Origin of the sequence: Citrobacter sp. RHBSTW-00524 (genome assembly GCF_013747755.1) — a bacterium.
In the GTDB taxonomy this organism is placed as follows: domain Bacteria; phylum Pseudomonadota; class Gammaproteobacteria; order Enterobacterales; family Enterobacteriaceae; genus Citrobacter; species Citrobacter braakii.
In genome coordinates this window covers 1,264,911-1,495,596 of the sequence record NZ_CP056421.1, presented here as the reverse complement: position 1 = coordinate 1,495,596, position 230,686 = coordinate 1,264,911, and the positions used below count along the sequence as shown (strand labels likewise).

Below are 230,686 nucleotides of genomic sequence, written 5' to 3'. Positions count from 1 at the left end.
TGACAACAGCATGTATTATTATGATGGTATGTCGAATTTCTCCGTCAAAACTCGATTCAGGTTCTGTCTTTAAAGCAGGTCTTGTGGGTGTTGTCGCCATATTTGGTCTGTCATGGATGATGAACTCCTTTTTTGAGGCATGGCACGAATTATTTAACACGGCTTTCCACGGTTTCCAGAATCCAGTCTTGTTCGGCATTATTGTTTTTGGTCTTTCAGCCGTAATTTATAGCCCCGCAGCGACTGCTGTAGCGCTACTCCCCGCTGGCGTGTTAATGGGATATCCGGCAGAAACCCTGGTCGCCCTGCTCCCGCTGACTTGTGGATCATTCATTATTCCAGGGGGGGCACAGATTGGCTGTGTGGCGTTTGATCGTACCGGGACAACTAGAATTGGCAAGTATGTGGTTAATCACAGCTACATGCTACCTGGTCTTGTCACCGTTGTAGCATCAACTCTTTTTTGCTTCCTTTTTTCCAAAATGCTGATGTAGTGAGAGAGCAATTTAATTGTGGTAAACCTTTTCTTCATGGCATCCTCCCTGAATGAATTCAGAGAGGATGCCTGGTACTCACTTCTGAATAGCACCACTGCAATTTTCCATAGAATGTACTTTACAGAACAACCTGAGCAATGAGATAAGCAAAAATTACCTGAGAGATAACCATCACAAAGCCCGGACGAATATAGCTATGGTTGACAACAAAGCGTCCAATCTTTGTGGTACCTGTTCGATCAAATGCAACACAGCCGATTTGATTTGCTCCAGGTATAATAAAGTCACCACAGGTACAAGCAAAAATAGCGATAAGAAACGGGGCTGGAATACCTAAGGTAACACCGAGTGGCATGATGGCGGCTACCGTCGCCGCCGGGCTCATAATGACCAGCGAGAACAAGAATACAACCACACCAAATAGCATTGGTGCATCATTGACAATACCACCAAAAACCTTAATCAGTTCTGGCTGATAGGCATCAAAAAACGTCGCCGTCATCCATGAAACACCGAGTATTGCTACCACTCCCATCAAACCTGCACGGAAGACTGAGCCGCTATTCAAGGTACTACTTGGTACTTTACTGACAATCATAATAAACAACGCGGCTGTCAACATGACCATCTGAATAACCATTGGGGTTGACAGTCTTTTTCCATCCCAGGAAGGGAGTAACTCAGTAAAAGAACCTAAAATAAGTACCAGTACCACACCAATCGCAAAGATAACGACACCTTTTTTAGCGCCAGCTGAAGCAACAAATTCTTTTTTCTGCTCAGTATGCATGAACTCATATTCGCCAGCAGCAACTCTCCTCTGGAATTCCGGATCATCCTCCAGCTCTTTTCCGCGTTTATAAACAGAAAAGCTGGTAACAATAGCTGCCATAAAGAATGATGGGAGAGCAATCGTCAGTATTTGCCCAAGGCTAATCCCGGCATATTCATGCAGAATAGCCAGCATCCCCGCGGTTGCCGCACTCATCGGACTGGCAGCAACCGCGACACTGGCCGCAATAACCGTTGCGGACAACGCTCGCTCCGGACGGACCTTTGCTTCAGCAGCTACTTCAGCGACAACCGGATACAAAGAGAAAGCAACGTAAGTAGTCCCACAGAATAACGTAAATATGGAAGTTAATATGGGGGCAACAAAAGTAATTGCCTGTGGTTTTTTACGGAGTAATTTTTCAGCCACGCGCACAAGATAATCAAGCCCACCAGCGGCCTGTAATACGCTGACAGCGCCAATCACACAAATAATAATTAGCATTGCAGTAATAGATGGTGCGGAGGGTTTTAGTCCAAAACCCAGAACTAATATTGCAACACCAAGTCCTCCACCAGCACCCAGCCCCATTCCGCCATAACGCCCGCCTATACCAATACAGGCGAGTACAATAAATAATTGTATAAAAAATAAAGCATCCATTTTTCACCTCAAAGCGTCTCCCGGATATTGCATCCGGGAGATATTAATTACTATGCTCGGGATTAGTTTAAATATGATTTAGCAATTTCGATCTGTTTTTTAACAGCATCAGTCCCTGTGCCACCATAAGACATTCTTGATTTAATACATGCTTCGAGAGATATACTCTCATAAATATCATTTTCGATTTTATCATCAAATGTGTGGAATTCATCCAGAGTAAGCTCTTCCAACATTTTTCTATGTTTTATACAGTAATTAACAGCACTGCCAACAATATGGTGAGCTTCTCTAAAAGGAATGCCTTTACGAACCAGGTAGTCAGCCATATCGGTTGCGTTTGAAAATCCTCTTGCCGCTGCGCTACGAGTATTATCTGAAAGAATAACCATTTTTTCGAGCATCGGCGCCATAATTTTCAGACTGGTCTGTAAGGTATCCATAGAGTCATAGACCTGCTCTTTATCCTCACTCATATCAGTATTATAGGCCAGAGGGATACCTTTCATAATGGTCAACATCGCCATTAGATTTCCGTACATACGCCCCCCTTTACCGCGCATTTTTTCAGCCACGTCGGGGTTTTTCTTCTGTGGCATGATGCTGGAACCGGTACAGAAATCATCTGAAAGCTCAATAAATTTAAAATCCTGACTTGAGAATAAAACCAGTTCTTCTGACAAACGGGTAAGATGCATAAAGCACATAGCAGCGGCGGCAGTGAATTCAACCATATGGTCACGATCGCTGACAGAATCAATACTGTTTTCAGTCGGTTTGTCAAAGCCAAGCTCTTTAGCCGTGAAATCACGATCAATGGGGAAAGTAGTACCGGCAAGGGCTGCTGAACCTAAAGGGCATTCCCCCATGCGTTGATAAAGGTCTGCAAAACGAGTCCAGTCACGGCGTAACATCCAATAATATGCCATTATCCAGTGCGACAGAAGAATAGGCTGACCGGTCTGTAAATGAGTATAGCCAGGCATGATCGCATTAATGTTATTTTCAGCCTTGCTGATAATAACTTTTTGTAGATGAACGATATCCTGCTGAATTTCACGAATAGTCGATCTCATGTGCATTTTCGAATCGACAGTCGTCTGGTCATTACGACTGCGGCCGGTATGTAGCTTCCCGCCTACAGGACCAATTATTTCTGTCATACGTCTTTCTATCGCCATATGAATATCTTCATCAACGGTATCAAAAACGAATTGCCCTTCCTCAATCTCTTTATTAACCTGCCTTAACCCGCCAATAATCGCATTCGCTTCATCCTGCGTGATAATCCCCTGACGGCCCAGCATAGTGGCGTGAGCAATACTCCCCTGAATATCAAAAGGGCAGAGACGTTGTTCCAGCATAATTGTCGCATTATAAGATTCGACCAGTTTATTTGTAGGCATATCAAAACGCCCACCCCATAATTTTGTAGACATAAAACCTCCAATGACCCTTTGTTGCAAAATGGTTAAATATAAATTCCGTTATTTTTCGGTCATTTTCAGATTACAAGACAGTCATTTTAATTGTCAACAAATGAAGGCATTAAATCAATTTATATCGAAATTAATTACACTTATTATTTGTTTTATTTTCATAAATTGCATTAAAAAATCCGATCTTCATCACATTTAAATTGTGATTTAATTCAGATATATTCAGAATTTTTAAAGTAATAAATTGGTATTAATAGTTTATTGATTCTAAATAATTCCATTTAATACCGTTGTCATAACCGAGAAACTGGCAGGTAAATAATAATGAACGTGGGAGGTGATTTTTCAGGATGAGCGTCAACGCGAGTGCATTATCAGCATAGCGGACGTTGGGTGATTCGGGGGAGAGCTATATTGTGCCAGATGGCGGCATCAGCGCCATCTGGCATCAAAAAATTACAGGGCCAGCAAACGATCCAGCGATGGCGCGAAATAATAGCCGCCGGTCACCGGTTTAGTGAAGCGCAGCATCGCGTCGCGCTTGCCGTCAGTGTCGCCAAACATGCTCAGCAGTTGCTGCTCGATGTTGTGCAAACGGGCGCAATAGGCACAGAAATAGAGGCCGTGCGTACCGCTGGCGGTACCGTATGGCAGGCTCTGGCGCACAATTTTCAGTCCTTTACCGTCTTCTTTGAGATCGACGCGGCTCAGGTGAGAGGTAACCGGACGGTCATCACCGTCGATCTCTTCGTTGGCTTCCTTGGTACGCCCAATCATCATTTCCTGGTCATGAATGCTCATGCGGTTAAGCTGCTTCAGGTTATGTTCCCAACGCTGCACAAACACATAGCTACCGCCAGCATCCACGCCATCTTTAATAACCGCGACTTCACGGCGCGTTTCAACGCCTGCCGGGTTTTCCGTTCCGTCAACAAAGCCGCTGAGATCGCGCTCTTCAACCCAACGGAAACCGTGGATCTCTTCTTTGACTTCAATACAGTCGCCAAAGGCTTCCATTGCCGCCTGTGCAACGGAGAAATTCACGTCATGACGCAAAGAGAGAATATGAATCAGCACATCATACTGGGTGGCTGGCGCAAGACCTTTACCGTAAGGGATAAAGTCTTTTAACTCTTCTGCGCCAACGCCGCCGCTCAGTGTACGCCAGGTGTTGTTGCCAAAAGCAACAACCGCGCCCAGATGCGCATCCGGGAACTTCGCTTCAAAGGTCGCCAGCTTATCGGCGAAGGTTTTGCTGGCCCCACGCAGGGCCTCAACGTCGCCTTTAACATTGGCTTCAATCCAAATCGCCGCACGGCAATGTTCTGGCAAAATGCCACTCTGAACCTGAGACATTGTTCCTCCTGAAAAAAAAGATGCCACGACATCGTGGCATTGATGGGCGCTATTCTACCTGTTTTTTTAACAAGCCGATTTGTTCAGACGCAAATTAACGCCGCCAGATAATTTTGCTTACTTTCCATGCTTTCAACGTATCGTCAGACGGCATTAAGCCCTCAGGCCCGCTCCACTCACCGGAAAAGACGTAGCTAATATGTTGACTTCCTTCAGCTTTGCATTCAACGCCCGCGCTGTCATCGCCAGTCGCCTTCTGACAATTACCAAAGGCTTTAGTGTAAAGGTCGCTAAACGGTGTACCGATTTCGACACCCGCAGAAGAGGGAATATCGCTGTCGACTACATCAATACGGCTAATCGTTCCCTGATTGCCATTGATGACCATCGCCAGCTTGTCATCTTTCATCGCTTCATAAAAGCGCACCACATTACCGTTATCGGTCTTCATCCCGCTACGCAGGCGGTAATCACCGTCCAGCGCATCAGCAATGGTTTTTTCATCCAGCGGCGTAGCGCCAGTCAACGCTCCGACGCCCTGCTCAGTGACCTGCGTTGAAGAACCAAACCAGTTCCACGGATTGGCGGCAGACCAGTTCACCGATGACAACGTTGAACACCCGGTCAATAGCAGCGGCATCGCGCATAAAGTCAAACGCAGTGATTTCATTTCACTTCCTTCCTTATTTATCAACGTTGCTTGGAGTCCGGTTTCGCCAAAAAGTGCCGTTATTCTTTCTCGAGGGAAAAACAGGCGCGCAGACGTTGATTAGTTAACAGCCAGATCAGCGCAACGACATCCGCCACCAGCAGCGCCAGCCCGACGCCGTTGACCGGATCGCCTGCCAGCCACATCACCGGCTGCCAACACAGTAGCACCAGTTGAGCGAGGATCAGTAATCCTCGCAGCCAGCGCCATACCACCGGAAACGCAAAGCGTCGCCCGCTGAGTAAAAATGCTAATACCGCGGGAACGCCGGGAAGCAAACCCAGCCAGAAAGCGTCGTGATCGGGATAAAACAGATTCAGCAGCGTGTTGCCTTGCTCACGGGAAGAACCGGCAATCACAAACAGAACCCAGGTGCGCGCCTGCAGCAGCAGCACGCACCAGAAGAGAAAAGGCAGGCGCAGACGCCCATGAGCGTCATAGTCGGCCGGATGAAACTCAGTACTCTTCATCTTCGATCAAACGCTTGCCCAGATTGAGTACATCCGCATGTTCATAACCCAGACGTTCATACATACCCTGTACGACGTCATTATCGTCACGCACCATGATTTGAATCTTCGGACAACCACGGGCAATGAGCTTTTTCTCCAGCCGGTTGAGCAGCGCATTGGCAATGCCGCGACCGCGAAACTCAGGATGTACGCCCAGGTAATAGGCCGAGCCGCGATGCCCGTCATATCCGCCCATCACCGTACCGACCACCTCGCCATTCACTTCAGCGACCAGGAACAAGCTGACGTCATGATTGACTTTACGCTCAATGTCCATTTCAGGATCGTTCCATGGACGCAGCAAATCACAGCGCTCCCAGAGGGTGATCACCTCTTCGAAATCTTCCTGGCGAAAAACGCGTATTTCCATGGTATTGGGTACCTTTTCAGGACGTTAAAAAGCGATTATGGCGCGAACGGCTGATTTAGCCAATATCTGACGCGAAGCGGCGGAAAAAATGGCATAATACGGAATTGTCACGTATTGAAATGAAAAGTAAAACAATTCTTATCCCGATCCGTCGCAACGGACAACGCGATACGATATAACGTTTAGAACCTTTTTTTACAACTCAGGCCGTATGAGCACTTTTAAACCACTAAAAACACTCACATCGCGCCGCCAGGTGTTGAAAGCCGGGCTGGCCGCCCTAACGCTGTCAGGCATGTCGCAAGCCATCGCTAAAGAAGAAGCGCTTAAGACCAGCAATGGACACAGCAAACCGAAAGCGAAAAAAGCCGGCGCTAAGCGCGTTGTTGTCCTTGATCCGGGTCACGGAGGGATTGATACCGGCGCAATTGGTCGCAATGGGTCGAAGGAAAAGCACGTGGTACTGGCGATTGCCAAAAACGTGCGCTCGATTCTACGCAACCAGGGGATTGATGCGCGCCTAACGCGCTCCGGCGATACATTTATTCCGCTTTACGATCGCGTCGAGATCGCACATAAGCATGGCGCGGACCTGTTCATGTCGATCCACGCCGATGGTTTTACCAATCCGAGCGCTGCAGGTGCGTCGGTCTTTGCGTTGTCCAATCGCGGTGCCAGTAGCGCCATGGCGAAGTATCTGTCCGATCGTGAAAACCGGGCCGATGAAGTGGCCGGGAAGAAGACCACCGATAAAGACCATTTGCTGCAGCAGGTGCTGTTCGATCTGGTGCAAACGGATACCATTAAAAACAGCCTGACGTTAGGCTCGCATATTCTCAAGAAGATCAAGCCGGTACACCGTCTTCACAGCCGCAGCACGGAACAAGCCGCCTTCGTGGTGCTAAAATCACCATCAATTCCGTCGGTACTGGTCGAAACCTCGTTCATAACCAACCCGGAAGAAGAACGTCTGCTGGGTACGGCGGCATTTCGCCAGAAAATCGCCACCGCTATCGCCAATGGCATCATCAGCTATTTCCACTGGTTTGATAACCAGAAAGCACACTCGAAGAAACGTTAACCATGAAGCCCGATGCACAGCACGTAAAACAGTTCCTGCTCAGCCTGCAAGATGATATTTGCCAGCAGTTATCCGCCGTAGACGGCGCCGAGTTTGTTGAGGATAACTGGCAACGTGAAGCAGGCGGCGGCGGGCGCAGCCGGGTGCTGCGTAACGGCGGTATTTTCGAGCAAGCGGGCGTCAACTTCTCCCACGTTCACGGCGAGGCAATGCCGGCCTCGGCTACCGCCCATCGCCCCGAGCTTGCGGGACGCAGCTTTGAGGCCATGGGCGTCTCGCTGGTGGTACATCCGCAGAATCCCTACATTCCGACCAGTCACGCCAACGTGCGATTTTTTATCGCGGAAAAACCGGGCACTGACCCGGTCTGGTGGTTTGGCGGCGGCTTTGACTTAACGCCCTACTACGGCTTTGATGAGGATGCGGTTCACTGGCACCGCACGGCGCGAGATCTGTGCCAGCCGTTCGGCGAAGACGTTTATTCCCGTTACAAGAAATGGTGCGATGACTACTTCTTCCTCAAGCATCGCAACGAACAGCGCGGCATTGGCGGACTGTTTTTCGATGATTTGAATACGCCGGATTTCGACCACGGCTTCGCCTTTATGCAGGCGGTAGGTCAAGGCTATACCGAAGCGTATCTGCCCATCGTTGAGCGCCGCAAAGCAATGAGCTGGGGCGAACGTGAACGCAATTTTCAGCTTTACCGTCGCGGACGCTATGTGGAATTTAACCTGGTGTGGGATCGCGGCACATTATTCGGTCTGCAGACCGGCGGCCGTACGGAATCGATTCTGATGTCGATGCCGCCGCTGGTGCGCTGGGAGTATGACTGGCAGCCGGAAGCGAACAGCCCGGAAGCCGCCCTTAGCGAGTTTATTCAGGTTCGCGACTGGGTGTAACCCCAGACAATACCAGCCCCCAGGCCGGATAAAACGCATTTGCGTCGCATCCGGCACATTCATCGCATCATGCCCACTGGCGCATGCGCTGATGCAGCGTCAATGAAGGTTTTTCCGCAAACAGCTGCTGGTAGTCGGTGGCAAACTGCCCTAAATGCCAGAACCCCCACTGCATGGCGGCGTCTTTCACCGTCGTACTCTGCGACCACGGGCTTATCAGCTCGCGACGTACGGCGTTCAGGCGAATGCGTTTTAACCAGGCATTCGGACCAATACCAAGGATCGCGTGAAAGGCGTTTTGCAACGTCCGACGGCTGACGTGCAGTTGATTACACAGATCGAGCACGGTCAGCGGTTCTGACATATTTTCCAGCACATATTCCCGCGCACGCGACAGCAGGCGACGATAGCTCTGATGGCTGATGCTCTCAGCCGTGATAATCGGCTGCGCCTCTTCCAACATAGTGCCCATCGCCAGCAGCAGGTTATCGCCCAGCACTTTGCGTACCGCAGGTTGATGGAGGTTTTCCGGATTTTCGCTAAACGTCGCCAGCGCCTGCTGCACAAAGCCCCATAACGCGGCTTTGTGTTGTTCTTTAACTTCCAGCGCCGACTGGTTGCGCAGCATATGCAGCACTCTTTCCGGGTTATGCAGGAAGTTGGCCTGACGGGCAATCGCCTCTTCCGAAATGACGACGCCCAGAATGGTGTAATCATCCGGCGTACTCAGTTCAAACTCTGTCCCGCCAGGGCGGGTGGCAATTTCAGCGCTCCCCAGACACTGGGTGCCAATAAATCCCTGTTCGCCGCGCGTGGCCGGAATACCAAACCAGAAAGAATTCGGCCAGACAAGACACGACTGACGTAACGCCAGTCCGGTGTATTCACGGAACACCTGAATATCGTCGAGCAGGATTTCCGTGAACTCGCCATGAAATTTTCCCGGATGCAACTGGTCGTAGATCTGCTGCCATGCGGTAATCGTCAGCGCATGCTCATACACATCCGTTGTTCGCCGCTGGTGAACGTTGTCCACCTCCACTTTCGGCGTAAGTTTAACGTCTTCGGGTAATGCTTCATGATAAAGATGGTGCAGGTTTGCAGTACGGTTCTTTTTCATGATCTTTTAAGCCGGAAGCTTCAACGAAGCCCCCGGCCCTCCGACAGGTTAATTTTTTAAGCGATAGCGACTACTGCGTTTACGCAACGCTCCGTCAGAAAAGAGCTGTTCCAGCGCCTTTCTGGCTTCATCAAGTGACCAGCCAAAGTGGGCAGCCACTTCCCCTGCCGTCATTCCTTGACGGACCGATGCCAACAGCGTCAGAAGTTGATCAGAGGATTCAGGCGTCAACGGGGCGTCCTGCGTTTTCTGCGTTTTTACATCTGTTTTCACTTCTGGCTTCTGTTCTGGTTTCTTCGGCTGGCGCTTAAAACCGCCGATCAGCCACTGGGTATCATCGTCCGGTCGGCCGATTTCCTTACGGCTGATAACACGGCCTGTACGCGCAGCAGCGGCGCTACCGGCATCCAGCGCTGCGCGGCACGCCGCCAGATCGCCTTCCACCACCAGCGTCAACCGGCCAGGATCGAGCACTTCGTGGCTAAGCAGGCGCACGTTCGCGGCTTTCAGCATGGCATCCGCCGCATCCACGGCAGCGACCATGCCATCCACTTCCAGTAATCCCAGTGCATTGATCATCACAACCTCTCTTACGCGCGCTGGATTGGGTTACGGGCAATATCCAGAACGGCATCGGCAAAGGCGTTACATGCAGCTTTACAAGCGGCCTGGCTACCGGTCATAAACGCAGCCGAATAGTTGGTTTCTGACGGCGGCGGAACGTAAGTCACCAGTTGTACATCGGCCGATTTCAGCGCAGCATCAATACCAAATGTCGCTTCCAGCGGCGGCGCCACCAGATACGCCATCGGATCGCCAAGCCGGCATCCTGCGGTCGCCGAGAGATACGAGCCGGTACGCGAAACCACATGCGCCAGGAAGGCGGTATCTTCTGCGTCATTCGCCCACTGAAACGCCGCGCCGCTTTCAATATTGGCTACCATCGCGTCCAGACCTGCGCGAACTTCTGCCGGGTTGGGTCCACCGAGCATAATCAGCACTTCACCCGAAGTTGGAGAGGGACTGTGCGCCGCGCCGGCATACAGCGAGCGGCCATAAACCACTTCCACCATTGCCTGTTTTGTCGCTTCGTCTGCGGCAATATACGCCACGTCATCAGAATCTGCTGTGATGAGTCCGAGGCTACGTATATGTGGCGGTAATTTAAGTTCACGGGCAAAACCGTCATTTACCGAGGCAATCACGCGCATTGCGGTGACTGAAGGTCTAATCAAATCTAATGCTGGCATGATGCCTCCTTAACGGGTCATATTGATGCCGGATGCTTTTTGCTCCAGCATGCGCTTGGCCAAATCCACAATGACCGCCGCCGCTTCAACCGGTGGCGTACCGCCCTGGTGAATGTTCGAGATACAGGTACGGTCAGCTTCAACGGTCGTCGCCACACGCGGCGAATAGACGGCGTAGCAAGAAAGGCTTTCCGACTGGCCCAGGCCCGGACGTTCCCCAACCAGCAGGATCACCGCTTTCGCGCCCAGCAGTTCGCCGATCTGATCTTCGATTTTCACGCGACCATAGCGAACAAAGAACGGCGTCCCAACCTTCAATCCGGCCTGTTTTAAGCCAGACAACAGCGGCGGCAGGATCTCTTCGTAGTTAGCGGTGATAGCGTCCGTAGACAGGCCATCAGAGATAATCACCTGCACATCCGGGTTCATTACACACTGTGATTTCAGCGCTTCAATGGCTTCCGCACTCAGACGACGCCCCAGATCCGGACGCGTCAGATACAGGTTTTTGTCACTGATTTCCGAGCGCACTTCTAGCAGCCCCTGGGCTTTTACCCACTCTTCCGGCACTTCTTTCAATACCGTATCTTTCGAACGCGAGTGGTCGGCCAGGAAGCGCAGCAGCGCCTGGGTACGCGGACGTGGACCGGCTCGACCGGTACATACACGCGCCGCAGTGCTGCGACGCAGTTCAGTCAACACCTCTGCGCGGTGCGGATTCTCAACGCCAATCCACGCTTTAGCCTCGGCTGAGCCTAAATCCATCGCACAGCTTTCACCGGTCGGCGCGGCGCACTGGGTGGTGCTGCATTGCGCTTGTACTGCCGGCGCTTGCGCCTGCGGCTGCGACTCACCCATTGACGCCATCACGCTGCGTACAATTTCTTCAATCTGTTTTTGATCCATCGTGTGTCATCCCCGCGTCATCAGAAGAACAGTGACGGATCGCCCGCCCGTTTGGTCAGGCGACCGTTTGCCATAATGCCCATGGTTTCCAGCCAGCGTTCAAACTCCGGCGACGGACGCAGGTTCAGCAACTGGCGCACGGTCGCGGTGTCGTGGAAGGCGGTGGTCTGATAGTTGAGCATGATGTCGTCACCGAGCGGCATGCCCATGATGTAGTTGCAGCCAGCGGTGGCGAGCAGAATCATCAGGTTTTCGTTGAGGTTCTGGTCAGCATCAGCATGGTTGGTATAGCAGCAGTCGCAGCCCATTGAGATGCCGCTCAGCTTGCCCATAAAGTGATCTTCCAGACCCGCGCGAATAATCTGACGGTCGTTGTAGAGATACTCCGGCCCGATAAAGCCGACAACGGTGTTCACCAGGAACGGATCGTAGTGACGCGCCAGACCGTAGTTACGTGCTTCCATCGTCACCTGATCGGCACCGAAGTTAGCGCCAGCAGAAAGCGCAGACCCTTGTCCGGTTTCGAAGTACAGGCAGTTTTCCCCGGCGATACGGTTAAACTCAGCGCCCACTGCACGCGCTTCATCCAGCATGGCCAGCTCAACGCCAAACTCTTTTAAGCCTTTCTCGCTGCCGCAGATACTCTGGAAAATCAGCCCGCCCGGCGCGCCGCGACGAATGGCTTCGATCTGGGTAGTAACGTGCGCCAGGACGCAGCCCTGGGTCGGGATATTGAATTTGTCGATGACGCCGTACACGGTATCAAGTACGCGGCTTAAGTTTTCCACGTCATCGGTTACCGGGTTAACGCCAATCACCGCATCGCCCGCCCCGAAGGACAGCCCTTCGTAGATTTGTGCCGCAATACTCTGCACGTCATCACGGGTGTCGTTCGGCTGTAAACGACAGCTGAAGGTGCCCGGCAGACCAATGGTGGTGTTGGCCTTTTTGATCACCGGCATTTTCTTACCGCCGTAGATAAGGTCCGCGTTAGAGCAGATTTTTGCTACCGCTGCGACCACTTCCGACGTTAATCCTTTGCGCGTAAACGCAATGTCATCAACGGAGGTTTCATCGCTCAGCACGTACTCGCGCAGCTCGCTGATACTCCAGTTTTTGATGCGGTTATAGGCCGTTTCGTTGACGTCGTCCTGAATCAGACGCGTCACGCAGTCCTCTTCATAGGAAATCACCGGGTTGTTGCGGATATCCGCTACCGTCATTTCCGACAGCACCTGTTTGGCCGCCACTCGCTCTTGCGAACTGGTTGCAGCTACCCCTGCCAGCACATCCCCCGAACGCAGTTCGTTGGCTTTTGCCAGCACCTCTTTAACATCCTTAAACTGATAAACATTGCCGAACAATGTGGTCTTTAGTTTCATAAGTCGTTCCCTCAGGAAGGAAATGCGAGTGATTTCACCGTCACCGGCACAACCGATCCGCCAAAAAGAGGCGTACCAATGTCGATATAGTCCCCCGCCCGGACAACCACCTCATCGATGACTGCCAGCGGGTGTTGCTGTAACTGTGGGCGTAACAGCATGCCCAGTGCTTTACCAAAATCCTGCTCGGCTACCACCAGCAGGGGATGCGGATTCGGATGGCGCGCGACAAAGGCCAGTAGCGCATCAATAACCGTTAACAGCGCGGCGTAGCGCACCGGCAGCGAACCGGGTAGCGCCAGCACGTAAGCGTCTGTTTGCGGGTCCAGATCGAGCTGCATCAGCGCTTGTTGCCAGGCGGCCACCAAATCAGCCTCATCAACCGGAATCGCCACCGGCAGATTGCGCAGCGGAAGCACCACACCTTCCAGCCAGATGGTGCTGCCCGAAAGCGACAGCGTATGCGCACCGGCGCCAATCACCGTGGCGCGCACGGTTTGCGCCGGGAACTGCACGTTCATCTCACGCAGGCGCGGATGTTCATGCAGCGCCGTCGCTAACAGCGGCCCAATATCGGAAAAACAGAATGGATCGGCAGGCTGGTTGCGGTAGCACTCGCCCACCCCGCCGGACAACGTAATCACTTCCGGCTTCACACCCGTCGGCAACAGACCGGTTTGCATCAGCGCCTGCGCCAGCGGTGACAGCGTGCCGTCAATCACCTCTACGATCAGCGCCGCCATCCGTCGGGCCACCTGAACAAGCTGCGCCGCATTGAGGGTCCGGGCGTCGGTGCCAGGGCCAAATACGTCATCAACAATCATCTGTCCTGGCTGATGCGCATGCACCACCCGCCCCTGACCGTCCGTTTCCAGCAGTCGTCCGCCGACGTTCAGGCAGGCCGAACCGCTGACTTTTCCGGCATCGAACAGGACGTAGTTCGACGTCCCGCCACCGATGTCGATATTCAGTACGCGGCACAACTTCTGCTCTGACAGGGTTTGAGCCCCTGCGCCGTGACCGGCAATCACAGATTCCAGATGCGGACCGGCGCTGGCAACCACGAAGTCCCCCAGCGACTGAGAGAGCGTCATCACCGCTGGTCGCGCGTTGCGGGTTTTGGCACTTTCTCCGGTGATGATGATCGCGCCGGAATCGACGGTCTCAGGCGCAATTCCCGCCGCCTGATACTGGGCGAGGATCAGCGCCTTAAGTTCGGCCTCTTTCAACCCGCCATGCTTATCAACGGGGGTAAAGAACACCGGGCTTTGCCAGCTAATTTCGCGTTTGATGAATTCGTAACGCGGCACCTGCGACACTGCCGCACGGTTGACCAGCTCAAGGCGCGAGAAGATCACCTGAGTGGTGGTGGTGCCGATATCGATACCGACGCTGAGTAGCTGGCGAGTATTCACGATTGCGCCTCCGGGTTGGTTACTGCTGGTGCCGGAACATCTTCGTCTTTCGGTACCAACAGCATAGCCACACCAATCGCCGTCACGCCGCCAATCAGCTTGCCGACAATCATTGGGAAGATCATCGCGTTCATGTTGGCCGCGGCGAAACCTAAGTGGTCACCCAGAGCGAAGGCTGCGGAGACCGCAAAGGCGCAGTTGATCACTTTGCCGCGGGTATCCATATTCTTCATCATGCCGAACATTGGGATGTTGTTCGCCAGCGTCGCCACCATGCCCGCAGCCGCAATATTATTGATTTTTAACAGGTTACCAACGCTCATCAGCGGCTTTTCAAACCAGCGGGTCAGCAGCAGTACCATTGGGTACGCACCCAGCAGCACGCAGGAGATAGAACCGATAACTTCGATGGCGCGCATCACTTCACCCGGCTTGTCACCCGGTGCCATGAAGATAGGATCAAGGCCCGGAATCAGTTCCCAGCCGAGCAGGAATTTGATTACCGCTGCCGCCAGACCGATGGTGATCAGCGCCACCAGGAATTTCGCGAAGATCTGGAAGCCGTTGATCATTTTTTCCGGGATGAATTTCAGTCCCAGCGCCACCAGCACGGCAACGATCAGCACCGGGATCATGTTCATCAGGATCAGCGCGAAGGTGAACTCCACCGGCTGCCCGTTGATTTCGACACCGGAGTACATCGCGATCAAACCACCCGCAATACAGCCAATCGGAATGGTGACGATCCCAGCCAGCACGCCCAGCGCCAGATAACGACGGTCGGACGGTTCAATAATCCCCAGCGCAACCGGAATAGAGAAGACCAGCGTCGGCCCCATCATCGCCCCGAGGATCAGGCCGGAGTACAGCCACGCCGCAACGTCGCCGCCCGCCAGTTCCTTCGCCAGGAAGAAGCCGCCCATATCGCACGCCAGCAGCGTTCCGGCAAACATCGACGGGTTCGCGCCCAACATTTCGTACAGTGGAATAATCACCGGCCCGAGCACATGCGCCAGTACCGGTGCCAGCGCGGTCATACCGACCATCGCCAGACCCAGCGCGCCCATCGCCATAAAACCTTCTTCAAACTGGCCGCCCGATCCCTCAATACTCTTCCCGAACTTACCGAGGAAGCGTGCCGAACCGCCGAACTGCGACAGGATCCTGTCCACGGCGGCAATCAGCATAAAGAACATCATGATGTACATGATGATTTCGTTAATTCCCATAACCTTCACTCCCTGTCATATGTGTATTTATTGTGCCGCCGCATACAACGCGATAATGTCGGCCTGCGTGGCGGTGCGTGGGTTACTGCGAATACAAATATCTTCCAGCGCGGCGTGAGCCCATGCGCTGTAATGCTCGGGCTTCGCCCCAACGTCAGAGAGTCGTTTGGTCTGGCCCACTTCGCTAATCAGCTCGCTGACGGCGTTGATGGCATCGCGATCGTCCGACTTCTTGTTGGTTAGCGCCCGTCCGATATGGCTGAAACGCTCACGACACACCATGCGGTTGAAACCCATTACTGTGGGCAGCAGCATGGCGTTAGCCTGTCCATGTGGAATGTGCAGCGTCGCACCCGGCTGGTGCGCCATCGCGTGACACAGGCCCAGCCCGGCGCTGGAAAACGCCATCCCGGCCATACAGGAAGCCAGTAGCATGCTTTCTCGCGCCGCCAGATCCTGACCATAGCCAACGGCCTTCGGCAGCGATTTACCTATCATCGCAATCGCGCCAATCGCCAGACTGTCGGTAAACGGCGTCGCGTTCAGAGCGCTATACGCTTCAACGGCGTGCGTCAGCGCATCGATCCCGGTCATCGCCGTTACGTGTGCGGGCACACCTTCCGTCAGCGCGGCGTCAAGAATCGCCACATCCGGCATCAGGGTTGCGTGGGCCAGCACTTTTTTAAGCCCGGTCGCGGCGTCGATAATCACCGTGACATTAGTGGTTTCTGAACCCGTTCCGGCGGTAGTCGGTACGGCAATCAGCGGCAGACGCGGGCGTAACGCGCTGCTCTCATCCATGTCTGCCAGCGTCTGGGTGGGATTGGTCACCAGCAACGCCACGGCTTTTGCGGCATCCAATACGGAACCGCCACCAAAGGCCACTACGCCATCGCACTTCGATTCACGCAGTTGCGCGACCGCCGCGCAGACGTCCGTAATGCACGGTTCGCCCACCGGACATGGCCACAGCGTCATCGCCACGCCTTTCATCGCCAGGCTGCGTTCCAGTGCGGCGGTCATCCCCGCCTGGTGCAGGAAACTGTCGACCATGACGAACATATGCGTCAGGCCGCGCGTTTGTGCTTCCTGTCCGCAGGTACTGAGCGCTCCCAGTCCACACAACGTAACCGGTGGAACGCTAAACGTTTTTACGCGTTGCAGATTCAGGGTATCGAATGCCTGAAAGAGCGCGGTCTGCAATTCAGCTTGCATAGATTCCTTCCGCTTTTTCTTTTCCGCTATTTGCAATCGCCAGCGGGGTCATAAACAGGCTGTGCTGGGGTAAATGCACCTGCAGTTCCGGGAAACGCTTACGAAACAGTTCATCAACGCCCGGCTGCATACAGGAACCACCGGCCAGCCATAAATCTGCCACGCCCTGTCCGGCAATATGGTGAGCCACAATTTCCGCCATTTTTTCGTAGACCGGCTTAACCACCGGCCAGATTTCTTTACCGTTGCTGCGTTTGTACTGCTCCGCCTCTTCCAACTGGATGCGACGGTTCCCGGCAAGCGTCAGAGAAATGTGGTGCCCGCCGGTCGCTTCATCGGCGGAGTAAGTCACCTTGCCTCGCTTCACAATCGCAATCCCGGTGGTACCGCCACCGATATCCACCACGCCAGCGTTATCAAGCTGCAACAGGTCTGCCACCGCGGTCGGTTCGTCGAGCACATGACTGACTTCAAGCCCGGCAGATTCCAGCACGTTGATCGAGATCCGTGGGTCAGTTCCCGGTGGAAACGAGGTTGCCGCGTGGGTAAAGCGGCAACCCAACTGTTGTTCGAGCGTATCGAGATGGCGACGAACGATGGTCACCGCACCGAAAAAATCCCAGACGATGCCATCGCGCACGACGTCGGCCCAGTCCAGGCAAACCGCAACCGGCTGTCCGTCACTGTCGACAACCATCGACACCACATCACACGTCCCCAAATCCACGCCCAGCCACAGCGGTGAATCGCTCTTTACGGGCGTCTGGTTACATAGCGTTGCCGCTTTTAGCAATCTGGGTGTCAGCCAACGTTGTTCGTCGTGCGCCATGTCGTTCACTCCTTATACAATTCTGAAGGCGTCCACCAACACACAGCGACGCAGACGCACAAACGTGCGTGCGCTGGTCACCCCTTCCCCGGTTGGCGTGGTAATGGTCATCGTGGTCCAGCCTTCGCCGCCGAGTCCAAGACCGGCAATGCACGGTCCGTTCTTAACGAAAATGCTGGTATCAATGGCGTTTGCCATGCGGTTCATGTTGTCGATATTGCGTGAGTGCATCGCCGCCGTATGGTGACAGCCGCCTTCAAGCTTAACCGCCAGTTCAATGGCCTCATCGACGTTGGCGACCCGCACGACCGGCAGAACCGGCATCATCAGTTCGGTTACGGCAAACGGGTGAGTCGCAGAGGTTTCGACGAACAACAGCCGGGTTTGCTCCGGTACGTTCAGACCAATCGCCGCAGCGATTTTTCCTGCGTCGCGGCCAACCCAGTCACGACTGACCGTGCCTTTACCGCGTTCATCGACATTTTTAAGCAGCACCGGTTGCAGCTGTTCGGCCTGAGCCGTGGTCAGCTTGACTGCATGCTGGCTTTCCATCAGACGCATCAGCTCATCAGCGACGCTATCGACCACGATCAGCACTTTTTCGTCGGCGCAGATAATGTTGTTGTCAAACGAAGCGCCTTTGACGATCGACTGGGCTGCGCGTGCCAGATCAGCCGTTTCATCAACCACCACCGGCGGATTTCCCGCACCGGCGGCAATCAGACGTTTGTTGGTGTGCTTACGCGCGGCATCCACTACGGCTTCACCGCCGGTCACCACCAGCAGGCCGATGCCTGGGTACTTAAACAGACGCTGGGCGGTTTCAATATCCGGATTGGCCACGGTAACCAGCAGGTTTGCCGGTCCGCCTGCAGCAACTACCGCCTGGTTAAGCAGAGTGATAGCGCGCTGAGACACGCCCTTGGCAGCCGGATGCGGTGCGAAGACCACGCTGTTGCCAGCCGCAATCAGGCTGATGGCGTTGTTAATAACGGTCGCAGCCGGGTTGGTGGACGGTGTCACCGAGGCCACCACGCCCCACGGCGCGTTTTCAATCAGCGTCAGGCCGTTATCACCGGTCAGAACCTGTGGAGACAGGCATTCCACGCCCGGCGTGGCGCGTGCCTGCGCCACGTTTTTGGCAAATTTATCTTCAACGCGTCCCATGCCGGTTTCTGTGACGGCAAGTTCCGCTAATTCTCGGGCATGTTTTTCGCCCGCCTCACGTAGAGCCGTGATAGCCAGTTGGCGCATGGCAACGCTTTTCAGCCCTTGCTGGGCCAGTTTTGCTGCCGCCACTGCGTCATCCAGGGAGGCAAAAACGCCCATTTCTTGAACGGCACTGACGGGTTGGCTGCTGTCTTTCATTTTCAGCAGCACCGCTTTCACGACCTGTTCAATATCCTGTTGATTCATGATTTTCTGCCTTATTTATGGAAGATCACCTGACCACCTGCCACCACTTCATCAACAATGCCAATCACGCACAGATCGACAGGTGATGATTCGTTACGGTGCGCCTGACGGGCTGAGCTTCCGCTGACCAGCAGCACCCACTCTCCGGTTCCCGCCCCAATGCTGTCGATAGCAACAGCACATTGCCCGTCGGGATTTCCGCAGGCATCAATCATTTCCACCATCAGCAACTTGTCGTGCGCGAGCCCCTGATGGCGTACGGTACAAACAATTTGTCCTGTGACGATTGCCAGTTTCATACGCGCCTCCGTGGCATATTTCAGGTAAAACCTCCCCCTACCCTCCGCAGAAGGTAATGTGAAAAGGAGAGAGGGTGACGCCAGCAATGAAGTCTGTGGCGTCACATGGACGACTTACATGTCGTTGCTGTCGCCTTTAAAGCTGATCGGGAACACTTCTTCCAGATCGCCATGCGGACGCGGGATTACGTGTACGGAAACCAGCTCACCAATACGCTGTGCAGCAGCAGCACCAGCATCCGTTGCGGCTTTACATGCCGCTACGTCGCCACGGACCATTGCAGTAACCAGACCGCCGCCGATCTGCTTCACGCCGACCAGTTTCACGCGTGCCGCTTTAACCATTGCGTCAGAAGCCTCAATCAGTGCAACCAGGCCCCGGGTTTCAATCATTCCTAATGCTTCCATTGTGTTTTCCTCTCATTAAGGGGTCCAGAACGGGACCTAAACAACCAGTGTGTGTGAGGCGTTTTCACGACTCATGTCAGTCTGACGCGGCACTGCTGCCACCAACGCCAGTTCGATAATTTCCTGTACGCTACAGCCGCGAGAGAGGTCATGAAGCGGTGCGGCAAGCCCTTGGATCAACGGACCTACGGCACGATACCCTCCCAGACGCTGGGCGATTTTGTAGCCAATATTGCCTGCCTCCAGCGATGGGAAGACCATCACATTGGCATTGCCCTTTAACGGACTGGCGGGCGCTTTTTGCGCGGCGACATCCGGAACAAAGGCGGCATCAAATTGCAGTTCCCCATCCACGGTAAGCTGCGGGGCACGCTCACGAACGATCTCCGTAGCCTGCTGCACGTTAGCGACGTTGGGATGACGAGCGCTGCCTTGACTTGAAAACGACAGCATGGCCACGCGCGGTTCTTCACCGGTGATCGCCTGCCATGTCTGCGCGCTGGCAATCGCAATATCCGCCAGTTGTGCGGCTGTGGGCTGCGGCACGACGCTGCAATCGGCAAACCCTAATGCCGGCCCGAGGTACTGCGGCAGCATCAGGAAAATTGACGACAGCGTTTTACAGCCTGGCTGTAACCCAATAATGCGTAACCCAGCGCGCAGCACGTTTGCTGTCGACGATAAATTGCCCGCAATACAGACGTCAGCTTTACCCGCGCTAACCATGGCGGCGGCGAACATCAGCGGATCGTTGAGTTTTTCCAGCGCATCTGCAGGCGTTTTATCTCCCGCGCGGGCCAGCCAGCGCAGCGCAAACTCTTCACGCATGGACTGGTTGCTTTGCGGGTCGATAACCTGAATGCCATCCATCGCCACCCGATGGCTGAGGGCAAACTGGCGCAGCGCAAACGGACTGGCGACGAGAACAGGATGTGCCAGACCGTGCTGATGCAGGTAATTTGCCGCTTTCAACACCCGAACATCCAGCGCATCCGGGAACACCACCCGTGCAGGTGAGCGCTGGGCGAGTTGACGAGCACGTTCAATGATCATTGCTTCTCCCCCAGTCGCTGTTGAATTTGGCTAACCGTCAGTGGATGCTTCGCTACGCTCAGAATCATCATCACGTAGACCGTACTGGAAAGGCGATTGAGCGCCTGCATGATGTCCGGTCGCATCACGTCAAAACTACGGGTGATGAATACCTGGGCCGCCACCGTCTCCGTTTCACGAACTTTGGTACGCAGCAGATTAAGCAACGCGCAATCACGGCCATGACTGGCTTCAGGCACCAGATGGTCGTGGTCCAGATAGCGCAGCGGCTGATGCGAAAGCCGGTGTAAATCTTCGTCGCTTAAACCGACGATAGCTTGTGCTGCCAGCGGCTCGTCGATAGCGTCGGCGCGCATAATGTTGCCCAGACGCGAACGGATATCCGCCAGCCACGGCTGCCACGGTTCCGCCAGCTCTATCTGCAACCACACGGCCAGGGCGATGGTGCTGTCCAGCGCGGCGCGAAATCCCAGGCGCGGGTCACTTTTAGCGACCATCTTGTCCGCTGTCAGATGCGTCAGCGTGTCTGCTTTCTTCACCACCGGTTGATGACACAGTTCGCAACTGGCCTGTGGATGCGTATCGCTGCTGGTTAAACCATGCACCTGCTGCGGCTGCTGTTCTTCGTCATCAATAAACAGGCTGCCCTGCTCGTCGATATACTTAATGCGCAGATGTCGGCTTTCCAGTAATTCCCGGGCAGATGGCGTCAGGCGAGCGTCAGCGGGGAGATGAATTTCAGCCCCTTCGCTGAGCGTATGATTCGCTCTAAGCCATGCTTCGGTAATGAAATCCTTCATACATCCGCCTTAGCAGGACTGCCAGTTCGCAGGCCAGGCCACATACAGAAATTTCACCGTCGATGGCGTACCAAATTCGATGCTGGAGCCTTTCGGGATAAACATCACGTCCCCGGCTTTAGCAATCATGGTTTCGCCTTCGTGGCGAACGTGCAGCTCGCCTTCCAGAATCATGTCGATTTCGTCGTAGTTCAGCGTCCATGGGAAAAAAGCGTTATCCCACTGCATGAACCCGGCGGCCATGCTGCTACCGTCCTGGTCGGTCACCAGATCGGTTAAACCCACGCAGTGCGGCTGTGCGCCGTCAAAACGACCAAACTTCACGCTGCTGCCGTCGATGACTTTGACGCCGCCTTTGCCGGTCACCGAGTTAAAGCTCGGCTGCATTCCGCCCTGCTCCAGCGACTGTTTCTCCTTCATGACTTTGTCCATCAGTTGGGCGACCAGGCTTTCGGTAAACTGCCCTTCCGGTAACTGCGCAATGATGGTTTCGCGAATGCGCTGGCTTTCCGTTTTGCCATCATCCACCGCAACCGGTGCAGCAGCAGCGGTTGGCGCGGATTCATCGCATTCACTGATGGTGACGCCCAGCAGCTCCGCAACTTCGCGCGCCTCCGGGGTGATGATGCTGGCGCGCAGAACAACCGACATTTCCTGTTCGCCGCGTGCGTGGGCCGCACGAATATCGTTAGCTGTGATGAGTTTTTTCACCTGCCCTTTCCTCCTTTTGGCTGAGCTCAGTCAGATAATCCACCAGGTGCTGCACGCTGCGCGGGTCATGGCTGTTGAGTTCGAAAATCGGCTCCTGGAACCCTATCCCGCGAAGTAGTTGTCGCGTTGCGGCGACGTCGGCATCCGGCATGTCCGTTTTGCTGATAACGGCGATTTGTCGTTTACTGGCGCCGATATCCAACAGCCCGGCAGGTAAGCGACTTTCTTTATCATTTGCCGCGTGTATATAAATCAACGTATCAACATCCTGCAGCGTGGTAATTAAGGCGTGATACCAGCGCGGATGGCTAAAATATTCTCCTGGCGTGTCGATATCGCCATTTTCATTAAACTCCACGGCCTGTGTTTTTCTGGCGAGGGAATAATTTCCCTGTAGCGCATTAAAGAGCGTTGTTTTCCCCGCCCCCACCGTACCGACAAACGCAATACGTTTCATCGCCGCCTCTGATTAACTTTTTGTCAGGTTGCACAAAGTGAAATTTAATAACCGACCCAGACCGCTTACCGTCTGTAATAACGCTTCTTCTACCGCGCCTACCGAGCCGTAGATGACCAGCGCACCGCTGAATCGATCGAGAAAGCCGATATGTACATCTGCCGCCTTCATAGCTAAGTCACCGGCAATCATCGCGGTTTCGCCTGGCGTCAGCGTCATGATGCCGATAGCGCCCGCTTCGGGAACGCCGATCTTTTTCGCCAGTTCCTCACCAGGGTGCGCAATGAGATGCGCCAGCGTAACCTGTTTCCCCGGCACAAATTCCTGAATAATGCGTTCTTTTTCCATTGCTCACCGCCTCCGCTAAAACTGCCCTCATCGTAGCAATTTTTTGTCAGAGTAAATAACAAAATTCGGCAACCATGTTTAAAAGGTGAAGTGGATCACTAAGAAAGGGGAAATAAAAAGGCGCGGGAGAAACCCGCGCCGGAAATAAATTAAAGTGAAATTACAGCGGCTGAGTTTGGGCTTCTACGACCGCTAGCGCCACCATATTAACGATACGACGAACAGAAGCGATCGGCGTTAATACGTGAACCGGTTTCGCAACCCCCATCAGCACCGGGCCGACCGTTACGCCTTCAGAGCTGGAAACGCGTAGTAAGTTGTAACTAATACGGGCAGCTTCCATATTCGGCATCACCAGAATATTCGCTGAACCTTTCAGCGGACTGTCCGGCATGCGGTCATGACGGATGCTTTCCACCAGCGCGGCATCGCCGTGCATTTCGCCATCAATCATCAACTCTGGCGCACGCGCCTTAATCAGCTCCAGCGCTTCGCGCATTTTGCTGGCCGACGGACAGTTAGATGAACCAAAGTTGGAGTGCGACAGCAGCGCTACCTTCGGTTCGATACCAAAGCGGCGCACGGTTTCTGCCGCCATCACGGCGATTTCCGCCAGTTGCTCCGGCGTAGGATCGTCGTTAACGTAGGTATCGGCGATAAAGGTGTTACCGCTTGGCAGCAGCAAGGCGTTCATCGCCCCGGCAGTATGCACGCCATCGCGATGACCAAACACCTCTTTCACCACGCTGAAGTGCTCATGGTAGTCGCCTATCGTACCGCAGATCATTGCATCCGCTTCGCCACGCTGCACCATGATCGCGCCGATCACCGTGGTGTTGGCAATTACCGCACGCTGCGCCTGCTCCTGGGTAATACCACGACGTTTCATAATCTGGTAGTACTCGCTCCAGTACTCTTTAAAGCGCGGATCGGATTCATTGTTGACGATCTCAAAATCGACGCCTGCTTTGATCTGCAGACCCAGTTTCTGGATACGCATTTCGATAACGCTCGGACGACCGATCAGGATCGGTTTCGCCAGACCTAAAGTGATCAGCTCCTGCGTGGCATGCAGTACACGCGCCTCTTCCCCTTCAGTCAGCACCACGCGCTTCGGCGCTTTGCGTGCCAGAGAGAAAATCGGCTTCATGAACAGGTTGGTTTTGTAGACGAATTCGGTCAGCTTATCGATGTAAGCGTCAAAGTCGGCAATTGGACGCGTTGCCACACCGGAATCCATCGCCGCCTTCGCCACCGCAGGGGCGATTTTGACGATCAGACGCGGGTCGAACGGTTTCGGAATGATGTATTCCGGCCCGAAGCTCAGGTCCTGGTCGCCATAGGCGGAGGCCACCACTTCGCTCTGCTCGGCGTGCGCCAGCTCAGCAATGGCGTGTACCGCAGCCAGTTTCATCTCTTCGTTGATGGCAGTAGCGCCGACGTCCAGCGCGCCGCGGAAGATGAACGGGAAGCACAGGACGTTGTTAACCTGGTTCGGGTAGTCGGAACGGCCGGTGCAAATGATGGCGTCAGAACGCACCTCTTTCGCCAGCGGCGGCAGGATTTCCGGTTCCGGGTTGGCGAGGGCCAGGATCATTGGCGCACGCGCCATCTTCTTAACCATTTCCTGCGTCAGCACTTTCGGACCCGAGCAACCGAGGAAAATGTCTGCGCCGTCAATGACATCATCCAGCGTACGCTTACCGTCATCCACCACTGCGTAAGCCGCTTTGGTTTCCGCCATGTTTGGTTCACGATCTTTGTAAATCACCCCTTTGGAGTCGCAGACCACAATGTTGTGTTTCTGCATACCCAGCGCCACCAGCAGGTTCATACAGGCAATCGCCGCCGCACCTGCACCGGACACCACCATGCGCACATCAGAGATATTTTTTTCAACCACCCGCAGACCGTTAAGGATTGCGGCAGTACTGATGATTGCCGTGCCGTGCTGGTCATCGTGGAATACCGGAATATTCATGCGCTCACGGAGTTTTTGCTCAATGTAGAAGCACTCCGGCGCTTTGATATCTTCGAGGTTAATGCCGCCAAACGTTGGTTCAAGCGCCGCTACCACGTTGATAAATTTATCCGGATCGAGTTCATCAACTTCGATGTCGAACACGTCAATCCCGGCGAATTTCTTAAACAGAACGCCTTTACCTTCCATCACCGGTTTACCGGCCAGCGCGCCAATATTACCCAGGCCCAGAACCGCAGTACCGTTGGAAATAACCGCAACCAGGTTGCCGCGTGCGGTGTATTTGTAGGCTGCCAGCGGGTCCTTTTCAATTTCAAGACACGGTGCAGCCACGCCCGGCGAGTAGGCCAACGCGAGGTCGCGCTGGGTTGCCAGAGGCTTGGTCGGAGAAACCTGGATTTTACCGGGTACCGGAAATTCGTGGAAATCGAGGGCGCTTTGTTTTAACTGGTCATCCATCTTGTTGTTCCTTTCACGTATCTATCAAAAAAGTGGCGCGGGTAACCATTCTACTGAGCCGCACATTATCACCTCAGTCAACGGCACAAACTTTGAAGGTCCCCATACTCTCACCATTCAAAGAAAGAATTTGTTATCAATTTATAACATCTATGTTACCTGCTTAAGCCAGCAATACCATGCTTGTCTGCTATGCTTTTTGCTGACAACGCCCGCAATTATCTCAAAAGTGTGAATCACAACACGCATCTAACACTTTACTTTTCAAGGAGTATTTCCTATGACCCGTAAAGAGCTTGCCAATGCCATTCGTGCGCTAAGTATGGATGCCGTCCAAAAAGCTAACTCTGGCCACCCTGGAGCACCAATGGGGATGGCCGATATCGCCGAAGTACTGTGGAACGATTTCCTGCGCCATAACCCGTCCGATCCCACCTGGTACGATCGTGACCGGTTTATTTTATCCAATGGCCACGCCTCAATGCTGCTTTACAGCCTGTTGCATCTTTCCGGCTACAACCTGCCGCTCGAAGAGTTAAAGAACTTCCGCCAGCTCCATTCGAAGACACCAGGACACCCGGAAATTGGCTATACGCCGGGCGTGGAGACCACCACCGGACCGTTGGGTCAGGGTTTAGCCAACGCTGTTGGAATGGCGATTGCAGAACGCACGCTGGCGGCGCAGTTTAACCAGCCAGACCACGAGATTGTTAATCACTATACCTGGGTCTTTATGGGCGACGGCTGTCTGATGGAGGGCATTTCTCACGAAGTGTGCTCGCTGGCGGGCACCCTGGGACTTGGCAAACTCATCGGCTTTTACGATCACAACGGCATCTCAATTGATGGCGAAACCGACGGCTGGTTTACCGACGATACCGCGAAACGCTTTGAGGCCTATCACTGGCATGTGGTGCACGAGATTGACGGTCATGACCCTGAGGCGGTGAAAAAAGCAATTCAGGAAGCACAGGCCGTTACCGACAAACCGTCGCTGATTATCTGCCGCACGGTGATTGGTTTTGGTTCACCGAATAAAGCCGGGAAAGAAGAAGCGCACGGCGCTGCGCTGGGTGAAGAAGAAGTGGCGCTGACCCGACAGAAGTTGGGGTGGCATCATCCTGCCTTTGAAATCCCCAAAGAGATTTACCGGACGTGGGACGCTCGTGAAAAAGGCGAGAAAGCCCAACAGAGCTGGAATGAGAAATTCGCCGCTTATCGACATGCGCATCCGGACCTGGCGGCAGAGTTTACCCGCAGGATGAGCGGTGGACTGCCGGAAGAGTGGGAAGAAACGACCCAGAAATATATCACCGAGCTGCAGGCCAATCCGGCCAAAATCGCCACCCGTAAGGCCTCGCAAAATACCCTGAACGCTTACGGGCCGATACTGCCTGAGCTGCTTGGCGGTTCGGCGGATCTGGCGCCCAGCAACCTGACCATCTGGAAAGGCTCCACTTCTCTTAAAGAGGATCATGCAGGAAACTACATCCACTACGGCGTGCGGGAATTTGGCATGACCGCGATTGCCAACGGTATCGCTCACCACGGGGGCTTCGTACCGTACACCGCAACGTTCCTGATGTTTGTCGAATATGCCCGTAATGCCGCACGCATGGCGGCGCTGATGAAAGCCCGACAAATCATGGTTTATACCCACGACTCGATTGGCCTTGGGGAAGATGGTCCCACGCACCAGGCCGTCGAACAGCTCGCCAGCCTGCGTCTGACGCCTAATTTCAGCACCTGGCGACCCTGCGATCAGGTTGAAGCGGCGGTAGGCTGGAAGCTGGCGGTCGAACGCCATGACGGGCCAACGGCGCTGATCCTCTCGCGGCAAAATCTGGCTCAGGTTGAGCGGACGCCTGAGCAAGTGCAGCAGATTGCCCGCGGCGGCTATGTGCTGAAGGATGGCGGCGGTAAGCCGGATGTTATCCTGATTGCTACCGGTTCAGAAATGGAAATCACGCTGCTGGCGGCGGAAAAACTGACCGGTGAAGGTCGTAACGTGCGGGTAGTTTCTCTGCCCTCAACCGATATCTTCGACGCCCAGGATGAAGCGTATCGGGAATCGGTCCTCCCCTCAAACGTCAGCGCGCGCGTGGCGGTAGAAGCAGGAATTGCCGACTACTGGTACAAATATGTTGGGCTGAAAGGGGCGATTGTCGGTATGACGGGTTATGGGGAGTCGGCTCCGGCAGACAAGCTGTTCCCGTTCTTCGGCTTTACGGTGGATAACATTGTCGACAAAGCGCATAAGGTGCTTAACGTGTGATCCACAGCGTGGGCCAGGCATCTGGCCCATGCCAGTTATCGCAGCTTGGCTCTTGGGCATAGCGCACCAGACGAAAACGCTGGCCGTCGTAGCGCCAGCGGGTCTGGATACCGCAATCTGCCAACCCTCGTCCTTTAGCGAGGGTTACCAGCTCGCGCGACTTCTCATCAAACGTGGCGTTGGTCAGCTCCATATCGCGACTTTCCGCATCCGTTTTAAAAGGCAGGCTTAGCCGTACCGCCCGTGACGTCAACGGGGTAGTACGTGAAACCACCCACGCCAGATCGATGGTGTTATATGCCCCGGCTTCACAGCCGATCATAAGCAGCGCTTTATCATCCGTTAAGGCCGTGACGCGCATCTCGCGACGCAGCGGATCGATCGAACAGCGAATACCGTTGATCCGCCAGTTACCGTAATCCAGCAATTCACTGCGCTCTTGTTGCGTGAGAGGCGTTGGCGTTGGGTTAATCACAGCCACGCCTTTTAAAGCGGGAGCGGGAGGTACGCTGAGCGGAGGCTCGTCGCCTTTTTCGATCCATGCGGTTTCGCTACCGACCCGTTTTTGCTGGGCGTCGATAAAAAGCAACGCGGCTTTTAGCCCGACCAGGGACAGGTTTTGCGTCCCTTTTTGCAGGGTTATTGCCTTCGCGTCCTGTACGGTTGTTAAAAATGCGCTGATGGTGGCCGGATCATCGGTCATCAGTTGCCAGGGGGTAATACGCCAGTGTTCGCCGCGAAGCGGGAGCGCTGAGCCATCCAGTAGCAGACGTGGCGCAATATCGCTCTCTTTGGCTGTGGGCGATTCCAGCCCACCCAGTTCAATACGCAACACGGCGTCGGTATGTGCCCCGGCACTGCGGCTCAAGGTCATGACCAGGCCGTGATGTTCTCCGGTATTGCGCGCCACGCAAAAGTTTTGGTTATTGCACGTCACCTGCCAGTCAGAAAACGTCTGTTGCGCGGGCGCGGCCCACAGCAAACGGACGGGTAACAACCCGAGCAGGAAAAGTAAAATAACGCGATAGCGCATGGACGGTACAACCCCGAAGTCAAAACACACAGCCTAAGCGGTATCTTCCTTGCGCGACTGATGTGGCTCAATAAGAATCGTCGGATTGGCCGAAAATTTGTAAAGAAATATAAATCCCGCGCATTAGTCCATGAGATGCGACGACTGCAAATAGTTCAGCAATAGCACCGTCTTACCGTCACGGATCTCACCCGTTTTAATCATTTCCAGCGCCTGTGTGAACGGCAGCTCCAGAACCTCAATATCTTCATCTTCCACCCCTCCGCCCGCATTTGCCCGCTGGCTGTCGCTGTATTGTGCAATAAAGAAATGAATTATCTCCGTCACGCCGCCCGGCGACATATAGAGCTCAAACAGCTTACGCACTTCACCCACTTCAAAGCCGGTCTCTTCAATGGCCTCTTTCCGAATGCACGCTTCCGGTTCGTCGTTATCCAGCAGCCCGGCGCAGGTTTCAATCAGTTGACCGCTTTCATTACCATTGACCCAGGTGGCGACGCGAAACTGGCGGATGAGCACCACCGTTTTCTTCTCCGGGTTATACAGCAGGATAGTGGCGCCGTTGCCGCGATCGTAAACCTCGCGTTTGTGACGAATCACCTCACCATTGCTACGGGTCAGGTCATAGGTGATATTGCGCAGGATGAAGTAGTTATCGGAAAGGACTTTATCTTTGATGAGGGTAATTTTTTGCGACATACCGGCTCCACAGCAAGAAGTGAGAAATAATACTACGCCGTGAAACCGGGTTTGTCTTGGTGCAATGTCGGCCTGATAAGCGAAGCGCCATCAGGCAATTAGGCGGCGCAGAGCCGGATAGCAACGCTAACGCGCCTTATCCGGCCTTCTTAGCGACTTAGTGAGATTTGACTGATTTTACGCCCAGCCAGTCGACGATCCTCTGGGCGGCATGCCGTCCTTCCGCCATGGCCGTAACCACCAGATCCGCACCGCGTACCGCGTCACCACCAGCGAAGATTTTCGGGTTACTGGTTTGATAACGGTATGCGCTTTCAACATTGGCGGCTATGCGCCCCCAGTTATCGACCTTAACCCCATGCGTCTCCAGCCACGGCATGCCATGTGGGTGAAAACCAAACGCCATGATCACCGCATCTGCGGGCATGACAAACTCACTCCCGGCGAGGGGAACCGGGCGACGACGTCCCTGCGCGTCTGGCTCGCCAAGCTGGGTACGTAAAAAACGCACGCCGCTGACTCGCCCATCATCATGTAACACCAGCTCAACCGGCTGGACGTTAAACTCGAAGTTCGCCCCCTCTTCCCGGGCGTTCTTCACCTCTTTTTTCGAACCGGGCATGTTGGCTTCATCACGACGATAAGCGCAGGTCACCTGGCGTGCGCCATGACGCAGCGCGGTACGCACGCAGTCCATTGCCGTATCGCCTCCGCCCAGTACAACCACGTTCAGTCCGGCGGTATCGATGAACGGCTCTTCAGGCAGTTCATTCAGCCCCATCACCTGCTTGGTGTTGGCAATCAGGAACGGTAACGCGTCATAAACGCCAGGCGCGTCTTCATTCGGCAGATCCGCCTTCATGGAACGATAGGTTCCTACGCCCACGAACACGGCATCGTAATCCTCCAGCAGCGCCGACAGCGCCACATCCTTACCCACTTCACAGTTAAGTTCGAAATGAATACCCATGGCGCTGAAGATTTCACGGCGGCGGGCCAGCAGCGATTTGTCCAGCTTGAAGGCCGGAATGCCGAACGTCAGCAAACCGCCGATTTCAGGGTGGCGATCGTATACGGTGGCGCTGACTCCGCTGCGCGCCAGCACATCCGCGCAGGCCAGACCCGCCGGACCCGCGCCGATGATAGCAACGCGCTTATCCACTTTCTGCACGTGGCTTAAGTCCGGTCGCCATCCTTTGCTCAGGGCCCGATCAGAGATGTAACGCTCAATATTTCCGATAGTGACCGCCCCATGCTCGCTACGCACCGTACATGCCCCTTCGCAAAGTCGGTCCTGCGGACATACGCGCCCGGTCACTTCCGGCAGGCAGTTGGTCTGGTGAGAAAGCTCAACCGCCGCGTCGATATTCCCGGCTTTGACCAGTTCAATCCACTGCGGAATATGGTTATGCAATGGGCAGGTCCATTCGCAAATACTGTGGTCGCCGCATTTCAGGCAGCGGGACGCTTCCCGTTCCGCCTGCGCCGTACGAAACGGCAGATAGATCTCCTCAAAGCTGGTTTTACGGGCCTCAATTGCCAGCTTATCCGGCTCACCACGCGCAGGCGTCGCCTGCATTTGCTCACGTTTGGTAATTGTATGCGAAACGAAATCGGTGGCGTTGGCATGCCAGGGCTGGCTTTCCAGACTGGCGGTGCGTAGCCTGCGCGCTTTTGACAGACCAGTAAGCGAATTTTCCGTCACCAGTTGTAACGCTTGTGCCGGACAGTTCTCTACGCAGGCAGGTCCCTGTTCGCGTCCCTGACACAAATCGCATTTGTGCGCAGTGGCTTTCACCTTCCCTTTAGCGACTGGAGTGAGTACGATCTGCATCGTGCCGAAAGGACAAGCAACGACGCACGATTTACAGCCAATACACTTTTTCGGGTTCACCTGAACGCTGTCGTTATCATGGCTGATTGCCCCGTTCGGGCAACTTCTGGCGCAGGGCGCATCTTCACAGTGATGGCAGGTTACCGCACTGCGCTGCTGCTGATGCTTGATGACGGTAATTCGGGGCTGGAAATGCCGTTGACTCAGGACATGCTGCTCGCCATTGTGAGCCATGACGCAGGCGACCTCACAGGCATGGCATCCCAGGCACTGCTGGCTATTAACCATAATAAAACGATTCATGGCTTCCTTCTTTTTTGGTTGCAAAAACCTTATTCTTTATATGAGTGTTGTTATTAACCGACACGGCAGGAAGCGGCAATGTTCATTTGCCCAGGAAGCACAACTATTTATCCAGAACCTGTGGCAGATCAATTTATTTCACCGCATATGAAATTGTGTTTCAGTTACCATCCAGTTTCATGGCGTTTTATTAACATTTATCAAATACACCGCATCGTTCGGGCTGTTTTAAGGCGCGACGTGTATTGTGTGAGGATGCACAAGTGACGGTAAAGCGTCCGGTCTCGGCCAGTCTGGCTAAAGCTTTTTTCTACATAGTGCTGTTGTCGATTCTCTCAACGGGTATTGCGCTGCTCACGCTGACCAGCAGCTTGCGAGATGCCGAAGCCATCAACGTGGCTGGCTCATTGCGCATGCAAAGTTACCGTCTGGGTTACGATCTGCAAAGCCAAAGTCCGCAGCTTAACGCTCACCGCCAGCTTTTCCAGCAGGCGCTAAACTCGCCAGCACTCCAGAACCTGAACGCGTGGTATGTGCCTCAAGCGGTAAAAAGTCGCTATGGACGTCTACATGCAAACTGGCTGGAAATGAACGCCCGTCTGATCGATGGCGATTTAAATTGGTACCAGAGCAATATCAATAACTATGTCGATCAAATCGATCTCTTCGTGCTGGCGCTGCAGCATTATGCCGAACGCAAAGTGATGCTGGTTTTTGGTATTTCACTGGCAGGCGGGATCGGCATTTTCACCCTCGTTTTCTTTACCTTACGGCGTATTCGCCAGCAGGTGGTGCGTCCGCTGAATAAGCTGGTGGTGGCCAGCCAGCACATTGAACACGGTCAGTTTGACATCCCGTCGCTGGATACTGATTTGCCCAACGAACTCGGGTTGTTGGGCAAGACCTTCAGCCAGATGTCGAGTGAATTACACAAGCTGTACCGCTCGCTGGAAGCGTCTGTCGCTGAGAAGACCCACGATCTCCACGAAGCTAATCGTCGTCTGGAAGTGTTGTATCAGTGCTCTCAGGCGTTAAATACCAGTCAGATTGATGTGTACTGCTTCCGCCATATTTTACAGATCGTCCGCGAGCATGACGCCGCCTATTTCCTGGAACTCACCGTCGGAGATAACTGGCGAATTAGCGAAGGCGCAAAAAGCCCCGAGCTGCCGATGCAGATCCTGCCGGTCACCATGCAGGAAACCGTCTACGGTGAACTGCACTGGCAAAGCCCGAACGTCAATGCTTCTACCCCGCTGCTTAACAGCGTCTCCTCGATGCTGGGTCGCGGGTTGTACTTCAACCAGGCGCAAAAACATTTTCAACAGCTGTTGTTAATGGAGGAGCGGGCGACGATTGCGCGCGAGCTGCACGACTCGCTGGCGCAAGTGCTCTCTTATTTACGCATTCAGCTCACGCTGCTGAAGCGTTCGATTCCCGAAGATAACGCCCCAGCGCAAAGCATTATGGCGGATTTTTCTCAGGCGCTGAACGACGCCTACCGCCAGCTACGCGAACTGCTCACCACATTCCGCCTGACTTTACAGCAGGCCGATCTCCCCTCCGCCCTGCATGAAATGCTGGAAACGCTGCAAAATCAGACATCGGCTAAACTGACGCTTGATTGCCGGTTACCGACCCTGGCGCTGGACGCGCAAATGCAGGTGCATCTGCTGCAGATCGTCCGTGAAGCGGTGCTGAACGCGATTAAACATGCCAGCGCAACCGAAATTGCCGTCAGTTGCGTGACCGCGCCGGATGGTAATCACACGGTTTATATTCGCGATAACGGCATCGGCATTGGCGAGCCGCATGAGCCTTCGGGGCACTATGGGTTAAATATTATGCGCGAGCGGGCGGAAAGGCTGAGCGGCACGCTGACTTTCTCTCAACCCTCCGGAGGGGGAACGCTGGTGAGCATCAGTTTTCGTTCGGCAGAATCCGACGGAGAGCTAACGTAAAGAACCGCAAAGCGCCGTCGGTTCTCGATCCAGGCCTGACGGCGTTGGCACGAAAGGTATGCTGTAAACGGGCATGATAATTTACATTATCTTCTTTTTTTCTCCACGTTTGCCCCGTACCTTGCCGCTAAAGTGAAGCAATTCACACCCATAACGATACGCAGAAACACGAGGTCCCCTTTTAATGGCGAATTTTTTCATCGATCGCCCCATTTTTGCCTGGGTGTTAGCAATCCTGTTGTGCCTGACAGGAGCCCTGGCTATTTTTTCGCTGCCCGTTGAGCAATACCCCGATCTGGCACCGCCAAACGTGCGGGTAACCGCGAACTACCCTGGCGCGTCCGCACAAACCCTGGAAAATACCGTCACCCAGGTTATCGAGCAGAACATGACTGGTCTCGATAATCTGATGTACATGTCGTCGCAGAGCAGCGGGACAGGCCAGGCGTCGGTTACGCTGAGCTTCCTCGCGGGAACCGATCCTGATGAAGCCGTCCAGCAGGTGCAAAACCAGCTGCAATCGGCAATGCGTAAGCTGCCGCAGGCGGTACAGAATCAAGGGGTCACGGTGCGCAAGACCGGTGACACCAATATTCTGACCATCGCCTTCGTCTCAACCGATGGCTCAATGGATAAGCAGGACATCGCCGACTACGTCGCCAGTAATATCCAGGATCCGCTCAGTCGTATAAACGGCGTGGGCGATATTGACGCTTACGGTTCACAATATTCCATGCGTATCTGGCTCGACCCGGTCAAACTTAACAGCTTCCAGATGACCGCCAAAGATGTGACCGATGCTATCGAGTCACAGAATGCGCAGATTGCCGTCGGGCAACTTGGCGGCACGCCTTCGGTGGACAAACAAGCGCTGAATGCGACGATCAACGCCCAGTCGCTGCTGCAGACTCCGGATGAATTCCGCGCGATTACGCTACGCGTCAACCAGGACGGCTCAGAAGTTAAACTGGGTGATGTGGCGACGGTCGAAATGGGTGCGGAAAAGTACGACTATCTCAGCCGCTTCAACGGCCACCCGGCTTCCGGTCTGGGGGTAAAACTGGCCTCCGGTGCCAATGAAATGGCAACGGCGGAGCTGGTTATCGACCGCCTGAACGAGCTCTCACAGTATTTTCCGCACGGGCTGGAATACAAGGTGGCGTATGAAACTACCTCCTTTGTCAAAGCCTCAATTATCGACGTGGTGAAAACGCTGCTGGAAGCGATCGCGCTGGTATTCCTTGTGATGTACCTGTTCCTGCAAAACTTCCGCGCCACGCTGATTCCTACAATCGCCGTTCCCGTCGTCCTGATGGGTACTTTTTCCGTGCTCTACGCCTTTGGCTACAGCGTTAACACCCTGACGATGTTTGCGATGGTGCTGGCGATCGGCCTGCTGGTCGATGATGCCATTGTGGTGGTGGAAAACGTCGAGCGAATTATGAGTGAGGAAGGCCTCTCGCCGCGGGAAGCGACGCGGAAATCGATGGGGCAAATCCAGGGCGCGCTGGTCGGTATCGCCATGGTGCTGTCGGCGGTGTTTATCCCGATGGCCTTCTTCGGCGGCACTACCGGGGCTATCTACCGCCAGTTCTCGATTACCATCGTCTCCGCAATGGTTCTTTCAGTTCTGGTGGCGATGATCCTCACCCCTGCCCTGTGCGCCACTCTGCTCAAACCGCTACATAAAGGCGAGCATCACGGGCAAACCGGTTTCTTTGGCTGGTTTAACCGGATGTTTAACCGCAACGCCGAACGCTACGAAAAAGGCGTCGCCAGGATCCTGCACCGCAGCCTGCGCTGGATACTGATTTACGGCCTGCTGCTCGGCGGTATGGTTTTCCTGTTCCTGCGCCTGCCAACCTCCTTCCTGCCGCTCGAAGACCGCGGCATGTTTACCACCTCGATACAGTTGCCCAGCGGCTCGACCCAGCAGCAAACATTGAAAGTAGTTGAGGAAGTGGAGAAGTATTACTTCACCCATGAGAAAGACAACATTACGTCGGTCTTTTCCACGGTCGGTTCCGGCCCTGGCGGGAACGGTCAAAACGTGGCGCGGATGTTTGTCCGCTTAAAAGACTGGGATGATCGCGACACCACCACCGGAACCTCTTTCGCCATCATCGAGCGCGCGACTAAAGCCTTTAATAAGATTAAGGAAGCCCGCGTCTTCGCCAGCAGTCCTCCGGCGATTAGCGGTCTCGGGAGCTCTGCCGGTTTCGATATGGAGCTGCAAGATCACGCCGGTGCGGGCCATGATGCGTTAATGGCCGCGCGCGACAAGCTGATTGAGCTGGCCGGGAAAGACGCGTCTCTGACCCGCGTTCGTCATAATGGTCTGGACGACAGCCCGCAGTTGCAAATTGATATCGATCAGCGCAAAGCCCAGGCGCTGGGCGTTTCCATTGATGACATCAACGACACCTTGCAAACGGCCTGGGGCTCCAGCTACGTCAATGACTTTATGGACCGGGGTCGCGTGAAGAAGGTTTACGTACAGGCGGCAGCAAAATATCGCATGCTCCCGGACGACATCAATCTGTGGTACGTCCGCAATAATAGCGGCGGCATGGTGCCTTTCTCGGCCTTTGCCACGTCGCGCTGGGAAACGGGTTCACCGCGTCTGGAACGCTATAACGGCTACTCCGCCGTCGAGATTGTTGGCGAAGCCGCTCCCGGCGTCAGTACCGGTACGGCGATGGACATAATGGAATCGCTGGTCCACCAGTTGCCGACCGGATTCGGACTCGAATGGACCGCGATGTCTTACCAGGAACGGCTGTCGGGCTCTCAGGCGCCAGCCCTGTACGCCATTTCTTTGCTGGTGGTGTTCCTGTGTCTGGCGGCGTTGTACGAAAGCTGGTCGGTTCCCTTCTCCGTCATGCTGGTTGTACCGCTGGGGGTCATTGGCGCGCTGCTCGCTACCTGGATGCGCGGCCTGGAAAACGACGTGTACTTTCAGGTCGGGTTACTCACCGTGATCGGGCTTTCGGCGAAGAACGCAATATTGATTGTTGAATTCGCCAATGAGATGAACGAGAAAGGTCACGACTTGCTCGACGCCACGCTGCATGCCTGTCGCCAACGCTTACGCCCAATTCTGATGACGTCACTGGCGTTTATCTTTGGGGTGTTGCCGATGACCATCAGCAGTGGCGCAGGTTCCGGCGGTCAGCATGCGGTGGGGACTGGCGTAATGGGCGGGATGATTTCAGCCACTGTCCTGGCGATTTACTTCGTTCCTCTGTTCTTTGTGCTGGTACGCAGACGCTTCCCGTTGAAGCCACGCCCAGAATAATCGGACACAAAAAAGGCGACTTACGTTGAGTCGCCTTTTATTATCCTTTGCAGGATATGAATTTCTTCCAGAAAATTATTTACGAAGCATCACTTCGATAAAGTCTTTCCAGTTCCCGGTGATGCTGCCAACTTACTGATTTAGTGTATGATGGTGTTTTTGAGGTGCTCCAGTGGCTTCTGTTTCTATCAGCTGTCCCTCCTGTTCAGCTACTGACGGGGTGGTGCGTAACGGCAAAAGCACCGCCGGACATCAGCGCTATCTCTGCTCTCACTGCCGTAAAACATGGCAACTGCAGTTCACTTACACCGCTTCTCAACCCGGTACGCACCAGAAAATCATTGATATGGCCATGAATGGCGTTGGATGCCGGGCAACCGCCCGCATTATGGGCGTTGGCCTCAACACGATTTTCCGCCATTTAAAAAACTCAGGCCGCAGTCGGTAACCTCGCGCATACAGCCGGGCAGTGACGTCATCGTCTGCGCGGAAATGGACGAACAGTGGGGATACGTCGGGGCTAAATCGCGCCAGCGCTGGCTGTTTTACGCGTATGACAGGCTCCGGAAGACGGTTGTGGCGCACGTATTCGGTGAACGCACTCTGGCCACACTGGAGCGTCTTCTGAGCCTGCTGTCGGCCTTTGAGGTCGTGGTATGGATGACGGATGGCTGGCCGCTGTATGAATCCCGCCTGAAGGGAAAGCTGCACGTTATCAGCAAGCGTTACACTCAGCGCATTGAGCGACATAACCTGAATCTGAGACAACATCTGGCAAGGCTGGGACGGAAGTCACTGTCGTTCTCAAAATCGGTGGAGCTGCATGACAAGGTCATCGGGCATTATCTGAACATAAAACACTATCATTAAGTTGGAGTCATTACCCAGTTCCCCAGTTCACGTTCAATCATAACAACCTCTCTTATTATTATGGGCATTCTACGAAATCATCATCATAAAAAGAAGATCATTTAACCAATGGTTGCGATTACATCCTCCAGTGTTCGGGGGTATATGTAATCACTATGCGCTAACCCCATAAATTTTATGTGACTTACTGCAATATTTTGAAATATTCATACATCATCTACGACTTTGGCAATTCTGATGGAAAAACAGGCTGATGCAAACAGGCAAATTCTGATTTTCAGTTTCCCGTGAATTTTGGAACTTTCAGGAATCATTATTCACCATTCAACAACAATGTTATATTTTTCTATAACGGTTCGATGACAATATGTATTATTCATGTTTATAGGACACGAGAATAAATATTCAAATTACGTCAATAAGGATTCAAATGATCACCCTCTACGGCATTAAGAATTGCGATACGATTAAAAAAGCCAGACGCTGGCTGGAAGACAATGGGGTCGACTACCGCTTCCATGATTATCGCGTCGACGGCCTGGACAACGCGTTATTACACGCCTTTATCAGCGAATTAGGTTGGGAGGCGCTGCTCAATACACGTGGAACCACCTGGCGCAAACTGGATGAAGCCACACGTAACCAAATCACCGATGCGTCCTCTGCTGCTGCATTGATGATTGAAATGCCTGCAATTATCAAACGCCCATTGCTCTGCGCGCCGGGTAAGCCTATGCTGCTTGGCTTTAGTGAATCCAGTTATACGCAGTTTTTTAATGAGGTATAGTCTATGTCGTGCCCGGTTATTGAGCTGACACAGCAGCTTATTCGCCGTCCTTCCCTGAGCCCGGATGATGCCGGGTGCCAGGCGTTAATGATTGAACGCCTGCGCGCGGTAGGTTTTACCGTTGAGCGTATGGATTTTGGTGACACACAGAATTTTTGGGCATGGCGCGGCAAAGGTGAGACTCTGGCATTTGCCGGTCACACTGACGTAGTGCCTGTCGGCGATGTCGATCGTTGGATTAATCCACCGTTCGAACCGACCATTCGCGATGGCATGTTGTTCGGGCGTGGCGCAGCCGATATGAAAGGCTCACTGGCGGCAATGGTCGTGGCCGCAGAACGTTTTGTCGCCCAGCATCCGAACCATCAGGGTCGTCTGGCGTTTTTGATAACCTCTGACGAAGAGGCCAGCGCCCAAAACGGCACCGTAAAAGTGGTTGAAGCACTTATGGCGCGCAATGAACGACTGGATTATTGTCTGGTTGGCGAGCCGTCCAGCACGGAAATCGTTGGCGACGTGGTGAAAAATGGGCGTCGTGGTTCACTGACCTGCAATCTGACCATTCACGGCGTGCAGGGCCACGTAGCCTACCCGCATCTGGCCGATAACCCGGTACACCGCGCAGCGCCAATGCTCAATGAACTGGTGGCGATTGAGTGGGATCAGGGCAACGAATTCTTCCCGGCGACCAGCATGCAGATTGCCAATATTCAGGCAGGAACCGGCAGCAACAATGTTATTCCCGGCGAACTGTTTATCCAGTTCAACTTCCGTTTCAGCACCGAATTAAACGATGAAATGATTAAGTCCCGGGTGCTGGAGCTGCTGGAGAAACATCAGCTGCGTTATACCGTCGACTGGTGGCTTTCCGGTCAGCCGTTCCTGACCGCACGCGGTAAACTGGTGGATGCGGTGGTGAACGCCATTGAGCACTATAATGAGATTAAACCGCAGTTACTGACTACAGGCGGGACGTCCGACGGGCGTTTTATTGCCCGCATGGGGGCACAGGTAGTAGAACTGGGGCCGGTCAACGCGACCATTCATAAAATTAATGAATGTGTTAATGCCGCCGACCTGCAGCTGCTTGCCCGTATGTATCAACGTATCATGGAGCAACTCGTCGCCTGATGAGTGTTCCTGTAAGAGGAAATGAGCATGGACTGGCTGGCAAAATACTGGTGGATTCTAGTGTTGGTGTTTCTGGTAGGCGTATTGCTGAACGTGATTAAAGATCTCAAGCGCGTCGACCACAAGAAATTTCTTGCCAATAAGCCGGAGCTTCCCCCGCATCGTGATTTTAACGATAAATGGGATGACGACGACGATTGGCCAAACAAGGATCAACCGAAGAAATAAGCCAACGTAGGCCGAATGGCGGTTTCACATCGCCATCCGGCCTGCGGGTTAAATCATCTCAATCACATCATCATCGTGAGGCTTACCGCCGCTCAGCGCTTCATCAAAGTAGTGCTTCGGTACGGTAAAACGCAGGTGGTCGAGCGCAAACTGCATACTGCGTTCATCAATGGCGTGCCCCAGATTTTCGACGATATCCAGCGTCACATCCCCACCGGCACGTATTAACGCCTCCTGCGCGGCAACGGCATGAGATAACTCAATCACCCGGTCTTCACCGCCGTGAATCAAATGCACTGTCGTCGCGGTGGTTGCAATCTCCGGCAACGTGGCATAGCGACCATTAAAGGCGATGACCCGCGACGCCAGCCCAGGCTCGGCTTTAATACTCTCAAGCGACATAATCGAGCCCTGAGAAAAACCAATCAACGCGGTCGCCTGAGGCGAAACGCCGCTTTGCTTCTGCCAGTAGCGAACGGTTTCGATAAAGACCGGCATAATCGCGTCAATACGCGCCTGGCGGTTCTCTTCCGTTATCCCCTGTACAGAAAACCACTGACGCCCGGAAGTCGTACCATAAGGCTCTGCCCCGCCAATGCTGACGATTAGCGCATCCGGAAACAGCGGCGCAAACCAGGAGCCAATTTCGCCCATGGCAACCGGGTTATCGCCGACGCCATGAAACAGCAACAAGAGCTGTTGAGCGGGTTTATCGGGACTTTGAACAACAAAATGGTCATGTTTCATGGCGATCTCCTTAACTGATGAGAATCATTCTACGCCGCTTAACCGCAATGACCATGCCAGGAAATTGAAGAAGTTAGTGAAAAAATTGCCATTGCATAATGCGATTATGTAGCCGTTGTTCACGCTCAGCATCCAGCTGTTTTAAGGCCTGCGCCGCCTCGGCGCGCTGAACTGCCAACAGCGCTTTGCGCCCCGATATTTTCAGCTGTTGGCACAATTCAGCGTCGCTGCGTTGAGCCTGTATCCGCCCGCGCAATGCTGGAAGAGGCAACTCGCTGCGCTCAAGCAAACGACTCAGACAACCTAATGATGTCAGTAATGGTCGATGCGCGAAGGCAAACCCAGCCAGCTCACCCCAGTCATCCTCATTAAGCGTAGTCTCTTTCAGTGGTACCAGCGGAATGCGCTCTGCGTTCCACTGAGCAAGAATCTCCGCATCCCGTCGCAGGCGCAGGTGCGCCCGCCGGGCAAGGCATTTTCCCGCTTCGCTGATGGGCAGCACCGCCATAGCGGTATAACAGCCGCTGCTGGCTTCCCGATGATTACCCATCCGTACCAGGACAAAACCGCAGCGCTGCCAGAAACGCCATAATTCAGCCGTATAACCAAAGCTGACGGACAGATAGTCGCACTGCGTGCAATAGTGCCGGGCCTGCAGAATCAGCTGTTGCCCAATACCTTCCCTTTGACGCGCGGGATGAACCGCAATTCGACTGACCCGCCGCCCGACGAGCGTGGCCGCCAATGGGTCTCCGCCGTGCGCCGCCAGTGACTGCGCAACCAGATTTCCTCTTGGTCGGCGATATCCGGCCCAGACGGCCTGGCTTAATTCTGCGGATAATCCCCCCTCGTCGACCAGCCAGACGGCGCCCGCCACCGAGTCAGCAGCCGAAGCCTGAAGAAAATGCTGACCCGGCGCGTCCATCATTCGCCGCAGATCCAGTGGCGAGGTGCGATAATGCGCGCCGGAAAGCAGCTGATATACCGCTAACGGCAGCGCCGGGTTTGTCTGCCATGAGAGTTGCTCAAATGCCGAGAAGCTAAGCTCCCCTAAGGGGGCATGCGCAAAGGTTTCGTCGTCAAACACCAGCGCATCGCTGACGATTTTCTCCAGCGGACATCCCTGCGCCCAGCGCACGGGTTGTTGCAACTCATAGCGTCGAAGATGGGGAAAGCGGGCGCAAAATTTCAACAAAAAGCCTCTGCCAGTTCCCTCATAGCCCTGTACGGTGGTGGTTAACAGCGTACGAGGGAAACGCGCAACCAGTTGGTGCAGCAGCGGCGCGGGGATCGCGGCGGCTTCATCCACAACCAGCCAGTCTGCGGTTGCAGAACTGCTTAACAGCGCATCCGGGGCCATAAAGCGGTATCGCTCTGCGGCAAATTGCGCCAGCACATCCGTTGCCGCTTTAGCAGGCGCGGTGACAATCGCGGTCCCGTTGATACGTGCTATCAGTTGCCCTGCCAGAGCCGATTTACCCCGGCCACGTGCAGCTGTGACCGCAGCCACGCCGGGAGGCATATCCAGCAACTGGGTTAAAATCATCGCCTGTTCAGGCTGAGGGTAACCGGTTGCCGCGTGCCAGACTGCACGAACAGCAAAACGCGGGCTGGAAACTGCGTGATGCTGCTGCCAGTGCAGCGCCTGTCCGTCACGGGAAATCACCCGTTTGACATGTTCAACAAAGTGCGGCGTTGGGATAGGTTCAGCACAGTCGCTCCAGCGCAGTGAATCCACGTCCGGATGCGTATGCCAGGTATGCCAGGGGGGAGTCAGCAAAACCAGCCAGCTCCCGGCGATCAGCGTTCCGCTTAAGGCGGCAAACGCCGCAGCGTCAAATCCCTGCCCGGCGTCAAAAACCGCATGACGAAACTCGCGGCCTAATAACGTTTGCAGCGCCTGTGGCGTACAGTTTGGCTCAGCAGGGGCGGGGGCGCCCACCCATAACCAGTCGCCGGGTAACGTGTCGCGTAGCGCTAAAGCCCGCTCCTGACACCAGTTCCCCTCGCCACTGATAATCAGCAGACGACGGATCCCTTCGTGGGCCATCTGTTCGGTTAACGCGCTCAGCGCCGTATTATCAGACATCCCTGCCTCAGTAGCTTAAATGCCTTTACCAAAAGTATTACATTGTCCCGGATCGCCGCTGTCAAAACCGCGTTTGAACCAGCTAAGCCGCTGCTCAGAAGTGCCGTGGGTAAAGCTGTCCGGCACAACGCGTCCTTGTCCCTGCTGCTGCAGGCGATCGTCGCCAATAGCCTGAGCGGCGTTCAGCGCTTCAGCCAGGTCGCCGGACTCCAGCACGCCCTGCTGCTGCATACTGTTGCCCCAGACGCCGGCAAAGCAGTCCGCCTGCAGTTCCATACGTACGGAAAGACGGTTCACTTCAGCCTGTGAGGCATTCTGCTGCATCTGGCGAACTTTCGGTTCAATACCCAGCAGTTTCTGCACGTGGTGACCCACTTCATGGGCGATAACATAGCCCTGAGCAAAATCACCATCGGCGCCCAGCTTGTTTTTCATGTCATCATAAAATGAGAGGTCGATATACACCGTACCATCCGCCGGGCAGTAAAACGGCCCCATCACCGACTGACCTGCGCCACAGCCGGTACGCGTCGCTCCGCGATACATTACCAGCTTCGGCTGTTGGTAGGTCCGGCCCATTTTTTCAAACTGCTGCCCCCAGGTATCTTCCGTGGTGGCCAGAATCACCGAGGTAAATTTTGCTGCTTCATCATCATTTGGGCTGATGGAGTGTGATGATTGCTGTTGGGAAACTGGCTGGCCGGTCATTAATCCGGTGAGATCCACGCCATAATATCCCGCCACCAGCACCACAATCAGCAGGATGATGCCGCCTTTACCACTGGGCAAACGAAAACCAGGGCCGCCTATAGAAGGGCCGCCACCGGAGCTATTTCGTCTGTCTTCCACATTGTCACTTTCACGACGCCCTTGCCAGCGCATAATCACCTCAACTTTTTATTCATTATGATGATGATCGTAGGCGGTTCGGAACAGGATTACCATAAGAAACAGTAATCAAAATCGGCGGGATTGATGAGCCGGAGAGCGATCGCCGGCTCAGGGGAGGATTAGTCTAACTTCACACCCAGACGATGCGCGACGGCTTCATAGGCTTCGATCAGGCCGCCCAAGCTCTGGCGGAAGCGATCTTTGTCCATTTTATCCAGCGTTTCTTTGTCCCACAGACGGCTGCCGTCCGGTGAGAACTCATCGCCCAGGACCACTTCACCTTTATACAAACCAAATTCAAGTTTGAAGTCGACCAGAATCAGACCGGCATCATCAAACATCTTTTTCAGCACGTCGTTGGCTTTGTAGGTCAGCTCTTTCATACGCGCCAGATTCTCTTTGCTCACCCAACCAAAAGTTTCGCAATAGGAATCGTTAATCATTGGATCGTGCATAGCATCGTTTTTCAGGAACAGATCAAACAGCGGCGGATTCAGTTCAATACCTTCCTCAACGCCTAAACGCTTAACCAGGGAACCTGCTGCGCGGTTACGAACCACACATTCAACCGGTACCATCTCCAGTTTTTTCACCAGACATTCAGTATCGGAAAGCAGTCGCTCCATCTGGGTAGGAATGCCCGCTTCTTGCAGTTTAGTCATAATGAAATGGTTGAACTTGTTGTTCACCATGCCTTTACGATCAAACTGTTCAATGCGCGCGCCATCCCCTGCTGACGTATCATTGCGGAATTCGAGCACCAACAGGTCCGGGTTTTCCGTGCTGTATACGGTCTTCGCTTTACCACGATACAACTCAGCTTGCTTTTGCATCTTTATTACTCCTGGGTGTGAATTAACGATAAATATTGCGTTTTTCTGCCGACGCACACGTTTGCGTATCATATCAGAAAAAAAGGCTGGAGTTATCCAGCCCTTTATTTTTACTTACTGAACGCTGCCTGGAAGACGGCGACCAGCGCGTCGTTCTGGCTTTGCGTCAGGGTATGCCCCTTCGGATCGATAAACTGCAAGCTACTGCGGTTGTCTAAATCACCGACCTGCAGTTTATAGTCGCCGGATACCAGACCCGGATCGCTTGCGCCCAGCTCCTGCCAGTTGCTATCAGACAGTGGTTTGTAGGTCACGGCGATGCTGCCCTGAGAACGGGTGCTGTCGGTCACTTTCATCCCCACTTTCTCAAGCGCTGCCGGCAGACGCTGCCATACCACGTTGAACGGTCCACGTACCACCAGCATCGGTAAACCGGTGTCATCGGCAGCACTCTGAACATCCATGGTGGCGGCAGAGCGGTTCTGCGCGGCATTCGCGGCATCAGTGGCGTTCTTATCCAGACCTGCGGAGATAACGTTCATCATCTCAGCGCTGTAACGCTGCATTGATGCTGGATCAGCTACGGGTTTCCCCGCCTGCTCGAGGTTAATCAGTTTCACCGTTACCGCTTGCTGATAGCCCTGCGGTTTAACCGAGATTTGATAACGTCCACGGTACTGCTCGTCTTCATCCAGACGGTTCCAGTTAACCCAGTCGGTGGTCAACGTCTGGCTGGCATCATCACGTTTGGTGATCGTGTAGTTTTTAGACTGAATGACGCTAACGACCTGTGGCCACAGCGTGTTGCCACGACCATTTTCCACCAGCAATGTCGACGTATCACCCGCGATCTGAGTGCGAGCGCCGGTGACTAGTGCTAACGGCTGAGCCGGCGGGCGAATGTCCAGCGCTTTACCAACGGCACCGCTGCCGTTGGTGACCGGGATATTATAGTCACCCGACATAACTGGCAGAATCATCCCAGCTGGAGCGTGAAGCTCAGCAAGCGGTGCGGCCTCCAGATAGGATTCATCACCGCTCACCTGGCGCTTATAACGCGAGTCAGAACTACAGGCCGCGAGCAACATAACAAGCGAAACACCCGCAACCTTGGCCAGGCGCGACTTTTGTACTGAGTAAGCCATCAAATCTCCCTAAACTTTACAGCAAACCGGCATGCTTAAGCGCCGCTTTGACGATTTCACGAGCATTATCCGTGATTGGCGTCATCGGCAGACGTAGCGTATCGGTCGCCACAAGTCCCAACTCCTTACACGCCCATTTCACTGGGATAGGATTGGGTTCGACAAATAGTTTGTTGTGTAACGGCATCAGACGCTGGTTAATCACCCGCGCCTCGGCAAAGTTCCCGGCTGCCGCCAGTTTGCACATTTCGGCCATATCGCGTGCCGCAACGTTAGACGTCACGGAAATCACGCCATGACCACCGAGCTGCATAAAATCCAGTCCGGTCGCGTCATCACCGCTGAGCAGAATAAAGTCGTCTGAAACCAGCTCTTTGATCTGGTGAACGCGACTTAAGTTCCCCGTGGCCTCTTTAATAGCGATAATATTTTTTACTTTCGCCAGGCGACCAACGGTTTCCGGCAACATATCGCAGCCGGTACGGGACGGTACATTATACAGAATTTGCGGCAGGTCAGTATGTTCAGCGATGGCTTTGAAATGCTGGAACAAACCTTCCTGGGTTGGGCGGTTGTAGTAAGGCGTCACCGTCAGGCAGCCGACAACACCACTGTCGTTGAAACGCTGCGTCAGACTAATGGCTTCCGCGGTCGCATTAGCGCCGGTTCCGGCAATCACCGGAATACGCCCGTCGGCCAGCTCCAGGGTCATCATCACCACATCGCCATGCTCATCATGACTCAGGGTGGCAGACTCACCGGTGGTGCCAACCGAAACGATCGCCGAGGTGCCGCTGGCGACATGATAATCAATCAGTTTTTTCAGGCTCGACCGGCAGACTTTACCTTTCTCATCCATCGGCGTAACAAGCGCGACAATACTTCCCGTGAACATGGGCCATCCTCTGTGCAAACAAGTGTCTCAATGGTACGTTTGGTACGACAATAAAAGCAAGCGACCAGAGCCGTTCTGATTGTTGTATGCATGTTTTTTTTATGCTTTCCTTATGATTACCTCACCGCTCAAAGGAAGAACAGGTTTGACATCGTCATCGCAACACTATCTGGTCATTACTGCGCTGGGTGCTGACCGCCCGGGAATTGTGAACACCATCACACGTCATGTCAGCAGTTGCGGCTGTAATATCGAAGACAGCCGACTGGCCATGCTGGGTGACGAGTTCACGTTTATCATGTTGCTGTCGGGCACCTGGAATGCCATTACCCTAATTGAATCAACCTTGCCGTTGAAAGGTGCAGAGCTGGATTTACTGATTGTGATGAAGCGCACGACCGCACGCCCCCGTCCGGCGATGCCCGCTACGGTATGGGTGCAGGTCGATGTTCCTGATTCTCCGCATTTGATTGAACGCTTTACCGCCCTGTTTGACAGCCACCAAATGAATATTGCGGAACTGGTTTCACGCACGCAACCGGCTGAGAACGGAAAGGCGGCACAGCTGTTTATTCAAATTACCGCACATAGTCCTGCGTCACATGATTCGGCAAATATTGAAGATGCGTTTAAAGCACTCTGTACAGAACTCAATGCGCAAGGCAGTATTAACGTCGTCAATTACTCACAGCATGATGAACAGGATGGAGTTAAGTAATGAACCCACTGAAAGCCGGTGATATCGCACCGAAATTTAGCTTGCCGGATCAAGACGGAGAACAAGTAAATTTAACCGACTTCCAGGGACAGCGTGTTCTGGTTTATTTTTACCCGAAAGCCATGACACCCGGCTGTACCGTTCAGGCCTGCGGCCTGCGCGATAACATGGATGAGTTAAAAAAAGCAGGTGTTGAAGTGCTGGGAATCAGCACCGATAAACCAGAGAAGCTTTCCCGATTCGCGGAGAAAGAAGTCCTTAACTTCACGCTCCTGTCCGACGAAGATCACCAGGTTTGCGAGCAGTTCGGCGTCTGGGGTGAGAAGTCATTTATGGGCAAAACCTATGATGGCATCCACCGCATCAGCTTCCTGATTGATGCTGAAGGGAAAATTGAGCATGTGTTTGATGACTTCAAAACCAGCAACCACCACGACGTGGTAATGAACTGGCTGAAAGAGAACGCCTGATTTACATTTTGCCAGATAGCGCCTGATGGTGACGCCACGCGTCTTATCAGGCCGCCATCCGCATAACTCCGTAGCCGGATAAGGCGTCTACGCCGCCATCCGGCATCAACGTCGTTTATTCAAACGTCCCTTTTACACAGGCTTTTTTCTCTCTGACGACGGCTTTTCCCTTCGCCCACAGGTGATGAACTTCAAGCACATCATTGAGCACCAGAATGTCGGCATCGCATCCCACCGCCAGACGCCCTTTATGCTCCAGTCCCAAAAATTCTGCGACCGTTCGCGTCAGCGGACACAGCGCCAGTTCCAGCGGTATGGCATGAACCTTCACCAACTGGCGCACTGTTTCAGCCAGTGATTCAAACCCTGCGACACCGATGCCGGTAAGATTACCGTAGTCATCAAATTCCGGCTGGCTACCGTTGCCGTCTGAACTCAAGGTAATACGCGACAGCGGCACGTTCTGGCGTAGCGCCGTGGCGATAGCCGTGGCCGGGTCGACGGGTTCATCAATGCTGCTGGTAATGTCGATATAACCGCCTTTGCGGGCATACTCCAGCGCCGACTGAAACAACGGTTCCGCACGATTGACGTGTGTGGGCAGCAGCTTGGTAATCGGTACATCGCAACTGTCGAGGATCTGGTACAACGGCTCCAGCATGCGCGGGCTGTCGCCCATATGGAAGACGCTAATCCCCGGCTTGCGCCCTAACAATCCGCCAACGCGCGACTGCGCCGCCATGTTTGCCAGCACCGAGGTGTCCGGGGCTGAAGAACGATGGTCCGAAACAGCACATTTCACGCCAATGATTTTATCGATCAGCGCCACATCGCGATCGATACTGCCGGTGATGGTCGGGGAAGGCAGAGAATACGCCCCGGTCAGCATCCATGCGCTGATGCCTTCAAATTCCAGCGCGCGGGTTTTCGCCAGCAGAGATTCAGGGTGACGGGTAATACCATCTGTCCCCAGCAATCCCACCACCGAGGTGACGCCAGCTTCAACCAGCCGCGACAAGCGCACTTCCGGCGTGCGGGTGTGCGGCCCCGCTTCTCCGCCGCCGCCAATCAGATGGACGTGTTGATCGATAAATCCTGGGCACACAATCGCACCGTTAAGATTGATACACTCGCAGCCAGGAAAATCGTCAGGGGAAATCGACGGCGCGATGGCAACAATTTTGCTGTCAGACACCAGTATATCCTGGCGTCCTAAATCTTCCGGCGCGTACACGTGTCCCTGCTGGAACAACGTCAAATTAAGAATGGAACAGTTCATAACCTTCCTTGTCAGGCAATAACCTGCATAACCCAAATAGAGAGCAGCGCATTAATTACGCATACCGCAATAATAAGCGGGTAATAACGGGGATGGACCCCCGCGGTACCCAGACAGCGTCCCACATTTTGCACCGGATTGCCCATCAGGTAGATAGCCGGTAACAGCACCGTAGCATCATGTCCCGAAAGCGTACCGGCGACAACCAGGCTGGCGCAAACACCGACGCCGCCTCCCATACTCATCACCGCCGCCAGCAGTACGGTAGCAGATTCCCCCGGCAGTCCCCACAGCGCCATTACCGGCTCACATACCCGCCCGACAATCTCGAGCAGTCCCGTCACCTTCAGCGCCTGAATAATCACAAACGCCATTACCACGTTAGGCAACAGGCTGGTTGTTGCAATAGTGAATCCGCGCCGTGCGCCATCGATAAACATATCCATGACGTTTTTACGTACTTGCGTTGTCATCTCACGCCTCCTGCTGCGTACGGCGATTTTCCAGCTGCGCAATCCACAAACGCAGCAGGTTCGCACCCACAAATTTGAAGACAAGGATCACCACCAGCGGCGTAATCACCGGAACGGTAACCATCGTAAACAGCGCGGCACCCGAGGAAAAATAGTTGGTAATACACGCACTGCCGCTGGTTTGCCAGCAGGCAAAAATGGCACGTTCCTGTTCAGTGATAATGCCCTCTTCCGCCATTTCTTTAGTCATCCCTGCCGCAGCATCGGTATTTTGCAAATTCGCAATCAGCGCCAGCGAGCAAATACCCGGAATACCGAGTAACGGGCGCAGGACTGGCGTCATCAGTTGCTGTGCCGCACGCAACCCTCCCAGCCCTTCGGTGACGGAAATTATCCCGAGTGAAAGAATGACGGAAGGCGCCAGCTCAAGCGCGAATAAGAAGCCGTCTTTTGCGCCCATACCGCCCGTGCCGCGAAAAGAGACCGCCGTGTCCCCCGCCGCATTAATCTGCCCAAACGCACCGTTGAGAACGGTGAAATCAAAGACTCGCCACCATTCGGTACTTTTCGCAAACATGCCGGAAAAAAGAATAATCGTAATAAAAAAAGCGAGATAACCGCCCCATCCCACCTTCTGCTGCGTGTGTGTGTTGTGACCCATTTTGTTCTCCTGTTGGCCTTATTCCTTGCGTGACTTAAAGACATCACGCGGGTCAAGTTAAAGACAAACGCAGAGAAAAACGACACCAGAGGAGATTATTCAGAATGTGTGGATAGAGGTCAGACAAGTTCGGCTCCGGCGACATTGCATCGCCGGAGCAAACAGATTAGGGTTCATCAACGACCTGACCATCCGGCCAGGCATGCATTACCGCTTTGATTAACGTCGCCAGAGGAATAGCAAAGAATACGCCCCAGAATCCCCACAGGCCGCCGAATATCACTACAGAGAGAATAATCACCAGCGGATGCAGATTTACCGCCTCGGAGAACAGCACCGGCACCAGCAAATTACCGTCCAGCGCCTGGATTATCAGGTATACGGCAAAACAGCTCCAGAACTCGGTGCCAAGCCCGAACTGGAACAATGCCACACCGACCACCGGAATAGTGACCACGAAAGCGCCGATATACGGGATCAGCACGGAGAAGCCTACCAGCACCGCAAGCAGCAGCGAATAGTTGAGGCCAAACAGCAGGAAGCCGAGCCAGGTCGCCACGCCGACCACCACCATTTCCAGCACCTTGCCGCGGATATAGTTGGTGATTTGCTGGTTCATCTCTTTCCACACCTGCCCCGCCAGTCCGCGATTACGCGGCAGCACCCGACGCACTGCGTTCAGCATTTGTCCTTTATCTTTGATCAGGAAGAACACCATCAACGGGACGAGAATCAGATACACCGCCAGCGTCAGCAATCCGACCAGTGAAGCCAGCGAATATTTCACCACCGAATCGCCCATGGTGAGCATTCGCGAGCGCATATTCTCCGCCATCGCATCAATAATGCCCGCATCCATCAGCGCCGGATAACGCCGCGGTAAGGTGGCGGCAAAATCAGACAATTTATTGAGCATGCCGGGCATATCGCGGATCAGGTAGATCCCCTGTTGCCATGCAACGGGCATTACCACAAACGCCATCAGCAGCAAAATACCGACAAACACCACCAACACAATCGATGTCGCCCAACGCCGTGAACAACCAATATGTTCCAGCCGTACTGTCGGCCATTCGAGCAGGTACGCCAGCACAATGGCGACCAGCAGCGGCGCCAGAAGACCGCTAAAAAAGAACAGGATGCCAAAACCGGCAACCAGAATAATCAGCAAGGCGATGGCTTCGGGGTCGCTAAAGCGGCGGCGATACCATTGCATCAACATTTCGAGCATAAAACCCTTCCATGAATCCAATAGCGGGATTGCGATCCCGAATTGTATCGAAATGTCACAAAAAAGACTTCGCTTTTTATAGCGGATTACGCAAAGTGAAAAGACATTTTTCCTGGGTGTTCATCGTCAGGTTTCGCAGTTACACTCCCTAAGCTTGCGGAGTGTGAACGATACTTCACGGCATTGGTCAAATGGCTATCTCAAAAAAGAATACAGGACAGAGGTTATGTTCAGGCAGTTGAAAAAAAACCTGGTTGCTACCCTCATTGCTGCACTGACCATCGGTCAGGTTGCGCCCGCATTTGCAGAAACCGCGGACACCCTGCCTGATATGGGAACCTCGGCAGGGAGTACGCTTTCCATAGGACAGGAAATGCAGATGGGCGATTATTATGTACGCCAACTGCGCGGCAGTGCGCCATTAATTAACGATCCGTTGCTGACGCAATACATTAATGCGCTGGGGATGCGTCTGGTCTCGCACGCCGACTCGGTAAAAACGCCCTTCACCTTCTTTTTGATTAACAACGATGAAATCAACGCCTTTGCTTTCTTTGGCGGCAACGTTGTTTTGCACTCCGCACTGTTCCGCTATTCCGATAACGAAAGCCAACTGGCATCGGTTATGGCGCACGAAATTTCCCACGTTACGCAGCGTCACCTGGCGCGCGCAATGGAAGACCAGAAACGCAGCGCGCCGCTAACGTGGGTGGGTGCGTTAGGGTCAATTTTATTGGCGATGGCCAGCCCGCAAGCAGGTATGGCGGCGCTGACCGGTACGCTGGCGGGTACACGTCAGGGGATGATTAGCTTTACGCAACAAAACGAACAGGAAGCAGACCGCATCGGTATTCAGGTACTGCAACGCTCGGGATTCGATCCCCAGGCTATGCCGACGTTTCTGGAAAAATTGCTCGATCAGGCCCGTTACTCTTCGCGTCCACCAGAAATTTTGCTGACTCACCCCCTGCCAGAAAGCCGTCTGTCGGATGCCCGTAACCGCGCCAACCAAATGCGTCCGGCTGTCGTCCAGTCTTCAGAAGATTTTTATCTGGCCAAGGCACGCACCTTAGGCATGTACAACTCTGGTCGCAACCAGTTGACCGATGACCTGCTGAGTAACTGGTCGAAAGGCAACATACGTGAGCAACGTGCGGCGCAGTATGGCCGGGCATTGCAGGCAATGGAGGCCAGTAAATATGACGAGGCACGTAAAGCACTGCAACCGCTGCTGGCGGCAGATGCTAACAATGCCTGGTATCTCGACCTGGCAACGGATATCGATCTCGGTCAGAAGAAAACCAGCGATGCCATTAATCGGTTGAAAAACGCCCGCGACCTGCGCACCAACCCGGTACTGCAGCTCAACCTGGCAAATGCTTATTTACAGGCCGGGCAAGCCAAAGAGGCGGCGACCATCCTGAATCGCTATACGTTTAACCATAAGAACGACCCTAACGGCTGGGATCTGTTAGCGCAAACGGAAGCCAACCTGAACAACCGCGATCAGGAGCTGGCGGCCCGCGCGGAAGGGTATGCCCTCGCAGGACGTCTGGATCAGGCGATTTCGATGCTCAGCAGCGCAAGCTCACAGGTCAAGCTGGGTAGCCAGCAGCAGGCCAGATACGATGCCCGTATCGACCAGCTACGCCAACTGCAAGAGCGCTTTAAACCGTATACGAAAATGTAATTATCGAACCCTTGCCGGATGGCGATATGTAGGCCAGATAAGGTCTTTTGGTCGCCATCCGGCAGGATTGTTATGCAAGGAGAAGTCATGTCAGACGCGATTAAAATCTACCATAACCCACGCTGCTCCAAGAGCCGTGAAACGCTGGAGTTACTGAAGTCTAACGGTGTGGACCCGGAAGTGGTGTTGTATCTGGAAACCCCGGCTGACGCCACAACCCTGCGTGAATTGCTGCAGATGCTGGGCATGTCCAGCGCGCGCGAGCTGATGCGCCAGAAAGAAGATCTCTATAAGTCACTTAATCTGGCGGACGTAAATCTGAGTGAAGATGCGCTGATTCAGGCAATGGTGGAAAACCCGAAATTGATGGAGCGCCCGATTGTGGTTGCCAAAGGCCAGGCGAGAATTGGACGCCCGCCGGAGCAGGTACTGGAAATCATCGGTTAACCTGAAACCTGCCGCAGTCTCTTCGGCTGCGGCGCTTACAGCTTCAGTATCTCTTTTACGAATGGAATGGTCAGCTTACGCTGGGCGGTGATCGATGCATGATCAAGCTGATCCAACGTCATAAACAGCGTACGCATTTCTCGATCCAGACGCTTGAGCAGGAAGCGTCCCACATCTTCCGGCAGTTCAAACCCACGAAGTCTGGCGCGTAATTGCAACGCCTGCAGCTTATCTTCATCGGAAAGCGGCTGCAGCTTGTAGATTTGTCCCCAGTCCAGGCGCGAGGCGAGATCCGGCAACCCCAGATTCAGCTGTCTTGGCGGGCGATCGCCTGTGATCAGCAGACGCGTTTTCCCCGACTCCAGGATGCGGTTGTAGAGATCAAAGATCGCCATTTCCCACAGCGAATCCCCGGCCACACATTCGATGTTATCGATGCATACCAGCGATAAATGCTCCATACCGTCGAGCACCTCGGGGACGAACCAGGTACGCTTGTCGAGCGGCACATAGCCTACCGCATCGCCGCGCGCGGACAGTTCCGCACAGGCTGCATGCAGCAAATGACTACGGCCAGCGCCTTCACGCGACCAGAGATAAATATACCCGCTATGGTCCTGACGCAGCACGTTTTGCAGTGCAGCCAGTAAAGAGGAGTTATCCCCCGGCCAGAAACTTGCGAAAGTTTCGTCGTCAGGAAGATAAAGTGGCAAAGAGAGCTGTGCCGGTGTGTTCAGAGATACCTCAACCCAGGATTTCATAAAATCGCGTTGAGTTTAACACAGAAATACGTCGTGATAGAACCGGGCAGCATCGCCACCCGGTAAGAGATTTACTGTTGCGGACTGTCGGCATCTTCCGCGTCAAGCACGACTTCTTCCGGACGCAGCAGGCTGATAACTTTGAAAATCAGGCTCAGACAAACGCCAACAATGGTCGCCAGCGCCATGCCTTTCAGCTCAGCGGCACCAATGTGAACTTTCGCGCCACTCACGCCAATGATCAAAATAACCGAGGTCAGGATCAGGTTTTGCGCTTTGTTGTAGTCAACTTTTGACTCGATCAGTACGCGAATACCAGAAGCACCAATCACGCCGTACAGCAGCAGCGATACGCCACCCATGACCGGCAGTGGAATGATTTGGATCGCCGCAGCCAGTTTGCCCACACAGGAGAGCAGAATGGCAAAAATTGCCGCGCCGCCGATAACCCAGGTACTGTAAACACGGGTAATCGCCATTACGCCAATGTTTTCGCCGTACGTGGTGTTCGGCGTAGAGCCGAAGAAACCAGAGATAACCGTAGACAGGCCGTTGGCAAACATAGAACGATGCAGGCCAGGATCGCGAATCAAATCTTTTTTCACGATATTCGCCGTTACCACCAGGTGTCCAACGTGTTCAGCGATGACCACCAGCGCCGCCGGCAGGATGGTCAGAATGGCAACCCATTCAAAGCGCGGCGTGTAGAACGTTGGCAGAGCAAACCAGTGGGCCTGCGCAATTGGCGTGGTGTCCACGACCCCCATCACGAAGGAGAGCGCGTAGCCGGCCAGCACCCCAATCAGAATCGGGATAATCGCCATAAAACCGCGGAACAGTACAGAGCCAAATACCGTAACCGCCAGCGTCACCATTGAGATGATGATGGTTTTTGAATCCGGTAATTGCCCCTCTGCTGGCAGTAACCCCGCCATGCCCGCAGCGACGCCAGCCAGCTCCAGACCGATGACGGCAACGATTGCTCCCATCGCCGCAGGAGGGAACATGACATCCAGCCAGCCGGTTCCTGCTTTCTTAACGATGAAAGAAACCAGGCAGAACAGAACGCCGCACATAATGAAACCACCCAGCGCCACTTCATACCCTAACGGCAGCAACAGCAGTACCGGGGAAATGAATGCGAAGCTGGAACCCAGATACGCAGGAATTTTACCTTTACAGATAAAGAGATACAGCAACGTACCAATGCCGTTAAACAGCAGAACGGTAGCCGGGTTGATGTGGAACAGGACTGGCACCAGAACCGTTGCGCCAAACATAGCGAACAGGTGCTGCAAACTAAGCGGGATTGTCTGTAAAAGCGGCGGTCTTTCACTCACCCCGATAGCACGGCGCGTCATAGTGTTTTCCTCTGAGTGTTGTTTGTTATTAGCCTTGGGTTGTTATATTCAAAAAAAAGCCGACTCTTAAAGTCGGCTTCTTTTCACTTATTCGTTTACTTGGTACCAAAAATCTTATCGCCGGCATCGCCGAGCCCCGGAATAATGTATCCGTGCTCGTTCAACCCCTGATCGATGGAGGCCGTGTACAGCTCAACATCCGGGTGCGCTTTTTCCAGTGCCGCGATACCTTCCGGTGCCGCAACCAGGACCAGCACTTTAATGCTGGTGCAGCCTGCATTTTTCAGCAGGTCGATGGTGGCGATAACGGAACCGCCGGTTGCCAGCATCGGGTCAACGATCAGCGCCATACGCTCATCGATGTTAGATACCAGCTTCTGGAAGTACGGAACCGGCTCCAGCGTTTCTTCGTTACGGTACATACCAACCACGCTGATACGCGCGCTCGGAACGTTTTCCAGTACGCCTTCCATCATGCCCAGGCCCGCACGCAGGATTGGCACAACGGTGATTTTTTTACCTTTGATTTGGTCAACTTCAACCGGACCGTTCCAGCCTTCAATGGTCACCTTTTCGGTTTCCAGACCAGCGGTTGCTTCATAAGTCAGCAGGCTGCCAACTTCCGAGGCGAGTTCACGAAAGCGTTTAGTGCTGATGTCGTTTTCACGCATCAGTCCCAGCTTGTGTTTGACGAGTGGGTGTTTGACTTCCACGATCTTCATACTCTTCTCCTTTCCTCAGACGAGTGGCAACCACAAAAAAAATCGCCGGATTATACCGCTTTTCGTCTCTGGCGCAACACTGGATACGCTTGATATGGATCAACCAAAGTCGTTTGCGTCTGGATGATGAGTATAAAACAAGCCCCGCATTATTGGCGGGGCTGGCTGTCAATACTATGAATTTTATAGATATTCAGCATTGGTCTGGATAACGTTTTGATACCATGAAAAAGATTTCTTCGGCGAGCGTGCTAACGTTCCGCTTCCGTCATTATTTTTATCAACATAGATAAAGCCGTAGCGTTTTTTCATCTCCCCCGTCCCGGCCGAGACTAAATCAATGCAGCCCCACGGGGTATAGCCCATCAGGTCCACGCCATCTTCCACTACCGCTTTTTTCATTTCGCTGATATGTGCGGCCATATAGTCAATACGATAGGAATCATCTACCGAGCCGTCGGCCTGCTGCACGTCAATCGCACCAAAGCCGTTTTCGACGATAAACAGCGGCAGTTGGTAATGATCCCAGAACCAGTTCAGCGAATAGCGCAGACCAACGGGATCAATCTGCCAGCCCCAGTCCGATTTCTGCACGTACGGGTTGGAAACCAGGCTTTTCGACTCGTCGTAGTCCAACTGTGGGTTGTCTGCCGTGGCCTGCGTTGCGAAAGACATATAGTAGCTAAAGCCGATGTAATCGACACAACCCTCGGTCAGCGCCTGACGGTCTTCCTCGGTGATATCAAGATCAAAGCCACGCCGGGCAAAGTAGTTGAGAAGATGCTGCGGGTATTTGCCGCGCACATGGACATCGGTAAACCAGTAACGCCGGTGCATGGCGTTCATCGCCATCATCATATCGTCCGGCGCGCAGGTCAGTGGATAGATAGGACACATGGCAATCATGCACCCTATCTGCAATGCCGGGTTAATCTCACGCGCAGCCTTTACCGCCAGTGCGCTTGCCACCAGTTCATAGTGCGCCGCCTGGTACATAACCGGCTCGCGGTCTTCACCGGGCTGGTATTTCAGGCCAGAGTTAGTAAAAGGCGCGAAGTCTTCGTGATAATTTGCCTGGTTGTTAATTTCATTAAACGTCATCCAGTACTTCACTTTGTGCTGGTAACGGGTAAAAACCACTGCGGCAAAACGGACAAAGAAATCGATAAGCTTACGGTTACGCCAGCCGCCATATTCCGTCACCAGATGGTATGGCATCTCGAAATGCGACAACGTAATCACCGGTTCAATGCCATATTTCAGGCATTCGTCAAACAGGTCATCATAGAACTGCAGGCCAGCCTCATTGGGTTGCGCTTCGTCGCCTAAGGGGAAAATACGCGTCCAGGCAATCGAAGTGCGAAAACATTTAAACCCCATTTCGGCAAACAGTTTAATGTCGTCTTTATAGCGGTGATAAAAATCGATGGCGTCGTGATTAGGGTAGTTTTTACCAGCAATCACACCGTCAGTGATTTCACGCGCCACGCCATGCGCCCCCGCCGTCATGACATCGGCAACGCTAATTCCTTTTCCACCTTCCTGCCAGCCACCTTCCAGTTGATGAGCGGCTACGGCACCACCCCACATGAAATCTGCTTTAAATCCTGACATACCCTTCCCCTATCGTGATTACTCTGCGCAAAACGCTGTTGATGAGGTCCGCAACAGAAAACAGAAACCGGTTTCAGTATGATACTGTGTATTCAGCAGGCAGGTTTCAAGCACAAGACTGTACCCGGTTTCATTTTCGTGGCGCAGTTCAAACAAATAGATAAATGATTGTAAAACGCTGAAAAAATCAGCACATAAAACTTGATGCAGAGCAGGCTCGCAAACGTTTGCTTTCCCTGTTAGAATTGCGCCGAATTTAACTTTTACTGCAAGTAAACATGTGGGGAAGCAGGCAGTGACCGATAAAACCTCTCTTAGCTACAAAGATGCCGGTGTTGATATTGATGCAGGTAATGCTCTGGTTGATCGAATCAAAGGCGTAGTAAAGAAAACTCGTCGTCCGGAAGTTATGGGTGGTCTGGGTGGCTTCGGTGCGCTGTGCGCATTGCCGCAAAAATATCGTGAACCGGTACTGGTTTCCGGCACTGATGGCGTCGGCACAAAACTGCGTCTGGCAATGGATCTGAAACGCCACGACACTATCGGCATTGACCTCGTCGCAATGTGCGTCAACGACCTCGTGGTTCAGGGCGCTGAGCCGCTGTTTTTCCTCGACTACTATGCTACCGGCAAACTGGATGTGGATACCGCAGCCAGCGTCATTAACGGTATTGCCGAAGGCTGTCTGCAGTCTGGCTGTGCGCTTGTCGGCGGTGAAACGGCTGAAATGCCGGGGATGTACCACGGCGAAGATTACGACGTGGCAGGCTTCTGCGTTGGCGTCGTCGAAAAATCTGAGATCATCGACGGTTCAAAAGTGGCTGACGGCGACGTACTGATTGCACTCGGCTCCAGCGGACCGCACTCCAACGGCTACTCTCTGGTGCGCAAAATTGTTGAAGTCAGCGGTTGTGACCCGGAAACCACCGAGCTTGAAGGCAAGCCGCTGGCCGATCACTTACTGGCCCCGACCCGCATTTATGTCAAATCCATTCTCGAATTGATTGAGAAGGTTGATGTGCATGCCATTGCCCACCTGACCGGCGGTGGTTTCTGGGAAAATATTCCACGCGTTCTGCCAGATAACACGCAGGCTGTGATCGACGAATCTTCATGGCAGTGGCCAGCCGTCTTCAACTGGCTGCAAACGGCGGGTAACGTCAGCCAGCATGAGATGTATCGCACCTTTAACTGCGGCGTAGGCATGGTTATCGCCCTGCCAGCTTCTGAAGTGGACAACGCCCTTGCTTTGCTCAATGAGAAAGGTGAAAACGCATGGAAAATCGGTATCATCAAAGCTTCTGATTCCGAACAGCGTGTGGTCATTGAATGAAAAACATTGTGGTGCTCATTTCCGGCAACGGAAGCAATTTGCAGGCGATAATCGATGCCTGCGAACAGAATAAAATCAATGGCACCATACGTGCAGTATTCAGTAACAAGGCCGATGCGTTCGGCCTTGAGCGCGCACGCGAAGCGAATATTCCTGCACACTCGCTGGAAGCCGCCCAGTTTGCCAGTCGCGAAGCATTCGACCAGCAACTGATACAAGAGATCGACGCTTATGCCCCCGATGTCGTGGTGCTGGCCGGTTATATGCGCATTCTAAGTCCGACGTTTGTTGCTCACTATTCTGAACGATTGCTGAATATCCACCCGTCTTTATTGCCGAAGTATCCTGGCCTGCACACGCACCGTCAGGTTCTGGAAAACGGCGATGAAGAGCATGGCACCTCCGTCCATTTCGTCACCGATGAACTGGACGGCGGACCGGTTATTCTCCAGGCCAAGGTTCCGGTATTTGAAGGCGACAGCGAAGATGATGTCACGGCACGAGTCCAGGCCCAGGAGCATACCATTTACCCGCTGGTGGTAAGCTGGTTTACTGATGGTCGCCTGAAGATGCGTGATAACGCAGCATGGCTGGACGGCGTTCGTCTGCCGCCACAAGGCTACGCCGCCGACGAAGAATAAAATCAACCTGTAAACCTGATCTCACCATCCGGTTTACAGGCATAAATACCTTTTCCGGTTAACATCTCCGGTATTCATCTACGCTCCCCCTTTCTCTTTGCTATCAGACGGTTTATTGTCATATTTTTCTGGCACTGTTGGACATCTGAGAGCAATGCTCGCCATAATAAATCGGTAGTGTCCCGTGAATGAAACGGAGTAAAAGTGGTAATGGGTCAGGAAAAGCTATACATCGAGAAAGAACTCAGCTGGTTAGCGTTCAACGAACGTGTACTCCAGGAAGCTGCTGATAAGTCAAACCCGTTGATCGAACGGATGCGTTTCTTAGGCATCTATTCCAATAATCTCGACGAGTTTTATAAGGTTCGTTTCGCCGAACTGAAGCGCCGAATCATTATTAGCGAAGAACAGGGTTCAAACTCTCACTCCCGCCATCTGTTAGGTAAAATCCAGGCCCGCGTATTAAAAGCCGATCAGGAATTTGACGGCCTGTACAATGAGTTGCTGCTGGAGATGGCGCGCAATCAGATTTTCCTTATCAATGAACGTCAGTTGTCGGTCAATCAACAGAACTGGTTACGCCATTACTTCAAACAATATCTCCGCCAGCACATTACACCGATCCTGATTAACCGCGAGACGGATTTAGTTCAGTTTCTGAAAGATGACTACACCTATCTGGCGGTGGAAATTATCCGCGGCGATACAATCCGCTACGCGCTGCTGGAAATCCCTTCCGACAAGGTTCCCCGTTTTGTGAATCTACCGCCGGAAACCCCGCGCCGTCGCAAACCGATGATCCTGCTGGACAACATCTTACGCTACTGCCTTGACGACATTTTCAAAGGGTTCTTTGATTACGATGCGCTGAACGCCTATTCGATGAAAATGACTCGCGACGCCGAATACGATTTGGTGCACGAGATGGAATCGAGCCTGATGGAGCTGATGTCGTCCAGCCTGAAACAGCGTCTGACCGCAGAGCCTGTACGTTTTGTCTATCAGCGCGACATGCCCAATGCGCTGGTCGAGGTACTGCGTGAAAAGCTGACGATTTCTCGCTACGACTCGATTGTTCCCGGCGGGCGTTACCATAACTTCAAAGATTTTATTAATTTCCCCAACGTTGGCAAAGCTAACCTGGTGAACAAACCGCTGCCGCGTTTGCGCCATATCTGGTTCGATAACGAGAAGTTTCGTAACGGCTTTGACGCCGTTCGCAAACGCGACGTGCTGCTATATTATCCGTATCACACTTTTGAGCACGTTCTTGAACTGTTGCGCCAGGCCTCTTTCGACCCGAGCGTGCTGGCGATAAAAATCAACATCTACCGTGTGGCCAAAGACTCGCGCATCATTGATTCGATGATCCATGCTGCGCACAACGGTAAGAAAGTCACCGTGGTGGTAGAATTGCAGGCTCGCTTTGATGAAGAAGCCAACATTCATTGGGCCAAGCGTCTTACCGAGGCTGGCGTTCACGTCATCTTCTCCGCGCCGGGCCTGAAAATTCACGCAAAATTGTTCCTTATCTCGCGTAAAGAAGGTGATGAAGTTGTGCGCTATGCGCATATCGGGACGGGGAACTTCAACGAAAAAACGGCGCGTCTCTATACCGACTACTCGTTACTTACCGCCGACTCACGCATTACCAACGAGGTTCGTCGGGTGTTCAACTTCATCGAGAACCCGTATCGTCCGGTGACATTCGATTATCTGCTGGTTTCTCCGCAGAACTCGCGCCGTTTGCTGTACGCGATGATTGACAAAGAAATCGCCAACGCGCAGCAAGGACAGCCTTCCGGTATCACCCTAAAACTGAATAACCTGGTCGATAAAGGCCTGGTTGATCGTCTCTATGCGGCCTCAAGCTCAGGCGTGCCAGTCAATTTATTGATTCGCGGTATGTGCTCTTTGATTCCGAATCTGGAAGGCATTAGCGACAATATTCGCGTGATAAGCATAGTTGACCGCTACCTTGAACACGACCGGGTTTATATCTTCGAAAACGATGGCGACAAGCAGGTATACCTCTCCTCCGCAGACTGGATGACCAGGAATATCGACTATCGCATCGAAGTCGCCACACCGCTGCTGGACCCGCGTCTTAAGCAACGGGTGCTGGATATTATCGATATCCTGTTCAGCGACACGGTGAAGGCTCGCTTCATCGATAAAGAACTCAGTAATCGCTACGTACCGCGCGGAAACCGCCGTAAGGTTCAGTCACAATTGGCGATATACGACTACATCAAATCACTCGAGCAACCTGACTAACGCTATGCCAATACACGACAAGACTCCACGACCGCAGGAATTTGCTGCGGTCGACCTTGGTTCAAACAGTTTCCATATGGTCATTGCTCGCGTGGTTGATGGCGCAATGCAGATTATCGGGCGACTGAAACAGCGCGTTCATCTGGCGGATGGCCTCGGCGAAGATAACAAGCTGAGCGAAGAGGCAATGGAGCGCGGATTAAGCTGCCTGTCGCTGTTCGCCGAACGTCTGCAGGGCTTTCCCCCATCAAGCGTATGCATCGTGGGAACCCATACTTTGCGTCAGGCGCTAAATGCGACCGAGTTTCTCAAGCGAGCAGAAAAAGTTATCCCCTACCCGATTGAGATTATTTCCGGTAATGAAGAAGCCCGACTGATTTTTATGGGCGTGGAGCACACCCAGCCGGAAAAGGGTCGTAAGCTGGTTATTGATATCGGCGGTGGTTCAACAGAACTGGTGATCGGCGAAGATTTCGAGCCCAAACTGGTGGAAAGCCGTCGTATGGGCTGCGTCAGTTTTGCTCAGATGTATTTCCCGGGCGGCGCTATTAGTCGGGAAAACTTCCAGCGTGCGCGCATGGCGGCAGCGCAAAAGCTTGAAACCTTAACCTGGCAGTTTCGTATTCAGGGCTGGAACGTTGCGCTGGGCGCATCGGGCACGATTAAAGCGGCACACGAAGTGCTGCTGGAGATGGGTGAGAAAGATGGTTTTATCACCCCCGAACGCCTGGACAAACTGCGAACCGAAGTGCTGAAGCATGCGTCATTCGATGCGCTCAGCCTGCCGGGGCTGTCTGAAGAGCGAAAAGCGGTGTTTGTGCCGGGACTCGCGATTCTGTGCGGCGTTTTTGACGCACTGGCTATCCGCGAACTCCGCCTTTCTGATGGCGCACTACGCGAAGGCGTGCTGTATGAGATGGAAGGTCGTTTTCGCCACCAGGACGTTCGCAGCCGTACCGCGAGCAGCCTGGCGAACCAGTACAACATCGACAGCGAACAGGCCCGGCGCGTACTGGAAACGACGATGCAAATGTACGACCAGTGGCATACGCAGCAGCCAAAGCTGGCCAATCCACAACTGGAAGCGTTGCTGCGCTGGGCGGCGATGCTGCATGAGGTTGGGCTGAACATCAACCACAGCGGTTTACATCGCCACTCGGCGTATATCCTCCAAAACAGCGATTTACCGGGTTTCAATCAGGAACAACAGCTGATGATGGCAACCCTGGTTCGATATCATCGCAAAGCGGTGAAACTGGATGATTTGCCCCGCTTTACGCTGTTCAAGAAAAAACAGTTTCTGCCGTTAATTCAGCTGTTGCGCCTGGGCGTGCTGCTGAATAATCAGCGACAGGCGACCACCACGCCACCGACGCTGACCCTAATTACCGACGACAACCACTGGACCTTACGCTTTCCGCATGACTGGTTTAGCCAGAATGCGCTGGTGCTGCTCGATCTGGAAAAAGAGCAGCAATACTGGGAAGCCGTTACCGGCTGGTGTCTCAAAATTGAAGAAGAGAGTTCACCCGATATCGCCGCATAAGCTCTCAGCAGGTGCCAGTTCTTCTGGCACCTGTTCTTCCAGCATTTCATGCAACGGCTGCGGTTTACCAATCAGATACCCCTGCATGTAATCAATCCCCAGCGAAATTACCGCACTGCGTATTTCTTCGCTTTCGACGTACTCCGCGACCACCAGCATTCTTTTCATCCGCGCCAGATGGCAAATAGAGGCCACGATTTGATAGTCGAGGCTATTCGAAACGATGTTGCGAATAAAGCTGCCATCAATTTTCAGGATATCGGCATTCACATTCTTCAGCCGCGCATAGCTGGCATATCCGGTACCAAAATCATCAATCGCAATCTGACAGCCCAATGATTGCAGCTGCAGTAACGTTGCCTGCGCCTGTTCCGCATTGGTTAAGGCATTGCTTTCCGTTACTTCAAAAATCAGCTGCCACGGTTCAACTTTGTACTTAATCAGTAGCTGGTTGATGTCATGCGGAAGCCGGGCACGGCATACCGACGTGGGAGATAAGTTAATAGCAAACCGACGAGCGGGCATTTTTTCCCGATTCTGCGCCATAAACTTCAGCGTATTTTCAATCACCCACAGATCGATGCTGGATGACAATCCAAACTCATGCGCTACCGGTAAGAAGCTGTCAGGACCGATGGTTTCACCATCATCCCCCTCTAGCCGCAGCAGAATTTCGTGATAAACATCGCCGCGCACGCCTGAAATCGGCTGCGCCATCAGGAAAAAGCGATTGTGCTCCAGCGCCAGTTGCAGACGATTCATCATCGCAACCTTATCTTTCAGGTCACGTTGCAGGTGCATCACGCCTCGGCGCTGCAAATTCTCTGGCGCATTGGTCGCCAGAGAAAGCTCGGCGATGGTGCTTAACTCCCCCAGTAACAAGTAGATGTGATTAACAGGAGAACGGACATAGCAAAAACTAATCCCCACCTGCGGCTGTAAAGGCATGCCATCCCAGATAAAACGAAACTGCTTGATATGCCTGTCCAGCGCTTCAATACGCTCCTGATGCGACTCGGTGTTAAAACGCAGAACTAAATCATTACCCGATAACTGATAGACATGCTCATCTTGTTTCAGCAATGGCTTTACCCACTGGGCAAGTTTTTGCTTGTACTGGATACGCAGCATAATGCCGTAATTTTTCACCAGCAGTTCCATACCCGGAACACTCAAAAAGCAAAGCACTGACCATGGCGCTTTTCTCAAATCCCGGTTCAAAGCGCGCAAATTCGGAATATGCACCATGGGGTCAAAGAAGGCCAGACGATGAGAATGTCTGGCGACAATTCTCTGGCGCGTTGCCAGTACGGCAATAAAATTCACGATGAAGGAGAAAACCAGGTAACTCGATGAGGTAATGGCAAGTTGCACATCGTAACCCGAATACCAAGGCATATAGCGTTGATAATAATGAATTGCTGTAATGAGTACGAGCATCCATATTAACGAAATAAATTTATAACCGTAACGCATAGCTCCCCATAGCATGACGGGCAGCATCAGTGACAAGGTATAATTCGTGCTAAATATCGAGCTTTTCTCATCTAGCGGCATACACAACAATGTCATTAGTATGGTCAATATAATCAACCAGACCGCAAACTCTGTTTTGGTAACTTTGGTATCAAACTGCTGCTTTAATTGAGATAAATAGCCTCTGATATACAAAGGATTACGAATCGTGCGAATTATAAAGTAGCACAGTGGAACCCCAACCAGATTCCCGGCCAGCATGGCCTGATAGTTGATCAACGTGCCGGTATTAAGGGGCATAACGCCCACCATGCCGGATTTGCTCTCATAGACGCCCACAAACGCGGCGAAATGGAAGAATAGCAGAAACAGCGTTGCCGGGCAGAAAACCTGCCAAAACATGTGCTGAAACATCAGGTGGGAGTCACCGTAAGAAACGTTATTCCGCCGGGGAGCAAAAACTTTATACCCTCCCCAACTAAGCACTATCGTAACTATAAAGTGCGAAATTATTGAGAGCATTTCAAATAACCCAACCTGCGGATATTTGTACCAGATGATGGAAATGATAATTCCTGGTAATGCCGCCCAGCCAAAAAACAACATCAGGCTAATCATCAGCGCTAAAGGCAGGTAGAAAAGAATTACGTTCCCGGTACTAATATGGGCATAGGTGTTAGCAGTGCTCAATATAGGCAACAGCAAGGAAGGCAAGATGAGAGGTAACGCCCACCATCTATCTCTAATACCAATATAATTTTTATTGAGTTTCATAGATGCTCAGTAGAATCCCGCACATCCTGCAGGGGGTATTCGGACAGGCATCCCACCTGACGTTAAAACGATAAAGTTAAATACATTAAAATGACTCATCAATTTTAGTTGTCAGCAAAGGGTGATGCTTGATACACATCAATAAATAAGTCCCTCATTAATCAATTATTACTCTTTTCATGGTTTTTTATCGTTATCTCATTATTAATGCAAATAATAATATTAATTCCCATAACATAAATAGATAAAACAACTGAAGCAATTTTACATAACGAAAAATTGACCATTCCCTCACAGTATGCCTTAATGTGACTATCGCCCTCAGTTGGGTACACTACAAGGAACCTTTTGTGAGCCAGGTTACCAGCCTACGCAAACGACACCGATTTAACAGTCGCATGATCCGGATCGTACTGCTTATCAGCTTTCTTTTCTTCTTCGGACGCTTCGTCTACTCCGCCATAGGTGCGTGGCACCACCACCAGAACAAAAAAGAAACTCAGCAGATCACCCTGCCGCAACAGGCATCTCCTGCACAAACTGACGTACGCTGATCGCTCGCGCCGAGCCGAGCCGAGCCGATGATACTACAGCATTAAGATTCCTTACCGGATGGCTAATCGCCTGACATTTAACCATCCGGTAAGGGATTTGAGTGATGAAACTTCACGTAGTCTTGCCCGCCCACACGTGCTGATATATCGGATAATCAACCGTGTTTTTCGCACAAATACACCATCTTTTAATCCCACTTCACCGCGCCATTCGCGCTGATTTTTTTACGTTCCAGTGTACTGGATATAAAAAAGATACACTGCGCTCAAATAGACGCTAATTAATATCGCTAGAAAATATCACTGACCAAAACATTCATATTTAGCATGAAATTAAATGCTTATCTGAATTCTTACCATTATTAAATTCCACAGGGTAATACCATGAGTACTTTTCATTATTTCCGTAAATAAGAAGCGGTGTTGAATGGATCGCAGACGTTAAGTGTGTGATTAACCCTACTATCGAGCAGGACTGTCGCATCGATAAAATTCGCGCAATAAAAAGCCCTCTATAAACAGAGGGCTTTTACATACTACCGGTTCAGAAACCGCTAAACGGGAGGAATATTATTCCCACTCAATCGTAGCTGGCGGCTTACCGCTGATGTCATACACCACGCGGGAAATACCGTTAACTTCGTTGATAATGCGGTTAGAGACGCGGCCTAAGAAGTCATACGGCAGGTGCGCCCAGTGCGCGGTCATAAAGTCGATGGTTTCAACAGCACGCAGGGAAACAACCCAGTCGTACTTACGGCCATCGCCCATGACGCCAACGGAACGTACTGGCAGGAACACGGTGAACGCCTGGCTCACTTTGTTGTACAGGTCAGCGTTGTGCAGTTCCTCAATGAAGATAGCATCCGCACGGCGCAGCAGGTCGCAGTACTCTTTCTTCACTTCGCCCAGCACGCGTACGCCCAGACCCGGCCCCGGGAATGGGTGACGGTACAGCATGTCGTACGGCAGACCCAGTTCCAGACCAATCTTACGCACTTCGTCTTTGAACAGCTCACGCAGCGGTTCAACCAGACCCATCTTCATCTCTTTCGGCAAACCGCCCACGTTGTGGTGAGATTTGATGACGTGCGCTTTACCAGTGGCAGAAGCCGCGGATTCGATCACGTCCGGATAGATGGTTCCCTGCGCCAGCCACTTAACGTCTTCCAGCTTCAGCGCTTCTTCGTCGAAGACTTCCACGAACACGCGGCCGATGATTTTACGTTTAGCTTCCGGATCGTTCTCGCCTTTCAGCGCGTCCAGGAAACGCTTTTCACCTTCAACATGAATGATGTTCAGGCCGAAATGGTCGCCGAACATATCCATCACCTGCTGAGCTTCGTTGAGACGCAGCAGACCGTTGTCGACGAACACACAGGTCAGGTTTTTGCCAATTGCACGGTGCAGCAGCATCGCGGTGACGGAGGAGTCAACGCCGCCGGAGAGGCCGAGGATCACTTTATCAGTGCCAACCTGCTCACGAATGCGGGCAACGGCGTCATCGATAATTTTTGCCGGGGTCCACAGCGCTTCACACTGGCAGATGTCGCGCACAAAACGCTCCAGCATGCGCATCCCCTGACGGGTGTGGGTAACTTCCGGATGGAACTGCACACCGTAGAAACGTTTTTCCTCGTGCGCCATGATGGCAAACGGGCAGTTGTCGGTGCTGGCAACGGTCACGAAACCTTCCGGAATAGCGGTCACTTTGTCGCCGTGGCTCATCCACACGTCCAGCAGTGGTTTGCCGTCTGCGGTCAGAGAGTCTTCAATACCGCGGATCAGCGCGCTGTCGGTCTGAACTTCAACCTGCGCATAGCCGAATTCACGTTCGTTAGAACCTTCAACATGACCACCGAGCTGCATTGCCATAGTCTGCATGCCGTAGCACACGCCGAACACAGGCACGCCCGCAGTGAAAACGTATTCCGGCGCACGCGGGCTGTTTTCTTCAGTGGTGCTTTCCGGACCACCGGAAAGAATGATACCGCTTGGGTTGAATTCGCGAATTTGTGCTTCCGTAACATCCCACGCCCACAGTTCACAATAGACGCCCAGTTCACGTACGCGACGAGCAACCAGCTGAGTGTACTGAGATCCGAAATCAAGGATGAGAATGCGATGTTTATGAATATTGTCTGTCATTGACGCTAATTCCGAGGCAAGTGAAACAAATTCGCCCGGCATATAGCCGGGCGCGGAAACTTATCAGGAGCCCATGCGGTAGTTAGGGGACTCTTTGGTGATGGTCACATCGTGAACGTGACTTTCCTGAATACCCGCACCGCTGATACGTACAAACTCTGCTTTTGTTCGCAGCGCGTCGATAGTACCACAGCCGGTCAGACCCATACAGGAGCGCAGGCCACCCATCTGCTGGTGAATGATCTCTTTCAGGCGACCTTTATACGCAACGCGACCTTCGATACCTTCCGGGACCAGTTTGTCAGCGGCGTTATCGCTTTGGAAATAACGGTCGGAAGAACCTTTGGACATCGCGCCCAAAGAGCCCATACCACGGTATGATTTGTAAGAACGGCCCTGATACAGTTCGATTTCGCCCGGAGATTCTTCAGTCCCCGCCAGCATAGAGCCAACCATCACTGCAGAAGCACCCGCAGCGATCGCTTTTGCGATGTCGCCGGAAAAACGAATACCGCCATCGGCAATAACCGGAATACCAGTGCCTTCCAGCGCTTCAACGGCGTCAGAAACGGCGGTGATCTGCGGTACACCTACGCCGGTAACGATACGGGTAGTACAGATGGAGCCTGGGCCGATACCGACTTTAACAGCGCTGCAGCCGGCTTCCGCCAGCGCGCGAGCGCCTGCACCAGTCGCAACGTTCCCCCCGATGATCTGCAGATCCGGGTATTTAGCACGAGTTTCACGGATACGCTGCAGTACGCCTTCTGAGTGTCCGTGAGAGGAGTCAATCAGCAGAACATCCACGCCAGCGGCAACCAGCGCGTCAACACGCTCTTCGTTACCCGCACCTGCGCCTACAGCAGCCCCAACGCGCAGACGACCATGCTCGTCTTTACAGGCGTTAGGTTTACGTTCCGCTTTCTGGAAATCTTTAACGGTGATCATGCCGAGCAGATGGAAGCTGTCGTCAACAACCAGCGCTTTCTCGACGCGTTTTTCGTGCATTTTGGCAAAGACAACATCGCGTGCTTCGCCTTCACGAACGGTCACCAGACGCTCTTTCGGCGTCATGTAGACGCTAACCGGCTGATTCAGATCAGTCACAAACCGTACGTCACGACCGGTGATGATGCCGACCAGTTCGTTATCTTCAGTCACTACCGGGTAGCCTGCGAAACCGTTACGCTCGGTCAGTTCTTTTACTTCGCGCAGAGTGGTGGTTGGCAGTACGGTTTGTGGGTCGGTCACGACGCCAGATTCGTGTTTCTTCACGCGACGAACTTCTTCCGCCTGGCGCTCAATAGACATGTTTTTGTGGATAAAACCGATGCCGCCTTCCTGAGCCAGGGCAATTGCCAGGCGCGCTTCCGTCACGGTGTCCATTGCTGCGGAGAGCATAGGAATGTTCAGGCGAATGGTTTTCGTCAACTGGGTGCTGAGATCAGCAGTATTCGGCAGAACGGTAGAATGAGCGGGAACGAGGAGGACGTCGTCAAACGTCAGGGCTTCTTTTGCGATACGTAGCATGGGCAATATCTCACCTGGGAGGTTATTAAATATTGCCGCGGCATTATACAGAGCGTAACCGATTGCATCCACACTTTTTTGCAAAAAAACCTTGCGCTCCTCTGTGAGCATGTTACTTTCGACTGAATAACTTGCTGATTTAGAATTTGATCCCGCTCACATGTTATCCTCTCAGACCACCTCAATTTTTACCGTAAGCCGCCTGAATCAGACGGTTCGTTTGCTGCTTGAGCAGGAAATGGGACAAGTGTGGATCAGCGGTGAAATTTCGAATTTCACTCAGCCGTCCTCCGGTCACTGGTATTTCACGCTCAAAGATGACACCGCTCAGGTACGCTGCGCGATGTTTCGCAACAGCAATCGCCGTGTAACGTTCCGACCACAGCACGGTCAGCAGGTACTGGTACGCGCCAACATTACATTGTACGAGCCGCGCGGCGACTATCAGATAATTGTTGAAAGCATGCAGCCAGCGGGCGAAGGATTGCTGCAGCAAAAATATGAGCAACTCAAGGCCAAACTGCAGGCTGAAGGGCTATTCGATCAGCAGTTCAAAAAAACGCTGCCTTCACCGGCCCACTGCGTCGGGGTAATCACCTCTAAAACCGGCGCCGCGCTGCACGATATCCTCCACGTCCTGAAGCGTCGCGACCCTTCCCTGCCCGTTATTATCTACCCGACCGCAGTCCAGGGTGATGATGCGCCAGGGCAGATCGTTCGGGCCATTGAACTGGCGAACGCGCGGGGCGAGTGCGATGTGCTGATCGTCGGGCGCGGCGGCGGCTCGCTGGAAGATTTGTGGAGCTTTAACGACGAACGTGTTGCACGGGCGATCTTTGCCAGCCGCATTCCAGTCGTCAGCGCCGTCGGCCATGAAACCGATGTCACTATTGCCGATTTTATTGCAGATTTACGGGCACCTACGCCGTCGGCGGCGGCAGAAATTGTCAGCCGTAATCAGCTTGAACTGCTGCGTCAAATACAGCATGGTCAGCAGCGTCTGGAGATGGCGATGGACTACTACCTCGCCAATCGTACTCGTCGATTTACCCAGCTTCATCACCGCTTGCAACAGCAGCATCCGCAACTGCGTCTGGCCCGTCAACAGACCGTGCTGGAACGACTGCGTCAGAGAATGAACTTCGCACTTGAGAATAAGATTAAACAGGCAAATCAGCGTCAGCAGCGCATGCTGCAGCGTCTGAATCAGCAAAACCCGCAGCCGCGTATTTACCGTGCGCAAACACGCATTCAGCAACTGGAATACCGCCTGGCGGAAAATATCCGTGCGCGTTTAAGCGAACAGCGCGAGCGTTTTGGCAACGCGGTTACCCATCTTGAGGCAGTCAGCCCACTGGCCACGCTGGCCCGCGGTTATAGCGTGACGACCGCAAAAGAGGGTGAAGTGCTGAAACAGACTAAACAGGTTACAGCAGGTGATGTGCTCACCACCCGCCTGTCTGACGGATGGGTGGAAAGCGAAGTGAGAGCTGTCACGAAGACAAAGAAAACACGCAGGAAAAAACAGGATTAAAGCGGCACAAACGCCACGCGTTTCTTCGAGATAAGGCCATGACCGTTCTGGCAGAAATAATCCACCGCGCCACAGGCTTTAAGCACCTGCAGTGGCTGATTGCACTCCGGGCAGTGCGCTTCTAACTGAATATCTTTATTACAGTTATCACAGTGCGCCATACCGTTTTGCGGCTCCAGCTCTGCATTACAATCCGGGCAAATAATAGACATAGCGACTCCAGTACAGGGATCCATTACTGCGCTGAGTTTAACACGATGCGTTTAATGCCGCCCGCGTAACTGCTGCTGTAACGTTAACAGGCACTCCACTTCCTCCAGCCTGCGCTGCGTCGTGCGGCTCACTTCCTGTGGGCTGCGTTCAAACAGACTTTGCGCGCCCAGAATATGCTCCGCAAGACAATGGGCATATACGCTACCAGGCAGACTCCAGCGTTGTACAACATCACCGTCAATCAATTCGAGCACATCCTCGACACCACGGCGATCATGGCTAATGACACGACCATCGCGCAGACAAAGGCGCAGGCCTTTTTGTCCGCCAGCCGGCCCCGCGTATTTATTCAGCCAAATGTCCAGCGGAATGCCGCTAATCTGTCCCTGCAGATGCGCCTCTCCTTCTGCTGTGGTCAGGTCGCCCTCTACAATATTTCGTCCCAGACGGTCTTTAGCGCTCTTCACCTGCAAGGTCATACTGTCATTACCGCCCAGGTAACGCACTGTTTCACGCAGCATTGCCAGTACATGTGTGCCAATGTCCAGAATCACACCGTCCGGATGACGAAGCTCACGGGTATCCGGCTCACCGGTGGCAAAGTTAAGCGCAATGGGTTCTCCAACAGCGTTAAACCCGCTCGGTTCCTGCAAAAAACCGTCGATTTTAACAATGTGTGAAAAATGAGAGACAAGTGCCTGTTGCGGATTATCGCCCTGCCACTGCGCTCCGAGTTTGCCCAACGCCAGCTGCATTGCGCCATTGCGTGCCATCCAATGGTCGAGTGCCAGCACGCGGTTGGCAGCATCCGGTTGAGCCAGCAGCGTTTTCAGTTTTTCAATTTGGGAAAGCGTGGCGACAATAGGCTTTTCGACCACGATACGAGCGATGGGAGCCGTCAGCGCCTGTTCAAGCACATCGAGGTGATACAGGGATGCGGTGGTAATAAAAAGGGTATCAAGCGGCATTGCAAGAAGTTCAGCGAGCGACGCACAGCGCGTCACGTCTGCGGGCTGCTTTGCGGGTTGAACATCAAATCCCACACAGCGTAGTGCATCACCGAACATATTACGTAATGCGGGCAAGTATGCCGTTTCAACGACTGCACCAAGCCCAACAAATCCTAACAGCATGCTCTTACCTCGTTAATTGAATAGCCGGGACATAACGTCTGCCCCGGCACAATCGAGGTGTTATCAGGCGCTAGTTGCCGGTTTAGTTTGCGTATTTTCCAGCATGCGACGAATCGGAACAATGAGGATGATCAGTACCGCAGCACAGATCAGCAGCGCAATCGAGCAGCGTGCGAAGAGATCCGGCAGCATATCCAGTTGGTCAGCCTTCACATGACCGCCAATCAAACCTGCGGCCAGGTTGCCCAGCGCACTGGCGCAGAACCACAGGCCCATCATCTGCCCGCGCATTCTTTCCGGCGCCAGCAGCGTCATTGTCGCCAGACCGATCGGACTCAGGCACAGCTCGCCAAGCGTCAGCATCAGGATACTGCCCACCAGCCAGAATGGAGAAACGCCTGCCCCGCCGTTACTGAGAACGTTTTGCGCCGCCAGCATCATCAGACCGAAGCCTGCCGCCGCAAAGAGGATACCGATAACAAACTTGGTGATGCTACTCGGGCGAATGTTCATGCTTGCCAGCTTCGGCCATGCCCAGCTAAATACCGGTGCCAGCAGGATAATAAACAGCGCGTTTATCGACTGGAACCAGACCGCCGGGATTTCAAAATCACCGATCATACGGTTAGTGTAGTCGTTGGCGAACAGGTTGAACGAGGTTGGCTTCTGCTCAAACGCGGACCAGAAGAACGCGGCGGAAACCAGCAGGATAAAGCAGACCAGCAGTCTGGCGCGCTCTTTACGGTTCAGACCGGCAAAGATGAACAGGTAGATAAAGTAGAGCGCAACGGAGGCTGCAATCACGTACACCAGCATGCTGGCAACCGCGACCGGATTAATTACAATCACGCCCTGCGCTATCAGCGTAACAATAACCGCCGCACCGACGGCCAGCGCCAACAGCCACGCGCCCACGCCGTTACGTTTCACTACCGGGCTATTCCAGGTGGAATCGAGCCCCACTTCGCTGTCGTAGCGTTTCATTGATGGAACGGCAAATACACGGAAAATGATCAACGCCACCAACATCCCGATACCACCGATGCCAAAGCCCCAGTGCCAGCCGTGGGTTTTAATCAGCCAGCCGGAAATCAGCGGCGCGATAAACGACCCCATGTTGATGCCCATGTAGAACAGCGAGAAACCGCCGTCGCGACGCGCATCGCCTTTTTTGTACAGCGTGCCAACCATGACCGAAATACAGGTCTTAAACAGACCGGAGCCGAGCACGATAAACATCAGACCAATAAAGAACAGGTTGTTCCCCATAATGGCGGAGAGCGCAATTGACAGATGGCCGAGGGCAATCAGGATGGAACCGTACCACACCGCTTTCTGTTGGCCGAGCCAATTATCCGCCAGCCAGCCACCCGGCAGCGCAGCGAGGTACATCGTACCGGCAAAGATACCCACAATCGCCGAGGCATTTTCACGTGCCAGCCCCATGCCGCCGTCATAAACGGTAGCAGCCATAAACAGGATCAGTAACGGGCGAATACCATAAAACGAGAAGCGCTCCCACATCTCTGTGAAGAACAGCGAGCCGAGCGGATAAGGATGGCCGAAGAAAGTTCGGCTTTCTTTTTGATTAACAGAGGATTGCATAATTCTCCCGAAAGTTATGTCGTCGTGTGTGTAAACACCGCGATGTACGCCAGCCAGTTACGTATCTGACCGATTTTTTACATGCGGCGAAAATTTATTTAACCATTTGATAACCTAAGGCTAGTTTTGTCTAGTACCAGCCCCCGGACTTTAAGACGAAAACTCGACAAATGTCTACTTTCTTAGATTTAAACTTGGTAAAAAATGAATAGTGATTGACATCGCACGGGCTGAGGCTGGCGATGAAACTTCGAAAAAAAACCCGCGACAAGCACGGGTTTTTATCAGCATCAGCAACGGTTACTTGCTTTTTTTGATGTGTTTTATCAAACGCTTACGTTTACGCATCTGCGTCGGCGTCAGCGTATTGCGTTTGTTCGCAAACGGGTTTTCCCCTTCTTTGAACTGAATGCGGATCGGCGTCCCCATTACATCCAAAGACTTACGGAAATAGTTCATCAGATAGCGCTTGTAGGAATCCGGCAGGTCTTTGACCTGGTTGCCGTGAATCACCACGATTGGTGGGTTATAACCACCGGCGTGGGCATATTTCAGCTTCACACGACGACCACGCACCAGCGGCGGCTGATGATCTTCTGCCGCCATAGTCATAATGCGCGTCAGCATCGCGGTGCTAACGCGACGGGTGGAGCTGTCATACGCTTCGCGGACCGATTCAAACAGATTACCCACGCCGCTGCCGTGCAGCGCAGAGATGAAGTGTACACGCGCAAAATCAATAAAGCCCAGACGGAAGTCCAAAGTCTCTTTGACCTGCTCTTTCACTTCCTGCGTCAGGCCATCCCACTTGTTGACCACAATAACAAGTGAACGCCCACTATTGAGGATAAAGCCCAGCAGCGACAGGTCCTGATCGGAAATACCTTCGCGCGCGTCAATCACCAGCATCACCACGTTGGCATCTTCAATCGCCTGCAGCGTTTTGATAACTGAGAATTTTTCTACTGCTTCGGTAATTTTGCCGCGCTTACGCACGCCCGCGGTATCGATGAGCACATATTCGCGCTCATCGCGTTGCATCGGGATATAAATACTGTCACGCGTGGTCCCCGGCATGTCGTAAACCACTACGCGGTCTTCGCCGAGAATACGGTTAGTAAGCGTGGACTTACCTACGTTCGGGCGACCAACAATCGCCAGTTTGATCGGCAGGTCCTGCGGATTGAAGTCGTCTTCAGGCTCTTCTTCGCCGTTCTCTTCGGCTTCCAGTTGCGCCCAATATTCTGCATCTTCATCCACTTCTTCCTGAGGAGCAACGTCATCCATCCACGGCAGCAGAACATGCTCCAGCAGGCTGAGAACGCCACGACCATGGGATGCCGCGATCGGATAAATTTCACCCAGACCCAGCGAGTAGAAATCGACGACCGCCTGATCAGGATCGAGTCCGTCAGTTTTGTTGGCTACCAGGAACGTCGGTTTCTGGCGCGAACGCAGATGTTTCGCAATGGCTTCATCCGCAGGCATCAGGCCAGCACGCGCATCTACCATGAACAGCACAACGTCCGCTTCTTCGATCGCCAACAGCGACTGTTCCGCCATGCGGGTTTCTACACCGTCTTCGGTGCCATCAATACCGCCGGTATCAATACAGATAAACTCGCGGCCTTCAATTTCCGCACGACCGTACTTACGGTCACGAGTCAGACCCGGGAAATCCGCAACCAGCGCATCTCGGGTGCGAGTTAGACGGTTAAATAACGTGGATTTGCCAACGTTAGGGCGCCCGACAAGCGCGACCACAGGTACCATGTTTAAAGCCTCATTTAATAAATCATCAGACAACGGGCACATTTTTTGCGCCGTTGTTAAAAACAGTAAAACGGCCCCTGCACCAGGAGCCGTTTTTCAAAGCGAGCGGCCGGGACGATTAACGCGTAATAGAGTACAGCGTACCGTCTTTCGCCTGGATCAGCAGTTTACCATCAGCAGAGACCGGCTCGGTCAGGAAACCAGAGCTGTCAACTTTCTGCTGGGCGACAAAGCGGCCATCGTCAACGTTAATCCAGTGCAGGTAGCCTTCGCTATCACCCACGACCAGATTGCCGTTATACAATACCGGGGACGTCAGCAGACGGTGCAGCAGATCGCTTTGCGTCCACAGCGTCACACCGCCGTCGGTGGTCAGCGCCAGTACACGATCGTTCTGGTCTACCAGGTAGATACGGTTACCGTCGACGATGAAATCATTCACTGAGCCCAGTTCACGTTTCCACATGATCTGGCCGCTGCGCAGATCCAGCGCCGTCAGGTTACCATTATAAGCCAGCGCGTAGACAACGCCATTGACGATAACCGGCGTGGTATCAACGTCGCTCAGACGATCGATTTCCGTTGGACCTGTCGCCTGAGAAATACGCTGCTGCCAAATCATCTGGCCCTGCTGCATCAGCACGGCGCTTACGCGGCCGTTATCACCGCCAACGATAGCTGCGCCAAAGGCGGTCGCTGGGGCAGATTCGCCGCGCAGAGACAGAGAAGGCATGTCGAGGTTAACGGTCCATTTGATGGCGCCGTCTGCTTCGTTCAAGGCCTGCAACTGACCGTTACTGGTGTGGATTAATACCACGCCATCGCTCACAACAGGACGAGACAGCGCTTCACCGGCAACTTTCGTCTGCCATGCGGTGGTACCATCGCTGGTGTTCAGCGCATAAACCTGCGCTTTTTCGCTGCCAATGTAAACATGGCCACCGGACACGGTTACACCGCCAGAAAGCTGTGCAGATGCGCGGGAGAACCAGCCGTCTTTCTCACCCAGATTAACAGACCAGACTTCTTTGCCGTCGTCCGCATTCAACGCCTTAACGACGCCGGCGCGATCGGCTGCATAGACAACGTTATCCGCCAGCGCAGGATGAAGATTGGAATAGAAATCACCAATACCGTTACCTACAGAGGTGCTCCAGTCCGTAGACGGAGTAAACTGGTTTTCAACCACCGGTAATGGGGACATCTTAACGACATCTTCTTCGCCACTAAACAGTGAACAGCCGCTCAATAGGGTAACGGAAAGCAGCCCTGGCAGAAGTAATTTACGCAATTGCATCGGGTCCCTCTCAGATGGACAAATTATTGATTTTCATCTGCATCATTTCGCTCAGAGCAGGAGAGGCATCGCTTTTCACGCCCGCTTCCCATGCGCTACGCGCACCTTGTTTATCGCCTTTGCTCAGCAATGCTTCACCGCGCAGGTCGGCAACAATGGCCGTCCACCCTTCACCTTTAATGGTGTCGAGTGTTTTCAGCGCGGTATCAGCCTGTTTAAGCTGAACCTGAACACGAGCCAGACGCAGATTAATCACCGCTTTGAGATTCTCATCGCTGGTCGCTGCTAAGCCTTGTTGCAGCTGGCTTGCGGCTTTCTCAAGTTCATTTTGGTCAACAAACTGCTGCGCCAGTTCCAGTGAAGCTAACGCGCCGTAGGTATTTTTGTTTTCTGCGGCAAATTTCTCTGCAGCAGGAAGACTATCCGGTTTACCCGCGCTAACCGCAGTCACCGTATTTTGATATGCCAGAGAAGCAGAGCGTGCGGACTCCGTCTGATGGCTGGTCCAGTAACGCCAGCCAACCAGCGCGCCAACCCCTAAAATGACCCCAACAGCCAGCGCTTTGCCGTTTTCAGCAAAGAAGCGTTTTACTGCATCAATCTGGTCGTTTTCGTTCTCGTAAATTTCCACGCTGTCCTTCTCCTTAGCCCAGTAGAGTGCGCAAATGCGCGGCAACGCTATCCTGCGCTACTGCCGTTTGCTCACCAGAGCGCAAATCCTTCACTACAACAGTACCGTCAGCCACTTCGGACTCGCCCAGTACCAGTGCAACGCGGGCGCCCCACTTGTCGGCGCGGGCGAACTGTTTCTTAAAGTTGCCGCCACCGTGGTTTGTCATCAGTTTCACACCAGGAACTTCATCGCGCAGACGTTCTGCAAGCCGCATTGCAACCGACTGCGTATCCGCCCCCGAAGCGACCAGGTATATATCGACAACAGGATCTGCGTTAAATTCCGGATTAACTGCCTGAACTAACAAAACAAGTCGTTCCAGACCCATGGCAAAGCCCACGGCCGGCGTTGCGCGACCGCCAAGTTGCTCTACCAGACCGTCGTAACGCCCACCGGCACACACGGTACCCTGAGAGCCCAGGCTGCTGGTAACCCACTCAAATACGGTGCGGTTGTAATAATCAAGACCACGAACCAGACGCTGATTGACGGTGTAGGCAATACCTGCGGATTCCAGCAGTTTGCACAGGCCCGCAAAGTGCTCGCGAGAGTCGTCATCAAGATAGTCGCCCAGCGCAGGTGCGTCGTTGAGCAGCGCCTGTACTTCCGGGTTTTTGGAGTCGAGAACGCGCAGCGGGTTAGTGTACATACGGCGCTTGCAGTCTTCGTCCAGTTTCTCTTTGTGCTGTTCCAGGTAGGCGACCAGCGCATCACGGTAGTTAGCGCGGGCTTCAAGCGAACCAATTGAGTTCAGCTCAAGGCTGACATGTTGAGAAATACCCAGCGCGCGCCACCAGCGAGCGGTCAGCATAATCAGTTCAGCATCGATGTCCGGACCTTGCAGGCCAAACACTTCGACACCCAGCTGATGGAATTGACGATAGCGCCCTTTTTGCGGACGTTCGTGGCGGAACATCGGCCCGATATACCACAGACGCTGTTCCTGATTGTACAGGAGACCATGTTCGATGCCGGCGCGTACGCAGCCCGCAGTCCCTTCAGGACGCAACGTCAGGCTGTCGCCATTACGGTCCTCAAAGGTATACATCTCTTTTTCAACCACGTCGGTGACTTCACCGATCGCGCGTTTGAATAACGGGGTCTGCTCTACAATCGGCAAGCGGATTTCACTGTAACCGTAGCTGCCGAGCACGTTTTTGAGAGTGCCTTCAATGCGCTGCCAGATGGCGGTTTCGCCAGGCAGATAATCGTTCATGCCGCGAATGGCTTGAATGTTTTTTGCCACGTTTATTCTCTTTATGAATATAAAAATGAACCCTCAGCGCTAACCCGAACAATGCGGGCGCCATGCGGGTTCAATCATACACGGGAAGCATGCCGCTTCCCATCACGTTGTTATTTTTCAAGCTGCTGCACGTCAATACGACGCGCTTCGTCCAGGATACTCGCTTTGGCGCGAATGCGGGCTTCAAGCTGCGTAATCATATCGTCGTTATCGAGTCGATCCTTACGCACGCCGTCTTCATACAGACCGCTTTTCTTGTTACCACCCGTCACGCCCAGCGTAGAAACCAGCGCTTCGCCAGGACCGTTCACCACGCAGCCGATGATCGAAACATCCATTGGCGTAATGATATCTTCCAGACGTTGTTCCAGCGCGTTAACCGTACCGATAACGTCGAACTCCTGACGCGAGCAGGTTGGGCAGGCGATAAAGTTGATCCCGCGGGCACGAATGCGCAGCGATTTCAGGATATCGAAGCCAACCTTGATCTCTTCCACCGGATCCGCCGCCAAAGAGACACGCAGCGTATCGCCGATCCCTTCGGACAACAGCAATCCTAAACCGATCGCTGATTTTACCGCCCCACTGCGTGCGCCACCGGCTTCGGTGATCCCCAAATGCAGCGGTTGATCGATCTGTTTCGCCAGCAGGCGATAGGATTCTACGGCGAGGAAAACGTCAGACGCTTTAACGCTGACTTTGAATTGATCGAAGTTCAGACGATCGAGGTGATCCACATGGCGCATAGCGGATTCCAGCAGCGCCTGCGGCGTCGGTTCACCGTATTTTTCCTGCAGATCTTTTTCCAGCGATCCGGCGTTGACGCCGATACGGATAGGAATATTTTTATCACGAGCGCAGTCCACTACCATGCGAATACGCTCTTCATTACCAATATTGCCTGGGTTGATACGCAGGCAATCGACGCCGTATTCCGCCACCTTCAGCGCGATACGATAGTCGAAGTGAATATCGGCAACCAGCGGGACATTAACCTGCTGTTTGATAAGCTTGAACGCTTCTGCGGCATCCATTGTCGGTACAGAGACACGAACAATATCTGCGCCGACGCGTTCCAGCGCTTTGATCTGATTAACCGTCGCTTCCACATCTGTGGTTCGCGTATTGGTCATAGACTGTACGGCGATGGGCGCGCCATCGCCGATCGGCACGTTCCCAACGTAAATGCGTGTCGATTTTCTACGTTGAATTGGAACCTGGTTATGCATTAAAAAATCTCCCGCATTGCCGTCTGTTACTGAGCCGGTGATTGTTCGGCATTAACGGTCAGACGCGCAACCTGGTTAGTTCTGATAAAACGACTCAGATCGACAGGTTTACCCTGGAACTGAATCTGCACTGCCGCCGGAGCGCCAATTTTCAGTTTGTACGGCGCCTGACCCGTCAGATTCAGATTGCCGTCCTTACGCTGCATACCACTGAACAGTTTTTTTCCGGTCGCATCGGTCACTTCCAGCCAGCAATCGGCGGTAAAGTTCATTACCAGTGCGTTAGGATCGGCGGCTGGGGTAGTGACACCCGCCTGGTCAGTCGGCAGCGGCGCCGCGGTCGCTGGCGCAGCAGTTGCGGTATCGACGTTAGCCTGAGAAGGTGCCACAACGGCATTCTGCTGCGCATCAGCGGCAGGTGCCGGGGTTGCAGCAACATCTGGCGTAGGCGCTGCGTCCGCCACCGCGCCATCGTCTGGAGCCGGGGTAGTATCCTGGCCCGCTGCGGCGCTGGTATCTAACGGTACGTTCTGCGCACCATCTTTACCGGCATTCAGCTCAGCGGAGGATTGATCGGCCATGGTGGTGATCTCTTCCTGCTGCGCTTTATGGTTCTGCCACCACCAGGCTCCCGTCAGTCCGACAACGACAAACAGCACCAGCCAGGTAAAGGTCATTAACCAGCCGTCGCGTTTTTTACGACGCTTACCGAGCGAGAAGCTCTGCATCGGTGCGACTTTGGCTGGGCGAATCGGAGCCTGTTTTTCCAGCCCTGGCAACAGTTCTTCTTCAGGAATATGCACCAGACGCGCATAAGAACGGATATAACCGCGCAGGAATGTTGAAGCGAGATCGGCTGGCGCCTTATCTTCTTCAATATCACGTACCGTGGAGACCTTCAGGCAAAGTCGCTCCGCGACTGCCTGCTGGCTGAATCCGAGTTGTTCACGGGCATTGCGCAGACGAACGCCGGTGGATAGTGCTTCATTTTTGTCGTGCGTGGCTTCAGTATTCATTCGCTACAGCTGCGTAAATTTGGGTTCTGATGCCGGCGAGCCACAATGCTCACCCACACCGCGAAACATCTGGTCAGTTAACCTTCGTCAGACAGTATAAAACGGTCAGACTATCAAAGACAAAACAACGTAAACCTGAGGGCTAAAGGCTTGTTGCGCCGTTACATACTGCCTTAAAGTCGACAAAAACGCACCGTTATTATTGACCTGACGACAACAACAAAAAACCTCATTTGGCTTACGTTGCACTACGGTACATGAATTATACCGTAGTGCACTCAACATCAAACGGTCTTGATATCGATAGCGTCGCCCTGCATACGCTTACGCAGAGTACGCTTGGTACGGTCGATAACGTCACCCGCCAGCTGACCGCAGGCTGCATCGATGTCATCGCCACGTGTTTTACGCACGATGGTAGTAAAACCATAGCTCATCAACACTTTGGAGAAACGATCGATACGGCTGTTAGAGCTACGGCCATACGGCGCGCCTGGGAACGGGTTCCACGGGATCAGGTTAATCTTACACGGCGTATCTTTCAGCAACTCTGCCAACTGATGCGCGTGTTCAGTACCATCATTGATGTGATCTAACATCACATACTCAATGGTCACACGACCCTGGTTAGCGTTGGACTTCTCCAGATAACGACGAACCGCGCCAAGGAATGTTTCGATATTGTACTTTTTGTTGATAGGTACAATTTCGTCACGAATTTCATCGTTCGGCGCATGCAGAGAAATCGCCAGCGCGACATCAATCATATCGCCCAGCTTATCCAGCGCAGGGACAACGCCTGAGGTGGAGAGCGTGACGCGACGCTTTGACAGCCCAAAACCGAAGTCATCCAGCATGATTTCCATCGCTGGCACCACGTTGGTCAGGTTGAGCAACGGCTCGCCCATCCCCATCATCACCACGTTAGTGATAGGACGCACGCCCGTTGCTTTCACCGCGCCGACGATTTTCGCCGCACGCCAGACCTGACCAATGATTTCCGACACCCGCAGGTTACGGTTAAAGCCCTGTTGCGCCGTAGAGCAGAATTTACACTCTAATGCACAACCGACCTGTGAAGAAACACACAGGGTCGCGCGATCGTCTTCCGGGATATACACGGTTTCTACGCGCTGATCGCCAACCGCGATGGCCCATTTGATCGTACCGTCAGAGGAACGCTGCTCTTCCACCACTTCCGGGGCGCGAATTTCAGCCACTTCTTTCAGCTTGTTACGCAGCACCTTATTGATGTCAGTCATGTCATCAAAGTTGTCGCTGCAATAGTGGTACATCCACTTCATGACCTGATCGGCACGAAACGGTTTTTCACCCATATCTTTGAAGAATTCGCGCATTTGCTGACGGTTCAGATCCAGCAGGTTGATTTTTCCATTTTTATTTGGAACCGCAGGAATGACGACTTCAGAGGTGTTAACTAATTCAGACATAATTTTTTCCGGCCTCGTTGTTACACGTTGTGGCCCGTGGAGGGTTAAAAAGAAACGCCCCGGCAAGCGTTCTGCTCTTCCGGGGCGTTGCATTGTACAAAGTCTGGCGCAGGTATGCCACGTTTGCACGAAGCATTAGCGAAAATAATATGTAAATCGCTAATTCCTCTCCAAAGGATTTCGCATCGCAGGAAAGCTGCACGTTCGAGCCTCCCCGAAAGCATAGAAAACGATGCGATGTGAAAGACGCAGGAGATTAGCGCGTGCGCGGGCAAACCTCGCCTTCACCGAAGAAATAGGCGATTTCACGCGCGGCAGATTCAACGGAGTCGGAACCGTGAGTACCGTTCTCGGTGAAGCTATCAGCGTAGTCTGCACGCAGAGTACCCGCCAGCGCATTCGCCGGGTTGGTTGCACCCAGCAGATCACGGTGACGCTGTACGGCATTTTCGCTTTCCAGAACAGAAACAACGATCGGACCGGAGGTCATGAATTCAACCAGACCGTCAAAGAACGGCTTACCATCATGCTCAGCATAGAAGCCACGCGCCTGCTCAACGGTCAGGTGCAGCATTTTAGTACCGACAATTTTGAACCCTGCTGCTTCAAAGCGCGCAAAGATGCTCCCAATAACGTTTTTTGCCACCGCGTTTGGTTTGATGATGGAAAAAGTACGTTCAATAGCCATGATTACCTCTGAAAAAGATGTTTTGTTGTTGTTTACCTGGCGCGGATTATAAAGAGCATCCCGGCAATTGACTATTGACGAAGATAACATTTCTTTAAAATAAGATGAATTTTAGCAACAAAAATCACCTGGTGGTCTACTGCAACGAAAATCTCACCGTCGCCACCTGTCCGGCGTCATCCATTACCAGCAGTTGATAATCCCCTTTGGTCGCCAGCCGTAGCGTAAGACGGCGTCCGCGTTCATCCAGCCGTTCACCGTTAAGAAACCACCAGCGATCGCCAGTCCCACCGCTGGTTTGTACCGGCAATGAGGCCAGCGCAGAACCGGGTAAACGCTTCACGATCGCGCCATCACGAACCCCTGTCAACTGCAACGGCAGCGAAGCATCCTGCCCCAGCGGCGGACACGTGGCAGAAACCGGCGGTAATCTCGCCCCACGGCGCTCTGACTCCGGCAGCCATGGCTCCAGCGGTAAAGGCCAGACGATTAACGTTTGTTCGCGCGCCTGCGGGCAATCCGCCGCCACACGTTTGCCTTCATCATCCAGCCAGACGGGGAAACGAATGCCACTCACACCCTCCTGTTCGGGCAATAACAACGTGGGCGGCTGGCTGCCCTCCAGCAGCCAGGTTGCCAGACGGCGTCGACAGTTGCTGTCTCCGGGCGCAAGTGACTGCCCGCCCGGCCAGCACACTACGCCGCGGCTAACGGATTCAGGGCGCGGATCCTCCGGCTGATTTGTCCCGCGAGAGAGTAAAAGATTGTTGACCTGATTGAGCAGCGGCACGGCGCTGGCAAAACCAAACTGGCCCACCACCGGCGTACCGTCGGGTCTGCCGGTCCAGATCCCCATCACATAACGGGCGTTAACGCCAATCGCCCACGCATCGCGATAGCCATAACTGGTACCCGTTTTCCACGCCAGCGGAACCACTCTGCTCAGCGCGTTATCCGGCAGCGGTTGCGCTTCGTCAGCCATAATGCGGCGAATAATCCACGCCGCGCCTACCGACATCAACGGACGCTCCAGCAGTGGATCGTCTGGCTGCAGGCGCAGTTTTCCCGCTTTTCCCTGACGGGCAAAGGCACTGTACGCCGCCGCCATGTCTTCCAGTCTGGCCCCTGCCCCGCCCAAAATCAGCGACAGATTCGGTGCGGCACCTGCGGGCAGATACAGCGGTAAGCCAACGTTACGTAACGATGCGGCAAAACGCTTCGGGCCATAGGCTTCAAGTACCTGCACGGCGGGTAAATTTAGCGAGCGCACCAGCGCTTCGCTCATACTCACCGGGCCATGAAAACCACTGTCAAAATTCCCTGGTCGATAATCTCCGGTTCGACGCGGCACATCCTGCAACAATGAAGCAGGATGAATTAATCCGTCATCCAGCGCCAGACCATAGATAAACGGCTTCAGCACCGAGCCCGGCGAGCGGATCGCATTCACCATATCCACATGGCCAAAGCGGGAGTCGTCATTCATATCTACCGACCCCACCCAGCCACGCACGCTCATATCAGTGTGATCGACCACAATCATCGCCAGCGAACTGCGCGCAGGTAAGCGGCCCTTCCAGTTTTGCGCCAGCTCTTCCAGTTGGCGCTGCAATCCGGCGTCAAGGGTGGTCACGATTTTATCGCTCCGGCTTTTTCCCAGCATCATGCGCGAGAATAACGGCGCTAACTGCGGCATTTGTCTGGGCGCCAGCCAGACCGGTTCTTCGCGTGACTCCTGCACCTGTCTGGCAGGCCAAACGCCCTGCGTCGCCATGCGCTCAAGCACTTTATTGCGCGCCGCTTCAGCGCGGTCCGGCCAGCGGTCCGGGCGCAGGCGGCTCGGTGCCTGCGGCAACACGGCCAGCAGCGCGGCATCGGAATAACTCAACTGTGCGGGTGATTTACCAAGGTAGGCCCAGCTCGCAGCACCCACGCCCTGCAGCGTGCCGCCAAACGGCGCACGGTTAAGATATAGCGTCAGGATGTCGCGCTTAGAAAGATGCCATTCCAGCTGCAATGCGCGCCAGAGCTGGCGGAACTTGCCGCCGAAAGTTCGCGGGTGGGGATCGAGTAATCGTGCGACCTGCATGGTGAGCGTACTGCCGCCTGAAACGACGCGACCTGAGGAGAGGTCCTGCCATGCCGCGCGCAGCACTGAAAACGGATTGACGCCGGGATGTTTCCAGAACCAGCGGTCTTCGTAGTTGATTAACGCCTCAAGGTAACGGGGGGACACCTCATCAATAGTCACCGGATAACGCCAGATGCCGTCCGCGTCGGCGAAGCGCCATAGCGGCGTACCATCGTAAGCCACCACGACACGTGCCGGATCGACTTCGTGAAGCGGCAGCGGCCAGATTTTATCTGCCGCCCAACCCCCCACTACCAGCAATAGCGCAACGGCTGCCAGCCAGAGCCAGCAGCCGCGTTTCCCCAACCCGCGCATCATTTACGGTCTGACAATCAAAAGCCCCTCTGTCGCACCGGTCGCGCGCCACTGCGGAACATACATTGACTCCACCTGCGGCACAGGAACCTGATAGGTCCCCGGCGTTACCGCCCGCGCCAGATAGACCAGCGTCACCGGCAGCCCTTCGTTGACCGCTACCGCGGCGACAAAGCGATCGTCACGGAACTCAACGTGCTGGATATCCGCCTGCTGCATCTGATTGAGCAAATTCGCTACCTCGCTGCCGCTGTCCTGCAGGCTGGCGCTGCCGTTGGCCAGATTCTGGTTTTCCAGCTCCAGGCCGGCTGGCAGTAAGTCAACCACCAGCGCATCCGGTACATTCTGGCTGGCTTTTACCTCCAGCCAGACCAGTACCAGCTCGCCGCTGCGCAGAGAATCCAGCGCTTTGCTGTTCCCGTCGAGCCCCAGGATCTGACGCTCGATGTGCAGGACGTTGCTGGCAGGCGTCGGCGAGGTTTGCGGGTAACCACTCACATCCAGACGCAGCCACAGCGGCAGACTACCGGTATTGGTGACGTTCAGCGTAGACAGCGCGTCAGCATCCAGATTACGCGTTTGTGATTTCTCCCCGGCTAACGCCTGTTCAGAGAGTGACGTTTGCGCCTGCCACGAGCCTGGCAAGTCCTGCAACGTACGCGCGGCAAGGAACAGCGCATTGTTTTCCTGAGTAGAGAGCCAGCGCTGCCCAAAGGCCTGTTCTGACAAGGTGTTCAGCAGCGTATTCTGCACGTCAGGTTTAAGCTTGTTCTCTTCCAACAATGCCAGCATCAGCGCGTTGTCACGTAGCTGACTGCCGTAATCCGCCATCCACTGCTGAGCATCGCGACGTGGCGTATTCAGCGCCAGCGTCAATGCTTGTTCACTGCGGTTGGCGTCGCCCATGTTTTTCAGCGCTATCCCCAGTTGCAACAGCGGTAAACCGGAAGCCGCCTGCGCACGACGCTCCCAGATCTCACGCAGCGCGCCGAGCGGGGCTTTCTGCTGACGAGCCAGCACCAGCGCGGCGTAGGCCTGTACGGCAAACCGGCTTGCTGATGCGTCGTCGGTATAGCGAATCGACATCATGCCCGGATCCTGCAAATAGCGCAGCAGCCGCTCGTTACCCCGGTTAATCACCTCTGCCGGAACGCTATAGCCCTGTTCATTCGCACGAACGAGGAAATCCATCACATACGCGGTCAGCCAGTACTCTTCCGACCCGTTCTTATCCCACAGCGCAAAACCGCCGTTATCACGCTGCATTTGCAGTAAACGAGAGATGCCAATCTCTACTGCCGCACGGCGTTTTTCATCGCTGTCGCCCGCGATACCTAATGCCTTCAACTGCGCGGCATTGGTGTATAAGGATGGGAACAACCCGCTCGCCGTTTGCTCGAGGCAACCGTAAGGGTAAGCTTTCAGTTCACGGATATAGCGCGCCAGATTCAGCGGTGGCTTACCGCTGAACAGCAGTTGTCCCTGCATCGTCACAGGAGAGAAATTCGTCAGTTCTTCGCCCGGAAGCTGCCAGGTTGCGCCCGGCTGAAGTGCGACCCCGTAATTAACAGTTTGCGCCGGGAACGCCGGTCGCACGCCAATTTTCCACTGTTTATGCTGAACAGGCAGCGTTTCACCCGGTAGATTCAGACCGCTAATTTGCGCCTGAATTTCGCCATCGCCAAAGCCCTCCCGCGCACGCACCGGAATAAACAGCGTAGTCCGTACGCCTGGTGCCAGATTCACCGGGGCGGGATCTTGCCCCATCAGCTCCAGTAAACCGCTGGCCGCGAGATTAATAATCAGCGTTTGCGGTTTGTCAGTCAGGTTGGTCACGTCCAGCGTCAGGCGCGAGGTATCGCCCCCCGCCAGAAAGCGCGGCATGTTCAGTTCAGTAATTACCGGCGCGGCGACAATCACTTTGCTTTCGCTACTGCCAAAGTCATCCGCCGTCCAGGCTTGCGCCATTACCCGCAGCTCGCCGTTGAAATCACCAATTGGTAACGTCACCGTACCTTCGCCCTGCTCGTTAAGCGTCACCGGCAGCGCCTGTTGCGCCACGATATTGACGTGATTAACCGGTGGCTTGCCGCCGCGTTTTAACTCATCGCCATCACCACCAAAGCGCAGCGCCGCCAGACGTCCTTGCCCTTCGATCACCTGGCCGTAAATATCATAAATATCCGCGCCATAGCGTTTTTGCCCGAAAAACGCCTGCCACGGATCCGGCGTGGCGTAATCGGTAATGTTCAACACCCCGCTGTCAACGGCTGAGACCAGCACGTTAACCTGTTTTGGCACGTCGCCATTTTTAACGCTGGCTTTAATCTTGACGGTCAACGGCTGATTTGGACGCATTTTCGCCGGGCTTTCCAGCTCCAGCGCCAGACGACGGTTTTCATCGCCTAACGGCAAATGCAGTAAGCCGACTGCCCGCTTTGGCGTTGCCGAACGAGACTTATCGCCAGGACGAACCACCAGCGCGCTGAGATACAAGTCATGGCGATTCCAGGTTTTATCGACCGGGATGGAGATATCAAGACCATCCGTCGGTACGTCTATCTCTTGCCACCACAGCGGGCCTTCGCTGGACTCCACCATCGCGTAACCTTTGCCAGCAGCGGGTGCGGCAATGTGTAGCTTCATGGTATCGCCGGGACGATAGCCGGGTTTATCCAGTTTCAGGGTCACGCGATCGGGACGCACTGCCCCGCTGCCGTCGCTGTTATCCTGCCAGCTATAACCAGCCCAGAAGTGCACGCTGCTCACCGCATCATTCGGAGCTTTCACTTCCAGGCGATAGGCACCCCACTCGACAGGGAAGCTGACTTTACCGGTCTCATCGGCCTTAAGATCCAGGGTCTGCTCACCCTCAACCAGATCTTTTTGATCGAACTGCGATTGCCAGCCCTCGCCTTCAGACCAGTTCCAGTAATAATCACGGCGTTCACGGATCAAACGCACCTGTAAACCGGACACCGCTTTTTTCTCGCCTTGCGCATCGGCATACACAATATCAAAAGCGGCATTGCTGTTTTCATCAACGCCAGGCTGATTGACGGTGGTATCGGTGCGGTAGTCATAAACGGCTCTCGCCGCAAACTGCGGACGAATACCTGGCAGCGTATCCGCAGGCCAGATGGCTTGTTCAACCCGACGCGTCACCGGACGGCCACCCGACTCCAGCAGGCTGGCTTGCAGAATCACCTGTAACGGAGAATGCGTCTCCTGCCATTGGCTGTTGGTAGTCACTTCGCCGCGACCGTGGTCATCCAACGTCAACTGAACCTCATCGAGGCTGCGAGAAAGATTTTCTTCGGCAATATTACCAAACTGGAACCCCGGTAATGCCTGCACCGCTTCCCGCAACGGGCGCAGGAAAAGCTGCCCTTGCAGAGCATTGCCGTTGGCGGGCGCGCCATACAGGTAGTAGCCCACCACCGAGAACTTCACTTCATCAGTTGGAGCCACCGGCATTTTATTGGCGGTGAGATTGAGCGCCATCCGCTCAGGCATGAAATCTTCGACGTGGAAATCCCACATCCGCGACTGGTTGTCGCCAGTATTGGCGCGAATATGCCACATGCCGGTTGGCGCGCTGCTGTCCAGCGGCCAGCTAAAGCGATACAGACCGTTTTCCGGCTGGCTAACTACCGAGCGTAACACCTGTCCGTCGGGCTTAACGACCTCCAGCTTCACCGGCTGGTCAGGCAGCGTTTTGCCGTCGCTATCTCGCAGTAATCCGTTGAGGATCACCGTTTCGCCAGGGCGATAGAGGTCACGGGGGCCAAACATAAAGAACTGCTTGCTGTATCCCGGCGCGCCGGCAATATCAAATTCAGCCAGATCCAACGCCGGGAGCTTCAGGTCCAGCAGCGTGGTTTGCCCGTCTTTGCGGGCCAGCAATAAGGCCGCGTCTTTATCGGTTTCCAGCTTGACGTGACCCTGCGCGTCACTGGTAGCCAGCGCCAGCGTCTGCCCTTTTTCGTTGAGTAACGTGACCTCAATACCCTGCTGCGCAGCGCCGTTTTCCAGACTCTGCGTAAAGACATCCAGTTGATTGTGGTAACGGTGCGCAGAGACACCAATGTCACTGAGCGTAAACAGCGTAGCAGCATTGCTGTAGTTATAGTGTCCGGCCTGATTCATCACCGCAATGTAAACGCCTGCTTGCTGCAACGGCTTGATATCGCTCAGTGGCAGTAGCAGCTTCTCTCGGGTGTTACGCTCAGGATTGAGGTCAAAGCGTCCGGTATAAACCAGTTCCGCCATTTTCAGCAGATTGTCTGACTCCCAGTTTGACAACGAATTACGGTATTCCCACTGGCTGACAAACGCACCGAGCGACTCAGGCTTCACGCGAAAGAAGTTCACATCCACGCTATTAACGTTAAGGGCCATCACCGGTAACCCTTCAATCACTTTTCCCGGCAGCAGCGAGCCGCGACTAGCGAACCCTACGCTTGGCTGGACGTCGCGGGTGGTAATATTTTTTTCATAATCGATAGCGAACGTCGCTTTATTCAGCGCCAGCAAATCACGCTCAATGGTAACCACCAGTTCCCGGTTAGGTTCGAGATGGCGTAAGCGTAGCTCTTTTAGATTTGGCGCCAGCTCCCAGGCACCATCCACTTTGCCGCTTTTTTTATCAACAACGTGCACTACGCGAGAAAAATCTTGTTCCGGATCGAGGGGAATGGAAAAGGTCAAAACGAGCGTTGCCGCGCCGTCGAGTTGGACCTCGGAGGCATCAAGCAGCGTCAGCGACTTACCCTGGCTTTGCTGAATCAGCTTTTGTAATTGGGCCTTATCTTTTGCTGGCGCAGTCTGCGGTGCAGGCGCATCAGGCTTCGCAGCCGTCGGTGATTTTTCGTTATTATTATCGCACCCAACCAGTGCCAGCATCAGCATACAGGCCGCTACGCGTAAATGTTTCATTTTTCATCCCTGGCCGTAGTGGCCCGTTAGCTACGTAGAACAACTATTATGCGTCAGATTTTCGGCTGTGGAAGCCAGTAACTGTTCTACGTTGTCCTATTTTTTCGTGATTAATGTGGATTCGCCTGACAAATCAGCCTCTTTTACTTGTCGCATTGCCCTAAACATCCGACAATTTGCCAAAACCTGGTAAAAATGGAGATGCCTATGACCACCGCCTTTTTTGTCGCTGCCGACTGGCTTGCCGAACACATTGACGACCCGGAAATACAAATTCTTGATGCCCGGATGGCACCTCCAGGACAGGAAGATCGCGATGTTGGCGAGGAGTATCGCGCGGGCCATATTCCTGGCGCAGTCTTTTTTGATATTGAAGCGCTTTCCGACCATACGTCACCGCTACCGCATATGATGCCGCGACCGGAAGCCTTTGCCGTAGCGATGCGCGAATTGGGCGTTCATCAGGATAAACACCTGGTTGTCTACGATGACGGCAACCTGTTTTCCGCGCCACGCGCATGGTGGATGCTGCGGACATTTGGTGTCGAGAATGTCTCCATTCTGGCGGGCGGTCTGGCTGGCTGGCAGCGCGATGAGCTAATGCTCAAAGAAGGAAATGAGGATTTACCGGAAGGTGAATTTAACGTGGCATTTACGCCTGAAGCGGTTGTGCGCGTTACCGACGTACTGCTGGCCAGTCATGAAAAAACGGCGCAGATCGTCGATGCCCGACCGGCTGCACGTTTTAATGCTGAAGTTGACGAGCCGCGTCCGGGCCTCAAGCGTGGCCATGTGCCTGGTGCGCTTAACGTACCGTGGACAGAACTGGTTCGTGACGGTGAACTGAAAACTACCGACGAACTGGATGCTATTTTCTTCAGCCATGGCGTAAGCTTTGACCGCCCCATTATCGCCAGCTGCGGCTCAGGCGTCACGGCAGCGGTGGTTGTGCTGGCGCTTGCCACGCTGGGCGTTTCTAACGTCGCATTGTATGACGGCGCATGGAGCGAATGGGGCGCGCGTAACGATTTACCGGTAGAACCGGCTGAGACTCAATAAAATCTGATTTACTCATCTTTTTCACCCACAAAAAAACCGCTCAATGAGCGGTTTTTTGTGCCAGTCCGGTTCGCGGCCTTTCCAGCAGGCTGTGCTGCTTTAGCAACGCAGGCTCATCGTAGCGAACTAATACTCCCTTTTGAGGGAGAAAAAGCCAACTGAGTTAGCGGCAAAATTATTCAGTGCGCGAGGTATTACCCTTCGTGGCGGCTTTCCTTCACTCAGATAATCCGGTTCTGTTTGAAATCGCGCAGGAAACCGCCCCAGCGGCGTTCGTAGAACGGTGCGATGTGCTCAGTGATAAAGTGACTCACGCCCTTCTCACCTTTCTTCACCTGGCAGATATCAATGGGTTCATCACCCGGCAACGTATCGGTCGCGACGCTACCCGCAGCATGGATGATCTCTTCAATATCACCTTCAGCTTCAATACCAATCAGCAGATTCGGCTGGGCTTCCGCACTTTCTTTGATTGAGCAGAGAAATGCGCGTTTTACCGGCTTAATGGTTTTAAACAGCGTGGTCAGTGAGTCAATCATCTGCGCCGGAGGTTCGGCGACTTCAGAAAGGAGCAGCGATTCACCACCTTCCAGTACTTCCTGGGTGCTTAGCGGATTCCCCTCTTCCCCCATCAGCAGGCTGATTTCACGCGGCATAAACTCTTTGCCGGTCGGCAGTTTAGCGTTGAGAAACAGCGTTTCGCCAAGCGTCATTTCAAATAGCGTACGCACCGGCATAACGACAAATGCTTGCTCATCTTCAACCGCCTGTTGCAGGGCTTCCAGGGAGGTGAAGAACGGGATCACGGTCGTGCCGTCTTCTTTTTCCCAGTGTTGAAGGTCGAGGGCGCTGTCTTCAACCACCGCCTCGCCTTCTGCGGCAGTACCCGGCACCCAGACGGTGGATTCCAGTAAAGTACGGAAAAATGCCGGACGATGCGCAGGCTCTGTCGCTGCTTGCTCCAGCAACGTTTCTAATTCATTTTTTGTTTCGGACATAAGTATCACAAATTGGATGAATACATGTAAGCCGGATAAGCGTAGCGCCATCCGGCAATACAGTCATGAATTATGCGGTCAGCAGATTCGCGATGGTGCGCACACCCAGACCGGTTGCGCCCGCAGACCACTGCTCAACCGGCGCTTTGCGATAGGTTGCAGAGCAATCGATGTGCAGCCAGCCTTGCTGGTAATTTTCCACGAAATGGGACAGGAAGCCCGCCGCGGTGCTTGCACCCGCTGGGTAGGCCGCACTGCCGGTATTGTTCAGCTCGGCAAAATTTGACGGCAGTTGGCTACGGTGGAACTCTGCCAACGGCAAACGCCAGAACGGCTCGTTTTCTTGCGCCGCACTTGCCAACAAACGCGCGGCCAGTTGGTCATCAAAGCTAAACAGCGCGTGGTAATCGTTGCCCAGTGCGGTTTTCGCCGCGCCGGTCAGCGTGGCAGCATCAATGATCAATTCAGGTTTTTGCGCGCTGGCATCGATCAGGCCATCGGCCAGCACCAGACGCCCTTCAGCATCGGTATTCATCACTTCAACTTTTTTACCGTTGCGATAGTGAATGATATCGCCAAGCTTAAAGGCGTTGCCGCTGATCAGGTTATCCGCGCAGCACAGATACAGCTTCACACGCTTGTTCAGGCCACGGGTGATGGCAAACGCCAGCGCGCCGGTGACCGTTGCCGCACCGCCCATATCGGACTTCATTGAGTCCATAAATGCGCTTTGCTTGATGCTGTATCCGCCGGAGTCAAAGGTAATTCCCTTGCCAACCAGGCAGGCATAAACTGGGGCTTCTTTGTCGCCAGTCGGGTTGTAATCGAGCGCCAGCAGCACCGGCGGACGTTCAGAGCCTCGACCCACGGTATGCAGCCCCATGTAGTTCTGCTCGCGCAGATCTTCACCTTTGGTGATACGGTACGAGACGTTGTCGCAGGCCACGCTGCACAGCAGGTCTACCGCGCGTTGCGCCAACTGTTCCGGGCCCAGCTCTTCTGCAGGTGCGTTAATGGTATCGCGCACCCAGTCAATAATCTTCAGACGGTTATCCAGCTCTTTGCGCTGCGCCTCGTCCAGAGCGGCCCACTCAACTTTGCGGGTGCCTTTTGGTCCTTTGTAACCCTGCCAGAACGCCCAGCTACGTTCGGTATCCCAGCCTTCACCATCCAGTTGGACATGTTTAATACCCAGGCCGTCAATTTTACGCGCGGCGCGCTGGATAAGGCTGAGATCATCTTTTCCGTTCAGGTGCAGGGTAATACCGTCATTATTAATGCTGTATGTCGCCTTTTCACCCCAGCGAGCGTCAGCGGGTTGCGTGGAAAGCGTAATTTTCATGGCTTCTGTCATTTTATTTATCCTTATTTCGCGCATACAGGAAAACGGGCCACCCGTGGGCAGCCCGTTGACTTATTCGGCTTCGTCCAGCCAGACCAGTAAAATGGCCTCAAGGATTTTTTCGTTCGATGCCTGTGGATCATCATCGAACTCTTCCAGGTCACAGATCCATTGGTGCAGATCGGTGAAACGAACGGTCTTGGGATCGAGATCGGGGAACGCGTCGTACAGCGCCTCGCCGATTTCGCGGCTATCGGTCCACTTCAGTCCCATACTACCCTCTGTTAATGCTCACGTGCATGATTGATTGTGTAACGTGGGATTTCGACCACTAAATCGTCCTCGGTTACCCGTGCCTGACAGCTTAAACGGCTCTCCGGCTCCAGTCCCCAGGCTTTATCCAGCATGTCGTCTTCTTCTTCTGTGCTTTCCGGCAAAGAATCAAAACCTTCACGTACGATGCAGTGGCAGGTCGTGCAGGCACAGGATTTTTCACAGGCGTGTTCAATCTCGATACCGTTACGCAGGGCAACGTCGAGAATGGTTTCGCCGGTCTCAGCTTCCAGAACTGCGCCATCGGGACAGAGATCCTGATGAGGCAAAATAACAATCTTTGGCATATTAAACCTCGTCCACGGAATGGCCTTTCAGCGCGCTACGGACGGATTTGTCCATACGGCGAGCGGCGAATTCCTGGGTTTGTTTGTCTACGTTTTTAATGGCTTGTTCTATCGCGTCAACATCGTCACCCTGTGCTACCTCGCTCAAGTGCGCGGCGGCGGTGTCGATAGCCTGACGTTCTGCGGCGCTTAACAGCGCGGCATCAGCGTTCAGCGCACCGGATAAACTCTCCAGTACGCGTGCCGCTTCGACTTTCTGTTCTGCCAGCATACGAGCTTTAACGTCCTGCTCGGCAAAACTCATCGAATCCTGAATCATGGAGGCGATTTCACTGTCGGTCAGACCGTAGGACGGTTTGACCTGAATCGAGGACTCAACGCCGGTGGATTTCTCCATAGCGGTGACGCTCAGCAGCCCATCAGCATCGACCTGGAAGGTCACGCGGATATGCGCGCCGCCTGCCGGCAACGCCGGGATACCGCGCAGCGCAAAACGCGCCAGTGAACGACAGTCCTGCACCAGCTCACGCTCGCCTTGCATCACGTGAATGGACATCGCGGTTTGGCCATCTTTAAACGTGGTGAAGTCCTGCGCACGCGCCACCGGGATAGTGGTGTTACGCGGGATCACTTTCTCCACCAGACCGCCCATGGTTTCCAGTCCCAGAGACAGCGGGATAACGTCCAGCAGCAGCATTTCGCTGTCCGGTTTATTCCCGACCAGAATATCCGCCTGGATTGCCGCACCGATAGCGACCACTTTGTCCGGGTCGATAGAGGTCAGCGGCGTACGGCCAAAGAATTCACCGACGCGTTCACGTACCAGCGGCACGCGCGTTGAACCACCGACCATTACCACTTCCAGCACATCCTGCGGCTCAACGCCCGCATCTTTCAGTGCACGGCGGCAGGCCAGCAGCGTACGTTTAACCAGTGCGGAAATGAGTTCATTAAAGGTTTCACGGGTGATTTCACCCTGCCATCCCGCCACGTTAACCGTCACAGAATCGGCGTCGCTGAGTGCGATTTTCGCTGCAATCGCGGCATCCAGCAGTTCGCGCTGTACGCGGTTATCGCTGCGATCGGCAACGCCCGCCTGCTCGCGAATGTAATCGGCCAGCAGATGGTCAAAATCGTCGCCGCCGAGCGCGGAATCACCGCCGGTCGCCAACACTTCGAACACGCCGCGACTCAGGCGCAGAATAGAAATATCAAAAGTACCGCCGCCAAGGTCATAGACCGCGATCACGCCTTCCTGACCGGAATCCAGGCCATAAGCGATCGCCGCAGCGGTCGGTTCGTTCAGCAGACGCAATACGTGCAGGCCCGCCAGACGCGCGGCGTCTTTCGTCCCCTGACGCTGTGCATCGTCAAAGTAAGCCGGAACGGTGATCACTACGCCATCCAGTTCGCCGGACAACGATTCGGTTGCCCGCGCGGCCAGCGCTTTCAGAATGTCAGCGGATACGCGCACCGGATTAAGCAAACCGGCAGCGGTTTCAATCATCGGCAGGCCGTTTTCGCTCGCCTGGAATGAATAAGGCAGATGCGGGTAACGCGCCTGGATATCCGCCAGAGAGCGGCCCATCATGCGTTTTACCGAGCTGACGGTGTTTGCCGTATCCTGCGCTGCATTGGCGCGGGCATCGTAACCGACCGAGTAGCCCTGTTGCTGATAGTGAACCACTGACGGCAACAGGTGGCGACCTTCATGATCTGCCAGCGTTTCGGCCTGGCCGCTGCGTACGGTCGCAACCAGGGAGTTGGTGGTGCCTAAATCGATACCGACCGCCAGACGACGCTGGTGCGGCGCGGCGCTCAGACCAGGCTCACTAATTTGTAATAAGGCCATTTTCGCTTCCGGAAATTAAAAATCGAGCAGTTTTTCTTCGAGTTGTTCTGCACTGCTTCGCAGTTTATCGAGAAAACGCAGCTTACGCACGGTATCTGCCGCTGCGTCCCACGTCTCGCTATCCAGCTGTTCCACCATCAGTTGATGGCGAACGTTGTACATTTCGCTGACGCGTTGCATAAACGCATCCAGCCGTTGATTGTCTTTTGCCTGTTCAATCTCGTCCAGCTCTTCGCGCAGCTCCAGCTGTTCCATCAGAAACGCGGTATCGCGCACCGTGTGCTGCTCGCTGCGGATATCAAAGCCGTGTAAAGACAACAAGTATTCGGCGCGCATCAAAGGATGACGCAGCGTTTGCCAGGCCTGGTTGATAGTGGCGGACTGCGAAACCGCAGCAAGTTGTTCCGCCTGAGAACCGCTGGCGAATTTATCAGGATGATACTGACGTTGCAGATCCTGAAAACGTAGGCTCAGCGCCTGAGTATCGAGCTGATAACGGGCCGGTAAGCCAAAGAGGGTGAAGTAGTCCATAACATTCTCAGGGCATCGATTCTCTGTTGTTCGATGAGGCAAAACCAGAGAGTCAGGTAAAACAAACCCCACGCGCAGGCGACCACGGTGGGGTTATCAGTAAGCGCGTTACACGTGGAAGCTTTCGCCGCATCCACATTCGTCTTTCACGTTCGGGTTAGTGAACTTAAACCCTTCGTTCAGACCTTCTTTGACGAAGTCTAACTGCGTACCGTCGAGGAATTGCAGGCTCTTACCGTCGATCACGACTTTTACGCCTTTGTCTTCAAACACGGTATCTTCAGCCGCCGGCTCGTCAACAAATTCCAGTACATAAGCCATACCTGAGCAGCCGGAGGTTCTCACGCCCAGACGCAGACCAAACCCTTTACCGCGGTTTGCCAGGAAGGTATTTACACGCGCTGCTGCACTGTCGCTTAAGGTAATCGACATAATAAAACCTCAACTCTTAATTATTTTGCTTCACGTTTGCTTTTGTAATCCGCAATCGCGGCTTTAATCGCGTCTTCAGCCAGAATAGAGCAGTGAATTTTCACCGGTGGCAGTTCAAGCTCGTCGGCGATATCGGTATTTTTGATCGCCTGTGCTTCGTCCAGAGATTTCCCTTTTACCCATTCGGTAACCAGAGAGCTGGAGGCAATAGCGGAACCGCAGCCGTAAGTCTTGAAACGCGCGTCTTCAATGATACCCTCATTGTTGACTTTGATCTGCAACTTCATCACGTCGCCACAGGCCGGTGCACCCACCATGCCGCTGCCCACGTTCTCGTCGCTGTTGTCAAAAGAGCCCACGTTACGTGGATTCTCGTAATGATCGATTACTTTTTCGCTGTAAGCCATGATGAATTCTCCTTATCGGTACCGATTAGTGATGTGACCATTCAATACTGTTCAAATCCACGCCCTGTTTGAACATTTCCCACAGCGGGGAAAGGTCGCGCAGGCGGCCAATGGAGTTGCGAACCAGATTGATGGCGTAGTCAATCTCTTCTTCGGTAGTGAAACGACCTAAAGAGAAACGAATTGAGCTGTGTGCCAGCTCGTCGGTCATCCCCAGCGCGCGCAGCACGTAGGATGGCTCCAGGCTTGCAGAGGTACATGCAGAACCGGAGGACACAGCCAGGTCTTTCAGCGCCATAATCAGCGACTCGCCTTCAACAAAGTTGAAGCTAACGTTGAGAATGTTCGGTGCGCCCTGCTCGAGGTCACCATTGAGGTACACCTCTTCCATATCTTTCACGCCGTTCCACAGACGGTTACGCAGAGTACGCAGGCGCGCCATCTCGGTTTCCATCTCTTCTTTGGCGATACGGTAAGCTTCACCCATCCCGACTATCTGGTGCACAGGCAGCGTACCAGAACGCATACCGCGCTCGTGACCGCCGCCGTGCATCTGCGCTTCAATACGAATACGCGGTTTACGACGAACGTACAGCGCGCCGATACCTTTCGGACCATAGATTTTGTGGCCGGAGAAGGACATCAGGTCAACTTTCAGTTGGCTCAGATCGATAGGCAGTTTGCCCACGCTCTGAGTCGCATCAACGTGATAGATGATACCGCGGGCACGGCACATTTCGCCGATGGTTGCGATATCCTGTACCACGCCGATTTCGTTGTTAACGTGCATGATGGAGACCAGAATGGTGTCGTCACGCATTGCCGCTTCAAGTTCTTTCAGGTCGATAATGCCATTACGCTGCGGGGCGAGGTAGGTCACTTCAAACCCTTCGCGCTCCAGCTGACGGCAGGTATCCAGCACGGCTTTGTGTTCGGTTTTGCTGGTGATGATGTGCTTGCCTTTTTTCTGATAAAAGTTGGCTGCACCTTTAATCGCCAGGTTATCGGATTCAGTCGCACCGGAAGTAAAGACGATTTCACGCGGGTCAGCGCCCACGAGGTCGGCAATCTGGTTACGGGCGATATCTACCGCCTCTTCAGCCTGCCAGCCGAAACGGTGTGAACGAGACGCTGGGTTACCAAAGTTTCCGTCCAGGGTCAGACACTGCATCATTTTCTCGGCAACACGCGGGTCCACCGGCGTGGTTGCGGAGTAGTCGAGATAGATCGGTAATTTCATTGCTCTATAAACTCCGTACATCGCTTCAATGCAAGGAACCAGGCAACCGGCTGGATGTACGACCGAGTTAACGGGGCGTCTGGCACCCCGGCCTGATTCTGAAATACTTTTTACGCTTCATCTTTCTGGCTGCCTTGATGCAACCAGAAGATATTGCGTAATTTTTATTAGGCACGCAGTTTGACGTCGATAGCGTCTTGCGTGCGGGTGCTGCGTGGAGCGTCATGTGTGTGCTGGCGACCAGACACATCCAGGACTTCCTGATTATTCACCAGTTCGCCCAACGTAATGTTGTTGAGGAAACCGGTCAGACGATCGCTCAGATCGCGCCACAGCGCGTGGGTCAGGCATTTATCGCCGCCCTGACAACCGCCTTTGCCCTGGCAACGGGTCGCGTCTACAGACTCGTCAACAGCGCTAATCACTTCACCTACTGCGATGCTGCCGGCATCTTTACCCAGCAGATACCCGCCGCCTGGTCCACGTACGCTGGAAACCAGACCGTTTTTACGCAAACGGGAAAACAGCTGCTCCAGATATGACAGGGAAATTCCCTGACGTTCAGAAATATCAGCCAACGGTACCGGGCCCGTTTCGGAGTTGAGCGCAACGTCCAACATTGCGGTCACGGCATAACGCCCTTTTGATGTCAGTCTCATGTCTTACTTAGCCTCAAACTCGCCCCTGCCCGGGGTTTTTTATTGTAAAATGGGGGTATTGCATAGCAGGGGCAAGTCTGACATTCCCGACTAAATCAGTCAACTATTTACTTGACTAATTTAGTCAGGTATTTAACCTTCAGTGCCATTTTCATTTACCGGATGGCGCTTCGCTAATCCGGCCTGGAAATCGTGCAGCTATCCGGCATCAAGACGCTTACTTGCCTTTATTCTGCTGCTCTATAGAAGCTAAAATTCCGCGCAAAATGTTCAGCTCCTGGCTCTCAGGACGCGCACGAGTGAACAGACGGCGCAGCTTGTTCATTACCTGCCCCGGATGTCCTTCGCGGATAAACCCGGTCGACAGCAGCGTTTGTTCCAGATGACCGTAAAAACGCTCTAAATCATCGACCAGCGGATACTCAGCTTCTTCGTATTCTGCGGTCTTGTCGCTTTCCTGCGTTGCCAGCCAGGCCATGCGAACTTCATAAGAGATGACCTGCACCGCCATCGCCAGGTTGAGCGAGCTGTATTCCGGGTTCGCGGCAATGGCGACGTGATAATGACACTTCTGCAGCTCTTCGTTGGTCAGGCCAACGCGTTCACGTCCAAACACCAGCGCCACCGGCGAGTTCGTTGCTTCAGAGACGCTTTTTAAACCGCATTCACGCGGATCCAGCATCGGCCACGGCAGCGTACGGGAGCGCGCGCTGGTACCCACCACCAGGCTGCAACCCGCCAGCGCTTCATCGAGAGTATCGACGATCTGCGCGCTGCCGATCACATCGCTGGCACCAGCCGCCAGGGCGATGGCCTGGGAGTCCGGTTTAACCAGTGGATTTACCAGCCACAGATTAGTTAAACCCATGGTTTTCATTGCGCGGGCCACAGAGCCCATGTTGCCAGTGTGAGAGGTTTCCACCAGCACGATTCGAATATTTTGCAGCATTGTATTTCTTCGGCTAAAGATTATTCGGGCATATTATCATAAAACGAAGACATATTCCGAACTCGCTGCTATACTCTGCGCCGTTTTCCCGTTCTTTAACATCCAGTGAGAGAGACCGATGCATCCGATGCTGACCATCGCCGTGCGCGCAGCGCGCAAGGCGGGTAATGTAATTGCCAAACACTACGAAACGCCAGACTCTGTAGAAACCAGCCAGAAAGGCAGCAATGATTTCGTGACTAACGTCGATAAAGCCGCCGAAGCGATTATTATCGAAACAATTCGCAAATCTTACCCACAGCACACCATCATCACCGAAGAAAGCGGTGAGCATGTTGGTGAAGATCAGGATGTTCAATGGGTTATCGATCCACTGGATGGCACTACCAACTTCGTAAAACGTCTGCCGCACTTCGCGGTTTCCATCGCAGTACGCATTAAAGGCCGTACTGAAGTCGCCGTTGTTTACGATCCAATGCGTAACGAACTGTTCACCGCAACCCGCGGCCAGGGCGCACAGCTGAACGGCTACCGTCTGCGTGGCAGCACCGCACGCGATCTGGACGGTACCATCATCGCCACCGGTTTCCCGTTCAAAGCGAAACAGCACGCCGCGTCTTACATGAAAATTCTTGGCAAGATGTTTACCGAGTGCGCTGACTTCCGCCGCACAGGTTCTGCTGCGCTGGATCTGGCTTACGTTGCCGCTGCACGTGTTGACGGTTACTTCGAAATCGGTCTGAAACCATGGGATTTCGCCGCAGGTGAGCTGATTGCTCGTGAAGCAGGCGCACTGGTTTGCGACTTCACCGGCGGTCATAACTATATGGCGACTGGCAACATCGTTGCAGGTAATCCGCGCGTAGTGAAAGCCATGCTGGCTAACATGCGTGACGAACTGAGCGACGCGTTGAAGCGTTAATTCAGTACAGCCCGGTGGTGTCATGCTTACCGGGCTTACGTGTTGATACAGGCCGGATAAGGCGAAGCCGCCATCCGGCTTTGATTAAAACGGTCTAATCCCTCGCCCCACCGGCACCGCGCTCACCCACATCACTACCGCAGCAGCAATCAGCACCGCACCACCGGCTAATGCCAGCGTCGTCCAGCCAATCTGTCGCCACAGCACCGGCGCTTTATGTCCGCTAAGTCTCACCGCCAGCGAGCGGAAACTGTGTACCAGCAAAGCCAGTGACGTAATCGTCAAAGAGGTTCCTGCCGCCATCGCCAGCGCCGACGCCATGCCCCAGCTAAAAACGCCAACCACTTTGCTAAACAGTAAAACCATAATTGCCCCGGAGCATGGCCGCATTCCCATAGACAAAACGATCATCAGCCGGGCGCGCCAGTCATCACCGCTTTGCAGCTGTTCAGGATCAGGCAAATGCTGATGCCCACAGCCACAGCCCTCGTGATGCACATGGTGCGGCGTGAAGGCGGTAAATTTCGGGCGACGCAGCAGCTGGCGCAATTTCTTCAGCGCACGGACGCACAATAAAACGCCCAACACGCCAACCAGCGCATAACTCCCTTTCTCCAGCCAGAAACTACTCATATGTAGCTGTCGCGCAGGCAACTGCAAAATGGTGAGCACCACAACCACCAGCCCGATGGCGACCAGTCCCTGTAATAAAGATGAGGCCAGCGTCAGGCCAATACTCGACCTCAGCTTCGAGGGATGCGTTGCCAGCCAGGTGGTAATGACGACTTTTCCATGTCCTGGTCCCAACGCATGCAGCACGCCATAGAGAAAACTAAACAGCAGCAGCGATCCCCCGGCCTGGGCCGGATTGGCGGCAACGGCTTTCAGCAAACCGCTCATCTGCTGGTTAACGTCGCGCTGCCAGACGACACTCTTCATCATCACCTGCGGCCAGGCCTGCCATAGCCACAGTATGCCGACTGCAGCCAACAGTAAAAACACCGCCAGCGGCCATAGCGTGAGCCAGCGGCGTCTGGCGGCGCGTTGTTGATAAACTACGGACATTGCAGCGTCACCGTCTGTGCAAACTGTTTACCCAACTCCATATCCTCCGGCGGTGCGTCTTCTTTATCCAGCGACTGCGCAAAGCTCAGCATTTGTTCATTCGGCGTCGGCGTATGTACTGAAATACGGCATTGCTGACTTATGGCCTGCGCCAGCCAGGCATCGCTGTCTTTGTCATAGCTCATATCAACGTAGTAGGTGGGATCGAAGGTTGAAATGGTATATTTTTGACCGCTCAGCGGCTGAGCTTCTGCCAGCGGCAACACGAACGTCAGCACTGCCTGATGTTCTTCACGCTCCATGCCATATTCCGTCGGCCTGTTTTTAAACTTTACCTTTTTCCCGTCGTGCCACACTTCGGTGAAATAGTGCTGCCCGAGGACGTTGGCCATCACTTCTGCCGCCAGTTTTTTCCAGATCTCATCACCAGGTTTGGCATTTCCCGCATCGTAAAGCAGATCTGCCGAGGTGATTTCATCCATCGTCCAGCGCATTTTTAGCGCGACGAACTGCTCATTCTCGCTCACTACCTCGGTTTTCAAATGGATAAAGCTGTGGGGATGCGCACCTGCGCCTAAGGACAGGATCGCGAGAAACAACGTCATAATGATACGTTTAACGCCTTGCATGAGTTCTCCACGAGAAAAATCTACACCGCCACAAATAATGATGCTGTGTTTGGCGAAAGTGTGCTGAGGATACCATTGAACGAAAAAATGTTGAGCCTCCTTTTCCGGTATCGATTCAGTTCTCAATTTCAACAATTTCTTCTTCAGCAACATCCTCCCAAATACCTTTTCGTCGCCACAACTTAAGTGAAATGATAAAAATTTGTTAATTTATGGTTTCATTTTAATGTTTTATTAACACTGAATTTAAATCCCTGAGTGTATTTCCGTGCAAATTTAACCAATATTTAACCGTTTATTTTCCATAAAATTACAATAATGGGCATAGATCACATTCACCAAACTTGTGATTCATTCCCTCTTCCATTCGTTGTTAACTTCACGCCGTGACATGTCCTGCCCCCTACGAAAGGTACAACTATGAAATTCAAACTCGCATTACTCAGTGCAACCCTGGTTTCTGCATGCATGTTGTCCGGCACGTCCTTTGCGGCGGAAAAATATGAAATTGCTGTGGTTGCCAAAGTCACCGGGATTCCGTGGTTTAACCGGATGGAAACCGGTGTTAATGAAGCAGCAAAAAAACTGGATGTGAATGCTTACCAGACCGGGCCTTCCACGCCGGATCCGGCACAGCAGGTCAAAGTGATTGAGGATCTGATCGCCAAAAACGTCAACGCCATCATCGTGGTACCGAATGATGCCAAGGTCCTTGAGCCAGTACTGAAAAAAGCGCGCGATAAAGGCATTGTCGTTCTGACGCACGAATCCCCGGATGAGCAAATTGGCCAATGGGATATCGAAACCATCGATAGTGAAAAATACGCGCAGGCTAACGTCGATGAGTTAGCAAAAAACATGGGCGGCAAAGGGGGTTACGCCATCTATGTCGGTTCACTGACGGTGCCGCTGCATAATGCTTGGGCGGATTATGCAATTAAGTACCAGAAAGAAAAATATCCGGAAATGTTTGAGGTCACTTCACGTCTGCCGGTCGCGGAAAGCATCGATAAATCCTACGCCACGACGCTGGACCTGATGAAAACCTATCCACAGATGAAGGGCATTATCGGTTTCGGCTCGCTGGGTCCAATCGGAGCGGGTCAGGCTGTGCAGAAAAAACGCGCCAAAGATAAAATCGCCGTCGTCGGGATCGCAATGCCAGCACAGGCTGCACCTTACCTGATGCGTGGTGATATCAAAAAAGCGCTGCTGTGGGATCCAAAAGACGCGGGCTACGCGCTGGTAACGGTTGCCGATCAGCTGTTGCAGGGCAAAGAAGTTAACGCCGACCTGAGTATCGATGGTTTAGGGAAAGCCGATATCGACACGGAGAAGAAAGTGATCCGCTTTAACAAGATCCTCGAAGTCACCAAAGACAACGCACAATCACTTGGTTTCTAAGGCTTTAGCCAACACCAGGGAACCTTAACGCCGGCCGTCTGGCCGGCGCTATCAACCAAACTAACACTCAGCGTCCATCCGGGCGCTCGCAGGGGTATTGTCCATGGCAGACACCACCGCATTTATCACTCTTGAGAATATCAGCAAACAATTCCCGGGCGTGCTGGCGCTGGATAACGTGAATCTGACGCTGAGAAAAGGCGAAGTTCACTGTCTGGCGGGTCAAAACGGCTGTGGTAAAAGTACCATTATTAAAGTGATCTCCGGAGTTTATCATCCGGAAAAAGGCGCGCAGATTTTACTCGATGGCAAATTGTTCCATCACCTGACGCCGCAGCTCTCTTCCCATTATGGCATTCAGGTTATTTATCAGGACCTGTCGTTGTTCCCTAACTTTAGCGTCGCGGAGAATATCGCGGTCAACCGCTATCTGCCCGGTGGCGATATCTGGGTACGTCGTGGCGCCATGAAGCAGCAGGCGCTGGCAGCCATGAAGCGCATCGGTGTGAACATCGATCCCGATAAAAAGGTTGAAAAACTCTCGATTGCCGACCGACAACTGGTCGCCATTTGCCGGGCGATTGCCGCCGACGCGCGTCTGGTGATTATGGACGAGCCCACCGCCTCACTAACCCGTCAGGAGGTTAATGGCCTGCTACGGGTCGTTAACGAACTAAAAGCTGCCGGAATTTGTGTAGTGTTTGTCAGCCACCGTCTGGATGAAGTGATGGAAGTGGCTGACCGCATCAGCGTGATGCGCGACGGCAAACTGGTGGGCACTTATCCTGCCAGCGAACTCGACAGCCACGAGCTGGCTTTCCTGATGACCGGACAACGCTTCCACTATAGCCCGCTGCCGGAAAGACCCGCTATTGAGCAAGAGCCCCTGCTGGAGCTGCGCAACCTCAGCCGCAGAGGCAAATACCAAAACATTAATCTGTCGCTGCACGGCGGCGAGATTGTCTCCATTGTGGGCCTGCTGGGCGCCGGACGCACCGAACTTTGTCTGAGCCTGTTTGGCATGACGCACCCAGAAAGCGGTGAGATTCGCATTAACGGCCAGCCGGTCACTCTTCGCAATAACCATGATGCCATCAAACATGGGATCGGCTACGTCTCAGAAGATCGCCTGACGCAGGGGCTGATCATGGAGCAGTCGATCTACGACAACACCATCGTCACGGTGTTTGATCAACTGCATACCGGCAGCGGCCTGCTCGATCACCGTAAAGCGCAAAAACTGGTCGCCGACTTGATCCGCGAGCTGAATATCAAAGTGTCCGATCCACACCTGCCGGTTAAAACCCTTTCCGGCGGTAATGCCCAGCGTATCGCCATTGCCAAATGGGTGGCGACTAACCCCCGCATCCTGATCCTCGACTCCCCTACCGTAGGCGTAGATATCGCCAACAAAGAGGGTATTTACCAGATAGCCCGCGATTTGGCGGAACAGGGTATGGCGGTGCTGATGATTTGCGATGAAATCCCGGAAGCGTATTACAACAGCCACCGCGTGCTGGTGATGCGTCGCGGCAGGCTGGTGGCGGAATTTAATCCTCATCAGTGCCGTGAAGAGGAGATTGCTGAAGTGGTCGAGGTAATCAATGAATAAGATGCATCTCTCCCGTTTAATCGGGCAACATGAGTTTTGGCTGGGCCTGCTGGTTGTGGCCCTTGCCGTTGGGCTGAGCATCAGCACCGATGAGTTCTTGTCTTTGGGGAACCTGACGGATGTGGCTACCAGCTATGCGATTCTCGGCATCCTTGCCTGCGGGCTGTTTGTGGTACTGATTTCCGGCGGGATCGACATCTCATTTCCGGCGATGACCGCGATAGCCCAGTATGCGATGGCCAGTTGGGTTATCGGCCACGGCGGCAACTTCGCGCTGGCGTTAATCATCGCGATTGCGGTGGGTCTGCTGCTGGGACTTATTAATGGCTTCCTGGTCTACTGGCTGCGCGTTCCGGCCATCATCATTACCATCGCCACGTTGAACGTTTACTACGGTCTGCTGGTGTACGCCACCAAAGGCACCTGGCTGTACGGCTTTCCGGACTGGTTTATGAACGGCATCAATTGGTTCTCGTTCACCGCGGCGGATGGCTACGACTACGGCTTGACACTGCCCCTGCTGTGCCTTGCGGCTGTGATCATCTTTACCGCCGTGCTGATGAACTATACCCGTCTTGGCCGTCAGGTTTACGCCATGGGCGGTAATCGTGATGCGGCCTCGCGTCTGGGACTGAATCTGCTGAAGCTGCATTTCTACGTGTATGGCTACATGGGTATTCTGGCAGGCGTTGCCGCCGTGGTTCAGGCGCAAATCACCCAGTCAGTTGCGCCCAATTCGCTGCTCGGCTTTGAGTTGACGGTGCTGGCGGCGGTCGTGCTCGGCGGAACCAGCATGAGCGGCGGACGCGGCACATTAACCGGAACACTGCTCGGCGTGGTTCTGCTGGCCTTCTTACAAAATGGCCTGACGCTGCTCAGCGTCTCCTCTTACTGGCACACCGTGTTCAGCGGCGCCATTATCCTGGTCAGCATTAGCGCCACGGCCTGGAACGAAAAACGCAAACTGGCAAGGGAGCTTTGAGATGAAAACAATCGCCAGATTTTTACCCGGTGATGCCATCATTCGTCTGCAATGCGTCATTATTGTGGTCGTCGCCCTGGTCTTCTCGGCCCTGCTCGGCAGCCGTTTTTTCAGCGTCGCTAACTTCCAGTCGATTGGCTCGCAACTGCCGATCCTTGGCATGCTGGCCCTCGGGATGGGTATGACCATGCTGACCGGCGGCATAAACCTGTCGATAATTGCAGGAGCGAATGCCTGCTCGCTGGTAATGGCGGCGATTATCGTCACCCATCCGGATAACCCGCTGTTTCTGGTGCTGGCGCTGCTGGCAGGCGCTGCCGTGGCGGTCGCAATCGGTACGCTCAACGGCGCGCTGATTGCCTGGGTCGGGGTTTCGCCGATTCTCGCCACGCTCGGCACGATGACGCTTATCTCCGGGCTGAATATTCTGCTTTCCAATGGGACAGTGATTTCCGGTTTCCCGACCGCCATTCAATATCTTGGTAACGCCACGATTGCCGGTATTCCGGTAGCGCTGCTGCTCTTTTTCCTGGTGGCAATCCTGCTGTGGGTACTGCTGGAGCACACCACGCTTGGGCGCAGTCTGTATCTCGTGGGTTCCAATGAACAGGCTACCCGCTACAGCGGCGTAAATACCGTCCGGGTACAAATTTCCGTGTACGTGATTTCTGCCCTGCTCGGCTGGGTCGCCGCCATTCTGATGATGGCGAAATTCAACTCGGCAAAAGCCGGATACGGTGAGTCATACCTGCTGGTCACCATCCTTGCCTCTGTCCTCGGCGGCATCAACCCGGATGGCGGTTTCGGGCGCATTATCGGCCTGGTACTGGCGCTGATTGTGCTGCAAATGCTGGAAAGCGGCCTTAACTTGCTGGGGGTCAGCAGCTATCTGACGATGGCGCTGTGGGGCGCGGTGCTGATCCTCTTTATCGCATTACAGAATCGTAAAGCCTGATTTCAGGAGAAAAAATTATGGCAAGTTACTTTATTGGTGTGGATGTCGGAACCGGAAGCGCCCGTGCCGGCGTGTTTGATCTCAACGGCAGAATGGTCGGCCAGGCCAGTCGGGCTATCGAGATTTACCGCCCGCAGGCCGATTTTGTTGAGCAGTCTTCCGATAACATCTGGCAGGCGGTGTGTAACGCGGTTCGCGATGCGATTAACCAGTCAGATATCAACCCAATCCAGGTGAAAGGTCTGGGCTTTGACGCTACCTGCTCACTGGTGGTGCTGGATAAAGAAGGTAAACCGCTGACTATCAGCCCGTCCGGGCGCAGCGAACAGAACATCATTGTGTGGATGGATCACCGCGCCATTACCCAGGCTGAACGCATTAACGCCCTGCATCATCGGGTGCTGGACTACGTTGGCGGCATTATCTCCCCGGAAATGCAAACGCCAAAGCTGCTGTGGCTGAAGCAGCATATGCCCAATACCTGGGCCAATGCGGGTTACTACTTTGACCTGCCCGATTTTCTGACCTGGCGCGCAACAGGCGATGACACACGCTCATTGTGTTCGACAGTGTGTAAATGGACCTATATGGGCCATGAAGACAAATGGGATGCCAGCTACTTCCGCCAGATTGGCCTGGAAGACCTGCTGGAACATGATGCTGCCAAAATTGGTCGCTACGTGAAAACCATGGGCGAACCGCTCGGTCACGGGCTGTCCGCGCGCGCCGCCAGCGAAATGGGATTGATTCCGGGGACCGCGGTCAGCGTCTCGATAATCGATGCCCACGCCGGCACGCTCGGAACGCTCGGCGCAAGCGGAGTTTCCGGCGAGGTGGCGGATTTTGACCGTCGTGTCGCGCTAATTGGTGGCACCTCCACCGGACACATGGCGATCTCCAAAGAGCCGCGCTTTATCGGCGGCGTCTGGGGCCCTTACTACTCAGCCGTACTGCCGGAATATTGGCTCAATGAAGGCGGGCAGTCAGCAACCGGGGCGTTAATCGACCACGTTATTCAGTCGCATCCGTGTTACGAAACCCTGCTAACGCAGGCTAAGTCTCAGGGGCAAACCATTTATGAAGTGCTGAATGCGCTGCTGCGTAAAATGGCTGGTGAGCCGGAAGATATCGCCTTTTTGACCCGTGACATGCACATCCTGCCCTATTTCCACGGCAACCGCTCGCCGCGCGCTAACCCCACGCTCACGGGAGCAATCACCGGACTGAAGCTGTCCCGCACGCCGGAAGATATGGCGCTCCAGTACCTCGCAACCATCCAGGCCATTGCGCTGGGAACGCGCCATATCATTGAAACGATGAACCAAAGCGGCTACACCATCGATACGATTATGGCCAGCGGCGGCGGGACGAAAAACCCGATCTTCGTTCAGGAGCATGCCAACGCCACCGGTTGCGCCATGCTGCTGCCTGAAGAGAGCGAAGCCATGCTGCTGGGCGGCGCCATGATGGGGACTATCGCCGCAGGCGTGTTCGACACGTTCCCGGAAGCGATGTCGGCGATGAGCCGGATTGGTAAAACGGTCACCCCGCAGACCAATCGCATTAAGCAGTACTACGATCGCAAATATCGGGTATTCCACGAGATGTATCAGGATCATATGAAATACCGCCAACTGATGCAGGAGGACGCATGAGTAACTCCTGGTCTCAGGCCATCGGCGTATTTCAGCTCTATAGCGATGCCCTCGCAGGTCTGGGACAACATCTGACTGAACCGGTCTGGCAGTCGCTAATGGCGGAGCTGCGCGGTTGCCAGGGGAAAATCGTCGTCACTGGCGTCGGTACATCCGGTATTGCGGCGCGTAAAGTCGCGCACATGCTCGCCTGCGTGGAACGTCCGGCGATTTACCTCAACGCGACGGATGCGGCGCATGGCGATCTCGGTTTTTTACGCGCCGACGACCTGGTCATTATGCTATCACGCGGGGGAAATTCGGATGAACTCACCCGACTGCTGCCCGGACTGGCTGCGAGAAATGTGCCCATCCTGAGCGTGACTGAAAACGCCGACTCAGCCATTGCTAAAGCGTCGAGGCTGGTGATTTCCACCGGCGTCCAGCGTGAGGCCGACCCGTTGAACATGTTGGCCACCACCTCAATTTTACTGGTCCTGGCTATCTTTGACGCCGCCTGCGCCTGTCTGATGAGCGAAAGCGGTTACTCAAAAGAGACGCTATTGTCTGTACATCCCGGCGGTGATGTGGGATTAACGCTGAGCCGCGAGCAGTAACACCGGACCGCGCATTTCCACTCGTCTTCTCAACCCGTCACCCTCAGGCGGGTTTTTTTATGTCTCAATAGAAGATAAAACAGTGAAAAAGCCAGTTAACGCGCTGCGTTCCACTCCTGCTATCTGTTCCGCACGTTAAAAATTCTGTGACGCTCTCCAGCATTCCTGGTGGAAAGCATTCCATTCTCCAAATCTATGAGCAAACTTTAGCTATTCTTATCAAACATACTTACGGGAGATCCTACAGATGATGTCAACGCTTGCTCCACCATCTGTACTTTCCGCTCCCCAGCGCCGTTGCCAGGTGCTGCTGACGCTTTTCCTGCCAGGGCAAATCGCTACAGCTCAAACCTTCAGTAGCCTCAATGGCGTTGATGATGCCACTGTTGAGGAAGATATTATTGGCGCAGGACTCGAAATCCAGCGCTATCACCGACTCGCGATTACCACCGCGCTGAATGGCGGCTATACGATCGAAGGGACCCCGCTAAATCAGCGCCTGTGTCTGTTGCAGTGGCTGCGCCGCGGTCTGCGGATCTGCCCTACTTTCATCGCCCAGCATTTCACACCCGCATTAAAAATGGCGCTGAAACAACAAGGTATCGCGCGTACGCTGTATGACGACACCAATTTGCATGCGCTCATTAATCTGTGCTCCCGGCGCTTGCAGAAGCCGTTTGAGTACCGTGACATCCAGTTCCTGCGCCTGTATTTACAGTATTGTCTGCTACAGCATCACGCGGGAGTCACCCCGGAATTTAATCCGCTCCAGCAACGCTGGGCGCAATCCTGCGCAGAGTATCCGCTCGCTGAGGAAATTGGCCGCCACTGGCAACGCCACGTCATGCAGAGTGCGCCGCCGGGCGAATCGCTGTTTATGGCGTTGTTGTTTTCAATGCTCCGTATCCCCGACCCAGTGCGCGATAACCACCAGCAGGATCGTCGCCTGCGTCTTGCTATTGCACGGCTGGTGCTGCGTTTTCGCGAGTATGGCAATGTACGCTTCAGCGATGAGCAAGGACTGAACGATCAGCTGTATATTCACCTTGCCCAGGCGCTTAACCGCAGCGTGTTTGCCATTGGCATTGATAACACGCTGCCGGAGGAGTTCAGCCGACTTTATCCCCGTCTGGTTCGTACTACCCGCGAGGCGATACATGGCTTCGAAGCGGAGTACGATGTGCAGTTTTCAGAAGAAGAGATTGGGCTGGTCGCCGTTATTTTCGGTGCCTGGCTGATGCAGGAGAAGGATTTGCACGAGAAGCAGATTATCCTGCTGACCGGCAACAATGAACAACTTGAAGCGCATATTGAGCAACAGCTGCGCGAACTGACGCTGCTGCCGCTCAACGTAAAACATATGCCGATGCAGGACTTTCAAAAACAGGGTACGCCGCGCGGAGTCACGTTGATTATTACGCCGTATACCACGCTGCTGCCGCTGTTTTCTCCGCCGTTGATTCATGCGGATCTGGCACTTACGCCGCATCATCAGCAGCAGATCCGCAAAATTCTCGAATCATAACGTTGCAGGCTGCGCCACCACCTTCGGGCGCAGAAAGATTGCCGGTAGCGCCACCAGCGCCATCACCCAGAATACGCCGTTGCCCAGACTCTGGTACAGGTAGCCTGCGAATACGGTCATGATGGCGATGCTGCCGCCCATCGCCACCGCAGAATACACCGCCTGCAAACGTATCACTTCGCTGCCCTGGCGCGTCGCGATATAGCGCATTGCCGCCAGGTGGCAGACGGTAAAGGTTCCGCAATGGAGAATTTGCACCACAATCAGCCACGGTAGCTCAGTGCTCCAGCCCATCAACCCCCAACGGGCCACGCCGCAAACGGCGGAAAGCAGCAGCAAATCGCGCGCGCTAAAGCGGCGGAATAGCTTGTGACTGAGCGCAAAAATAATCACTTCCGCCACCACACCTAATGACCACAAATAGCCCACCGCCGAAGCGGAATATCCGGCAGACTGCCAGTAGATGGCGCTGAAACCGTAATAAGCGGCATGCGCACCTTGCAACAGACTCACGCAGGCCAGAAAACGCCAGCTTTGGGTTATCAACGCACGCCAGGCGGGCCATCCCGCGCTCTCCTGATGACGGTTTTCCCCTGCTGGCTGCACGCTCGGGCGGATCATCATCCCCAATAGCATCGAGGCGACGCCAAGCGACAGCAGCACCAGGATCACCCGATAGTCAAACAGGCTCACCAGCTTGCCGGTCAGCGCGGAGCCAATCACAAAGGCAACGGATCCCCACAGTCTTACCCGACCGTAGTCCATGGTTATCTGTTTTTGCCAGGTGTTGGCCAGCGCGTCGGTCAACGGCACCAGCGGCGAGAAAAACAGGTTAAAGCCGACCATCACCACCATCAGCCACGCCACGTTGGTGCCCGCCCAGAAGGCCAGCGCAAACACCAGCGTCAACAGGGCCAGAATACGTAAAGCGGAGATCAGACGAGAGGGATCGCTTACGCGCGGCGCAATCAGCAAACTGCCTAGAAAACGGGCAATCAGCCCCGCGCCCAGCAGTAAACCGATGGTTTCCGGCGTCAGCCCCAGCCCTTCGAGCCAGACGCTCCAGAAAGGCAGAAAAATACCGTAGCTAAAGAAGTAGGTGAAATAACCGAGCGCCAGCCAGCGCGTGGAATGCAAAGCCATGAATCCCTCCCGTTTGGAGGCGATAGTCTGGCGACAAACGCAGGCTGGCGCAAGAGAGCATTAACAGGCAGATAACATGATTTTGCCCTATTCGACGCAAATCTGCATCGCAAAATGGCAGCGTTCTCCCTGCGCTAAAACCTGCAATCCCGGCTGCCCCTGCATGTGGTGGGCATTCACCGGATGCGTTTGCGGCTCCAGGCACAAGAACTCCTCACCCGACATTCTGAACAGCATCAACCATGGAGTTTGCGCTAAAATCGTGACTTTCATCACATCTCGCTGAATAACGGCCCGCCCGCTCCAGCCAGAATATCCAACGTTCAGCCAGCTATCCTCGCCGTATTGCGCGTACATGAAATCCGCCGCTGGAGGGATTTCACGTTGCCATTCCAGCGGCAGATGCTGTTCCCCCTCCGGCCAGTAGCCGCCGGTGGTGAATTGCGCCGTGCTGTGCTTATCAAAAGCGAAAAACGGATGGAACCCACAGCCATAAATCATCGGCTGTTCACCGCAATGGGTGAGCGTCAACGAGACGTGCAGGCTTGAGGTTTCCAGTTGATAGCAAAGTTGCGCCGTATAGTCATAGCCACAGGGATGCCAACTGCGCAACTGCAGCAAACAACCGCTTTGGGTCACGGTGATAACCTGCCAGCGTTGCAGCCAGCCGTCACCGTGCAGGAAAAAGGTGTCATCTGCGCCATGTTGAGGTAACACCACCTCTTCACCGCGCAGCATAAAACGATTTCCCGCCACCCGATTCGCGACCGGCAGCATCGGGAACAGGCCGCAATCACCGGGCTGCTGACCATGACCTTCGCGTAAAATTGCCTGTTGATGTTGTAACGAAACCAGACTTAATAGCGAACCGCCCTGCGGATCTACGCACATCCGCAGATGTGCGTTTTGTAGCATCAGCAGACCATCCATTAGCGAGCGCTTCGTTGTTGGGCTGATGCGCCAACTTTCGTATGCTGCGCCGCCAGCTGCTCTTCCAGCGCTTCCAGCGTCACGCCTTTGGTTTCCGGAACATTACGCAGAACATACATGAATCCCATCGCGCAAATCACACCGTACAACAGGAAGCTTCCCGACGCGCCCAGACTCGCATTGAGCAGCGGGAAAGTATAGGTCAGCAGGAAGCAGGCAATCCACAGCGCTAGCGTACCGAGCGACATCGCCAGCCCGCGGACGCGGTTAGGGAAAATTTCAGACAGCAGCACCCAGGTCACCGGGGCCAGCGTCAGGGCATAAATAGCGATCGCCGCCAGCACCAGAACCAGAACCGGCCAACCCATAATGCCCAACCCGTACGCCCCGGCAATCAGCATATAGATAACCGTTAATCCTGACGCCCCGAACAACATCAGTTTACGGCGACCAATTTTGTCTACTAACGGCAGAGCGGCAAGGGTAAAGACCAGATTGATGATCCCTGTCGCCACGATCGATTTTAACGTACCGTTGATGTCGAATCCGGCAGAGGCGAAGATCTCCTGCGCATAGTTGAAAATAACGTTGATCCCACACCACTGCTGGAACACTGCCAGCACCATTCCAATAATCACGATCGGTTTGATCTGCGGTTGTAACAGCGTTGACCACGCGACCTTGTGATTATCTTTTTGCAACGTATGTTCAATCTCTTTCAGCGTTTGACCAGCATATTCCGCCGAACCAATGCGCTGCAGCATGGTACGCGCACGATCGGCTTTGCCTGCTTTCACCAGCCAGCGCGGCGATTCAGGTACAAAGAACATCAGTACCAGGAAAATTATCGCGGGCACTAATTCAGCGCCAAACATCCAACGCCAGCCCGTCTGACCGTTCCAGCTTTCCACAATCGCCTGCTGCGTAGCGCCTGAGGCTACAGGTTCGGCAATCATCAGGTTAATAAGCTGCGCCGCCAGTACGCCAATCACGATAGTGAGCTGGTTAACGGCAACAAAGCGCCCACGCTTTTCAGCCGGGCTAACCTCGGCGATATACAACGGGCTTAGCGCAGACGCCAGACCAATCCCCACGCCTCCAACGATGCGATAAACAATAAACATGTCGAAATTACTGGCGACGGCAGTTCCCCAGGCGGAAGCGCTAAAGAGGATCGCCGAGAGAATCAGCGGCATCTTTCGGCCAAACTTATCGGCGCACCATCCGGAAATCAGCGCGCCAAAGATACAACCGACCAAAGCCGAACTCATCGCCCAGCCGGATTGCGCTGGATCGGTAATCGAGAAATAGGCTTCATAGAAGGGTTTTGCCCCACCGATCACCACCCAGTCATAGCCAAACAGTAAACCACCGCAGGCCGCAACCAGGCAGATAGTCCAGACGTAACCAATCTTTAAATGTGTCTGCGCGTTATTCATTATGATTCCTCTTTCAGGGAAACGCAGGGGACAGTAGGTTTCGGGTGAGGTTGCCCCCACCCATTTCGGGTGTTACTGGAAAAGCCTTACGTTAATGGCGTGACGTAGCAGTAATGCCTTGTCATGCGCCGGATTGAGTTGCAGGAGTGCGTCAAGATCGCGCTGGCAAGCAGCACTATTTCCCAACCCCAGATGCCCGAGCACACTGATAAACAGGCAGTGTTGCTGGTGTTTTGCTTGTGCTGAGGTATCCAGCACCACCAGATCGGGTAGCGATACGGCAAAGAAATCGACATCCGGGACATTGTCGCGATGCGATTCAACCCATTGCAGGAAGCTATTAAACAGAGCGTTCGCCTGAGCATCATCGCCAAGTTTTCTCTGCGCCATACCCTGCCAGAAGAGATAATCCACAGGCTGGTCGTTGTAGTAACGGCCAGCATCCAGTGTGCTACCGCCGCGCGTCGCACGGGAGAAGTAACGCTGGGATTCATCAAAACACCCCTGCTGCTGCGCGCAATGTCCCAGTAAATACCAGATATCGTTATCCGTTTGTCCGGGTAAACGCCCCTCCCCGAGGTTTTGCGGGTAGTGCAACGCCTGTTGCAACTGCGCGATGGCGGTTTGCGGGTCACCGGACTGAATGGCAGCCAGCGCACGATGCATCTGATTCAGCAGATATTGCCCGGTGGCTTTGCCTTCACCACCTTCCCACGGATGGAACACGCGCTCACGTAATACTGCTGCGGCATCGTCGTAACGCCCTAATCCATTCCACAGACTGAGCAGTTCCACCGTCAGATCGTCACGATGGAAGACAATCTCTTTGCTGGCTTCCAGTCGCTGCAGGCGCAGTTCAGCCGGTTGCGCCATCAGCTTCTTGAGATAGTCGAGTTCAAACAGGAAACGGGCATTTTGCGGCTCCAGTGCCACGGCCTGCGACAGATACTGCATCGCCTGCTGCGCATCATGCAGTTTGTTCCAGGCATAGATCCCCAGTAAGCGGTGTACAGGAGCGAAATCCGCTTCCTGCGCAAGGGTAAACTGCCAGCAGGATACCGCTTCGGCATAACGCCGTTTGCTGTACCAGAAACAGCCAAGTAAATAGCGGGCAAAAGCGCTCTGTTCGAGGGTTTGCAGCATCTGCACTTCATCCAGCGTATTGGGGAAACGAACGCGGTTTTGCAGACATTCTCGGGCACGTTCGATGAAGGGTTGTGGGTTGTCACTTAGCGAGGCGCGCCACAGCATAGGCAGCGTTTCCTGGCTGTCGAGCAGTTCCAGCACGCCACGGGCAGCATCCTTTTGCCCCAATGAGATCAACCAGCCTGCCAGTTCACACGCGTTGGTACCGCGCCGCCCGGTAATCGAGATCAGCGCTTGCGCCGTCGCCTCGTCCTGACAGATGGCCCAGCGCGCATAGTGCAGGGTGTAGCTCAGAGGATAATCAACCAGCTGTTGGCGAATGTAGTCCAGGGCTTGCGGAATGCGATCAAGATTTGCCAGCGCCAGCGCTTTCAGTCCCATCGCCAGGTTATTACTGCCGTTAAAGCGCAGGCTCTGCTCGACCTTTTCCAACGCGCCAACGTAGTCCTGACGCTTCATCGCCAGACGCGCTAACGACCAGAAAGCCGCATCCCGACAGTTGCCGCTCCAACTGGCCTTATAATAATGATCCCAAGCACTGTCATCGTCGCCCTGACGTTCCTGTGCGGCGGTCAGCAGCATGCTCGCCTCGCCATCACGCGGATTTTTATTGAGCTTATGCGCCCGTTCCAGCGCCTTACCCGCACAATGCGCCGCCAGCGCCCAGTCCGCGCGGTTTAGCGCCAGCGTCCCCAGGGCCACATTATTGCGGTAATCCAGCGGATCAACATCCAGCGCGCGGCGATAATAATCTTCAGCATAGCGGCTGGCATGGTTGTACTGCTCCAGATGCTGACCAATAAAATAGAGTTCATCGGTATTAGAGAGTGCTTCTGGCTGTGCTGGCGCGACGGCCGCCGAAGGCAGCGGTAACTCTTGCGCGATGTGCTCTTCGTACTGCAAAAGCGTAGCACCATCGGCGTTAGTGACGGTCATTGTCACCCGGGTATGGTTATTGTCTGACACATCAGTCAGCCAGCTCTGTCCCGGCTCCAGAGTGAGTGTATTTTCATAGAATGGCTGCCCGTGTGCGGCAAGCGTAACCTGAACATCGCGTAACGGCGCAATCGCATAAATGCCCACAGAAAGCTGGCGACTCTCACGCACCAGACGAAGCGCCAACTGCGTGCTGGCGTTTTGCACCATACCCAGTTCGCTGTAAGGCAGGAAGTTTTGCACGAAGACTTTCTCTTCGTACGGCGCAAGCCAGGTGAAATCCGGCTGGTTATCGGTAAAGACCCCAGTCATAAGTTCGATATACGGACCGTTGTCATCAGTGAGATTACGATCCCAGGCAACGCCAAAGTCGCCATAACCCCAAGTCCACTGTTTTTTCCCTGGCGAAACGTGGTGATCGGCCACATGCAGCAACCCACCGCGCTCGCCGTGATGCCAGGCACCAACAAAATCATAATCAGATTTTTCAGCCATATAGGAGGTCGGCACTGGTACGTTTTTGTAGCGCGAGATATCCACGCCAGCCGAATAGTCCACTTTGTAGTATGTGCCGGTGGCGATGGGAAACGCAGAGACATCGCGCTTACCGTGGTCGAATACCGCCGTCACATCCGGTGGAAACACGCTTTGGTGATCGTCGCCGCCCTTCACCGCCGGATTCGCCCACCATAAGAAGTGACGCGGGGTAGCGTTACCGTTAAAAACCTTCCCGGTTATCTCGATCAACGCGCGATCCGGATACAGCGTGAATCCGGTCATGACCTGTAAACCACGCATGGGCTCTACCTCGCCCATCCAGACGGTGTATTCGCCCTGCTCACCCTGCTGTTGCGTAAAATCCACTGGCATAAAGGTGGTCGGGCGATGATGTTGCGGCCAGTTAAACTCAATGCCGCCAGAGATCCACGGCCCAAGCAGACCGACCAGCGCAGGTTTTACCACTTCGTTGTAGTAGACGAAGTCGCGCTGCTGCACTTTGTCATACGCTCGATGAATGCGTCCGCCTAACTCCGGCAGCAGCATGATGCGAATGAAGTCATTCTCCATCCATACCGCCTGATAGTCGCGCATTTCACGTTTGCCGGTCAGCGTATCAATCACGCCATAGGGATAAACCGCTCCTGAAGACCCCTGATAAACTCGCTTTTCCAGAAACATTGGGTTGGCGTCTTCTTCACCCGCTGTCCACGTGGGGAGGGTGATCGTTTCCTGCCAAACTTTTACTGAACCGTACATGCCGCGCTCCACTTAATAAACAAAAGTAAAAATTCAACTTGATGCTATTCTGCGGCAGTTAAGTGGCGTTAAAATGCGCAATGCTCACGCAATATAGTTAAGGGAGTTAAGTGAATGCAGCGTTCGGGGTTCAACAACGCCAGGGTTCGTCAGGCGAATAAACAGATTTTTTTGTCACATCTGTGGCGAGAAAAGCAGCTCAGCAAGTCACAGCTGGCGCAGCTCACCAGCCTGTCGATCCCGGCGGTTAGCAATATCCTCGAAGAACTGATGGATGAAGGAAGAATCAGCCATTCGCGAGAAACTTTAAGCCAGCGCGGTTTGAGCAGTGGCAGCTATCATTTGCCAGAGAAAGGTGCCTGGACGCTGTGTATCAACGTCACCCCCACCAGCATCACCAGTCAACTGGCGGATGCTCGGCTGGTTGCCGTCGGCGACTGGCAGCATGAAGTCATCAACCCCGAATCGCCAAAAGCGCTGCTGACAGCATTGGCGGCGCACTGGCGGGAATACCGTCGACAATTTCCCGAGGTCACGATTAATCTGGCGCTTGGCGTTCACGGTCAGGTTGATCCGATAACCGGCGCATCAAAAACCATGCCTCAGGCGCCGTGGAAAACACCGGTGGAAATAAAATATCTGCTGGAGGAGATGCTCGGCGTACAGGTCCGGCTGGATAATGACTGCGTGATGCTGGCGCTGGCGGAAAAATGGCAAAACCCGGCGGCTAACGGTGATTTTTGCGTGATTAACGTTGATTACGGTATTGGCTCATCGTTTGTGATTAACGATAACATCTGGCGCGGGAGTCTGTATGGCAGCGGTCAGATTGGGCATACCATCATTCATCCCGATGGGATCGCCTGTGACTGTGGCCGTTATGGCTGTCTGGAAACAGTGGCGTCATTGAGCGCGTTGAAAAAGCAGGCCCGCGTGTGGATGAAATCGCAGCCGACATCCCTTTACGACCCGGAAACGCTCACCACCGACCAGCTTATTACTGCCTGGCAACACGGAGATGTTCGCATTCAGGCCTGGGCCGAACATGCCGCCAGCGCCATCGGCCTGAGTCTTTATAATTTTTTGAATATACTGAACATTAATCAAATATGGTTGTATGGTCGTAGCTGTGCATTTGGCGATAGCTGGCTCAATACGCTGGTACAGCAAACCGGGTTTAATCCGTTCGATCACGGTGATAACCCGCGTGCCAGAGCAACTCAGATAAGCTTCGGTCAGCTTAATCGCCCTCAGCAACTCATGGGAATTGGCTATCTTTATGTCGAATCACAGCTTAGCGAGCTGTAGTCATTACTCCGCCAGGCTCACGGCTAAACGTTCATGCACAGTGGCGATAAAATCGGTCAATGCCGGTTTGATTGGCCCTTTTTTCCACGCCATCAGCAGGGCAATGGTCGGAACATCGCCAACAATAGGCCGAAAAACCACCTGCCCGGTATTAAAATTATTCATATAACCGGGTATCAAAGTCACCCCCAGCCCCATGCCGACCAGATTCATGGTCACCAGAATATTGGTCGCTACCTGCACAATATTGGGCTGGCTTTCCTGCTGCTGAAACCAGTTTTTGACAATCATCGCTAGCGCCCCGGAATAAGCGGGATCGGTACTGACAAAATTTACGCCGTGTAACTGTTCTGCGGAGATCGCTTGCTCATTGGCTAACGGATGATTCACCGGTAACACCACGACCAGCGGCTCATGAATCAGCTCCAGATAATCCAGCTCCGGGCTGTACACCGGGTGACGCATTAAGCCCACGTCCAGTTCTCCGTTGAGGATCCTTTCTTCCTGTTCGGTGGTTATCAGGCTTACCAGCTCAATGTGTGTATCCGGTTGTTTTAAACGAAATAAGGGCAGCACTTTCGGGAGCAAATTCACCTCAGCGGAAGGGACAAAACCAATAGCGAAATGATTATCTTCCTGCCCCGTTTTACGGGCGCGAACTTTGGCATTTTCCGCCTGCTCAAGGATCGCCAGCGCATCCTGTAAAAAGCACTCCCCGGCCGCCGTCAGCGCAACTTTTCGCTTGTCCCGCACCAGTAACGGAACGCCCACGCAGGTTTCCAGATCGCGGATCTGGCTGCTTAACGACGGCTGAGAGGTATGCAGCTTTTCTGCCGCCCGGGTGAAATTCAGCGCCTGCGCCACCGCCACAAAATAGCGTAAGTGCCTCAGTTCCATGCCCTTCTCCTTGTTATCGAAAAAATGTCTCAACTGGTAGAAATTTACTATTTCACAGATTGATAACTAACCAGCAACATCCTTATGGCACAAAAATAGAAGGTCAATACATCTTATCTTTCAGGATTAAAAAATATGACCACACCCTCAAATTTAGACATCTACCAACTGATCGACACGCAAAACGGTCGTGTAACCCCACGGATTTATACTGACCCAGAAATTTACCAACTGGAGCTGGAGCGCATCTTCGGGCGCTGCTGGCTATTTCTCGCCCACGAAAGCCAAATCCCCAAAGCCGGTGATTTTTTTAACACCTACATGGGCGAGGATGCGGTCGTGGTGGTTCGCCAGAAAGACGGCAGCATCAAAGCGTTTCTCAACCAGTGCCGCCACCGGGCGATGCGCGTCAGCTACGCCGACTGCGGGAACACTCGCGCCTTTACCTGCCCGTATCACGGCTGGTCGTACGGTATCAATGGCGAGCTGATCGACGTTCCGCTGGAGCCTCGCGCTTACCCGCAAGGGCTATGCAAATCGCACTGGGGACTGAACGAAGTTCCTGGCGTAGAGAGCTATAAAGGGCTGATTTTCGGCAACTGGGACACCACCGCGCCCACGCTACGCGATTATCTCGGCGACATTGCGTGGTATCTCGACGGCGTGCTTGACCGCCGCGAAGGCGGCACAGAAATCGTCGGCGGCGTACAGAAGTGGACCATCGACTGTAACTGGAAATTCCCCGCCGAACAGTTTGCCAGCGATCAGTATCACGCATTGTTCAGTCATGCCTCCGCTGTGCAGGTGTTGGGGGCAAAAGACGACGGTAGCGATAAACGCCTCGGTGACGGACAAACCGCTCGCCCGGTGTGGGAAACCGCCAAAGATGCACTACAGTTCGGCCAGGACGGGCACGGCAGCGGCTTCTTCTTTACCGAAAAGCCGGATGCCAACGTGTGGGTCGACGGCGAAGTCTCCAGCTACTACCGCGACACCTACGCGGAAGCTGAACAGCGTCTGGGTAAGGTTCGTGCCCTGCGTCTGGCCGGTCACAACAACATTTTTCCAACGCTTTCCTGGCTCAATGGTACCGCTACGTTGCGCGTCTGGCATCCGCGCGGTCCTGATCAGGTTGAAGTGTGGGCGTTCTGTATTACCGATAAAGCCGCCTCTGATGAAGTGAAAGCCGCATTTGAAAACAGCGCTACGCGCGCTTTTGGCCCCGCCGGATTCCTTGAGCAGGACGACTCGGAAAACTGGTGTGAAATTCAAAAACTGCTGAAGGGCCATCGGGCGCGTAATAGCAAACTGTGCCTGGAAATGGGGTTAGGTCAGGAGAAACGTCGTGAAGACGGCATTCCGGGGATCACCAACTACATCTTCTCAGAAACCGCCGCCCGCGGCATGTATCAGCGCTGGGCTGATTTACTCAGCAGCGAAAGCTGGCAGGAAGTGCAGGAAAAAACCGCCGCTTACCAGCAGGAGGTGATGAAATGAGTGCTTTAGTTTCCCTGGAACTGCATCACCGCATTACGCAGTTTCTCTACCATGAAGCCAGCCTGCTGGATGACTGGCAGTTTCGCGACTGGCTGGCACAGCTGGATGACGACATTCGCTATACCATGCGCACAACGGTCAATGCCCAGACGCGCGACCGTCGCAAAGGCGTGCAGCCGCCAACCACCTGGATTTTTAACGACAACAAAGATCAGCTTGAACGTCGTATTGCGCGACTGGAAACCGGAATGGCCTGGGCAGAGGAGCCGCCGTCGCGTACCCGACACCTGATCAGCAACTGCCAGGTCAGTGAAACCGAAGTGCCGGATGTGTTCGCCGTGCGCCTTAACTATCTGCTGTATCGCGCGCAAAAAGAGCGCGATGAAACCTTTTACGTCGGCATGCGCATGGACAAAGTGCGCCGTTTACCGGGCGATGAGTGGCGCTTACTGGAGCGTGAGATCGTGCTGGATCAAGCGGTGATCACCTCCCATAACCTGAGTGTATTGTTCTGATGAGTCGTATTTATGCCTGCCCCGTAGGGGATTTGCCGGAGGGTGAAGCGCTCCGGCTCGACACCTCGCCCGTCATCGCGCTGTTCAACGTTGGCGGCGAGTTTTATGCCATTAACGATCGCTGTAGCCACGGTAATGCCTCGATGTCGGAAGGTTATCTGGAAGACGACGCGACGGTGGAATGCCCGCTGCATGCCGCCAGTTTCTGCCTGAAAACCGGTAAGGCGTTGTGTTTACCTGCCACCGATCCGCTGACCACCTACGCGGTGTACGTGGAAGGTAGCGATGTGTTCGTTGATATTCCAGAGGACGCGAGATGAGCGATTTACGCGATAACGTGGTCTTTATCACCGGCGGCGGCTCCGGTCTTGGCCTGGCGCTGGTCGAGCGTTTCATTGAGGAAGGTGCGCGGGTCGCCACGCTGGAACTTTCGCCAGCCAAAATCGCCAGCCTGCGCCAACGTTTTGGCGAACATGTGCTGGCAGTAGAAGGCAACGTCACCTGCTACGCCGACTATCAGCGCGCGGTGGATCAAATTCTGGCGCGCTACGGCACCCTGGACTGTTTGATCGGCAACGCCGGGATATGGGATCACAACGCCTCGCTGGTCAATACGCCAGCGGACGCGCTGGAGAGCGGCTTTCATGAGCTGTTTAACGTCAACGTGTTGGGCTATCTGCTGGGCGCAAAAGCCTGCGCCCCTGCGCTTATCGCCAGCGAAGGCAACATCATCTTTACCCTTTCCAACGCGGCGTGGTATCCCGGCGGCGGCGGTCCGTTGTATACCGCCTCTAAACATGCCGCCACCGGGTTGATTCGCCAGTTAGCCTACGAGCTGGCGCCAAAGGTGCGCGTCAACGGCGTCGGTCCGTGCGGCATGGCAACCGATCTGCGCGGCCCACAGGCGCTGGGCCAGGGCGATACGTCGATTATGCAGTCGCTGACGCCGGAAAAAATCGCCGCCATTTTGCCGTTGCAGTTTTTTCCTGAGCCAGCGGATTTTACCGGCCCGTATGTGATGCTGGCGTCAAAGCGCAACAATCGCACATTGAGTGGCGTGATGATCAATGCCGATGCCGGTTTGGGCATTCGCGGTATTCGTCACGTTGCCGCCGGACTGGATCTCTGAGGAGGCGTTATGAGCCATAAAATTATCGCTATCGTCGGCGGTGGTCAGGCTGCGGCAATGGCCGCCGTCGCACTGCGTCAGCAAGGATTTAACGGCGAATTGCATCTGTTTTCCGATGAGCCGTATCTGCCCTATGAACGCCCTCCGCTCTCCAAAGCGATGCTGCTGGACGAAAATCCACAGCGACAGCCGATCCTGAACGCTGACTGGTGGCGGGAGAACAACGTACAGCTGCATCTTGGCGTCACGCTGCGTCAGATTGACCGCACCTCTCGCACGCTGATGCTCGCCGATGGTCAGTCCTACCGCTGGTCGCAGTTGCTGTTGGCGACCGGGGCCGCCGCCAGACCGCTGCCGCTACTGGATAAACTGGGCGAACGTTGCTTTACCCTGCGTCACGCCACAGATGCCGAGCGTCTGCGCGGTGCCTTGCTGCCGGGCAAGTCGATTGTGATTGTCGGTGCGGGCACCATTGGCCTGGAATTAGCGGCCAGCGCGATCCAACGCGGCTGTAGGGTGACGTTAGTGGAGCTGGCCTCAACGGTAATGGGTCGCAACGCCCCTGCTCCGGTGCGCGACTATCTGCTAAACCGCCACCGACAGGCAGGGGTGCGGGTGCTGCTCAACAGCGCCATTGAGCACGCTGAAGCGGGAGAGTTTCTCTCGCTTACCCTGCAAAACGGCGAGACGCTACAGGCCGATGCGCTGGTTTATGGCATCGGTATCGTGGCGAATGATGCGCTGGCTCGCGAAGCGGGGCTGGAGACGGCTAACGGTATTATCGTTGACTCCGCCTGCATCACCTCCGATCCCGCGATTTTTGCCGCCGGTGATGTGGCGATAACGCGCCAGCCCGACGGTTCGTTAGAACGAGTAGAAAGCTGGGAAAATGCCAATAACCAGGCACAGATTGCCGCTGCCACAATGCTCAACCTGCCGTTGCCGGAGAAGACGCCAGGCTGGTTCTGGACCGACCAATTTAATGACAATCTGCAATTTGTTGGCGATATGCAAGGGCAAACATGGCTATGTCGTGGCAATCCGGATGACGGCAAGGCTATCTGGTTCCACCTGCGTGATGGGAAGCTAATTGGCGCAGTAGCGCTCAACAAAGGACGCGAAGTGCGCGCACTGCGTAAGTTAATTCATTCAGGACGAGTAGTAAGCGAGGAAGCGCTGTGCGATGAAGGCGTAGCGCTGAAGTCGTTGTGATAGCAGCCTGATAAGCGCAGCGCTATCAGGCATTAAAAAAGGCCGCATCAGCGGCCTTTCGTTTTGCGTTAAGCAGAATTACGCGTAAACCGGGAAGCGTGCGCAGATATCCAGAACTTTACCTTTGACGCGCTCGATAACGGCTTCGTCATTGATGTTGTCCAGAACGTCACACATCCAGCCAGCCAGCTCTTTCACTTCCGCTTCTTTAAAGCCACGGCGAGTTACAGCCGGAGAACCGATACGGATACCGGAAGTCACAAACGGGCTCTTCGGATCGTTCGGCACGCTGTTTTTGTTAACAGTGATGTTAGCGCGGCCCAGTGCGGCGTCAGCTTCTTTACCGGTCAGGTTTTTATCAACCAGATCCAGCAGGAACAGGTGGTTTTCAGTACCGCCAGAAACCACTTTGTAGCCACGGTTCAGGAACACTTCCACCATCGCTTTGGCGTTTTTGGCAACCTGCTGCTGGTAAACCTTAAACTCAGGCTCCATCGCTTCTTTCAGCGCCACGGCTTTCGCCGCGATCACGTGCATCAGCGGGCCGCCCTGTGCGCTTGGGAACACCGCGGAGTTCAGCTTTTTGTACAGCTCTTCGTCACCGCCTTTCGCCAGGATCAGGCCGCCGCGCGGACCTGCCAGGGTTTTGTGGGTGGTGGTGGTCACTACGTGTGCGTGTGGAACCGGGTTCGGGTAAACGCCTGCGGCGATCAGGCCCGCAACGTGCGCCATGTCAACGAACAGGTATGCGCCAATGCTGTCGGCGATTTCACGCATTTTTGCCCAGTCAACAACGCCGGAGTAAGCAGAGAAGCCGCCGATGATCATCTTCGGCTTGTGCTCTTTGGCCTGCTTAGCCATATCTTCGTAGTCAATTTTACCGGACTCATCAATACCGTAAGGAATGATGTTGTACAGCTTGCCAGAGAAGTTAACCGGGGAACCGTGAGTCAGGTGGCCGCCTTGCGCCAGGTTCATACCCAGAACGGTATCACCCGGTTGCAGCAGAGCGGTGTAAACAGCGAAGTTAGCCTGGGAGCCGGAGTGCGGCTGTACGTTAGCGTAGTCAGCGCCAAACAGCTCTTTTGCACGATCGATAGCCAATTGCTCAACGATATCAACGTACTCGCAACCGCCGTAGTAGCGCTTGCCCGGATAACCTTCAGCGTATTTGTTGGTCAGCTGAGAACCCTGCGCCTGCATAACACGCGGGCTGGTGTAGTTTTCGGAGGCGATCAGTTCGATGTGCTCTTCCTGACGTACTTTTTCCTGCTCCATAGCCTGCCACAGTTCGGCATCATAATCGGCAATGTTCATTTCACGCTTTAACATCCGCATCTCCTGACTCAGCTAACAATAGAATTTCGGCCTAAAAAGGCAGTCCCGTTGGACGACGGCGAACAGTATAACCGAATCATTCTTCGATAACAGGTCTTGACAAAGGATTTTACGCAAACGATTACCTTCACGGCACGCAAGGCTTTGGAGAACAAAGGTCTGCTGAATTTCAACGGATTTCTTTTCAGGTTTGTGATGCAGATTTTTCACGATGTAACCTTTACAACGCAAAGTTACAAAGAACCATTTACAATGCAGGGGTATTTTTTATAAGATGTATTTGACATACATCATTAAAATTTCAGATAAAGGAAGACCGTATGCTTGACGCACAAACCATCGCTACAGTGAAAGCCACCATTCCCCTGCTGGTTGAAACAGGCCCGAAGCTGACCGCCCATTTCTACGATCGCATGTTTACGCATAACCCAGAGCTGAAAGAAATCTTCAACATGAGTAACCAGCGTAATGGCGATCAGCGGGAAGCGCTGTTTAACGCTATTGCCGCGTATGCCAGCAATATCGAGAACCTGGCGGCGCTGTTGCCTGCCGTTGAGAAAATCGCGCAGAAGCATACCAGCTTCCAAATTAAGCCGGAGCAGTACAACATCGTAGGTGGCCATTTGCTGGCAACGCTGGACGAAATGTTCAGCCCAGGCCAGGAAGTTCTGGATGCATGGGGCAAAGCATACGGCGTGCTGGCGAACGTTTTCATCAACCGTGAAGCGCAGATCTACAGCGAAAATGCCAATAAAAATGGCGGCTGGGAAGGTACCCGTCCTTTCCGCATCGTGGCAAAAACCCCACGCAGTGCGCTTATCACCAGCTTTGAATTTGAACCTGTCGACGGTGGCGCAGTGGCTGAATATCATCCGGGGCAATACCTGGGCGTCTGGCTGAAGCCGGAAGGTTTCCCGCATCAGGAAATTCGTCAGTACTCACTGACCCGTAAACCCGATGGCAAAGGCTACCGTATTGCCGTGAAGCGTGAAGACGGTGGTCAGGTTTCCACCTGGCTGCACAACCATGCGAATGTGGGCGATGTCGTTCACTTAGCTGCACCTGCGGGCGATTTCTTTATGGACGTTGCGACCGATACCCCAGTGTCTCTGATTTCAGCAGGCGTGGGTCAAACCCCGATGCTGGCGATGCTGGATACGCTGGCAAAAGCGAATCATACGGCGCAGGTTAACTGGTTCCACGCGGCAGAAAATGGCGATGTACATGCCTTTGCCGATGAAGTGAATGAACTGGGCAAAACGCTGCCACGCTTTAGCGCACACACCTGGTATCGTGAGCCAACCGAAGCCGATCGCGCGAAAGGTGCGTTTGATAGCGTTGGTCTGATGGATTTGAACAAACTGGAAGGCGCAATCAGCGATCCGGCGATGCAGTTTTATCTGTGCGGTCCGGTTGGCTTTATGCAGTTTGCCGCGAAGCAGCTGGTCGGCCTGGGCGTGAAAAACGAGAACATTCATTACGAATGCTTCGGCCCGCATAAAGTCTTGTAATTACTCATGCCGGATGGCGCTGCGCTTATCAGGTCTACGGGATATTGTAGGCCTGATAAGGTGTTTACACCGCCATCCGGCAAGCACGGCGCGGCTTAGATTGCCGCGTCGTCTTCTTCACCGGTGCGAATACGAATCACGCGTGCCACGTCGAAGACAAAAATCTTACCGTCACCGATTTTACCGGTCTGGGCAGTACGAATAATGGTGTCGACGCAGGTATCGACGATGTCGTCGGTGACCACAATTTCAATTTTTACCTTCGGCAGAAAATCCACCATATATTCCGCACCACGGTACAGCTCAGTATGGCCTTTCTGACGGCCAAACCCTTTCACTTCTGTTACAGTCATACCGGTAATGCCGACTTCAGCCAGCGCTTCGCGGACGTCGTCCAGCTTGAAGGGTTTAATAATCGCATCAATCTTTTTCATGCTATTCCTTGAAAAGGTCGCCTGTCTTTTGATCGAATAAAACTAACATAATCCGCAGATTTATTCTTTGAAATCGTTTGCATCCAGCTCATGGCGAGAGAGCAACTTGTAGAATTCGGTGCGGTTGCGCCCCGCCATTCGCGCCGCATGGGTCACATTGCCCTTGGTGATTTGCAACAGCTTACGCAGGTAGTTGAGTTCAAACTGGTTACGCGCTTCAACAAAGGTCGGCAGCGCGGTGTTCTCCCCTTCCAGCGCCTGCTCCACCAGCGCGTCGCTGATCACCGGCGAAGAGGTCAACGCCACGCACTGCTCAATCACGTTAACCAACTGACGCACGTTACCAGGCCAACTGGCGGTCATTAACCGTTTCATGGCATCGGTCGAAAAGGCGCGCACGAACGGTTTGTGTCGTTCAGCAGACTGGCGCAGCAGATGGTTTGCCAGCAGCGGAATATCTTCCGTACGCTCGGCCAGCGCTGGGATCTTCAGGCTCACCACGTTGAGGCGATAGTACAAATCTTCGCGAAATTCCCCCCGAGCCATCGCTTTGGGTAAATCGCGGTGGGTCGCGGAAACGATCCGCACATCAATATCGATATCGCGGTTACTGCCCAGCGGCCTGACTTTTCGCTCCTGCAATACACGTAGCAATTTAACCTGCAACGGCGCGGGCATATCGCCAATCTCATCGAGAAACAGGGTCCCGCCTTCCGCGGCCTGAAATAGCCCTTCACGATTGCTCACCGCGCCGGTAAAGGCGCCGCGCGCATGACCAAACAGCTCAGACTCCAGCAGTTGTTCCGGCAATGCGCCACAGTTAATGGCAATAAAAGGCTTGTGGCTGCGCGGGCTGGCGTTATGAATGGCCTGGGCAAAAACTTCTTTCCCGGTTCCGCTTTGGCCGTTGATCAATACGCTTACGTCCGATTGTGCCACCATGCGCGCCTGTTCCAGCAGACGCAGCATCAGTGGGCTGCGGGTGACGATGGACTCACGCCAGCTGTCATCAGCGGCAGGCGCAGACTGTTCCAACGCCCCGTCGATCGCATGGTATAACGCGTCTTTATCCACCGGCTTAGTGAGAAAGCTGAACACCCCTTGCTGAGTCGCCGCAACGGCGTCGGGGATGGAACCGTGAGCGGTAAGGATAATAACCGGCATTCCCGGCTGCACTTTCTGGATTTCAGTAAACAGCTGCATGCCGTCCATTTCATCCATGCGCAGATCGCTAATAACCAGATCCACTTTTTCACGGTTCAGTACCCGTAACCCTTCCTGCCCGCTTTCTGCGGTTACGACGCTGTAGCCTTCGCTGGTCAGGCGCATTCCAAGTAATTTCAACAGGCCGGGATCGTCATCCACCAGCAGCAGATGCGCGGGCTTACGGCTTATCATGGCGTGACCTCATCGGCAGACGGCGCTGCGCCTTCCTCGTTATCAGGTGGGGTGAGTTTATCGTTCCCGTGCGGCGCATCAGGGTTGTAACTACCGGCAGGTTTGCGCGTGGAAAGCTGGCGTTCAATATCGGTTAGATTCTCCAGCTTGCGGGTCGTGAGATCGAGCTGAGACTGCAAGTGTTGTTGCTGCTGACGTAACGTATCAAGATCGCTGTCTGACGCCTGCTGAAGCTTGCTGTAGCGCATACGCTCTTCGGCCAGCTGCAGCTGCAACGTCTGACTGCTGCGCCAGACCTGATACAGCGGGCGTACCTGTGGCGGAATTTGCGGGCTTAATGCGTCGAGGCGCGTAACCGTCTCCCGCCTTTCAGGCGGCGTAATGTTGGCGTTATCAAGCAGGATCCCGCGCCTGAAAGCCCCCTGCCAGGTATCAGGCATCATCGTGCTGGCTTCACTACGCGCCTGTACCGGCATCAGGCGATTGGCGCAATCCATCGCCCGCAGCCAGTACAGCGGATTGGTCTCTGTGGGCTGACCAGACAGCGACCAGATATCGCTACAGTCTGTTGCAAGGTAGTCCGCCAGTTGATGAGGCGGAATTTTCTCCTGCGAGGGGTCGCCGATAATATGATTCACCGCGTTCGGGACGCAGCCAACCAGCGCCAGACACGGCAGGCTTGCGAGGATGACGCGACGGAAAAAATGTCGTTTAAGCATTCGGACAACAACGTATGGCATACTCACCAGACTTAGGTTTATTTTAGTGATTTTTCGCTGCAGATAGCGGCAGTTCTATGCGAAAACAAACGTTTTGCGCATGCTCATCAACCAGATACAGTTTGCCCCGCATACGGCGGATGCAATCTCTGGCAATGCTCAGCCCCAACCCGCTTCCTTTTACCGCCCCTTTTCGCTGATGGCTACCCTGGAAAAAAGGCTCGAAGATCATGGTCTGTTCTGCTTCTGGAATCGGTGTGCCGGTATTCATTACATCAATGTATACCATTGAGCCATGCAAACTGCTGCGGATCCAAATGTTACCGGATTCAGCGCCATAGTGCACCGCATTGGAATAAAGATTGTCCAGCACGCTCATCAATAGCATCGGTTCTGCCAGGCAGGCGTTCACCGCAAGCGCAACATCAGTATGTATCATTTTGGCGCGAGCCGGCAGGCTATGTGCAGAAACAACGCTTTCCACCAACGGCGCGATTTCCACACGTTCAAGCTCAACCTCGTCATCCGCCAGCTTGCGGTTGTAATCGAGCAGTTGCTCAATCAGTTTTTGCAGGTTGCGGCTACTGTCATCGAGAATACCGACCACCTCTTTTTGCTCTGGCGTTAACGGCCCAACGACCTGATCGGCTAACAGCTCGGTACCTTCGCGCATACTCGCCAGAGGCGTTTTCAGCTCATGAGACAGATGGCGTAAAAACTGATGTCGTTGTGACTCCAGCCAGGAGAGACGTTCGCTCAGCCAGATAATGCGCTGGCCCACGGACCGCAGCTCCCGGGGTCCCGTAAATAATACGCTATCGCCCAGCGAGCGCCCTTCCCCCAGACGATTGATCATTTTTTCTATGCCCTTCACCGGACCGATTATCATGCGGGTAAACAGCAACACCATCGCCAGGCTGACAAGAAACAGCACCAGCGCCTGCCAGCCAAAGAACTGCCCACGTTCGGCTATTTCCTGCTGTAGCTGCTGCCCACGAGAAAAGACGACCGTGCGCGTCGCTTGTACCATTTCAGTATTGGCACTGGCGAAAGCGTCCAGCCGCGCCGCCGCCACGCTATCAGGACCGCTGTTGGTGCACTGCAACTGCGCGAGATCGTTGAGGTCCTGACGCAGTGCCTGATAAAGCTTGGTATCCGGCAACACACCCGCATGCGCATCCAGCATGTCGCTGTAGCGTTTACGTTGGCTCTGGTAAACCTTAGCCAGCGTTGGGTCATCAAGCACACAGTATTGCCGGTAGCTACGCTCCATCTCCAGCGCGGCATTGGTCATCGCTTCACTGCGTCTGGCGTCAATCAGCGTGGTTTGGTTCGTCAGCGCCGCCTGTGCGCTCAGGGCATTCAGACTTTGCCACGCCTGCCAGGCCAAAACTAACAACGGCAGCAGGATAAGCAAAAATGCCAACGTAACCAATTGACGTAAAGATCGGGGGAAAACAGACCAGCGCTTCAAGGCGTTACTCTCAATGGACAGGAATAGGTTGATGCTAACTGAGGGGAACGTCAGATACAACAAAGCCGGGATTAACCCGGCTTTGTTGTGGAATAAGGCGGTGCCTAACTCGACGTTTCGCCCGAAGGTTGATATGAGCGATGCTAATATCAGATGTTGGACGGCAGGCACCTTGTTGTGCGTCATTCGAAGTTTATGTAGCACGTCCCGAAGGGGCTGACATAAGAAGGTGAATGAGCCACTGGGCTATATTATGCAGCATCTGTGCCAATATTCAAAACACTTTATTAACACAATGATAAATATAGAAAATGTTCTTATTCATATGAAAAATGATTTTGGCTATTTTTCACCCTTACTGTCGCCAATCAGCAACACCCACAGCACTTAAAAACAAATTCATTGTAAATCATATAATTAAATGTCTCTTTTTAGCGACAACGTAACCCCACCTATGTCGGGATTTCCCGACACTTAAACGCATTGTCGGATAGCGGCATACAAAATGACTGACAAAAAAAAAGCCCCTCACGCAGAGGGGCTTAAAGGTTATCGAGCTGATTACCCGAGTTGTTTACGCGCGTTGCGGAAGATACGCATCCACGGGCTGTCCTCGCCCCAGTTTTCCGGGTGCCAGGAGTTGCTCACGGTACGGAATACGCGTTCCGGGTGCGGCATCATAATGGTGACGCGACCATTTTCAGTAGTAACGGCAGTAATTCCGTTCGGCGAACCGTTCGGGTTAGCCGGGTAGGTCTCGGTCACCTTACCGAAGTTATCAACGTAGCGCAGCGCCACCAGCCCCTTACTCTCCAGCGCGGCCAGATGCGCGCCGTCACGCACTTCCACACGGCCTTCACCGTGAGAAACGGCAATCGGCATCATCGAACCAACCATATCGGCAAGCAGTAAAGACGGGCTTTGCGTCACTTCGACCAGGCTGAAGCGGGCTTCAAAACGATCGGAGTGGTTACGCACAAAGCGCGGCCACAGCTCGCTTCCCGGGATCAGTTCACGCAGGTTAGACATCATCTGGCAACCGTTACACACCCCGAGCGCCAGCGTTTGCGGGCGATGGAAGAAGGTTTCGAACTCATCACGGACGCGGTTGTTGAACAGAATCGACTTCGCCCAGCCTTCCCCTGCACCGAGCACATCGCCGTAAGAGAAACCGCCACAGGCTACCAGCGCCTGGAAGTTACCCAGACCGATGCGTCCGCCCAGCAGGTCGCTCATATGCACATCGATGGCGTCAAAGCCCGCACGGTGGAAGGCAGCCGCCATTTCGACGTGGGAGTTCACGCCCTGCTCGCGCAGCACGGCCACTTTTGGACGCGCGCCGGTAGCGATGTACGGGGCGGCAACATCTTCGTTGATATCAAACGACAGTTTAACGTTGAGACCAGGATCGGCATCGTTGGTTTTCGCGTCGTGTTCCTGATCGGCACACTCCGGGTTGTCGCGCAGACGCTGCATCTGCCAGGTGGTTTCCGCCCACCACATGCGCAGCGTGGTGCGGCTTTCGCTGAACACCGGCTGACCGTTGGCGCTCAGGGTGAAACGGTCACCCGTTACCGCCTGGCCGAGATAGTGCACGCAATCTGCCAGGCCATGTTGTGCCAGCAACACCTCAACCGCTTCACGGTCAGCAGCGCGAACCTGGATCACTGCGCCCAGCTCTTCATTAAACAGCGCCGCCAGACGATCGTCACCCAGAGAGTGGATATCAGCGTCAATACCGCAGTGACCGGTGAAGGCCATTTCCGCCAGCGTAACCAGCAGTCCGCCGTCGGAACGGTCATGGTAGGCCAGCAGCTTACGCTGCGCGACCAGCGCCTGAATGGCGTCGTAGAAGCCTTTCAGTTGCTCAACGTTACGCACGTCGGCAGGCTTGTCGCCCAGTTGACGATAAACCTGTGTCAGCGCCGTCGCGCCCAGCGCGTTGTGACCAAGACCGAGATCAATCAGCAGCAGGGCGTTGTCTTCAGTAGAGAGCTGTGGGGTTATCGTGTGGCGCACGTCTTCCACGCGGGCAAAGGCGGTGATCACCAGCGACAGCGGCGAAGTCATTTCACGCTGCTCATTACCTTCCTGCCAGCGGGTTTTCATCGACATAGAGTCTTTGCCCACCGGAATAGTCAGGCCAAGCGCCGGACATAATTCTTCCCCAACGGCTTTTACCGCTTCGTACAGCCCGGCATCTTCACCGGGGTGACCCGCAGCCGCCATCCAGTTAGCCGACAGTTTAATGCGTTTGATATCGCCAATCTGCGTTGCCGCAATGTTAGTCAGCGCTTCACCTACCGCCAGACGCGCAGAGGCCGAGAAATCCAGTAGCGCAACTGGCGCACGCTCACCGATAGACATCGCTTCACCGTAGTAGCTATCCAGGCTTGCGGTGGTGACCGCGCAGTTGGCTACCGGGATCTGCCACGGACCAACCATCTGGTCACGCGCCACCATGCCGGTAACGGTACGGTCGCCGATCGTCACGAGGAACGTTTTCTCAGCGACAGTCGGCAGATGCAGCACGCGGTTAACCGCATCTGCAATCGAGATTTCGCCACGATTCAGGGCGTCGCCTTTGGCTTTCAGCGTCTGCACATCGCGGGTCATTTTCGGGGTTTTACCCAGCAGCACATCCAGCGGCATGTCGATCGGCTGGTTATCGAAGTGGCTGTCGCTCAGTGTGAGATGCTGTTCTTCGGTGGCCTCACCGATCACCGCATACGGCGCGCGCTCGCGCTTACACAGTTCGTCAAACAGCGGTAGCTGGTCAGCGGCAACCGCCAGCACATAGCGCTCCTGGGATTCGTTACACCAGATTTCCAGCGGGCTCATACCCGGCTCGTCGCTAAGGATATCGCGCAGCTGGAACTTACCGCCGCGACCGCCATCGCTTACCAACTCCGGCATGGCGTTAGACAGACCGCCTGCGCCAACGTCATGGATAAACAGGATCGGGTTCGCATCGCCCATCTGCCAGCAGCGGTCGATAACTTCCTGGCAACGACGTTCCATTTCCGGGTTGTCGCGCTGTACCGAAGCGAAATCAAGATCGGCATCAGACTGGCCGGAAGCCATAGAGGAGGCCGCCCCGCCGCCAAGCCCGATGTTCATCGCAGGACCGCCGAGGACGATCAGCTTGGCGCCAACGACGATCTCACCTTTTTGCACGTGATCGGCACGGATGTTACCGATCCCGCCCGCCAGCATGATCGGTTTATGGTAACCGCGTAGCTCTTCGCCGTTGTGGCTGTTGACCTTTTCTTCGTAGGTGCGGAAGTAGCCGGTCAGCGCCGGGCGACCGAATTCGTTGTTAAACGCCGCGCCGCCCAACGGACCTTCGGTCATGATATCGAGCGCGGTAACAATACGGTCCGGCTTACCAAAGTCTTCTTCCCACGGCTGTTCAAAGCCAGGAATACGCAGGTTGGAAACGGAGAAGCCCACCAGCCCGGCTTTCGGTTTTGCACCGCGACCGGTTGCACCCTCGTCGCGGATTTCGCCGCCGGAGCCGGTAGCCGCGCCCGGCCACGGAGAGATAGCCGTCGGGTGGTTGTGGGTTTCAACCTTCATCAGGATGTGGGCTGGCTCCTGATGGAAATCGTAGCGGCCGGTTTTGTGGTCGGCAAAGTAGCGCCCCACTTCAGAACCTTCCATTACCGCGGCGTTGTCTTTATAAGCAGACAGCACGTGGTCCGGCGTGGTTTCGAAAGTGTTTTTGATCATCTTGAACAGCGACTTGGGCTGCTGTTTACCGTCGATAACCCAGTCGGCGTTAAAAATTTTGTGGCGGCAGTGCTCGGAGTTAGCCTGCGCAAACATGTACAGTTCAATATCGTTCGGGTTGCGTCCCAGTTTAGTAAACGCATCCTGCAGATAGTCGATTTCGTCTTCCGCCAGCGCCAGACCCAGACGCAGGTTAGCGTCGATCAGCGCCTGGTGTCCCTCACCCAGCAGATCAACACTGGAGACCGGCGCAGGCTGGTGATGGACAAACAGTTTTTCGGCATCGTTCAGCGCAGAGAAAACCGTTTCCATCATGCGGTCGTGCAGTTCGTCGGCAACCATCTGCCACTGCTCAGCGGTCAGCGTAGAGGCTTCTACATACCAGGCAATGCCACGTTCCAGACGGCTAATCTGTTGCAGGCCGCAGTTGTGGGCAATATCAGTCGCTTTAGAAGACCACGGGGAGATGGTGCCAGGGCGAGGCGTAACCAGCAGCAGTTTGCCTTCAGGGGCATGGCTGTGAAGAGCAGGGCCATATTTCAGCAGGCGTACAAGCTGGGCGTGCTCATCCTCATTCAACGGTGCATTCAGATCGGCAAAATGGACGTACTCGGCGTAAATATTGTGGACCTGGAGGTTGGCAGCCTGAAAACGTGCCAGCAGTTTGTTAATACGGAATGCAGACAGTGCAGGTGAACCACGCAGAATTTCCATCATAAGTCTCTCGTCTTCTAAGCTTTCGGTGTGCCCAAGTGGGGGAAACGGGCGTCATTATAAAGAATCTACCGCGCCGACGAAACCGTTTGCGTCGAAATAAAATCACGACCTTCTCTTATCATCAAATGCGGTCTGGTTTCTGAATAAGTTGCCAACTGACGCAAGTTTAAGCAAAATGCCGCTCATTAATGACGACTTCACTTCTTAATCATCACCACAGCAGGCAGAGACAACGTACGGTTCAGAGAATTAACTAATTGAAAAAATTAAAGATTAATTATCTGTTCATCGGCATATTAACGCTGTTGTTGGCAGCGGCCCTCTGGCCATCTATTCCCTGGTTCGGTAAAGCCGAAAATCGTATCGCCGCCATTCAGTCGCGGGGAGAACTGCGCGTCAGTACCCTCGACTCGCCGTTAACTTACGCGACCCTCAACGGTAAGAAATTCGGCCTGGATTATGAACTGACTCAGGCGTTCGCCAACTACCTGGGCGTGAAGTTAAAAGTCACCGTGCGCCAGAACATCAGCCAGCTTTTTGACGACCTGGATAACGGCCATGCCGATCTGTTAGCCGCAGGCCTGGTATATAACAGCGAGCGGGTGAAAAATTACCAGCCCGGCCCAACCTACTATTCGGTTTCACAACAGTTGGTGTATCGGGTTGGGCAATACCGCCCGCGCACTCTTGCCACCGTGAACGAAAATCAACTGACCATCGCCCCGGGGCACGTGGTGGTTAACGATCTCCAGTTGCTTAAAGAGAATAAATTTCCCGATCTGAGCTGGAAGGTGGATGACAAAAAAGGCACCACTGAACTGCTTGATGATGTTATCGCCGGGAAGCTGGATTACACCATTGCCGATTCCGTCGCCATCAGCTTATACCAACGCGTACATCCTGAGCTGGCCGTAGCGCTGGACGTATCTGACGAACAGCCGGTGACCTGGTTTAGTCGCCTGGACGATGACAACACGCTGTCTGCCGCCCTGTTGGATTTTTTTAACACCATGAATGAAGACGGCTCTCTGGCGCGACTAGAAGAAAAGTATCTCGGACATGGCGATGATTTTGACTATGTTGATACCCGCACCTTTTTACGCGCCGTAGACAGCGTATTGCCGGACCTTAAGCCGCTGTTTGAGAAATATGCTCAGGAGATAGACTGGCGACTGCTCGCCGCAATCTCTTATCAGGAGTCACACTGGGACGCGCAGGCCACTTCCCCGACCGGCGTACGCGGGTTGATGATGCTGACCAAAAATACCGCTCAAAGTCTCGGACTTACCGACCGTACCGATGCCGAACAAAGCATCAGCGGCGGCGCGCGGTATTTGCAGGATATGATGAGTAAAGTGCCCGATACCGTCCCCGAAGGGGAACGCATCTGGTTTGCGCTCGCAGCCTACAACATGGGTTATGCGCACATGCTGGATGCACGGGCGCTGACCGTGAAAACCAAAGGCAATCCGAACAGCTGGTCCGACGTAAAACAGCGTCTGCCACTGCTCAGCCAAAAGCCGTATTACAACAAGCTGACCTATGGTTATGCGCGAGGCCACGAAGCCTACGCTTATGTAGAAAATATCCGTAAGTACCAGATTAGTCTGGTGGGGTATCTGCAGGAGAAAGAAAAACGGGCGCTTGAAACGCAGCAACTGGCGCAGGATTACCCGGCGGTGACGCCGGCAGAGCTAATAGGTAAAGATGAATTGCCGCTTTCGGCGTTTTTGTCTCAGACGTCGTCAAATTACCTGTCGCACTCCCCTTCCCTGCTGTTTTCACCGCAGAAAAAAGAGGGCAAGTAGCCTCGTAGGCCTGATAAGCGCAGCGTCATCAGGCAATCAGACCGGCATTTACAAATTGGCGTTTTTTTTCAGCGCTTTGATTTCCTGACGACGCATGCGGAAGAAATCACTGAGCAACGTGGCGCATTCATCCCGTAGCACCCCTTCGGTCACCTCCACCCGATGATTCATTCCAGGGTGATGCAGTACATCCATTAATGACCCGGCTGCCCCCGTTTTCGCATCGCGCGCGCCAAAAACGACCTGGCCGATACGGCTGTGCACCATCGCGCCTGCGCACATCACACACGGCTCCAGAGTGACATACAGCGTGGTATCCAACAGACGGTAGTTTTGCAGCACCAGGCCGCCCTGACGCAGCGCCATAATTTCAGCGTGGGCAGTCGGATCATGGTGACCAATCGGACGGTTCCAGCCTTCGCCAATCACGCGGTTGTTATGTACCAATACCGCGCCCACCGGGACTTCACGCTCATCCCAGGCGCGCTTAGCCAGCGTTAAAGCATGACGCATCCAGTATTCGTGGCTAAATTCAACTTCAGACAAAGGGGTAACTCCAGTAATCAAAGCGGGCGCATTATACACAGACGCTATCGTTTACTCTATTCGAGTTGTTGCAGCTCTCCGCGCGGCGTGACGCGCCAGCGATGCTGGCAAAAAGAGAGCAGAGGATTGTCCTGATTACTGTCGCTGTAGCCACTGTAAAGCTGAAGCGGCGCACCAATGTGGCGTTCCAGTTGCGTCACTTTCTCATGGCCCAGACAGCGCAGAGGCAGCACCCACCCGCCGAATCCCCGCGCCATTTTACTGGCGATCAGATTGACTCGCGGTAGCCACGGCGTGTCGAAGTACACCTGCTCGACCAGCGACTGCGGGGAGCCAGTAATAAGCCAGATTTCGGCGTCAGAGCTTAACAGGTAGGTTGTCAGCCGCTGCTGCACGAGCGGAAAGGCCGTCACGTTACTGCGAAACCAGCGCACAAAGTCAGCCTGATGCCCTTTCAGGCGCGCCTCGCTACGACCAAAAGTACATCCCCATAACAGCAGGCTCATTGGCCAGCGGGCGGCGCGCCCTTGTATCAGCAGCGCCAGCGCAATCACCGGTAGCAGAGGCAGCACAAGCAACGCGTTCAGCGGCTGGCGACGCAGCAGATAACGTATAAAGCTACCGAACATATCTTGCTGGTGTAACGTGCCATCCAAATCAAAAAAAACAACGCGGCGCTGGTGATTGGTCAAACCTTATTCCTCTGGATCGTTGAACCCCAATAGCCAGGTAAACAGGAACCCGGCGATAACTGCTACCAGATAGCCTAACAGATAGAACATCACTTTTCCGGCAACAATCGTCAGTGCCAGCGGCAAACCGGAGATGCCAAAGGTGATAACCGTCGCCACCTTCCAGTAGCTAATCAGCGCCCCGCCTACCGCTCCGCCAAGGCAGGCACCGATAAACGGTTTACCCAACGGCAGCGTGACGCCAAAAATAAGCGGCTCGCCGATGCCCAGCAGCCCGACCGGCAGCGCTCCTTTGATCACTTTCTTTAGCCGCGCATTGCGGGTTTTCATCAACACCGCTATCGCAGCCCCTACTTGTCCAACGCCTGCCATCGCCAGGATAGGAAAGAGCGCGTTATAACCGTGCGCCTGTACCAGCTCAACGTGGATGGGCACCAACCCTTGATGAAGTCCGGTGAGCACCAATGGCAGGAAAGTTCCCGCCAGTATGGCACCAACCAGGAACCCGCCGCGGTCGATAGCCCAGGATGCGCCGTGAGCGATAGATTCAGAAATCCAGCCTCCAAGTGGTTGCAGCACCACAATCGCGATGGCCCCGGTAATGATGGTGGTCAGCAGCGGGTTAAGGATAAGCTCCAGCGATTCCGGCAACAGCTCGCGGAATTTGCGCTCGATCCAACACATCAGCGCAACCACCAGCAGCACTGCGATCACCCCGCCGCGCCCCGGCTGCAACGCTTCGCCAAACAGGGTAATCTGCGCCAGCTGCGGACTGGAGAGGATCCCCGCCATCACCCCGCCCATCGCCATAGAGCCGCCGAAGACTTTGGCGGTATTCACCCCAACCAGAATATTCATGATGGCAAACACGGCGCTGCCAAATATGCCCATCAGCCCCAGCATATTCGGATAATGGGTCGCAAAATCCCCCACGATATCCGGTCGCTTAAGGATGTTAATAATGCCGGTAATCAAACCGGAGGCGATAAACGCCGGAATAAGAGGGATAAAGACGTTCGCCAGCTTGCGCAGCGCATCGCTCATTGGCGCTTTGTACTTCGCTTTGGCCTCTGATTTGGTGCGCTCGATATTATTCACATCTGCACGCTCGCCGTCACCGGCAATCAGGGAGCGCATGGCATCCACCACCTTGGCAGCTTTACCGGGGCCGACGATTATCTGATGCTGCGCGCCCTGCTTCACGTAACCGCTAACACCGGGCAGTTGCCTGAGACGGGGAATATCAATCTGATCGTCATCCTGAACTTCCACTCTGACGCGGGTCATACAGTTTTCCAGGCGCAGAATATTTTGCTCTCCGCCTACGCCCAGCAGAATGTCGCTGGCCAGCACCGCCGTCTTATCCATATACACCTCTTAGTGTTCTAACGCCGCGCGTAAAAAACCCTGGTGAGCGGCAAGCTTTTCACGGGCGGCAGCGGCATCCAGGCCGGTGAGCGCCATTAAAATCGCTGGCTTAACATCAAAATCAGTCTGCTTTAGCAGCGCTTGCGCCTGTTCACGCGCAATGCCGGTGGCTTCAACCACCATACGGCACGCTCGATCGACCAGTTTGACGTTGGTTGCCTGCATATCCACCATCAGGTTCTGGTACACCTTGCCAAATTTCACCATCGCACCGGTGGAGATCATATTGAGCACCAATTTTTGCGCGGTGCCGGATTTCAGCCGTGTTGACCCGGTCAACGCCTCCGGCCCCACCACCGGGGAGATCGCAATATCCGCTTCATGCGCGACAGGAGAATCCGGATTGCAGGAAATAGCCGCCGTCGTACAACCCACCGAACGCGCATATTTCAGCCCGCCAATCACATACGGCGTGCGACCTGAAGCCGCCAGACCAACCACCAGATCCTGTGCGGTAAGGTTGAGTGCGCGCAGATCGTCCTCGCCTAACTGCGGGTTATCTTCCGCGCCTTCTACCGCCTTGAGCAGCGCGCCCGGCCCCCCGGCAATCAGCCCAACCACCAGACCATGCGGTACACCGAAGGTCGGTGGGCACTCAGACGCATCCAGCACCCCAAGACGCCCGCTGGTACCTGCGCCCATGTAAATAATGCGTCCACCGGCTTTTAGCGCGTTAGCTGCCGCATCGACCGCACACGCAACTTGAGGCAGAGTTGCTTTTACTGCTTCCGCTACCAGCGTATCCTGTTGATTAAATCGATGAACCAACTCCAACGTTGAGAGCGCATCCAGATCCATGGTCTGTGGATTGCGGGTTTCTGAAACTAATGCACCGAGATTCATTTTTTGTTCCTTAGGAATTTTTAATTCATAATAATCTGTCATAATGGAATATTATATTCATCCAGGCGAGTGAAATTTTGTTTTGCAATCGCCATCACGTTTTCGCCAGGAGACAGCATGAACTGTTTAATTCGCATTCGTCAGCGTTACCCGGACCTCGCGCAAAGCGATAAAAAACTTGCGGATTATCTTCTTGCTCAGCCGGATACCGCGCGTCATCTCAGCTCACAGCAGCTGGCCTTTGAAGCAGGTGTCAGCCAGTCCAGCGTGGTGAAGTTCGCGCAAAAGATGGGCTTTAAAGGGTTTCCGGCACTGAAACTGGCGATTAGCGAAGCGTTGGCCAGCAATCCCAACCCTCATTCCATTCCGGTGCATAATCAGATTCGCGGTGACGACCCCATGCGTATGGTGGGCGAAAAGCTGATTAAAGAGAACGTGGCGGCGATGCATGCGACGCTGGATGTCAACAGCGAAGAGAAACTGATAGAGAGCGTCACGATGCTGCGCTCAGCCCGGCGCATTATCCTGACCGGGATTGGCGCATCGGGTCTGGTAGCGCAGAATTTTGCCTGGAAACTGCTAAAGATTGGGTTTAACGCGGTGGTTGAACGCGATATGCACGCCCTGCTGGCGGCGGTGCAGGCGCTTTCACCCAACGATCTGCTGCTGGCCATTTCGTATACCGGAGAACGCCGCGAACTCAACCTGGCTGCGGATGAAACGTTGCGCGCCGGAGCCAAAATTCTCGCCATCACCGGATTTACACCTAACGCCCTGCAACAGCGCGCAACTCATTGTCTGTACACGATTGCTGAAGAACAGGCCACGCGCAGCGCAGCGATTTCCTCTACCCATGCGCAAATGATGCTCACTGATTTACTGTTTATGGCGCTGGTGCAGCAAGATCTGGAGCATGCCCCGGAACGCATTCGCCACAGCGAAGCACTGGTAAAAAAACTGGTCTGAGCAAAGAATGCGCGTATAATGCCCGCCCGATTTGTGATGTTTTGAGAGTTTCCTGATGGCCCTGTTAATCACTAAAAAGTGTATCAATTGCGATATGTGCGAGCCCGAATGCCCGAATGAGGCGATTTCGATGGGTGACAGCATTTACGAGATTAACAGCGACAAGTGTACGGAATGCGTAGGCCATTACGACACGCCAACCTGCCAGAAGGTGTGCCCGATCCCTAATACTATTTTGAAAGATCCGGCACATGTCGAAACGGAAGAGCAGCTGTGGGATAAGTTTGTACTGATGCACCACGCCGATAAGCTGTAACGTTGCCTGATGACGCTATGCTTATCAGGTCGACGAAACGTTAGCTCTCGATAATCACCGTGGCGCAGGCGTAGTGACGCTCATCGGCCAGCGTCACATGCATATGTGCGACGCCGAGTTTTTCCGCCAGTTTTAACGCCTCCCCCCATAACCGCAGACGCGGCTTACCGAGTTCATCGTTAAAGACCTCAAACTGATTAAACGCCAGACCGTTGCGAATACCGGTACCAAAGGCTTTTGCTGCCGCCTCTTTGACCGCAAAACGTTTCGCCAGAAAGCGCACCGGTTGCTGATGCGTCTCCCAGATTGCCCATTCGTTGTCGCTGAGCACGCGTCTTGCCAGACGGTCGCCGGAACGGGAGATCACCGCTTCGATGCGGGCAATCTCCACGATATCCGTACCTAATCCCAGAATCGCCATTAGCCACGCGCTTCCAGCATCAGGCGCTTCATTTCGACTACTGCATCTTTCAGACCGCTCATCACCGCGCGGCCGATAATGGCATGGCCAATGTTCAACTCGTGCATTTCCGGGATCCGCGCGATGGCTTTAACGTTGTGGTACGTCAGGCCGTGCCCCGCATTCACCTTCAGACCAAGGCTGGCGGCAAAGGTCGCCGCTTTGGCGATACGCGCCAGTTCGCTGGCCTGTTCAGCGTCGGTTTTCGCATCGGCGTAACAGCCGGTGTGAATTTCGATGTACGGCGCGCCGACTTCAGCAGCGGCCTTAATCTGTTCGTCATCAGCATCGATAAACAGCGAAACCAGAATGCCTGCGTCCGCCAGGCGTTTGCAGGCATCGCGCATCTTGTCACGCTGACCCGCGACGTCCAGGCCACCTTCAGTCGTCACTTCCTGACGTTTTTCCGGCACCAGGCAGCAAAAATGCGGCTTAGTCTCAACGGCAATCGCCAGCATCTCTTCGGTTACCGCCATTTCCAGATTCATACGCGTATCCAGCGTCTGGCGCAAAATGCGCACGTCGCGATCGGTAATATGGCGACGGTCTTCACGCAGGTGCACGGTAATGCCGTCTGCGCCCGCCTGCTCAACGATAAACGCCGCCTGAACCGGGTCAGGGTATGCGGTGCCGCGTGCATTACGTAAAGTGGCAATGTGGTCAATGTTGACGCCTAACAGTAATTCGGCCATGGCAATCCATCCTCGTTAATCATTTTTTGTTTTTACTGCGCGTTTTGGCATAAATTGCCGGAACAGTTCCCGGCTTTTTAACGGCTTACCACCAAGATACGGCTTTAACGCCATGCGGGTAAAGCGTTTCGCGGCGCGAAGCGTATCAGCATCCGGAAATTCCCGCGATTCGAGTGCTTTCAGATGGCGTCCGGTAAAGGTGGCGTTATCAATCACTACGCTTGCGATAAACCCTTTTTCTTCCCGGTAACGATAGGTCATGGTGTCGTCCACCGGCTCGCCACTACCCGCACAGTGGGTAAAATCGACGCCGTACCCCAGATGTCCAAGTAAGGCCAGCTCAAAGCGACGCAGCGCAGGCTCTGGCGAACCCGTCGCGCCAGCCAGCGCCTGAATACAGTTGAGGTAGTCGAAAAAGAGTTCAGAAAAGCGGGTCTCATACTCAAGTACGCGAGAGATAAGCTCGTTGATATACAAGCCGCTGTACAGTGTGATACCGCTAAGGGGGAGAGCCAGAGAAACGGCTTCGGCACTGCGTAAGGTTTTGACCTCACCACGTCCACCAAAGCGAAGCAACAACGGAGTAAAAGGCTGGAGCGCGCCTTTGAGATTAGAACGTTTGGAGCGCGCGCCTTTAGCCACCAGGCGCACACGACCCGATTCTTCCGTGAAGACGTCCAGCACGAGACTGGTTTCGCTCCACGGGCGGCTATGCAGGACAAAAGCGCGTTGCCATCCTTCCATCATACCCGCCGTCTTTCAAGCTGCAGGTGTGTTGGCTGCGCCCACTCACCCCAGTCACTCACTTGAGTAAGCTCCCGAGGATCTGCGGTCTTGCCGCCTTCCTGCACCTCGAAAGCCATAACCTATGAAAAATTAGACGTCGTCGCCGTAACCGAGGCTACGCAGCGCGCGCTCGTCATCGGCCCAGCCGGATTTCACTTTCACCCACAGCTCGAGGTGAACGGGCGCTTCGAACATCTCCTGCATGTCTTTACGCGCTTCGATGCCGATGGTTTTAATTTTGGCCCCTTTGTTGCCAATAACCATCTTCTTCTGCCCTTCACGTTCAACGAGGATCAGCCCGTTAATATCGTAACCACCGCGTTCGTTAGAGATAAAACGTTCAATCTCCACGGTAACGGAGTACGGCAGTTCAGCCCCCAGAAAACGCATCAGCTTTTCACGGATGATTTCAGAAGCCATAAAGCGCTGAGAACGGTCGGTGATGTAATCTTCCGGGAAGTGATGAATGGCTTCCGGCAGGTGCTTACGCACGATGCCCGCAACGGTATCAACATTCAGGCCGGTTTCGGCAGAAATCGGGACGATATCAAGGAAGTTCATCTGGCTTGCCAGGAACTGCAGGTGCGGCAGTAAATCGGCTTTTTCCTGAACGTTGTCAACTTTGTTCACAGCCAGAATAACCGGGGCTTTACCGTCGCGCAGCTTGTTGAGCACCATTTCGTCGTCCGGCGTCCAGCGGGTGCCTTCCACAACGAAAATAACCAGTTCAACATCACCAATCGAGCTGCTCGCCGCTTTGTTCATCAGGCGGTTGATCGCCCGTTTTTCTTCCATATGCAGGCCCGGGGTATCAACATAAATTGCCTGATACGCACCTTCGGTATGGATGCCAACAATACGGTGACGTGTTGTCTGAGCCTTACGTGAGGTAATGGAAATCTTCTGCCCAAGCAGATTATTCAACAGGGTGGATTTGCCGACGTTCGGGCGACCGACGATGGCAATAAATCCGCAGTAAGTTTTCTCTTCGCTCATTCCAGCTCCAGTTTTTTCAACGCCTGTTCGGCGGCAGCCTGCTCAGCCTTACGACGGCTCGAACCTGTGCCAACCACCGGTTCACTCAGGCCGCTGACCTGGCAGTGGATAGTAAATTCTTGATCGTGTGCTTCACCACGAACCTGCACCACCAGATAGGACGGTAGCGGCAGGTGGCGACCCTGCAAATATTCCTGCAGGCGCGTTTTCGGATCTTTTTGTTTATCGCCTGGGCTAATTTCATCCAGACGAGTCTGATACCAGTTCAGGATCAGTTGTTCAACGGTTTGAATATCGCTGTCGAGGAAGACGCCGCCGATCAAAGCTTCAACGGTATCTGCCAGGATCGATTCACGGCGGAAACCGCCGCTTTTCAGCTCGCCTGGCCCCAAACGTAAACATTCACCGAGGTCAAACTCACGGGCTAATTCAGCCAGCGTATTGCCGCGAACCAGCGTCGCGCGCATGCGACTCATATCACCTTCATCCACACGCGGAAAACGGTGATACAGCGCATTAGCGATAACAAAGCTCAGAATAGAGTCGCCTAAAAATTCTAAACGCTCGTTATGTTTGCTGCTGGCGCTACGGTGAGTTAATGCCTGCTGCAACAGCTCCTGATGATTAAAAGTGTAGCCCAGCTTCCGTTGAAGCCGATTAATTACGATGGGGTTCATGCGATACCAATAAATGAATGCGTCAACAATTCAGCACACGAAACAGACCTGATATACGCATTTCGCTTAGCCATCCCGCTTCGGCTGAATGCATTTATACACAAACCAACGCTGTTTCGTGTGCCGTGGCAACCTGTCGGTGCCAACCTCAAACTTCGGGGGAATATTCTATACACAACGACAAGGGATGTCGTTAGTCTGCGGGAATTTATCCGAGAAATAATTCACGCTGTCGCCATAATGACGACAACGTGAACGATTATCAGCGATTAGTGAATGCCACCAATACGGCTTAAGCGCACACCGGTCGGCCATTCGCCTTCTTGCTTATCGAAACTCATCCAGATAGCGGTTGCTTTACCAACCAGATTCGCTTCCGGCACAAATCCCCAGTAACGGCTGTCCGCGCTGTTGTCACGGTTATCACCCATCATGAAGTAGTGTCCCGGCGGGACGATCCAGGTTGCCAACTGCTGGCCTGGCTGGCGGTAATACATCCCCACCTGATCCTGCGCGATTGGCACGGTCAGAATGCGGTGCGTTACCTCACCCAGCGTTTCTTTACGCTCGGAGAGGCGAATACCGTTATCTTTCGTTTCATTCAGCGGAACCTCAAAGAAGCCGCTGGTCGCTTCACCGCCGTTACGACGCGCAAATGTCTGCACAAAATCACTTGGCTGAACATCAGAGTACGTTACCGGCAGCGCGTTTTCACACGCCTGACCGGAACTGCATCCTGGCTGAATAGTTACCTCTTTCGCCACCGGATCGTACGTCACTTTGTCTCCCGGTAAACCGACAGCACGTTTGATGTAGTCCAGACGCGGATCTTCCGGGTATTTAAACACCACGATATCACCGCGTTTCGGATGGCCGGTTTCGATCAGCGTTTTCTGGTAAATCGGATCTTTAATCCCGTAGGCGAATTTCTCCACCAGGATAAAGTCACCGATAAGCAGTGTCGGCATCATCGAACCAGACGGGATCTGGAACGGCTCATAAATAAATGAACGCACCACCAGCACAATAGCTAAAACCGGGAAAACGGATGCCCCGGTTTCCAGCCAGCCCGGCTTAGGGGCCACTTTTTTCAGCGTTGCTTTATCCAGTGAATCACCTGCAGCAGCTTGCGCTGCTGCCTGACGCTCCCGGCGTTTTGGCGCGAAGATGAATTTATCTACGCACCATAAAATGCCCGTCACCAGTGTGGCAATCACCAGAATCAGGGCAAACATGTTCGCCATGCCAACTCCTTAAGATTATTTGCTGTCTTTACCGACATGCAGAATGGCGAGGAAGGCTTCCTGTGGCAGTTCGACGTTACCGATCTGCTTCATGCGCTTTTTACCCTCTTTCTGTTTTTGCAGCAGCTTTTTCTTACGGCTGATATCGCCACCGTAGCATTTCGCCAGAACGTTTTTACGCAGCTGCTTAACCGTTGAACGCGCGATGATGTGCGTACCAATGGCCGCCTGGATCGCGATATCAAACTGCTGGCGAGGGATCAGATCTTTCATCTTCTCGACCAGTTCACGACCACGGCTCTGGGAGTTGTCGCGGTGGGTAATCAGCGCCAGCGCATCGACACGTTCGTTGTTGATGAGAACATCAACGCGCACCATGTCAGACGCCTGGAAACGTTTGAAGTTATAGTCCAGCGACGCATAGCCGCGAGAAGTTGACTTCAGACGGTCGAAGAAGTCGAGTACCACTTCCGCCATCGGAATTTCATAGGTCAGCGCCACCTGGTTACCGTGGTAAACCATGTTGGTCTGTACGCCGCGCTTCTCGATACACAGCGTGATGACGTTACCGAGGTAAGCCTGCGGCAGCAGCATATGACACTCAGCAATCGGCTCACGCAGTTCGTATATGTTGTTCAACGGCGGCAGCTTGGACGGGCTATCGACGTAGATCGTCTCTTTCGCCGTGGTTTCGACTTCGTAGACTACGGTCGGCGCGGTAGTGATCAGATCCAGATCGTATTCACGTTCCAGACGTTCCTGAATGATCTCCATGTGCAGCAGACCGAGGAAGCCACAGCGGAAGCCGAAGCCCAGCGCGGTTGAGCTTTCCGGTTCATAGAACAGGGAGGCGTCGTTGAGGCTCAGCTTGCCGAGCGCGTCACGGAAGTTTTCGTAGTCGTCAGAGCTCACCGGGAACAGACCGGCGTAAACCTGCGGCTTCACTTTTTTAAAGCCTGGCAGCGGCTTGTCCGCCGGGTTACGCGCCTGCGTCAGGGTATCGCCAACCGGTGCGCCCAGGATGTCTTTAATCGCACAAACCAACCAACCCACCTCGCCGCATTTCAGCTCGGTACGGTCAACCTGTTTTGGCGTGAAGATACCCAGACGGTCAGCGTTATAGACCTGACCGGTGCTCATCACTTTAATTTTGTCGCCTTTACGCATGGTGCCGTTTTTAATACGCACCAGTGATACGACGCCCAGGTAGTTATCGAACCAGGAGTCGATGATCAGCGCCTGTAACGGACCTTCCGGGTCGCCTTCCGGCGGCGGGATGTCGCGCACCAGACGTTCAAGAACGTCAGTGACGCCAACGCCGGTTTTCGCCGAACAGCGAACGGCATCCGTCGCATCGATACCGACGATATCTTCGATCTCTTCCGCCACACGCTCAGGATCGGCGGCTGGCAGGTCAATTTTGTTCAGTACCGGCACCACTTCCAGATCCATTTCCATGGCGGTATAGCAGTTAGCCAGGGTCTGTGCTTCGACGCCCTGTCCGGCATCAACCACCAGCAGTGCGCCTTCACAGGCGGCAAGCGAGCGGGAAACTTCATACGAGAAGTCAACGTGGCCCGGGGTGTCGATAAAGTTAAGCTGATAGGTTTCACCATCAGATGCTTTGAAATCGAGCGTCACGCTCTGCGCTTTGATAGTAATACCGCGCTCACGCTCAAGATCCATCGAGTCGAGAACCTGCGCTTCCATTTCACGGTCAGACAGGCCACCGCAGATCTGGATAATACGGTCAGACAGCGTCGATTTACCGTGGTCGATGTGAGCTATGATTGAAAAGTTACGTATGTTCTTCATATAGTGTAATTATTGTGCCTTACGCCCGCCTGAGCAGGCTCTGAGAAGTCGCTGATCTGAGCTTAACGTCTGTTTAAGTGAAACGCCGCATTCTACACTACAACGCTGAGGCGAGGAAATGTTCATAGAGCAAGGATAGCGGGAACTGGAAACAACTTTGCAAAGTCGGTGAAACTTTTGCCGGATGGTGACACAAGCGCCATCAGGCAAAGCTATCACTGATGGGTTTCGACGCGAATGAGATCGGGTGGAAGAGCAACGTTCAGAATGACCGGCTGCCAGGCTTCGCGCTCAGCAAGCTTACGAGAGTATCCACGGGCAATCAGGAATCCGCCCACGCCCCCCAGCACGGCACCACTTAATGCCGCAAGGTCGGAACCAAACAGCACCTGGAATAGCGCCGCGAAGAGAAAGAGCCCCGCCAACGGAGACATGTAGACCAACATCGCTGAACCCAGCAGGCTACCCTCGGCAATACCCAGTTCAACTTTTTGACCGGGCGCTAAGGGTTCGTCGCTGGGCACCACGATGGTATGCGTGGTCTGCGGCCCAAGTTTGTTCAGCACGCGGCTCCCGCATCCGGCCCGCGAAGCACAGCTGCTACATGATGCTTTAACATCACAGCTGACCGTCGCCAGACCATTTTGCCAGGAGACGACTGTCGCCCACTCTTTAATCATTGTGCAGCCCTGAACTTAATATTGTCCGCGATACGCTTCGCCGTTTGCGGTGGAAGCTCGCCCACAATCGTAATTTCCGCGTTATCACGCACGCTGGTGCTAACCGTTCTACGCCCGGTTCGCAACAGCTGATCGGCGCTGTTTTGCATCGCACGGTTTACGTTCACGGAGAAACTGAACAGGCCATCAGAATATAGGCGCGATTCGATCGGCATGTTATCCATCGTCGGCAGCGGACGTCGACTGCTGGAAACTTCACTGAAGCCTTGCGGCAACCACGACGGACTCCAGTTGAAGTTGGTTTTCTCGCCCGCAGGAACTGACAGCAACGGCGGTAGATTGGCTTTCGCCAGCGCCTGCATGCTATCGCTAACGCCGTTGTTTACGGTAAAGGCGATAACACGGAACTGTTCCAGCGTCTCACCATCACGGTCGAGAAGATCGACGCGCATCGGCAGCTTAGTCTCCGTGTCCATCCAGACGATATAGCTGTAACGCGTACCGTCACGGGCGACTACGCGGATCACTTCACAGAGCCGATCGGCAATGCGGGTGCGACCTACTGAGATAAAGTCATAGTAGGGAGCAAGACGTTTGAAGTCGGTGTAAATCAGAGAGGGCAGAGAGTCAACGATATAGTCGCCGTTCAGCGTGAACGGTTCGAGACCAGGCTCAAAATAGCTGATTTCATTGCCACGCTGCACCACTTCCCGGCGCGGTCCATCCATTTGCAACAGTTGCGCTAGCGGACGGTTATCCAGGCGGGCATGGCGATAACGTAGGGATTCAACACCCTGCTTATTGATGCTGACAAATGACAGCTCATAGGTTAGCGACTGGCTGGCCAGATTCATCTGCTGCAACAACGCCCCGGACGCAGGATTGGCCGAGGCGTTTACAGAGAAAAACAGGCTACCAGCCACAAGTGACATGGCAAACCAAAGTTGCTTCATTACTGCGATTGCGTTCCTAAAGTTTGAATTCCTGGCACCTGCACAGCGGCTTGCTGTGTTTGGGCCTGCTCAAACTGAAGCTGTTCAGAGTGCAGTCGACGTTGCAGTTCGTAGTCCTGCAACATGGCATTAATACGACGACGCTGCTCCTGTACCTGCTGTTGCTGACCGCCGCTGGCCGTCGCGTCAGAGGGTACACCCAAGCTTACCGGACTGGCTTTACCCATCATCGGTAATGTATTAAATACCGGCGTTTCGGGCTGCTGGGACGTTTCAGATTGCCCATTATAGTGCTGGACGCCAACAATAACTGCAAGTGATACACACGCGGCCACACCCATTTGGGTAAGCTGCGCGGCCCACGGACGCATTTTCTTCCAGAATGGCATTTTCTGCCACTGGTGCGGTGCTGGCTGGGCCTCAGGAATCAATGGCACCGTCTGACGTACTGGCTCATCCTGGATGGCAGCCATTACGCGGGCGGAAATATCGAAATGGAGAACGTCGGCGGTATCACCTCGCATGGAATCGCGAATCAGGTGATAACTCTCCCAGGTTTTTTGCATTTCCGGGTCCTGAGTCAGCTCTTTGAGTAACTCAGTATCCAGCGTTTCGCCATCCATTAAAGCGGAAAGTTTTTCTTTCTGCATGCCTAATACCTTTTCCAGTATCCCGCTATCGTCAACGCCTGATAAGCGGTTGAACTTTATTATCAATAGCTTCCCTCGCTCGGAAGATACGTGAACGCACCGTACCCACCGGACAATCCATGATAGCGGCTATCTCTTCATAGCTCAGGCCATCCAGCTCCCGCAAAGTTATTGCCATGCGTAAATCTTCCGGGAGGGACTCAATAGTCCGGAAAACTATCTGTCTCAGTTCTTCTGACAACATTAAGTTCTCAGGGTTCGAAATTTCTTTCAGCGCACCGCCACTTTCGTAATTTTCTGCTTCAATCGCATCAATATCACTGGAAGGTGGACGACGCCCCTGAGCGACCAGGTAATTCTTCGCTGTATTGACTGCAATACGATACAGCCAGGTATAAAAAGCACTATCTCCCCGGAACGAGTCCAGCGCACGATAGGCCTTGATAAATGCTTCTTGTACTACATCGGGTACATCGCCCGACGGTACATAGCGAGAAACCAGACTCGCCACCTTATGCTGATAGCGCACTACCAGTAGGTTAAAGGCTTTCTGATCTCCCTTCTGGACCCGTTCTACCAGGACCTGGTCCGTTAACTGCTCGCTCATCCGAGGTAAAGTCTCCCCAAACCAAATTTCCACGCGCCTTCGAAACGCCACTCCATCAGCTTCACTATGAGCAAGCAAATGCTTAGAGTGCTCAAGTTTCGTAAAGTTCCGTTACGCATTGTTTTTTGTTTGTCATGTTGTAGACAGGTCTTATCTCTCATTATAAGTCTACATAATCCGATCGACGCACTATCTGTTTAGAAATGCCCATTTCACCGCTTGCAGAGTAACCCAACGGCCACTTTATTTCATCACATAATCTGGTGCTAACGGCCTGCTTCACAAAATATTTTTGCTCATTTCGTCCTCGTCATGCTTTTTTTTCATGTTTAGTCACTGCAACACATTTAAAAATAAAACGTGCAGTATCGCGCAATGTGGTGCTATGGTGACCAAACAGTGTTTAGTAAATTAAACAAAAATCATGAATACGACTCCTGAATTATCCTGTGACGTGCTGATCATTGGCAGCGGGGCTGCCGGACTCTCACTGGCGCTGCGCCTGGCCGAAAAACATCAGGTTATTGTCCTGAGCAAAGGTCCGGTCAGCGAAGGCTCGACATTTTATGCCCAGGGCGGTATTGCCGCGGTGTTTGATGAAACCGACAGCATCGATTCCCACGTTGAAGATACTCTGATTGCCGGGGCCGGCCTGTGCGATCGCCATGCGGTTGAATTTGTCGCCAGCAATGCCCGCACCTGCGTTCAGTGGCTTATCGATCAGGGCGTCTTATTTGATACGCAGGTTCAGCCCAACGGTGAGGAGAGCTATCACCTGACCCGTGAAGGTGGTCATAGCCATCGACGCATTCTGCACTCTGCGGATGCCACCGGTAAAGAAGTCGAAACCACCCTCGTCAGCCAGGCACAAAATCACCCCAACATACGGGTTCTTGAGCGCAGTAATGCCGTCGATCTGATTGTCTCCGATAAAATCGGTCTGCCGGGAACGCGTCGGGTTGTCGGAGCCTGGATCTGGAACCGTAATAAAGAAGCCGTAGAAACCTGCCATGCCAAGTCAGTAGTGTTGGCCACCGGCGGCGCGTCAAAGGTGTACCAATACACCACCAATCCAGATATTTCCTCGGGTGACGGGATTGCGATGGCCTGGCGCGCGGGATGCCGTGTCGCCAACCTGGAATTTAACCAGTTTCACCCGACGGCGCTGTATCACCCGCAGGCGCGCAACTTTCTGCTAACCGAGGCGCTGCGTGGCGAAGGCGCACATCTGAAGCGCCCGGACGGTTCGCGCTTTATGCCCGATTTTGACGAGCGTGGCGAACTGGCTCCCCGCGATATTGTTGCCCGCGCCATCGACCACGAAATGAAGCGCCTGGGCGCTGACTGCATGTTTCTCGACATCAGCCATAAACCGGAAGAATTTGTTCGTCAGCATTTCCCGATGATTTATGAAAAATTGCTGGGACTGGGCATCGATTTGACCAAAGAGCCGGTTCCCATCGTTCCTGCCGCGCACTATACCTGCGGCGGCGTGATGGTGGATGACTTTGGCCGTACGGATGTCGACGGGCTGTATGCGATCGGCGAAGTGAGTTACACCGGCCTGCATGGAGCCAACCGGATGGCGTCAAACTCATTACTGGAGTGCCTAGTTTACGGCTGGTCCGCGGCTGAAGATATCGACAGGCGAATGCCTTATGCTCGCAGCGTCAGCACCCTCCCGGATTGGGATGAAAGCCGGGTAGAAAACCCGGATGAACTGGTTGTGATTCAGCATAACTGGCATGAACTGCGGCTGTTTATGTGGGATTACGTCGGTATTGTGCGCACAACTAAACGTCTGGAGCGCGCCCTGCGCCGTATCACCATGTTGCAACAGGAAATCGACGAGTATTACGCTCATTTCCGCGTGTCGAACAACTTGCTGGAACTGCGCAATCTGGTGCAGGTTGCTGAGCTGATTGTCCGCTGCGCGATGATGCGTAAAGAGAGTCGGGGCCTGCACTATACGCTGGATTATCCTGAACAGCTTCCAGAGGCAGGCCCGTCCATTCTCTCGCCGCTAAGTCATCACATGAACAGATAAAACGCCTGGGTCAGCGCCGTGTAACCTTCAGAGTAACGTTGGTCTGGCCCACGGATCACCAGCCTGTCACTAAAGCACTCCCCGGCCTGCGGGGAGAATGCCAGCAGTACCCGATTCGGTAGTCGGGCCTCGGTTTCTGCTACATCCGTGCGCAATCGCAGATGCCAGCCCATGCCCAGTGCCTGCTGGGAAAATGCGTTACCAATCTGTTCGGGCAGCACCACACAGAAAAAACCTTCTTCCGTAATGCTGTCTGCCGCCAGCGTCAGCAATACTTGATGATCGAGCGTGGTGGTGTAGCGAGCCTGCTCGCGCTGCGGCGTGGCACATTCCACTCCCTGTTCATAATAGGGAGGGTTGCTGATGATCAAATCAAAGCGCACGGTCTGGCGCGGTACCCACTGCTGCACATCTTCCGTATGAACGTTCACGCGATGCATCCACGTGGATTGCGCGATGTTCTCCTGCGCCTGCTGCGCGGCATCAACATCAAGCTCCACAGCGTCAATGATGACGTTTTCATCTGTGCGCTGGGCCAGCATCAGCGCCAACAGGCCGCTCCCGGTACCAATATCCAGGATCCGCTTTACGCCAGCAACAGGGGCCCAGGCCCCCAATAAAATGCCGTCCGTTCCGACTTTCATTGCACAACGATCGTGTGCCACAAAAAACTGCTTAAAAGTAAATCCATTACGTCTAAGTACGGATGTAGACTGGGGCATGAAGAACAACCTTCCTGGAAAAAAAACGATAACATAGGATAAAAACAATACCTGAGAAGGTATATCCATACAAACAGATGAAGATTGCAGCCGTAACGTCTATAATCAGCGCCCCACTCAGAGGTAGAACATGACTGTAACGACTTTTTCCGAACTTGAACTCGATGAAAGCCTTCTGGATGCCCTCCAGGAAAAAGGTTTCACTCGCCCGACCGCCATTCAGGCTGCCGCCATTCCGCCTGCGCTCGATGGCCGTGATGTACTCGGTTCTGCGCCGACAGGCACCGGTAAAACGGCGGCATATTTGCTGCCAGCGTTGCAGCACCTGCTCGACTTCCCGCGCAAGAAATCTGGCCCGCCGCGCATTTTGATTTTGACACCGACGCGCGAACTGGCGATGCAGGTTGCCGAACACGCCCGTGAACTGGCGAAGAATACGCATCTGGATATCGCCACGATTACCGGCGGCGTGGCTTACATGAACCACATGGAAGTCTTTAGCGAAAACCAGGACATCGTGGTCGCCACTACCGGTCGTCTGCTGCAGTACATTAAAGAAGAAAACTTCGACTGCCATGCGGTTGAGACACTAATCCTCGATGAAGCAGACCGCATGCTGGACATGGGCTTTGCCCAAGACATCGAGCATATCGCTGGAGAAACCCGCTGGCGTAAGCAAACTATGCTGTTCTCCGCCACGCTGGAAGGCAATGCGATCAAAGATTTTGCTGAGCGTCTGCTGGAGGATCCGGTCGAAGTTTCGGCGGATCCGTCTACCCGCGAACGCAAGAAGATTCATCAGTTTTACTACCGTGCCGATGACATCGAGCACAAAACGGCCCTGCTGATCCATTTGTTAAAACAGCCAGAAGCGACCCGCTCGATTGTTTTTGTACGTAAACGCGAGCGTGTGCACGAGCTGGCAGGCTGGTTGCGCCAGGCGGGCATTAATAACTGCTATCTCGAAGGCGAGATGGTGCAGAACAAACGTAATGAAGCGATCAAACGCCTGACCGATGGTCGTGTGAACGTGCTGGTAGCAACCGACGTTGCCGCTCGTGGGATCGATATTCCTGACGTCAGCCACGTCTTTAACTTCGACATGCCGCGCAGCGGCGATGCCTATCTGCACCGCATTGGCCGTACCGGTCGTGCAGGCCGTAAAGGTACTGCGATCTCTTTGGTTGAAGCCCACGACCATCTGCTGCTCGGCAAAGCGAGCCGCTATATTGACGAGCCACTGAAAGCACGCGTCATCGACGAACTGCGTCCAACCACGCGCGCGCCAAGTGAGAAATCTAACGGTAAGCCATCCAAGAAAGTGCTGGCGAAGCGCGCCGAGCAAAAAGCAAAAGAGAAAGAGAAACCGCGGGTGAAAAAACGTCACCGCGACGCCAAAAATATCGGCAAACGCCGTAAGCCGAGCGGAGCTGCTACCCAGCAGTCCGACAAAGAGTAAACCGAATGCCGGGCCGTTTAGCCCGGCTTTTTTTGTGCACAAAAAAGCGGAAGATACGTTGGCATCTTCCGCTTTCAGATTCTCTGCTAGACGGGGTTATTCCCCGTGAGCCTTACAGGCTCTCAGTAAAGGTACGAGCAATAACGTCGCGCTGCTGTTCTGGCGTCAGAGAGTTGAAACGCACGGCATAACCAGAAACACGGATGGTCAGCTGCGGATATTTTTCCGGATGCTTAACCGCATCTTCCAGAGTTTCGCGGCGCAGAACGTTCACGTTCAGGTGCTGACCACCTTCCACACGGACTTCCGGCTGTACGTCTACCGGTACTTCACGGTATTCGATTTCACCCAGTTTGCTGACAGCAACGACTTCATCAGCATTGAAACCTGCTTTCGCAACGATGCAGCGTGCTTCGCCTTTTTCGCTGTCCAGCAGCCAGAAAGAGTTCAGCAGGTCGTCATTTGCAGCTTTAGTAATCTGGATACCTGTAATCATTTGATGCCTCCCCGGCAAAATTATTTGATCTCGGTTGGCCGTCATCCGGCCAATTGGTAAAACCATTGTTGCTTGAGTGTATATATACCCCTCACACACCCTTGAATCTTTGATTTAAATCAATAAAAACCATACATGAAAAGTGGTGATAGGTGGATTTTATTGTTTTACATCAACTTACGCCACATACGCAGCTAAACTTTTTACATAAATTTTCAACTATCTTTAAGGGGTAGACCCTTGAGAAATGTACAGAATTTTGCGACGTCGAAAGAAGCAGTTAAGCTAGGGGGATCGAAAATTCGCAGGAGAGCGAGATGGCCACCGAATTAACCTGGCACGATGTGCTGGCAGAAGAGAAACAACAGCCTTATTTTGTTAACACGCTGCATACTGTGGCGGGCGAGCGTCAGTCGGGTATGACAATTTATCCGCCACAAAAAGATGTATTCAACGCTTTTCGCTTTACCGAACTTGGTGACGTGAAAGTCGTCATCCTGGGGCAGGATCCTTACCACGGTCCAGGCCAGGCACACGGTCTCGCGTTTTCTGTCCGCCCCGGTATTGCCACCCCGCCCTCATTGCTGAACATGTACAAAGAGCTGGAAGCAACGATTCCTGGCTTCACACGCCCAACGCACGGATATCTGGAAAGCTGGGCACGCCAGGGTGTGCTGTTACTCAACACCGTGCTTACCGTCCGTGCCGGGCAGGCACATTCGCACGCCAGTCTGGGATGGGAAACATTTACCGATAAAGTCATCAGCCTGATTAACCAACATCGGGAAGGCGTGGTATTCCTGCTCTGGGGTTCACACGCACAAAAGAAAGGTGCGATTATTGATGCGCAGCGTCACCATGTATTGAAAGCGCCGCACCCATCACCGCTCTCTGCGCATCGCGGTTTCTTTGGCTGCAATCACTTTGTACTGGCTAATGAGTGGCTGGAACAACGAGGTGAAAAGCCGATTGACTGGACGCCGGTATTACCCGCAGAAAGCGAGTAAAAAAATGCCAGCGAATCGCTGGCATTTTTGTTATCAGGCTTTGTTCTGACGCCACCACTCCGCGAGCAGCACGCCGGTCGCAACAGAAACGTTGAGCGTTTCTACGTTGCCCGTACCGTCTATCGCCACGCACAGGTCGTCGGCTGAGCATGCTGCTTCTGGCAGAGCCTCGCGCTCACGCCCTAATACCAGCACCATTTTTTCCGGCAACGTGGTAGTAAACAGCGGTTTGCCTTTCACGCTTGAGGTCATCACTACCGTGTAACCTGCTTTACGGAAGTCGTCCAGCACATCGACAATACTGTCACCGGTGATCGGCTGAACGTGCTCAGCTCCGCCTTCAGCGGTGCGGATAGCCGCACCTGATTCCAACAGCGCCGCATCCTGTACCACCACGCCTTTCACACCGAAGTGCGCGCAGCTACGCATCATGCCGCCCAGGTTGTGCGGGTTAGCAATGTCTTCGAGGGCCAGCACACAATCCTGCGCCCCGGCCTGACCAACCCACTGCTTAACAGTGGTACCGTTACGTTTTTTGATCAGGAAACAGACGCCGCCATGGTGTTCAGTGCCGGAGGCTTTCGCCAGCTCGGCTTCGTCAACCACGTGGTAGGCTTTGCGGTTCGCCGCCATCCAGCGTAATGCTTCTTTAAAGCGCGGGGTTACGCTCTGAACAAACCAGGCGCGAACAATAGCGTCCGGACGACTCTGGAACAGAGCCTGACAGGCATTCTCACCGTAAACACGGGTTTCTTCCGCGCGCTGACGACGTAATACTTCAGGATCGATAAAGCTTTTGCCGCTGATACCACCGTGATCGGCTTTGTCTGCTGCATCATCATTCGGTGCGCGGGACACGGTACGCCATGGTGAATCTTCACGTCCACGGTCGCGTTCTACATCGCGGCCACGACCACGTTCACGACCACGTTCGCTGTTCGGACCCTTTCTGTCATCACGGGCAGGGCGACGACCGCCTTCGGCTCGGGAAGTACCGGGGCGACCGCCGCCTTTACCAGTACGTGGATTTTGGGTGCGTTTGTCCGAGTCATCGTCACTGCGGACGTACATCACTTTGACCTTGCCGTTTTTATTCTTCAGTTCGTCGCTCATGTTTTTCTCCACCTGCTCTGCGCGAAGCGCGAAGATTACCCGATGTGCACGTCGTTAGCCATTATTTCATTTAAAAGCTAAGGACTATTGTACTCATTGAATAAAACGCATTGTTGTTTAGAACAGACTCCCCGATAATATGTAACATAATAGAAACATACTGGCGTTACTGCCGTGAAGTCCACTCCACTCATCCAGAGGTTAGTTATGAATACCGTTTGTACCAGCTGCCAGGCTATCAACCGCATCCCCGACGATCGTGTCCAGGAAGCGGCTAAATGCGGACGCTGTGGTCACGACCTGTTTGATGGGGAGGTGATCAATGCGACCGGTGAAACACTGGATAAACTGTTAAAAGACGATCTCCCGGTGGTGGTTGATTTTTGGGCCCCCTGGTGTGGTCCATGCCGTAACTTCGCCCCGATTTTTGAAGATGTCGCGGAAGAGCGTAGCGGTAAAGTGCGTTTTGTTAAAGTGAATACAGAAGCCGAGCGTGAACTCAGCGCCCGTTTCGGTATCCGCAGCATCCCGACCATTATGATCTTCAGAAAAGGTGAAATCGTCGACATGCTTAATGGCGCTGTACCTAAAGCCCCGTTTGATAGCTGGCTTAACGAATCATTATAATCTCTACGGGGCGCATCTTGTGCCCCGTTTTCACCTCTGCGACAATAGCGTTTTTCAACGTGTTCTCCCATGACCGATAACGCTGTTCTTCAGTTACGCGCTGAGCGCCTCGCGCGCGCCACGCGCCCTTTCCTTGCCCGAGGTAATCGCATTCGCCGCTGTCAGCGCTGCCTGCTGCCACTGAAGCTCTGCTTGTGCGCAACGCTGGTGCCGTCTGAGGCCAAAAGCCGCTTTTGTCTGGTGATGTTTGATACCGAGCCGATGAAGCCCAGCAATACGGGACGTTTGATTGCCGATATTTTGCCCGATACCACGGCTTTTCAGTGGTCACGCACCGAACCGCCACAGGCGCTGCTCGAACTGGTGAAAAATCCGGATTACCAGCCGATGGTTGTATTCCCGGCATCCTATGCGGGCGAAGAGCGTGAAGTGATTTTCGCTCCACCAGCCGGTAAACCGCCGTTGTTTATCATGCTTGATGGTACCTGGCCTGAAGCACGTAAAATGTTCCGTAAAAGCCCGTACCTTGATAACCTGCCGGTGATCTCCGTTGATTTATCGCGACTTTCCGCTTACCACCTGCGTGGCATTCACGCCGAAGGGCAATACTGTACTGCCGAAGTGGCCATCGCGTTGTTGGATCTGGCGGGCGATACGCAAGCCGCGGAGGGGTTGAGCGATCATTTCACTCGCTTTAAAACCCGCTACCTGGCAGGAAAAACTCAACATCAGGGAAGCGTCACAGCAGACTCGTCAGAAAGCGTTTAAAATCATTCGGTCACTGGTGTCATTAAGGAAGCCGATATGAGTCAGCGTGGTCTGGAAGCACTACTGCGACCGAAATCCATTGCGGTGATTGGGGCGTCAATGAAGCCTAATCGCGCAGGTTACCTGATGATGCGTAACCTGCTTGCCGGCGGTTTCAATGGACCTGTTTTACCAGTGACGCCAGCATGGAAAGCGGTGTTGGGCGTCCTGGCCTGGCCCAATATCAACAGCCTGCCTTTTAGCCCAGACCTTGCCGTGTTGTGCACCAATGCCAGCCGCAACCTGGCATTACTCGAAGCGCTTGGCGAGAAAGGCTGTAAAACCTGCATTATTCTTTCAGCTCCCGCATCGCAGCACCTGGAATTGTTGGCCTGCGCCGCACGCTACAACATACGTCTCCTCGGCCCAAACAGCCTGGGACTTCTCGCGCCCTGGCAGGGGCTTAACGCCAGCTTTTCCCCCGTTCCCATCAAGCGCGGTAAGTTGGCATTTATTTCCCAGTCAGCGGCGATTTCCAACACCATTCTGGACTGGGCGCAACAGCGCGACATGGGTTTTTCCTGGTTCATCGCGCTGGGCGACAGCCTGGATATCGACGTTGATGAACTGCTGGATTACTTGGCGCGCGACAGTAAAACCAGCGCGATATTACTGTATCTCGAACATTTAAGTGATGCCCGGCGCTTTGTCTCCGCCGCCCGTAGCGCCTCGCGCAATAAACCCATTCTGGTGATTAAGAGCGGTCGCAGCCCGGCGGCGCAGCGTTTATTGCATACCAGCGCAGGGATGGACCCAGCGTGGGACGCGGCTATCCAGCGCGCCGGTTTATTACGCGTACAAGACACTCACGAGCTGTTCTCTGCGGTAGAAACCCTGAGCCACATGCGTCCACTGCGCGGCGACAGGCTGATGATCATCAGCAATGGGGCCGCGCCTGCCGCACTGGCATTAGATGAGCTGTGGTCAAAAAATGGCAAGTTGGCGACATTGAGTGAAGATACCTGCCAGAAATTACGCGATGCGTTACCTGAACATATTGATATCGCCAACCCGCTGGATCTGCGTGACGACGCCAGCAGCGAACACTACGTTAAGACGCTGGATATCTTGCTCGCCAGCCAGGATTTCGACGCCCTGATGGTGATTCACTCACCCAGCGCAGCCGCCCCGGGAACAGAAAGCGCACAAGCGTTAATCGAGGCGGTAAAACGTCATCCCCGCGGTAAGTTCGTCTCGTTGCTGACCAACTGGTGCGGAGAGTTTTCCTCCCAGGAAGCCCGTAGACTGTTTAGCGAAGCCGGATTACCTACCTACCGCACGCCAGAAGGCACCATCACCGCGTTTATGCATATGGTGGAGTACCGGCGTAACCAGAAGCAACTGCGGGAAACCCCTGCGCTGCCCGATTACCTGACCACCAACACCGCCGAGGCGCATAATCTGTTACAGCAGGCGATTGCTGAAGGAGCAACGTCGCTGGATACCCATGAAGTGCAGCCGATTTTACAAGCCTATGGCTTACACACGCTGCCGACGTGGATCGCCAGCGACAGCGCTGAAGCCGTACACATCGCGGAGCAAATCGGTTACCCGGTGGCGCTAAAGCTGCGTTCTCCTGATATCCCGCATAAATCAGAAGTTCAGGGGGTAATGCTCTACCTGCGAACGGCAACAGAGGTGCAGCAGGCAGCCAATGCGATTTTTGATCGGGTAAAAATGGCCTGGCCGCAGGCGCGCATTCACGGTTTATTAGTACAAAGTATGGCGAATCGCGCTGGCGCTCAGGAGCTGCGCGTCGTCGTTGAACATGACCCGGTATTTGGCCCGTTGATTATGCTTGGTGAAGGCGGAGTTGAGTGGCGACCAGAAGAGCAGGCCGTGGTGGCGTTGCCGCCATTGAACATGAATCTGGCGCGTTATCTGGTGATCCAGGGGATCAAAAATAAAAAGATCCGCGCTCGCAGCGCATTACGCCCATTGGATATAGCCGGGTTAAGTCAGCTTCTGGTGCAGGTCTCCAATCTGATCGTCGATTGCCCGGAAATTCAGCGTCTGGATATTCATCCGCTGTTGGCCTCCGCCGGTGAATTTACCGCGCTGGATGTCACGCTGGACATTGCCCCTTTCACGGGCGATAACGAAAGCAGGCTGGCTATACGTCCCTACCCCCATCAGCTTGAAGAATGGGTGGAGTTGAAGAACGGCGAGCGTTGCTTGTTCCGCCCTATTTTGCCCGAGGATGAACCTCATCTGCAGCAGTTCATTTCTCAGGTAACAAAAGAAGATCTTTATTATCGCTATTTCAGTGAGATCAACGAATTTACCCACGAAGATTTAGCCAATATGACGCAGATCGACTACGATCGGGAAATGGCCTTTGTTGCGGTACGCTGTAAAAACAATCAGCAAGAGATCCTCGGCGTAACGCGAGCAATCTCGGATCCTGATAACATTGACGCCGAGTTCGCCGTGCTGGTTCGTTCAGATCTCAAAGGGCTTGGACTGGGTCGCCGGTTGATGGAAAAATTAATTGCATATACCCGAGATCACGGACTTAGACGTTTGAATGGTATTACGATGCCAAACAATCGTGGGATGGTCGCCCTGGCCCGGAAACTCGGGTTCGCTGTTGACGTCCAACTCGAAGAGGGAATTGTTGGGCTAACGCTTAATCTGGCCCAATTTGAGGAATCGTGAGTAAGGTACTGGAAATGTTGACCACATTAATAGGTACTGGTGGTATCATTACCCGCTTATGTCGTCTGCATAGCACAGAGGACCCTTCAATGAACAGAGAAGAAATGCACTGTGATGTTGTCAAAATTTAAGCGTAATAAACATCAACAACACCTTGCCCAACTACCCAAGATTTCTCAGTCAGTTGATGATGTAGATTTCTTTTATGCTCCCGCTAATTTCAGGGAGACTCTGCTGGAAAAAATAGCCAGCGCGACGCGACGGATCTGCATTATTGCGCTGTACCTGGAACAGGATGACGGTGGCAAAGGCATACTCGACGCGCTCTATGCGGCAAAACGGCAGCGTCCTGAACTGGATGTCCGGGTGCTTGTCGACTGGCACCGAGCCCAGCGCGGACGTATTGGTGCTGCGGCATCGAATACCAACGCTGACTGGTATTGCCGAATGGCACAAGAAAACCCAGGTATTGATATTCCTGTCTACGGTGTTCCGATTAACACCCGAGAAGCGCTTGGCGTCCTGCATTTTAAAGGCTTTATCATCGATGACAGCGTCCTGTACAGCGGGGCCAGCCTGAATGATGTTTATCTGCATCAGCATGATAAATATCGCTATGACCGTTATCAGTTGATTCGCAACGCGCAAATGGCCGATATCATGTTCGATTGGGTCACGCAGAACCTGATGAACGGTCGCGGCGTTAATCGTCTTGATGATATTAATCGCCCTAAAAGCCCGGAAATTAAAAACGACATCCGCCTGTACCGTCAGGAACTGCGCGATGCGTCATTCCATTTTCAGGGTGATGCGGATAATGAACAGCTTTCGGTAACGCCTCTGGTAGGCCTTGGAAAATCCAGTCTGTTAAATAAGACCATTTTCCACCTTATGCCCTGCGCGGAGCACAAGCTCACAATCTGTACCCCTTATTTCAACCTGCCCGCTATACTGGTGCGCAATATCATTCAGCTGCTGCGTGAAGGCAAAAAGGTCGAGATCATTGTCGGTGATAAAACCGCCAACGACTTTTTCATTCCAGAAGATGAGCCATTTAAAATCATCGGCGCGCTACCCTACCTGTATGAAATTAACCTGCGCCGTTTCCTGAGCAGACTGCAATATTACGTGAATACCGACCAACTGGTCGTGCGCTTATGGAAAGATGATGACAACACCTATCATCTGAAAGGCATGTGGGTTGATGATAAATGGATGCTGCTCACCGGCAACAACCTTAACCCTCGCGCCTGGCGTCTGGATCTGGAAAACGCCATCCTTATCCACGATCCGAAGCAAGAGCTGACTCCCCAGCGCGATAAAGAACTGGAGCTTATTCGCACGCATACCACCGTCGTTAAGCACTATCGCGACCTGCAAAGCATTGCCGACTATCCAGTCAAAGTGCGTAAGCTCATCCGTCGACTACGCCGTATCCGTATCGACAGACTAATTAGCCGTATTCTGTAACCAAGACCCCGTCCAGTGACGGGGTTTTTCCTATGGAGGCAACGGTGCGCTTGTTTATTCTTTTCAGTATCCTGGCCATTTCTGGCTGCAGCCACATGGCAAACGACCGCTGGAGCGGACAAGACAAGGCTCAACACTTTATCGCCTCCGCTATGCTCTCCGCAGCTGGAAACGAATATGCTCAACATCAGGGCAACAGCCGCGATCGCAGCGCGGCTATCGGCCTGATGTTCTCTGTCAGCCTGGGCGCATCAAAAGAGTTATGGGACAGCCGTCCCGCTGGGAGCGGCTGGAGCTGGAAAGACTTCGCCTGGGATGTTGCAGGTGCGTCTACCGGCTATGCGGTCTGGCAACTGGCACATCACTAGAGGCGCAGACCTTTCCCCTTCCCATGCAGCATCAGCGATACCAAAAATGCGACTATTGCCAGTGCTGTAACGTACCAGAAGAATGTTGTTTCCATACCGACAGACTTCAGGGATAACGCAACATATTCGGCTGAGCCACCAAACAGAGCATTGGCCACCGCATAAGATAATCCAACCCCCAGAGCGCGCACCTGTGCCGGGAACATCTCGGCCTTCAGAATACCGCTGATTGACGTATAGAAACTCACAATCAGCAAGGCACACATCACCAGAGCAAACGCCATATACGGGGACGTCACGCTTTGCAACGCTGTCAGAATGGGGACGGTGAAAATCGCGGCCAACGCGCCAAAACACAGCATTGAAGTACGTCGGCCAATTTTATCTGACAAGGCACCGAACAACGGTTGCACCAGCATAAACACACACAGTGCCGCCGTCATAATCCCACTGGCTACATTGGCATGCATACCGGCAGTGTTAACCAGGTACTTCTGCATGTAGGTTGTGAACGTGTAAAAACACAGCGAGCCAGCAGCGGTAAAGCCAAGCACCATGATGAAGGCTTTGCGATTACGCCACAGACCTTTCAGAGAGCCAGCTTCTTTCAGCGCGCGAACGTCCTGTTTCGAGGTTTCATCCAACTGTCGACGCAGCCATAACGCAACAATAGCCAGTACGGCGCCCAACGCAAATGGAATACGCCAACCCCACGATCTCAGCGCTGAGTCTTCTAACGTTTGCTGTAATATGACCACAACCAGCAGTGCCAGTAACTGCCCGCCGATTAACGTCACGTACTGGAAGGAAGCATAAAAACCTTTCTTACCTTCAACTGCTACTTCACTCATATAGGTAGCGCTGGTCCCGTATTCACCACCCACAGACAGCCCCTGAAATAACCTAGCCAGCAGCAATAGAGCAGGAGCCCAGGTACCGATGGTTTCATATCCCGGAAGACAAGCGATCACCAGCGATCCCATACACATCATACAAACTGATAGCAGCATCGACTTTTTACGCCCGTGCTTATCCGCGATGCGACCAAACAGCCAGCCGCCAATCGGTCGCATCAGAAAGCCTGCAGCAAAAACTCCGGCTGTTTGTAAGAGTTGCGTAGTGGTGTTTCCTGATGGAAAAAAGATATGAGCAAAATAGAGAGAGCAGAAAGAATAGATATAGAAATCAAACCATTCGACCAGATTCCCTGATGATGCTCCGACAATCGCCCATATACGACGCCGAGTATCGCCGTCTGCCAGCGCCCCGTTCTCAGTTACACTGCTATCAGCCATTAGAATTGTACCCCTGCCAACGATTGCATTAATTTATCAATGGTGGTTGTGTCTTTTTTGGTGAAATAAATGTTATATAATTGTTATAAATTATTATGAGAGAAAGATCACGGTTTTCATTAGCAGAGAAAGGATTCAGATATGTTCGAGAAAGAGAAAAATCGGTTTGAAATAGAGTGGGCTTTTATGGGCTGGATAAAACGGTACGCTGCATCGGCAGTCTTCATTCCCTGCAGACGCAAAGAAGCCCATCCGGCAGGATGGGCTTCTTCACTTATTTGATGCCTGGCAGTTCCCTACTCTCGCATGGGGAGACCCCACACTACCATCGGCGCTACGGCGTTTCACTTCTGAGTTCGGCATGGGGTCAGGTGGGACCACCGCGCTACAGCCGCCAGGCAAATTCTGTCTATCAACACACCTCTCAGGTCTGTCGATGTAATCTGTAATCAAGCTGAATTTCGTGTCTCTTTCGCCAAAACACCTTCGGCGTTGTAAGGTTAAGCCTCACGGTTCATTAGTATCGGTTAGCTCAACGTATCGCTACGCTTACACACCCGACCTATCAACGTCGTCGTCTTCAACGTTCCTTCAGGACCCTTAAAGGGTCAGGGAGAACTCATCTCGGGGCAAGTTTCGTGCTTAGATGCTTTCAGCACTTATCTCTTCCGCATTTAGCTACCGGGCAATGCCATTGGCATGACAACCCGAACACCAGTGATGCGTCCACTCCGGTCCTCTCGTACTAGGAGCAGCCCCCCTCAATTCTCCAGCGCCCACGGCAGATAGGGACCGAACTGTCTCACGACGTTCTAAACCCAGCTCGCGTACCACTTTAAATGGCGAACAGCCATACCCTTGGGACCTACTTCAGCCCCAGGATGTGATGAGCCGACATCGAGGTGCCAAACACCGCCGTCGATATGAACTCTTGGGCGGTATCAGCCTGTTATCCCCGGAGTACCTTTTATCCGTTGAGCGATGGCCCTTCCATTCAGAACCACCGGATCACTAAGACCTGCTTTCGCACCTGCTCGAGCCGTCACTCTCGCAGTCAAGCTAGCTTATGCCTTTGCACTAACCTCCTGATGTCCGACCAGGATTAGCTAACCTTCGTGCTCCTCCGTTACTCTTTAGGAGGAGACCGCCCCAGTCAAACTACCCACCAGACACTGTCCGCAACCCGGATCACGGGTCTACGTTAGAACACCAGCCATTAAAGGGTGGTATTTCAAGGTTGGCTCCATGCAGACTGGCGTCCACACTTCAAAGCCTCCCACCTATCCTACACATCAAGGACCAGTGTTCAGTGTCAAGCTATAGTAAAGGTTCACGGGGTCTTTCCGTCTTGCCGCGGGTACACTGCATCTTCACAGCGAGTTCAATTTCACTGAGTCTCGGGTGGAGACAGCCTGGCCATCATTACGCCATTCGTGCAGGTCGGAACTTACCCGACAAGGAATTTCGCTACCTTAGGACCGTTATAGTTACGGCCGCCGTTTACCGGGGCTTCGATCAAGAGCTTCTCCTTACGGATAACCCCATCAATTAACCTTCCGGCACCGGGCAGGCGTCACACCGTATACGTCCACTTTCGTGTTTGCACAGTGCTGTGTTTTTAATAAACAGTTGCAGCCAGCTGGTATCTTCGACTGATTTCAGCTCCATGAGTAAATCACTTCACCTACATATCAGCGTGCCTTCTCCCGAAGTTACGGCACCATTTTGCCTAGTTCCTTCACCCGAGTTCTCTCAAGCGCCTTGGTATTCTCTACCTGACCACCTGTGTCGGTTTGGGGTACGATTTCGTGTTACCTGATGCTTAGAGGCTTTTCCTGGAAGCAGGGCATTTGTTACTTCAGCACCGTAGTGCCTCGTCATCACACCTCAGCGTTAGCAAGACTCCGGATTTACCTGGAATCTCCGCCTACATGCTTAAACCGGGACAACCGTCGCCCGGCTAACATAGCCTTCTCCGTCCCCCCCTCGCAGTAACACCAAGTACAGGAATATTAACCTGTTTCCCATCGACTACGCCTTTCGGCCTCGCCTTAGGGGTCGACTCACCCTGCCCCGATTAACGTTGGACAGGAACCCTTGGTCTTCCGGCGTGCGGGTTTTTCACCCGCATTATCGTTACTTATGTCAGCATTCGCACTTCTGATACCTCCAGCATGCCTCACAGCACACCTTCAACGGCTTACAGAACGCTCCCCTACCCAACAACACATAGTGTCGCTGCCGCAGCTTCGGTGCATGGTTTAGCCCCGTTACATCTTCCGCGCAGGCCGACTCGACCAGTGAGCTATTACGCTTTCTTTAAATGATGGCTGCTTCTAAGCCAACATCCTGGCTGTCTGTGCCTTCCCACATCGTTTCCCACTTAACCATGACTTTGGGACCTTAGCTGGCGGTCTGGGTTGTTTCCCTCTTCACGACGGACGTTAGCACCCGCCGTGTGTCTCCCGTGATAACATTCTTCGGTATTCGCAGTTTGCATCGGGTTGGTAAGTCGGGATGACCCCCTAGCCGAAACAGTGCTCTACCCCCGAAGATGAGTTCACGAGGCGCTACCTAAATAGCTTTCGGGGAGAACCAGCTATCTCCCGGTTTGATTGGCCTTTCACCCCCAGCCACAAGTCATCCGCTAATTTTTCAACATTAGTCGGTTCGGTCCTCCAGTTAGTGTTACCCAACCTTCAACCTGCCCATGGCTAGATCACCGGGTTTCGGGTCTATACCCTGCAACTTAACGCCCAGTTAAGACTCGGTTTCCCTTCGGCTCCCCTATTCGGTTAACCTTGCTACAGAATATAAGTCGCTGACCCATTATACAAAAGGTACGCAGTCACCCCATAAAGAGGCTCCCACTGCTTGTACGTACACGGTTTCAGGTTCTTTTTCACTCCCCTCGCCGGGGTTCTTTTCGCCTTTCCCTCACGGTACTGGTTCACTATCGGTCAGTCAGGAGTATTTAGCCTTGGAGGATGGTCCCCCCATATTCAGACAGGATACCACGTGTCCCGCCCTACTCTTCGAGTTCACAACACATGCACTTTTGTGTACGGGACTATCACCCTGTACCGTCGGACTTTCCAGACCGTTCCACTACCACACATGCTGATTCAGACTCTGGGCTGCTCCCCGTTCGCTCGCCGCTACTGGGGGAATCTCGGTTGATTTCTTTTCCTCGGGGTACTTAGATGTTTCAGTTCCCCCGGTTCGCTTCATTACGCTATGTATTCACGTAATGATAGTGTGACGAATCACACTGGGTTTCCCCATTCGGAAATCGCCGGTTATAACGGTTCATATCACCTTACCGACGCTTATCGCAGATTAGCACGTCCTTCATCGCCTCTGACTGCCAGGGCATCCACCGTGTACGCTTAGTCGCTTAACCTCACAACCCGAAGATGTTTCGTAAAACACTTCAGTGTTGCGAAAATTTGAGAGACTCGGACACACCGCTTTTCATTTCTTGTTTACGGAGAAATGAAACAGTGTGTCGTTTCAATTTTCAGCTTGATCCAGATTTTTAAAGAGCAAATATCTCAAACGAGACTCGAAAGTCTGTTTTGAGATACTTCGGTCGGCGACTTTCACTCACACATACCAGCAAGTGGCGTCCCCTAGGGGATTCGAACCCCTGTTACCGCCGTGAAAGGGCGGTGTCCTGGGCCTCTAGACGAAGGGGACACTGAAGTCTCAATCGCAAGACGCCTTGCTATTTACTTTTCATCAGACAATCTGTGTGAGCACTACAAAGAACGTTTCTTTAAGGTAAGGAGGTGATCCAACCGCAGGTTCCCCTACGGTTACCTTGTTACGACTTCACCCCAGTCATGAATCACAAAGTGGTAAGCGCCCTCCCGAAGGTTAAGCTACCTACTTCTTTTGCAACCCACTCCCATGGTGTGACGGGCGGTGTGTACAAGGCCCGGGAACGTATTCACCGTGGCATTCTGATCCACGATTACTAGCGATTCCGACTTCATGGAGTCGAGTTGCAGACTCCAATCCGGACTACGACATACTTTATGAGGTCCGCTTGCTCTCGCGAGGTCGCTTCTCTTTGTATATGCCATTGTAGCACGTGTGTAGCCCTACTCGTAAGGGCCATGATGACTTGACGTCATCCCCACCTTCCTCCAGTTTATCACTGGCAGTCTCCTTTGAGTTCCCGGCCGAACCGCTGGCAACAAAGGATAAGGGTTGCGCTCGTTGCGGGACTTAACCCAACATTTCACAACACGAGCTGACGACAGCCATGCAGCACCTGTCTCAGAGTTCCCGAAGGCACGTTCGCATCTCTGCAAACTTCTCTGGATGTCAAGAGTAGGTAAGGTTCTTCGCGTTGCATCGAATTAAACCACATGCTCCACCGCTTGTGCGGGCCCCCGTCAATTCATTTGAGTTTTAACCTTGCGGCCGTACTCCCCAGGCGGTCGACTTAACGCGTTAGCTCCGGAAGCCACGCCTCAAGGGCACAACCTCCAAGTCGACATCGTTTACGGCGTGGACTACCAGGGTATCTAATCCTGTTTGCTCCCCACGCTTTCGCACCTGAGCGTCAGTCTTTGTCCAGGGGGCCGCCTTCGCCACCGGTATTCCTCCAGATCTCTACGCATTTCACCGCTACACCTGGAATTCTACCCCCCTCTACAAGACTCTAGCCTGCCAGTTTCGGATGCAGTTCCCAGGTTGAGCCCGGGGATTTCACATCCGACTTGACAGACCGCCTGCGTGCGCTTTACGCCCAGTAATTCCGATTAACGCTTGCACCCTCCGTATTACCGCGGCTGCTGGCACGGAGTTAGCCGGTGCTTCTTCTGCGAGTAACGTCAATTGCTGCGGTTATTAACCACAACACCTTCCTCCTCGCTGAAAGTACTTTACAACCCGAAGGCCTTCTTCATACACGCGGCATGGCTGCATCAGGCTTGCGCCCATTGTGCAATATTCCCCACTGCTGCCTCCCGTAGGAGTCTGGACCGTGTCTCAGTTCCAGTGTGGCTGGTCATCCTCTCAGACCAGCTAGGGATCGTCGCCTAGGTGAGCCGTTACCCCACCTACTAGCTAATCCCATCTGGGCACATCCGATGGCAAGAGGCCCGAAGGTCCCCCTCTTTGGTCTTGCGACGTTATGCGGTATTAGCTACCGTTTCCAGTAGTTATCCCCCTCCATCGGGCAGTTTCCCAGACATTACTCACCCGTCCGCCACTCGTCACCCAAGGAGCAAGCTCCTCTGTGCTACCGTTCGACTTGCATGTGTTAGGCCTGCCGCCAGCGTTCAATCTGAGCCATGATCAAACTCTTCAATTTAAGTTTGATGCTCGTGAATTAAACTTCGTAATGAATTACGTGTTCACTCAGAGACTTGGTATTCATTTTTCGTCTTGCGACGTTAAGAATCCGTATCTTCGAGTGCCCACACAGATTGTCTGATAAATTGTTAAAGAGCAGTGCCGCTTCGCTTTTTCTCAGCGGCGCGGGGTGTGCATATTACGCCATCCCGCTACAGAGTCAAGCGTTTATTTTCGCCTTTCTCCGCTGACCCGGCGGTTTGTAATCCGTTGTTCCGTGTCAGTGGAGGCGCATTATAGGGAGTTATTTCAGGCTGACAAGTTAAAAATACAAAAAACTTATCAAGCGACTACTTTTCAACCATTACATTGATTTTTGCTTTGTTTTTAAACAAAAACGAGCCCCGCAGGGCTCGTTTATTGTCGTTTTGTGACTTACTGCACTGCCACAATGCGATCGTCATTCACTTCCAGCCGAATCGTTTTGCCTGGAATCAGCTCACCAGACAGAATTTGCTGCGCCAGCGGGTTTTCGATCTGTTGCTGGATAGCACGTTTGAGTGGACGTGCGCCATACACCGGATCGTAACCATTCGCACTCAGCAGTTTAAGCGCCTCGTCAGAGATATGAATTTCATAGCCACGCTCTTCCAGACGTTTATACAGACGTTGCAGTTGGATCTGTGCAATAGAAGCAATGTGCTGCTCACCCAACGGATGGAATACAACAACTTCATCTATACGGTTGATGAATTCCGGGCGGAAATTATGGCTCACGACGCCCAGGACCATATCCTTCATGTGGCCGTAGTCCAGCTCACCGAAACGTTCCTGAATCAGATCGGACCCCAGGTTCGAGGTCATGATGACAACCGTATTACGGAAGTCGACCGTTCTCCCCTGCCCGTCAGTCAGACGACCATCGTCAAGCACCTGCAACAGAATATTGAACACATCCGGGTGCGCTTTCTCCACTTCATCCAGCAGGATGACAGAGTAAGGACGACGACGTACCGCTTCTGTCAGATATCCACCTTCCTCATAGCCGACATATCCCGGAGGCGCCCCGACCAGACGAGACACCGAGTGTTTCTCCATAAACTCGGACATATCGATACGCACCATGGCATCATCACTGTCGAACATAAAGTTTGCCAGCGCTTTGCACAGTTCAGTTTTACCGACACCGGTTGGGCCGAGGAACAAGAACGAACCAATCGGGCGATTCGGATCGGACAAGCCAGCACGGCTACGACGGATGGCGTTAGAAACGGCTTCCACCGCTTCGTTCTGGCCAATCACGCGGCTGTGCAACTGCTGCTCCATACGCAACAGTTTTTCCCGTTCGCCTTCCAGCATGCGAGCAACCGGGATCCCGGTCCAGCGCGCCAGCACTTCTGCAATTTCTGCATCCGTGACTTTATTACGCAGCAGACGCATGGTTTTGCCTTCAGACTGGGTGGCTGCTTCCAGCTGTTTTTCCAGTTCAGGAATTTTGCCGTACTGCAGTTCAGACATCCGCGCCAGGTCGCCGACACGACGCGCCTGTTCGATGGCGATTTTCGCCTGCTCCAGCTCAGCCTTGATAGTTTGCGTTCCCGAAAGGGATGCTTTTTCAGCTTTCCACTCTTCTTCTAATTCAGAATACTGGCGCTCTTTATCGTCCAGCTCTTCGTTGAGCATCTCGAGACGTTTTTTACTCGCCTCATCAGACTCTTTCATTAATGCCTGCTGTTCCAGTTTGAGCTGGATAATACGGCGGTCGAGTCTGTCTAGTTCCTCCGGCTTGGAGTCAATCTGCATACGAATGCTGGATGCCGCCTCATCGATAAGGTCGATAGCTTTGTCCGGCAACTGACGATCGGCAATATAGCGATGAGACAGCGTAGCTGCCGCAACAATCGCCGGGTCAGTGATCTGCACATGGTGGTGCAGCTCATAACGTTCTTTCAGGCCACGCAGAATCGCGATGGTGTCTTCTACTGAAGGTTCGGCTACAAATACTTTCTGGAAACGACGTTCCAGTGCCGCATCTTTTTCGATGTACTGGCGATATTCATCAAGCGTTGTTGCGCCTACACAGTGCAGTTCCCCGCGTGCCAGCGCAGGTTTCAGCATGTTCCCGGCGTCCATTGCGCCATCGGCTTTACCCGCCCCAACCATGGTATGCAACTCATCAATAAACAGAATGACATTGCCTTCCTGTTTCGAGAGATCGTTCAGCACGCCTTTTAAGCGTTCTTCAAACTCACCACGATATTTGGCCCCAGCCACCAGCGCACCCATATCCAGCGCCAGCACACGGCGACCTTTTAAGCCTTCCGGCACTTCACCATTGATAATTCGTTGGGCCAGCCCTTCAACGATGGCCGTTTTACCAACACCTGGTTCGCCGATTAACACCGGGTTATTTTTAGTACGACGCTGCAGTACCTGAATGGTACGGCGAATTTCTTCATCACGCCCGATAACCGGATCGAGTTTGCCCTGCTCGGCACGTTCGGTCAGGTCGACGGTATATTTTTTCAAGGCCTGACGTTGGTCTTCAGCCCCCTGGTCATTCACGCTTTCACCTCCACGCATTTGTTCAATTGCCTGAGTGATATTCGCGGTCGTCGCACCTGCTGATTTTAGTAAATCGGTCAGCGTACCGCGTGACTCAAGCGCCGCCAGTACGAACAGTTCTGACGAAATAAAGTTGTCCCCACGTTTTTGCGCCAGCTTGTCGCAAAGATTCAGTACACGCACCAGATCCTGAGAAGGCTGCACATCACCGCCGGTACCTTCTACCTGCGGCAACCGGCTCAACGCCTGGTCAATGGCTGTACGTAACTGGCCAGCATTAATGCCAGCAGACGTTAATAAAGGACGTACCGATCCCCCTTCCTGATTCAGCAAGGCGCTCATTAGATGAAGTGGTTCGATGAATTGATTGTCGTGCCCCAATGCGAGTGACTGGGCATCGGCAAGAGCAAGCTGGAATTTATTAGTAAGACGATCCAGACGCATAACTCCTCCCATAACAGGTCAAAATTGCTACTGGAGATTAAATGAGGTCATCCCTCAATTATTCAAGGTGAATGACCTGAATTATGTGAAAAGAAAATTACACGTACCGGATCGTCTTGATTCTTTAGGTTATATCAGCCAAATAAAACTTGCCATACGACCCGTGGTATTGTCGCGACGATAAGAGAAGAACGTCTCACTTTCGCTGAAGGTGCAACGGTCGCCGCCGTAGATGTTCTCTACTCCGATATTTGCCAGACGCTGACGCGCAAGCTGGTAAATATTCGCCAAATATTTATCGCCATGCGGTACAAATGCGAGGACCGCTTGCGGATCTTTCGCCATGAACGCTGCGCGAACTTCTGCTCCCACTTCAAACGCGTTCGGGCCAATCGCCGGGCCTAGCCAGGCAATAATGTTTTCAGGTTTGTCGGCAAAACACGCCACCGTCTCTTCCAGCACGCCGGCGCATAATCCGCGCCAACCCGCATGTGCCGCCGCGACTTCCGTTCCTGCGCGATTGCAAAACAGCACCGGCAGACAGTCGGCCGTCATCACTGCACACACGGTGCCCGGCGTGTTACTGTAAGAAGCATCCGCACGTTTGGAGGCGTAAGGCTCGCCGGTCAGTTTCAGGACATCCTTACCATGGACCTGCTCCAGCCAGACTGGCTTTGACGGCAGATTGCCCGCAGCAAACAGCCGCTTGCGGTTCTCTTCAACATGCTCCGGGTTGTCGCCGCAATGGGCGCCCAGATTCAGCGAATCATAAGGCGGCATGCTAACACCGCCAATACGGGTAGAACTACACGCAACAACACCTTGCGGTATCGGCCACTGCGGGACAATTAGCTTACTCATAGCCAGGCAATATCATCCTTATGTTCTTCGAAATCAGCGCGCATCACTTCAATCAATTGCACCATATCTTGTGGAATCGGTGCGTGCCATTCCATTTCGATACCTGAAATTGGGTGATATAAACGCAGCATAGTCGCGTGCAGCGCCTGACGATCGAACTTACGCAGCACGGAGATAAATTCGTCAGAAGCGCCTTTCGGTGGACGCGGACGACCGCCGTAGACCTGATCGCCCACCAGCGGATGGGTGATATGCGCCATGTGCACGCGGATCTGGTGCGTACGTCCGGTTTCCAGACGCAGCCGCAGACGCGTGTGCACACGGAAGTGTTCCATAATGCGATAGTGCGTCACCGCCGGTTTCCCCATCGGGTGTACCGCCATGTGCGTACGCTTGGTCGGGTGGCGGCTAATCGGTTCCTCAACGGTTCCGCCTGCCGTCATATGACCAATCGCCACGGCTTCGTACTCACGGGTAATTTCACGCAGTTGCAGCGACTCCACCAGACGCGTTTGCGCCGGAACGGTTTTTGCCACCACCATTAATCCGGTCGTGTCTTTATCCAGACGGTGCACGATACCAGCACGTGGAACATCCGCGATTGGCGGGTAGTAATGCAGTAATGCATTCAATACCGTGCCATCAGGATTACCGGCCCCCGGATGCACTACGAGGTCACGGGGTTTGTTGATGACAAGAATATCGTCATCTTCATAAACGATATCCAGTGGGATATCCTGAGGTTCAAAACGAACCTCTTCATCAATTTCTGCAGTGATGGAGACGCGCTCTCCACCCAACACTTTTTCTTTCGGTTTATCGCAAAGATTGCCATTTACCAGTACGCGCTGGTCAAGGATCCATTCTTTTATGCGCGATCGCGAATAATCAGGGAACAATTCGGCCAAAGCCTGATCTAAGCGTTGACCGAGCTGATTTTCGGAGACTGTTGCGGTGAGTTCTACTCGTTGTGCCATAAACTGCTTCTTCGTTTAACGTTGGGTTTTACGGCTTTGCCGTTTAATATAGTGTGCTATTGTAGCTGGTCTTAACCGGGAGCAGGAACAGAGAATCTCCCGTAAAACATTTTGAGGAAAGTCAAAACGTCATGACGCGCATGAAATATCTGGTGGCAGCAGCCACGTTGAGCCTGTTTTTGGCGGGTTGCTCTGGTTCAAAGGAAGAGGTGCCCGATAATCCGCCAAATGAAATCTACGCGACTGCTCAGCAAAAGCTGCAGGACGGTAACTGGAAACAGGCAATAACGCAATTAGAAGCGTTGGATAACCGTTATCCATTTGGACCGTATTCTCAGCAGGTGCAATTAGATCTCATCTACGCCTACTACAAAAACGCCGATCTGCCACTTGCTCAGGCTGCCATCGATCGTTTTATTCGTCTTAACCCGACACACCCTAACATTGATTATGTCATGTATATGCGTGGCCTGACCAATATGGCGTTGGATGATAGCGCACTGCAAGGATTCTTTGGTGTTGATCGCAGCGATCGCGATCCGCAACATGCCCGAGCTGCGTTTAATGACTTTTCCAAACTGGTACGTGGCTATCCGAACAGCCAGTACACCACTGACGCCACCAAACGTCTGGTATTCCTGAAAGACCGTCTGGCGAAGTATGAATATTCCGTTGTGGAATACTACACTGCCCGCGGTGCATGGGTTGCCGTGGTAAACCGTGTAGAAGGCATGCTGCGCGACTTCCCGGATACTCAGGCAACACGCAATGCCCTGCCGTTGATGGAAAATGCTTATCGCCAGATGCAGATGAATGCGCAGGCAGAAAAAGTAGCGAAAATCATTGCCGCCAACAGCAGCAATACCTGATTTATCTCAGAATGCAAACGGCAGCCCAAAGGCTGCCGTTTTTTTATCCGTAAACACCACAACTGAAGCGGTTTAGCCGCAACGCATCTCATCAAATATGGCCTGCTTTCAGGTATTCCTCAAGTAAAAAATCGCTTGTTCCTGCGGTGCCTCACAAAAAGGTTTTCTTGACAAAAAGCGACAAAAAAATGTGATTAATATCACACATTTTGACATTAGGAACGGTATGCTGGAATCACCAAGACGGGAAAGACAAGAGGTAAAATTTATGACAATGAACATTACCAGTAAACAAATGGAAATTACTCCGGCAATTCGCCAGCATGTCGCAGACCGTCTCGCCAAACTCGAAAAATGGCAAACTCATCTGATTAATCCACATATCATTCTGTCTAAGGAGCCGCAGGGTTTCATTGCTGATGCCACCATCAATACACCGAACGGACATCTGGTCGCCAGCGCAAAACACGAGGATATGTACACCGCAATTAACGATTTGATCAACAAGCTGGAACGGCAGCTCAATAAAGTGCAGCACAAAGGCGAAGCCCGTCGTGCAACAACTTCAGTCAAAGACGCCAACTTCGTCGAAGCAGAAGAAGAGTAGTCCCTTACATTGAGTGTATCGCCAACGCGCCTCCGGGCGCGTTTTTTGTTGACAGGGTGAAAACAGTACGGGTACTTTACTGACGTAGCCAAAGGAAAATTACATGAAACTTGTCCCGTTCTTCTTCGCATTCTTTTTTACCTTCCCCTGAATGGGAGGCGTTTCGTCGTGTGATAAAGAATGCGAAGACGAACAATAAGGCCTCCCACAACGGGGGGCCTTTTTTATTGATAACAAGAAAGGCAACACTATGACATCGGAAAACCCATTGCTGGCGCTGCGCGATAAGATCAGCACGCTGGATGAAAAATTACTGGCCCTGCTGGCTGAGCGACGTGGACTGGCCGTAGAAGTTGGCAAAGCTAAGCTGCTTTCACATCGTCCAGTTCGTGATATCGACCGTGAGCGCGATCTGTTGGACCGACTGATTCAGCTTGGCAAAGCACATCATCTTGATGCTCACTACATCACTCGCCTGTTCCAGCTCATAATCGAAGACTCCGTCCTGACTCAGCAGGCACTGCTCCAGCAGCATCTGAATAAAATTAACCCACACTCAGCACGCGTTGCTTTCCTCGGGCCAAAAGGGTCATATTCTCATCTTGCCGCACGTCAATATGCTGCCCGCCATTTTGAACAATTTATAGAAAGCGGCTGCGCGAAATTTGCCGATATCTTTAATCAGGTCGAAACCGGACAAGCTGACTACGCAGTGGTTCCGATTGAAAACACCAGTTCCGGTGGGATTAACGACGTTTACGACCTGCTACAGCACACCAGCCTGTCTATCGTTGGCGAGATGACTATCACGATTGACCACTGCCTACTGGTGTCCGGCACGACAGATCTCAAGACCATTGAAACGGTATATAGCCATCCGCAGCCATTCCAGCAGTGCAGCAAATTCCTGAGTCGTTACCCGTACTGGAAGATTGAGTACACCGAAAGCACCTCGGCGGCGATGGAAAAAGTTGCGCAGGCTAACTCACCGCGCGTGGCGGCTCTGGGGAGCGAAGCCGGAGGCGTACTATACGGTTTGCAGGTTCTCGAGCATATCGAAGCTAATCAGACGCAAAACATCACCCGCTTCGTGGTACTGGCGCGCAAGGCAATCAATGTTTCCGATCAGGTGCCAGCAAAAACCACGTTGCTGATGGCGACAGGACAACAAGCCGGTGCGTTGGTAGAAGCTCTGCTGGTACTGCGCAACCATAATCTGATTATGACTAAACTGGAGTCACGCCCGATTCACGGCAATCCGTGGGAAGAAATGTTTTATCTTGATATCCAGGCCAACCTGGAATCACCCCAGATGCAAAAAGCATTGAAGGAGTTAGGTGAGATTACGCGCTCGATGAAAGTACTTGGCTGCTATCCAAGTGAGAATGTGGTGCCGGTCGATCCAAGTTAACGTTTGACAATGCCGGATGGCGCTACGCTTATCCGGCATTCTATTTAGCCGATCCTTGTATGACTGATACAACGCATCAGCGTTGCCATCAAGCATCGTATTTATTGGCGACTATCGTTAGCCTGGCGCAACAAAGTACGGCTTTCGTTCTGGAAGCGTTTCGCATAATCACCAAACCAGTGCTCCACCTTACGGAAGCTGTCGATGAACGCTTGCTTATCGCCCTGCTCCAGTAAACCGATCGCCTCACCAAAACGTTGGTAGTAGCGTTTGATCAGCGCAAGGTTACTCTCAGACGACATAATGATATCGGCATAGAGCTGCGGATCCTGGGCAAACAGACGTCCGACCATCGCCAGTTCAAGGCGATAAATCGGCGAAGAGAGTGCCAGTAACTGCTCCAGTTGAACATTCTCTTCCGCTAAATGCAGACCGTAAGCAAAGGTCGCAAAGTGACGCAATGCCTGAATAAATGCCATGTTCTGGTCGTGTTCAACAGCACTGATCCGATGCAGTCGCGCACCCCACACCTGAATCTGTTCCAGAAACCACTGATAAGCTTCCGGCTGACGTCCGTCACACCAGACGACGACCTGCTTTGCCAGACTGCCGCTGTCCGGGCCAAACATAGGGTGTAATCCCACCACCGGGCCGTCGTGCGCCGCCAGCATCGCCTGCAAAGGACCATTTTTCACCGAAGCCAGATCCACCAGGATGCAGTCGGACGGCAGACGCGGTAATTTGGCGATCACCTGCTCAGTGACATGGATCGGCACGCTGACGATCACCATGCCAGCATCAGAGACGATCTCCGGCGCACGATCCCAATCCTGCTGTTCCAGGATCCGTACCTGATAACCTGACAGGGTGAGCATTTTTTCGAACAGACGTCCCATCTGACCGCCGCCGCCGACAATCACCACCGGTCGCAGAGAAGGACAAAGCGTTTTAAATCCTTTGTCGTTCTCACTGGAGTAAGACTCGCGCATAACCCGGCGCAGCACATCTTCAATCAGGTCCGGCGGCACGCCAAGGGCTTCCGCTTCCGCCCGGCGGGAGGCCAGCATTGAGGCTTCCCGTTCCGGCACGTAGATAGGCAGCCCAAAGCGGCTTTTTACTTCACCGACTTCGGCCACCAGCTCCAGGCGACGTGCCAGTAAACCCAGCAGCGCCTTGTCGACTTCATCAATTTGATCGCGTAATGCGGTCAATTCAGCAACCATAACCAACCTCTTATGCTACACGCGCCGACAGCTGGCCGTTTAAATCCTGGCTAATTTCACGCAGTAGCGCATCCGTCATTTCCCAGCTAATGCAGGCATCAGTTACAGACACGCCGTATTTCATTTCGCTACGCGGCTGTTCAGAAGACTGGTTGCCTTCGTGAATATTACTTTCAATCATCAAGCCAATGATCGAGCGATTGCCATCTTTGATTTGTGCAATCACGGATTCAGCCACGGCAGGCTGGCGGCGGTAATCTTTATTGGAGTTACCATGACTGCAATCTACCATCAGAGAAGGTCGTAGTCCCGCCTGCTCCATCTCTTTTTCGCACTGGGCGACATCTGCCGGGCTGTAGTTCGGCGCTTTACCACCGCGCAGGATCACGTGACCGTCCGGGTTACCCTGAGTTTGCAGCAGTGCAACCTGTCCAGCCTGGTTAATACCAACAAAGCGGTGCGACTGTGCCGCCGCGCGCATCGCGTTAATGGCGGTCGCCAGGCTACCGTCAGTACCGTTCTTAAAGCCGACCGGCATCGAAAGACCGGAAGCCATTTCGCGGTGAGTCTGCGATTCCGTGGTACGCGCACCGATTGCAGACCAGCTAAACAGATCGCCCAGGTATTGCGGGCTATTGGGATCCAGCGCTTCAGTTGCCAGCGGTAGTCCCATATTCACCAGTTCAAGCAGCAGCTGACGCGCAATTTTCAGGCCGGCTTCAACATCAAAAGAGCCATCCATATGAGGATCGTTAATTAACCCTTTCCAGCCGACGGTGGTACGGGGTTTTTCAAAATAGACACGCATCACCAGGTAGAGGCTATCGCTGACCTCTGCGGCAAGGGCTTTAAACCGACGAGCGTACTCAATAGCCATTTCAGGATCGTGAATGGAACACGGGCCACATACCACCAGCAGGCGCGGATCGCGACCAGAGATAATATCTGAAATGGTTTTACGCGACTGGGAGATTTGCGCTTCTTGCGCCTGGCTCAGCGGGAATTCAGCTTTCAGCTGCTCCGGAGTCATCAGAACCTGTTCGTCGGTAATATGTACGTTGTTCAGCGCGTCTTTTTGCATGGTGGTGATCCTGTTTAGCTCGTTTGCGATAGTTGGTCCTCAGCGAGGAGGTGATAACGATAACACAACAGGTAAAGATTTCAATCCACAAACCGTAAATTTTAATTTACAACACACACTTTAATGACAGAACACGCCCTCCATTGCGTACATTAAAATTTACACCATCCGGTATTGAGATCCACTATGCTTAAAAAAACGAGGGAGTACAGGCAATGAAGCAACTCATCAGCACTCTATTTCTATTACTTCTTAGCGGATGTCAGATAGATCCTTATACCCACGCCCCCACATGGACGGGAACCGCCTGGTACGACGCCGGAATACAAGATGCCATTTCGGGGTATGCCGTTAAAGATAATGAAACTCTTGCCGACAACTACAATGACCCCGAAGTCGATCGTACGGAATATCTTAAGGGTTATGCCGAGGGACAACGTAAAATCTGCCAGCCGGATTTTGTTTACGCCAGAGGTTTGACCGGGAAAACCTTTCCCTCAAGTTGTGATACGGTCGAAAATATTGACCAGTTACACAGTGCCTGGCAAAAAGGAGCAAACGAAGGTGCCACCTCAATAAGATTAAATTAAACAATAGCTTATATTTTATAAATTACTAAGATTTAACTTAAATCACTAATAGCTTTCCACCTGGCATAATGACGGCTTAGGAAAATAATGTTATTTTGTCCTAAATAATCTTGAATGTATTTTCGACGTTTTACGGCAAACGCTGGTAGGTAACTATTCATGAGCTATTCTTACCGACTCATACTTCTACTGGCACTGCTCCTGACCGGATTACCGCTGTACGCCCAAAGCGTTACGGAAGAAGCAAAATCTGTACGCGCTATGGTTTCCGGCATCGTTAGTTATACGCGCTGGCCTGCACTTTCCGGGCCCCCCAAACTGTGTATTTTCTCTTCATCGCGTTTTTCCAGTGTCCTGGGAGATACCAGTGCCGGAGCATTACCCTATCTTCCCGTCATCATTCGTACGGAACAAGAAATATTAGTTTCGCAGTGTGACGGTTTTTATTTTGGAAAAGAATCCCCTACTTATCAGGTGGAATTAAAGAATAAATATCCGTCTAAGGCATTGCTATTAATTGCCGAACAGAACCCCGAATGCGTTATTGGCAGCGCCTTTTGCCTCATAATTAAAGATGAAGATGTGAGATTTTCCGTAAATATGGATTCCCTTTCACGCAGTGGCGTAAGGGTCAGTCCGGACGTATTAATGCTTGCACGGAATCAGAAGCATGGATAAGGGCCATTCTCCCATAACACGCCCGACGTTTAAGCGGACATTACGGCGTATCAGCATAATCAGCGTTCTGGTAACTATGACGCTGATCTGGCTGCTGCTCAGCATTTCTTCGGTGCTGGCATTGAGACAGTATGCGCAAAAGAACCTGGATCTGACCGCTGCAACCATGACCCGCACACTTGAAGCAGCATTAGTTTTTTCTGATGGCGTCGCGGCCACTGAAACGCTGGCAGCACTGGGCCAGCAGGGGCAATTTTCCGTTGCAGAAGTTCGTAATAAAAACCAGAAGGTGATCGCCACCTGGCGCTATAACGCGCAGGATACCACTGAAAAAATCAGCGGACTTATCAGCCACTGGCTGTTCCCACAACCGGTCACTCAACCTATTTTGCATAATGGCAACGTCATCGGCGAAGTGCGATTGACTGCGCGCGATAGTGTTATCAGCCATTTCATCTATTTGTCGCTGGCCGTCCTTACCGGGTGCATTCTGTTGGCCTCTGGCATTGCATTAATGCTCACTCGTTATTTACATAATGGCGTCGTGGAAGCCCTGCAAAATATAACCGAGGTGGTACATGATGTTCGTACCAACCGTAACTTTTCACGGCGCGTTTCAGAAGAGCGCATTGAAGAGTTTCACCTTTTTGCCCAGGATTTTAATAGTCTTCTGGACGAGATGGAGGAGTGGCAACTTAAACTGCAGGCAAAGAACGCCCAGCTTTTGCGTACGGCGCTACACGATCCGCTGACCGGCCTGGCGAATCGCGCCGCATTTCGCAGCAGCATTAACGCCCTGATGAATGACCATGCCGCCCACAGCAGCTCCGCACTGTTATTCCTTGATGGTGATAATTTTAAATTTATTAATGATACCTGGGGCCACGCAGCGGGGGATCGGGTCCTGATTGAAGTTGCAAACAGGCTGGCCGAGTTTGGTGGTAATCGACATCACCCCTACAGACTTGGCGGCGATGAGTTCGCTATGGTGCTGTACAGCGTTCACTCTGAATACGAAGTTCAGCGGATCTGCGCGGCACTGTCACACGAGTTTAACCGACCTTTTGACCTGCATAACGGTCATCAGGCAAGCATGACACTCAGCATTGGTTTTGCGCTGACGTGGGAACATGCCTCTGCCGAGAAATTACAAGAACTTGCCGATAAAAATATGTATCAGGCCAAAAATTTGCGTTCTGAACGCATTATTAAAAAATAAGGACTTACACATGCTAAAACGTCTATCATCCCCGTTTCTTCTGCTTTTACTGATTTTGGCAGGCTGTCAGGCACCTCAGGGAAAATTTACCCCGGAGCAAATTGCAGCCATGAAATCGTACGGATTTACCGAAGCTTCCGGAGACTGGTCTCTTGGTCTGTCTGACAACATCCTGTTTGACAAAAACGACTATAAGCTCCGCCCTGAAAGTGAAAAGCAGATCCAGGAAATGGCATCCAAACTGGCAGCTACCGGGTTAAACCATGCGCGTATGGATGGTCATACCGATAACTACGGCGAAGACAGCTACAACGAAGCGCTGTCGCTCAAACGCGCGAATGTGGTCGCCGATGCCTGGGCACAGGGCGCCAATATTCCCCGCTCTAACCTGACAACTCAGGGACTCGGGAAAAAATACCCGATTGCCAGTAATCAGACGTCAAAAGGTCGTGCTGAAAACCGCCGGGTTGCAGTCGTGATCGCTACGCCGTAAAAGTCCTCAACTGGCTGCGCGCCGCGCAGCCATCCAATTGCAATAAAACAAAAGAGTAAGGTCGGAATAAAAAAAGGGCCAGCCTTTCGGCCAGCCCTTTTCTAACAGGATGTCGCTTGCGCGAATCTTAGTTAAGACGCTCTTTGATACGAGCAGACTTACCAGTGCGCTCACGCAGGTAGTACAGTTTAGCTTTACGAACAGCACCACGACGTTTAACAGCAATGCTGTCAACTACCGGAGAGTGAGTCTGGAAGACACGCTCAACGCCTTCGCCGTTGGAAATTTTACGAACAGTGAATGCAGAGTGCAGACCGCGGTTACGAATAGCGATAACCACGCCCTCGAATGCCTGCAGACGTTTTTTGGAACCTTCAACAACCCATACTTTCACTTCCACGGTATCACCCGGACGGAAGGAAGGTACGTCCTGCTTCATCTGCTCTTGTTCAAGTTGCTTAATAATGTTGCTCATAATTTAATCTCTTATCCTGGGTAAACTGATATTTGGGGGTCTCAGACCAGCCCATCATGTTTATGCTGCTGTTGTGCGTGTTCCGTTTTGAACTCCGCCAGCAACCTTGCTTGCTCTTCAGTCAGAGCCAGGTTTTCCAGAAGTTCAGGTCTTCTAAGCCAGGTCCGGCCCAGCGACTGTTTTAAACGCCAGCGACGTATCTCAGCGTGGTTCCCCGACAGTAACACTGCCGGTACTTCCATCTGTTCTAACACTTCAGGTCGGGTATAGTGCGGGCAATCCAGCAACCCATCAGCAAACGAATCTTCGATTGCTGAAGCTTCATGACCCAGAACTCCCGGAATAAACCGAGAAACGGAGTCGATCAGCGTCATTGCTGGTAACTCACCACCGCTGAGAACGTAATCGCCGATTGACCATTCTTCGTCAATTTCGGTTTGAATCACGCGCTCATCTATTCCTTCATAGCGACCACACACCAGAATCAGCTTTTGATTCGTGGCCAGTTCGCTAACGCCCGCTTGATCAAGCTTGCGTCCCTGAGGTGACAGATAAATCACCTTTGCGCCTTCACCAGCCGCAGCTTTTGCTGCATGAATGGCGTCCCGTAAAGGTTGCACCATCATTAACATCCCCGGTCCGCCGCCGTAAGGACGATCGTCCACGGTACGGTGCCGGTCATGAGTAAAGTCACGAGGACTCCAGCTCTGGATGTTCAGCAGGCCATTTTTTACTGCCCGGCCAGTTACCCCGTAATCGGTAATTGCGCGGAACATTTCTGGAAACAGGCTAACGATACCTATAAACACAAGCCAATCCCCATAACGCCGACTTTTACCGTTTATCCGGTGGTTTAAAAACCAGGATCCCAATCTACTTCGATAGTACGAGTAGCGAGATCGACTTTCTTGATAACCTGCCCATCGAGGAACGGTACAAGACGTTCCTTGATACCAAACGCATCTTTCAGGTTTGCCTTAATGACAATGACGTCATTCGAACCGGTTTCCATCATATCGACGACTTTACCGAGATCGTAACCTTCAGTGGTCACTACCTGGCAGCCCATAAGGTCTTTCCAGTAGTAGGAACCATCTTCCAGCGCTGGCAACTGCGAGGAATCCACGACAATTTCGCAATTTGTCAGTAGATTCGCCGAATCACGATCGTCAACGCCTTTCAGCTTGATGATCAGATCCTGATTGTGGTGCTTCCAGCTTTCCAGCTGTACTTGCTGCCACTGACCCGCCTTCTGGATAAACCAGGGCTGATAGTCAAAAATGCTTTCGGCGTCTTCAGTGGAAGAAAACACTCTGAGCCAACCACGGATACCGTAAGAAGACCCCATTTTCCCCAAAACGATGGGTTCCACAGGAGCCTGCGCGGCGAGTTGCTTGCTCATCATGACCACCGTGACAGATTAAGCTGCTTTGTTTGCTGCTTTGATCAGCGTAGCTACGCGATCAGAAATAGTCGCGCCCTGGCCAACCCAGTGAGCGATGCGATCCAGATCCAGGCGAGTGCCTTCTTCTTTTTCGCTAGCGATTGGGTTAAAGAAGCCAACGCGCTCGATGAAGCGACCGTTGCGTGCATTACGGCTGTCGGTAACAACAACCTGGTAGAACGGACGCTTTTTAGCGCCGTGACGAGCTAAACGAATAGTAACCATAACATCCTCTTGTGTGAATAAAACACCCAGGCCCCATCGAGGAACGGAGCCCGGGTGTCATATTAAAAGCCCGAAAATTTTACTGATTTCTGGGAAAAAAGCAATCAACATGTGATGAGGCTTTATACCAGGGCGTTACCATTGCAGCCAGTTTGGCGTCGGCGTGCGCGCAGAAAGCGGAACGTACATGCAGTATGTGAGCATTTCGAGCCCACCCCGGCGTCAAAAAGGCAAATTAGGTAGCCCGATATATTTATCTACCAGGGAAGCCTGGCGGCATCATACCCTTCATGCCACGCATCATCTTCGCCATACCGCCTTTCTTCATTTTCTTCATCATGCGCTGCATGTCGTCGAACTGTTTCAGAAGGCGGTTTACGTCCTGTACCTGCATACCGCAGCCGGCAGCAATACGGCGTTTACGGGAACCTTTGATGATTTCCGGCTTAGCGCGTTCTTTCATCGTCATCGAGTTGATGATGGCTTCCATACGCACCAGCACTTTATCGTCCATCTGCGATTTCACGTTGTCTGGGATCTGCCCCATGCCCGGCAGCTTGCCCATCAGGCTTGCCATGCCGCCCATGTTTTTCATCTGGTTGAGCTGCTCAAGGAAATCGTTGAGATCGAAGCCGTCGCCTTTTTTCAGCTTGCTGGCTAATTTCTCTGCCTGCGCGCGGTCAACCTTGCTTTCGATATCTTCGATCAGCGACAGCACGTCACCCATGCCGAGAATACGCGAAGCAATACGATCCGGATGGAACGGCTCCAGCGCTTCGGTTTTCTCGCCGACGCCGAGGAATTTAATTGGCTTGCCGGTGATATGACGAATAGAGAGCGCCGCACCACCACGAGCATCACCATCAACTTTGGTCAGCACGACACCGGTTAACGGCAGCGCTTCGTTGAAGGCTTTTGCGGTATTCGCGGCATCCTGACCGGTCATGGCGTCGACCACAAACAGCGTTTCAACCGGCTTGATAGAAGCGTGGACCTGTTTGATTTCGTCCATCATCGCTTCATCAACGTGCAGGCGACCGGCGGTATCCACCAGCAGCACGTCGTAGAATTTGAGTTTAGCTTCTTTCAGCGCGGCGTTAACGATATCGACCGGCTTCTGGCCGACATCCGACGGGAAGAAGTCCACACCGACCTGCTCGGCCAGCGTTTCCAGCTGTTTTATCGCCGCCGGGCGATAAACGTCCGCGGAGACCACCAGCACTTTCTTCTTGTGCTTCTCACGCAGGAATTTCCCCAGCTTACCGACGCTGGTCGTTTTACCCGCCCCCTGCAGACCAGCCATCAGCACAACGGCTGGCGGCTGTGCAGCCAGATTCAGGGTCTGGTTTTCTTCGCCCATTGCCGCAACCAGTTCGTTACGGACAATCTTGACGAACTCCTGACCCGGCGTCAGGCTTTTGTTAACTTCATGACCAACCGCTTTCTCTTTTACGCGATTGATAAACTCACGCACTACCGGCAGCGCTACGTCAGCCTCCAGCAGCGCCATGCGCACTTCGCGCAGCGTCTCTTTAACGTTGTCTTCAGTAAGGCGTCCACGGCCACTGATATTGCGCAGCGTGCGCGACAAACGATCGGTTAAATTATCAAACATTGTCTCTCGCCTGGGGTGGAAACGGTCGGTCGCGACAGCGACACATCAACAGAAATTTGTCGCAGTATAACATGAAGCCGCCTTTGTTGTTATGCAACGGTTGGAGCAGCGGTCACGTAACGCTATACTGCTTTTCTTTATCACTGGCCAACTGTCGACACCTATATGCCCGTTTTTGCTCTGCTCGCCCTTGTCGCCTACTCAGTCAGCCTTGCGCTGATTATTCCCGCTCTGCTGCAAAAAAACAGCGGCTGGCGGCGTATGGCTATTCTCTCTGCGGTCGTCGCGCTGGTAAGTCATGCTATCGCCCTGGAAGCGCGAATTCTGCCCGGCGGTGAAAGCGGACAAAACCTGAGTCTGTTGAACGTCGGCTCACTGGTTAGCCTGATGATCTGTACGGTAATGACTATCGTCGCTTCCCGCAATCGTGGCTGGCTATTGCTGCCCATTGTCTACGCCTTTGCGCTAATCAACCTGGCCTTCGCCACGTTTATGCCGAACGAGTTCATCACCCATCTCGAAGCTACACCGGGCATGATGATTCACATCGGGCTATCGCTATTCGCTTACGCCACGCTGATTATCGCCGCACTGTATGCGCTGCAACTGGCATGGATCGACTACCAGTTGAAAAACAAAAAACTGGCCTTCAGCAATGAGATGCCGCCGCTAATGAGTATTGAGCGGAAAATGTTTCATATCACCCAAATTGGCGTGGTTCTGCTGACGCTCACCCTGTGCACTGGCCTGTTTTACATGCATAACCTGTTCAGTACCGAGAACATTGATAAAGCCGTTCTCTCTATCGTGGCATGGTTTGTCTATATCGTTCTGTTGTGGGGGCATTACCATGAAGGCTGGCGCGGACGTCGCGTCGTATGGTTTAACGTCGCAGGCGCAGGCATTCTAACGCTGGCCTATTTCGGCAGTCGTATCCTGCAGCAGTTCGTGAGTTAAATCTTTAAGGAACCCTACGTGGAACACATCTCCACCACCACGCTCATTATCACGCTTCTCATCATGGTGGTCATTTCCGCCTATTTTTCCGGTTCTGAAACCGGAATGATGACCCTGAATCGCTATCGTCTACGTCATCGGGCCAAGCAGGGAAATCGTCAGGCAAAACGCGTTGAAAAGCTACTTCGTAAGCCGGACCGCCTGATAAGCCTGGTGCTCATCGGTAATAATCTGGTGAATATTCTGGCCTCCGCGCTCGGCACCATTGTCGGTATGCGCCTGTATGGCGATGCGGGTGTCGCCATTGCCACTGGGGTACTGACGTTTGTCGTGCTGGTTTTTGCCGAAGTACTGCCCAAGACTATTGCTGCGCTGTATCCAGAAAAAGTCGCCTATCCGAGCAGTGTACTGCTGGCTCCACTGCAGATTCTGATGATGCCGTTGGTGTGGCTACTCAACACCATCACGCGGCTACTTATGCGCATGATGGGCATCAAAACGGATATCGTGGTGAGCGGTTCGCTGAGTAAAGATGAACTGCGAACGCTGGTGAATGAATCGCGCTCGCAAATTTCACGCCGTAACCAGGATATGCTGCTGTCAGTGCTGGATCTGGAAAAAGTCAGCGTCGATGACATCATGATCCCGCGTAACGAAATCATCGGCATTGATATTAACGATGACTGGAAGTCAATCGTGCGTCAGCTTTCGCACTCTCCACACGGCCGTATTGTGCTGTACCGCGACTCGCTGGACGACGCCATCAGTATGCTGCGCGTACGTGAAGCCTGGCGATTGATGGCAGAGAAAAAAGAGTTCACCAAAGAGACTATGTTACGTGCCGCCGACGAAATTTATTACGTCCCGGAAGGTACGCCTCTCAGCACCCAGCTCATTAAGTTTCAGCGAAACAAGAAGAAAGTGGGTCTGGTTGTCAATGAATATGGCGATATTCAGGGGCTGGTCACGGTCGAAGATATTCTGGAAGAGATTGTCGGCGACTTCACCACTTCAATGTCACCCACGCTTGCCGAAGAGGTAACGCCGCAGAATGATGGCTCGGTGATCATTGACGGCAGCGCCAACGTTCGTGAAATCAATAAGGCGTTTAACTGGCACCTGCCGGAAGATGACGCACGTACCGTGAATGGTATTATTCTTGAAGCGCTGGAAGAGATCCCGGTTGCCGGCACGCGTGTGCGCATTGGACAGTACGATATCGATATTCTCGACGTGCAGGACAATATGATTAAACAGGTGCAGGTATTGCCGGTCAAACCGCTACGGGAAAGCGTGTCGGACCAGTGAGAGTAATTCAGGCCGGGTAGCGCGTGAGCATTACCCGGCCTGAAGGCTGATTAGCCTTTGGCTTTCGCCACAGAGACCATCGCGGCGCGGATGGTACGTCCGTTCAGGGTATAGCCTTTCTGCATCACCATCAGCACATTACCGGCAGCAACGTCGTCAGACTCTACCATTGCAATTGCCTGGTGCACGTTCGGGTCCATCGGCACATCGATATCCGCAACCACCTGTACACCAAACTTCGCCACGACATCCAGCATTGACTTACGGGTCAGCTCAATACCTTCAACCATCGCCGCCATAGCGTCATTATCTTTATCCGCAACTTCCAGCGCGCGGTCCAGGCTATCCAGCACCGGCAGCAGTTCGTTGACGAATTTTTCCAGCGCAAACTTATGCGCTTTTTCTACGTCCAGTTCGGTACGACGACGCAGGTTTTCCATTTCCGCTTTGATACGCAACACGCTGTCGCGCTCGCGAGTTTCGGCCTCAGCAAGCTGAGCTTCCAGATTCGCAATTTTTTCATCGCGCGGATCCACCTGCTCAGCAGAAGCGTCTGATTCAACCGCCTCAACTTCTTCGTGCTGATCCATGATAATTTCTTCCGGGGCTTGCCCCTCAGGCGTTTTCTGTTCTTTACTACTCATGAATTTCTCCGCGTTTTTTTCGCATTCATCTCGCTAACTTGGCTTATTATGGGGATCAGATTCAGGGATTCAAGGGAAGTACTCACATTGTCACTAATCTTCGTTACAAGGACCTCGAGAAAATGAACAAACATTTCAAGTGTATTGGCATTGTGGGGCATCCACGTCACCCCACTGCACTGACCACACATGAAATGCTCTACCGTTGGCTGTGCACCAAAGGTTATGAGGTTATCGTTGAGCAACAAATCGCTCACGAGCTGCAGCTGAAAAATGTGAAAACCGGTACGCTCGCAGAAATTGGCCAACAGGCAGACCTCGCCGTGGTAGTCGGCGGCGACGGCAATATGCTGGGCGCCGCTCGCACCCTGGCACGTTATGACATCAAGGTTATTGGCATTAACCGCGGCAACCTCGGTTTTTTGACCGACCTTGACCCAGACAATGCCCAGCAACAGTTAGCTGACGTGCTGGAAGGCCACTACATCAGCGAAAAGCGCTTTTTACTCGAAGCTCAGGTGTGTCAACAGGATTGCCAGAAGCGCATTAGCACTGCCATCAATGAAGTTGTGCTGCACCCCGGGAAAGTGGCGCACATGATTGAATTTGAAGTCTATATCGATGAAATTTTTGCCTTCTCCCAACGTTCAGATGGGCTGATTATCTCGACGCCGACCGGCTCTACCGCCTACTCGCTCTCTGCCGGAGGCCCAATTCTGACGCCTTCTCTGGATGCCATTACGCTGGTACCCATGTTTCCGCATACGCTTTCCGCGCGACCGCTGGTGATCAACAGTAGCAGCACCATTCGCCTGCGCTTTTCCCATCGCCGTAACGATCTGGAGATCAGCTGTGACAGCCAAATCGCCCTACCTATACAGGAAGGTGAAGACGTATTGATTCGCCGCTGTGATTATCATCTGAACCTGATACATCCAAAAGATTACAGCTATTTCAACACATTAAGCACTAAGCTTGGTTGGTCAAAAAAATTATTCTAATTTAACGCCAACCTCTTTACTGTATAAAAAACCAGTTTATACTGTATGAAATTACAGTTATGGTTTTTCATACAGGAAAACAGCTATGTTGGCACAACTGACCATCAGCAATTTTGCTATCGTTCGTGAACTTGAGATCGATTTCCAGAACGGAATGACCGTTATCACCGGTGAGACCGGTGCGGGTAAGTCCATTGCCATTGATGCTCTCGGTTTGTGTCTGGGCGGACGCGCAGACGCAGACATGGTGCGTGCAGGCGCCATGCGAGCCGACCTCTGCGCCCGTTTTGCCTTAAAAGATACCCCCGCAGCCCTGCGCTGGCTGGAAGAGAACCAGCTTGAGGAAGGCCGTGAGTGTTTGCTGCGTCGCGTTATCAGCAGCGATGGCCGCTCCCGTGGATTTATTAACGGAACCGCCGTTCCGTTATCGCAGTTGCGCGAGCTGGGCCAGTTACTTATTCAAATCCATGGCCAGCATGCGCATCAGCTCCTGACAAAATCAGAACACCAAAAATCCCTGCTTGATGGTTACGCCAATGAAGCGTCTCTGACCCAGGAAATGGCTGCGCGCTACCAACTATGGCACCAAAGTTGCCGTGACCTGGCGCATCATCAGCAACAAAGCCTGGAACGCGCAGCCCGGGCGGAATTGTTGCAATACCAGTTAAAGGAACTGAACGAATTCAATCCGCAGCCGGGTGAGTTTGAGCAAATTGATGAAGAGTACAAGCGCCTGGCTAACAGTGGGCAATTACTCACCACCAGCCAACAGGCGCTGGCTATCCTGGCAGATGGTGAAGACATCAATCTGCAAAGCCAACTGTACACCGCAAAACACCTGGTCACTGAACTGGCAGGCATGGACGGAAAACTTTCAGGTATTCTGGATATGCTGGAAGAGGCCACCATCCAGCTCAGCGAAGCCAGCGACGAGCTGCGCCACTATTGCGATCGTCTGGATTTAGACCCTAACCGCTTGTTCGAACTCGAACAGCGTATCTCCAGGCAAATCTCGTTGGCGCGTAAGCATCATGTTGCCCCTGAAGTGCTGCCACAGTTCTATCAGTCGTTGCTGGATGAACAACAGCAACTGGACGATCAGGCCGACTCGCTCGAAACCTTAACCCTGGCGGTGAACAATCACCACCAGCAGGCGCTGGAAACGGCAAAAATGCTGCACCAACAGCGTCAGCATTATGCGCAGGAACTGGGACAACTTATTACAGAGAGCATGCATGCTCTCTCGATGCCGCACGGTGTCTTTTGCATTGATGTGAAATTTGAGGAGCATCATCTGAGCGCAGACGGTGCCGATCGCGTGGAGTTTAAAGTAACCACTAACCCAGGTCAGCCGTTACAACCAATTGCGAAAGTCGCTTCCGGCGGGGAACTGTCACGTATTGCGCTGGCTATTCAGGTCATTACAGCACGTAAGATGGAAACGCCTGCGCTAATTTTCGATGAGGTGGATGTTGGTATCAGCGGCCCGACGGCTGCGGTAGTGGGTAAAATGTTGCGACAGTTGGGCGAGTCAACGCAGGTAATGTGTGTTACTCACCTGCCGCAGGTTGCGGGCTGTGGTCATCAACATTTCTATGTCAGCAAAGAAACAGATGGCGCGATGACGGAAACACACATGCAGCCGCTTGATAAACGCGCGCGCCTGCAGGAATTAGCCCGTCTACTTGGCGGTAGCGAAGTGACGCGCAATACCCTCGCAAATGCAAAAGAACTGCTGGCGGCATAAACTTTTTTACCTTGTGAAGGTCTGAGTTCAACATAAAATCGCCGACCGACCCGACAGCAAAAGGTTTTAAAGTGGTGAAAGGTCTATTATCATCGGCATATTACATATGAGCCGCGTACTGCTCGGGCCCGAAAAGGAATCAAATCACTATGCGCTGTAAAACGCTGACTGCTGCTGCAGCAGTACTACTGATGTTGACTGCAGGCTGTTCCACTCTGGAGCGAGTGGTTTACCGCCCTGACATCAACCAGGGAAATTATCTGACACCTACCGATGTCGCTAAAGTGCGCACGGGTATGACGCAACAGCAGGTTGCTTATGCTCTGGGTACACCAATGATGTCCGATCCTTTTGGCACTAATACCTGGTTTTATGTGTTCCGTCAGCAACCTGGACATGAAGGCGTAACCCAGCAAACGCTGACGCTGACCTTTAACAGCAGCGGCGTATTGACCAACATTGATAACAAACCCGCTTTGACCGATAACAAGTAGGTTTGAGAGATCAAAAAAAGGTGCTCAATGAGCACCTTTTTTATTGTCTGTTACTTTTTAGCGGATTTCTCTGCTCGCTGTCTGCGCAGCTCTTTTGGGTCAGCAATCAGTGGCCGGTAAATTTCCACCCGATCGCCGTCATGCAGAACATCAGCAAGCTTTACCGGACGGCTGTAGATACCCACTTTATTTTTACTGAGATCGATATCGGTACGTAATTCCAGCAGCCCGGAAGCGCGGATAGCCTCTTCCACCGTTGCGCCCTGCTGCAGCGTTACGCGCTGTAAATACTGTTTCTCGGGTAGCGCGTACGCCACTTCAACGACAATTTTAGCCGACGCTGACACTGTAAACCTCTTTCGCGCGAACCGTGAAGGCCTGCACCATATTTGAAGCCAGTTCTTTAAAGATACGGCCAAACGCCAGCTCGATTAACTTATTGGTGAACTCAAAATCGAGGTGAAATTCAATACGACACGCTTCATGACTCAGTGGCGTAAACTTCCAGCCGCCAATCAGCTTCTTGAACGGCCCATCGACCAGATGCATCAGAATGCTCTGATTACTGGTCAGTTGATTGCGCGTGGTGAACGTTTTACTGATCCCTGCTTTCGAGACATCCACAGCGGCCGTCATTTGTCCCGGAGTCGACTCCAGTACGCGGCTACCGGTGCAACCCGGCAAAAACTGAGGATAGGACTTAACGTCATTCACTAGCTGATACATCTGTTCCGCACTGTAGGGTACTAAAGCGGTCCGGCTAATCTGAGGCATAACAATTCCCATCAATATCAATCACACAAATAATACCATTTATCACCCGCTAAAAAAAACGCTATAGCCTAACTCGTGCTAAGATAGCGCCTTGCGCCCCGCTGGATGAAATGGGGTGTTTTTCGATTCCAGATTACCTATACTGAGCGGCATTATGACGAAGAAAAAAGCACACAAACCTGGCTCAGCCACAATCGCGCTAAACAAGCGCGCACGACACGAATACTTTATTGAAGAAGAGTTCGAAGCAGGACTCGCCCTGCAAGGTTGGGAAGTCAAATCCCTGCGCGCGGGTAAAGCCAACATCGGCGACAGCTATGTCATACTCAAAGACGGCGAAGCGTTCCTGTTTGGCGCCAACTTCACGCCAATGGCGGTGGCCTCAACACACGTGGTATGCGACCCCACTCGAACCCGTAAACTGTTGTTAAACCAGCGTGAACTCGACTCCCTGTATGGTCGTATGAATCGTGATGGTTATACCGTCGTTGCGCTTTCGTTATACTGGAAGAATGCCTGGTGCAAAGTGAAAATTGGCGTTGCGAAAGGTAAGAAACAGCACGACAAGCGCTCTGATGTGAAAGAACGCGAATGGCAGTTAGATAAAGCGCGTATCATGAAAAATGCTGGCCGCTAAATGCTACTCCCCTGTGACCAGTCTCTCCTCCTGAGACTGGTTCTTATTTTTTAGTTATCGAAACCCACACAATACATTCACCGAGTTTATAGTTTATTTATGCTGAATCGTTCAGATATGAAATAAACCTCCTGTCATTACCGTTGCGGTCCATAGTCCAATAATATAAAAGTTCAAGACCATAGTATTCATATTTCCATTTATTTAATAACACTATTATTACTGTTGTTTATTATATTGATGTTCATTTCAATAAAAACAAACCTATTTAAATACAATTATTTACCATAAAAACAACCGTTAAAAGCAAACTGAAAAGTATCCTTTTCAAATGACTAATTACTTTTTTAATATGGATAAGTTGCAGAATACTTTCTTTCTGACTATATCATCTAATACGAAAGAACTATTCAGCCGAAAGGGCCCAGACGTATTTAATCAATAAACTAACATCTATGTGACCTAATCAATGAAATTACATGTGTAAATTCATCTTTATGATGAACGGAGCCCCTGTCTGCTCATTTTCCCAGCGCGCTGTTGCGGATTAATACTCCCGGCATGCCATCAGGAGTGAACATATGCGTCTACTCGCCGTTGTATCAAAATTAACTGGCGTTTCCACAAATGTTGAAGCCTCTGAAGTTACGCTCAGTTCACCTTCTATCGTGAAACTGTCTGTGTCGCGTGAGGAGGTGAGTCAACTCACGCGCGTTAATCAGGATCTGGTTGTCACACTCCGCTCAGGTGAAACCATCACCATTAAAAATTTCTACCTCGGAAAAGGCGAAGCGCAAAACCAACTTGTTCTGGAGGACAGTAATGGCGCACTGTGGTGGGTTCAGGATACTGACGGAGCATTCCATTTCCAGCATCTGGACGATCTCACACCGCTGATGACGGCCGAAGGCAGTCATGAAGGCGGCGCCGTCTGGCCGTGGGTTCTTGGCGGGATCGCTGTCGCTGGCGGGATTGGCCTCGCTGCGGGTGGTGGTGGCGGCGGCGGCGGGAGCGATAATAACGCTGGAAACGGTAATGCCGGGAACGGCAATGGTAGCGGCGGCAATGGCAACGGCGGCAACGGTAACGGTAACGGTAACGGTAACGGTAATGGCGACGGTGACGGTGACGGTGATGGCGACGGTGATGGAGGCACACCGCCAACGACAACCCCTAACAGGCCAGACGTCCCCGTTATCACCAGCATAATCGATAACCAGGAGCTGATTACTGGCCCTGTCAATCAGCAGGAATCCACCAACGATAATACGCCGACACTCCAGGGCACCGGCCCCGCGAATGCCACATTACATATTTTTGATAACGGCGTCGAAATAGGCCAGGTGACAATCGATGCCAACGGCAACTGGTCGTTTACGCCATCCTCTCCTCTGGCAGACGGCACGCACCAGTTTACCGTCAGCGCTTCAGACGGTACGGGCAGCAGTGGCATGTCGGACAGTTGGGAAATTATTGTCGATTCGCTTGCCCCCGACGCCCCCGTGGTCACTCAGGAAACCGACAATGTCGGTTCCATTACCGGCTTTATCGCCAATAACGGCGTAACCGACGATGCCACGCCGACGCTCACTGGCACAGGCGAAGTAGGTAGTACCATCAACATCTATGACAATGGCATCCTGATTGGTATGCAAACTGTAGATAGCAATGGTAACTGGACATTTACACCGGACATTCCGCTCAGCGATGGTGTTCACAATCTGACGCTGACGCAAACTGACGCCGCAGGTAACGTGAGCGCGGAAACGCGCGTGCCGACATTCACCGTTGATACCACCCCGCCTGCAGCCGCAGTCATTTCCTCCGTTAATCCGGAAGGTACAACGGTAACCGGTAGCGCTGAGGCGGGAAGCCTGGTCATTATCATCGGCAGTAATAATCAGGTTTTGGGTTCAACAACGGTCGATCAAACCGGCAATTTCTCCATCGCGATTTCGCCCTCACAGACGCACGGTGAAACGCTGATCGCGAAAATTCAGGACCATGCAGGCAACATCGGGCCAGATACCTCTTTCAATGCCACCAACTCTGGCTACCCGGGCGTGCCTGTTATCGTCAGCATAATGGATGATTTTGCCCCATCAACCGGACCATTGAGCAATAATCAGGCCACCAACGATAATACCCCCACGCTCTCTGGCACTGCCGACGCCAACAGCACGGTTAACATTTATAACAATGGGGTGTTTGTCATAAGCGTGCTAGCTGATGCCAGCGGCAACTGGACCTGGACCTCCAACACCAATTTGCAGGACGGCTTATACGCCTTCACCGCCACCGCGACAAACCAGTCAGGTACAGGAGGCATGTCACCAGCGTTCAATATCAGCATCGACACCCAGCCACCGTCGCCACCTGATGATCTCAACGTATCTGCGGATGGGACTGTCGTCACCGGAACGACCGATCCAGGTAATACCGTGGTTATCACCGGCAGTGGCGGAACTCAGATCGGCAGCGGCGTCGCCGGAACGGACGGCTCATTTACCATCACCATTAACCCACCACAGACCAATGGCGAAACCATTGAAGCCATCGCAACCGATCCGGCAGGAAACCCAAGCCTGCCAGAAACGGCGCTTGCACCAGACATTACCGCGCCACAGCCCCCAACAAACCTGCTAGTTAATGGCACTGGCGACCAGGTCACCGGCAAAGCCGAACCCAACAGTACGGTCAATATTCTGGATCCAGATGGCAATATCATTGGTACGGCAACTGCCGATACGGATGGGGATTTCACCGCAACGCTGGTTCCGCCGCAAACCAACGGCGAGACCCTTACGGCAAATGCGACCGACACCGCAGGCAACAAGGGCGACAACGCCTCTGTCACCGCACCGGACACCACGGCACCTGATGCGCCAACCGGCGTCACCGTCGCCGGAGACGGCGGTTCTGTAAGCGGACATGCTGAAGCGGGAAGCACCGTCACCGTTAAAGACAGCAACGGTAACCCGATTGGCATAGGCCAGGCTGACAGCGGCGGCAATTTCACCGTGTCTATAGCGCCGTCGCAAAAGAACGGCGAAACGGTAAAAGTCACCGCAACGGACAGCAGCAATAACGAGAGTCAGCCTACCTCCGCGTTGGCTCCGGATATCACTGCACCAAACCAGCCAGTTATTATTGCCGTTACTGATGATGTTGACGATTTCACTGGCCCCATCAATAACAATGGGTTAACCAACGACGATAAACCGAAAATTGAAGGCATCGCCGAAGCAGGTTCGCGGGTCAAAATTTATGATAATGGCACCCTGCTTGCGACCGTTAACGCTGATAACAACGGTAAATGGAACTATACGCCCACCGCAGCACTAAGCCAGGGCGCGCACGTATTTACGGTGACGGCAACAGACGCTGCCAACAACACCAGCAGCGCCGCCAGTTGGAAAATTATTGTCGATAGCATCGCCCCAACCGTTCCAGTAATAACGTTGGTTAACGATGATGTTGGCAGCATTACGGGCAACGTTGCAAATAACGGTTGGGTCACCAACGATAACACGCCAACCCTCTCGGGTACCGGTGAACCAGGTTCACTGGTGAGCCTGTACGATGGCAGTCTGTTGATGACGGTTATTCTTGTCGACAGTTCAGGCACCTGGAGCTATACCGTTCCGGGAAATCAGGTGCTCAGCGATCGCACTCATCAGTTTACGGTATCGGCAACCGATGCCGCCGGTAATGTCATCACCTCACCCACAGTGGTCAGCGTTACCGTAGATACTCAACCGCCAGGCGATCCTGTCATTTTGGCTGCCACCGACGACGTTGGGAATGCGCCGATCGATCTGTCTTCCGGAAGCCGTTCAAACGATACCTTACCAGAGCTGAAAGGAACCGGAATAGCCGGTTCTACAATCACCCTCTATGAGGGTTCCACGCCAATTGGCAGCACAACGGTTTTACCCACCGGCACCTGGAGTATTCAACTCAGCCAACCGCTCAGTGAAGGCGCACACAATTTATCCGCTATCGCCACGGACGCTGCAGGCAACGCCAGCAATGCCGGGAACTTTACGCTGACGATTGATACCACCCCACCAGTTGCCCCGGTTATCAGCTCTGCAGAAGGTCTGATTGGGACAAATCTACAAACGCTGAGTAACGGCAGCAGTACCAAGAGCTCGAATCCCGAACTCTCCGGAACCGGCGAGCCCGGCGCGAAGATTACGATTTATGATAATGGCGGTTCTATTGGCACCGTCACCGTACAGCCAGACGGCACCTGGACATTTACCCCAACCTCACTCGCCGACGGGCCGCATAAATTTACCGCCACGGCGACTGACGTCGCGGGCAACACGGGGATCCCGTCGGCAAGCTTTACTCTGACAGTAGACAATACGCCTCCCGCACAACCAGCCGCGCCAATCATTACCGACGATGTGGCTCCGGTAACGGGTGTGGTCACTAATGGCAACACCAATGACACCACGCCAACCTTTAGCGGCACGGGGAACGTCGGGGATCTGATTACCCTCTATCTTGCTGGTACTCCCCCATTGCAGGGAACAGCAACAGTAGGTGCAGACGGTACCTGGAGCTTCACTCCGTCAGCACCGATTGTTCCTGGTAGTTATCAGGTAACTCTCACCGCAACCGATCCAGCAGGCAACGTCAGCCTGCCATCTAACGCCATAACACTGAACATCGACACGACGCCGTCTGCACCTCCGGTGATTAGCGCCGCCAACGATAATGTCGGTGACGCCACGGGCGACCTTGCGCCAGATGCCGTGACTGATGACACCACGCCAACCATTCGCGGTACTGGCACAGACGGGGATACCATCACCCTGTATAACGGGGGGACGGTGATCGGTACTACAACGGTGGCTGGCGGAACCTGGAGTATTACGCCAGGGACTGCGCTGGCGAATGGAAGCTACACGTTAAGCGCCACCGCAACCGATCCGGCAGGCAACATCAGCGACAATTCAAACAGCATTTCGTTTACGGTTAACAACACGAAGCTGACGTTGCCGCAGGTAACGGATATTCAGGATAACGTTGGAATCTTTACCGGTTCGCTAACCAGTGGCAGCGTCACGGACGATACCACCCCGACCATTAGCGGGACCGGCACACCGGGCAGTACAGTGTTAATTTTCGATGGCAATAATCCCGTCGCAATTGCTACGGCTACGGTTGCTGCTAACGGCACCTGGAGTGTGGATGTTCCCCTCACGCCTAACGTCTCTCACACACTGACGTTCGGCGCCGTGGATGCCGCAGGTAACTCACTGGCTGCAGATAACCCGCTGACGGTGATTGTCGATACCCTGCCGCCTGCAACGCCTACGGTTACCAGCGTAGATCCTAACGGGACGCTGGTAAGCGGTACGGCCGATGCCGGCAGCACCGTGATTATTCGCAGCGGTAACACCATTCTCGGCCAGGGGGTGGCAGACGGTTCTGGTAACTTTGCTGTCACCATTTCGCCAGCGCAAACAACCGGTCAGGCGCTCAACGCCATCGCTCAGGATACCGCCGGAAATCAAAGCGACCCTACATCGTTTAACGCCGCTACCTCCAGCGTTCCGCATCCACCGACTCTTGAGATCGTTGATGACATCGCGCCCATCATGGGGGTGATTGGCAACGGTAAAACCACCAACGACACCTTACCGCTGCTGCAAGGGACCGCCACTGCAGGGGCATCGGTGACTATCTATCAAAATGGCGCATCCATCGCCACGGTAACCGCCGATGCCGTGTCTGGCGCATGGAGTTATCAGCTACCCACTGCGCTGACTAACGGCATTACCTATAACTTCACGGTTTCACAAACGGTAGACGGTACCCCAAGTGGTCTGTCGCCCAACTACGCAATCACCATCGACACCACGCCCCCGCAGGTGCCAACTATCACCAGCATTATTGACGATATTGCCCCCGGCACCGGATCGTTGGATAAAGGGCAAATTACCAACGATTCACGCCCAACGTTTAACGGAACCGGCGAAGCGGGGGCAACCATCACCCTTTACGATAATGGCATCGCTTATGCCACTACCACAGTAAACAGCAACGGATTCTGGAGTTTTACCCCGACCGCTCCGCTGGGAGAAGGCGACCATATCTTTACCGCTCGCGCAACAGATGCCGCAGGCAACCAGGGAGATCCATCCGGTGATTTCCAGATCATTGTCGATACCCTGGTGCCGAATGCCCCCTCTATTGTGACAGTCACGGACAACGTTGGTGCGATTCAGACCCTGACCTCCGGGCAGTTGACCAACGATAATACTCCAACGCTTGCTGGCGTTACCGAGGCGGATTCGCTTGTTACCATCCGCGATAACGGGGCGGTCATCGGCACAACCATCAGCGATGAAAACGGCAACTGGAGCTTTACGCCTGCGCCTGCCCTCGGTGAAGGCAGCCACTCGCTGACTGCCACCGTCACAGATGCCGCGGGCAATATCAGCCCGGCAACGCCACCGTTTGTGGTTGTCGTCGACACGCTGCCGCCAGCGGCACCGACCATTACCTCCGTAATTGACGATCAGCCTGGCAATACAGCGCTGACCAACGGACAGTTGACGAACGATGCGCAGCCTACGCTGAACGGCAAAGGCGAGATAGGCGCCATCATCACGATCCGTGATAACGGCGTCGCCATCGGTACAGCGCAGGTGGACGAGTCAGGCAACTGGCGCTTCACACCGGATGCACCGCTGGGACAGGGACAACATATATTCACCACCGTTGCCACCGATCAGGCAGGTAACTCCGGTGGGGTATCATCATCGTTTACTATTGAGCTGGACTCAGTTGCCCCGTCAATCCCGGTCATCAGCACAGTTCAGGACAGCACCGCACCGACAACAGGCCCGATAACCAACGGGCAGACCACGAATGAATCCCGTCCGGCCCTGAGCGGCACCGGTGAAATTGGCGCGACCATTACCGTCCTGAGCGATGGTCAGCCCATCGGCACCACCACCGTTGGGGCTAACGGCACCTGGAGCTTAACCCCAACGGATGCACTCAGTAACGGCCCGCATACGCTGACCGTCACCGCCACCGACAGCGCCGGTAATACCAGCCAGCCATCCAATAGCTTCACGCTTATCGTGGATACCGTGTTGCCTGGTACGCCAGCGATTACTCAGGTTGCAGATGATGTCGGCCCGCTGATCGGTAATCTGAACAACGGTCAGGCCACGAACGATCCACTCCCGACGCTTAGCGGCACGGCTGAAGCCAATTCCACGGTAAGAGTTTACGATAACGGATCGTTTATCGGCTTTACCTCAGCGGATGGCACGGGCGCCTGGAGCTTCACGCCAGGAACCGAGCTTGGCAACGGTAACCACGCGCTGACGGTGACAGCCACCGACGCTGCCGGAAACGTCAGCCTCACGTCCGCTGGATTTAACATCGTTGTTGATACCGTCGCCCCGCTTGCGCCAACGATTATCCAGGCTTTTGATGACGTGCTACCGGGAACCGGAACGCTGTCGAGCGGGGCCTTTACCAACGACACCCGTCCCGTACTCAACGGCTCGGCGGAAGCCGGTGCCCGAGTAGCCATCTACGATAATGGCACGCTGCTGGCAACGGTAACTGCGGCGATAGACGGCACCTGGGAATATCTGCCTGCCGCGCTGGGTAACGCTCAGCATGTGTTTACCGCTATCGCCACCGATGCCGCCGGAAACGTAAGTCCCACCTCCGGCGGGTTTATTATTAATGTCGACACCATTGCGCCATCCGCCCCGCTGCTGGTCTCAGTGGTGGATGATATCGCAGGCGGCGTGTTCAATGCGGCGCTCAACAACGGACAACTGACCAACGATGCGCGCCCGACGCTGAACGGTACCGCCGAGGCAGGCAGCACCGTCAGCATCTATGATGGAAGCACCCTGCTGGGTACGGCGCTGGTGCAAAGTAATAACAGTTGGTCGTTTACCCCAACTACGCCGCTGACGAATGGATCGCACACCTTCACCGTCACCGCGACAGATGCGGCTGGCAACACCAGCAGTGCGACGGCAGGCTTTAGCGTGGTGGTCGACACCACAGCGCCGACGCAGCCTTCAATCAGCAGCATTATTGACGACGTCGGGCCAAACACCGGGGCGATTGGCGCTAATCAGCCAACCAACGACGCACGCCCAACGTTAAGCGGCACCACAGAAGCCAACGCGCGGGTCGATATTTACGATAACGGCAGCTTTGTCATCAGCGTGACGGCGGACGGCAGCGGTAACTGGAGTTACACCCCAACCACCGCGCTGACACAAGGTACCCACTCCTTTACCATCACCGCAACGGACAGTGCGGGTAATACCAGTGGCATATCGTCTGCGGCAGCGATCGTGGTCGATACCGTCGCCCCGGGCATTCCTACAGGGCTGGCGGTAAACGCCAACGGTACCACGCTCACCGGCGTTGCCGAGCCAAACAGCACGGTCATTATTACCTCCAGCGGTGGAACGGTGCTCGGCACGGCAACCGCCAACGCCTCCGGTAATTTCACCTTCACGCTGAACCCACCGCAAATCAGTGGGCAAACGCTGCAGGTCAGCGCCCAGGATACCGCAGGCAACATCGGCACGGCGGGTAACGTTCTGGCACCGTTTACCGGCGTACCGCCTGCGCCGGTTATTGCCAGCGTACTTGATGACGTCGGTACGATCACGGGGCCCGTCGCGGCGGGCAAAACCACCAATGATACGCTGCCAACGCTCAGCGGAACGGCGCAGGCTAACGCCATCGTCAGCCTGTACAACAACGGCGTGCTAATGGGCACCACGACCGCAGACGGTAACGGGATCTGGAGCTTTACCCCATCCGGGGCGCTCAGCGAAGGTAACCACGCGTTTACCGCCACTGCAACAAACGCCAACGGCGCAAGCGGGTTGTCCAGCTCGTTCAGCGTGATTGTGGACACCACGCCACCGACCGCGCCAACGATACTGATCAGCGCCGATGGCGGCACCGTCAGCGGCGTCGCCGAAGCGGGAAGCACGGTCACTATCTCCCTGCCCGGCGGCACCAGCGTGACGGCAATCGCCAACAGCAGCGGTGTCTACAGCGTCAACCTGCCGGTTCGCCAAATTGAAGGTCAGTCTCTGTCCGCCACAGCGACCGATGCAGCGGGCAATACCTCATCGCCGACAAGCGCTATCGCACCGGTATTACCGCTGCTGGCTGAAGACAATGTCACCAGTCTGCCGCTGCAAACCGATGTCATCGTCAGCACCGAGCATCAAAGCGATTATGGTTTCCTGCTGGTTAATGCCTTGGGGAATGTCGCCAACGTGCTGGGGAACGATACGGCAAGCGTTAATTTCAGCATCGCTTCTGGCGGCAGCGGGTCCATTACGATCAACGCCGCCGCGACCGGCGTGGTGCTGTCGCTGTTAAACACGCTTGAAGTCGTTATCCAGCGCTTTGACACCGGGCTGAATGCCTGGGTAACGGTGGTGGATACCGGGAAACCAGACTTCGCCAGCCTGCTCACCCTGGGCGCCTCGGGCGTAACGCTCAATTACAGCGGGCTGACTGGCGGTGATTACCGCGTGGTCAGCTACAACACTAACCTGCTGGCGACCGGGGCATACACCAGCCTTGATGTCTCAGTGGTAAAAGCCAGCGCAGGGACCATCATCGGCGGTACCACGGAATCCGGGAATATCATCACCGATACCGATCCCGCCAACGGGCAGGATAACGCGCCTTCCGGCACGCTGGTCACCGCCATCACCGACGGTAACGGCAACGTTGTGAATATCCCGGCGGGCGGCATTGATGTGCAAGGGAAATACGGTATTCTGCATATCAATCAGAACGGTAGCTACACCTATACCCTGACCAATACGTCAATCTCAGTGTATGGTCGTTCTGAAAGTTTCACCTACACGCTGACGCATGGCAGCGATCACTCCTCGGCAAAACTGGTGGTAACGCTCGGTCAGGCCCCAACCACCAGCACGGTAACCGCGGCAGACGATGCAGCAGTGCTGACTTACGGAACGCAAGTCATCGCGGTTGACCACTTGCCTTCACAACAAACCGGCTTCACGCTCGCCAGCGTCGGACTCGGCAATGTGCTGGACGTCAGTCTGGTCAACGGTCTGACTAACCCGATTAAGTTCAACGTTGACGATGGCGCAACCCGCACGCTGACCGTACAGGCGAATGTTCTCGGCGTGACGCTTGGCGGCTTCGATCTCTATGTTTATCGCTTCAACGAGTCAATTCAGCAGTATGAGCAGTACCGGGTACAGCCAAACTGGGTCACTGCCCTACTGGGCGGAAGTTCGTCAGCGTATACCATTACGCTACCGGGTGGCGATTATCTGTTCCTGCTTAACGCTTCCGGCGGCCTGACGCTGCTGACCAGCTATACCCTGAATATTCAGGCCGATCACACCTACGCCGTCGACAGCCTGAGTGCGACAACCAATGGCAATCTGCTGGTCAACGACTCGGCTCCGGCCAATACCGTTATCACCGAAGTAAACGGTATCGTCGTTAACGGGACGGGCACTACCACTATTAATGGGCAGTACGGCACGCTGACTATCGATGCGAAGGGGAACTACACCTACACGCTAAGAAGCGGACTGGGTGCAGACGGTATCAACACCCCGGACAGCTTCGTGTATAAAGTCAGAGCACCAAACGGCGATACCGGCAGCGCCTCGCTGAATATCAAACCAACGCCGCAGCCGCTGGACGCCGTAAATGACGTCAGCAGCACGATGGCGGTCACCACGCAGGCGGACACCTCCAGATTGTTTGCTGACAACAGCGTCGGGAACGCCAGTTGGAACGCCCAACTCCTTTCTCCCACCTCACAAAATGGCACTGGCGTCATTGAGGTCGCGACGGGAACGGCGGTGCAAAACGCCATACTGCATTTTAACGTTGCTTCAGGTCTGACGCTGGGCGGACTGACCGTCACCTGGGCGCTGTATGACAGCAACAACGTTAAGGTTGCCAGTAACTCATTCAACGGTGGATTGCTCATTGGCGGCAATATCGATATTGCCCTGGGGATCATGTTGCACCCCGGTAACTATCGACTCGACTACACCGGCAGCGTCGGGGCTTTAGGGCTGGGGAATATCACCATCACCCCTAGCGTGAAAGGCACGATAATCGACCTGCAGAACGTCGAAACGTCCGCGGCAAACAGCGTCGCCGGCAACATTTATGACGGGGACCATATTGCCAGCGTGCATACCTTGCTGACGGTGAACGGCACGGGTGGTAGCACCGCCACGCTGGATCCGCTGAGCAGCACGACCAGCGCCATCATTAACGGACTGTACGGCAAACTGACCATTGGCATTGATGGTCATTACACCTACGCCCTCAACAGCGATGTCTCACTTTCCACCATCCTCACCAAAGAGACATTTACTTACACCCTAAACGATCAGAATGGGCATACCGATACCGCTACGTTGACCATCAACATGAATCCGCAGGTTGTAAGCACCGTAGATGCCGATCGTTTTACCGGCAGTATCTACGGCGATACGCTGATTTATCACCTGCTCAACGCCAACGACGCTACCGGTGGTAACGTTGGCAATGTTGGCGTTGGACCTACCGATACCTGGACCAACTTCTCGCTGGCCCAGGGCGACAAAATCGATATCGGCGACCTGCTGGTGGGCTGGAACGGGCAGAACGCTACGCTCGGCAACTACCTCACCGTGACCACCAGCGGTAACAACACGGTGATTGCCATCGACCGCGACGGTACCGGCAACACTTATCACTCAACCAATCTCATAACGCTGGAGAACGTCCACACCACGCTCGATGAGCTGGTGCAACAAAATCACATTGTGCCCTGAAGCTAACGCATAACGTTAAAGCGCCATAACTACAGCCCCGGATGCCATGACGTCCGGGGCAATAACAGTCGTCGCTGCCGTATTTTGTAAGGGATAAACTATGAGAAATGTCGCGCCTGTTGCCTTACTGCTGGCATTAACGCTCTGTACCCTGCGGGTGAATGCCGAAGATGAACCGCAAATTATTACGCCGGAAGGCCTGGCCACCAGCCAGATGCTGCCCTCGCTGGACGGCGCGGTTGCCGATCTGCCGCTGAGCGCTGCCGCCCCCGGCAGCCTGACGCTCAACGACGCAGTGAGTCGCGCCGTGAGCTGGCATCCTTCTATTCATGAATCCATCGGCAAACTGCTCTCACAAAATGAGCAGATCGACGTGGCGAAATCAAAATATTACCCTCAGGTTTCTGCCGGGATGAACAACGGTTACAGCAATACTTATACCGATCACGGCTTTAGCCCGGCCCTGGTTATTTCAGTGTCGCAAATGCTGTACGACTTCGGCAAAGTGGCAAGCCAGGTCCGCGCTGAAACCGCCGGATCCGCACAACAGCAGGCGAATGTGTTACTCAGTATTGATACCATCGCCCACGCAACCGCCAACGCGATAGTCCAGGTGCAGACGTGGCAGAAATGGTGGACGCCGCCGAAGAGCAGCTCAGCGCCTTGAACGGTATTGGTCGGCTGACCCGTCAACGCAATGATGAAGGGGCAACCTCGCTATCCGACGTGGTGCAAACCGATGCGCGTATCGAGTCTGCACGTTCTCAGTTGGCGCAGTATCAGGCCAATCTCGACAGCAGCAAGGCAACGCTGATGAGCTTCCTCGGCTGGAACTCGCTTAACGGCATCAGCAACGAATTTCCGGTCAAACTGGACAGCAGTTGTGATGTGGTCAAACCGGACGATAAGCTGGTTCCTGCGGTGCTGGCGGCATGGGCGCAGGCGAATGTGGCCCAGGCAAATCTCGATTACGCCAACGCGCAGATGACGCCCACTATCTCCCTGGAGCCGTCGGTTCAGCACTATCTCAACGACAAATACCCCAGCCATGAGGTGCTCGACAAAACCCAGTACTCCACGTGGGTAAAAGTCGAGATGCCGCTGTATCAGGGGGGCGGACTCACCGCCAGACGCAACGCCGCCAGTCACGCGGTAGAGTCTGCACAGTACTCCATCCAGCGTACCCGACTTGAAGTACGGCAGAAATTACTGGAATCCCGCAGCCAGGCGATGAGCCTCGCCACTGCCCTGCAGATCCTGCGTCGCCAGCAACGGCTGAGTGAACAAACGCGCGAGCTTTATCAACAGCAGTATCTGGACCTCGGGTCACGCCCACTGCTCGACGTGCTTAACGCCGAGCAGGAGGTATATCAGGCCCGTTTTGCTGAACTCCAGACTCAAAACCAGCTGCGCCAGCTCCAGTTGAACTGCCTCTATAACACCGGCTCGCTTCGCCAGGCGTTCGCCTTAAATAACCGCAGTATTCAATCGGTGGAGATAAAGCTATGAGCGACGTCGATACACATGCGGAAGATGCGATTGGCGAACACGCCCTGAGCCAGTGGGCGCAGGCAATGACGCATATTGCCAGCCACTATCGCGTTGCCTGTTCGCCCGGTGCAATCCAGGCCAACGCCCCGTGGTTTGCGGGAAAAAGCCGAGCTATGGCCCTGTCGCAGCTGGCGCGTCAGGCGGGGCTGTCATTTCATGCGCTGGATACCGCCACGCAGGCGTTCGGCCAGTGGCGTCTGCCGGTGGTGGCGGAACTGCGCGACGGCCAACTGATGGTGATAGAACATTTCAACGGTGAAGATGCGTTGGATGTTTTTATCATCGCCGAAGAGGGCCAGCGTAACCGACTCACAGTTGCAGAACTTCTGCCGGAGATCGTGAGCATTACCGCGCTGCGCCCGCTGTCGGCGCTGAAGGACAGTCGGGTAGACCGCTATATTTCGCGCTTCAAGCCCGACTGGATGCGCGAACTGGTGTTACAGGACATCCGCCCTTACCTGCCGGTCATGATTGCCGCCTTTCTGATTAACGTCCTGTCGCTCGCCGGGATTATCTTTTCGATGCAGGTCTATGATCGGGTGATCCCCGCCCAGTCTTATCCAACGCTGTATGTTCTCTCCACCGGCGTTCTGGTGGCGGTGCTGTTTGGCTTTTTGCTGCGCGAAGCGCGTACCCACATAATGGACCTGCTCGGCAAACGCGCTGATATGCGCATTTCCGATCGCGTGTTCAGCCACGCATTGCGACTGCGCAACAGTGCCGTCCCCCGCTCGACGGGGAGCTTTATTTCTCAACTGCGCGAGCTGGAACAGGTTCGCGAGATGATCACCTCCTCGACCCTGTCGACGATTGTCGATCTACCGTTTTTCTTTTTGTTTATCGTGGTGCTGGCCTTTATCGCCCCGCCGCTGGCGTGGATAGCCCCCGTCGCGGCCCTGCTGATGATCCTGCCTGGTTTGCTGTTACAGAAGAAACTGGCGGTACTCGCCAACCAGGCAGCACATGAATCCACCCTGCGCAACGCGGTGCTGGTCGAGAGCGTTCAGGGGCTGGAAGATATCAAGCTGATGCAGGCGGAAAACCGCTTTTTACAACAGTGGAACAGCTACATCCGTATTACCGGAGAGTCCGGACTGCGCACGCGCAAGCTGACTCAGGGGCTGATTGGCTGGGGCATGTCGGTACAAAGCCTGGTCTACGCCGCCATCATTATGTTCGGCGCGCCGATGGTCATTGAAGGCACAATGACCACCGGGGCGGTGGTGGCCGCGTCGATGCTCGGTTCCAGAATGATTGCCCCGATGGCGAACCTGTGCGGCGTGCTGGCCCGCTGGCAGCAGGTCAAGGCGGCGAAGATGGGGTTAGACAGCATCATGCAGCTTCCCACCGAAACGCAGTACGATGAAGACCGGGTGCATCAGGAGATTTTTCACGGCCATTATCTGTTTGAAAACGCGCACTTTCGCTACCACAGCGACGATCAACGCGTTCCGCTGCGCATCTCACGTCTGGAGGTCATGCCCGGCGAACGGGTGGCGATCCTCGGGCGTAACGGCGCCGGGAAATCAACACTGCTGCAGGCCATGGCGGGCGGCGTGGAGATTATCCAGGGCGATGTCCGACTCGATAACCTGAGTCTGGCGCAGATCGATATGGCCGATTTACGCCGCAATATCGGTTTTCTCAGTCAGAATGCGCGGCTGTTTTTTGGCACCCTGCGCGAGAACCTGACCCTCGGCGCACCGCATGCCAGCGACGGGCAGATCTTCGAAGCGCTGGAGGTCAGCGGCGCGGCGGCTTTTGTTAAACAACTCGCCAAAGGGCTGGCGCACCCCATTATGGAGGGCGGCAACGGTCTGTCCGGTGGACAACGGCAGTCGATCCTGCTGGCAAGAATGCTGCTGCGATCGCCCAATATCGTGCTGCTCGACGAACCCAGCGCCTCGCTGGATGAACATACCGAACGAGAGTTTATTCAGCGCCTGAACCAGTGGCTGGGCAACCGAACATTGATTGTCGCCACCCATCGCGTACCGGTTCTGGAGCTGGTCGAGCGCGTAGTGGTGTTAAAAGAAGGTCAACTGGTCATGGATGCCCCGAAAGCGCAGGCGCTGAATGCGAGCCGGGCACCAGCCCCTACTCACGGTCGGGAGTGGAAAAATGAAAACCAATCCGCATGACGCTGCTATGGACGACCTCGATATCCGCCGCGAGCACCGTTTTTCTGGGTCCAGCCGCATTATTCTGCTCAGCACGCTGCTGTTTGCCGTCCTGGGTTTCTGGGCGTATTTCGGCAAGCTGGATGAAGTCTCGACCGGCAGCGGGAAGGTAATCCCCAGCTCGCGCGAGCAGGTTTTGCAGTCGCTGGATGGCGGTATTCTCGCCGAGCTCACGGTACGCGAAGGAGATAAAGTACAGGCTAATCAGATTGTCGCGCGCCTCGACCCCACTCGCTCTGAGTCCAACGTTGGGGAGAGCGCCGCCCGCTATCGCGCCTCACTGGCTTCCAGCGCAAGGCTCAATGCCGAAGTTAACGATCTGCCGCTCGTGTTTCCCGCTTCACTACGCGCCTGGCCGGATCTCATCGCCTCCGAAACACGCTTGTATAAAAGTCGCCGCGCGCAGCTCGCTGATTCTATGGCAGAACTGCAGGATGCGCTGGTCTCGGTAAATAAAGAGCTGGCCATAACCCAACGGCTGGAAAAAAGTGGTGCCGCCAGCCACGTTGAAGTGCTGCGCCTGCAACGACAAAAAAGCGATTTAGGATTAAAAATCACCGATCTGCGCTCACAATACTTCGTGCAGGCGCGGGAAGCGCTGTCAAAAGCCAATGCCGAAGTGGATATGCTGGCGGCTATTTTGAAAGGACGCGAGGATTCCGTCACCCGCCTGACCGTGCGTGCGCCGATGCGCGGTATTGTGAAAAACATCCAGGTCACTACCATTGGCGGCGTTATCCCGCCCAATGGCGAGATGATGGAGATTGTACCGCTGGACGATCATCTGCTGATTGAAACCCGCCTGTCTCCGCGCGATATCGCGTTCATCCACCCCGGCCAACGGGCGCTGGTGAAAATAACCGCTTATGACTACGCGATTTACGGCGGTCTGGAAGGCGTAGTCGAAACTATTTCCCCGGACACTATTCAAGACAAAGTGAAACCGGAAATATTCTACTACCGCGTGTTTATCCGCACCCATCAGGACTTCTTACAGAACAAACTGGGACGCCATTTCTCCATCGTACCGGGAATGATTGCCACAGTGGATATAAAAACAGGTGAAAAAACCATCGTCGACTATTTAATCAAACCGTTTAATCGCGCAAAAGAAGCGCTGCGTGAGCGGTAAATCCTTGAGGATTAGGGGTTGCGGGGGCTGGTCACGCGTGTCACAAGTCTGTTATACTTGCTCTAACACATTGGGGCTGATTCTGGATTCGACGGGATTCGCGAAACCCAAGGTGCATGCCGAGGGGCGGTTGGCCTCGTAAAAAGCCGCAAAAAAATAGTCGCAAACGACGAAAACTACGCTTTAGCAGCTTAATAACCTGCTCTGAGCCCTCTCTCCCTAGCTTCCGCTCTTAAGACGGGGATCAAAGAGAGGTCAAACCCAAAAGAGATCGCGTGGAGGCCCTGCCTGGGGTTGAAGCGTTAAATCTAATCAGGCTAGTCTGGTAGTGGCGTGTCTGTCCGCAGGTGCCAGGCGAATGTAAAGACTGACTAAGCATGTAGTACCGAGGATGTAGGAATTTCGGACGCGGGTTCAACTCCCGCCAGCTCCACCAAAATTCTCCATCGGTGATTACCAGAGTCATCCGATGAAGTCCTAAGAGCCCGCATGGCGCAAGCCCTGCGGGCTTTTTTGTGCCCTCAATTTGTCCCACGAAGTCCGAAGAGAACTAATTAAATCCGAACCTTTTAGGCCCATTGATAGGCCCAACGAAAAGCTCTATTGTTTTCGTTGGGCCTAAACGCAGGGATACTTACACATACTTAAGGAAGGTGCGAACAAGTTCCTGATATGAGATCATCATATTCATCCGGAGCGCATCCCAGAGGGACATCATGAGCCATCAACTCACCTTCGCCGATAGTGAATTCAGCACTAAGCGCCGTCAGACCCGAAAAGAGATTTTCCTCTCCCGCATGGAGCAGATTCTGCCATGGCAGAATATGACCGCTGTCATCGAGCCGTTTTATCCCAAGGCGGGCAATGGCCGACGGCCCTATCCGCTGGAGACCATGCTGCGTATTCACTGCATGCAGCATTGGTACAACCTGAGCGACGGTGCCATGGAAGATGCCCTGTACGAAATCGCCTCCATGCGCCTGTTTGCCCGATTATCCCTGGATAGCGCCCTGCCGGATCGCACCACCATCATGAATTTCCGCCACCTGCTCGAGCAGCATCAACTGGCCCGTCAATTGTTCAAGACCATCAATCGCTGGCTGGCCGAAGCAGGCGTCATGATGACCCAAGGCACTTTGGTGGATGCCACCATCATTGAGGCACCCAGCTCGACCAAGAACAAAGAGCAGCAACGCGATCCGGAGATGCATCAGACCAAGAAAGGCAATCAGTGGCACTTTGGCATGAAGGCCCACATTGGTGTCGATGCCAAGAGTGGCCTGACCCACAGCCTGGTCACCACCGCGGCCAACGAGCATGACCTCAATCAGCTGGGTAATCTGCTTCATGGAGAGGAGCAATTTGTCTCAGCCGATGCCGGCTACCAAGGAGCGCCACAGCGCGAGGAGCTGGCCGAGGTGGATGTGGACTGGCTGATCGCCGAGCGTCCCGGCAAGGTAAAAACCTTGAAGCAGCATCCGCGCAAGAACAAAACGGCCATCAACATCGAATACATGAAAGCCAGCATCCGTGCCAGGGTGGAGCACCCGTTTCGCATCATCAAGCGGCAGTTCGGCTTCGTGAAAGCCAGATACAAGGGGCTGCTGAAAAACGATAACCAACTGGCGATGTTATTCACCCTGGCCAACCTGTTTCGGGTGGACCAAATGATACGTCAGTGGGAGAGATCTCAGTAAAAACCGGAAATAACGCCAGAAATGGTGGAAAAAATAGCCTAAATAGGCTGATTCGATGTGTTTGCGGGAAAAAAATCGGCCCAGATCCGCGAAATTTTAATCAGCGAGTCAGCTTGGGAAGAAATGACCTGCTTATTCGCACCTTCCCTAATGGGTGATCATCAACGATTATCGCGTTCATTGCGTATAAGAATCCCGATAAATAAAGAGAGGCGATGGCTATCGAGCAGGTGAGCCTTAAGCATTATAATTTATAAAAAGAAGGCGTTATCAGGTAAATCCTAACACATTCACACGTATATTTATTAGTTTTTTATAAAAACGAAGAATAAGGCATAAATGCAACACTGCACTTTACAAATTTTAAACCTTGAGCCTATCTAAATATCAAACCATTAACACAACCAAAAGGAATATTCCTACACGCGTAGGATAAATCTCTCATTTATTATGATTCATTCTTAATGCCCGGGGTCATATAACCAGGGGGAGTTTTCATCACAACGGCAAAGGTGTATATGCAGAATAGCTATCTAAGAATCATTTTTATACCAGGTCAAATCTGGAGAAAAAGATAATAAACCTGCTGATTTGATAGTAAAACGCCCTGTGGCCCAGGAATCAGCAGAGCCACAGGAGTCAGTCATGAATCAGGCTTTACTGGGCAACGCCCCAATAGCATGGGAGCTTTTCACGGTCAGCGTAACGACGGCAGAACATAACAGCGCGGCAATCATAAAGATAGATGAGTCCGGTAGAGTACCGGACTCTGACAGAGTAACAATGAAATTACAGTGTCCAGGTATAGGGGTTCAGTGCACGGTGAGACTCCCTTGCGCACTCACTGGTATCTGAGCCTCAGAGAATTGATATCGCTGAGGTGAACGGAACCCTGAGCCGGAATCACATGTTCTCCATACATGCTTAACTGAACGGTATTGCGCGTAGCGCGGGCTTGTGGTGGTTAAGTACAGGGATACTTAATCAAACACACCATTGATAACCGCGGTGACAATTGCCGTGCTCAGTGCAATCAACACCAGATTGTCGCCAACAACCTGCCATTCATAACCCGGGTAATACGGCAGTTGATTCAGCATCGAGGATGGGACACTTTTCTTAGCGATCCCCGGAGGAAGTGGTTTTCCTCGCGCCAGATTTTTGGCGATGCCCGGAGGCAGTGACTTATATCCCGTCAAACCATATCTGACGGCATACTGCCTGGCCACGTTATAGCTAATATCACTATCAACATGGTCCGGCTTGCCATAATTTTTACGCTGTTCCGATTGCGAGTTGTTTTTTGGGCCTGGGTTTCCTTTCTGGCTATGACTGCTATTACCCTTATTCCCACTATTACCATGGTTGCCGCTATTACCATTTCCGTTGCCATTACCGGGGTTAGCCGAAACGGGGATAGCGCACATCGACATCGCGGCAACGGCAACTAAAGCCGTTGCTAAAGTACGGAGCCTGGACATGATGATTCCTTAAGATATGGATACATACAAAATGTATGGTATTGCGTGAATATTGGCTATCGCTATGAATCCGATTTATTGGCAGAAAAACGCCGTCGTTTTGCAAAGTGAGCAGCTTTGATTGACCGTTTTTTAAATTAAAAACCGCCATTCCCGTTAACTCAGATCGGCAAGCGACAGGCACAGGATCTGAGTTTTTGGGAATAACTTCGCGAAAATGGAGAGAAAACGGCGTTTTTTTTCGGTTAAGCTATGTTCATGCTTTGGCGCTACCCATGGTCAGATTCACTATTCAGGAACCCACCCATAATGGCAAAAAGTACCCCGCAGCTGCCGCTCGACCCACATATGTGTCGCAGCTATGAAAAAAAGTCGCGAAGTCCGCTGGCGCTCTACTCAGAGTATCAGCGGATGGACGTCGAGCTGCGGGCTCCGCTGGCCATGACCTACAGCCACTGGCACGGTCAGGTTGAAGTGAATGTGCCGTTTGATGGCGATGTGGAGTACCTTTTCAATGACGAAGTGGTGAAAAGCAAACAGGGCTTTATCACGCTGTTCTGGGCCTGCACCCCCCATCAGCTGACGGATGCCGGGCACTGTAAACAGATGGCCATCTTCAACTTACCGATGCATCTGTTTTTGTCCTGGCCGCTGGACAGGGAACTGATCAACCACGTGACGCATGGGATGGTGATCACGTCGCTTGCCTCGCAGCAGCTGAGCGCTTTTGAAGTGCAGCGCTGGCAGATTGAACTCAACAGCGACAATGAGCAAATTCGTCAATTAGCCATTGATGAGATTGCCCTGATGCTCAAGCGATTTAGCCTCGCTGGCTGGCGGCCAGTGCTGGGTAACAAAACATCGCGCACCCAGAAAAACAGTATTTCACGGCATTCACAGTTTTACGTCAGCCAGATGCTGGAGTTTATTGCCGCAAACTGCGACAAACAGCTTACGGTCGATGCTATTGCCGAACACGTTAAGCTCAACCCAAATTATGCGATGGGCATTTTTCATCGCGTGATGCAACTAACCATGAAACAGTATATTACTGCAATGCGCATCAACCATGTGCGGGCTTTGCTCAGCGATACGGATAAAACAATTCTGGATATCGCTACAATTGCAGGTTTCCGATCCAGCAGCCGTTTTTATAGCTCATTTCATAAATACGTCGGCATGCCGCCGCAGCAGTATCGCAAACTGAGCCAACAGCGCCGAAATCATTCACCTTATGCCGAGGGGTAATTTATTCGTCAAACTCACTCTTACCTTACAACCAAAATATAAGCGTCAGAATAGCAGGTCAAAATAGATAATCTGCAGCAGTTAATAAAATAGGGTTCAGACATGAACTCTGGCAACTATGTTACTCAGTTATGGGTGACCTGTAGCAGGTATTTATTTGACGTGTTCAACCATTAACGATTGGGATGGAATTATGGAATTAAATAGCTGCACCGCCAACAACAGAAAGCCATTGTCTTTCTTTTGGTCAGTTTTACCCATGATAGTCATGCTGGGTGGCATTAGCATCGGATATTTTATCTTCAATATTCGAGCTGAACCCATGATCCTCGTGGGAACCGCAACCGCCTCGTTTATCGCCATCGCTCACGGCTACACGTGGGATGACATTCTACAATCTATTTGCAATAAAATATCTGAAGCGCTTCCTGTCATATTAATCGTCGCCAGTATCGGTTTCTTAATTGGCGCATGGATGGTGTCAGGCACTATTCCAATGATGATTTATTATGGTCTGAAGTGGATTAACCCGCAGTATTTCTATATTTCAGCATTTATGCTGGGAGCGCTGATCTCAGTCTGTACCGGCACCTCCTGGGGATCTATCGGAACCGTCGGGATCGCCATGATTGGCGTAGCGATTGGTCTGAATGTTTCGCTGCCCATTGCTGCTGGCGCTATTGTCTCCGGCTGCTGGTTTGGTGATAAGCTTTCTCCGGTTTCTGACTCAACCAACATGGCGGCGCTGGCTGCCGGTGTAAACCTGTACTCGCATATCGGCCATCTGCTTTGGACCACCGGCCCGGGATTTATTATTTGCTGCGTCGTATACAGCTATATGGGCATGGACATTGATGCCTCATCCAGCGCGCCAGCCAATATCACCAACTTGATGAACGCTATCGGCCAGATTTATCACTTTAACATTCTGCTACTGTTGCCACCGATCATCGTTTTGTATGGCTCATTGTCAAAAAGACCGCCAATCCCGATGCTCTTTTTATCCACAATAGTCTCGATGATTCTGGCATTAGCCTTTCAGCAATTTACCGCATCATCGGTTGGCGAATCCGTGGTTAGCGGTTTTAAGCTCGCGATGCTCACCGGAGATAACCTGCCAACACTGTCATCAGATGTTTCCCGCTTACTGGAACGAGGCGGCGCCATTTCAATGTTTAGCAGCTTCGTCACCGTCTTCAGCGCCTTCAGCTTTGCCGGCGCAATGAGTGCGACAGGCTCTTTGCACACCGTCATAAACGCGCTCACGAAAGGCGTTAAATCCACATTCCGCCTGGTGGCCACCACGATTGTGACGACGTTCACCATCTGTGCCTGTACGGCAAATGGAACCTTGCCACTGCTGCTGTGCGGTGATGCCTTTAAAGAAGAATATAAAAAACGAGGGCTTGCGACAAAGAACCTCTCGCGTACTACCGAAGATGCCGGAACCGTTGTCGAACCGATTATCCCCTGGTCTGCCTCAGGCGTTTATTGCGCCACGATGCTGGGCGTGGCGACGCTTGATTATTTGCCATGGGCAATCCTCTGCTACAGCGGCATCATCTTTGCCCTGCTGTGGGCAGCCACCGGTATTGGTATTGCTAAATATGAACCAAATGAAGCTACAGAGCATATGGTTGAGCAAAAATCATAGGCTAATAAATAGCTAAATATTGGCTACCACCAGGGTAAATTTAATATATCAATTAGATATACAGAAATATTCTTCACTGTTGCGTTGCTTAAACTATTTTTCAGAGACTGTCCAGGAGTCAGCAATGTCTTTGTTTGATGATATTGTCATAAGGGATGTTAATTGCCGTAAATACGGTCAATTACAACAGATGTACGGCACCACCGATGTATTACCGCTGTGGATTGCAGATATGGATTTTGTGACGCCAGAGCCAATCATGAGCACACTGCGTTCAGTGGTGTCGCAGCCGGTACAAGGCTACAACCTGGATTATCCGCAATGGAAAGAGTCCGTTATTCATTGGTATGCGCAACAGTATGATGTCGACATAAAGCCACACTGGTTGCATTTTATTCCCGGCGTCATAAAAACTATCGTGCTCTCTCTGATGGTGTTTACCCGACCAGGTGATAATATTTTAACCTGTACGCCAATATATGACCCCTACCCTAATCTGGTAAATACCAGCGGCAGGAATTTGATTCAAACGCGCCTCATTGAGAAAGATGGTCATTACGAATTTGACTGGCATGATTTCAGCGAAAAACTCAAGCAGTGCAAAATGTTTCTTTTCCCTTCGCCGCATAATCCGGGCGGTATGGTGTGGTCGCGGGAAACGCTGGAAAAAGTAAGTCACTATTGTCAGCAAGCTGGCGTCATTATTCTCTCCGATGAAGTGCATAGTGATTTAACCCTGCCAGGCAAGCGCCATCTGCCGTTTTTTACTTTAGACGAAGCGACAGGGAGCCAGTCAATCGTGCTGACCTCAATCAGTAAAACCTTCAACACGGCGGCGATCCAGGGCGGAATTGCCATTATTAAAAATAATGAATTACGCCATCAGTTCTATGGTTTCCTGGATAACTGCTACCTTGCCGAGACACATTCATTACAGCAGGCGGCCATTTACAGCGCCTTTACCCATTGTGGCGACTGGCACCAAAAATTATTAGCCTACCTGGCCGACAATGTGGCGTTTGTTAAAAGTGAAATTGAAAAGCACTGTCCCTTAATCTCCATTGTGTATGGCGGAGCATCGTATCTTCTGTTTCTGAACGCGGAAAAAATGAATCTTAGCGATGAACAGCTAAGCGCATTTTTTGTGCAGGAAGCAAAACTGGGTCTGTCACCAGGCGCGCAATATGGCTCCGGCGGAGAGGGTCACATGAGACTCAACGTTGGGTGCCCGCGCTCGGTACTGGTAGAAGCGATGAACCGACTGAAAGCGGCGTACCAAAAACGACAGAACGCGTAGCGCGCATCACACTCTTTGCCCCGCCACGGTGGGGCAAAACTATACAAAGATGTTGCAGAACTGCTATAAAGTTTTTCCGTTCTGTCGGCTGGTGTTAAACTGGAAAGTGTGATCTTCATCATAACCTGCTTAAACAGAGAAAAGAGACACTGCTATGCAACATATCATTGAGGGCTTCCTCAACTTCCAAAAAGAGATTTTCCCTCAACGTAAGGAACTCTTTCGCAGCCTGGCATCCAGCCAGAATCCCAAAGCGCTTTTCATCTCCTGTTCCGATAGCCGCCTGGTGCCAGAACTCGTTACTCAACAAGAGCCCGGACAGCTTTTCGTTATCCGCAACGCCGGTAATATCGTTCCGTCTTTTGGACCGGAACCCGGTGGCGTATCTGCTACGATTGAATACGCGGTTGTCGCACTTGGCGTGACGGATATCGTCATCTGTGGACACTCCAACTGCGGTGCGATGAAAGCCATTGCTGATAGCCAGCCTCTGGATCCGATGCCCGCTGTGGCTCACTGGTTGCACTATGCCGATGCCGCGAAAGCCGTGGTTGAGAAGAAAACCTGGGAAAACCCAATCGATAAAGTTAACGCCATGGTGGAAGAAAACGTTATCGCACAGCTCAATAATATTAAAACGCATCCTTGCGTCGCGGTTGGGCTGCGAAATAATGCGCTTCGTCTGCACGGCTGGGTATATGACATCGAAAGCGGTGAAATCCGTACCCTGGATAAAAACAGCAAAACCTACGTTTCCCTTGCTGATAACCCGCAGGTGCATTTCGAGTAAATCGTCCACTGGAGCAAGGATGCTCTGGAGAGCTTTTACCTACTTTTGTGCTATAGACAAAAAACGCACTTGCAGCTAGTTTTTTAAATAGCCGTTGATGTTTTGCTTTTGCATCGGCCTTAGCTCATCCATTCAGTATTGCAACAGATTGCATGTATTTAGAGTTAAAACAGCTGTTCACCTGAGTGTTTTATCAAAATTATCTAGCAGCGATATCAATTCTGATAATGGTGCAGGCGATAAAAAGGAGCTGACGCAAATGCAAGCGAAATTAAAACGAATAATAAACATGTTATTCTATCATGAATCATGGGATATCATGATTATTAAGGATCATGGTACACACCAATTCCCAGATAACACACTGGATATATTAAATAAATCCGCTGCACAGCAGTTAAAAAAGGAATATACGTTTCAAGCCGATCCTTTTCTTATTGAAAAAGATGATAAACTGTATGTTTTTTATGAAGCTTTTAGCTTTCGCAACTCGAAAGGCACGCTCCGATGCCGTATTCTTGATCGTGAACTGGTTGAAATTGATGACGTGAAACTTGAAGGTTTTGACGACCTGATGTGTCATTTGTCATTTCCGTTCCTGATTAATATTAACGATCAGCTCTTCATGATTCCTGAATCATCAGAAAGAAAAGAAGTGATACTGTTTCAGTCAGTAGAGTTTCCTACACGCTGGAAGAAAATTAAAGTTCTAATCTCTGACACCGAAGTGACAGATAACATTTTTCTTTCAATGAATGAGACCTGCTATCTTATGTCGACCACCATGGATAATAAAATAATTATTCATTCGGCAGAGCATCTTCACGGACAGTGGCAGAGAATTACTCCTGCATTGAAGGTGAGCAATCATCATCATCGGGGAGCGGGTGCGCCTTATCTTGTCGATAACAAAATGTATTTCTTAACCCAGGAATGCACACCTGAAACATATGGAAAATCTATCTACATCAAAGAATTAGTCACACTGAATGACGCTACTTTTGATGAGAATCTGATCGAACAAATCAATTCGTCGATCAACCACAGTGACGGCGTTCACACGCTAAATTTCTCAAGTAACTATATTGCCTATGATACAAAAATAAATAAGTTCAGTCTGTTGGCAATCTTTAAAAAAATATCCTATAAGTGTATGATAAAATATAGAAACGTATACCTTTCCCGGCAAAATAACTGATCCCCTGGATCCTTGGGTGGTATTGGTGGAAAATCGCTCGGGTTTTTAGCATTTTTCTGGAGTCTGTATGGCTATTCTTGTCACTGGTGGTGCAGGTTATATTGGTTCACATACTGTTTTAACGCTACTGGAAAGAGGCGATGATGTCGTTGTCATCGATAATCTGGCAAACGCCAGCCGAATCTCGCTGGACAGGGTCGCGGAACTCACAGGAAGGGAACCCATTGTCTATATCGCTGATGTTCTCGACAGGCAGGCATTAAAAAACATTTTCGCCAACCATAACATCACCGATGTCATTCATTTTGCGGGCCTCAAATCGGTTTCCGAGTCAATAAAAGAACCCCTTGCTTACTACGAAAACAACGTCACTGGAACGCTGGTTTTACTGGATGAGATGCTGGCCGCAGGCGTTAATCGATTCATTTTTAGCTCATCAGCTACGGTATACGGTAATCCGGAAAGCGTGCCGCTGAGCGAGCAATCGCGTACGGGGGGAACCACCAATCCGTACGGTACCTCTAAATTAATGGTCGAACAGATTCTGGCCGATTTCTCCCGCGCGCAGCCCGATTTCCGCATTACCTGCCTGCGCTATTTCAACCCAGTCGGCGCCCACCCATCGGGTCGAATTGGTGAGGATCCCAACGGTATCCCCAATAACCTGGTGCCGTACATCTCCCAGGTTGCGATTGGCAAGCTGAAAACCGTGTCGGTGTACGGCAATGACTATCCAACCCCCGACGGCACCGGCGTTCGTGATTATATCCACGTCATGGATTTGGCGACCGGCCATTTAGCCGCGCTGGATAGCCAGAACAAAGGCGCTGCCTACAAGGTGATTAATCTCGGTACCGGGGTCGGTTATTCCGTGATTAATCTGATTGAGGCGTTTGAAAAAGCGGCGCAGAAAAAAATAAGCTATCAATTTGTCGACAGAAGGCCCGGCGACATTGCCGAATGTTGGTCTGACCCGTCACTGGCATACAAAGAGTTGGGCTGGAAGGCCATCTACAACCTTGATGAAATGATGCGTGACACCTGGAACTGGCAAAAAAACAACCCGAATGGTTATAACATCTGATGTACCCGGCAACGAGCCTGAGCCTCAGGCTCGTTGCCATGACGGGTTAGCGTGCCGTTATCGTTGATACGCGATACCAGCCGCTGCTCTGCTTTCCTTCGTTGGCAAAGTTAATTCTTGCCGCCCCGGATTTATCCAGCATCGAAACCTCAATGGCGTATTGCCCTTTCGCCAGTCGGCCCGGCATGGGCAATGCGTAGCTAACCTGATAAACGCCGGGGAGCCAACGTCGTATATCATCCGCCGCATTCCCCTGCGCCACCACCTTATTGGCGCTATCCACCACACGAAATGCCAGCGTGTAGGGCAGATAAATCGGTGCGATACCTTCGTTATACCAGGTACTGTTCAACCTCAGCGTTTGTCCGCCGTCCCACACGGACTCATGGCTCAGAGACGCTAAGCGAAACCGATAGCCCAGTTTGGTCAGCGCATCATCAACAATCGGTCGATAATCGCTGGGTATCGCTCTCGATTTCAGGTTGATCGTGCTGGCGTGCTGCTTGACCGCCCAGTCAAAAATGCCCTGCACTTCGGCACGCGTATAGTGGAAGGTATTCTTCCAGTCCTGCATATATGAACAGATTTCCAGACTGACCGGCGCACGTTTCCAGGCATCGTTAAACCCCGAATAGCTCTGCTGTGCTGCCAGTAATCGCTGCGGGTAATCATCGGCCATATGGCTCCAGGAGTCCGAAAATACGCGCAGGTCACCCCAGCAATCCGCCCGCCATCCAGCCCCTCGAGCCACCGCATTCGCCAGGCTTTGCCCACCGCTCATCAACATTATTTTCGGCGTCGAAGGGAAGGCAGAAAAGTGCATTGCGACGTAGCGGTCTAACTGCGCGGTGGTGTACTGCTCCAACAGTGGTTTCAGATCAGGGAAATTGCTGTTATGCCATTCACCCCAGGCCCCCACCATGCCGATATCCACAAAAGCGAGATTCGCATTACCGTCGTAGCGTTTTCCGAATGCGTTCAGCAGACGCTGGCTGTACTCAATAAACAGCGGGTCGCTTAAATCCGGAATAAATGTTTTATTATCGGGCGTCCAGCTGCCTTTCACGCCTTTTTTAATCAGCCAATCGGGAATTTTGGTGCCATCCCCCGGATCGGCAAGCACCATAAAGCGCAGCCCGACATTCATCGTGGGACGATGCGCTGCCGCGTATTTGAAAGCATCATCCACCAGCGCAAAATTATACTGACCTTCAACAGGCTCCAGCTCTCGCCAGTAAAATCGCTCGTATTCAAATCCGGTATTGGGATAATCCGCCAGACCCAGCGTTTCACCGTACCCCTGATGAAAACTTGCCACGCCAATCCCCGGATTGGTTAGCGGGCCCGTTAATGCTTTGGGGGTTACGGTCGTTAATGCAGACATAACCGCCAACGGAAAGGACATCAACAACAGCGCAGAAACCCATTTACACTTCATCGCAGTGACGCCCCCCACAGGTTTGTTTACGCTAGCGGTTTTTCAGACTTAACCACCAGTCCCATATACCCACATGAAAATTTTGGAACACATCAATACCTAATGCTGATTTGATCATATACAGCGTCAGCAATACGCAGCAGGTAACGAACAACACGGCTATCAGCAGCAAAAAAGTGAGCAATATTCTCGACAGGGTCGATTCCTGACGATGCTGCCGACGCAAATCTCTGCCAAACAAAAAAACCAGATAATAGCGTTTACTGAAAAAGGGAAAGCTTCGGCGAATATCGATCTGATGCCGCGAAGTCAGAGTCGAGGCCAGGATCGCTTTTTCCACCCCTTCTTTTTGTTCAGGGGTCAACCCTTGCGCAATCGGCTCGTCAAGATGAGCATAAAATCGTTCGATGACGGGAGGACGATTTTGAGGACTGGTCAAAATTAACCTATATCTTTATCAATTGAGTGATAGACGTTAATCGTCTTTTTGGCGATTTCATGCCAGTTATAGTTTTGCAAATATACACGATAGTCCACGCTATTGGTTGCCGCCCACTCGGTTAATTTTTCGGCCAGGCTGGTCACATCCCCCACCTTAAAATAGGCCTCGGACGGCAGTTGAACTTCGAGGTTAGCCGGAATATCACTGACGACGGCAGGAAGAGAAAATGACATCGCTTCCAGCAGCACAATGGGCAATCCTTCATGGTATGAAGGCATCACAAACAGCTGTGCCTGCGAAAACACCGCCTGAAGCTCATCACCACGCAAGAACCCCGTCATCACAACGCCAGGGGTGTCCGCGGCAAGCTTTTTGAGGCGAATGCTGTATTCGGTCGGATGATCCGCATCGCCAATTAACACTAACGGCATAGTTAAACCGCTGCGCTGATAGGCGGCAATGGCATCATGCATCCCTTTTTCTTCCACAAATCGCCCAACCACCACGAGGTAGTTTTTCGGCTGCAGCCCAAAGCGGGAGAGCGTATTGTCGATGGTCAGCGCAGATAACGACCGCGGCTCGTTGACGCCATTGTGAATTAAATGCGCATCATAGCGAGCGTGTTTTTTCTGGATCAGTTGATTAATAACCTCAGAAATCACAATCACTTCGTTGGCATATCTCACAGCCCAACGCTCACCCAGCAGCAATATTTTTTTAGCAACGAATCCCCATTTTTGACGATCGTAATCAGGTCCATGGTGGGTGAACACCACCTTCTTCCCTAACATGCGTAATAATGGGATCACAAGCCCAGGCCCGATAGCATGGACATGCACAATATCTGAATGGTCGATACTTGTCCTAAATGCCGCTAAAACGGAATGGACAATCGCTTCCAGCGAGCGCTTTTTGGGTGCCCACAGCGCGTAGGTTTCAACTTTCTTATATAACGATCGTTTGTAATTTACATACGGCGAGCGTGCAATCACGCAAATATCAACGTCCAACTGCTGCTTAATGGCAGGATATAGATTCTGACAGTGTGTCTCCACCCCGCCCAATACATCGGGAATACCACGCGTACCAAAAACCGTTATTTTTTTACTCATACTATGGCCTGCTCAGCAGTTCTTTATAGAGCGCCAGTAGAGTATCCATATGTTTACTCAGCGCATATTTTTCACTCAATCGCGCACGACCCTGTAAGCCCATGACCCGCGCCTTCTCTGGCGAGTCGGCCAGTGCATCCAGCGCATTTGCTAACTCCTGCGCATTGCCAGGTTCGAATAAAATCCCTTCGATTCCGTCACGAATTTGTTCCGGGATGCCACCGATGCGCGATCCGATCACCGGCTTGCCTAAGGACATCGCCTCTAATATCGCCATAGAACAGTTTTCATAGCATTCTGAAGGAAGGATCACTGCCCGCGCATGCTTAATAAGGTTATCGAGAGCTTCCCCTTGTTGCACATAACCTAAAAACTCAACGCCCGGGTATTGGGCGACTAATTCATCGTGCAGTGGACCGTGCCCTACAATTTTCAGCGGCGCTTTGTTCTGCATTTTCTCATGCGCCGCCAATAACGTTGCCACGCCCTTTTCACGGCTCAGGCGACCGAAGTACAGCATATAGCCCGCATCGCTTACCTCACCCAGAGGACGGCTGTCATCAACGCCATTGACGATGACATCAATGCGCGAATTCGGCAGCGTACGCAACAATACGCCGCGTAAAAAGACGCTCGGCGAAACGATCACATCCAGCGCCTGGTAATTTTGCGCAATATACTGCCAGGTCGCCTCTAAAGAGAGCAGGAGGCTTTTTGAAGCAGAGCCTTCCTGGCATCGATACCTGAAGGCATTGAAAACCGTCCCGGTAATACAGGAATCACACACTTTACCGTCGCGCAGCATGGAATAGGCAGGACAGACGATCTTATAGTCATGCGCGGTCAACACCGTTTTGCAGCCAAAATTGCGGGCCACTTTAATCAACGCCGGCGTTAACTGATGGTAAATGTTATGGAAGTGGACGATATCCGGACGCTCTTTTTGTAGTAGCGCCAGCATCTTTTTGCAGGCCTGCGAATTATGAATAAAGTTAACCGCCGTTTTGAGCCCGCCCAGCAGATTGCGCTCTTGGTGGTAGTCCACATTGCTGACGAAATAATCCGCATAGTCCGAAGGGAAATTGTTCTCATGCTGCATCGAGAAATCAATAACCTGCACTCCGGCCTGTTTCAGCATCTCGCGCTCTTGAAAATAAACGGTTTCCGCGCCGCCTTTAATGAAAAAAAACTTATTCACTAATAAAACTTTCATTGCGCCAGCCTTAGTTATTCATGAATGATTTTACTGTCAGGCGGAGTCAACGGATCGCGTACTGGTTTAGTCAACCCTTTAACAAGTCCCGCAGAAAGCACGGCCAGGTTCATTACGCTCTGCAATCCGTTCAATAACGATCGATTCTGCACGGTTTTCAAGATAATAAAGGCTAGCAAGGGTAGAAATGCAATATCGAAAAGTTCGAGATTGAAGGTCACCGCCGCAATAAACAAGGCAATCAGATACACAGAAAAAATCGCCTCGTTCTTAACCATTTTTAACGCTTTGCCGAAATAAGGTTTTCCCCACGCACAACGTAAAAGCTCGCCCGGTGCCTGATAGTATCCACTTTTCCAGCGGTGCTTCAGCATCTGAAAGGTCGGCATGGTATGCGAAGTATGAATAAAATACGGAATATTCAGACGGCGTAGTTTATAACCCGCATCGAGCAAACGCAGGCCAAGTTCGGCTTCTTCATAAGCGTGCAAATTACGGTTGGTGAGATAACCAATTTTCTCAATCGCAGAGCGGCGATATAACCCACCACCGCCTAAATGGTCGCTATCTCCAAGCGGATAGATTTTACTAATACGCTGCTTACGCGATTTAAATTCATAGTTAACGGCATCGTCCATTTCAACGGTTCCTGCGACACCTGCATATTCCGGCTCAGCCTGCAAAAAAGCGACAGCCTGATCCACAAAGCCCTCTTCCAGCTCCATGTCGCCGTCCATCAGCAACAGATATTCCCCTTCACTATACAGATAACCTAACTGATGCCCGACGCCGCAGCAGCGATCGCCTGGGTCAGTTAAAGAGACCACGGTCACCCCTCTATCGATCGCAAGCTGTTGGGTGTTATCCGTTGACAGGCTATCTGCCACTATAATTTTATGTGGATAATCAACAAGCTGCCTGCGGATACTGTCTATCGTTTTCTCAATACATTCAGATTCATTGAGTGTTTTAATACTCACTGAAATAAACGGTTTTTGGTCCATACAATTACCCTACACAGCGAAGGACGGTTCGACGAATCACTAAACTTGATCCTAGTGATAAATAGAACAGGAATTGTAACATCGGTGTAATCATCAGTATCTGGCTGTAAGGTAAGCTAATTAAGCAACTGATAGCAAAAGCGTTAAACGCCGGTGCAAAGCTCAGCAACTGAAGATCCTGCTGGTCCAGTTGTTCAAGCGTCAGTAATGGCTTTGGCTGACAAACTTTCAGGATATAAATGAATAAGCTAATAAAAAGTAACGTGCCGATCACCCCGACTTCCCACAGCAGCATACTCAGGGAAGTCGAGTCGAGAATTAAGTTATAAATGATATTCAAAAAGCCCGGCGACACCGTACTCCCGCTGTTAGTGGCGTTGAGCCCGTAACCAAATAACGTTCCTGAAAGCCCCCACAGATCGTTATTTTTCAACCAGAACAGGAACGTCGTAAAGCGCCCTAACTCCCCGGTAGACATGATGTAGTTCGGGTCAAAAATATAGCTTAAGGAGTCGATGAAAATGCTTAACGAGCTTTTCGACGGATCGCCGCCAAACGCGGAAGAATAATAGTACGCGAGGATCACTATCGACAGGCTAATAAGCAGCAACATGCCCGCCACAATAACCAACAGCGTTTTCAGATTAACCTTACTGACGTCTTTGACGTAGCTCGGTGAGATCCACACCCACGCGAGGAACAGAGGTGACAGCAGAATAACGAA

The 230,686-nt window shown here is 53.3% G+C and carries 192 protein-coding genes, 1 tRNA gene, 3 rRNA genes, 1 other RNA gene, 1 pseudogene and 1 other annotated feature (2 of these 199 only partly in view); of the genes and pseudogenes, 73 read left to right on the top strand and 125 right to left on the bottom strand.

The annotated features are described in order from the left end of the window. Positions 1-494, top strand: the 3' end of a protein-coding gene (locus tag HV229_RS07095; RefSeq protein ID WP_016153936.1) for an anaerobic C4-dicarboxylate transporter family protein. The gene continues 823 nt to the left of window position 1, outside the view; the window shows 494 of its 1,317 coding nt (coding positions 824-1,317); its start codon lies beyond the left edge, outside the window; it ends in the stop codon at positions 492-494. Positions 495-615: 121 nt separating this feature from the next. Here the strand turns inward: HV229_RS07095 and HV229_RS07090 are convergent, their stop codons facing one another. The 6 genes from HV229_RS07090 to HV229_RS07065 all read right to left on the bottom strand — a co-directional run bounded on the left by HV229_RS07090 (position 616) and on the right by HV229_RS07065 (position 6,318). Continuing rightward, a complete protein-coding gene (locus HV229_RS07090; RefSeq protein WP_016153937.1) occupies positions 616-1,932 on the bottom strand; it encodes an anaerobic C4-dicarboxylate transporter family protein in 1,317 nt (438 codons plus the stop codon). Between the two features lie 62 nt (positions 1,933-1,994). Beyond that, positions 1,995-3,371 carry an argininosuccinate lyase gene (argH, locus tag HV229_RS07085; protein ID WP_019077352.1) on the bottom strand — a complete coding sequence of 459 codons (1,377 nt, stop codon included), beginning with the start codon at positions 3,369-3,371 and terminating at the stop codon, positions 1,995-1,997. Between the two features lie 456 nt (positions 3,372-3,827). After that, a complete protein-coding gene (gene yfeX, locus HV229_RS07080) occupies positions 3,828-4,727 on the bottom strand; it encodes a porphyrinogen peroxidase (RefSeq protein ID WP_016153939.1) in 900 nt (299 codons plus the stop codon). A gap of 94 nt (positions 4,728-4,821) precedes the next feature. Continuing rightward, positions 4,822-5,397: an RpoE-regulated lipoprotein gene (locus HV229_RS07075; protein WP_016153940.1), complete on the bottom strand. Its 576-nt coding sequence runs from the start codon at positions 5,395-5,397 to the stop codon at positions 4,822-4,824. 59 nt (positions 5,398-5,456) lie between these two features. Then, positions 5,457-5,906 (bottom strand): DUF2919 domain-containing protein, encoded by a 450-nt coding sequence (locus HV229_RS07070; protein ID WP_016157098.1) that lies wholly within the window; start codon positions 5,904-5,906, stop codon positions 5,457-5,459. After that, positions 5,893-6,318, bottom strand: a complete 426-nt coding sequence (locus tag HV229_RS07065) for a GNAT family acetyltransferase (RefSeq protein ID WP_003038048.1) — start codon at positions 6,316-6,318, stop codon at positions 5,893-5,895. The genes HV229_RS07070 and HV229_RS07065 overlap by 14 nt, the downstream gene beginning before the upstream one ends. Before the next feature lie 211 nt (positions 6,319-6,529). On the opposite strand from HV229_RS07065, the gene amiA reads away from it, so the two are divergent. Together amiA and hemF are read left to right on the top strand one after the other, a co-directional pair. Further along, positions 6,530-7,399: an N-acetylmuramoyl-L-alanine amidase AmiA gene (gene amiA, locus HV229_RS07060; RefSeq protein ID WP_016153942.1), complete on the top strand. Its 870-nt coding sequence runs from the start codon at positions 6,530-6,532 to the stop codon at positions 7,397-7,399. Between the two features lie 2 nt (positions 7,400-7,401). Next, positions 7,402-8,301 (top strand): oxygen-dependent coproporphyrinogen oxidase, encoded by a 900-nt coding sequence (hemF, locus tag HV229_RS07055; protein WP_181547150.1) that lies wholly within the window; start codon positions 7,402-7,404, stop codon positions 8,299-8,301. Between the two features lie 67 nt (positions 8,302-8,368). Here the strand turns inward: hemF and eutR are convergent, their stop codons facing one another. From eutR to maeB, 18 genes are all read right to left on the bottom strand, one after another. After that, on the bottom strand, positions 8,369-9,421 hold the full coding sequence (gene eutR / locus HV229_RS07050; protein WP_016153944.1) for an HTH-type transcriptional regulator EutR: 1,053 nt from the start codon (positions 9,419-9,421) through the stop codon (positions 8,369-8,371). A 48-nt stretch (positions 9,422-9,469) separates the two neighbouring features. Beyond that, positions 9,470-10,000: an ethanolamine utilization microcompartment protein EutK gene (eutK, locus tag HV229_RS07045; protein WP_016157100.1), complete on the bottom strand. Its 531-nt coding sequence runs from the start codon at positions 9,998-10,000 to the stop codon at positions 9,470-9,472. Positions 10,001-10,011: 11 nt separating this feature from the next. Then, positions 10,012-10,671, bottom strand: coding sequence for an ethanolamine utilization microcompartment protein EutL (gene eutL, locus HV229_RS07040; RefSeq protein ID WP_016153946.1), 660 nt, complete (start codon positions 10,669-10,671; stop codon positions 10,012-10,014). 9 nt (positions 10,672-10,680) lie between these two features. Further along, positions 10,681-11,577 (bottom strand): ethanolamine ammonia-lyase subunit EutC, encoded by an 897-nt coding sequence (gene eutC / locus HV229_RS07035; protein ID WP_016153947.1) that lies wholly within the window; start codon positions 11,575-11,577, stop codon positions 10,681-10,683. Positions 11,578-11,597: 20 nt separating this feature from the next. Next, the gene (eutB, locus tag HV229_RS07030) at positions 11,598-12,959 is read right to left on the bottom strand and encodes an ethanolamine ammonia-lyase subunit alpha (protein ID WP_003038029.1); all 1,362 of its coding nucleotides are present in this window, start codon (positions 12,957-12,959) and stop codon (positions 11,598-11,600) included. An 11-nt stretch (positions 12,960-12,970) separates the two neighbouring features. Continuing rightward, the gene (gene eutA / locus HV229_RS07025; RefSeq protein ID WP_181547148.1) at positions 12,971-14,374 is read right to left on the bottom strand and encodes an ethanolamine ammonia-lyase reactivating factor EutA; all 1,404 of its coding nucleotides are present in this window, start codon (positions 14,372-14,374) and stop codon (positions 12,971-12,973) included. After that, the gene (gene eutH, locus HV229_RS07020) at positions 14,371-15,603 is read right to left on the bottom strand and encodes an ethanolamine utilization protein EutH (RefSeq protein ID WP_181547146.1); all 1,233 of its coding nucleotides are present in this window, start codon (positions 15,601-15,603) and stop codon (positions 14,371-14,373) included. Before eutH ends, eutA begins: the two co-directional genes overlap by 4 nt. 27 nt (positions 15,604-15,630) lie before the next feature. Further along, on the bottom strand, positions 15,631-16,818 hold the full coding sequence (eutG, locus tag HV229_RS07015; protein ID WP_016153951.1) for an ethanolamine utilization ethanol dehydrogenase EutG: 1,188 nt from the start codon (positions 16,816-16,818) through the stop codon (positions 15,631-15,633). Beyond that, a complete protein-coding gene (gene eutJ / locus HV229_RS07010) occupies positions 16,808-17,647 on the bottom strand; it encodes an ethanolamine utilization protein EutJ (RefSeq protein WP_016153952.1) in 840 nt (279 codons plus the stop codon). Before eutJ ends, eutG begins: the two co-directional genes overlap by 11 nt. A gap of 12 nt (positions 17,648-17,659) precedes the next feature. Continuing rightward, complete coding sequence (locus HV229_RS07005; RefSeq protein WP_016153953.1) at positions 17,660-19,063, bottom strand: aldehyde dehydrogenase family protein; 1,404 nt, start codon at positions 19,061-19,063, stop codon at positions 17,660-17,662. An 11-nt stretch (positions 19,064-19,074) separates the two neighbouring features. Continuing rightward, on the bottom strand, positions 19,075-19,362 hold the full coding sequence (gene eutN / locus HV229_RS07000; protein ID WP_016153954.1) for an ethanolamine utilization microcompartment protein EutN: 288 nt from the start codon (positions 19,360-19,362) through the stop codon (positions 19,075-19,077). Positions 19,363-19,476: 114 nt separating this feature from the next. After that, the gene (eutM, locus tag HV229_RS06995) at positions 19,477-19,770 is read right to left on the bottom strand and encodes an ethanolamine utilization microcompartment protein EutM (RefSeq protein WP_003835054.1); all 294 of its coding nucleotides are present in this window, start codon (positions 19,768-19,770) and stop codon (positions 19,477-19,479) included. 36 nt (positions 19,771-19,806) lie between these two features. Continuing rightward, entirely contained in the window at positions 19,807-20,823 is a 1,017-nt protein-coding gene (gene pta, locus HV229_RS06990; RefSeq protein ID WP_016153955.1) for a phosphate acetyltransferase, read from the bottom strand. Further along, positions 20,820-21,623 (bottom strand): ethanolamine utilization cob(I)yrinic acid a,c-diamide adenosyltransferase EutT, encoded by an 804-nt coding sequence (eutT, locus tag HV229_RS06985; RefSeq protein ID WP_019077358.1) that lies wholly within the window; start codon positions 21,621-21,623, stop codon positions 20,820-20,822. Before eutT ends, pta begins: the two co-directional genes overlap by 4 nt. A gap of 9 nt (positions 21,624-21,632) precedes the next feature. Continuing rightward, positions 21,633-22,334, bottom strand: coding sequence for an ethanolamine utilization acetate kinase EutQ (gene eutQ / locus HV229_RS06980; RefSeq protein ID WP_094168970.1), 702 nt, complete (start codon positions 22,332-22,334; stop codon positions 21,633-21,635). Next, complete coding sequence (gene eutP / locus HV229_RS06975) at positions 22,312-22,791, bottom strand: ethanolamine utilization acetate kinase EutP (RefSeq protein WP_016153958.1); 480 nt, start codon at positions 22,789-22,791, stop codon at positions 22,312-22,314. Before eutP ends, eutQ begins: the two co-directional genes overlap by 23 nt. Positions 22,792-22,803: 12 nt before the next feature. Then, positions 22,804-23,139 (bottom strand): ethanolamine utilization microcompartment protein EutS, encoded by a 336-nt coding sequence (gene eutS / locus HV229_RS06970; RefSeq protein WP_003037995.1) that lies wholly within the window; start codon positions 23,137-23,139, stop codon positions 22,804-22,806. 160 nt (positions 23,140-23,299) lie between these two features. Continuing rightward, on the bottom strand, positions 23,300-25,579 hold the full coding sequence (gene maeB / locus HV229_RS06965) for an NADP-dependent oxaloacetate-decarboxylating malate dehydrogenase (RefSeq protein WP_016153959.1): 2,280 nt from the start codon (positions 25,577-25,579) through the stop codon (positions 23,300-23,302). A gap of 280 nt (positions 25,580-25,859) precedes the next feature. On the opposite strand from maeB, the gene tkt reads away from it, so the two are divergent. Beyond that, positions 25,860-27,854 carry a transketolase gene (gene tkt / locus HV229_RS06960; RefSeq protein WP_169329929.1) on the top strand — a complete coding sequence of 665 codons (1,995 nt, stop codon included), beginning with the start codon at positions 25,860-25,862 and terminating at the stop codon, positions 27,852-27,854. On the opposite strand, the gene HV229_RS06955 is transcribed toward tkt, so the two are convergent. The 3 genes from HV229_RS06955 to aegA all read right to left on the bottom strand — a co-directional run bounded on the left by HV229_RS06955 (position 27,844) and on the right by aegA (position 31,723). Further along, a complete protein-coding gene (locus HV229_RS06955) occupies positions 27,844-28,887 on the bottom strand; it encodes a DUF1176 domain-containing protein (protein WP_047358261.1) in 1,044 nt (347 codons plus the stop codon). The genes tkt and HV229_RS06955 overlap by 11 nt on opposite strands. Positions 28,888-29,010: 123 nt before the next feature. Beyond that, complete coding sequence (gene nudK / locus HV229_RS06950; RefSeq protein WP_016157107.1) at positions 29,011-29,586, bottom strand: GDP-mannose pyrophosphatase NudK; 576 nt, start codon at positions 29,584-29,586, stop codon at positions 29,011-29,013. Between the two features lie 157 nt (positions 29,587-29,743). Continuing rightward, positions 29,744-31,723: a formate-dependent uric acid utilization protein AegA gene (gene aegA / locus HV229_RS06945; RefSeq protein ID WP_181547143.1), complete on the bottom strand. Its 1,980-nt coding sequence runs from the start codon at positions 31,721-31,723 to the stop codon at positions 29,744-29,746. 263 nt (positions 31,724-31,986) lie between these two features. Here aegA and narQ point away from each other — a divergent pair, with 263 nt between their 5' ends. From narQ to HV229_RS06910, 6 genes are all read left to right on the top strand, one after another. Continuing rightward, a complete protein-coding gene (gene narQ, locus HV229_RS06940) occupies positions 31,987-33,684 on the top strand; it encodes a nitrate/nitrite two-component system sensor histidine kinase NarQ (RefSeq protein ID WP_016157109.1) in 1,698 nt (565 codons plus the stop codon). A gap of 184 nt (positions 33,685-33,868) precedes the next feature. Next, entirely contained in the window at positions 33,869-36,982 is a 3,114-nt protein-coding gene (acrD, locus tag HV229_RS06935) for a multidrug efflux RND transporter permease AcrD (RefSeq protein ID WP_016153965.1), read from the top strand. A 172-nt stretch (positions 36,983-37,154) separates the two neighbouring features. Next, a protein-coding gene (locus tag HV229_RS06925) for an IS1 family transposase (RefSeq protein ID WP_223335778.1) occupies positions 37,155-37,852 on the top strand; the annotation gives its coding sequence in 2 pieces (ribosomal slippage) (positions 37,155-37,404 and positions 37,404-37,852; 699 coding nt in all). Positions 37,853-38,282: 430 nt separating this feature from the next. Further along, positions 38,283-38,639: an ArsC family reductase gene (locus tag HV229_RS06920; RefSeq protein WP_016153966.1), complete on the top strand. Its 357-nt coding sequence runs from the start codon at positions 38,283-38,285 to the stop codon at positions 38,637-38,639. Between the two features lie 3 nt (positions 38,640-38,642). Continuing rightward, positions 38,643-39,770 (top strand): succinyl-diaminopimelate desuccinylase, encoded by a 1,128-nt coding sequence (gene dapE, locus HV229_RS06915; protein ID WP_016153967.1) that lies wholly within the window; start codon positions 38,643-38,645, stop codon positions 39,768-39,770. 27 nt (positions 39,771-39,797) lie between these two features. Beyond that, positions 39,798-39,998: a YpfN family protein gene (locus HV229_RS06910; protein ID WP_003835080.1), complete on the top strand. Its 201-nt coding sequence runs from the start codon at positions 39,798-39,800 to the stop codon at positions 39,996-39,998. 48 nt (positions 39,999-40,046) lie between these two features. On the opposite strand, the gene ypfH is transcribed toward HV229_RS06910, so the two are convergent. From ypfH to dapA, 6 genes are all read right to left on the bottom strand, one after another. Continuing rightward, positions 40,047-40,745 (bottom strand): esterase, encoded by a 699-nt coding sequence (ypfH, locus tag HV229_RS06905; RefSeq protein WP_181547141.1) that lies wholly within the window; start codon positions 40,743-40,745, stop codon positions 40,047-40,049. A 73-nt stretch (positions 40,746-40,818) separates the two neighbouring features. After that, positions 40,819-42,834, bottom strand: a complete 2,016-nt coding sequence (locus tag HV229_RS06900) for a GNAT family N-acetyltransferase (RefSeq protein ID WP_181547139.1) — start codon at positions 42,832-42,834, stop codon at positions 40,819-40,821. A gap of 15 nt (positions 42,835-42,849) precedes the next feature. Continuing rightward, positions 42,850-43,716, bottom strand: coding sequence for a neutral zinc metallopeptidase (locus HV229_RS06895; RefSeq protein WP_016153970.1), 867 nt, complete (start codon positions 43,714-43,716; stop codon positions 42,850-42,852). Positions 43,717-43,844: 128 nt separating this feature from the next. Continuing rightward, positions 43,845-44,558: a phosphoribosylaminoimidazolesuccinocarboxamide synthase gene (gene purC, locus HV229_RS06890; RefSeq protein ID WP_003835086.1), complete on the bottom strand. Its 714-nt coding sequence runs from the start codon at positions 44,556-44,558 to the stop codon at positions 43,845-43,847. Between the two features lie 110 nt (positions 44,559-44,668). Next, a complete protein-coding gene (bamC, locus tag HV229_RS06885; RefSeq protein ID WP_016153971.1) occupies positions 44,669-45,703 on the bottom strand; it encodes an outer membrane protein assembly factor BamC in 1,035 nt (344 codons plus the stop codon). 16 nt (positions 45,704-45,719) lie between these two features. Then, on the bottom strand, positions 45,720-46,598 hold the full coding sequence (dapA, locus tag HV229_RS06880) for a 4-hydroxy-tetrahydrodipicolinate synthase (RefSeq protein WP_016153972.1): 879 nt from the start codon (positions 46,596-46,598) through the stop codon (positions 45,720-45,722). 145 nt (positions 46,599-46,743) lie between these two features. On the opposite strand from dapA, the gene HV229_RS06875 reads away from it, so the two are divergent. After that, positions 46,744-47,316, top strand: coding sequence for a glycine cleavage system transcriptional repressor (locus HV229_RS06875; protein WP_003037954.1), 573 nt, complete (start codon positions 46,744-46,746; stop codon positions 47,314-47,316). Further along, positions 47,316-47,786 carry a thioredoxin-dependent thiol peroxidase gene (gene bcp / locus HV229_RS06870; protein WP_003835095.1) on the top strand — a complete coding sequence of 157 codons (471 nt, stop codon included), beginning with the start codon at positions 47,316-47,318 and terminating at the stop codon, positions 47,784-47,786. Before HV229_RS06875 ends, bcp begins: the two co-directional genes overlap by 1 nt. A 115-nt stretch (positions 47,787-47,901) precedes the next feature. Here the strand turns inward: bcp and iadA are convergent, their stop codons facing one another. The 4 genes from iadA to HV229_RS06850 form a co-directional block, all read right to left on the bottom strand. Then, complete coding sequence (iadA, locus tag HV229_RS06865; RefSeq protein WP_181547137.1) at positions 47,902-49,065, bottom strand: beta-aspartyl-peptidase; 1,164 nt, start codon at positions 49,063-49,065, stop codon at positions 47,902-47,904. A gap of 11 nt (positions 49,066-49,076) precedes the next feature. Continuing rightward, a complete protein-coding gene (locus HV229_RS06860) occupies positions 49,077-49,538 on the bottom strand; it encodes a YjiG family protein (RefSeq protein ID WP_003037948.1) in 462 nt (153 codons plus the stop codon). Between the two features lies 1 nt (position 49,539). Beyond that, positions 49,540-50,199: a nucleoside recognition domain-containing protein gene (locus HV229_RS06855; RefSeq protein ID WP_181547135.1), complete on the bottom strand. Its 660-nt coding sequence runs from the start codon at positions 50,197-50,199 to the stop codon at positions 49,540-49,542. 166 nt (positions 50,200-50,365) lie between these two features. Further along, complete coding sequence (locus tag HV229_RS06850) at positions 50,366-51,430, bottom strand: AI-2E family transporter (protein ID WP_016153975.1); 1,065 nt, start codon at positions 51,428-51,430, stop codon at positions 50,366-50,368. 226 nt (positions 51,431-51,656) lie between these two features. Here HV229_RS06850 and bepA point away from each other — a divergent pair, with 226 nt between their 5' ends. Beyond that, a complete protein-coding gene (gene bepA / locus HV229_RS06845; protein WP_047501595.1) occupies positions 51,657-53,120 on the top strand; it encodes a beta-barrel assembly-enhancing protease in 1,464 nt (487 codons plus the stop codon). Between the two features lie 87 nt (positions 53,121-53,207). After that, positions 53,208-53,567, top strand: coding sequence for an arsenate reductase (glutaredoxin) (gene arsC / locus HV229_RS06840; RefSeq protein ID WP_046275209.1), 360 nt, complete (start codon positions 53,208-53,210; stop codon positions 53,565-53,567). Positions 53,568-53,602: 35 nt separating this feature from the next. Here the strand turns inward: arsC and HV229_RS06835 are convergent, their stop codons facing one another. The 4 genes from HV229_RS06835 to HV229_RS06820 form a co-directional block, all read right to left on the bottom strand. After that, positions 53,603-54,304 (bottom strand): DnaA inactivator Hda, encoded by a 702-nt coding sequence (locus HV229_RS06835; protein ID WP_200049399.1) that lies wholly within the window; start codon positions 54,302-54,304, stop codon positions 53,603-53,605. A 95-nt stretch (positions 54,305-54,399) separates the two neighbouring features. Further along, positions 54,400-55,689: a uracil permease gene (uraA, locus tag HV229_RS06830; RefSeq protein ID WP_016157119.1), complete on the bottom strand. Its 1,290-nt coding sequence runs from the start codon at positions 55,687-55,689 to the stop codon at positions 54,400-54,402. Between the two features lie 95 nt (positions 55,690-55,784). Next, positions 55,785-56,411 (bottom strand): uracil phosphoribosyltransferase, encoded by a 627-nt coding sequence (gene upp / locus HV229_RS06825; RefSeq protein WP_003835110.1) that lies wholly within the window; start codon positions 56,409-56,411, stop codon positions 55,785-55,787. Between the two features lie 183 nt (positions 56,412-56,594). Then, a complete protein-coding gene (locus tag HV229_RS06820) occupies positions 56,595-58,025 on the bottom strand; it encodes a 6-phospho-beta-glucosidase (RefSeq protein ID WP_047358229.1) in 1,431 nt (476 codons plus the stop codon). A gap of 295 nt (positions 58,026-58,320) precedes the next feature. On the opposite strand from HV229_RS06820, the gene purM reads away from it, so the two are divergent. The 4 genes from purM (at position 58,321) to ppx (ending at position 63,822) form a co-directional block, all read left to right on the top strand. Next, positions 58,321-59,358, top strand: a complete 1,038-nt coding sequence (gene purM / locus HV229_RS06815; protein ID WP_016157121.1) for a phosphoribosylformylglycinamidine cyclo-ligase — start codon at positions 58,321-58,323, stop codon at positions 59,356-59,358. Continuing rightward, the gene (gene purN, locus HV229_RS06810; RefSeq protein WP_053388627.1) at positions 59,355-59,999 is read left to right on the top strand and encodes a phosphoribosylglycinamide formyltransferase; all 645 of its coding nucleotides are present in this window, start codon (positions 59,355-59,357) and stop codon (positions 59,997-59,999) included. Before purM ends, purN begins: the two co-directional genes overlap by 4 nt. Positions 60,000-60,209: 210 nt before the next feature. After that, positions 60,210-62,276 carry a polyphosphate kinase 1 gene (ppk1, locus tag HV229_RS06805; RefSeq protein ID WP_181547133.1) on the top strand — a complete coding sequence of 689 codons (2,067 nt, stop codon included), beginning with the start codon at positions 60,210-60,212 and terminating at the stop codon, positions 62,274-62,276. Positions 62,277-62,280: 4 nt separating this feature from the next. After that, positions 62,281-63,822 carry an exopolyphosphatase gene (ppx, locus tag HV229_RS06800; RefSeq protein ID WP_181547131.1) on the top strand — a complete coding sequence of 514 codons (1,542 nt, stop codon included), beginning with the start codon at positions 62,281-62,283 and terminating at the stop codon, positions 63,820-63,822. Here the strand turns inward: ppx and HV229_RS06795 are convergent. After that, positions 63,802-66,072, bottom strand: coding sequence for a sensor domain-containing phosphodiesterase (locus HV229_RS06795; protein ID WP_181547130.1), 2,271 nt, complete (start codon positions 66,070-66,072; stop codon positions 63,802-63,804). The two genes, ppx and HV229_RS06795, sit on opposite strands and share 21 nt — an antisense overlap. A 350-nt stretch (positions 66,073-66,422) precedes the next feature. On the opposite strand from HV229_RS06795, the gene HV229_RS06790 reads away from it, so the two are divergent. Next, the gene (locus tag HV229_RS06790) at positions 66,423-66,626 is read left to right on the top strand and encodes a YfgG family protein (protein WP_049041558.1); all 204 of its coding nucleotides are present in this window, start codon (positions 66,423-66,425) and stop codon (positions 66,624-66,626) included. A gap of 570 nt (positions 66,627-67,196) precedes the next feature. Here the strand turns inward: HV229_RS06790 and guaA are convergent. After that, positions 67,197-68,774: a glutamine-hydrolyzing GMP synthase gene (gene guaA / locus HV229_RS06785; protein WP_016153990.1), complete on the bottom strand. Its 1,578-nt coding sequence runs from the start codon at positions 68,772-68,774 to the stop codon at positions 67,197-67,199. A gap of 63 nt (positions 68,775-68,837) precedes the next feature. Beyond that, on the bottom strand, positions 68,838-70,304 hold the full coding sequence (gene guaB / locus HV229_RS06780; protein ID WP_019077375.1) for an IMP dehydrogenase: 1,467 nt from the start codon (positions 70,302-70,304) through the stop codon (positions 68,838-68,840). A gap of 160 nt (positions 70,305-70,464) precedes the next feature. Here guaB and xseA point away from each other — a divergent pair, with 160 nt between their 5' ends. Then, entirely contained in the window at positions 70,465-71,838 is a 1,374-nt protein-coding gene (xseA, locus tag HV229_RS06775; RefSeq protein WP_080860045.1) for an exodeoxyribonuclease VII large subunit, read from the top strand. Here the strand turns inward: xseA and HV229_RS06770 are convergent. The 13 genes from HV229_RS06770 to HV229_RS06710 form a co-directional block, all read right to left on the bottom strand. Beyond that, positions 71,835-72,050: a zinc ribbon domain-containing protein gene (locus tag HV229_RS06770; RefSeq protein WP_019077377.1), complete on the bottom strand. Its 216-nt coding sequence runs from the start codon at positions 72,048-72,050 to the stop codon at positions 71,835-71,837. The genes xseA and HV229_RS06770 overlap by 4 nt on opposite strands. Before the next feature lie 51 nt (positions 72,051-72,101). Next, a complete protein-coding gene (locus HV229_RS06765; protein WP_181547128.1) occupies positions 72,102-73,184 on the bottom strand; it encodes a Gfo/Idh/MocA family oxidoreductase in 1,083 nt (360 codons plus the stop codon). Between the two features lie 63 nt (positions 73,185-73,247). Beyond that, on the bottom strand, positions 73,248-74,789 hold the full coding sequence (locus tag HV229_RS06760; RefSeq protein ID WP_016157127.1) for a peptide MFS transporter: 1,542 nt from the start codon (positions 74,787-74,789) through the stop codon (positions 73,248-73,250). A 300-nt stretch (positions 74,790-75,089) separates the two neighbouring features. Then, positions 75,090-76,562 (bottom strand): ribosome biogenesis GTPase Der, encoded by a 1,473-nt coding sequence (gene der, locus HV229_RS06755; protein ID WP_016153996.1) that lies wholly within the window; start codon positions 76,560-76,562, stop codon positions 75,090-75,092. A gap of 118 nt (positions 76,563-76,680) precedes the next feature. Beyond that, on the bottom strand, positions 76,681-77,859 hold the full coding sequence (gene bamB / locus HV229_RS06750; RefSeq protein WP_016153997.1) for an outer membrane protein assembly factor BamB: 1,179 nt from the start codon (positions 77,857-77,859) through the stop codon (positions 76,681-76,683). Between the two features lie 10 nt (positions 77,860-77,869). Then, the gene (locus HV229_RS06745; RefSeq protein WP_016157128.1) at positions 77,870-78,490 is read right to left on the bottom strand and encodes a YfgM family protein; all 621 of its coding nucleotides are present in this window, start codon (positions 78,488-78,490) and stop codon (positions 77,870-77,872) included. A 13-nt stretch (positions 78,491-78,503) separates the two neighbouring features. Beyond that, complete coding sequence (hisS, locus tag HV229_RS06740) at positions 78,504-79,778, bottom strand: histidine--tRNA ligase (RefSeq protein WP_016153999.1); 1,275 nt, start codon at positions 79,776-79,778, stop codon at positions 78,504-78,506. A gap of 110 nt (positions 79,779-79,888) precedes the next feature. Then, entirely contained in the window at positions 79,889-81,007 is a 1,119-nt protein-coding gene (ispG, locus tag HV229_RS06735; RefSeq protein WP_181547126.1) for a flavodoxin-dependent (E)-4-hydroxy-3-methylbut-2-enyl-diphosphate synthase, read from the bottom strand. 26 nt (positions 81,008-81,033) lie between these two features. After that, positions 81,034-82,023: a cytoskeleton protein RodZ gene (gene rodZ, locus HV229_RS06730; protein WP_016154001.1), complete on the bottom strand. Its 990-nt coding sequence runs from the start codon at positions 82,021-82,023 to the stop codon at positions 81,034-81,036. 284 nt (positions 82,024-82,307) lie between these two features. Beyond that, on the bottom strand, positions 82,308-83,474 hold the full coding sequence (locus tag HV229_RS06725; protein ID WP_016154002.1) for a bifunctional tRNA (adenosine(37)-C2)-methyltransferase TrmG/ribosomal RNA large subunit methyltransferase RlmN: 1,167 nt from the start codon (positions 83,472-83,474) through the stop codon (positions 82,308-82,310). Positions 83,475-83,730: 256 nt separating this feature from the next. Beyond that, complete coding sequence (gene ndk / locus HV229_RS06720; protein WP_003037710.1) at positions 83,731-84,162, bottom strand: nucleoside-diphosphate kinase; 432 nt, start codon at positions 84,160-84,162, stop codon at positions 83,731-83,733. Positions 84,163-84,298: 136 nt separating this feature from the next. Beyond that, positions 84,299-86,611, bottom strand: a complete 2,313-nt coding sequence (gene pbpC / locus HV229_RS06715) for a peptidoglycan glycosyltransferase PbpC (protein ID WP_181547124.1) — start codon at positions 86,609-86,611, stop codon at positions 84,299-84,301. Beyond that, positions 86,612-91,546 carry an alpha-2-macroglobulin gene (locus HV229_RS06710; RefSeq protein ID WP_181547122.1) on the bottom strand — a complete coding sequence of 1,645 codons (4,935 nt, stop codon included), beginning with the start codon at positions 91,544-91,546 and terminating at the stop codon, positions 86,612-86,614. A gap of 207 nt (positions 91,547-91,753) precedes the next feature. On the opposite strand from HV229_RS06710, the gene sseA reads away from it, so the two are divergent. Then, positions 91,754-92,605, top strand: a complete 852-nt coding sequence (gene sseA, locus HV229_RS06705) for a 3-mercaptopyruvate sulfurtransferase (RefSeq protein WP_016154005.1) — start codon at positions 91,754-91,756, stop codon at positions 92,603-92,605. Positions 92,606-92,826: 221 nt separating this feature from the next. Here the strand turns inward: sseA and sseB are convergent, their stop codons facing one another. The 11 genes from sseB to trmJ all read right to left on the bottom strand — a co-directional run bounded on the left by sseB (position 92,827) and on the right by trmJ (position 101,635). After that, positions 92,827-93,603 carry an enhanced serine sensitivity protein SseB gene (sseB, locus tag HV229_RS06700; RefSeq protein WP_049270026.1) on the bottom strand — a complete coding sequence of 259 codons (777 nt, stop codon included), beginning with the start codon at positions 93,601-93,603 and terminating at the stop codon, positions 92,827-92,829. Between the two features lie 70 nt (positions 93,604-93,673). After that, the gene (pepB, locus tag HV229_RS06695; protein ID WP_016154006.1) at positions 93,674-94,957 is read right to left on the bottom strand and encodes an aminopeptidase PepB; all 1,284 of its coding nucleotides are present in this window, start codon (positions 94,955-94,957) and stop codon (positions 93,674-93,676) included. 60 nt (positions 94,958-95,017) lie between these two features. Next, positions 95,018-95,218 (bottom strand): Fe-S cluster assembly protein IscX, encoded by a 201-nt coding sequence (iscX, locus tag HV229_RS06690; RefSeq protein ID WP_003037694.1) that lies wholly within the window; start codon positions 95,216-95,218, stop codon positions 95,018-95,020. 11 nt (positions 95,219-95,229) lie between these two features. Beyond that, positions 95,230-95,565 (bottom strand): ISC system 2Fe-2S type ferredoxin, encoded by a 336-nt coding sequence (gene fdx / locus HV229_RS06685; RefSeq protein ID WP_003037690.1) that lies wholly within the window; start codon positions 95,563-95,565, stop codon positions 95,230-95,232. A gap of 1 nt (position 95,566) precedes the next feature. Continuing rightward, entirely contained in the window at positions 95,567-97,417 is a 1,851-nt protein-coding gene (gene hscA, locus HV229_RS06680) for a Fe-S protein assembly chaperone HscA (protein WP_047416438.1), read from the bottom strand. 15 nt (positions 97,418-97,432) lie between these two features. Beyond that, the gene (hscB, locus tag HV229_RS06675; RefSeq protein ID WP_016154008.1) at positions 97,433-97,948 is read right to left on the bottom strand and encodes a co-chaperone HscB; all 516 of its coding nucleotides are present in this window, start codon (positions 97,946-97,948) and stop codon (positions 97,433-97,435) included. Between the two features lie 108 nt (positions 97,949-98,056). Next, on the bottom strand, positions 98,057-98,380 hold the full coding sequence (iscA, locus tag HV229_RS06670) for an iron-sulfur cluster assembly protein IscA (RefSeq protein ID WP_003835203.1): 324 nt from the start codon (positions 98,378-98,380) through the stop codon (positions 98,057-98,059). A 20-nt stretch (positions 98,381-98,400) separates the two neighbouring features. Continuing rightward, positions 98,401-98,787, bottom strand: a complete 387-nt coding sequence (gene iscU, locus HV229_RS06665) for a Fe-S cluster assembly scaffold IscU (RefSeq protein ID WP_002913991.1) — start codon at positions 98,785-98,787, stop codon at positions 98,401-98,403. Between the two features lie 25 nt (positions 98,788-98,812). Then, positions 98,813-100,027 (bottom strand): cysteine desulfurase, encoded by a 1,215-nt coding sequence (gene iscS / locus HV229_RS06660; RefSeq protein WP_016154009.1) that lies wholly within the window; start codon positions 100,025-100,027, stop codon positions 98,813-98,815. A 167-nt stretch (positions 100,028-100,194) separates the two neighbouring features. After that, positions 100,195-100,686, bottom strand: coding sequence for a Fe-S cluster assembly transcriptional regulator IscR (iscR, locus tag HV229_RS06655; RefSeq protein ID WP_005120405.1), 492 nt, complete (start codon positions 100,684-100,686; stop codon positions 100,195-100,197). A gap of 217 nt (positions 100,687-100,903) precedes the next feature. Further along, positions 100,904-101,635, bottom strand: coding sequence for a tRNA (cytosine(32)/uridine(32)-2'-O)-methyltransferase TrmJ (gene trmJ / locus HV229_RS06650; RefSeq protein WP_016157139.1), 732 nt, complete (start codon positions 101,633-101,635; stop codon positions 100,904-100,906). A 118-nt stretch (positions 101,636-101,753) separates the two neighbouring features. Here trmJ and suhB point away from each other — a divergent pair, with 118 nt between their 5' ends. Next, positions 101,754-102,557: an inositol-1-monophosphatase gene (gene suhB / locus HV229_RS06645; protein ID WP_046275219.1), complete on the top strand. Its 804-nt coding sequence runs from the start codon at positions 101,754-101,756 to the stop codon at positions 102,555-102,557. 84 nt (positions 102,558-102,641) lie between these two features. Here the strand turns inward: suhB and HV229_RS06640 are convergent, their stop codons facing one another. Both HV229_RS06640 and HV229_RS06635 read right to left on the bottom strand, forming a co-directional pair. Further along, positions 102,642-103,622, bottom strand: coding sequence for a nickel/cobalt transporter (locus HV229_RS06640; RefSeq protein ID WP_016157141.1), 981 nt, complete (start codon positions 103,620-103,622; stop codon positions 102,642-102,644). Then, a complete protein-coding gene (locus HV229_RS06635; protein WP_181547120.1) occupies positions 103,613-104,251 on the bottom strand; it encodes a DUF1007 family protein in 639 nt (212 codons plus the stop codon). Before HV229_RS06635 ends, HV229_RS06640 begins: the two co-directional genes overlap by 10 nt. Positions 104,252-104,671: 420 nt before the next feature. Here HV229_RS06635 and HV229_RS06630 point away from each other — a divergent pair, with 420 nt between their 5' ends. The 7 genes from HV229_RS06630 to csiE all read left to right on the top strand — a co-directional run bounded on the left by HV229_RS06630 (position 104,672) and on the right by csiE (position 112,980). Further along, positions 104,672-105,655 (top strand): autoinducer 2 ABC transporter substrate-binding protein, encoded by a 984-nt coding sequence (locus HV229_RS06630; RefSeq protein ID WP_003037665.1) that lies wholly within the window; start codon positions 104,672-104,674, stop codon positions 105,653-105,655. 103 nt (positions 105,656-105,758) lie between these two features. Then, complete coding sequence (locus HV229_RS06625; protein ID WP_016154014.1) at positions 105,759-107,267, top strand: sugar ABC transporter ATP-binding protein; 1,509 nt, start codon at positions 105,759-105,761, stop codon at positions 107,265-107,267. Then, entirely contained in the window at positions 107,260-108,249 is a 990-nt protein-coding gene (locus HV229_RS06620) for an ABC transporter permease (protein ID WP_008785467.1), read from the top strand. Before HV229_RS06625 ends, HV229_RS06620 begins: the two co-directional genes overlap by 8 nt. A 1-nt stretch (position 108,250) precedes the next feature. Next, positions 108,251-109,204 carry an ABC transporter permease gene (locus HV229_RS06615; RefSeq protein ID WP_003037658.1) on the top strand — a complete coding sequence of 318 codons (954 nt, stop codon included), beginning with the start codon at positions 108,251-108,253 and terminating at the stop codon, positions 109,202-109,204. 17 nt (positions 109,205-109,221) lie between these two features. Continuing rightward, positions 109,222-110,859: an FGGY-family carbohydrate kinase gene (locus HV229_RS06610; RefSeq protein ID WP_003847100.1), complete on the top strand. Its 1,638-nt coding sequence runs from the start codon at positions 109,222-109,224 to the stop codon at positions 110,857-110,859. Further along, positions 110,856-111,455, top strand: coding sequence for an SIS domain-containing protein (locus HV229_RS06605; RefSeq protein WP_047416447.1), 600 nt, complete (start codon positions 110,856-110,858; stop codon positions 111,453-111,455). The genes HV229_RS06610 and HV229_RS06605 overlap by 4 nt, the downstream gene beginning before the upstream one ends. A 247-nt stretch (positions 111,456-111,702) precedes the next feature. Continuing rightward, on the top strand, positions 111,703-112,980 hold the full coding sequence (gene csiE, locus HV229_RS06600; protein WP_181547118.1) for a stationary phase inducible protein CsiE: 1,278 nt from the start codon (positions 111,703-111,705) through the stop codon (positions 112,978-112,980). On the opposite strand, the gene HV229_RS06595 is transcribed toward csiE, so the two are convergent. The 4 genes from HV229_RS06595 to HV229_RS06580 form a co-directional block, all read right to left on the bottom strand. Further along, positions 112,975-114,123, bottom strand: coding sequence for a 3-phenylpropionate MFS transporter (locus tag HV229_RS06595; protein WP_181547116.1), 1,149 nt, complete (start codon positions 114,121-114,123; stop codon positions 112,975-112,977). The genes csiE and HV229_RS06595 overlap by 6 nt on opposite strands. 87 nt (positions 114,124-114,210) lie before the next feature. After that, complete coding sequence (locus tag HV229_RS06590; RefSeq protein ID WP_046275224.1) at positions 114,211-115,053, bottom strand: aldose 1-epimerase; 843 nt, start codon at positions 115,051-115,053, stop codon at positions 114,211-114,213. Next, entirely contained in the window at positions 115,053-116,492 is a 1,440-nt protein-coding gene (locus HV229_RS06585) for a sugar porter family MFS transporter (RefSeq protein WP_046275225.1), read from the bottom strand. Before HV229_RS06585 ends, HV229_RS06590 begins: the two co-directional genes overlap by 1 nt. Positions 116,493-116,564: 72 nt before the next feature. Continuing rightward, positions 116,565-119,831, bottom strand: coding sequence for a DUF5107 domain-containing protein (locus HV229_RS06580; RefSeq protein WP_181547114.1), 3,267 nt, complete (start codon positions 119,829-119,831; stop codon positions 116,565-116,567). 114 nt (positions 119,832-119,945) lie between these two features. Between HV229_RS06580 and HV229_RS06575 the strand changes: the two genes are divergently transcribed. After that, a complete protein-coding gene (locus HV229_RS06575; protein ID WP_046275227.1) occupies positions 119,946-121,139 on the top strand; it encodes an ROK family transcriptional regulator in 1,194 nt (397 codons plus the stop codon). Between the two features lie 3 nt (positions 121,140-121,142). Here HV229_RS06575 and hcaR read toward each other — a convergent pair whose 3' ends face one another. Next, on the bottom strand, positions 121,143-122,036 hold the full coding sequence (gene hcaR / locus HV229_RS06570) for a DNA-binding transcriptional regulator HcaR (protein ID WP_046275228.1): 894 nt from the start codon (positions 122,034-122,036) through the stop codon (positions 121,143-121,145). Positions 122,037-122,171: 135 nt separating this feature from the next. Here hcaR and hcaE point away from each other — a divergent pair, with 135 nt between their 5' ends. Genes hcaE through hcaD form a run of 5 tightly spaced genes read left to right on the top strand, consistent with a single transcriptional unit; the run spans position 122,172 to position 126,389 of the window. After that, complete coding sequence (hcaE, locus tag HV229_RS06565; RefSeq protein ID WP_047358252.1) at positions 122,172-123,533, top strand: 3-phenylpropionate/cinnamic acid dioxygenase subunit alpha; 1,362 nt, start codon at positions 122,172-122,174, stop codon at positions 123,531-123,533. Beyond that, entirely contained in the window at positions 123,530-124,048 is a 519-nt protein-coding gene (gene hcaF / locus HV229_RS06560; RefSeq protein WP_016154024.1) for a 3-phenylpropionate/cinnamic acid dioxygenase subunit beta, read from the top strand. Before hcaE ends, hcaF begins: the two co-directional genes overlap by 4 nt. Beyond that, positions 124,048-124,368 (top strand): 3-phenylpropionate/cinnamic acid dioxygenase ferredoxin subunit, encoded by a 321-nt coding sequence (gene hcaC, locus HV229_RS06555; protein ID WP_016154025.1) that lies wholly within the window; start codon positions 124,048-124,050, stop codon positions 124,366-124,368. The genes hcaF and hcaC overlap by 1 nt, the downstream gene beginning before the upstream one ends. Further along, the gene (gene hcaB, locus HV229_RS06550; protein ID WP_016154026.1) at positions 124,365-125,177 is read left to right on the top strand and encodes a 3-phenylpropionate-dihydrodiol/cinnamic acid-dihydrodiol dehydrogenase; all 813 of its coding nucleotides are present in this window, start codon (positions 124,365-124,367) and stop codon (positions 125,175-125,177) included. Before hcaC ends, hcaB begins: the two co-directional genes overlap by 4 nt. A gap of 9 nt (positions 125,178-125,186) precedes the next feature. Beyond that, positions 125,187-126,389: a phenylpropionate dioxygenase ferredoxin reductase subunit gene (gene hcaD / locus HV229_RS06545; RefSeq protein WP_181547112.1), complete on the top strand. Its 1,203-nt coding sequence runs from the start codon at positions 125,187-125,189 to the stop codon at positions 126,387-126,389. A 78-nt stretch (positions 126,390-126,467) separates the two neighbouring features. Here hcaD and glyA read toward each other — a convergent pair whose 3' ends face one another. Continuing rightward, on the bottom strand, positions 126,468-127,721 hold the full coding sequence (gene glyA / locus HV229_RS06540; RefSeq protein ID WP_003835277.1) for a serine hydroxymethyltransferase: 1,254 nt from the start codon (positions 127,719-127,721) through the stop codon (positions 126,468-126,470). 326 nt (positions 127,722-128,047) lie between these two features. Here glyA and hmpA point away from each other — a divergent pair, with 326 nt between their 5' ends. Further along, entirely contained in the window at positions 128,048-129,238 is a 1,191-nt protein-coding gene (hmpA, locus tag HV229_RS06535; protein ID WP_115190339.1) for an NO-inducible flavohemoprotein, read from the top strand. 95 nt (positions 129,239-129,333) lie between these two features. On the opposite strand, the gene glnB is transcribed toward hmpA, so the two are convergent. The 5 genes from glnB to purL form a co-directional block, all read right to left on the bottom strand. Beyond that, positions 129,334-129,672, bottom strand: a complete 339-nt coding sequence (gene glnB / locus HV229_RS06530; RefSeq protein ID WP_002914032.1) for a nitrogen regulatory protein P-II — start codon at positions 129,670-129,672, stop codon at positions 129,334-129,336. A gap of 60 nt (positions 129,673-129,732) precedes the next feature. Beyond that, positions 129,733-131,067: a two-component system response regulator GlrR gene (glrR, locus tag HV229_RS06525; protein ID WP_304412487.1), complete on the bottom strand. Its 1,335-nt coding sequence runs from the start codon at positions 131,065-131,067 to the stop codon at positions 129,733-129,735. Beyond that, complete coding sequence (gene qseG, locus HV229_RS06520) at positions 131,067-131,810, bottom strand: two-component system QseEF-associated lipoprotein QseG (RefSeq protein ID WP_049041523.1); 744 nt, start codon at positions 131,808-131,810, stop codon at positions 131,067-131,069. Before qseG ends, glrR begins: the two co-directional genes overlap by 1 nt. 22 nt (positions 131,811-131,832) lie before the next feature. Then, positions 131,833-133,263: a two component system sensor histidine kinase QseE/GlrK gene (gene qseE, locus HV229_RS06515; RefSeq protein WP_049282310.1), complete on the bottom strand. Its 1,431-nt coding sequence runs from the start codon at positions 133,261-133,263 to the stop codon at positions 131,833-131,835. Between the two features lie 561 nt (positions 133,264-133,824). Next, positions 133,825-137,712, bottom strand: coding sequence for a phosphoribosylformylglycinamidine synthase (gene purL, locus HV229_RS06510; protein WP_181547110.1), 3,888 nt, complete (start codon positions 137,710-137,712; stop codon positions 133,825-133,827). Positions 137,713-137,969: 257 nt separating this feature from the next. Here purL and mltF point away from each other — a divergent pair, with 257 nt between their 5' ends. After that, complete coding sequence (gene mltF / locus HV229_RS06505) at positions 137,970-139,520, top strand: membrane-bound lytic murein transglycosylase MltF (protein ID WP_016154040.1); 1,551 nt, start codon at positions 137,970-137,972, stop codon at positions 139,518-139,520. A 48-nt stretch (positions 139,521-139,568) separates the two neighbouring features. On the opposite strand, the gene tadA is transcribed toward mltF, so the two are convergent. From tadA to murQ, 4 genes are all read right to left on the bottom strand, one after another. Beyond that, positions 139,569-140,033: a tRNA adenosine(34) deaminase TadA gene (gene tadA / locus HV229_RS06500; protein ID WP_231040546.1), complete on the bottom strand. Its 465-nt coding sequence runs from the start codon at positions 140,031-140,033 to the stop codon at positions 139,569-139,571. 89 nt (positions 140,034-140,122) lie between these two features. After that, complete coding sequence (gene yfhb, locus HV229_RS06495) at positions 140,123-140,758, bottom strand: phosphatidylglycerophosphatase C (protein ID WP_016157167.1); 636 nt, start codon at positions 140,756-140,758, stop codon at positions 140,123-140,125. Positions 140,759-140,761: 3 nt separating this feature from the next. Next, a complete protein-coding gene (locus tag HV229_RS06490) occupies positions 140,762-142,126 on the bottom strand; it encodes a PTS transporter subunit EIIC (RefSeq protein ID WP_181547106.1) in 1,365 nt (454 codons plus the stop codon). Between the two features lie 9 nt (positions 142,127-142,135). Beyond that, on the bottom strand, positions 142,136-143,029 hold the full coding sequence (gene murQ / locus HV229_RS06485) for an N-acetylmuramic acid 6-phosphate etherase (RefSeq protein WP_016154044.1): 894 nt from the start codon (positions 143,027-143,029) through the stop codon (positions 142,136-142,138). 117 nt (positions 143,030-143,146) lie between these two features. On the opposite strand from murQ, the gene HV229_RS06480 reads away from it, so the two are divergent. After that, positions 143,147-143,995, top strand: a complete 849-nt coding sequence (locus HV229_RS06480; protein ID WP_016154045.1) for a MurR/RpiR family transcriptional regulator — start codon at positions 143,147-143,149, stop codon at positions 143,993-143,995. 55 nt (positions 143,996-144,050) lie between these two features. Further along, positions 144,051-144,311: a YfhL family 4Fe-4S dicluster ferredoxin gene (locus HV229_RS06475; protein WP_003037590.1), complete on the top strand. Its 261-nt coding sequence runs from the start codon at positions 144,051-144,053 to the stop codon at positions 144,309-144,311. Positions 144,312-144,351: 40 nt separating this feature from the next. Here the strand turns inward: HV229_RS06475 and acpS are convergent, their stop codons facing one another. The 12 genes from acpS to rseD all read right to left on the bottom strand — a co-directional run bounded on the left by acpS (position 144,352) and on the right by rseD (position 153,990). Then, a complete protein-coding gene (gene acpS / locus HV229_RS06470; protein WP_003037588.1) occupies positions 144,352-144,732 on the bottom strand; it encodes a holo-ACP synthase in 381 nt (126 codons plus the stop codon). Next, positions 144,732-145,463, bottom strand: a complete 732-nt coding sequence (gene pdxJ / locus HV229_RS06465) for a pyridoxine 5'-phosphate synthase (RefSeq protein WP_016157172.1) — start codon at positions 145,461-145,463, stop codon at positions 144,732-144,734. The genes acpS and pdxJ overlap by 1 nt, the downstream gene beginning before the upstream one ends. 15 nt (positions 145,464-145,478) lie before the next feature. After that, a complete protein-coding gene (gene recO, locus HV229_RS06460; RefSeq protein WP_016154047.1) occupies positions 145,479-146,207 on the bottom strand; it encodes a DNA repair protein RecO in 729 nt (242 codons plus the stop codon). Positions 146,208-146,339: 132 nt separating this feature from the next. After that, the gene (gene era, locus HV229_RS06455; protein ID WP_003037581.1) at positions 146,340-147,245 is read right to left on the bottom strand and encodes a GTPase Era; all 906 of its coding nucleotides are present in this window, start codon (positions 147,243-147,245) and stop codon (positions 146,340-146,342) included. Further along, the gene (gene rnc, locus HV229_RS06450; protein WP_003037579.1) at positions 147,242-147,922 is read right to left on the bottom strand and encodes a ribonuclease III; all 681 of its coding nucleotides are present in this window, start codon (positions 147,920-147,922) and stop codon (positions 147,242-147,244) included. Before rnc ends, era begins: the two co-directional genes overlap by 4 nt. A 269-nt stretch (positions 147,923-148,191) precedes the next feature. Next, a complete protein-coding gene (gene lepB, locus HV229_RS06445) occupies positions 148,192-149,166 on the bottom strand; it encodes a signal peptidase I (RefSeq protein WP_016154048.1) in 975 nt (324 codons plus the stop codon). A 15-nt stretch (positions 149,167-149,181) separates the two neighbouring features. Further along, the gene (lepA, locus tag HV229_RS06440; protein ID WP_003037577.1) at positions 149,182-150,981 is read right to left on the bottom strand and encodes a translation elongation factor 4; all 1,800 of its coding nucleotides are present in this window, start codon (positions 150,979-150,981) and stop codon (positions 149,182-149,184) included. 215 nt (positions 150,982-151,196) lie between these two features. Then, positions 151,197-151,661 carry a SoxR-reducing system protein RseC gene (gene rseC / locus HV229_RS06435; RefSeq protein ID WP_094761041.1) on the bottom strand — a complete coding sequence of 155 codons (465 nt, stop codon included), beginning with the start codon at positions 151,659-151,661 and terminating at the stop codon, positions 151,197-151,199. Then, positions 151,658-152,614 carry a sigma-E factor regulatory protein RseB gene (gene rseB, locus HV229_RS06430; RefSeq protein ID WP_016154050.1) on the bottom strand — a complete coding sequence of 319 codons (957 nt, stop codon included), beginning with the start codon at positions 152,612-152,614 and terminating at the stop codon, positions 151,658-151,660. Before rseB ends, rseC begins: the two co-directional genes overlap by 4 nt. Next, complete coding sequence (gene rseA / locus HV229_RS06425) at positions 152,614-153,264, bottom strand: anti-sigma-E factor RseA (RefSeq protein WP_019077408.1); 651 nt, start codon at positions 153,262-153,264, stop codon at positions 152,614-152,616. Before rseA ends, rseB begins: the two co-directional genes overlap by 1 nt. Before the next feature lie 31 nt (positions 153,265-153,295). Further along, the gene (gene rpoE, locus HV229_RS06420; RefSeq protein ID WP_003037573.1) at positions 153,296-153,871 is read right to left on the bottom strand and encodes an RNA polymerase sigma factor RpoE; all 576 of its coding nucleotides are present in this window, start codon (positions 153,869-153,871) and stop codon (positions 153,296-153,298) included. Continuing rightward, entirely contained in the window at positions 153,868-153,990 is a 123-nt protein-coding gene (gene rseD / locus HV229_RS06415) for a rpoE leader peptide RseD (RefSeq protein WP_223306697.1), read from the bottom strand. Before rseD ends, rpoE begins: the two co-directional genes overlap by 4 nt. A 305-nt stretch (positions 153,991-154,295) precedes the next feature. On the opposite strand from rseD, the gene nadB reads away from it, so the two are divergent. Beyond that, complete coding sequence (gene nadB / locus HV229_RS06410; protein WP_047358259.1) at positions 154,296-155,918, top strand: L-aspartate oxidase; 1,623 nt, start codon at positions 154,296-154,298, stop codon at positions 155,916-155,918. Here nadB and trmN read toward each other — a convergent pair. Further along, positions 155,903-156,640: a tRNA(1)(Val) (adenine(37)-N(6))-methyltransferase TrmN gene (trmN, locus tag HV229_RS06405; protein ID WP_181547104.1), complete on the bottom strand. Its 738-nt coding sequence runs from the start codon at positions 156,638-156,640 to the stop codon at positions 155,903-155,905. The two genes, nadB and trmN, sit on opposite strands and share 16 nt — an antisense overlap. Before the next feature lie 130 nt (positions 156,641-156,770). On the opposite strand from trmN, the gene srmB reads away from it, so the two are divergent. Continuing rightward, entirely contained in the window at positions 156,771-158,099 is a 1,329-nt protein-coding gene (srmB, locus tag HV229_RS06400; protein WP_181547102.1) for an ATP-dependent RNA helicase SrmB, read from the top strand. A 112-nt stretch (positions 158,100-158,211) separates the two neighbouring features. Here the strand turns inward: srmB and grcA are convergent, their stop codons facing one another. Further along, positions 158,212-158,595 (bottom strand): autonomous glycyl radical cofactor GrcA, encoded by a 384-nt coding sequence (grcA, locus tag HV229_RS06395; RefSeq protein ID WP_003037563.1) that lies wholly within the window; start codon positions 158,593-158,595, stop codon positions 158,212-158,214. Positions 158,596-158,912: 317 nt separating this feature from the next. Between grcA and ung the strand changes: the two genes are divergently transcribed. Next, positions 158,913-159,602, top strand: a complete 690-nt coding sequence (ung, locus tag HV229_RS06390; RefSeq protein ID WP_016154055.1) for a uracil-DNA glycosylase — start codon at positions 158,913-158,915, stop codon at positions 159,600-159,602. A gap of 33 nt (positions 159,603-159,635) precedes the next feature. On the opposite strand, the gene HV229_RS06385 is transcribed toward ung, so the two are convergent. Beyond that, positions 159,636-160,715: a tRNA/rRNA methyltransferase gene (locus HV229_RS06385; protein ID WP_016157178.1), complete on the bottom strand. Its 1,080-nt coding sequence runs from the start codon at positions 160,713-160,715 to the stop codon at positions 159,636-159,638. A 207-nt stretch (positions 160,716-160,922) separates the two neighbouring features. Between HV229_RS06385 and trxC the strand changes: the two genes are divergently transcribed. From trxC to HV229_RS06360, 5 genes are all read left to right on the top strand, one after another. Next, positions 160,923-161,342, top strand: a complete 420-nt coding sequence (gene trxC / locus HV229_RS06380) for a thioredoxin TrxC (RefSeq protein ID WP_003037559.1) — start codon at positions 160,923-160,925, stop codon at positions 161,340-161,342. Between the two features lie 69 nt (positions 161,343-161,411). After that, positions 161,412-162,110: a tRNA-uridine aminocarboxypropyltransferase gene (gene tapT, locus HV229_RS06375; RefSeq protein WP_181547100.1), complete on the top strand. Its 699-nt coding sequence runs from the start codon at positions 161,412-161,414 to the stop codon at positions 162,108-162,110. 36 nt (positions 162,111-162,146) lie between these two features. Beyond that, positions 162,147-164,807 carry a protein lysine acetyltransferase gene (gene pat, locus HV229_RS06370; protein ID WP_016157179.1) on the top strand — a complete coding sequence of 887 codons (2,661 nt, stop codon included), beginning with the start codon at positions 162,147-162,149 and terminating at the stop codon, positions 164,805-164,807. A gap of 114 nt (positions 164,808-164,921) precedes the next feature. Then, on the top strand, positions 164,922-166,277 hold the full coding sequence (pssA, locus tag HV229_RS06365; protein ID WP_003835350.1) for a CDP-diacylglycerol--serine O-phosphatidyltransferase: 1,356 nt from the start codon (positions 164,922-164,924) through the stop codon (positions 166,275-166,277). Positions 166,278-166,321: 44 nt separating this feature from the next. After that, entirely contained in the window at positions 166,322-166,645 is a 324-nt protein-coding gene (locus HV229_RS06360; protein ID WP_016157180.1) for a YfiM family lipoprotein, read from the top strand. Here HV229_RS06360 and HV229_RS06355 read toward each other — a convergent pair. From HV229_RS06355 to rluD, 8 genes are all read right to left on the bottom strand, one after another. After that, positions 166,642-167,940 carry an MFS transporter gene (locus HV229_RS06355; RefSeq protein ID WP_016154060.1) on the bottom strand — a complete coding sequence of 433 codons (1,299 nt, stop codon included), beginning with the start codon at positions 167,938-167,940 and terminating at the stop codon, positions 166,642-166,644. The two genes, HV229_RS06360 and HV229_RS06355, sit on opposite strands and share 4 nt — an antisense overlap. A 283-nt stretch (positions 167,941-168,223) precedes the next feature. Further along, a 5S ribosomal RNA gene (gene rrf / locus HV229_RS06350) occupies positions 168,224-168,339 on the bottom strand. A gap of 97 nt (positions 168,340-168,436) precedes the next feature. Continuing rightward, positions 168,437-171,343, bottom strand: a 23S ribosomal RNA gene (locus HV229_RS06345). A 220-nt stretch (positions 171,344-171,563) separates the two neighbouring features. Beyond that, positions 171,564-171,639 (bottom strand) — tRNA-Glu (locus HV229_RS06340). An 85-nt stretch (positions 171,640-171,724) separates the two neighbouring features. Beyond that, a 16S ribosomal RNA gene (locus tag HV229_RS06335) occupies positions 171,725-173,266 on the bottom strand. Together the 16S, 23S and 5S rRNA genes with 1 tRNA gene alongside form the textbook arrangement of a ribosomal RNA operon. A 416-nt stretch (positions 173,267-173,682) precedes the next feature. After that, positions 173,683-176,256, bottom strand: coding sequence for an ATP-dependent chaperone ClpB (gene clpB / locus HV229_RS06330; RefSeq protein WP_047499529.1), 2,574 nt, complete (start codon positions 176,254-176,256; stop codon positions 173,683-173,685). Positions 176,257-176,385: 129 nt separating this feature from the next. Beyond that, positions 176,386-177,117, bottom strand: a complete 732-nt coding sequence (gene yfiH / locus HV229_RS06325; RefSeq protein ID WP_075847604.1) for a purine nucleoside phosphorylase YfiH — start codon at positions 177,115-177,117, stop codon at positions 176,386-176,388. Further along, a complete protein-coding gene (gene rluD / locus HV229_RS06320) occupies positions 177,114-178,094 on the bottom strand; it encodes a 23S rRNA pseudouridine(1911/1915/1917) synthase RluD (RefSeq protein ID WP_016154063.1) in 981 nt (326 codons plus the stop codon). The genes yfiH and rluD overlap by 4 nt, the downstream gene beginning before the upstream one ends. Positions 178,095-178,225: 131 nt before the next feature. On the opposite strand from rluD, the gene bamD reads away from it, so the two are divergent. The 4 genes from bamD to pheA all read left to right on the top strand — a co-directional run bounded on the left by bamD (position 178,226) and on the right by pheA (position 180,981). Further along, a complete protein-coding gene (gene bamD / locus HV229_RS06315; protein WP_016154064.1) occupies positions 178,226-178,963 on the top strand; it encodes an outer membrane protein assembly factor BamD in 738 nt (245 codons plus the stop codon). 268 nt (positions 178,964-179,231) lie between these two features. After that, complete coding sequence (raiA, locus tag HV229_RS06310) at positions 179,232-179,570, top strand: ribosome-associated translation inhibitor RaiA (RefSeq protein ID WP_003031244.1); 339 nt, start codon at positions 179,232-179,234, stop codon at positions 179,568-179,570. 102 nt (positions 179,571-179,672) lie between these two features. Beyond that, positions 179,673-179,798: a sequence feature (Phe leader region), on the top strand. After that, complete coding sequence (pheL, locus tag HV229_RS06305) at positions 179,674-179,721, top strand: pheA operon leader peptide PheL (protein ID WP_100250063.1); 48 nt, start codon at positions 179,674-179,676, stop codon at positions 179,719-179,721. (Overlaps the previous feature by 48 nt.) A 22-nt stretch (positions 179,799-179,820) precedes the next feature. Then, on the top strand, positions 179,821-180,981 hold the full coding sequence (pheA, locus tag HV229_RS06300; protein WP_181547098.1) for a bifunctional chorismate mutase/prephenate dehydratase: 1,161 nt from the start codon (positions 179,821-179,823) through the stop codon (positions 180,979-180,981). 101 nt (positions 180,982-181,082) lie between these two features. On the opposite strand, the gene tyrA is transcribed toward pheA, so the two are convergent. Beyond that, positions 181,083-182,204: a bifunctional chorismate mutase/prephenate dehydrogenase gene (gene tyrA / locus HV229_RS06295; RefSeq protein WP_016154066.1), complete on the bottom strand. Its 1,122-nt coding sequence runs from the start codon at positions 182,202-182,204 to the stop codon at positions 181,083-181,085. Between the two features lie 10 nt (positions 182,205-182,214). Then, positions 182,215-183,285: a 3-deoxy-7-phosphoheptulonate synthase AroF gene (gene aroF, locus HV229_RS06290; protein WP_016154067.1), complete on the bottom strand. Its 1,071-nt coding sequence runs from the start codon at positions 183,283-183,285 to the stop codon at positions 182,215-182,217. A gap of 215 nt (positions 183,286-183,500) precedes the next feature. Here aroF and HV229_RS06285 point away from each other — a divergent pair, with 215 nt between their 5' ends. From HV229_RS06285 to HV229_RS06270, 4 genes are all read left to right on the top strand, one after another. After that, complete coding sequence (locus tag HV229_RS06285; RefSeq protein WP_047358987.1) at positions 183,501-183,875, top strand: DUF2799 domain-containing protein; 375 nt, start codon at positions 183,501-183,503, stop codon at positions 183,873-183,875. A gap of 159 nt (positions 183,876-184,034) precedes the next feature. Continuing rightward, positions 184,035-184,553: a YfiR family protein gene (locus HV229_RS06280; RefSeq protein WP_016157185.1), complete on the top strand. Its 519-nt coding sequence runs from the start codon at positions 184,035-184,037 to the stop codon at positions 184,551-184,553. Continuing rightward, the gene (gene dgcN, locus HV229_RS06275; RefSeq protein WP_016157186.1) at positions 184,546-185,772 is read left to right on the top strand and encodes a diguanylate cyclase DgcN; all 1,227 of its coding nucleotides are present in this window, start codon (positions 184,546-184,548) and stop codon (positions 185,770-185,772) included. Before HV229_RS06280 ends, dgcN begins: the two co-directional genes overlap by 8 nt. A gap of 10 nt (positions 185,773-185,782) precedes the next feature. Continuing rightward, a complete protein-coding gene (locus HV229_RS06270) occupies positions 185,783-186,265 on the top strand; it encodes an OmpA family protein (protein ID WP_047358988.1) in 483 nt (160 codons plus the stop codon). A 127-nt stretch (positions 186,266-186,392) separates the two neighbouring features. Here the strand turns inward: HV229_RS06270 and rplS are convergent, their stop codons facing one another. The 5 genes from rplS to ffh form a co-directional block, all read right to left on the bottom strand. Next, complete coding sequence (gene rplS, locus HV229_RS06265; RefSeq protein ID WP_002914145.1) at positions 186,393-186,740, bottom strand: 50S ribosomal protein L19; 348 nt, start codon at positions 186,738-186,740, stop codon at positions 186,393-186,395. 41 nt (positions 186,741-186,781) lie between these two features. Next, on the bottom strand, positions 186,782-187,549 hold the full coding sequence (gene trmD, locus HV229_RS06260; RefSeq protein ID WP_016157187.1) for a tRNA (guanosine(37)-N1)-methyltransferase TrmD: 768 nt from the start codon (positions 187,547-187,549) through the stop codon (positions 186,782-186,784). Between the two features lie 44 nt (positions 187,550-187,593). Next, on the bottom strand, positions 187,594-188,142 hold the full coding sequence (rimM, locus tag HV229_RS06255) for a ribosome maturation factor RimM (protein ID WP_003031230.1): 549 nt from the start codon (positions 188,140-188,142) through the stop codon (positions 187,594-187,596). 18 nt (positions 188,143-188,160) lie between these two features. Next, positions 188,161-188,409: a 30S ribosomal protein S16 gene (gene rpsP / locus HV229_RS06250; RefSeq protein ID WP_003031228.1), complete on the bottom strand. Its 249-nt coding sequence runs from the start codon at positions 188,407-188,409 to the stop codon at positions 188,161-188,163. 253 nt (positions 188,410-188,662) lie between these two features. Next, complete coding sequence (gene ffh / locus HV229_RS06245; protein WP_003031226.1) at positions 188,663-190,024, bottom strand: signal recognition particle protein; 1,362 nt, start codon at positions 190,022-190,024, stop codon at positions 188,663-188,665. A 165-nt stretch (positions 190,025-190,189) separates the two neighbouring features. Between ffh and HV229_RS06240 the strand changes: the two genes are divergently transcribed. Then, complete coding sequence (locus tag HV229_RS06240; protein WP_003031224.1) at positions 190,190-190,981, top strand: inner membrane protein YpjD; 792 nt, start codon at positions 190,190-190,192, stop codon at positions 190,979-190,981. A gap of 18 nt (positions 190,982-190,999) precedes the next feature. After that, complete coding sequence (locus HV229_RS06235; RefSeq protein WP_008785520.1) at positions 191,000-192,289, top strand: HlyC/CorC family transporter; 1,290 nt, start codon at positions 191,000-191,002, stop codon at positions 192,287-192,289. 50 nt (positions 192,290-192,339) lie between these two features. Here HV229_RS06235 and grpE read toward each other — a convergent pair whose 3' ends face one another. Beyond that, positions 192,340-192,933: a nucleotide exchange factor GrpE gene (grpE, locus tag HV229_RS06230; protein ID WP_003031221.1), complete on the bottom strand. Its 594-nt coding sequence runs from the start codon at positions 192,931-192,933 to the stop codon at positions 192,340-192,342. A gap of 122 nt (positions 192,934-193,055) precedes the next feature. Here grpE and nadK point away from each other — a divergent pair, with 122 nt between their 5' ends. The 3 genes from nadK to bamE all read left to right on the top strand — a co-directional run bounded on the left by nadK (position 193,056) and on the right by bamE (position 196,175). Next, positions 193,056-193,934: an NAD(+) kinase gene (nadK, locus tag HV229_RS06225; protein ID WP_016154073.1), complete on the top strand. Its 879-nt coding sequence runs from the start codon at positions 193,056-193,058 to the stop codon at positions 193,932-193,934. Positions 193,935-194,019: 85 nt separating this feature from the next. Continuing rightward, positions 194,020-195,681, top strand: coding sequence for a DNA repair protein RecN (recN, locus tag HV229_RS06220; protein WP_016157188.1), 1,662 nt, complete (start codon positions 194,020-194,022; stop codon positions 195,679-195,681). A 149-nt stretch (positions 195,682-195,830) separates the two neighbouring features. Next, complete coding sequence (gene bamE / locus HV229_RS06215) at positions 195,831-196,175, top strand: outer membrane protein assembly factor BamE (RefSeq protein ID WP_003826401.1); 345 nt, start codon at positions 195,831-195,833, stop codon at positions 196,173-196,175. 50 nt (positions 196,176-196,225) lie between these two features. On the opposite strand, the gene HV229_RS06210 is transcribed toward bamE, so the two are convergent. Together HV229_RS06210 and ratA are read right to left on the bottom strand one after the other, a co-directional pair. Further along, positions 196,226-196,522 (bottom strand): RnfH family protein, encoded by a 297-nt coding sequence (locus HV229_RS06210; protein WP_003839823.1) that lies wholly within the window; start codon positions 196,520-196,522, stop codon positions 196,226-196,228. Beyond that, positions 196,506-196,949 carry a type II toxin-antitoxin system toxin RatA gene (gene ratA, locus HV229_RS06205; RefSeq protein WP_003031213.1) on the bottom strand — a complete coding sequence of 148 codons (444 nt, stop codon included), beginning with the start codon at positions 196,947-196,949 and terminating at the stop codon, positions 196,506-196,508. The genes HV229_RS06210 and ratA overlap by 17 nt, the downstream gene beginning before the upstream one ends. Before the next feature lie 154 nt (positions 196,950-197,103). On the opposite strand from ratA, the gene smpB reads away from it, so the two are divergent. The 7 genes and pseudogenes from smpB to HV229_RS06170 all read left to right on the top strand — a co-directional run bounded on the left by smpB (position 197,104) and on the right by HV229_RS06170 (position 216,001). Further along, the gene (gene smpB, locus HV229_RS06200) at positions 197,104-197,586 is read left to right on the top strand and encodes an SsrA-binding protein SmpB (RefSeq protein ID WP_003031211.1); all 483 of its coding nucleotides are present in this window, start codon (positions 197,104-197,106) and stop codon (positions 197,584-197,586) included. A gap of 581 nt (positions 197,587-198,167) precedes the next feature. Further along, complete coding sequence (locus tag HV229_RS06195; RefSeq protein ID WP_181547096.1) at positions 198,168-209,441, top strand: BapA/Bap/LapF family large adhesin; 11,274 nt, start codon at positions 198,168-198,170, stop codon at positions 209,439-209,441. A gap of 100 nt (positions 209,442-209,541) precedes the next feature. Further along, positions 209,542-210,950 (top strand): annotated as a pseudogene (locus HV229_RS06190) (TolC family outer membrane protein). Continuing rightward, positions 210,947-213,133, top strand: coding sequence for a type I secretion system permease/ATPase (locus HV229_RS06185; RefSeq protein ID WP_181547095.1), 2,187 nt, complete (start codon positions 210,947-210,949; stop codon positions 213,131-213,133). Before HV229_RS06190 ends, HV229_RS06185 begins: the two are co-directional and overlap by 4 nt. Before the next feature lie 7 nt (positions 213,134-213,140). Then, positions 213,141-214,304: an HlyD family efflux transporter periplasmic adaptor subunit gene (locus HV229_RS06180; RefSeq protein ID WP_155398671.1), complete on the top strand. Its 1,164-nt coding sequence runs from the start codon at positions 213,141-213,143 to the stop codon at positions 214,302-214,304. A 72-nt stretch (positions 214,305-214,376) separates the two neighbouring features. After that, positions 214,377-214,740, top strand: a transfer-messenger RNA (tmRNA) gene (ssrA, locus tag HV229_RS06175). 280 nt (positions 214,741-215,020) lie between these two features. Continuing rightward, entirely contained in the window at positions 215,021-216,001 is a 981-nt protein-coding gene (locus tag HV229_RS06170; protein ID WP_000019445.1) for an IS5-like element ISKpn26 family transposase, read from the top strand. A gap of 980 nt (positions 216,002-216,981) precedes the next feature. On the opposite strand, the gene HV229_RS06165 is transcribed toward HV229_RS06170, so the two are convergent. Next, a complete protein-coding gene (locus tag HV229_RS06165) occupies positions 216,982-217,482 on the bottom strand; it encodes an anti-virulence regulator CigR family protein (RefSeq protein WP_016154103.1) in 501 nt (166 codons plus the stop codon). Positions 217,483-217,791: 309 nt separating this feature from the next. Here HV229_RS06165 and melR point away from each other — a divergent pair, with 309 nt between their 5' ends. From melR to galE, 6 genes are all read left to right on the top strand, one after another. Further along, entirely contained in the window at positions 217,792-218,730 is a 939-nt protein-coding gene (gene melR / locus HV229_RS06160) for a transcriptional regulator MelR (protein ID WP_053389478.1), read from the top strand. 193 nt (positions 218,731-218,923) lie between these two features. Next, complete coding sequence (gene nhaC, locus HV229_RS06155; RefSeq protein WP_181547093.1) at positions 218,924-220,384, top strand: Na+/H+ antiporter NhaC; 1,461 nt, start codon at positions 218,924-218,926, stop codon at positions 220,382-220,384. Positions 220,385-220,508: 124 nt separating this feature from the next. Then, a complete protein-coding gene (locus HV229_RS06150; protein ID WP_181547091.1) occupies positions 220,509-221,681 on the top strand; it encodes a PatB family C-S lyase in 1,173 nt (390 codons plus the stop codon). Positions 221,682-221,835: 154 nt separating this feature from the next. Next, on the top strand, positions 221,836-222,471 hold the full coding sequence (locus HV229_RS06145; RefSeq protein WP_047499502.1) for a carbonic anhydrase: 636 nt from the start codon (positions 221,836-221,838) through the stop codon (positions 222,469-222,471). A gap of 259 nt (positions 222,472-222,730) precedes the next feature. After that, on the top strand, positions 222,731-223,669 hold the full coding sequence (locus HV229_RS06140; protein ID WP_181547089.1) for a hypothetical protein: 939 nt from the start codon (positions 222,731-222,733) through the stop codon (positions 223,667-223,669). A 67-nt stretch (positions 223,670-223,736) separates the two neighbouring features. Beyond that, positions 223,737-224,753, top strand: a complete 1,017-nt coding sequence (galE, locus tag HV229_RS06135; RefSeq protein WP_016154109.1) for a UDP-glucose 4-epimerase GalE — start codon at positions 223,737-223,739, stop codon at positions 224,751-224,753. Between the two features lie 46 nt (positions 224,754-224,799). Here the strand turns inward: galE and HV229_RS06130 are convergent, their stop codons facing one another. The 6 genes in view from HV229_RS06130 to HV229_RS06105 are tightly spaced (at most 31 nt apart) and all read right to left on the bottom strand, a layout consistent with a single transcriptional unit that may run on beyond the window. Next, positions 224,800-226,191: a DUF4832 domain-containing protein gene (locus HV229_RS06130; protein ID WP_181547087.1), complete on the bottom strand. Its 1,392-nt coding sequence runs from the start codon at positions 226,189-226,191 to the stop codon at positions 224,800-224,802. A gap of 31 nt (positions 226,192-226,222) precedes the next feature. Then, positions 226,223-226,630, bottom strand: coding sequence for a hypothetical protein (locus HV229_RS06125; RefSeq protein WP_016154111.1), 408 nt, complete (start codon positions 226,628-226,630; stop codon positions 226,223-226,225). A gap of 2 nt (positions 226,631-226,632) precedes the next feature. Beyond that, positions 226,633-227,745 (bottom strand): glycosyltransferase family 4 protein, encoded by a 1,113-nt coding sequence (locus HV229_RS06120; RefSeq protein ID WP_181547085.1) that lies wholly within the window; start codon positions 227,743-227,745, stop codon positions 226,633-226,635. A gap of 1 nt (position 227,746) precedes the next feature. Continuing rightward, entirely contained in the window at positions 227,747-228,958 is a 1,212-nt protein-coding gene (locus HV229_RS06115; protein WP_181547083.1) for a glycosyltransferase family 4 protein, read from the bottom strand. Positions 228,959-228,972: 14 nt separating this feature from the next. Further along, a complete protein-coding gene (locus HV229_RS06110) occupies positions 228,973-229,962 on the bottom strand; it encodes a glycosyltransferase (protein ID WP_094762192.1) in 990 nt (329 codons plus the stop codon). Positions 229,963-229,966: 4 nt separating this feature from the next. After that, positions 229,967-230,686, bottom strand: partial view of a hypothetical protein gene (locus tag HV229_RS06105; RefSeq protein WP_016154115.1) — the 3' portion only. It continues 651 nt past the right edge of the window; the window shows 720 of its 1,371 coding nt (coding positions 652-1,371); the start codon falls outside the window, past its right edge; it ends in the stop codon at positions 229,967-229,969.

Bases quoted from the DNA above. Each gene is read 5' to 3' on its own strand.
- HV229_RS06770 (WP_019077377.1), bottom strand. From the start codon at position 72,050: ATGTCTATTATTTGCCCGGATTGTAATGCAGAGCTGGAGCCGCAAAAC.
- sseB (WP_049270026.1), bottom strand. From the start codon at position 93,603: ATGTCCGAAACAAAAAATGAATTAGAAACGTTGCTGGAGCAAGCAGCG.
- trmN (WP_181547104.1), bottom strand. From the start codon at position 156,640: ATGCCCCAGTCTACATCCGTACTTAGACGTAATGGATTTACTTTTAAG.
- murQ (WP_016154044.1), bottom strand. From the start codon at position 143,029: ATGAATCTCGGTGCATTAGTTTCAGAAACCCGCAATCCACAGACCATG.
- HV229_RS06280 (WP_016157185.1), top strand. From the start codon at position 184,035: ATGAGCTATTCTTACCGACTCATACTTCTACTGGCACTGCTCCTGACC.
- HV229_RS07070 (WP_016157098.1), bottom strand. From the start codon at position 5,906: ATGAAGAGTACTGAGTTTCATCCGGCCGACTATGACGCTCATGGGCGT.
- HV229_RS06355 (WP_016154060.1), bottom strand. From the start codon at position 167,940: ATGGCTGATAGCAGTGTAACTGAGAACGGGGCGCTGGCAGACGGCGAT.
- HV229_RS06585 (WP_046275225.1), bottom strand. From the start codon at position 116,492: ATGAATAACGCGCAGACACATTTAAAGATTGGTTACGTCTGGACTATC.
- bamE (WP_003826401.1), top strand. From the start codon at position 195,831: ATGCGCTGTAAAACGCTGACTGCTGCTGCAGCAGTACTACTGATGTTG.
- recN (WP_016157188.1), top strand. From the start codon at position 194,020: ATGTTGGCACAACTGACCATCAGCAATTTTGCTATCGTTCGTGAACTT.
- HV229_RS07005 (WP_016153953.1), bottom strand. From the start codon at position 19,063: ATGAATCAACAGGATATTGAACAGGTCGTGAAAGCGGTGCTGCTGAAA.
- ratA (WP_003031213.1), bottom strand. From the start codon at position 196,949: ATGCCTCAGATTAGCCGGACCGCTTTAGTACCCTACAGTGCGGAACAG.
- HV229_RS06145 (WP_047499502.1), top strand. From the start codon at position 221,836: ATGCAACATATCATTGAGGGCTTCCTCAACTTCCAAAAAGAGATTTTC.
- purN (WP_053388627.1), top strand. From the start codon at position 59,355: ATGAAAAACATTGTGGTGCTCATTTCCGGCAACGGAAGCAATTTGCAG.
- iscX (WP_003037694.1), bottom strand. From the start codon at position 95,218: ATGGGACTGAAGTGGACCGATAGCCGCGAAATCGGCGAGGCGCTGTAC.
- lepA (WP_003037577.1), bottom strand. From the start codon at position 150,981: ATGAAGAACATACGTAACTTTTCAATCATAGCTCACATCGACCACGGT.
- rseB (WP_016154050.1), bottom strand. From the start codon at position 152,614: ATGAAGCAACTTTGGTTTGCCATGTCACTTGTGGCTGGTAGCCTGTTT.
- HV229_RS06900 (WP_181547139.1), bottom strand. From the start codon at position 42,834: ATGTCTGATAATACGGCGCTGAGCGCGTTAACCGAACAGATGGCCCAC.
- HV229_RS06615 (WP_003037658.1), top strand. From the start codon at position 108,251: ATGAAAACAATCGCCAGATTTTTACCCGGTGATGCCATCATTCGTCTG.
- HV229_RS06165 (WP_016154103.1), bottom strand. From the start codon at position 217,482: ATGTCCAGGCTCCGTACTTTAGCAACGGCTTTAGTTGCCGTTGCCGCG.
- lepB (WP_016154048.1), bottom strand. From the start codon at position 149,166: ATGGCGAACATGTTTGCCCTGATTCTGGTGATTGCCACACTGGTGACG.
- yfeX (WP_016153939.1), bottom strand. From the start codon at position 4,727: ATGTCTCAGGTTCAGAGTGGCATTTTGCCAGAACATTGCCGTGCGGCG.
- acrD (WP_016153965.1), top strand. From the start codon at position 33,869: ATGGCGAATTTTTTCATCGATCGCCCCATTTTTGCCTGGGTGTTAGCA.
- iscU (WP_002913991.1), bottom strand. From the start codon at position 98,787: ATGGCTTACAGCGAAAAAGTAATCGATCATTACGAGAATCCACGTAAC.
- HV229_RS06725 (WP_016154002.1), bottom strand. From the start codon at position 83,474: ATGTCTGAATTAGTTAACACCTCTGAAGTCGTCATTCCTGCGGTTCCA.
- hemF (WP_181547150.1), top strand. From the start codon at position 7,402: ATGAAGCCCGATGCACAGCACGTAAAACAGTTCCTGCTCAGCCTGCAA.
- hscA (WP_047416438.1), bottom strand. From the start codon at position 97,417: ATGGCCTTATTACAAATTAGTGAGCCTGGTCTGAGCGCCGCGCCGCAC.
- rplS (WP_002914145.1), bottom strand. From the start codon at position 186,740: ATGAGCAACATTATTAAGCAACTTGAACAAGAGCAGATGAAGCAGGAC.
- tadA (WP_231040546.1), bottom strand. From the start codon at position 140,033: ATGCGTCATGCTTTAACGCTGGCTAAGCGCGCCTGGGATGAGCGTGAA.
- HV229_RS06490 (WP_181547106.1), bottom strand. From the start codon at position 142,126: ATGGATAAGACGGCGGTGCTGGCCAGCGACATTCTGCTGGGCGTAGGC.
- csiE (WP_181547118.1), top strand. From the start codon at position 111,703: ATGATGTCAACGCTTGCTCCACCATCTGTACTTTCCGCTCCCCAGCGC.
- hcaC (WP_016154025.1), top strand. From the start codon at position 124,048: ATGAGTCGTATTTATGCCTGCCCCGTAGGGGATTTGCCGGAGGGTGAA.
- HV229_RS06765 (WP_181547128.1), bottom strand. From the start codon at position 73,184: ATGCTGTTAGGATTTGTTGGGCTTGGTGCAGTCGTTGAAACGGCATAC.
- dgcN (WP_016157186.1), top strand. From the start codon at position 184,546: ATGGATAAGGGCCATTCTCCCATAACACGCCCGACGTTTAAGCGGACA.
- HV229_RS06920 (WP_016153966.1), top strand. From the start codon at position 38,283: ATGATCACCCTCTACGGCATTAAGAATTGCGATACGATTAAAAAAGCC.
- HV229_RS07065 (WP_003038048.1), bottom strand. From the start codon at position 6,318: ATGGAAATACGCGTTTTTCGCCAGGAAGATTTCGAAGAGGTGATCACC.
- HV229_RS06710 (WP_181547122.1), bottom strand. From the start codon at position 91,546: ATGAAACATTTACGCGTAGCGGCCTGTATGCTGATGCTGGCACTGGTT.
- grcA (WP_003037563.1), bottom strand. From the start codon at position 158,595: ATGATTACAGGTATCCAGATTACTAAAGCTGCAAATGACGACCTGCTG.
- pssA (WP_003835350.1), top strand. From the start codon at position 164,922: ATGTTGTCAAAATTTAAGCGTAATAAACATCAACAACACCTTGCCCAA.
- eutH (WP_181547146.1), bottom strand. From the start codon at position 15,603: ATGGGAATTAACGAAATCATCATGTACATCATGATGTTCTTTATGCTG.
- pheA (WP_181547098.1), top strand. From the start codon at position 179,821: ATGACATCGGAAAACCCATTGCTGGCGCTGCGCGATAAGATCAGCACG.
- glnB (WP_002914032.1), bottom strand. From the start codon at position 129,672: ATGAAAAAGATTGATGCGATTATTAAACCCTTCAAGCTGGACGACGTC.
- HV229_RS06170 (WP_000019445.1), top strand. From the start codon at position 215,021: ATGAGCCATCAACTCACCTTCGCCGATAGTGAATTCAGCACTAAGCGC.
- argH (WP_019077352.1), bottom strand. From the start codon at position 3,371: ATGTCTACAAAATTATGGGGTGGGCGTTTTGATATGCCTACAAATAAA.
- fdx (WP_003037690.1), bottom strand. From the start codon at position 95,565: ATGCCAAAGATTGTTATTTTGCCTCATCAGGATCTCTGTCCCGATGGC.
- recO (WP_016154047.1), bottom strand. From the start codon at position 146,207: ATGGAAGGATGGCAACGCGCTTTTGTCCTGCATAGCCGCCCGTGGAGC.
- rseC (WP_094761041.1), bottom strand. From the start codon at position 151,661: ATGATTAAAGAGTGGGCGACAGTCGTCTCCTGGCAAAATGGTCTGGCG.
- HV229_RS06140 (WP_181547089.1), top strand. From the start codon at position 222,731: ATGCAAGCGAAATTAAAACGAATAATAAACATGTTATTCTATCATGAA.
- purL (WP_181547110.1), bottom strand. From the start codon at position 137,712: ATGATGGAAATTCTGCGTGGTTCACCTGCACTGTCTGCATTCCGTATT.
- der (WP_016153996.1), bottom strand. From the start codon at position 76,562: ATGGTACCTGTGGTCGCGCTTGTCGGGCGCCCTAACGTTGGCAAATCC.
- HV229_RS06595 (WP_181547116.1), bottom strand. From the start codon at position 114,123: ATGGCTTTGCATTCCACGCGCTGGCTGGCGCTCGGTTATTTCACCTAC.
- pbpC (WP_181547124.1), bottom strand. From the start codon at position 86,611: ATGATGCGCGGGTTGGGGAAACGCGGCTGCTGGCTCTGGCTGGCAGCC.
- iscS (WP_016154009.1), bottom strand. From the start codon at position 100,027: ATGAAATTACCGATCTATCTCGACTACTCCGCAACCACGCCGGTGGAC.
- HV229_RS06910 (WP_003835080.1), top strand. From the start codon at position 39,798: ATGGACTGGCTGGCAAAATACTGGTGGATTCTAGTGTTGGTGTTTCTG.
- HV229_RS06580 (WP_181547114.1), bottom strand. From the start codon at position 119,831: ATGTACGGTTCAGTAAAAGTTTGGCAGGAAACGATCACCCTCCCCACG.
- arsC (WP_046275209.1), top strand. From the start codon at position 53,208: ATGTCAGACGCGATTAAAATCTACCATAACCCACGCTGCTCCAAGAGC.
- HV229_RS06630 (WP_003037665.1), top strand. From the start codon at position 104,672: ATGAAATTCAAACTCGCATTACTCAGTGCAACCCTGGTTTCTGCATGC.
- HV229_RS06610 (WP_003847100.1), top strand. From the start codon at position 109,222: ATGGCAAGTTACTTTATTGGTGTGGATGTCGGAACCGGAAGCGCCCGT.
- eutG (WP_016153951.1), bottom strand. From the start codon at position 16,818: ATGCAAGCTGAATTGCAGACCGCGCTCTTTCAGGCATTCGATACCCTG.
- guaA (WP_016153990.1), bottom strand. From the start codon at position 68,774: ATGACAGACAATATTCATAAACATCGCATTCTCATCCTTGATTTCGGA.
- nudK (WP_016157107.1), bottom strand. From the start codon at position 29,586: ATGTCGCAAAAAATTACCCTCATCAAAGATAAAGTCCTTTCCGATAAC.
- ispG (WP_181547126.1), bottom strand. From the start codon at position 81,007: ATGCATAACCAGGTTCCAATTCAACGTAGAAAATCGACACGCATTTAC.
- bepA (WP_047501595.1), top strand. From the start codon at position 51,657: ATGTTCAGGCAGTTGAAAAAAAACCTGGTTGCTACCCTCATTGCTGCA.
- HV229_RS06575 (WP_046275227.1), top strand. From the start codon at position 119,946: ATGCAGCGTTCGGGGTTCAACAACGCCAGGGTTCGTCAGGCGAATAAA.
- rluD (WP_016154063.1), bottom strand. From the start codon at position 178,094: ATGGCACAACGAGTAGAACTCACCGCAACAGTCTCCGAAAATCAGCTC.
- qseG (WP_049041523.1), bottom strand. From the start codon at position 131,810: ATGCCATACGTTGTTGTCCGAATGCTTAAACGACATTTTTTCCGTCGC.
- HV229_RS06150 (WP_181547091.1), top strand. From the start codon at position 220,509: ATGTCTTTGTTTGATGATATTGTCATAAGGGATGTTAATTGCCGTAAA.
- aroF (WP_016154067.1), bottom strand. From the start codon at position 183,285: ATGCAAAAAGACGCGCTGAACAACGTACATATTACCGACGAACAGGTT.
- HV229_RS06590 (WP_046275224.1), bottom strand. From the start codon at position 115,053: ATGGATGGTCTGCTGATGCTACAAAACGCACATCTGCGGATGTGCGTA.
- pdxJ (WP_016157172.1), bottom strand. From the start codon at position 145,463: ATGGCCGAATTACTGTTAGGCGTCAACATTGACCACATTGCCACTTTA.
- rseD (WP_223306697.1), bottom strand. From the start codon at position 153,990: ATGCGTAACGGAACTTTACGAAACTTGAGCACTCTAAGCATTTGCTTG.
- eutR (WP_016153944.1), bottom strand. From the start codon at position 9,421: ATGAAAAAGAACCGTACTGCAAACCTGCACCATCTTTATCATGAAGCA.
- tapT (WP_181547100.1), top strand. From the start codon at position 161,412: ATGACCGATAACGCTGTTCTTCAGTTACGCGCTGAGCGCCTCGCGCGC.
- HV229_RS06180 (WP_155398671.1), top strand. From the start codon at position 213,141: ATGGACGACCTCGATATCCGCCGCGAGCACCGTTTTTCTGGGTCCAGC.
- nhaC (WP_181547093.1), top strand. From the start codon at position 218,924: ATGGAATTAAATAGCTGCACCGCCAACAACAGAAAGCCATTGTCTTTC.
- rimM (WP_003031230.1), bottom strand. From the start codon at position 188,142: ATGAGCAAGCAACTCGCCGCGCAGGCTCCTGTGGAACCCATCGTTTTG.
- pepB (WP_016154006.1), bottom strand. From the start codon at position 94,957: ATGACAGAAGCCATGAAAATTACGCTTTCCACGCAACCCGCTGACGCT.
- eutL (WP_016153946.1), bottom strand. From the start codon at position 10,671: ATGCCAGCATTAGATTTGATTAGACCTTCAGTCACCGCAATGCGCGTG.
- purC (WP_003835086.1), bottom strand. From the start codon at position 44,558: ATGCAAAAGCAAGCTGAGTTGTATCGTGGTAAAGCGAAGACCGTATAC.
- bamC (WP_016153971.1), bottom strand. From the start codon at position 45,703: ATGGCTTACTCAGTACAAAAGTCGCGCCTGGCCAAGGTTGCGGGTGTT.
- iscR (WP_005120405.1), bottom strand. From the start codon at position 100,686: ATGAGACTGACATCAAAAGGGCGTTATGCCGTGACCGCAATGTTGGAC.
- HV229_RS06480 (WP_016154045.1), top strand. From the start codon at position 143,147: ATGAACTGTTTAATTCGCATTCGTCAGCGTTACCCGGACCTCGCGCAA.
- HV229_RS06195 (WP_181547096.1), top strand. From the start codon at position 198,168: ATGCGTCTACTCGCCGTTGTATCAAAATTAACTGGCGTTTCCACAAAT.
- suhB (WP_046275219.1), top strand. From the start codon at position 101,754: ATGCATCCGATGCTGACCATCGCCGTGCGCGCAGCGCGCAAGGCGGGT.
- HV229_RS06760 (WP_016157127.1), bottom strand. From the start codon at position 74,789: ATGCAATCCTCTGTTAATCAAAAAGAAAGCCGAACTTTCTTCGGCCAT.
- eutJ (WP_016153952.1), bottom strand. From the start codon at position 17,647: ATGGCGCACGACGAACAACGTTGGCTGACACCCAGATTGCTAAAAGCG.
- HV229_RS06955 (WP_047358261.1), bottom strand. From the start codon at position 28,887: ATGCGCTATCGCGTTATTTTACTTTTCCTGCTCGGGTTGTTACCCGTC.
- eutB (WP_003038029.1), bottom strand. From the start codon at position 12,959: ATGAAACTAAAGACCACATTGTTCGGCAATGTTTATCAGTTTAAGGAT.
- iadA (WP_181547137.1), bottom strand. From the start codon at position 49,065: ATGAACTGTTCCATTCTTAATTTGACGTTGTTCCAGCAGGGACACGTG.
- ppx (WP_181547131.1), top strand. From the start codon at position 62,281: ATGCCAATACACGACAAGACTCCACGACCGCAGGAATTTGCTGCGGTC.
- eutK (WP_016157100.1), bottom strand. From the start codon at position 10,000: ATGATCAATGCACTGGGATTACTGGAAGTGGATGGCATGGTCGCTGCC.
- eutN (WP_016153954.1), bottom strand. From the start codon at position 19,362: ATGAAACTGGCAATCGTCACAGGACAAATTGTTTGTACCGTACGCCAT.
- hcaR (WP_046275228.1), bottom strand. From the start codon at position 122,036: ATGGAACTGAGGCACTTACGCTATTTTGTGGCGGTGGCGCAGGCGCTG.
- ypfH (WP_181547141.1), bottom strand. From the start codon at position 40,745: ATGAAACATGACCATTTTGTTGTTCAAAGTCCCGATAAACCCGCTCAA.
- tkt (WP_169329929.1), top strand. From the start codon at position 25,860: ATGACCCGTAAAGAGCTTGCCAATGCCATTCGTGCGCTAAGTATGGAT.
- HV229_RS07075 (WP_016153940.1), bottom strand. From the start codon at position 5,397: ATGAAATCACTGCGTTTGACTTTATGCGCGATGCCGCTGCTATTGACC.
- eutP (WP_016153958.1), bottom strand. From the start codon at position 22,791: ATGAAACGTATTGCGTTTGTCGGTACGGTGGGGGCGGGGAAAACAACG.
- maeB (WP_016153959.1), bottom strand. From the start codon at position 25,579: ATGGATGACCAGTTAAAACAAAGCGCCCTCGATTTCCACGAATTTCCG.
- iscA (WP_003835203.1), bottom strand. From the start codon at position 98,380: ATGTCGATTACCTTAAGCGACAGTGCAGCAGCGCGTGTAAATACCTTC.
- HV229_RS06130 (WP_181547087.1), bottom strand. From the start codon at position 226,191: ATGAAGTGTAAATGGGTTTCTGCGCTGTTGTTGATGTCCTTTCCGTTG.
- rpsP (WP_003031228.1), bottom strand. From the start codon at position 188,409: ATGGTTACTATTCGTTTAGCTCGTCACGGCGCTAAAAAGCGTCCGTTC.
- yfiH (WP_075847604.1), bottom strand. From the start codon at position 177,117: ATGAGTAAGCTAATTGTCCCGCAGTGGCCGATACCGCAAGGTGTTGTT.
- eutC (WP_016153947.1), bottom strand. From the start codon at position 11,577: ATGGATCAAAAACAGATTGAAGAAATTGTACGCAGCGTGATGGCGTCA.
- srmB (WP_181547102.1), top strand. From the start codon at position 156,771: ATGACTGTAACGACTTTTTCCGAACTTGAACTCGATGAAAGCCTTCTG.
- HV229_RS06795 (WP_181547130.1), bottom strand. From the start codon at position 66,072: ATGAAACTCAATAAAAATTATATTGGTATTAGAGATAGATGGTGGGCG.
- raiA (WP_003031244.1), top strand. From the start codon at position 179,232: ATGACAATGAACATTACCAGTAAACAAATGGAAATTACTCCGGCAATT.
- HV229_RS06110 (WP_094762192.1), bottom strand. From the start codon at position 229,962: ATGGACCAAAAACCGTTTATTTCAGTGAGTATTAAAACACTCAATGAA.
- hcaE (WP_047358252.1), top strand. From the start codon at position 122,172: ATGACCACACCCTCAAATTTAGACATCTACCAACTGATCGACACGCAA.
- HV229_RS06640 (WP_016157141.1), bottom strand. From the start codon at position 103,622: ATGTCCGTAGTTTATCAACAACGCGCCGCCAGACGCCGCTGGCTCACG.
- smpB (WP_003031211.1), top strand. From the start codon at position 197,104: ATGACGAAGAAAAAAGCACACAAACCTGGCTCAGCCACAATCGCGCTA.
- HV229_RS06185 (WP_181547095.1), top strand. From the start codon at position 210,947: ATGAGCGACGTCGATACACATGCGGAAGATGCGATTGGCGAACACGCC.
- pta (WP_016153955.1), bottom strand. From the start codon at position 20,823: ATGATCATTGAACGTGCTCGTCAACTCGCCCAGCGCTCACCTGCACGG.
- ndk (WP_003037710.1), bottom strand. From the start codon at position 84,162: ATGGCTATTGAACGTACTTTTTCCATCATCAAACCAAACGCGGTGGCA.
- hscB (WP_016154008.1), bottom strand. From the start codon at position 97,948: ATGGACTACTTCACCCTCTTTGGCTTACCGGCCCGTTATCAGCTCGAT.
- rpoE (WP_003037573.1), bottom strand. From the start codon at position 153,871: ATGAGCGAGCAGTTAACGGACCAGGTCCTGGTAGAACGGGTCCAGAAG.
- rseA (WP_019077408.1), bottom strand. From the start codon at position 153,264: ATGCAGAAAGAAAAACTTTCCGCTTTAATGGATGGCGAAACGCTGGAT.
- HV229_RS07090 (WP_016153937.1), bottom strand. From the start codon at position 1,932: ATGGATGCTTTATTTTTTATACAATTATTTATTGTACTCGCCTGTATT.
- HV229_RS06475 (WP_003037590.1), top strand. From the start codon at position 144,051: ATGGCCCTGTTAATCACTAAAAAGTGTATCAATTGCGATATGTGCGAG.
- ppk1 (WP_181547133.1), top strand. From the start codon at position 60,210: ATGGGTCAGGAAAAGCTATACATCGAGAAAGAACTCAGCTGGTTAGCG.
- HV229_RS06850 (WP_016153975.1), bottom strand. From the start codon at position 51,430: ATGCTCGAAATGTTGATGCAATGGTATCGCCGCCGCTTTAGCGACCCC.
- amiA (WP_016153942.1), top strand. From the start codon at position 6,530: ATGAGCACTTTTAAACCACTAAAAACACTCACATCGCGCCGCCAGGTG.
- nadB (WP_047358259.1), top strand. From the start codon at position 154,296: ATGAATACGACTCCTGAATTATCCTGTGACGTGCTGATCATTGGCAGC.
- HV229_RS06120 (WP_181547085.1), bottom strand. From the start codon at position 227,745: ATGAGTAAAAAAATAACGGTTTTTGGTACGCGTGGTATTCCCGATGTA.
- pat (WP_016157179.1), top strand. From the start codon at position 162,147: ATGAGTCAGCGTGGTCTGGAAGCACTACTGCGACCGAAATCCATTGCG.
- xseA (WP_080860045.1), top strand. From the start codon at position 70,465: ATGTTATCCTCTCAGACCACCTCAATTTTTACCGTAAGCCGCCTGAAT.
- grpE (WP_003031221.1), bottom strand. From the start codon at position 192,933: ATGAGTAGTAAAGAACAGAAAACGCCTGAGGGGCAAGCCCCGGAAGAA.
- uraA (WP_016157119.1), bottom strand. From the start codon at position 55,689: ATGACGCGCCGTGCTATCGGGGTGAGTGAAAGACCGCCGCTTTTACAG.
- HV229_RS06635 (WP_181547120.1), bottom strand. From the start codon at position 104,251: ATGCAAGGCGTTAAACGTATCATTATGACGTTGTTTCTCGCGATCCTG.
- upp (WP_003835110.1), bottom strand. From the start codon at position 56,411: ATGAAGATCGTGGAAGTCAAACACCCACTCGTCAAACACAAGCTGGGA.
- dapA (WP_016153972.1), bottom strand. From the start codon at position 46,598: ATGTTCACGGGAAGTATTGTCGCGCTTGTTACGCCGATGGATGAGAAA.
- HV229_RS06820 (WP_047358229.1), bottom strand. From the start codon at position 58,025: ATGTCAGGATTTAAAGCAGATTTCATGTGGGGTGGTGCCGTAGCCGCT.
- bamB (WP_016153997.1), bottom strand. From the start codon at position 77,859: ATGCAATTGCGTAAATTACTTCTGCCAGGGCTGCTTTCCGTTACCCTA.
- HV229_RS06385 (WP_016157178.1), bottom strand. From the start codon at position 160,715: ATGAGCGACGAACTGAAGAATAAAAACGGCAAGGTCAAAGTGATGTAC.
- bcp (WP_003835095.1), top strand. From the start codon at position 47,316: ATGAACCCACTGAAAGCCGGTGATATCGCACCGAAATTTAGCTTGCCG.
- eutS (WP_003037995.1), bottom strand. From the start codon at position 23,139: ATGGAAAAAGAACGCATTATTCAGGAATTTGTGCCGGGGAAACAGGTT.
- trmJ (WP_016157139.1), bottom strand. From the start codon at position 101,635: ATGCTGCAAAATATTCGAATCGTGCTGGTGGAAACCTCTCACACTGGC.
- melR (WP_053389478.1), top strand. From the start codon at position 217,792: ATGGCAAAAAGTACCCCGCAGCTGCCGCTCGACCCACATATGTGTCGC.
- nadK (WP_016154073.1), top strand. From the start codon at position 193,056: ATGAACAAACATTTCAAGTGTATTGGCATTGTGGGGCATCCACGTCAC.
- hcaD (WP_181547112.1), top strand. From the start codon at position 125,187: ATGAGCCATAAAATTATCGCTATCGTCGGCGGTGGTCAGGCTGCGGCA.
- eutM (WP_003835054.1), bottom strand. From the start codon at position 19,770: ATGGAAGCATTAGGAATGATTGAAACCCGGGGCCTGGTTGCACTGATT.
- glyA (WP_003835277.1), bottom strand. From the start codon at position 127,721: ATGTTAAAGCGTGAAATGAACATTGCCGATTATGATGCCGAACTGTGG.
- rodZ (WP_016154001.1), bottom strand. From the start codon at position 82,023: ATGAATACTGAAGCCACGCACGACAAAAATGAAGCACTATCCACCGGC.
- clpB (WP_047499529.1), bottom strand. From the start codon at position 176,256: ATGCGTCTGGATCGTCTTACTAATAAATTCCAGCTTGCTCTTGCCGAT.
- HV229_RS06605 (WP_047416447.1), top strand. From the start codon at position 110,856: ATGAGTAACTCCTGGTCTCAGGCCATCGGCGTATTTCAGCTCTATAGC.
- hcaF (WP_016154024.1), top strand. From the start codon at position 123,530: ATGAGTGCTTTAGTTTCCCTGGAACTGCATCACCGCATTACGCAGTTT.
- rnc (WP_003037579.1), bottom strand. From the start codon at position 147,922: ATGAACCCCATCGTAATTAATCGGCTTCAACGGAAGCTGGGCTACACT.
- HV229_RS06270 (WP_047358988.1), top strand. From the start codon at position 185,783: ATGCTAAAACGTCTATCATCCCCGTTTCTTCTGCTTTTACTGATTTTG.
- dapE (WP_016153967.1), top strand. From the start codon at position 38,643: ATGTCGTGCCCGGTTATTGAGCTGACACAGCAGCTTATTCGCCGTCCT.
- hmpA (WP_115190339.1), top strand. From the start codon at position 128,048: ATGCTTGACGCACAAACCATCGCTACAGTGAAAGCCACCATTCCCCTG.
- eutT (WP_019077358.1), bottom strand. From the start codon at position 21,623: ATGAAGGATTTCATTACCGAAGCATGGCTTAGAGCGAATCATACGCTC.
- trxC (WP_003037559.1), top strand. From the start codon at position 160,923: ATGAATACCGTTTGTACCAGCTGCCAGGCTATCAACCGCATCCCCGAC.
- HV229_RS06895 (WP_016153970.1), bottom strand. From the start codon at position 43,716: ATGCGCTGGCAAGGGCGTCGTGAAAGTGACAATGTGGAAGACAGACGA.
- aegA (WP_181547143.1), bottom strand. From the start codon at position 31,723: ATGAATCGTTTTATTATGGTTAATAGCCAGCAGTGCCTGGGATGCCAT.
- HV229_RS06115 (WP_181547083.1), bottom strand. From the start codon at position 228,958: ATGAAAGTTTTATTAGTGAATAAGTTTTTTTTCATTAAAGGCGGCGCG.
- HV229_RS06625 (WP_016154014.1), top strand. From the start codon at position 105,759: ATGGCAGACACCACCGCATTTATCACTCTTGAGAATATCAGCAAACAA.
- ffh (WP_003031226.1), bottom strand. From the start codon at position 190,024: ATGTTTGATAATTTAACCGATCGTTTGTCGCGCACGCTGCGCAATATC.
- HV229_RS06860 (WP_003037948.1), bottom strand. From the start codon at position 49,538: ATGACAACGCAAGTACGTAAAAACGTCATGGATATGTTTATCGATGGC.
- sseA (WP_016154005.1), top strand. From the start codon at position 91,754: ATGACCACCGCCTTTTTTGTCGCTGCCGACTGGCTTGCCGAACACATT.
- acpS (WP_003037588.1), bottom strand. From the start codon at position 144,732: ATGGCGATTCTGGGATTAGGTACGGATATCGTGGAGATTGCCCGCATC.
- HV229_RS06285 (WP_047358987.1), top strand. From the start codon at position 183,501: ATGAAGCAACTCATCAGCACTCTATTTCTATTACTTCTTAGCGGATGT.
- ung (WP_016154055.1), top strand. From the start codon at position 158,913: ATGGCCACCGAATTAACCTGGCACGATGTGCTGGCAGAAGAGAAACAA.
- galE (WP_016154109.1), top strand. From the start codon at position 223,737: ATGGCTATTCTTGTCACTGGTGGTGCAGGTTATATTGGTTCACATACT.
- bamD (WP_016154064.1), top strand. From the start codon at position 178,226: ATGACGCGCATGAAATATCTGGTGGCAGCAGCCACGTTGAGCCTGTTT.
- guaB (WP_019077375.1), bottom strand. From the start codon at position 70,304: ATGCTACGTATCGCAAAAGAAGCCCTGACGTTTGACGACGTCCTCCTC.
- hcaB (WP_016154026.1), top strand. From the start codon at position 124,365: ATGAGCGATTTACGCGATAACGTGGTCTTTATCACCGGCGGCGGCTCC.
- HV229_RS06855 (WP_181547135.1), bottom strand. From the start codon at position 50,199: ATGGGTCACAACACACACACGCAGCAGAAGGTGGGATGGGGCGGTTAT.
- era (WP_003037581.1), bottom strand. From the start codon at position 147,245: ATGAGCGAAGAGAAAACTTACTGCGGATTTATTGCCATCGTCGGTCGC.
- HV229_RS06240 (WP_003031224.1), top strand. From the start codon at position 190,190: ATGCCCGTTTTTGCTCTGCTCGCCCTTGTCGCCTACTCAGTCAGCCTT.
- HV229_RS06620 (WP_008785467.1), top strand. From the start codon at position 107,260: ATGAATAAGATGCATCTCTCCCGTTTAATCGGGCAACATGAGTTTTGG.
- tyrA (WP_016154066.1), bottom strand. From the start codon at position 182,204: ATGGTTGCTGAATTGACCGCATTACGCGATCAAATTGATGAAGTCGAC.